Source organism: Streptomyces sp. P1-3, assembly GCF_050613155.1.
Classification (GTDB): Bacteria; Actinomycetota; Actinomycetes; order Streptomycetales; family Streptomycetaceae; genus Streptomyces.
In genome coordinates this window covers 2,807,890-3,036,859 of record NZ_CP192512.1, presented here as the reverse complement: position 1 = coordinate 3,036,859, position 228,970 = coordinate 2,807,890, and the positions used below count along the sequence as shown (strand labels likewise).

The window sequence follows — 228,970 nt, the reverse complement described above, 5'->3', positions numbered from 1 at the left end:
ACGTCCCCCGGCTCCAGCAGTGCCGCCGTCAGCAGCGACAGCGCCTGCTGCGACCCGGAGGTGACGAGGAGCTGGTCCGCCCCGGTCGGCAGCCCGCGCGCGGTGAGCCGGGCGGCGGTGGCGGCGCGCAGCCCGGTGTCCCCCTCGGTGGTGGAGTACTGCATCGCCTGCCGCGGAGCCTCGGCCAGAACGTTCCGGAAGGCGGCCGAGACGCCTTCGGTGTCGAAGAGTTCGGGTGCGGGCAGACCGCCCGCGAAGGAGATGACCTCGGGGCGAGCGGTCAGAGCGAGGATGTCGCGTACCGGCGAACCGGCCACGGAAGTGGCGCGAGTGGCGAGATCGGGGACATCGGCGCGCATGGCGACTCCTTCGCTCGTGTGCCCTTACGGAGGTGGAGGCACGGACAGACGAAGGAGATCCTACGGAACAAGTTCAGCACGCAACGAGTTGTCCGCCGACTGGACGCGAACAGCGAAGGGAATTCCATTCCGGATTAAAGAATCCGGGGCCGCGAAAACGAGGAAACCGGCGAGTGTTCCGCAGGCCCGACAGGTGGTCAGGTGGTGCGCTGCGGGCTGGCGGCGCGGAGAATAGCAACGGGCCCTCTCGGCAGGGACGGCGACCGGTCGAGAGAGCCCGCGAGGGGTGTTGCTACGTGGTACGGCCGAAGCGATCAATCGATGTCGAACGCTCCACGCGAGACATCCGCGACAAACGCGGACCACGATTCCGGGGCGAAGCCGAGAGCCGGTCCCTGGGGGTCCTTGGAATCGCGCACGGCGACAGTGACCGGAGCGGGAGAGGCCACCTCGACACAGGCGCCGTTGCCGCCCGAGTAGGAGGATTTCATCCACTCGCTCTGCTTTCCGAGCTGAATTGACACGTCTACTCCGATGCGTTCGGTGGTGTGTTTTCCGCCTCCGTCAGGAGGTGTGATCGACACTACTCGGCGGCATCGGCGTGCGGATGACGCGTTCACTCGACCGGATGGCATATTCCGTTTTCGTCTTCCGCGGTGCAGGTGCCGCGGTGTACGCTCCGGCCGCCCCGGTCAGTTCGATCCTTTTCGGTCGAGATGTTGCTGAGCCATCTCCAGGATGAACTGACGGCTCTGGTCCACGTTCAGCGCCTGGGCCCGCAGATGCTCGTACATCATGCTGTAGCTCTGTACGTCGGTGAGTTTCTCCAGGTAGAGATCGCTGGTCACACCTTCGAGATAGACCACGCTGGTGTCCGACTCATCCGAGAACTCCAAAATGGCGAACTGCCCGCTCATCCCCGGATGCGAGCCCATGTCGAATGGCAGTGCCTGGACCGTCACGTGCGGCTCGTAACTCATGCGGACCAGGTACTCCAGCTGATCGCTCATGATCTGCGGGCTGCCGACCACCCGGCGCATGGCCGACTCGTCCACCACCGCCCACAGCCGCAGCGGGCTCAACGGATCGGTGATCCGCTCCTGGCGCCGCATCCGCACCTGGACCCGCTGGGCGATGTGCTCGGGCGTGGCCTCCGGAAGCGCGCCGCCGATCACCGCCTCCGCGTACTGCGGAGTCTGCAGCAGGCCCGGCAGAATCTGCGGCTCGTACACCCGCAGTGACGCGGCGTCGGTCTCGAAGCCGATGTACACGCTGTACGGCACATCGCCGAAGGCGTTCCACCAGCCCTGCTGACGGGAATCCTTGGCCATTTGCATCAGCGATTCGACGAGATGTTTGTCCTCGACCCGGTACACCCGGCAGAGGTCGCGCACATCGCGCTGGCTGATACTGCGGCGGCCGTTCTCCAGTCGGCTGATCTTCGACTGGGAGACCATCAGCTCCTCCGCCACCTCCTCCGCCGTCATGCCCTTCTCCTGGCGGAGCCTGCGCAGTTCTTGGCCCAACCGGCGTCGCCTGACGGTGGGGCCGACGTTGGACGTCACGTGACGTGCACCTCCGGCTTCGTACAGCTGCTTCATGCTGGTCAGCAGCCTGCCACCAACGGTCGGCAACGCGCTGGGAAATGGCCGCATAAAGTTCTCATCCGCACAGACCCGGTCGTCGATGTGGTATGGCCGGGCGCGTCGCGGCGCGGCGTGGCCGTACCGCCCGTGGAACGGCGCGCGGGGCGGCGGACCAGCCGTCATGCGGGCGGCCGGCCCACCGCCCCGCGCGTCACAGCGGCTCCCGTACCGGGTCAGTGGGGACTGCGGTGCGGTCGGTAGAGCATCGGTGGAGCGTTTGTGCGACCTGTGCGATCTGCACGGCCTTGCGCGGTCGCGGAGCGTCGGTGGAGCGGAAACGGTCCCGCACCGCGGCGTCGTGGGCTCAGCGTGCCCCGACGCGGGCCATGCTCCCGCGGCGGACCGGCTGCGCCGGCACACCGGCCGCGGGCTCCGTGCGGGCCCCGGACTGCCGTCCCGTGCCCGGCGCGCGCCTGGGCTGCGCCGCCACACCGTTCTGCACATCCATCACGGCGTGCGCCACGAGCCCGCCCATCGGGTCGTGCCTGATCAGATCCCGGAGCCGGGAGCGCGAAGAACGCCCCTCGTTCCCGGGGTAGAGGTGCTTGCCGAGACCGACCGCGTGGGCCAGAGCGGCGAGCGCCGCGGTCCGCGGGTCCGGCGGTACGCCGGTGCGGATCGCGTTGTCCAGCCGGGCTCTGATCTCCCGGCTGATGGCCGTGTCCGTCGCTTGGTAGCGAGTCGTCGGCAGTACCCCGCACATCTGGCCCGCCACGGCATGCACCATGCCGCACCGCTCCAGGTGCGTGAGATACGTCTGGCGCAGCCCCAGCCGGGGCCCGCCGATCCAGTGAACGGCCCGCACCGGGCTGCCGCGGCGGCGCAGCAGTTCGAGCGCGGAGTCCAGTGTCGGATCTCCGGTCGGCCGTGGCAGCACCACGGCGATACGATCCCCGTCCGGGGCTATCCGTCCTGCCAGGGCCAGCTCCACTAGCTGCGCCCCGGCAAGACCCAGGTCGAGCGACTGCGGCTGCGCCGTGGTACCCGTGGCCGGGTCCAGGGCCAGCAGCAGAAGCTCCTCCGGAATTGTTCTGCGGCTCCTGCCCATCCATGCCTCCCCGCGTGGATGAATGACAGGGTGACCCCTCTCACATTGGGTTGTCGAGAGTGCGTGGGGGGTTAGGGAGGGAACCGGTAGGTATGTCGTTCTCGTCTAGCACGAGGGCGGCGCCCTGAACGGGCTTTCCGGCTGCGCCGCTGCACGGATGTGCGGCGGGGACACACGACACTGGTAAATGGTTCAACGGCGGGACGTCGCCATCGGATGGCGGGCGTCCCGTGTGGCGCATGGCGAGGAGGCAGCGGTGGCGGGCGAGTCCCCCGACACGTCGGAGCAGCAGAAGTCGTCGGGGGAGGCGACTCCGGGCGAACGCGACCCGCGGCTCGCGGTCTTCCGTACTGCGGAAGCCTCCCGCGACGCCGACGAGGGTCGCGACGCGGATGGCGCAGGCGACGCGGATGGCACGGATGGTGCGGACGGCGGCCTGGGTGCGGACGCGAAGCCGGTGGGTGCCGCGGACGCCGAGGCGTCTGCGGCTGCCGCCGAGACCACCGATGGCGATGTTCGCAAGGGCGAAGTCGTGAACGCGCGGGAGAGCGGGGAGAGTCGGGAGAGCAAGGACGGACGTCCGGCCGCAGGGCCGCTGCCCGTCCGTCCCGGCGCGCGCGGCAACGGCGCGGCGAAGAGCGCCGGCGACGGCGCGGCGCCCCGGTCCGCGGATGGCGGCGCGACCGCCGATTCCGATACGCCCGCCGACGCGTCCGCTCCGGGCGACTCCGGTGCGGCCGGTTCTGGTAAGGGCGACTCCGGTGCGGCCGGTTCCGGTAAGGGCGGGTCCGGTACGGGCGGTGACGCGCGGCTGCGGGCCGCCGTCGCGGCCTGGGTGTCCGGCGCGAGCGAGGACGAGAACGGCGAGAACGGCGGCGCGTCCCGGCCCGGCGCGGGCTCCGGCGAGGCGGCGGAAACGCCGGTGCGGACCGGCGGGGACGAGGCCGAGGGCGACGACCAGGCGCGGCGCGACGACAGCCGGACCATGGTCTTCGGCACGATGCGGCAGAAGTCCGACGAGCAGCCCGTGGACCGGGCGACGGCGGTGTTCGGCACCGTGCGCCCGGCGTCCGGGGAAGCGGAGGCGGACGGCGCGGACACGAACCGGTCCGCGGGCGGAGCGGAGTCGGCCGAGCGGAAGTCGGCGGACCGCGCCACGGCGTTCTTCGGCGCGGTACGGGCCAAGGAAGCGGAGCCGGAGCGCCCGAGCGGTCCGGGGGAGCCGGACGGCGAGTCCGCCGACCGCACCTCCGCCGAGCGCAGATCCGCGGACCGGGCGACGGCCTTCTTCGGTGCTGTACGGCCCAGGAACCCGGAGGCGGCGGAGTCCGGGAAGCCGGGCTCGGGCCCCGACGCCGGGACCGGCGCCGCGGGCGGGGCCGGCGATGACTCCGGCGACGGCGACACCGGGCGCGAGGCCGACGACGACAGCGACACCAAGAGCGCGGACGCCAAGACCGGCGACGGCGGTGCTCCGGCCGGTGAGCGGCCTTCCCGTGACCGGGCGACGGCGGTGTTCGGCACTGTACGGACCGCGGCTTCGGATGCGGACGCGGAGTCGGCCAGTGGCCAGGACGGTGCGAAGACGGGCGACGGCGGCGCCTCGGCCGGTCAGGATCCTTCCCGTGACCGGGCGACGGCGGTGTTCGGCACCGTACGGACCGCGGCTTCGGACGCGGACGCCGAGTCGGACAGTGGCAAGTCGGGTGACCGGTCGACCGCCGCGCCAGGCGCCCAGGGCAAGGACGCGGCCGGGACCAGCGCCACCGACGGCGCCAGGACTGCCGACGGCGCCGGGACCACCGGCACCACCGGCGGCACTGAGACCACCGGCCGCGCCAAGACCGGCGACAGCGCCAAGGGCACCGGTGACGGCGCCAAGAGCACTGGCGACGGCGCCGCGCCCACCGACAGCGCCAAGGGCAGCGGCCACGCCGGCGGTGGCAGCGCCAAGGGCACCGGCCGTGCCGGCAGTGGCAAGGCCGCCGCCGGTGGGGTGGCCAAGCCGGCCGCCGACCAGCCCACCACCGCCCTCAAGGCGTTCGGGGCCCCGCCCGCCGGGGTCGCCGACGAGGAGCGCGCGCCCCGGCGCGCCGGCGGTGAGTCGGCCGCCGACGGCGCGGGTTCGGGGCGGCCGAGCACGTTCGTACCCCTGCGGTCCGCGGATGACCGCGCCACCGCCGCGCCCGCCGCCACCGCCGCCACCGCCGCGCCCGCCGCCACTGCCGCGCCCGCCGGGCTGGCCGAGGCCGAGCGGACCAAGCAGCAGCCGCTGCCGCCGGTGCCGCCGCCCGGGGAGCCCGCGCCGCTGGACCTGCTCGCCCAGCTGACGAACACCCCGCCGCCGCCGGAGACCCCGGTGCGCACCATCGTGCGGCGGTTCAAGATCTGGACGCCGCTGGTCATCCTGCTGGTGGTCATCCTCGGCACGGTGCAGGCGCTGCGCCCGGTGCCGGAGCCCGAGCTCAAGCTCGCCGACACGGCCTCGTACACCTTCGACGGCGACGCGTTCACGATGCCGTGGCCGCAGGAGGGCCAGGCGGCCGCCGAGGTCGAGGGCGTCGGCAGCCTGGGCAGCTACGGTCCGCAGAAGCCGGTGCCGATCGCCAGCGTCACCAAGGTGATGACGGCGTACGTGCTGCTCAAGGAGCGCCCGCTCAAGCCCGAGGACCAGGGCCCCAAGATCCGTATCGACGCCCAGGCGGGCTCCGAGTCCGACGCCAAGAACGAGTCGCGGGTGGAGGTGAAGGAGAACCAGGAGTACACCTACCGGCAGATGCTGGAGATGATGATGATCCCGTCCGGGAACAACATCTCCCGCCAGCTCGCCCGGTGGGAGGCCGGTACCGAGGCCGCGTTCGTGAAGAAGATGAACGCCGCCGCCAAGGACCTCGGGATGACCAACACCACCTACACCGACCCCAGCGGACTCCGCGCCGAAACCAAGTCCACGGCCGTGGACCAGCTCAAGCTGGCCAAGGCGGTCATGAAGGACAAGACCTTCCGGCAGATCGTCAGGACCCCGGACCAGGCGATCCCCGGCGTGCCGGACCGCCTCATCAACAACAACAAGCTGCTCATGCAGCAGGAGGGCACGGCCGGCATCAAGACCGGCTCCAGCTCCCCCGCAGGCGGCGCGCTGATGTGGGCCGCGTATCGGACGGTCGACGGCAAGGACCGGCTGATCCTCGGCGTCACCCTCCACCAGTACTACGGCAACAGCACCGACTCCAACGCCCACCTGCTGAAGGTGCTCCAGGTGAGCAAGCCGCAGATCGCCGCAGTACGCGACGCGCTGACCTCCGCCACGTTGGTGAAGAAGGGGCAGGTCGTCGGCCACGTGGACGACGGCCTCGGTGGCACCGTCCCGGTGGTGGCCACCAAGGACCTCAAGGCCGCCGGCTGGCCCGGCCTGAAGGTCGCGTTCAAACTGAGCACCGGCGGCAAGGCGGTCCCGCGCTCGGCCGACGCGGGCACGGTCGTCGGCACGCTCACCGTGGGGAGCGGCCCGGAGGCGGCCAAGGTCCCGGTGGCGCTCCAGGACGACCTCACCGAGCCGTCCTTCGGCACGAAGCTGACCCGCGTCGGCTGAGGTTCGACCGGCGACCACGCACCGGTGTCCGCCCCGCCGCCCGCATGGCGGCGGGGTGGGCCCACCGCCCCGCGGAGGCGGCGGGACAGCCGCGCGTGCTAGCGTCGCCGCGGCTCCGCCCCGGCCTCGGGCCGCCCGTGCCGGGCGACGGAGACCGGGAGAGCCGGGACACTGTTGTTGACGAGGGGGAGACCTCGGGGGAAGACGGGGAGAGGCGCAAGTGACCACCGTGGATCCGGCACGGGCCCAGCAGAGCGGCAACCGTGCTGACGGCGCCGGCGAGCGCGTACGCGTTCCCGGGCCGCGCCGCCCCGAGGAGACCGACGCCACCGCGACCGCCGACGGCGCGGTCGGTGCGGACGCCCTCGATGGCTCGGACGCGTCCGACGGCACGGACGCCCGTGACGGCGCCGACGCCGCCGCGACCGCCGACGCCCCGGTCGGTGCGGACGCCCCCGACGGCGCCGGCACCCCGGACGGCCGCGGCCAGGACACCCGTCGGGCGCCTGGCTGGCGCGGGCGTATCCGGAGCGTAATCTTCCATCCTGTGCCCGCCGCATTGATCCTCGCTGCGCTGCTGCACCTGCTGTGGGTCGTGCTGCTGGCCAACAGCGGTGGCGACCTGGCAGCCCAGGACGCGTGGGCGGAGTTCGCGCTCCAGCACCCGGACCTGGCGTACAACCTCAGCTGGTACGGCGGCATGCACCCCGTCTCGTACAGCGTCATCTCGCCGCACCTGATGGCCGCCCTCGGCGTCCGTACGACGATGATGATCGCGGGAACGATCTCGGCCGGGCTGCTGGCGCTGCTGGTCATCCGCAGCCGTGCCGTCACCCGGCCGATGCCGGTGGCGCTCTACGGCACGTTCGCACTGATCTGCAACGCCATCTCGGGCCGGGTCACCTTCGGGCTCGGCGCGATGTTCGGCCTCGGCGCCCTCGCGGTGATCTTCGCCTGGCCCACCAAGTGGCGCTCCCACAAGTGGAGCCACAAGTTCGCGCGGGCCTCGCTGGCCGCCCTGCTCTCCGCGCTGGCGACCATGTCCAGCCCGGTCGCGGGCCTGTTCGTGGGCGTGGTGGCCGCCGCGCTGTGGCTGACCAAGCGGCGCCCCGCCGCGTACGCGCTCGGCGTCACCCCGGTGATCGTGGTCGGTCTTTCGGCCTGGCTCTTCCCGTTCTCCGGGACGCAACCGATGTCGATCGGGTCCGCGATCCTGCCGCTGGTCTCCGCCGTCGGCGCCTTCCTCTGCCCGAAGGAGTGGCGCACGGTCCGTATCGGCGCCGTCCTGTACGGCATCGGCACCATCCTGACCTGGCTGATCCCCTCGCAGATCGGCACCAATATCACCCGCCTCGGCATGATCTTCGGCGGCGTGGTGATGCTGGCAGCGCTCACCGTGTACCGGCGGCCCGCGCGCGAGGAGGTGCGCACGACGCCGTACGGCCGCAAGTGGCTGGCGCTCGTGCTGGCCCTGACGACGATCACGATCTGGCAGCTGGTGAAGACCGGCGACGACATCATCCACGCCAAGCCCGACGCGGCCTGGAACCGCGAGCTGGCGCCGCTGGTCGACCAGCTCAAGCGGGTCGAGGCCGACCGCGGCCGGGTTGAGGTGGTCCCGGTCCGCAGCCACCGCGAGTCCTCCGCCCTCGCCCCGTACGTCAACCTGGCGCGCGGCTGGAACCGCCAGGCGGACAAGGAGCGCAACCCGCTCTTCTACGAGAACGAGGACAGGCCGCTGGACCCGGACGCCTACCGGGCCTGGCTCAACCGGTGGGCCGTGCACTACGTGGTGCTGCCCAAGGACGAACCCGACCACGCCGCCAAGCAGGAGGCCGAGCTGATCACGGGCGGCGTGCCGTACCTGCGCGAGGTGTGGTCGGACGGCAACTGGAAGCTGTACAAGGTCAGCGAGCCCACACCGATCGCCGACCCGCCCGCCACCGTGGTGCGCGCGGGCGCCGACCAGCTGGAGCTCACGGTGGAGTCCGAGGGCCCGGTGCTCATCCGCATCCCGTACACGCGGTGGCTGGCCCTGGTCGACGCCGACGGCGACGGCATCAAGGCCCCCAGCAGCGGCAAGGACGGCGGCCCGCCGGTCAACCGCAACGGCTGTCTGACCAACCAGGTCCAGAAGGCGGCCGAAGGCGAGCCCGAGGACGAGTGGACGGTCCTGCACGCCCCGCGTCCGGGGACGTACCGGATCGCCGCCCCCTACCAGATCCCGCCCGGCACGCACTGCCCGGACGACATGGTGGAGTGACGGCCGGTATAACCGTGCTCTGCGCGACTCTGGCGCAACCGTCCGTGAGCCCTGAGACTTGGGATCGCGGACGCGCCCGGGGGAGACGCGCACGACGAGGGGACGGGACGTAGCTGTGCCACGACAGAGCATGGTGATCGACGTCAGAGGCGGTACGGCCCAGGACGCGGAACTGCGCGGCATCGCGGGCTGGCTGCAGGACGAGGAGGACTTCGCCCGCGACTGGGAGTTCACCGTCAGGCCCGCCCAGGGCACCGCCGGCATCGCCCAGGACCTGGCCATCGCCCTCACCACCACGGTGCTGAGCGAGGCGGCCAGGTCACTGGTGAACGCGCTGGCGGGCTGGATGAGCACCCGGCGGCGGCTGGGCCAGGGCGAGCCGACCGTGGTGGAGGTGCGGGTGCCCGGCCGGGCACCGGTGGAGATCACCGAGGACGACCTGACCGCCGAGAAGGTGCCGGATCTCGTCCAACGGATCTGGGAGGAGCTGGAAGCCGCGACGTCCGGCGAGGAGTGAGCGGTGACCGGACAGGTCCCGAACAGAGCCGGGTCCCGGGCACTGCTGGTCGGCATCCCGTCCGTCCGCAAGGGCGGCTTCGACAAGCTGTCGTATGTGAGTGCGGACCTCGCGGCCCTCAAGAGCGCGCTGTGCGACGGTCCGGACGCCCTTCTGGCCCCCGAGCAGGTACAGGTGCTGGAGTCCCCCAGCCGCGGCACCTGGTACCGGGAGCTGCAGAACGCGGCGGAGCAGGCCGGCGACCTGCTGCTGTGCTACTTCGTCGGCCACGGCTACCGGCACGCGCTGCAGAACGTCCTCTATCTGATGACGAAGGACGCCGACCTCGACGGTGACCTGAGCGGCACCGCGCTGGCCTGGTCCGACGTGCTGGCCGCCGTGGGCGGGGCCAAGGGAGGGCGGGCCAAGGTCGGCCGGGCCGTCTTCCTCCTCGACTGCTGCTACTCCGGCATGGCCGCCGAGGAACACGGCGGCGGCGAGCGCGGCCACTACATCCTGGCCTCCGTCCCGCCGACCAAGACCCAGCCGTCGGACCCGGTGCCCGGCGGCGGCCTGAGCTACTTCACCGACGCGATCGTCACCGCGATGAGGGAGGGCGGCGCGGCGGAGACCGGCGGGCTCACGATGCACGAGCTGTTCAACCGGCTGGGCGCCGAGGCGCCCTCCTGGCCCGCCCCCAACGTCACCGACGAGTGGGGGCCGCGCAACGGCAGCGGCGGGGACGGGCCGGACATCGTCGTCTCGCGCCGTACGGTGCGGGGCGCCGGTGACGGCGCCGCCACCGGCGCGGGTGCCGACGGCGCGCCGGCGTCGGCGGGCGCGGGCTCCGACCCGGGCGGGGCCAGGGCATGGCGCCAGTGGGCCGCTCGTCATCGGCGGCCCGTCATCGCGGGCTTACTCGGCCTGGCGCTGCTCGCCGGAGCACTGGTCCACCAGCTGCGGCCCGGCGGCTCCGCGGCCGCCGCCTCGTGCCGGCCGCCCCTGGAACTCCGGCTGCTGACCTCCACCGAGAACCGCGCGGCCGTGTCGCGGGCCGTCGCCGAGTACACCGCCTCCGCCGCCAACCGCCGAGCGCTGGACGCCAACGACCACGCCCCGGACACCTGCCGCCGTACCAACATCACCGTCTACGAGGCCGCGTCCGGCGACATCGTGGGCGCGTTCGGGGCCACCCGCACCTGGGCCGGGGTGGAGAAGCCGGGCTCCGGAGACTGCCGGTCCGCCGACGCGGACAACGACGCACGGGACAAGGACGCGCGGGGCGACGGGGGCGGCGACGGCGGGCGCGGCGGTGACGGGGGCGGCGACGGGCGCGGCGGCGGTCCGTACGAGGCACCCTGCCAGGACCCGCTCCAGGACGTCGGCCCGCAGCCCGACCTCGTCGCCGTGGGCTCCAGCGCCGAACTCGAGCGCGTCGCCGACCAGCTGAAGCGCTCCCCGGGACCCGCCTCGCTGGCGGAGCTGGGGCCGGCCGGATACTCCCCGCTGGTGCTCGCCGTCCCCGCCTCGCTGGAGGACGAGTTGCGCGCGGAAGGCGTCGACCGCACCGGCAGCACCTGGCAGGAGCTGCTGACCGCACTGCGCGCGGTCGACGGCGACCTGCCGCTGCTGCGCCCGGACCCGGCCTCCTCCGAGACCGGTCTGCTGCACACGATCGGCCTGTACGAGGCGCGCGACGGAGTGCTGCGCGGCGGTGCCGCACGCGATCCGGGCTGGGCGGAGGGCCGGGTGGACAGCCGTTACGCACCGGTGGCGGACGCCGACACCCTCGTCTGCGACCTGGCCGCGGGTTCAGGGGGGCTGCCCCGGCTCGGCAAGGCCGCCGTGCTGGTCTCGGAGAAGGCCGTCGCCGACTACAACCTCGGCAAGCGGCCCGGCTCGACCTGCGACAACAGCAAGCCCATCGACGACGCCGAGCGGCTGCTCGCGTACTACCCCAAGGGCGTGCCCGCGCTCGACCTGCCCTTCGCCGAGGTGCGGTGGAAGGGCACCGGGGACGGCGCCCGGCGCAGCGCGGCCGCCCGCGTGTTCCACGAGTGGATCACCGGCGAGGGCCGGGACCACTTCCTGGACGGACTGGTGCGCGGCGTCGACGGCGACCGGCCGGGCCGTGGGGCCGGCCAGGCGTGGGCCGACACCGAAGCGGCCGGCGTGCTGGCCGAAGCCGAGGTGACGGCCGCCGACCCCGACGGCGCCACGGCCGCCCGCGCGGCCGCCGACTACGCCGCCACCCTCGACCCGGGCCAGGTGCTCTTCCTGGTCGACAACTCCGGTTCCATGGCCACGGGAGGGAAACTCGGCACGGTGGACCGTGTGCTGCACCGCGCCCTGACCGCCCTCGGCCCGGAGGACCGATACGGCATCTGGTCCTACCCGAAGTCCGCCGACGAGCCGGAGGCGGTCCGCACGGTGGTGCCGCCCGGCACCCCGGGCCTGGACCGGGGCGCGGCGCTGGACTGGGTGGAGTCGCTGTCCAGCGCCCGTATGGTCCCGAAAGGAGCCGCCGTCTACGAGGCCCTGGAAGCGGCGGCGCGCGAGCTGCGCGGCGCCAGGTCCCCGGTGATCGTACTGATCACCGACGGCGACAACCGCCCGGCGGGGGACGGGGTCGCCGACGAGATCAACCACTGGCATGAGGTGAGGGGGCGGCAGGACACCCCGGACGTCCTGGTGGTGTCGGTGCGCCCGGCCGGCTGCGACGAAGAGGCCCAGATCGTCACCGGTGGCGCGGACTCCTTCTGCTTCTCCGGGCCCGGTGAGCGCGTCGCCCGGCAGCTCGCGGACCGGCTCGGCGAGTACGTGCAGGGAGGGGGCGCGTGATGACGGGGCGTGTGATGACGGGGCGGGTGACGAGGGAAGGGCGGAGGAGCGTCTTCGGCACCGCGGCCGCGGCGAGCGCGCTGCTCCTGATCTGCGCCGCCTGCACCTCGGGCGGCGCGGGGGACGACGGGGCGGTGCCGCCGCCCCAGGGCGCCTCGGGACCGGCCGCCACCCACCGCGTGCTGCGGGTGGCCACCGCATCCGACGTCTCCGTCGGGCCGGTGCGCGAGCGGCTGATCGAGGCATGGGACAAGAGCCGCGACGACTACACGGTGGAGATCGTCAAGCTGCCGGTCGCCGCCGACGGGGTGCGCAGCCAGCTCGTCGCCGCCCTCCAGTCGGGCAGCGCCGACTACGACGTCGTCAACATCGACGTGGCGTGGACGGCGGAGTTCGCGGCGGGCGGGCTCATCCGCCCGCTGGCGGGCGGGCTGCCGGACGACATGTGGCCGCGGGTGGCCGAGACCGCGCGCTACGACGGCAGGACGTGGGCCGTCCCGTTCAACACCGACGCCGGACTGCTCTACTACCGCACCGACATCTGGAAGGACCGGAACTGGCGCCCGCCGAGCACGTGGGGCGCGCTGGAGCTGGACGTGATCAACGCGACGACCCCGGACCGCGCCGAGAAGCTGTTCGAGGACGGCTACATCACCCAGCTCGGGCCGTACGAAGGCTTGACCGTCAACGCCCAGGAGGCGGTGTGGGCGCGTGGCGGCGAGCTGGTGAACAGCGAGGGAGAGGTGACGGCCGCCAGCGCGGAGGTCCAGAACGGCCTGGCCGACCTGTACCGCCAGTACGAGTCGATCATGCCGAAGGGGCTGGCGCGCAACGCCGACGAGCACGACAGCATGGTCGCGTTCCGCGACGGCAAGGTCCCCTTCATGCGCAACTGGCCGTACGTGTACAACCTCCTCGACGCACGGGGCTCGAAGGTCCGGCACAGATTCGGGGTGGCACCGCTGCCGGGCCGCGGCGACGGCAAGGCCGGCGTCTCGGTGCTCGGCGGCCAGAACCTCGCCATCACCGCGAACAGCGAACAGGAGGAGGCGCGTGCGGCACGGGAGCTGCTGGACTACCTCACCCGGCCCGAGCAGCAGCGCTGCCTGCTGGAATACGGCTTCGCGCCGGTCCTGAAGTCGTCGTACGACCCGTCGGGTACGGTCGCGTGCTCACTGCCGGAGGACGGCGGCGGAAGCGGGGAGGAGCAGCGGGCCGGGCCGGAGCACGGGAAGAACGGGCTCCCGCCGTACGCGGCACCGCTGCGCCGGGCGCTGGAGACGGCGCGCCCGCGCCCGGTGACGCCGTACTACGCGGCGTTCACCGAGCTGGTCCAGACGGAGGTGCACGGCCTGCTGACGGACGGCACGGACCAGGAGACGGTCGCGACCGAGCTGTCGCGGCGGCTGCGGCCGGTGATGAAGGGCGGCTGAGGCCTGGCCGGACTGGCCGCCGAGGATGCCGGACTCAGGACCTGCCCTGGTGCGACCGCTCGGCGGCGGCCGCCTGTCGCAGCGCGTGCGTGCGGGCCTTGGCGCGGTTGCCGCACACGGACATCGAGCACCACCGGCGGCTGCGGTTCTTGGACACGTCCCAGAACACCTCCGCGCAGGTGTGCTCGGCACACCGCTTGAGCCGGGCGGCCTCCCCGGTGGCGATCAGCCGCGCCCAGGCGAGCGCCACCGCGGCCAGCGCCCGCCGGACCGGCGGCAGCCCGGGGCCCGGGGTATCGGCACCGCCGACCACGGTGACCAGGACCGGCAGCATGCCCAGCGCGTCGTCGGCCGCCGCGACCAGTGCCGGATCGGGCAGGTCACCGACATGCGTCCCCAGCACCTCGCGGAGTCCGGCGCGCAACCGCAGCGCGAGGGCGTGATCCTCGGCGGTCACGCGGCGGGCCCGGTCGAACAACCCCTGGTCGAGCAGCCAGGTGGCGAGCCCGGCGGGCGAGGCGAGGGCGTCGGTGCCCGCGTCCACGTCGAGGGTGTTGGCGAACGCCTCGATGAGTTGGGCCGAGGCCGGGGCCTGGAGCATCTGTCACCTCCCTGGCCTCCCACCCTACCGCGCTAACCGGCTAACGGTTTTGGTGGTGGCGCGCGAGCCGCGTCCTGTGCCAGACTCGTATCCATCAACCGGCTAACTCGATAGACGGTTAGGGAGGGGGAGGGTTGATGGTCGGACAAGCCGTGCTCTCCGCGCCGGGAGGCGGAGCGGAGACGGGTGCCGCCGAGCCGGGCCCGGCCGCCGAGGAGCGGCGCGGCAGGCGCAACACCGTGGTCCTGCTGGCGTTCACCGCGATCACCAACCTCGCGGACGGCGTCACCAAGATCGCCCTGCCGCTGCTGGCGGCCCGGGAGACCGGGTCGCCGACCCTGGTGGCGGCGGTATCGCTCACCTTGTCGCTGCCCTGGCTGCTGGTCGCCCTGCACGTCGGCGTCCTGGTCGACCGGTGCGACCGCCGCCGGCTGCTGTGGGTCGCCGACGCGACGCGACTGCTCGCGGTGGGCGCGTTGTTCTGGGCCGTCGCGGGGGATCGGCTGTCCATACCGTTCCTTTGTGCGGCTGGCGCGGTCCTCGGCGTCGCGGAGGTCGTCGCTCTCACCGCGGCCGGCGCCGCGATCCCCTCCCTGGTTCCGCCCGCCGGACGGGAGCGTGCCAACGCGTGGATCGCCGGGGCGGAGACGGTCTGCAACGAGTTCTGCGGACCGTTCGTGGGCGGACTGCTGCTCGCGGCCGGGGCGGGCTTCGCCCTCGGCGTGACGTGGGCGTCCTACCTCGCGTCCTCACTGCTGCTCCTGCTGCTGGTGGGCCGGTTCCGGGCCGTGTGCCAGCAGCCCGAACAGGGGCGGGCTCCCGAACAGGGCTGGGCTGAGGGCGGGGGTGGCAACGGCGATGGCCGGTCGCTCCACCGGGACATCGCCGCGGGGCTGCGTTTCGTATGGCGGCAGCGGCTGCTGCGCACGATGTCGCTCATCCTCACGGTCCTGTGTGCCTGCTGGGGCGGGTGGCTGGCGCTGATGCCGCTGTACGCCACCACGACCATGGGGCTGACGGCGCGTGAGTACGGCACCGTCCTCAGCGCGCTCGGCCTCGGCGGCCTCGTGGGCGCCGTCGTCGTCACCCGGCTCAACCGGCGCCTGGGTCGCCGCCGGGTGATGTTCGCCGATCTGATCGGCACCCTGGCGATGATGGCCGTGCCCGCCCTCACCACCGACGTGTGGGCCGTCGCCGCGGCCACGTTCGCCGGCGGGATGGGCGGCACCCTGTGGTCGGTCAACGCCCGCACCCTCAGCCAGCAGCTGGTCCCCGACCACATGCTCGGCCGCACCAACGCGGTCAGCCGCCTCTTCAGCTGGGGCGCCATGCCGGTCGGGGCGGGAGCGATCGGCGTCCTGGCCGAATGGCTCGGCCCGCGACCGGCGTTCCTGGCCTTCGCGGTCGCGGTGGCCGCCACCGTCCCGTTCTTCCTGCGGGTGCCGATACCGGGCGCGGCGGCGACCGGTCAGCCGATATCGAAGACGTTGCGCAGCCCCAGCGCGTAGCGGGTCTCGTCGTGCTGCTTCAGGTGTGCCAGTTCCGGCGGCTGGAACAGCGTCTGGATCTCGCACCGTGCCGCGCTCGAACCGTCCGCCTCCAGCAGGGCGTTGACCGCCGCCCGGCCCGTCTCGTTGGCGCCCTCCATGGTGGCGAGGTCCATGTCGTTGCGCACGTAGTCGCCCGCGAGGAAGAGATTGGGCACGGCGGTCCGGGCGGTGGGGCGGTTGTGGAGGGTGCCGGCCGGGTGGACCAGCAGCTGCTCGTCGTTGGTGGGACGCGGGCCGCCGAGGCCGTCGACGGCCGGGTCCATGAACCAGGAGTGGATCAGCTCGTCGCGGAGCACGGTGCGGCCCCGGTCGTTCAGTGCCGACTTCATCTGCGCCCACACCTCCTTGACGACCTCCTCCTTCGTGCACTCCTTGGCCGTCTTGCCGTACAGGATCCCCGGCTTGTCCCACTCCGAGACGATGGTCGAGAAGCAGTCGGCCGCCGTTCCGTCGCCGTAGTCGGCGGCGAAGTCCCGGTCGGGCCACATCTGCGACTGGCTGATGGAGGTGAGGGACCACGGCGAGTCGATGTAGTTGACGTGGCCGTGCACGATCGGGACCGGCTCGCGCAGATAGAACTGGACGCCGGTCATCCAGTCCGTCGCCAGCGCGTCGCAGCGCCCCAGCCGGGGGTCGGCGGAGCGCAGCGCGGGCCCCCAGGTGCCGCGTGCGTGCTCCACCGGAACCGCGCTGACGAAGTGGTCGGCGGTGACCGTGCGGCGGGCACCGGTCGCCGCGTCCTCGATCACCGCACCGGTGATCCGCTCGCCGTCGTAGACCAGCTCGCGCAGGGGTGCGCCGGTCACGAAGCGCACGCCGAGTGCGCGCAGATGCCTCACCCACGGGTCGATCCACGCCTCGTTGGTCGGCGCGTTCAGCACCCGGTCGGGCTGGCCGTCGTTCCCTCGGGCGAGGATGTTGTAGAGGAACGCCTCGAAGACGTGCGCGACCGTGTGGGTGCTGGCCTCCTCCGCCTTGGTGGCCACGATGTTGCGGGTGAAGCCGACAGCCAGCAGCCGCTGGTAGTCGTAGGACATCTTCTCGGCCCGGATGTACTCCCACCACCGGGTGCGCTCCCAGCTCTCGGTGCGCCGCCGCTCGCAGCTCGTCAGATAGACCAGCAGGCGCTCCGCGAAGTACGCGACCTCGGTGGCGGGCAGCCGCAGTGCCGTGTCGAAGAGTCCGGTGAGCACCTGGAGCAGCGCCTCGGGGGTGAGGCGGCCGGGTGGCGCGTCGACCGTGCGGAACGGCAGCCGCAGCTCCGGACGCCCGCCGGTACGGGCCATCAGTTCCTCGGTCACGTCGACCAGGTTGCTCTTGCAGCCGTCGGCGTTGCCGGGGAAGGGGATGCGGCTGAGCGTGTCCGGGAGGTTCATGTAGAAGCCGGGGAAGAAGCGGAACCCGTGCTCGCCGGGAAGCGGGCGCCGCCCGCCGGTGCCGGTGCCGGGTACGTCCATGCTGCGGGCCTTGCCGCCGAGGGCGGTCTTGCGCTCGTAGACGGTGACGCGGTAGCCGCGCTCGGCCAGTTCGTGGGCGGCGGTCAGCCCGGCGACGCCACCGCCGAGCACCACCACGGCGCGGGCCGCGGTCCTGCGGCGGGTGGCGCGCGGACCGGCGGCGTCCGAGGCGGCGGCGGCCGGGCCGGGCGAGGCGAGACCGGCGCCTGCGCCGCCCGCGGCGGCCGTGCCCGCGACGGCGAGGAAGTGGCGTCGGGAAGTGCGGGCGGCGTCGCTGCCGGTGGCGTCCATGGGGCTCCCCGGTGTCGGGCGTGCAAGGTCATGTCCATGGCGTGCGGTCGCGCAGTGTATGGCCGCGCCCGTCAACTGGGAAGCGGCGCGGCGCAGTTATGCGCCACGGACGTGCTCGGCGCCTAGACTCGGAGCCCATGAGCACATCCGACTCGCTGGCCACGGGGCAGCGTTCCCTGGGCGACAGGGACGTCAGCTTCCCGCTGTGGCCTCCGCTCACGGCGGGCTGCCCCCGGACGAGCACGCCCGAGATCGCGTTCCCCGTCGAGGTCGACTACGCGTACGACAAGGTGCCCGACGGCCTGTTCGGGCCATCCGCCTCGGCGCGCGGCGGCTTGGAGCGGTGGGCGCCGCTGCTCCCGCCGCTCACCGCACTGGGCCTCGGCGAGGGCGGCACCCCGCTCGTCGACCTCGGCGACGGCGTCTATCTCAAGGACGAGTCGCGCAATCCCACCTGGAGCCACAAGGACCGGCTGAACCGCTGCACCGTCAGCGCCGCCCTCGGCGTGGGCGCGGAAGGGGTCGTCGTCGCCTCCTCCGGCAACCACGGCGCGTCGGCGGCGGCGTTCGCGGCCCGCGCCGGGCTGCGCTGCGTCCTGCTCGCCACCGCGGGCGCGCCCCCGGCCGTCGACACGTTCCTGAACGCCTACGGGGCCGTGGTCCTGCCGGTCCCCGGCGACGCGCGCTGGCCGCTGATGCGGCAGATCGTCGACCGGTACGGCTACCACCCGGTCAGCAACCTCACGGTGACGCACACCGGACACCCCTTCGGCCCCGAGGGCTACAAGACCATCGCGTACGAGATCTTCGCCGAACTCGGCGTCCCAGCCGCGGTGTTCGTGCCGGTCGGCTACGGCGAACTGCTCTTCGGCGTCTGGAAGGGCTTCACCGAACTGCGCCGCCTCGGCCTGACCCGCGACGTCCCACGGATGTACGGCTGCGAACCCGCCGCCGGCGGCCCCCTCCACGCCGCACTGCGTCAGGGCCGCCCCGCCGCCACCGTCTCCGTGGGGCCGACCGCGGCGTACGCCATCGACAGCTCGGTGGGCGGCTACCGCGCGGTGGTCGCGGTCCGCGAGAGCGGCGGTGGCGGGCTGCTCGTCACGGACGAGGAGATGACGGCGGCCCAGACCGAACTGGCACACCAGGGCCTGTGGGTGGAGCTGTCCAGCGCCGCGTCCCTGGCCGGACTGCGCGGCATCGACCGGGAGGACCTCGGCGGGCCGGTGGTCTGCGTCTCCACCTCCAGCGGCTTCAAGGGCCAGGGGGTCGGTGCCCGTCCCGCCGAGACGGTGGACCCGACCTGGGAGGAAGTCGAACGCCGCCTGCGAGCGGCGGGCATCCGCGCCTGAGCGGCCGAGGGGCCCGAGCGGCCGAGGGCTCGAGGAGCGTCTATGCGGTCTAGCAGCTCCGTCAGGTCCCGAGGGGAGAGCTCTCCGCCTCGGGCCCCGCCGTCACCAGCCCAGGTCGTCCTCGGGGGCCGGTTCCTCCTCCTCCGGAGGGGCCTCGTCCTCCCAGACGACGTCCGCCCGCGGTGCCGCGCCCTCCGCCGGGGCCCCGCCCGTGTCCGGGCCGCCGGAGGACGGCGCAGGGGCGGCGCCGTCCGACAGGACGTCCAGGAGCTGCTCCCCGTACTTCGCCAGCTTGCTCTCGCCGACGCCGCTCACCGTGCCCAGGTCGGCGAGGGCGACCGGCGCGCCCGGTGCCAGCGTCGCGATCCCGCGGAGGGTCGCGTCGTGGAAGATCACGTACGCGGGCACGCCCTGCTCCTTCGCGGTCGCCGCCCGCCAGGCGCGCAGCCGCTCGAAGACCGGCACGGCCTCCTCGGGCAGGTCGGCCGGCGCGGACCGGCGGCTCTTGGCCGCCTTCTCCGCCTTCCCGGCGCGGGCCGTCCGCTCCGGTTCGCGGCGCAGCATCACCGTGCGCTGCCCGCGCAGGACGTCCCCGCTCGCGTCGGTCAGCACCAGCGTGCCGTAGTCGCCCTCGACGGCCAGCAGGCCCTGGGCGAGCAGCTGCCGTACCACGCCGCGCCACTCGGCCTCGCGCAGCTCGGCGCCGATGCCGAAGACGCTCAGCGCGTCGTGGTCGAACTGGATGACCTTGGCCGTCTTCTTGCCGAGCAGGATGTCGGTGATCTGGCCCGCGCCGAACTTCTGGTTCCGCTCCCGCTTGAGCCGTACCACGGTCGACAGCAGCTTCTGCGCGGGAACGGTGCCGTCCCAGGAAGCGGGCGGCGTCAGGCACGTGTCGCAGTTGCCGCACGCCCCGCTGGCCTGCCCGAAGTAGCCCAGCAGCTGCACACGGCGGCATTCGACTGTCTCGCAGAGCGCGAGCATCGCGTCGAGGTGGGCGGACAGGCGGCGGCGGTGGGCGTCGTCGCCATCGGACCCGTCGATCATCTTGCGCTGCTGGACGACGTCCTGGAGCCCGTAGGCGAGCCAGGCCGTGGACGGCTGCCCGTCGCGCCCGGCGCGGCCGGTCTCCTGGTAGTAGCCCTCGACGGACTTGGGCAGGTCGAGGTGGGCCACGAAGCGGACGTCCGGCTTGTCGATGCCCATCCCGAACGCGATGGTGGCGACCATCACCAGGCCGTCCTCGCGCAGGAAGCGCGCCTGGTGCGTGGCGCGCGTGGCCGCGTCGAGTCCGGCGTGGTAGGGCAGCGCGGCGATGCCGCTGTCCACGAGGAACGCGGCGGTCTTCTCGACAGAGGCGCGCGAGAGGCAGTAGACGATGCCCGCCTCGCCGGGGTGCTCGGTGCGCAGCAGCTCCAGGAGCTGCCGTTTGGGGTCGTTCTTCGGCGCGATGCGGTACTGGATGTTCGGACGGTCGAAGCTGGCCACGAAGTGGCGGGCGTCCTGGAGCTTGAGCCGGGAGGCGATCTCCGCGTGGGTGGCCTCGGTGGCGGTGGCGGTCAGCGCGATACGGGGAACGGTCGGCCAGCGTTCGTGCAGCGCGGACAGGGCGAGGTAGTCGGGCCGGAAGTCGTGGCCCCACTGCGCCACGCAGTGCGCCTCGTCGATCGCGAACAGCGCGATGGTGCCCCGGTCCAGCAGCGAAAGTGTGGACTCCACCCGCAGCCGCTCGGGCGCCAGGTAGAGCAGGTCCAGCTCCCCGGCGAGGAACTCCGCCTCGACCAGCCGCCGCTCGTCCAGATCCTGGGTGGAGTTGAGGAATCCGGCGCGCACGCCGAGCGCCTTGAGCGCGTCGACCTGGTCCTGCATGAGAGCGATCAGCGGCGAGACGACCACACCGACGCCCTTACGGACGAGCGCGGGGATCTGGTAGCACAGCGACTTGCCGCCGCCGGTCGGCATCAGGACCAGCGCGTCGCCGCCGCCCGCCACATGCTCGATGATCTCCTGCTGGTCGCCGCGGAAGGCGTCGTAGCCGAAGACGCGGCGCAGGACCTGCGCGGGGTCTCTCGGAGGGGAACCGGGGTCTTCGGCCGGGTCGGGGGAGGACGCCAGGTCGGGGGAGAACATCCGGGCATTCTACGAGCGGCGTGCCGCCCGGTGCGGGGCGATCACAGGATTCGGACACCCTGGGCAGGTCTTATGGGACAACTCTCAGGGGGTACGTCTCGGGTCAGGCGAGACTCAGAGGCACGTCTCAGGCCAGGCGGGCCTCAGGGCATGCCTCAGGTCAGGCGAGCCTCAGGGGCACGTCCTATGGGACATCTCTCAGTGGTACGCCTCAGGCGAGGCGGCGGATGACGCGCCGGAGCTGCTCGGCATAGCGCTCCTGGAACTCCGGCGAGTCCGGCTCGGCCCCGAAGATCCGGCGGGCCTCCTGCGGCATCACGATCGGGGCCGCGACCGCGCCCATGAACAGCAGCAGCATGGCGGCCGGGTCGAGGTCGTCGCCCAGCTCGCCCGCCGCCTGCCGCCGCCGCAGGTCCGACAGGTCCTCCGGGGACTCCTCCTCCCCGATGTCGCCGGTGAGCGCGCGCCAGACGGAAAGGCGGAGACCGCGCGGGTCGGCCAGGTTGTGCCGGAGGTAGGCCGCCACCAGGTCCTCCAGGGGGAGGGCCGGGTCGTTGAAGGCCTCTTCCTCTTCCAGCCACTGGCGGCTGATCTCCTCGTACAGCCCCTCCTTGCCGCCGAAGTAGTAGTTGATCAGCTGCTTGTTGAGCCCGGCCCGGTCGGCGATGTCCTGGACGCGGGCCCCCGCGAACCCCTTGGCGGAGAACTCGTCCTTGGCCGCCTCCAGCAGCAGCCGCCGAGAGCGCTCGGCGTCGATCTTGCGTTCCTCGGGGGCGGGGGTACGGCGGGGCCGCTTCGAGGCGGGCGGTGGCGTCTGGGGCGTTCCGGTCACGGGTTCAGGTTAGCGCTTGTCAGCCGATGGACTGACGACGTCACCCAACTGTTTGTTTGACAGTTTCATCCGTTTGGTTGAACCTGGTGATGCCGGTGGCGGGGGCCATCGGCGCGACGGGGTACGCGCGCCCAGCGCGGGCACGCACGGAAACAGCGGGGAGAATCGTCATGATCGTGGTGACCGGAGCCACCGGGAACGTCGGCCGGTACGTGGTGCGCGAGCTCGCCGGGGCGGGCGCGAAGGTGTGCGCCCTCAGCCGCGACCCGGAGTCGGCCCAGGTGCCCGCCGGGGTGCAGGTGGCGCGCACCGGAGACCTGCCCATGTGCGACGTCCGGGCCCTCTTCCTCAACCCGGCGGTGATCTGGGCGGATGGCCCGGAGGCGTTCCTGCGCCAGGCCTCCTGGCACGGGGTGCGCCGTGTGGTCACCCTCTCCTCGTCCGCCGCCGTCGACGCCGGGCCCGGCAACCCCATCGGCACCCACCACCGGGAGCTGGAACGCGCGATCGAGGATTCCGGGCTGGAGTGGACCCACCTCAGGCCGGGGGCGTTCGCGTCCAACGCGGGCCAGTGGGCCGCGCAGATACGGGCGGGGGACGTCGTCCACGGCCCGTACGCCGACGCCGCGCAGGCGCCGGTGCACGAAGCGGACATCGCCGCGGTCGCCGCCCGCGCCCTGCTCTCCGACGAGCTCGTCGGGTGCGCGCCGGTGCTGAGCGGGCCGCAGTCGCTGACCTTCGCCGAGCAGGTGCGGGTGATCGGGGAGGCGATCGGCCGTCCGCTGCGGTACGAGGAGATCCCGCCGGAGGCGGCGCGCGAGCGCATGGCGGGCGGCGGCCACATGACGCCGGAGATCGCGGACTCGCTGCTGCGGATGTTCGCGGCGGCGGTCGGCCGCCCCGCCGACGTCTCGCCGGAGACCGAGCGCATCACCGGCCGCCCGGGCCGCACGTTCGCCGAGTGGTGCGCGGAGAACGGGCCGCGGCTCTTCGGCTGACGGTCGCCGGGCCGTTCTCCTGGGGGATCCTGGGGGAGGTGCCGGGCCCGTCCGGGGGCCACAGGGAGGGGGCAGCGGGCCGGCCATGCGGTCGCGGGCCTCAGCCGACGGTGAGGACGATCTTGCCCCGGGTCCGGCCCAACTCCCCGTACGCGTGGGCCTTGGCCGCCTCCTCCAGCGGCAGCACGGTGTCGATCTCGGCGCGCAGCTTCCCTTCCTCCACCAGTTGGGCGATCGCTCGCAGCCCCGCCGAGTCCGGCTCGACCACGGTCCAGCCGGTGTGCACCCCGGCCGCCTCGGCCGCGGCTGCCGCCGGCAGGTCGTCCGGTGACGGCAGCGTCACCAGGTGGCCGCCGCGGCGGAGCACGCCGAGGGAGCGTGTTCCGTAGTCGCCGCCGAACGCGTCCAGGACGACGTCCACATCCCGCACCGCCTCGGTGAAGTCCACGCGTGTGTAGTCGATGACTTCGTCGGCGCCGAGCCCGCGCAGGAAGTCGTGCTTCTCGGCGCGGGCCGTCCCGATGACGTATGCGCCTCGCGCCTTGGCGATCTGCACGGCGAGGTGGCCGACGCCGCCCGCGGCCGCGTGGATCAGCACCCGCTGCCCGGCCCGCAGCCCGGCTGTGTCGACCAGGGACTGCCAGGCGGTGAGCGCGGCCAGCGGGAGCGCGGCGGCCTGGACGTGGCCGATGCCGGCCGGCTTGCGGACGAAGCGGCGGGCGGGGGCGGTGACGAACTCGGCGTAGGCGCCCGCCTGTTCCGGGAAGCGCGGCATGCCGAAGACCTCGTCGCCGGGCGCGAAGAGGGTCACGCCGGGGCCGACGGCCTCGACGGTGCCGGAGACGTCGTAACCGAGGGTCGGCGGGTCGCCGACGCGGCCGATGGGGCCGCCCGCACGCACCTTCCAGTCGACGGGGTTCACGCCCGCGGCGCGGACCCGGACCAGGATCTCGGTCAGGCCCGGCTCGGGGCGAGCTACTTCGATCGGGGTCAGGACCTCGGGGGCGCCCCAGGCGCGGGGGCTGACAGCGCGCATCGTCTCGCTCATGTACGTGTCCTCTCTGGTGAGCGGGACACCAGAGTGCGGCGGAACGATCGATCATGGTGTTGGCAGTTTGGTCATGATGCGCCAAGATCTGGCCATGACGGTCAAGGACAGCGACGGGCGCAGGCATCGGGTGGCGGTCCTCGCCCAGGAGGGCGTCTACCCCTTCGAACTGAGCATTCCGTCACGGGTTCTGGGCAACGCCGAGGACGCCGAGGGGCGGCCGCTGTACGAGGTGGTCGTCTGCACCCCGGACGGTTCACCGGTGCGCAGCGACGCCGGGTTCTCGGTGGCGGTCGAGTACGGACCGGAGGCACTGGCGGCCGCGGACACCGTGGTCGTTCCGCCCACCAGCCGGCTCGGTCCCTTCGGGCAGGGCGATCCGCTGCCCCGGCCGACCGCGGCCGCGCTGGCGCGGGTCCGTCCCGGGACCCGCATGGTCTCGATCTGCACCGGCAGTTACGTCCTCGCCGCCGCGGGGCTGCTCGACGGCCGGTCGGCGACCACGCACTGGCAGGTCGCCCAGGACTTCCAGCGCGCCTATCCACGCGTCAAGGTCGACGAGGAGGTGCTCTTCGTGGACGACGGCGACGTCCTGACCGCCGCCGGGGCCGCCGCGGGCGTCGACCTTTGCCTGCACCTCGTACGCCGCGACCACGGCGCCGCCGTCGCCAACCACGTGGCCCGCCGCTGCGTCGTACCGCCGTGGCGGGACGGCGGGCAGGCACAGTTCATCGAACGACCGGTACCCGAACCGACGTCGGCGACCACGGCCGCGACGCGCGCGTGGGCCCTGGAACGGCTCCAGGAACCGCTGACACTCGGTGAACTGGCGGACCACGCCCGGATGAGCCTGCGCACCTTCACCCGCCGCTTCCGCGACGAGGTCGGCCAGACCCCGGGCCGCTGGCTCACCGCCCAGCGCATCGAACTGGCCCGCCAGCTCCTGGAGACCAGCGACCTCCCCATCGATCTGGTCGCTCACCACGCCGGATTCGGCACGGCCAACTCACTCCGCCAGCACATGCGGTCCGTGCTGGGCGTCTCACCGGTCGCCTATCGGCGCACGTTCCAGGCGGGCACCCGGCCGCGCGCGGGGAGCGCCTAGGCCAGGTCGAGGGCTTTGGTGCCCGACAGGATGGGGACGTGCGTGGAGTTTCCGTCTCCGCTGCCGCATGACGGGCTGGTCTCGGCGGTGTTGGAGACGTTGGTTCCGGTCGCGAACCGTCCGTCGCTGCCGGGCACCACCGTCGTGAAGTGGCTGGAGGCCGTGCCCAAACCACCCCAAGGTGTGCACCGCGCAGGCGGGACCGGCTAGGACGCCGTCCTGGGCTTCCGTTTGGCGGGTTCCTTCTTCGCCGCCGTCTTCTTCGCGCCGGACGCCGTCTTCTTCTCGCCCTCCCCGCCGCCCCCGCGGCCGCCCCCGGCCGACGCCGCACGCTTGGCCGGGGTCTTCTTCTCCGCCTTGCGGGCGCGCAGCGCGGTGACCGTCGCCTCGGCCTTCTCCTCGCTTTCCGCGCCCTCCTCGGCCGCTTCGCCGCGCGCCTTCCGGGCCGTTCGCACGCTGTCCTTCAGCGCCGCCATGAGGTCCACGACCTGGGCCGTCTCGCGCGGTTCGCCGAACTCCACCGACGGGGCCGCCCCGGAGACCTTGGCGGCGACCAGCTCCTCAAGGGCCTCGTGGTACTCGTCGTGCAGCTCGTCCAGCTCCACCTCGCCGAGCGTGGCCATCAGGGTGTCGGCCAGGTCGAGTTCCGCCTTCTTGACCGTCACCTTCTCCTTCGGCGCCAGGCCGGACGCGTCGCGCACCTCGTCCGGCCAGACCATGCGGTGCATGGTGATCGTGTCCCCGACGACGCGCAGCATGCCCAGCCGCTCCCGGCCCCGATGGACGTACTTGGCGATGGCGACCTTGTCGCTGCGCTTGAGCGCCTCGCGCAGCAGGACGTACGGCTTGGCGCCCGTGGCGCCCTGCACACCCAGGTAGTAGGCGTCGCCCATCTGGAGCGGGTCGATCTCGCTCGCGGGGACGAACGCCTCGATCTCCAGCGTGTGCGTGGTCGGCAGCGGCAGCGCCGCCAGGTCCTCGTCGGAGATCGGGATGAGGCTGCCGTCAGCGTCCTCGTAGGCCCTGCCGATGTCCGGGGCGTCGACCGGCTCGTCTTCCAGTTCGCACACCTTCCGGTAGCGAATCCGGCCGCCGTCGGCGGTGTGGATCTGCCGGAAGGAGACGGAGTGGTCCTCCGTGGCCGGGTACATCTTGATCGGGATGCTGACCAGGCCAAACGAAATAGCCCCATTCCATATGGCTCGCATCATTAATCCCTTTCATGGGATTCTTATCGTATGTCGCCGATCGCGGAGGTGGAGGGGCGGCGTATCGCCCTGCGGAATCTCGACAAGATCATCTATCCGGCCACCGGCACGACCAAGGGTGAGCTCCTGCACTACCTGGCGTCGACCGGCGCCGTTCTGCTCCCGCATCTGCGCGGCCGCCCCCTGGCGTTCCTGCGCTATCCGGACGGCCCCGACGGCGAGAAGTTCTTCACCAAGAATCCGCCGCCCGGTACGCCCGCCTGGGTGAAGACCGCCGAGGTCCCGCGCCACGAGGGCGAGACCGCCCGCCAGGTGCTGATCGAGGACCTGGCGAGCCTGATGTGGGCGGCCAACCTCGTGGTGGAGCTCCACACGCCGATGTGGCGGGAGGCGGACGGTTACGGCGTGGCCGACCGGCTCGTCCTCGACCTCGACCCCGGCGAGCCCGCCACCGTGGTCGAATGCTGCGCCGTCGCCGTATGGCTGCGCGGGCGGCTGGCGGACGACGGTCTGCGCGCGCTGCCCAAGACCAGCGGGTCCAAGGGCATCCACCTCCTCGCCCCGCTCCGGCCGACCGACTCCGCCGCCACCACCGCCTACGCCAAGCGGATCGCCCTGGAGGCGGAGCGGGCGCTGCCCGGCCTCGCCCTGCACCGCATGAAGCGGTCCCTGCGGCCCGGCAAGGTCTTCGTCGACTTCAGCCAGAACGCCGCCGCCAAGACGACCGCCGCCCCCTACACGCCGCGGGCACGCTCCGAGCCCGCCGTCTCCACGCCGGTGACGTGGGACGAGATCGAGGGCTGCGACCGCCCCGGCCAACTCGGCTTCCGTATCGAGGACATCCCGGCTCGCCTCGCGCGGCACGGGGACCTGCTGGCCCCTCTGCTCGACCCCGACGACGCCGTCGCGCTCCCCGAATGACGTCGCGCTGTTATTGAATTGGCAATTTCCTTACGGGAGTTGTTTGTCTCATGCGCCCCGAGAGGGCTTAACCAACGCGTTACGTCATGGTAGGTGTGGTGTTCACAGTGATAATTGAGTCTGATGGCGCCGACTGCCCCCAGTGAAGCGGGCTGGCCGGCGTGATCGTGACATTCGGTCCTCCCCCCACGATCCGACCAGGATGGGACCACAGAGATGCGGAATCCGCTGGAGCGCGCCCTCGCGCTCCCCACGCCGTCTGCCAACGCCGCGCCGGCCGAGCCCGCCGAGCCCGCCGCGGCCCCTCGCGCGCCCCGGCGAAGAACCGGCTCACCCCGCTAGGTCCTGCCCGGGCCCGGTGCCCCGCGCCGGGCCCGACGTGACGACCACGGCACGAGCCGCCTCCGCGGCCGCCTTCCGGAAGCTTCCCGCGCGTCCGGGCGCCCCCACGCGCCCGTACCGCGGCGGTACGGAGGCGGGCCGCGTCGGCCCGGCCGATCCCCACGCGCCATGAGGCCACGGCGTGTTCCGCGCACCGCGCGTCTCCCAGAGGTACCGCACCGACCAGGCGTGCCTCCCGCGGGCCGTGCACCGACCAGGTGCACCTCCCGGGCGGCGCCGCGCCCAAGTGTGAGCCCTCACAGGGAGTTCACATATCGTGCGCAACCCGCCCCTGGCATGCGCCCTCTTCGTACGCGCAGCACGTACCCGCACCGCGTACGCACAGCGCACGCGCACCGCGCGCCCCCACGGCGTGTCCTGCAGACGCCCCATGCACGGCCTGCCGCCATGCAAGGAAGGAAACCCAGGTGCTCACTTCGCACCCGACGCCCACCCCCGGGACCCCACCCCACGTCACCCCCGGGACCCCACCCCACGCCGGGCCGGTGACGATTCCCGGCCCCCGTCCCGCCCCCTCGCCCGCCTCGCGCGGCCGGGTCCTCACCGTCGGCATGCCGGGCCCCCGGCTCGACCGGCTGACCACGACCCTGGTGTCCACCGGCCACGAGGTGCGGCACGCCGTGCCCAGCCAGGTGACCCGCCAGCTCCAGCAGGCGCCCCCCGACGCGATCGTCGCCCTGGACGACGACCAGGTCAGGGGCGAGGTCATCCGCGAGGTCCGCACCGACCCCGCGGGCCAGGCCCTGCCGCTGCTCGTGGTCAGCGCCGCACCCGGCCCCGCCGACGTCGCCGACATCCTGCGGCACGGGGCGGACGACTGCGTACCGGACACCTCCGACCCCGTCGAGCTGTCCGCCCGCATAGAGGCCAAGCTGCGCCGCGTTCCGGTCCCGGTGGAGAACCTGCTCCTCGACCCCCGCACCGGCCTGTACTCCGAGCCCCACTTCCGGGACGAACTCGACCGGGAGCTGGGCCGCCCCGCCGCGGGCCGCCGCGGCGGTGTGATGGCCCTGGTCGCCGTCGCCGAGATGGCCGCGCTGGAGACCCGGCTCGGGCCCCGCGTACGCCGGGAGGTCGCCGAGCGGCTGGCCGCGGTCGCCGAGAAGCTCGGCAGCTCCTGCGACCGGCTCGGATGGGACGACCAGGGCCGGCTGCTCGTGCTGATGCCCGGCATCGAGGAGGAGGCGGCCCAGCGCGGCCTGGAGCGGTTCGCCGCCGCCGTCGCCGGAACCCGCTTCATCGTCGCCGACGAGAACGTGCGGCTGACCCCGGCCATCGGCTGGACCCCGCTGGCCGGATGCGCCGACCAGGTCCAGGCCGTCCGCAACGCGGCCGACGCGGTGGCCGAGTCCGTCAGCCACCGGGACCTGCGCCCGGTCAGGTACGAGACGTGGATGCGCGGCACGCACCGCCGACCGCACGCCTTCGGGGTGGCCGTCCGGGCCGCGCTGTCGGCGCTGTCCCCGGTCCTGGTCCTGCTGGCCGGGGTGGCCGTACCGTTCCTGCTCTACACGCAGACGTACGCGATGGGCTGGGACCTCGGTTCCGCCATGTACTGGGTGGTGGTCGCCGGGCTCCTGGTCTCCGCGGTGCTCATCGTGCTGGAGTGCTTCTACGCGCTCGACGCCGCGCGGCGCCCCGACGGCCCCCCGCAACGCCCCGACGGGCCCGCGCAGCCGTATCCGCCGGCGAGCGCCGTCATCGCCGCGTACCTGCCGAACGAGGCCGCGACCATCGTCGACACCGTCGAATCGTTCCTGCGCCTGGAGTACCCCGGCGAGCTGGAGATCGTGCTCGCGTACAACACGCCGCACCCGCTGCCGGTGGAGGACACCCTGCGCGCGATGGCGCGCCGCGACCCGCGCCTGGTCCTCCTCCCGGTCTCCGGCAGCACCTCCAAGGCCCAGAACGTCAACGCCGCGGTGACCCGAATACGCGGCGAGATGGTCGGCATCTTCGACGCCGACCACCACCCGGCCCCGAAGTCCTTCCAGCACGCCTGGCACTGGCTGTCCAACGGCTACGACGTCGTCCAGGGCCACTGCGTGGTCCGCAACGGCGACAGCTCCTGGGTGGCCAGGATGGTCGCGGTGGAGTTCGAGTCCATCTACGCGGTGAGCCACCCGGGCCGCACCCGGCTGTACGGATTCGGGGTCTTCGGCGGCTCGAACGGCTTCTGGCGCACCGATCTGCTCGCCCGCACCCGGATGCACGGTTCGATGCTCACCGAGGACATCGACTCCACCATGCGCGCGCTGGCCGAGGGCGCGCGGTTCACCGTCGACCGCACGCTCATCTCCCGCGAACTGGCCCCCACCACCGTCAAGCAGCTGTGGAACCAGCGGTCGCGCTGGGCCCAGGGCTGGCTCCAGGTGTCCCTCAAGCACCTGTGGCGGGCCCTGCGCTCCCCGGTGTTCACCGCGCGCCAGAAGTTCGGGATGTTCGTCCTGCTCGGCTGGCGCGAGGCGCAGCCGTGGCTGACGCTCCAGATGCTGCCGGTCCTGCTCTACTCGGTGTGGAAGGAGGGCGGCCCGCAGAACATGGACTGGGCGGTGCCCGTCTGCCTGCTGGCCACGCTGGTCACCCTGTCCGCCGGCGTGGTGCAGGCCGCGTTCGCCCGGCGGCTGGCCGTGCCCGAACTGCGCAGGAAGCGCGGCTGGTTCTGGCGGTACATGCTGGTGTCGACGTTCTTCTACAGCCACTTCAAGAACATGCTGGCGCGGCACGCCTGCCTGAAGGAGGCGCTGGGGGAGCGGCAGTGGCGGGTCACCCCGCGCGCGGCGAAGGCGGGGGACGGAGCGTGAGCACCACCATCACCGCCACCGCCAGGACCACGGCGACGGTCACCGAGGCCACCACCGCGAAGGGCAAGGGCCTGCCGCCGGAGGGCGCGCCCGCCCGCAGCCGGGCCCGGGAGATCGAGGGCTACCGCGGGCTCGCCGCGCTGAGCACGGTCGTCTTCCACGTATGGCAGCAGTACTTCCGGTACGACGCGGACGGCTCCCACCCCCCGGTGGACAACCACTTCCTCGGCTCCCTGATCTCCCTTGAGGTCATCGACCTGTTCTTCGTGCTGTCCGCCTACCTGCTGGCCCTGTCCTACGCGCGCGCGGCCATCGACGGAGGGACGACCCGCCCCGCCCGCTCGTTCCTGTACCGGCGGGTCGTCCGGATCGTGCCGCTGTACTTCCTGGCCGTCATGGTCGTCTGGTCGATCCGCAACCCGACCCTCCCCGGGAACTGGACGGATCTCTTCGAGCACCTGACGTTCACCCATGTCTGGGACCGGGAGCAGATCTTCTACACCATCGGCCCCACCTGGTCGCTGTCCCTGGAGATCATGTTCTATCTCGCGCTCGTGGTGCTCGGACCGCTGGCGGTACGCGCCTGCCGGCGGCTGGAGCGGCGCGCCGCGCGGGTGGCCGTGTGCGCCGCGGGCTGCCTGCTGCTCTACGCCGGACCGCTGGCATGGATCGCCGTCGCGCACTACGGGTTCGAGGTGCCGCACACCGACTGGCCGGTGTACTTCGGCCCGCAGGCCCGGTTCGGCGGATTCGCCGTGGGCATGGGCCTGGCCGTCCTGGTGACCGCCCTCAAGGACCGGGCCCGGCTGGGCACCGGTGCGGCATGGACGCTGCGGCTCGCGGCGGTCGCGGGCACGTACGGCCTGTCGCTGCTCACCACGGACCCCGAGAACGCCGCGACGACGTTCTTCCACCCGGCCGCGTCCCTGCTGTGGGGGCTCATGCTGTTCAGCACGGTCCACGTACGCCGTCAGGAGCGCAGGCGCGGGCTGCTGACCTCCCGCTGGCTCACCGGCGTCGGGCTGGTCAGCTACAGCCTGTTCATCTGGCACGAGCCGATCATGCTCGAACTCGACAAGGCCGGACTGCTCCCGCAGAGCCAGGCCGGCTATCCGCTGGCCACGCTGATCGTGCTGCTGGTGGCGGTGCCGGTGGCGGTGCTGAGCTACTGGGTCGTGGAGTACCCGACCGGCATGCTCGGCAAGCTCAAGGACTACCGCGGCAGGCCGCGGGACTTCTACGCGGAGGCGAAGCCGGCGCGCTGACGGCCTTCGGCCGTCGGAAGGGGCCCGCTCGAAGATCACGAAGATCTCCGAGCGGGCCCCTTCGTCCAGGATGTCGGACATGATGGCGCCATGACGCGTATACGAAGATCCCTGCCGCTGCTCCTGCTGCCCCTCCTGCCCCTGGCGCTGACCGGGTGCGGGACGGAGTCGAGCGCCGCGGGTGGCGGGGTCGACCGCGCCGAGTTGGAGGCGCGGGCGAAGGCGTTGGGCACCGAGCTGGACATGGTGTACGTCACCGACGTCCCCGGCTACAAGGTCGTGCCCCAGTCCGTCGGGGTCATCGGCGACCACGGCTTCGGGGCCGCCTACACCAAGTCCGGCAGCGGGGTGATCGACCTGCGGGTGGACGAGACCGGGGGCGGCCTCGCCGACTGCGCGGAGGTGGACAGCATCGAGGTCGAGGGCCACAAGATGACGTGCGAGCAGGACGGCGAGAGCCAGTACCGCTCGACGAAGACCACCCATGAGTACGTGCGCGTGGACGGCGGACGGACCATCTGGCTGTCCGCCGGACGGGACGGCGTCCCGCGCGAGACCCTCCGCAAGGCCGCGGAGAACGCCCATCAGGCCGACGACGGCGAGCTGGCCGACATCATGCCGGAGACCGCGGGCGGCAGCGGCGGCGGGCAGGGCGGCACCGAGCGCGGTGACCTACCGAAGACGGGCGACGGCGCGCCGCAGGACCCGCCGGGGTTCACCGAGGGCACGAGCGGCTGACCAGCCGCGGGCGGCTGGCCTGAGGGCGCGGGCCCAGGCTGAGCGGGGGCACCGGCCAAGGCAGGGGCACCGGCCGGGATGACAGGCCGCGGGCAGCGGCTCAGGTGACCTTCACCCAGTCCAGGCTCCGCTCCACGGCCCGCTTCCACCCCTCGTACCCCTCCGTGCGCCGCTCCTCGCTCCACTGCGGCTGCCACCGCTTCGACTCCTGCCAGTGGGAGCGCAGTTCGTCGGTGTCCTGCCAGAACCCGGTGGCGAGCCCGGCGGCGTAGGCGGCGCCGAGCGCGGTGGTCTCGGGGACGACGGGACGGCTGACCGGCACCCCCAGCACGTCGGCCTGGATCTGCATGCACAGGTCGTTGGCCGTCACTCCGCCGTCCACCTTCAGGACGTCGAGGTGCACCCCGGAGTCCCGCTCCATGGCCTCCACCACGTCCCGGCTCTGGTAGCAGATGGCCTCCAGGGTGGCCCGCGCCAGGTGGGCGCCGGTGTTGTAGCGGGCCAGGCCCACGATCGCGCCACGGGCGTCGGACCGCCAGTACGGGGCGAACAACCCGGAGAAGGCGGGCACGAAGTACATGCCGCCGTTGTCCTCGACCGAACCGGCCAGCCGCTCGCTCTCCGCCGCGTCGTTGATGATCTTCAACTGGTCCCGGAGCCACTGCACGGCGGCGCCGGTGACGGCGATGGAGCCCTCCAGGGCGTAGACGGCGGGGCTGCCGTAGAACTGGTACGCCACGGTCGTCAGCAGCCCGTACCGGGAACGGACCGGCTCGGTGCCGGTGTTGAGGACCAGGAAGTTTCCGGTGCCGTAGGTGTTCTTCGCCTCGCCGGGGGAGAAGCACACCTGTCCGACGGTCGCCGCCTGCTGGTCGCCCAGGACGCCCGCGATGGGAATGGCGGCGCGCAGGGGCCGGGACGTACGGGCCTGACCGAAGGCGTCGGGGTGGGCGGACGGGTGGATGGCGGGCAGCATCGCGCGCGGGACCCCGAAGACGCCGAGCAGTTCGTCGTCCCAGTCCAGGGTCTCCAGGTCCATCAGCATGGTGCGGCTGGCGTTGGTCACGTCGGTGGCGTGCACGCCGCCATCCGGGCCGCCGGTGAGGTTCCACAGCACCCAGGCGTCGGTGTTGCCGAAGAGTGCGTGGCCGCGCTCGGCGGCCTCGCGCAGGCCGTCGACGTTCTCCAGCAGCCACTGGATCTTGCCGCCGGAGAAGTAGGTGGCCGGTGGCAACCCGGTCTTGCGGCGGATGACGTCCCCGTACCCGTCGCGTTCGAGGGCGGCGGCGATGCGGTCGGTACGGGTGTCCTGCCAGACGATGGCGTTGTGGTACGGGCGGCCGGTCCTGGGGTCCCAGACGACGGTCGTCTCCCGCTGGTTGGTGATGCCGATCGCCGCAAGGTCGGCGGCGGACAGATCGCAGTCGCGCATGGCGTTCTGCATCACGGTGTTGGTGCGCTCCCAGATCTCCACCGGATCGTGCTCGACCCAGCCGGACCGGGGCAGGATCTGGCGGTGCTCGAGCTGGTGCCGGGCGACCTCGCTGCCGTCGTGGTCGAAGATCATGAACCGGGTGCTGGTGGTGCCCTGGTCCACCGCACCGACGAAGTCGGGCATCGCTGCTCCCTCAGGTCAGGTCGAGGCGGGGCCTCAGGTCGGGTGGGAGGGCCAGGGCCTCAGGACGGGGCAGGACCAGGTCCTCAGGCCTTGTCGAGGCCAGGGCCTCAATTCGGAGCGAGGCAGGTCCTCAGGCCTCGTCGAGGCGGGGCGTCTCGCCCACCTCCTGCTGCCTGGGCACCGGGAGGAAGCGGCTGACGACGACCTTGTAGAACGCGGCGCCGAGCACTCCGCCGACCAGCGGCCCGACGATGGGCACCCAGAAGTACAGATCCCCGTACTGATCTCGCCAGGCCTCGCCGTAACCGGTGATGAAGCTGGCCAGCCGGGGCCCGAAGTCGCGGGCGGGGTTGATGGCGTACCCGGCGTCGGCGCCCCACGCCATGCCGATCGCCACGACGATGAGCCCGATGACGAACGGGGCCAGATTGGCGGCGGGAGCGGTGTTGGCGAGGTCGGTGACGGCGAACACCAGCAGCACCAGGATCGCGGTCCCGATCAGCTGGTCGCGCAGGGCGCCCCACTCGCTGACGGGGAGCACCCCGTTGCCGGGCAGGGTGGAGAAGACCCCCTGGGTGGCGATGGTGTGTCCGGGGTCGGCGGCGGCCAGCGCCTCGGTGTAGTTCCACCGCACGAGCAGCGCGGCGACGAAGGCACCGGCGGTCTGCGCCACGGCGTAGGGCGCCACTTTGCGCCAGGGGAACCCCTTGAACGCCGCGAGGGCGAGGGTGACCGCCGGGTTGATGTGGGCGCCGCTGAGCCGGGCGGCGACGTAGATCCCGAGGGTGACGCCGAGACCCCAGGCCCAGGCGATGCTGTCGTGGTCGCCCAGCCCCCCGTCGGTCAGCGCGCCGCCGGCCACCACCTGGGCGACCACACCGCAGCCGAAAAGGATGAGCACCATGGTCCCGGCGAACTCCGCGGCCAACTCCCCGATCAGTCCTGAGCGCCGCTCCCGCGTCTTGTCAGCCATGTTCACCATCGTCTGCCGGAGGGCCGCACATCGCGCGCGGTGTACGGCCGTACGGGCGCCCCGGACGGGAAGGCGCCCCGTGCCGACCGCCTCTATCACGGCTGATGCCGTTACGGTCGATCTTTCCTCATCGTATAAGCCAGACTGACGATGATTTATGCGTATCCATCAGATGAAATGCCCTTGCTGTAGTACGGTCTCACCCCTCGCCAGTCCACAGGATGGGACCACCCTCTGTGACCACGACCTCGACCACACCGTCGACCTCGACCTCGACCACGACCTCGATCCAGCCGGTCCGATCGACTCGGTTCATCTCGGCTCGGTTCATCGCCTGCCACAGCGTTCTGGAACTCGACGCACGCCATCCGCTCGCCCAACGCGCCGTCGTCGACCCCCGGCTCATGCACCGTACGGTCATGTCCGGCTTCCACGGCTGGGCCGAGCCGGACGGCCCCGACCCTCGCGCCCAGATGGGCATCCTCGCCGCCTGGGCCCTCGACCCGCGTACGAACACGCTGCGCGTCGTCGTCCAGTCCCGCGTACAGCCGGACTGGACCTCACTCCCCGGCCGGGCGCTGGCCAGGGAGGTCACCATGCTGCCCGTGGACATGCGGGTCCACCGGGGCGACGTCTTCTCCTTCCGTACCGTCGTCAGCCCGGTCCGCGACCGGGAGCTGTGGCAGGACACCCCGCAGGGCCGCCGCCCGACCCGCCTCCGCGTCGCGGACGCCACCGCGAGGTACGCCCGCGAGTGGTTCGCCCAGCGCCTCCAGCCCGCCTGCGGCACCCCCGTCGGCCGCGACGGCATCCGCCGCATCGGCGCCACCGGGGACCCCTTGGCCATGTCGGTCCGCATCCTCCCGAAACTCGTCGTCGGCGACCGCCACCGCGGCAGGGCGCTCGCCCGCGCCGAGATCCGCGGCACCCTCACGGTCACCGATCCCGCGGCCTTCACCCGAGCACTGGAGCTCGGCATCGGGCCGGGACGGGCGTACGGGGCGGGGTTGCTGCTGGTACGGCGGCGGGACGGGGCGTAGGCGGGGCATGGCAGTGGGCGTGACGGGACCGGCTGCGCCGCGGGGCCCGCGCGGGCCCCGCGGGCCCCGGGACGGCACGAGTCCAGGAACGGCACGAGTCCCGGGGCGGTACAAGTCTCGGGACGGCACGAGTCCCGAAAATCGGCACGGGCCCCGGGGCGGTACGAGTCCCGGTGAACGGCCCTAGTCGCCCTAGCCGTGCTGTCCCGGAACGGCACTAGTCCCGGAGCGAGCGGAGCGTCTCCGCCTGGCGGACGCGGACCGCGAGGTCGCGGTCGAGTTCGGCGATCGCGCGGGCGGGGCTCGGTTCGCCGCTGAGCTCGGCGGCGCGGATGCGGTCCAGGCGGAAGCCGCGGCCGGCGCGGCGGCTGCGGCACCAGCCGATCAGATACCAGGCGCCATTGGCGGCGAGCAGTCCGCCCGGCTCGACCTCGCGCTCACTCTCCCGGCCGTCCGCGTCGACGTACCAGATCCGCACCACCGTTCCTTCCGCCACGGCCTGTTCGACGACGGCCAGCGCGCTGGGTGCGGTGCGGGAGGGCAGTACGTGGATCAACCCGGTGAGCGCGCGGACCTCCTCGGCGGTGGACTCGCCGAGAGCGGCGGCGAGTTTGCGCATCGCGCTCCGGCCGGCGGCCGAGAACGGGGTGGTGTCCTCGGCGCCGGCGAGCGCGGTGGCCACCGCCAGCGCCTCGGCGGCCGTGAGATTGACCGGCGGCAGGCTGGTCCTTCGGTCGACGAACCAACCGCCCCGCCGCCCGGCCTCGGCCCGTATGGGCACCCCGCTCTCCAGGAGGGCCTGGAGATCGCGCTGGACTGTGCGCCGGGAGACCTCGAACCGGGCCGCGAGCCAGCCGACGGTACGGGGGCGGGGCGCGACGGCCCGGAGCTCTTCGACCAGGGCGTAGAGACGTTCGGTGCGATTCATGACGGTGTAAGGCTAGGGACAGGCCCGGGACAGGGCCATCCAGCCCAAAGGCCCCCTAGCCCAAGCGCCCCCTAGCCCAGACCCACCGAACCCAGGGCCTGACGCAGGAACGCTTCCTGGGTGGCCAGTTCGCGGCGGGCGACGGTGGTCGGGGCGAGCGTGAAGCCGTGCCAGCCCTCGGCGACGATCTCCAGCTCGGCCGCGTTCCCGGCGGCCCGCCAGCGGGCGGCCATGAACAGGGTGTCGTCGAGTACGGGATCGGCTGTGCCGACGGTGAACCGGGCCGGGGGCAGGCCGCGCAGATCGGCGTGGAGCGGGGAGATGTCCGGATCCAGTCGCTCGGCGGGGCTCCGGCCCGGGAGCAGCTGCTCGCGGAACCAGGCGAGGACCGGTGAGTTGATGAGCAGGTTGCGGTCGCCCGCGCGTCGCGCGCTGGGGGTGCCGTAGGCCAGATCGTAGGCACCGAAGGAGAGCTGGGCGGCACGGAACGCGTCGGCGGGCGCAACAGAGTGCCGGTCGCGCAGCCGCAGCAGCGTGGTGACGGACAGCCGGGCCCCGTGCGACTCCCCGCCGATCAGCAGCCGTCCGGTGCCGAACTCGGCGGCCGCCTGGTCCAGCAGCCACAGGGCGGCCCGCTCGGCGTCGTCGGCGCCCGCCGGATAGGGGTGCTCGGGCGCCAGCCGGTACTCGACACTGACCACGGCGACCCCCACATGGTGTGCCAGGTCGCGCAACCGGACGTCCTGGCCGTCGGCGGAGCCGAGCACCCCTCCGCCGCCGTGGAAGTGCAGGAACACCCCGGCCGGCTGACGATCCTCGGGCGGGGTGAGGACACGCAGCCGCACGCGGTGGCCTGACGGTGCGGTGACCGTACGCCAGACGGCCTCCGGAAGCAGGGTGACAGCCGGGAACCCACCGCCGCCCGCCCGCTGCTGCGCTCGCGCGGCCGGAGGGTCGTCCTGCACATGCAGCGGGATCTCACCGTCGAGCAGCTGCTCCAGACGGTCGTTGGCGGCCCGGGTCTCGGCCAGCTCGGCGGGGTCGAGCCCGGTGGTGGCGATGGAGTACGCGGCGGATGCGGTGGAGTGTGCGGTGTTCATGGGGCCACGGTCGTGCGGAGCCGCGACACCGTGATGTCACCGTTCCGCCGTGAGCCGGGCCACAGTGCCGAAAGCGGCGCCTTCTGACATGGCACTCCTCATCCCGGGTACCCGGGGCGGGGTCCGTGACCGCGTATGGCAAGGTGTGCCGACGACTCACGCCGACCGGACCTCGCGAGGGAGTCCGGCCCGCGGCTGCCTCCCGGGTACCGGGACCCTGCGGCGGCACCCGGGGAGCCGGACTGTCGCATGCCGGACGGGAGCATCCTGACCGGTTCACGCCCGACCTTTCAGGAGTACCACCCGTGAACGGAAAGCGCCGCCGCCTGCTGCTGGCCGCCCTCGGCCCCATGCTCGAACCCGGGGAGCAGGTCGAGGTGGCGACCATTGTGAACCTGAGTTCCGTCTCCGTGCGCCGGACGGCGGCGTTCGCGACAGCCTCGGCGATCATGAGCGGTGGCGGAATGGCCGTGGTCCCGGTGCCGACCCCCATGTACTTGGCCATGACCGACCGCCGCATCTTCATCTTCCGGGCGAACCCGACGTTCGCCCGCCCGGAGGAGCACCTGATGACGATTCCGCGCGCCGGTCTCGTCCGCTCGGAGATCAAGGAGCGCCTGCTCAACTCGTCCTTCGTCATCTCCTCACCGGACAGCGAGCAGGGCCTGAAGATCATCTTCCCGCTGCTCGGCCGCAAGGACCGAGACACGGTGGCGGCCGCGCTGCCCCTGCCGGGCTGACCGCCCCACGCCCGGGCACGAGCCGGGGGACACGAGCAGACGGCACGGTCAGCCCCAAGGCAGCGGAACCGGACGGTCATTCCGGCCGGGCAGAGTTCAGGATGACGTCGACGAAGTCGCCGCTCGAATCCGGGATCCGGGGACGCAGACGGGCCGACTCGGTCACCGCCATGAGCCGGTACTGGTCTCTGCGCGCGGTGAACAGGTATCCGCCTCGACGGGGCCGGCGCTGAGCGGCACCGTCACGGCGGCCGAGACCGCCCGGATCGACACGCTCGCGGTCGCCGGAGGGGACCGCCTGGCCGAACGCCCCGTAGAGGAGCGGCTGCTGGCGGCGGCCCGTGCCGTCGCTGCGCGGGCGACGCGGGTCGCGTCGGTGTGCACCGGCGCCTTCGCCCTCGCCGAGCCCGTCCAGGGCGACGGACGTCGGGCGACCACGCACTGTCGACGCGCCGATACGCTTGCCCGCCGTCACCCCCGCGTGCGCGCCGAGCCGGACACCATCCACGTCAGGGACGGACGGTTCGTCACCTCGGCAGGCGTCAGCGCAGGCATCGATCGGACCCCCGCCTTGGCCTAGGACGACCGCGCAGCTGATCCGGCCCCAGCATCGCGCGCGAAAAGGTCGTGTTCCTCCAGTGCAGGAGCCCTCCCGACCTTTCGAGGGGAAGGGCTCCTGACCTGCTGCTTTATGGTGCTCCGGCAGGATTCGAACCTGCGACACCCGCTTTAGGAGTTCGATCGCGGGTCGAGGCTCGCCGAGGTGGCCTGAAGGCGCCCGGCAGGCCAGAGCTGCCCAAGTTCGCCCCGCTCCACTGCTGTCCGCCGTTGTTGATGTCAATCGTATATGTCAGCGGAGTCTCTCCGGTCTGTCACTCGAACAACCAACAGCCGAGTGCGGTCTACCGCTCGGGTCGGCCGACAGAGTCGGGCTCCGGCAAGGCGTTGGGGCTAGGTCGGCTGTCCCATCGTCATCCACCAGGTGGCCACCCCGTGGTCGAACGCCAAGATCCAACTCTCGCCCACCAGTACTTGCCCCCGAAGGAATCCAGTTACAAGACGCCCCGCGGCCACGGGATGGTCGATAGAATCACTTACACAAGGAAGGGTAGGAAATGGCACGTAAATCTACACCTACGAGCGAAATCGAACTGATCGATTCCGTTGATCGAAGTGTCTCCTCGGTAAGGACGCGCCAACTGGACATCTCATTCAACGAATTGGCGGACATGTATGAGTCCGGAGAGCTCATCATCGACCCTGAGTATCAAAGACTCTTTCGCTGGACTCCTGGGGCCCAGTCTCGACTTATTGAGACGCTAATCCTGGAGCTCCCGGTGCCGCCAATCTTCCTCATGGAAACCGAAGAAAATGTCTATGAGCTAATCGACGGTCTCCAGCGAATTTCCTCCTACCTCAATTTTCGTGGGCTGCTAAGGGGAGGAGACGCGGAGGATTCGCCGTTGACGCTGGAAGACTGCGACATCGTGACCGAGCTCAACGGGCACACATACAAGTCGCTTCCTATCCCGTTGGTCCGGCGCCTCAAGAGGAATTTTATTCGCGCCGAAGTCTTGCGGAAGGAGAACAACCCCAGGCTTCGCTACTACATGTTCAAGAGGCTCAATTCAGGTGGTTCTCCCCTGGAGCCGCAAGAGATCCGGAACTGTACCATCCGATTGCTGGATCCCTCGTTTAATGACAAGCTCCGGAATCTGGCGTCCGATGGCGATTTCCGATATTGCATTAGTACCGTTGCGGAGGGGCAGCTCGAAAAGCGGTACAGTGAGGAGTTGATCCTCCGATTCTTCGCATTCAAGAATAATGCAGAGGGGTATAGGCATGAAGTCGGGGACTTCCTGACCGAGTACATGGAGGCTGCCTCGGCGCCGGAAGGTGTGCCAGCCTCAATTTTCGAGGAGCGGAGGGACGAAGCGGATTTCCGCAAGACTTTCAAGGTCCTCCGTGCCGCATCGGCCACCGTGGAAGATGAGGTGGGTCGCCGCATCTTTGGTTCGGTGGATGCGAGAGGGAAGACTCGTGGTCAGTTCGCCGTCTATCATTTCGAGGGCTTCACGCTGGGAATCCAGGATATTCTCGATCGCCTGAATCCCGAAGATGCGACACAAATGGAGCGACTCGGTGTCAGGATTCGTGAAATCAAGGCGAATCCGTTGCTGCGAAACCATACTGGTGGGGGAAAGAACACGGCTGCCGCGTATCGCGCTCGCATCTCTTTCTTTGCTGATGAGCTCGCAAAAATCCTGGACTGAGCATGTCGGAAGCTGACGCAGTTGCCATCAGGGCGACGCTCGAAGGAGAGATGACTTGGCGCCGGAATGAGGTTCGCCGGCTCCGGAATATGCAGTCACTTGACATCTCGCAGGATTCTCGAGAGTCTCTTCGTCGCGCACTTCTTGTCATGCTTTACGCGCACCTTGAAGGCTACACAAAGTTCTCTCTGGAGCAGTACGCCGAGACAATTAACCGGGCAAGTCTCACCGTCGCAGAGGGGCGGAAGCAGCTAGGAGCAGCCTGCCTGACGGAGAGATTCAAGAATTATAGATCTCCCGAAATTGGCGACCCGTTGGACCCGGCAGGGGCTCGAGCGCGGCAAGTGCTCAAGGATGCCGACTTCCTCGAAGAATTGATGAACCTTCAAGGTCGGCGCATCTCGCTAAACGTTGATCACGTCACGTCTGCGGATTCGAACTTGTCCCCCGCCGTGTTGCGGCGGAATTTGGCAATGTTGGCACTAGACGATGCCGAAATCCACCGTTTCACCGGCGCCCTCGATGGATTGCTTAAGCTGCGAAATGGCATTGCGCACGGCGAAAGAATGAACCTGCCGAGCGACCCCTCGTTCGTGAAGCTGGAGGGGCGCATATTCGCCCTGTGCGACTCACTCACGCTACTCATCTACCAGTCAGTTCGTGATGAGGCGTTCCGACGGTAGACATCGGCGGAGCGGGTTTGGCCGGTGTCCTGCCCGGTTTGGGGTCGGGCATGGTCGGGGGGCCGTACGCTGGCCAGGCAACTCGGGCAGGCTTGCTCCTGCCCGCAATGAGCACGAGTGGCCCCCTGGCCTTGCCTGACGCGGGACCCGAATCGGGGAGGTGGGTAAAGCCGTGGAGCTGACCCCCAGCCACGACGGCGCCGTTTCCTCAGCCAAGGTGCTCGCTGCTGCCGCGCGGCTGGGCGAACCGGGCTGGAGCGGGGCGGAGACAGGAGCGGCGGCCCGGGGAGCCGGGCCGCGCGCGGCGAGCTTGCGAGCCGCCTTGAACCTGTAGAGAAGGTTGTAACTCAACGGCCGTGGCTTGGGTGTCGGGCCATCCGGTGCGTGGTGGGGGATCTGAACTACTCGGCGCGTGGCGGGCAGTCGGAAGGCTGCGCGGTGGGGCAGGGCTGAGAAGGTGACCGGGCGGGTGGTTCATGCGATGCGTGTGTTTCGGGGTCTGATGGTGAAGAAGGCTGCTTCTCCGGCGCGCGAGTGTGTCCAGTGCGTCCTTGTCGATGCCGGGCTCCGGTCGCATGTCGCATCGATGCCCGGTCTGGGTCGTCGGGGTAGGAGCCGTCGCGAGCCGCCGGTGCCGTCGAAAGAGAGGACACCCCCCTCGGGTGACTTTTCAGTTACTAACTTCGTTGTTACTAACGCTGGAGTTAGTATCACTATGTGTGGGGCTGGATGCGGAGGGTGAGCCATGGTGGATTTCGTAGGCAGGCGGCATGAGCTTGAGACGCTGGCTCGCGAGTTGGAGAAGGTGGCGGCCGGGGTCGGTGGGGAGCGCTCTGGTCGCTGCGTGATGCTGCGCGGACGTCGGCGGGTGGGTAAATCCCGGCTTGTCGAGCGGTTCGCCGAGCGCTCCGGTGTGCCTTTCCTTTTCTACGCCGCGACAGGGGCGTCGACGGCAGCCGATCTGGAGCGACTCGCGCAGGACGCGCAAGTGTCCAGTCTTCCGATGGCGGGGCTGCTGGCTGCTGCCCGGCCCGGTGACTGGGGCGCGGCCTTCGACGTCCTCGCGGCGGCACTGCCGCAAGACCAGCCGAGCATCGTGGTCATGGACGAGGTGCCCTATCTCATGGACGCGGAGGGAGCGTTCGAGGGCTTGCTTCAGCGAGCCTGGGACCGGGCACTGGAGTCCCGGCCTGTGCTCTTGATCCTCATCGGTTCGGACCTGTCAATGATGGAGGCACTGAACAGTTACGGCCGCCCGTTCCACCAGCGTGGGCGGGAAATGGTGCTGGGCCCGCTCAACCCCGCGGAAGTGGGCGCGATGCTGAACCTTGACCCGGCCTCAGCCTTCGATGCGACCCTGATCACCGGGGGGCTGCCGCTGATCTGCGCGGACTGGTCGCCCGGTGCAGGGATGTGGGAGTTTCTGCAGGCGGCGCTCAGTGACCCGGTCTCAGCCCTGTTGGTGTCGGCGGAGCGGTCGCTGGCCGCCGAGTTCCCCCAGCAAGCCCAGGCCCGCACCGTCCTCGCGGCCATCGGAAGTGGAGAGCGGACGTTCACCAATATCGCCCGTGCCGCCGGCGGGATCGGGGCGAGCCCGCTGCAGCGGTCGCTGGGGATCCTCACCGAGAAACGGGTGGTTGCCGCAGAACTCCCCCTGTCGACGCGTCCGTCGAAGGACCGCCGCTACCGGGTCGCCGATCCGTATCTCCGCTTCTGGCTGCGCTTCCTCGGTCCGGCAATGGAGGAGATCGAGAGGGGGCGTGGCGACCTGACCTTGCGACGCATCCGCGAGACCTGGACCAGTTGGCGCGGTCGGGCTGTCGAGCCTCTGGTGCGTGAGGCCTTGGCGCGGCTGCTGCCTGATGCGAGCCTCCCCTCGACTCCGGCCATCGGCGGCTACTGGACCCGCACCAATGACGTGGAGATCGACATCGTGGGGGCGGACCGTGCGCCCATCGCCAAGGAGCTGCTCTTCGTCGGTTCGGTGAAGTGGTTGGAGAACTCCCCGTTCGACCGGCACGACCTGGCGGCCCTGCAGCGCCACCGCGCCGTCCTCACGTCCGACCCTGTGCCCTTGGCCGCGGTCTCCCGCAGTGGGACCGACTGTGCGGGATTGGACGCTGCATATGGCCCGGCGGACCTCATTGAGGCGTGGCGCTCCTGACATCAGCGGCCGGTGACCGCTGATGTCGACTGTGGATGTCGAACGCCCCGGACCTTGATTGGTCCGGGGCGTTCCGCTGTTCCTGCTGCGTGCCCCCGGCAGGATTCGAACCTGCGACACCCGCTTTAGGAGTTTTCCCTGATCAAGGCTGTGACCTGCGCAAACGGTGGGCGCAGCATTCCTGACCTCGGAAGACCCCTCTCCGTAGTTCTCACGTGTTCGCGGAGTTACCCAGCCTCATGTGTGCTGAATGCGTTCCGGGGCGTCGGCCGCCTGGGGGGGGGCGTGGCGGCGCCGCCGTTGGCCAGCCAGTGCGAGACGACCATCGCGATTGCGACGTGGATCACGTCAGCATGACTCTTTCTGCTACGCGAGTTCATACCGGGTTCTCGCGCAGCGCCCGGATTTCGGCATACGGCTGCGGGCGAGCCAGGGCATGGTGAATCCTGCTAAGTCCCGGTCGGTGGCCCGCTGATCACGCGAGTGGCGGTGCGCGTCTCGAAACCGGAACACGAGGGGCGCCGGTCGAGGGGGTGCGACGCAGACATGGGTGAGGTCTTCGCCGGCCGATACGAGCTGGTCGATCCGATCGGACGCGGCCGTGTCGGCGCCGTCTGGCGCGCCTGGGACCAGCGGCGACGCCGCTATGTGGCGGCGAAGGTGCTGCAGCAGAGCGACGCGCACACCCTGCTGAGGTTCGTGCGCGAACAGGCGCTGCGGATCGACCATCCGCATGTGCTGGCGCCCGCGAGCTGGGCGGCCGATGACGACAAGGTCCTGTTCACCATGGACCTGGTCGGCGGCGGCTCGTTCGCACATCTCATCGGCGATTACGGCCCGCTGCCCCCGGCGTATGTGTGCACTCTCCTGGACCAGTTGCTGTCCGGACTGGCGGCCGTGCACGCCGAGGGCGTGGTGCACCGAGACATCAAGCCCGCGAACATCCTGCTGGAGGCGACCGGCACCGGGCGGCCGCACGTGCGGCTCTCCGACTTCGGCATCGCGCTGACCAAGGGTGAACCCCGGCTCACCGAGGCCGACTTCGTGATGGGCACCCCGGGATACTTCGCACCGGAGCAGATGACCGGCGCCGACCCGGACTTCCCCGCGGACCTGTTCGCGGTCGGACTGGTGGCGCTGTATCTCATCAGCGGCCGGAAGCCGGACGCGGAGGCGCTGATCAGGCGCTTCGAGGAGCAGGGCGTCCCGCATGCCCCCGAGGGCGTCCCGGAGCCGCTGTGGCAGGTGATCGCCAATCTTCTGCAGCCGGACCCGGAAGCCCGCTTCCGGACCGCCATCGGCGCGCGCAAGGCACTCGCCTCGGCCACCGAGCTGCTCCCGGAGCCGGACCTCGACGAGGAGGCCGTCGAGGTCTTCGACCAACTCGGGCCGTTGCCAGCGGGTTTTGGTCGCTACGGTCCCCTGAGGGGCGCTTCGGAGTTGGACGCAGGCCGCAGTGGCACAGCATCGCCGCCCACAGGCTTGGCCGCCACGTCGAAGGACGAAACAGCATCTACGACCGAGGCCGCAGTGGAGACATTCGAGCACACTCTGGCGCGGCTCTTCGTGAGATTGGGCTCCCCTCCCGAGCCCACCGAGCTTGACTACACACCAGCTGGAACCGGCGACGGAGGCGCGCAGCAGTGAACGTGGAAGACAACAACGCTCTTCCTGGTCCGACTGGCGACCCGGTCGTTTCCGCAGGGATGGAAGTTGCCATGAAATGGGGGGCAGCGCTCGGCGGACCGGAACAGCTCAAGGTCGCTTTCGAAGCCCTAGAGCCCCAGCTCAACAGGGAACACCAAATCCGGCTCAGGCAACTTGAGTTACAACGGGAAGCCTCCAAGCGGTCGGCTGCAAATGCCGCGAGAGCCGCAGAGCGGGAGGCCCACGAAGCCCGTGAACAGCGCCAACACACCTTCCGCTTGGCAAGCCTGTACGCAGGAGTGATCGTAAGTGTGGCGATGCTTGGCGCCGGTGTGTACGTCGCGAAAGATGTGTGGTGGCTGGCCACACTGCTCTGTGGGCCGAGCCTGATCGCGCTGGTGAGAATCTTCGTTCTGCGGCGAAGTGACGCCGATGACATGAGGGCCATTACCGGGAGCGCCCGGAACTCAACGAACGCCGCCGCCCAGGCACAGCCCCCCAATCCCCCCGTGCCTTGAGCGCCTCGTGCCGGAGTAGAACCACCTCTACACGAGGTGCGGGTATTTCCGCGCACCTCGATGGTCTTGGTGCCTGCGGCGACGAAGGCGGAGTACCTCAGGTAGAGGTTGAGTTCGCGGACGCGGGCGGTGGTGTCGGTAATGGGGCGGGAATACTCCTGGGTGCTGGTGCGGTCATCATGCGGCCGATCTCAGGGGTCGAGTACGAACGGAAGAAGTGAAGCGGGCCGGCCAGCAGGGTCTCGGTCAGGGCGAGCAGTTGGGCGGCGCACCGGGCCACGAGCCGGGCTACTGCCGGGTGTCGAGCATCCAGTCGGCGGCGCCGTGGGGCAAGGGCGCATCACCCTCGCAGATCAGGGACTTGGACAGTATCGCGCCGGTGTCGGTGACGATCTGGCCCCGACTAGGCGGGCGGGGGCTGGGCGCGGGTGAGGTCCAACGGCTTGGTGCGCCTCGTCGACGAGGCGGGAACCCAAGCCCCAGTCACCGCTCTTGAAACCATGACGTGGAGTATGCCGTACTGCAGGCCGACGACGGCGAGTTCCTTGACGAGGTTGCGGCGCAGCGTGGTCAGGTCGAGATAGGCACCTGAGGTGGGGTGTGACGGTCACCTCATAAGGGCCGTGGTGGAGGCAGACGGCGCTGGCGGTGGTCGCCTCCGCGTCGGTGAGGCGGGCTTGGGGCCGTTCGGCGTGCTTCTCGGCCAAGCCGCAGCCGAGGCGCGGACACGGCCCTGGTGTTTCTCGGCGCCCCCGGCAGGATTCGAACCTGCGACACCCGCTTTAGCAGTGGGATCGAACCCTTGCCGCGGCATACCGGCCGTGGCTGCGTGATGCTGTTCTGCCTGATCAGCGCTGCACGGCATCGCATCCGATCCTGCTCGTGACACCTTGTGCCGGAGCATCCGCTCACGCATCGCTCACGCATGGATGACGTGCGCGCTGGCCATAGGCGTAGCCCTGGTTGGCCTTGGGTGGTGGGCGCGGGGCGGCCCCCAGGCGTGAGCCTCGTGTCGGTGCCTGTGATCCTGCTCCGCGTACCGGATCAGACCCATGAGCTCCGTCCACGAAAGGCCCGAGCGCCGCCCGCGCATATGCACAGCGTGGGCTAATCGCGCAGTAGGCGCATAGCCAGCACGGAACCGTCAGGATGTACGGAGACGGGACCGTTCCAACGTGGGTCCCAGGTGTCACGCGGCCAGGTGGCCCGGCGCGCGTAGATTTCGCGACGGTACTGTTCCACCCGTCCCTCCTCAAGGTGACGGAAGAGATCCTCCGCGACTCCGGAGAATGCCTCGACGCGCTTCCGGTTGAGTCGGAAGACGTGGTCGGTGCCGACGAAGTCGTTACCGAAGAACCGGTGCCGTGCGTCCTGGACGCTGTCGGTGGCCGCGTGCATGAAGCCTGTGAAGTGTCGTTGCCCTTGCCGTTTCGTCAGGTACTGGGCAGTCGCCCTTGTGTCCCCGGCGAAGGCGGTAAGACCGGCTGCGGCTGCGCGGGCGAGCGCGTGTTGGAACCACGCGTAGAGGTCCGGGCTCACGTGATAGCCGGGTACGGGCTCCATAGGCTTGTCGCCTTGCGCGGGCGGCTGGATGCCGGGATAGACGTTCTCGTCTGCCAACGCGTGATCAAGCGCGCGGCCCGGAGTGTCCAGCCAACCTCCTTCTCCGTCCGCCTCCAGCGTGTGGACCGTCAGTGGGCCGTCGAGTGGGAGCTCCGTGCTGAACACCAGACACGGTGTCGCGTCCCATGCTCCGATGTGCACAGCCTCGACGTGGGCGGAAGCCGAGGCGAGCTGAGTATGGGAGGAGGAGAGCCCGCTGTGGTTGCCCTTGCATGCGATCGGGAACACGCGAGAGGGCTCGCCTGGCCTCCATACCTCGGCGAAGAACTGCGGCCGGTATCGGTAGCCCGATTTCGGGCCGGAGTCCCTGCTGGTTAGGGCCCACCCTGCGCGCAAAGCCGTGTCGGCCGGCACGATCGAGACGAAGTGACGGGGGTAGCGCCTGCTCAGGAGCCGTGTAGCGAGCGCCAGCGCGAATCCGGTACCGAGTTCTCCCGACTGAAGCGCCTTGTAGTAGTCCGCGGTCTCCCTGCCCTCGGCCGAGAGGGCCATGAAAGAGTCTGAGGTCCCGGTCAGAGCCTGGTTGTACTTCAGGCAGCCCCAGTGCTCGGCGAGGCCCCGCCCCGCTCCGCGCCGAGCCAAGGTGATTGCCCGTCCAAAGGAGTGCAGCACATCCCAGGGCGTGAGTTGCGCGAGCCGGCCGAGATCCTTCGCAGGTATGGGCCGCAGCCCAGGCTTTCGGCGAAGCCGATCAAGCTCCTTCTCCTCTCTTTGCTTGTCGTCGTCCGCCGCCGCGACGCTCACATCCCCGGCTAGCTCCGGGTTCGAGTGGACTGCGATGTTCGACGGCTCCGCAAGGTCTCTCAGTATTTCTGCCGTGATCTTCAATCTGCTCCCTCGAGTGATCCGATGTGCCTGGTCTGAGCGCTGTCGCCCGGCAGCCACGCCACCGCTTTCGCTTGTGCCGGCCCTACGCGCTGGCTTCGGGTTGGCTGGCTGCGAGGTCGTTGAGGGCCCCGTTCACGACGTACCAGGACACGGTGAGCGTGTCGCGGTCGGGAGTGTGCGCCTCGCGGAACTCACGCCGTGGGTGGACGAAATTGCGGTACTTGCAAACGGCCTGGCTGAAGCGTTCCATGTCGACGTCGATCCAGCCCGCCTGGTGGCAGATGTCGATAAGGGCCTTGAGGCCGATGAAATTGGGGTCCTTGTTGCCCAGCAGGGAGGCGTCGCGCTCCTCAATCACCGTAAGCAGGACGCCTTCGAGGAGGCTGCCCAGCATGATGATGGCCGCGACGTGAGCTCCGTTGGCGTAGCAGGTGCGGGCTTCGTCCAGGCGGCGCTGGAGCAGCGCGGCCATACGCGGCTCACGGATGATCTCGGCCATGGTGGCCTTGAGCTCGACCGGTGCCTGCTGGCCCGGGTGCGCCATTGCTGGGTCGCAGACGACAACCCTGGGTCGGCCGCCGGGGTTCTCCAAGCGGAAGCCTTCGTGTACGAGGAAGGTGTTGACCGCGTTGACGACGGTTGGGAGGACGTCGGGTTCTTCGAGGTATTCGCGCGCGTCCGCGAGTCTGATGAGCACCTTCTCCAGCTCAGTGGGGTTTTCGCGACGTGCCATGAGTAGCTGGAGCGTCCACTGGCCCCGGGACTCGCCGTCGTACTCGGGCACGTTGCGCCACCCGGCGTTCTCCAGGAAGTGGGCGATCTCGAAGCCCCTGCGGTAGTAGAGGTGGTCGTCGCCGCAGATGACGCGAGCCAGCTCCTTCAAGGTGTTGCCGTCGAGCGGGCCCAGAACGGTTTCCTGCGTCATGCGGCGTCCTCCGTGGTGTCGTCGTCGGTCTGTTCGTCCCCAGTGCCCTCGTCATCGGTGAGCCCGTCGCTCGAGGAGAGATCGAGTGGCTTCCACCCAGCGTTGGAGCTGACCGGTTGGCTTGCTTTCGCGGACCGCGTGTAGTTCGCGGGCCGGATCCCCTGGCGGTCGAGTTCTTCCCACAAGCCGTCGATTGCCGCGACGGGATCGAAGCGGAAGTCGCTCTCCCGTACCCGCCAGAACTTCCAGCCCACGCGTTTCAGTTCGCGGTCCCGCCGTTGGTCGCTCTCGATCTGCTCCCGCGTTGCGTGGTGGAAGGCGTCACCGTCGCACTCAACGGCGAGCCGACCGCGGGCTCCTACCACCACCAGGTCGATGCGCTTGCTGCCGGCTGGGAACTGCGGGACCACGTGATAGCCCCGTTTCTTGATCTCCAGGTACACCTGCTGTTCGAAGAGCGAGTCGAACGGAGCCCTCCGGATGTCGGGCAGCACTGGTCCGATGTCGTCGGCGGCCTCCAGCGCTGTGGGCGGGTTCTCCATGTACGTCAGGAGGTTGAGCCGTATGTCGTGTGGCTTGAGACGGTCCGGCGGGACCGAGTAGAAGAGCCACATCTGGTCCTGAGCCCTGCTGGCGGCGACGTTGTACGCCTGCTGCTCGTTCTTGTTCCCGCCCGCTGCACGCGGCGGGTTCGTCACGACCATGGACAGTAGGATGACGTGGCGCTCGTCGCCCTGGAACGAGGCCGCGTTGCCGACGCGTATCTGGTGCTGCTCGCGCACGGTGGCCGGCAGCCGCTGCTCGATGAGGTTCTCCAGGAGCTTGATCTGTCCGAAGCCCTGGAGCACGATCACGCCCATGGTCTTGTCCTGGTAGGCGGGGTCCTTGGCCAGGCGGGCCAGGCAGTCGACGATCGCCTCGGCCTCCTTGGGGTTGTGGACACGGCTGTCGCGGCCCGCAACCACGGCGCCTTCGACGAAGTGGGTACGCAACGGGTCGAGCCGTTCGGCGCCGTACTGGCGCAAGGGCAGGAGCTTGTTGTCGTAGAAGGTGCTGGAGGACCAGTTGATGATCTCGGGCACACAGCGGAAGTGCTCTTCGAGGCGGATCACCTGCGGGAAGAAGTTGCACAGCAACTGGTAGAGGTTGGCGTGCGGCATATAGAGCTGGCGCAGCCGGGTGGGCATGTCCGGCAGATGGGCGGCCAGCTTGTCCTGGATGGCTTGCAGACGGCCCTGGCCCGTGACGGCGGGCGCGCACTGCTTGTCGTCACCGACGACGATCACGCGGGGAGCCAGCCACAGGAGGAACAATGCGTCCATGCCTGCCTGGCTGGCCTCGTCGATGATGACGACGTCGAAGGCGTCCCGCTTCGCCTGCACCATCTCGGCGACCTGAGGGATGGGCATGACCCATGCGGGAACCGCGCCCTGGGCCACGGACATCGCATCGCGTGCCGCGGCTCGGAAGCGTCCCGCATGCCGCCCCTTGCCCTTGCCGACGGACGCCATGTGTGTCCGGTACGCCTGGAGCGCCGAGTGCTGTTCCTGTGTCATCCGCTCCAAGCAGTGCAACCGACCCCAGGCCGCAGCGAGTTCACCGGTCACATGCTCCAGCCGGGCTTCGTGTTCGCTCAGGTCGCCTTCGAGTTTGCGCTCCAGACCGGGCGTGCGCTGCTTGTCCATGAACTGCGAAGCCTTTGCCCATGCCCACGCCCGTTCCAGGGACCCCAGCCGTTCCTCCCAGTCAGGATCGTCGGCGCTGTCGACGATGCGGCCTGCGAGCAGAGGGTGGCTGGCGCGTAGGGCGCCCAGCAGTTCGGCGCACCGACGCGTGCGGTGCTCCCGCCTGTGCGCGGCGGCCAGTGCCTCTATGGCCTCGGCATAGGTGTCCACGTCCTGGTCGCGAAGGGCCTGTACGAGTGCCATGGCCTCCGTGGACGGTTGCGTGCCACTGACGGGGGCGCAAAGGAGCTCGTCCCAAGCGGCCAGCTGCGCGACCGCCTCGTCGGCGGCTTGTCGGCCATGGAGCGCGGCGACGCCGGCGTTGAAGTCCTGCCACGTCCGGCGGGAGGTGATCTTCAGGCGTACACCGTGACGTACGAGAAGCTCGTCGATACGTTCCCGGGCTGAGCCGAATGTCTGTACGTACTCGAGGCACGCGGCCCGTGCCGTCAGTTCGGTCAGGCGTACCTCCACGTCTCCTGGGGGGACCACGGCATTTACCTGTTGCCAGCGTGTGGCCGCGCCGGCGAGGGTGGAGTGGGCCCGGAGGTGCGCCAGTATTGCGTCCAGGTCCTCGGCCGTCTGCGGCGCGCGGCCGTCGACGGTGCAGGAGTCCAGCAACTCCCGAGCGTTCTTCTGCGCCTTGCTCGGGAACCGGCGTCGCAGAGTGTTCCCTGCGGCCAGGTGGGCCCGGAGCGCGGTGCCGGCGGTCGCCAGCTGGCTGGCCTTCTGGGCGGATAGGTTCTCGGGCACGGTCACCAGGCGCAGACCCAGCGCGTCCACATCCCGCGAGACCTCGCGGATGTCGTCGGTGATGGCTGCCACGCGCTGCCACAGTCCGAGGTCGGATCGGGAGAGCCGGTCCGTCAGCGCCCGGGTGATCCAGGAATCCGGATCCCAGCGTGTGGCGTCGGCAGGCACCCCGAGGTGATGAAGGGCCGTCTCGCAGGCATCGAGCAGAGAGGCCAGTTCGGCAGTCACAGACGCGTCGAGATGGGCGAGTACGTTCCGGTTTTCGACAGCCTCCGCGGACAGACCCTCGTCGCTGAGCCGGCTGGCCGCGAAGACGTCCGCGATGAGCTTGGGTGAAGGAAGCTCGTCAGGGACAGGCAGCGCGCCGCCCGCGCGCGGCTCAGCCGCGCCGTCACGCAGCAGGAGGAGGAGTTCCTGGACCTGCTCGGAGGCCAGTGGAGGGACGTCCTCGGCGGTGTCCGGGAGAGGGCTGATCCACCCGAACTCCTCGGCACCGGTGTGGACCCGCTCCACGATCTCTGCGAGCGTTCCCGCGTATCCCGGTGCCACGCTCCGATGCCGGTACTCGGCCTCTCGGAGCGAGATCACCTGCTCCGTGAGCGTCTCGATCCGGCCCCGTACCTCGTCCCTTTCGCCGGTGAGGCGGCGGATCTCGGCGCGTAGTTCGTCGCGGTCGCTGGTGGCCACCTGGTCGGTGAGTGCGTTGATGGTGCGTTCCAGCTCGCCCGCGCCGTCGTGGCGTGTGGAGCTAAGCAGCAGGACGCACAAGTCCCTCACTGGGGGAGGAAGTTTGTCCCGCAGGACGGTCAGAGCCTGGTCGCGGGCGCTGGTGACGAGCACCCGCTGGCCCTGTGCCAGCAACGCGGAGACAAGGTTGGCGATCGTGTGGGTCTTGCCCGTGCCGGGCGGCCCCTGGACCACCACGCCGGTGTCGCGCTCCAGGCGCCCCAGCACGCTGCGCTGCTGTGCGTTCGTCTTGCCGGGGAAGAGAGGATCGTCACCGAAGAGCGGCGCCCTCTGGGTTCCGTCCCAGGCGGATCGGTCGTCGGCCTCAATCGTCATAGCCATTTGGGCCAGGCCGAGCGGCGCACGGCCCTCCGAGGCCACCGCTTCCGCGATCTGGTCGTAGAACCGCAGCAGAGAGTTGAGGTTGCGGGGGCGCATGACTAGGGCGGGCGCGTAGGTGAGACGCGCCCCCGGCTCAGGTGCGCGGGGTGGCTCCCACGCCGCACTGAAGCCCATGGGACGTGTGGTCGCCCGCTCCTGCCACTGCGCCAGTTGCTCCAGCGCCTCGGACCCCAGTGGATCCATCCCGCGAGCGGTGATCTCTTCCGAGAGAGCGGCCCCGCGCTCGCGTACCCATCCGTCGTCACTGTCCAGGAAGTCCTGGTCTTCGAGCCGCAGGGCGCTCTCTGACGACAGCCGCACCGTCAGCCTCGCCGTGCGGCGGTCCACCGACGTCTCCACCCGATGGGTGAACAGATGGCGGTGCACCGTGTCTTCGTTCGGACCAGTCCAGGTCAACAGCCCTATGCTCAGGACAAGTTCCGTCTGATCGTCCTCCTGGGCTAGCTTCTGGTGCCACGCGTAGACCCGGTCGTAGAGTTCGCGGAGCGGCCGCTCCGCACGCTCACGCTCCGCCCACCTGCGCCAGCGATCCAGCCACGTTCCATAGGTCCGCAGCACGTCACCGGCCTCTTCACGACGAAGGGTGCCTTCCTCCTCCAACCGCTCCCTTTCGTCCGCGACACGCACCAGTTCGCGCCCGGGACCCTCCTCCGCGAGAGGAGGATCACCCCCGTCGGGGTCCAGGCAGCGCGTCGGCTCCACCCAGCCGTCGAGCGAGGCGGGCAGGTCGGGCGGCGCGCTCTGCGGCACGTGGTCGAGTGTCAGCAGCACGCCGTCATCGCGCGGCGTCGGCCTGCGGACGGGCTCTGGCAGCCGGGCTAGCCACAGGCGTTCACGGCTGCGGTCGTCACGCTGTCGCTGGTGGCTGCTGTGGACCACGTCGCGTAGGAAGTTGACCAGCCCTGCTGTCTGCCCGATGACGTCAGGATCACTCGCGTGGCGTCGCGGAACGTTCACCATTCTCCTTCTCGGCCGCTGACGAACGTTTCAGGATGAGGGTCGGTCGGGGTCGCAGCAACGGGCTCCGGGCAGGATGACCGGATCGGCTTCACAGCTTCGGCGCCATGCACGTCGCCGAATGGGCTGGTCGCGGACGTGCCGATCGGTCTGACGGAAGCGCGCTCACAGGGCTCTCTTCAGGTACCTCTGCGCAGGTGGAAGCGATACGGGGCCGTCGAGAGAATCATGATCGCAGGGGCCCGCATACGGCGCCTACCCTCATGTGTGGCACTGCGGGCGGACCGAACGACAGCTTCGGTTCGCGATGAACGATGACCGGTTATGGCGCAAACTGGATGTCAAGCTTCACAACTGCATTCGGCTCGGTCGTCCTCGTCGCTGTCCTGGCGGCGCCCACGTCGGCTACTCACACACCGCGACCAAGCCTCCTAGACTGCCGCCGTCGCTGTGGTCGCCGCGACCCTCGTGGCCCTTGCCGAGTAACGGTGACGACGGAAGACCGGAACTGTGATCTTTGTGGGACAGGGGTGCTGCCTCAATCGAAGGCAAGATCGCGGAAGGCGTTGCGGACGTCGGTATGAGGCTGGCGATCGCGCGTGTAGTAGAGCCTGTTGGTCAGCAGCACCGCCTACCGCGGGGAGAGGGTGAGATGCTGTTTACCGCTCCCCAGGGCGGGCCGCTGCGGGCGCGCAACTTCCGCCAGCGGTTCTTCGCCCCGGCGGTGGCCAAGGCGGGCCTTGGCCACCTCAAGCTCACGCCGCACAAGCTGCGCCACACGGCGGCCTCGCTGGCCATCGCCAGCGGCGCGGACGTCAACGTCGTCCAGACGATGCTCGGCCACAAGTCCGCGACGCTGACGCTGGACACGTACGGCCATCTCTTCCCAGACCGGCTCGACGAGGTCTCGAAGAAGATGCACAAGCGTCGTGCCAAGCAGTTGGCCAAGGCGAAGGCCAGGTTGGAGAAGGCGGAGAGGAAGGCACGCAAGGCTGCGGAGGCCGTTGCCGTCCTGGAGGACAGCGCAGCTTGATGAACACGTCGGCGGGAGAGCCCATGACCTTGAACTGAGTGCCCGAGTTGATCCTAGAGTTATCTCCCGCCCTGGGGCAGGGAGTTGCAACGCCTGAGGGTCTTACGGCACTATCGCTGGCCAGGCCGGATAGGCGGCCTGTCCCGGCACCGCGCTGCCCCATCTGCGGTGCCAACAGAGGGACGAAGAAGCCAGCGCTGCACCTGTCGTAGTCGAAATCTGCTCTTGCGCGCCCACGCTCGGGCGACCCGGTCAGTTTTCGAGTGCTCAGGGGCGGCAGCACTCGAGGACGGATCGAACCATGGCTGCTGGTGGTCGTCTCACCCGCCTTGCTCGCACCCGAAGCTGCTACTCGGGGGAGCCGTTTCAATACGCCTCAGAGGCACTTCGGGCTCATCGTCAGGTTCCATTCCTCCCGGATGCGCACGGCGAACAAGCACTCCTCGAAGCTCAGGTGATGAAGGAGCTCGGCCGCGGAGGGGAGTGGTGGGCACACCCGGTGGGAATCGCCGGCGTGCGTCTAACGCCGGGGCAATCCGTCGTGGTCCTAGATAGTCACAGCGGGTCCCGCCCTGGCCGGAAGTTCCCGATGGCCGACTATGCGCTGGCACATCTGCTTCCGTCTGCAGAGCCCGGCGTCCAGGTCGACGGTGTGATGCGGCTGCGTGTCATCGGTGTCCGCAACGTGGATCTTCACCTCAAACTGGTCAACAGCGACAGCCGATTGGTGCTGAGGGGAGCCCCGGGCACCCGTTGGCGCCCCTTGCTCGCACAACGAAGGCGTGACCTGGAAGAGGGCGGCTTTGTGCCCTTGTGGGATGAGGCTGAGCCATCAACCTACGAGCTGGAGGACGAGCGTGAGTTCGCCTCACTCGTGCAAACGGATCGGGATCTGGCATGGCTCGGCTCAGGGCTCCTTCGCCGCATCGCGATCTTCCAGAACTTCAGCACTGCTTACTCGACTCGATCCTGGATCACCGGGGATGAGTGGATCTTCGAGCTGGATACGCATCGCGACGTATCTCTCGCACATGACGCATTTCTCGACCGCCTCATGGACGATGTCTGGGGCTTGCCACTGAGGATCACGCGTCGCCACTGCGACTGCAGCCTGCAGGGGACAGCATGGCGGGGCTATCAGTGCACGTACTACCTGGAGCACCAGCGTCCCGATGTGCCAGGGGTAATGCAGATCCGCTTTCGGTGGGGGGACCCTGTTTACGGCGACGATGCGCGACAGAGGCTGGAAGACCTCAACGCCGATCGAGATTGGCTCGACAGAGTGCTGCCACGCCGAATCGGTCGGCCCAGTGGCCCGGCTGTGCGGGAGGGCGGATCCCGATGAACTGGGACAGCCTTGCTCTGTTGATCCTGGCTCTGTCAGGTGCCCTGAGTCTGCTGCTGTCGCAGGCACGCGATGTCTTGGCGAAGACAGCAGAGGTCATCCATGCGTGGCGTGAAGTTCGGCAGAGCCTGCGGGCAGAGGGAAGGGTCCAGAGCCAGCAGGACCCGCCAGGCGATTGAGGCCGCTGATCGCTGGCGAGCCGTGGCGGCGTGAGCAACGAGACCTGCTTCGTCCCGACATACAAGCCGCTGAGACCGTGACCACCATCGACGAAGGTGCAGCATGACGTGTGCGTGATCCGTGCCGGGGAGGGGTAGCCAAGGGGCTTCCCCCGAACCAGCCAGGCCAGCTGCGCGCTCAGTGGCCTTCACGGAAGGCCCGGTCCATCGCCTCGGCAGCGGCGTCCGCGGCAAGGCGCTCGATCTCTTCGGGCACGTCCCGCTCGTCGATGACGAAGAGCCGACCACCGACGAGGTGGGTGGTCGGCTTCCAACCGAGACGGCGGCCCGCCTCCCGAGCAGCACGCCGGACGTCCTTGAGCTCGCCCATCTCGGAGAGGTTGTCGGCGCTCAAGATCAGATGCCCGTAGTACCCCTCGTACTGGGGCTTGAGGGCATCTCGCATCAGGGACTTCAGGCGGTCGACCAGGTTCTCGTACCGGCGCCGGGCCAGCTCGTCCTTCATGGGCATCGTCTGCCGCTCCCCACCCTCTGCGCGCACGCCATGTGTGCCATATACGTGCTGCGAGACCGGAGGCCCCGCCGCCCGTTAGGACGACAGGGCCTCTGACCTGGTGTTTCTCTGTGCCCCCGGCAGGATTCGAACCTGCGACACCCGCTTTAGGAGAGCGGTGCTCTATCCCCTGAGCTACGGAGGCTTGCGGTGGGCTGGCTGGTGAGAGCCATGCCACCGCGGACAGTGTAGCGGGTGGCGTGTGGCGTGAGGTCCGTAGGTGGGGGCGGCCAGGCGTAGCCGACGTGGATGAGAGGCCCGCCCTCCCAGCAGCCAGCAGCCAGCAGCCAGCAGCCAGTGCAGCAGCCAGCAGCCAGTGGGCAGCGGTGGCTGAGGGTTAGGAGGCCTGGCGGCTGCTTTGCCGGGAGTGTGCGTCGTCGTAGCGGGCGCGGCCGGCGGCCGCTGTGGCGGTCAGGGGGATGGTGAGCACCGCGGCGAGCAGGAACAGGCCCCGGTACGCGTGGCGCTCGGCCGCCTGCGCGGCGAAGGTGCTGGCCAGCGCGCTGCCGACGTAGAGAGCCACCCCGAACATCGCGACCCCGGTGGCGCGGGCCGCGGGCGCCAGGGTGGTGGCCCAGGACTGGATGGTGGAGTGCATGAACGACCAGCCGCCACCCAGGAGCAGGGCGGTCACCACCAGTGCCGGGACGGACAGGCTCGCCGCGGCGACCGCGTAGGCCACGGCCATCTGGATGCCGCCGACCAGGATGATCACAGGCGGCTTCCACTGGCCGACGAGGCGCTTGACCATCTGGGCCGCGGCCATGGAGCCGGCGCCATAGAGCGCCGCCACCGCGCCGGCCAGCGCGGTCGGCACGCCCCGGTCCTCCAGCGCCGGGGCCAGGTAGGTCAGGAACCCCAGAAGCACGGCCCCTTCCAGCAGCGCCACGGCCATCACGTACCACTGCCACCGGGACCGCATGACCACGGCGATCGGGGCCAGCAGGGAACCGGAAGGCTCGCGTTCGGGTTCGGGCAGCCGGCGCAGGGCCACCGCGAGGTAGGCGGCGAGCAGCCCCGGCAGCGCGAAGACCAGGCGCCAGCTCACATAGTGCGCCAGGGCTCCGGCCACCACCGTGGCCACTGACGTGCCCAGGGCGAAAGCGGTCATGAGTTCGCTGAGCGGGCGCTGCCGGACCTCGGCGGGGACGGTGTCGCCCACGTACGTCAGCGAGGCGGCGATGGAAGCGGCGAAGCAGGCCCCCGCCACGGCGCGGGTGACGATGAGCGCGGTGGCGCCGGTGGCCAGCGCCGAGCAGAGCGCGGCGACCGCCGCCCCGGCGAGCGAGACCCGCATCACCCGGACCCGGCCCATCCGGTCGCTGGCGAGCCCCCACACCGGCTGCATCAGGCCGTAGCACAGATAGTACGTACTGGCCGCCAGTACCACGGTCGAGAAGGCGACGCCGAGTTGAGAGCCGATCAGCACCAGCATGGGCGCGATGCAGAAGCGGTCGAAGTTGCTGACGAATCCGGCCATGCGCAACAGCCGGAGTGAACATGCCGACAGAGAGGTCGTGTTGAGCGCGGTGGTGGTGGACATGGCGGCGTATCTCCGTTCTTCATACACGTACCGCCCAGCCCACCATTGGTTCCGAGCCCGCTGTCGGCTCAGAGGATTACCATCGCTGACAGCCTTTCGCGCCGCTCGGTGATCAAGGAGAAGACAGCCCTCTTGACGTCTCGGGACTCTTCGGCGAACACGCCACGCAAGGAACTCGGCGCCTTTCTGCGTTCCCGCCGGGAGCGGCTGGCTCCCGGCCGGTTGGGCCTGCCGGAGTCCCCGCGCAGGCGCACGCCCGGACTGCGCCGTGCCGAGGTGGCGGAGCTGGCCGGGATCAGCGCGTCCTGGTACGCGTGGCTGGAGCAGGGCAGGGTGCGCACCTCGGAGCAGGTGCTGCGCGCGGTGGCGCGCGCACTGCGCCTGGACGCGGTGGAGACCGCGCATGTGCTGTCCTTCATGGAGGACGCCACCGCGGCCGAGGAGCCGTCCCCCGGCTGGGTGTCGCGGAACCTGCTGTCGCTGGTGGAGGCGCTGTCGCCCAATCCCGCCGCGGTCCTCGATCCGCACTGGGATCTGCTGGCGTGGAACGCCGGCTACGCGGCGCTGCTGACCGACCCGGCGCGACTGCCGCCGAAGCGACGCAACCTGCTGTGGCTGGTGTTCCGCTGGCCGCCGTCCCGCACCCTGTTGGCGGAGTGGGAGCCGGACGCCCGTGCGCTCCTCGGCCAGTTCCGCGCCACCGCGGCCCACCATCCCGACGACCCTCGGTACGCCGAGATCATCCGAGAGATCATGGACGACCCGGACGCGGCCCGGTGGTACGACCGGCGGGAGACGGCGGCCTTCCGGCCCTCGGTACGGCGCTTTCGGCATCCCGCCGCGGGTGAACTGCGGTTGCGGTACGTCAAGCTGGCCGCCGTCGACCAGCCCGGCCATCACCTCCTGGCCTATGTGCCCGACGACCGGGCCGCCGAAGCCGCCGTCCGCAAGCTCACCGAGGCGGCATGAGGTGTGAAGACGTGTGGGGGAAAGAGTAAGCCGCCGGGGGCCCAGCGCTGCCCGGCCGGCATGGAAACCGGCAGCGTGGGCCGCCCGGCGGCGGCTTCGGGGAGGTGGCTTTGGGGAGGGTGGGTACGAGGAAGGTGGGTTCGGCGCGGCGGGCTTGTCTCCGTCGCACCGGCCCGCCCCCGCCTACCCCCCGCGTACCTCCCCCGCGAACCGCGCGATCGGGTTCTCCAGCGTCCCCACGAGCTGGAGCGCTCCCGCCGGGTCCGACAGGTCGACCATCTGCTCGTTGTTCCGCAGCTGGAGGCGGTTCAGGCAGGACAGGGCGAAGGATTCCGTGAACATGTCGTACTGCCGGAACTTCTCCGCCAGGTGCGGCACCGACCTCTCGTACTCCGCCACGCACGCGGCGACCGCGCGCCAGAAGGCGTCCTCCGTCAGCGTGCCGTCGTCCGCCAGTGTGGCGCTCAGGAAGCGGAAGAAGCAGTCGAAGACGTCCGTGAAGATCGACAGGAGCTTCTTGTCGTCGGGGACGTCGGCGCGGATGCGCTGGACCGCCGGCGGGAGGGCCGCGTCCGGGTCCATGACCGCGATCTCCTCGGCGATGTCCTTGAAGATCGCCCGCTGTACGGTTCCGGCCTCGTCCAAGGCCAGGATCACGTTCTCGCCGTGCGGCATGAAGACCAGGTCGTACGCGTAGAAGCTGTGCAGCAGCGGGGTGAGGTAGGCCCGCAGGTAGCGGCGCAGCCACTCCTGGGGCGGCAGGCCCGAGCGGGTGATCAGGGCCGCCGCCAGGGAGCGGCCCTCGGCGTCGGTGTGCAGGAGGGACGCCATGGTCGCCAGGCGCTCGCCCGGCTCCAGGGCCGGGACCGGGCTCTCGCGCCAGAGCGCGGCCAGCATCTTGCGGTACGGGGAGTAGCGATCGGTCGCGGCCTCGTACCTGCGGTGGCGGTAGCCGATCGCCGCCCGCTCGCGGATGACCGTCAGGCCCGTCGCGCGGAAGGTCTCATCAGCGGCGATCAGGGACGCGAGCCAGTCGTTGATCGCCGGGGTGGCCTCCATGTACGCGGCCGACAGGCCCCGCATGAAGCCCATGTTGAGGACCGACAGGGCGGTCTTGACGTAGTGCTTGGACGGGGCGGTGGTGTTGAAGAAGGTACGGATGGACTGCTGCGCGAGGTAGGCGTCCGGCCCCGTGCCCAGGTACACCAGGCGGCGCTCGGCCACCTCCGCCGCGAACGTCACCGACATCTTGTTCCACCACTGCCACGGGTGGACCGGGATGAGCAGGTAGTCGGCCGCGTTCAGGCCCAGGTCGGTCAGGGTCTTCGCGAAGCCCTCCAGCACCTCCTGGCCCAGCTCTGCGCGCATCAGGCCGTCGTAGTCCAGGTCCGCGGCGCAGGTGAACGTGGCATGGTCGCGGTGGCCGGCCAGCCAGACCAGACGGACCTCGGACGCGGCCTCCGGGGCGTAGGCGTGGTACTCGTGCACCCCGAAGCCCAGCCGGCCGTTGTTGGCGACGAAGCACGGGTGGCCCTCGGTCATCCCCGTCTCGATCGCCTGGAAGTCCGCCGCGGCCAGCTCGGCGGCGCTCACCGGCTCCTTGGCGAGCTTGTACGCCGAGCCGGCGAGCGTGGAGCTGATCTCCTCCAGGTAGACCGGCAGGATCCGGTCGCTGAGGCCCAGCGCGCCGCGCAGCTCGATGAAGAACTCCAGGGCGTCGAGGGGCAGTTCGGCGCCGTCCCGGTGGCGCGTGATGCTCTCCGCCGCCACCTGCCAGTGGTCCAGGGCGCGCCGCCGCGCCCGGAAGCGGTACTCCGTCGTGCCGTCGTCGCCTCGCACCACGTAGCGGCCGTCCGGCAGCGGCTCCGGGGCCAGCAGGCGTTCGTGCGCGAACTCCGCCAGCGCCTTGCGGATCAGCTGCCTGCCCGCCCGGTCCCAGAGTTCGGGGGTGAGGTGCGCCACCGCCTCCTGGGCGTCCATCCGCGGGGGCATACCGGAGGTCATGCCCGGGGTCGTACCGGAGGTCGTGCCGGGGGTCATACCGTTACTCCTTGCGTGGCCATGAACTGCTCGCGCGTGCAGACGCTCAGCAGCGCCTCCTTCTCCGGCTTCACGATCGGACCGACCACCTCGAAGCCGACCGCGGCGTTCAGCGCGTGCACCGCCGTGTTGCGGATGTCGGGCTCGACCACGACGCGCCGGGCGCGCGGATCGGCGAAGACCAGCTCCATCACGGTCGTGATCACGGCATGGGTGAATCCGTGCAGCGGGGTGTCGGTCGGCGCGCACAGGAAGTGCATGCCGACGTCTCCCTCCTGGGGCTCGTACAGGCCGACCAGCTCCACGTGTGCCGGGTCGTAGCGCTCCACGAGGAACGCCGGGCGGCCCTGGTGCAGCCCCAGATACGCGTCGTGGTGCGGGTGGTCGGCGATCCTGCGGTACTCGTGCGCCACGTCCGCCACGTCCGCGTCCAGCATCATCCAGTACGCCGACTTGGGGTGGGTCAGCCAGCCGTGCAGCAGTTCCGCGTCGCCTTCCGGGGACAGGGGACTCACGGCGAACTCGCCCAGCCTCGCGTCCGTACGGGTGAGGATCCGGGAGTGGAGAGTCTCGCTCATATCGACGTGCCCTCCGGCGCGGAGAACTCCTGGAAGGCGATGGACTTCTCCACCGGATAGTGCTCCCGGCCCAGCAGCTCGCGGATGATGCACGCGTTGCGGTACGGGCCCATGCCCAGGTCCGGCGAGGTGACGCTGTGCGCGTGCGCGGCGCTGTTCTGCAGGAAGATCCCGCGGCCCGTGGTGTCGACGCTGTAGTTCCGGGCGACGTCGAAGCGGCCGCGGCCGTCCCAGCGCAGCCGGTCGCGGACCGGCTCCAGGAAGGCGGGCACGCGGTAGCGGTAGCCGGTCGCGAGCACCAGGCCCTGCGTGGTGAGGGAGAAGTCGCGCTCCTGCTCGTGCTGGCGCAGGCCGAGGGTGTACGTGCCGCTCGCCGCGTCGTACGAGGCGCTCGCCAGCTCCGTGTTCGTCATCAGCCGGGTCGGCACCGGGCCGCTGACGCTCTTCTCGTACAGCAGGTCGAAGATGCTGTTGATCAGGTCCGCGTTGATGCCCTTGAACAGGCCCTTCTGCTCGGACTCCAGGCGGTACCGGGTCTCCTCCGGGAGGGCGTGGAAGTAGTCCACGTACTCCGGCGACGTCATCTCCAGCGTCAGCTTGGTGTATTCGAGCGGGAAGAACCGCGGGGAGCGGGTGACCCAGTTCAGGCGGTAGCCGTGCGCGTCGATGTCCTGGAGCAGGTCGTAGTAGATCTCGGCGGCGCTCTGGCCGCTGCCGACGATCGTGATGCTGTCCTTGGCCTGGAGCGCGGCCTTCTCCCTGAGGTAGCGGGAGTTGTGGAACAGGTCCCCGCCGATGCCGTCGCAGGCCGCGGGCATGTACGGCGGCGTGCCGGTGCCCAGGACCAGGTGCCGGGCGCGGTGGACCTGCCGCTCGCCGGTGGCCGCCTGGACGCTGTGCACGAGGTAGAGCGCGGCGGCCTCGTCGTAGGTGACCTCGGTGACCTCGTGGCCGAAGCGGACGCTGCGCAGCCGGGAGGCGGCCCAGCGGCAGTAGTCGTTGTACTCCGTACGCAGCGGATAGAACAGCTCGCGGATGTAGAACGGGTACAGCCGCCCGTTCTCCTTCAGGTAGTTGAGGAAGGAGTACGGGGACGTGGGGTCGGCCAGGGTGACCAGGTCGGCCATGAACGGCGTCTGGAGGTGGCTGCTGCTCAGCAGCATGTCCGGGTGCCAGTCGAAGCGGGGCTTGCGCTCCAGGAAGAGCCCGTCGAGTTCGTCGATCGGCTCGGTCAGGCAGGCGAGGCCGAGGTTGAAGGGGCCGAGCCCGATCGCGATGAAGTCGTGGGTGGTGGTCGTGCTCACGTGCGGTTCTCCGTTGCGGGTGGTGCGTCAGCCGGCGCGGCGGGCGGGCTGGAGGGAGGCGTGCTCGGCGGCGGCGTACTCGGCGTTGTGCTCGTTGAGATAGCGGCCCGCGTGCTCGGCGAGCAGATCGAGGACGTGCGCGATGTCGTCCAGCGACGTCTCCGGGTTCAGCAAGGTGAACTTCAGGTAGTGGGCCCCGTCGACCTTGGTGCCCGCGACGACGGCCGCTCCGGAGGCCGCCAGGGCCTCGCGGGCGTACAGGTTCGCCTGGTCGGCCAGCGCGCGGGCCGGGCCGTTCGGGGGCAGATAGCGGAAGACGAGCGTGCTCAGCTGGGGCTTGACGACGACCTCGAAGCGCGGGTCCTGGTCCAGCAGCTCCCAGCCGCCTGCCGCCCGGTCGACCACCTCGTCGAAGAGGTCGCCGATCGCGTCCGCACCCATGACGCGCAGCGTCATCCAGAGCTTGAGCGCGTCGAAGCGGCGGGTGGTCTGGAGGGATTTGTCGACCTGGTTGGGGATGCGCTGCTCGACCATCCGCGCCGGGTTGAGGTAGTCGGCGTGGTACGTGACGTGGCGCAGCGTGGCCGCGTCCCGGACCAGTACGGCGCTCGAACTGACCGGCTGGAAGAAGGACTTGTGGTAGTCGACCGTCACCGAGTCGGCGCGCTCGATGCCGTCCAGCAGGTGGCGCCGGGTGCGGGAGGCGAGCAGCCCGCAGCCGTACGCGGCGTCGACGTGGAACCAGGTGCCGGCCCACGCGCACAGGTCGGCGATCCGCGGCATCGGGTCGATGGAACCGAAGTCGGTGGTGCCCGCGGTGGCGACGACGGCCATCACGATCAGGCCGTCGCGGCGGCACCGGTCCAGTTCGCGGGCGAGCGCGGCGGGCCGCATCCGCCGTTCGCGGTCGGTCTCCACGGCGATGACGGCGTCCGGGCCGAGCCCCAGGAGTTTCGCGGACTTCCGCACGCTGAAGTGGCTGGCCTCGGAGGCGAGGACGCGCAGCCGCGGCAGGATCTCGTGCCGGGAGGGCGGCTCAGTGGCGCTCTCGGCTGCCCGGGCGCTCTCCACGGCCCGGGCGCAGGCCTCCTCGCGGGCGAGCAGCAGGGCCTGGAAGTTGGACTGGGTCCCGCCGCTGGTGAAGACGCCGTCCGCGGCCGGGCCGAGCCCGATGCGCTCGGCGGTCCAGTCGATCAGCCGCCGCTCGATGAGGGTGCCGCCCGCGCTCTGGTCCCAGGTGTCGAGGGAGGAGTTGACGGCCGACAGGACCGCTTCGCCGAGCAGTGCGGGGATGACGACGGGGCAGTTGAGGTGGGCCAGATAGCGCGGGTGGTGGAAGTAGACGGCGTCCCGGAGATAGACGTCCTCCAGCTCGTCCAGGGCGGCGGCCGCGTTGCCCAGCGGCTGGTCGAGGTCGATACCGCAGACGCGGGGGGCGAGCTCGGCGGGGGTGATGCCGGTGAACGGGCGGCCGGTGCCGGCGATGGTGTCGGCGACCAGCGCGGCGCCGTCGGCCAGGACGCGCCGGTAGCGCTCCGCCGTACGGTCGTTGAACAGGTGTGACCTGCTGTCCGTCGTGCTGTCCGCCGCGCCGGGTACGGGCCCTGTCGAGGGGGCGTCGGCGGTCTGCGCGAGGAGACTCACGGTCGGTCCTTTCTGGTTTCGGGCATGGGGGTGCCCGGGTGCGGGCATGGGGGGTGCCCAGGTGGGGTGAGTGAGGCAGGGCGGCGCCCTGAAGAGGCATGGCGGTGCCGTGGCGTGGGCGTGACGGCGCCTGGAGGGTGCGGGGGGTCTGTGGGCAGGGCGGGAGAACCCGCCGGCTGTTCGGGAGTCGGTCGGCGGCGGGGTCGGCCGTTCGGTGGTGGTGAGGCCGGCGTCCGGTGGGGTGAGGTCGGCCGTCCGGTTGTGGCGGGGGCGGTCGTTCGGTGGTGGTGAGGCCGGTCGCCCCGTGGCGTGAGGTCGGGTCGCCCCGTGGCGTGCGGTCGGCCGTCCGGTGGCCTGGGGGCGGTTGTCCGGTGCCGGAGGTGGCTCGGAGCCGGCCGACCGTCGGCTCGCGGCCCTCCGTACGGTGCTCCGGGGTCAGTCGTCCGCGGGCGCGACGCCCGCCACGGCCTCCTCGACGAGTTGCTCCTCGGTGGCGCCCCGGCGCCAGTAGCCGGTGAACATCACGCGCTTGCGGTCGAAGCCGCGGTCGCCGACGAGATGACGGCGCAGCGCCCGTACGGTGCCGGACTCGCCGGCGATCCACGCGTACGGCGTCCCCTCGGGCAGGTCGGTGCCGCGGACCGCGTCCAGGACCAGGCCGTCGCGCCGGCCGGTCGCCCGGTCGCGTACCAGCCAGGTGATCTCGGCGGTCGCGGAGGTGGGCAGCTGCTGGATGTCCTCGGCATGCGGGACCTCGATCCAGACGCGTGCCGTGGTGCTCTCCGGCAGCGCTTCGATGATCCCGGCGACGGCGGGCAGGGCGGTCTCGTCACCGGTGATCAGTACCCACTCGGTGTCGGCCGGCGGGCGGAAGTCCACGCCGCCGTTGTCAGCGACGACCGGGCCGAGCAGCACGGCGCGGTCGCCGGGCTCGGCCCGGGCGGCCCAGCGGGAGGCCGGGCCGCCGGCCTCGTCCGCCGCCGGACCCGCGCCGTGCAGCGCGAAGTCGACGTCGACCTCGTCCGGATCGCGGCGCTGCGCGCGCACGGTGTACGAGCGCATGATGCCGCGCTCGTCCGGGTCCATGGCCCGGTACTGCGGGAACCAGTCCTCACCGGCCTCGGTGGGGACCAGCGGCACGTCCTGGTGGGGGTGTGGGAGGAAGAGTTTGAACCGCTGGTCGCGGCCGCCGGAGACGAACTCGGCCAGCTGTGGGCCACCGAACGTGATCCGGATCATGGAGCGCCCCAGGAGCCGCGTCCGCACGACGTGGACGTCGAAGAAGCGGAACGGGAGCGCGGCGGCGGCTTCGTCCGCGGCGGCGGCTTCGGTAGCGGCTTCGGTGGTGGCTTCTGCTGTGGTCATGGGAGAGGCCTCTTCCTTTCACGTGCCGGGGGGTGAGGGCCCGGGGTCCGTGGGGACCGGGTGGTCCGGGCCGGCGGACGGGGAAGTGTCCGCCGGCCCGGCCGGTCAGCGGACCTTCTTGGCGTCCTGGATGGCCTTGGTGAGGGACTCGATGAGCGGGGTGGCACCGGCGTAGCTGAAGCGCGGCTCGCTGCTCCACGGGGCGATCTGGCCGGCCTTGACGGCGGGCAGCTGCTTCCACGTGGGCTTGGCAGCGAGGTCCTTGGGCTGCAGTGTCCCGGTGCGGTTGTCGAGGAAGAGCAGGTCGGCGTCGTACTGGTCAGCGTTCTCCCAGCTCAGGGACTGGAAGTAGCCGTTCTCGTCCAGCTTCTCGGGTACCACGAAGTCCACGCCGAGCTCGCGGAAGTAGATGAGGTCGGCGTTGGCCTTGGGGTTGGAGACGTAGAACAGGTCGGGGTTGCCGGAGCAGGCCATGACCCTGATCCGGCTGGACTTGGCGGTCTTGCGCAGCGTCTCGGAGGCCTTCTCGAAGCGAGCCTTGGCGTCGGTGACCTTCTTGGCCTTGAGGTCGGCGCCGAGGGACTCGGCCAGTTCGGCGTAGCGCTTGATGGGCTCCAGCATGGAGACCCTGGCGGTGGAGATGGCGAGGGTCGGGGCCAGGTCGAAGATCTTCTTCTTGCTGGCCTCGGGGACATAGAACAGGGCCCCGGGGTCGTACATGTTGCTGATGAGCAGCTGGGGATCGAGGCCGACGTACTCCTCGACGCTGAACTTGTCGTACTCGTTGCCCAGGATCTTCACCCGGTTGACGTCCAGGTCGCCGGCCATCGGGTCCGGCTTGCCGTTCGGGAGCTTGGTCGGGCCGAAGACGCCGACGATCTGGTCGTCGACGCCGAAGTCGTGCAGGGCGGCGGCCACGGGGGTGTAGGCGACGATCCGCTGCGGGGTGCCGTCCAGGCTCACCGTCTTCTTACGGTCGTCGGTGAAGGACCAGGCGCCGCCCTTGCCGCTGTCCGAACCGCCGCCGGACTTCGAGCCCTTGTCGTCGCCGCAGGCGGTGACCAGGGCACCGAGGCCGACGGCGCCACCTGCGGCGAGCAGACCGCGGCGGGAGAGGGAGAGGGCTCTGGAGGGGCGCATGGCGGGAGTCTTTCGTTCGATGCGGACGCGGGGACGGACCGCTGGACCAAGTTCGAAGTTAGGTTAGCCTAACCAACTTGTTTGTCCAGCGGCGGGGGTCCCTGTCCGCTGCGACTCCGCTGGGGGCCAGGCCGCGAACCAGGCCGCGAACCAGGCTCGAATCGGGCCTCGGGCCAGGCCTCGAATCAGGCCCCGAACTGCCAGATGACCGACTGATCCGCCGTCACGAGGGCTGCCAGGACGAGGAGATCGGCCGCGCCGAGGGTGATGCCGAGCAGCGCCCGGCCGCGGCGTCCGGTCCCGCGGGCCAGCGCGAGGCCGCCGAGGATGATCGCGCACGGCCCGAAGACCAGATTGAACAGCAGAAGGCCGATCAGGCCCATGACGAACGAGGCGACGGCCATGCCGTCGGCGTCGGTGCGGCGCCAGGCGGTCGGGCTGGTGATGTCCATCGGTCAGCTCCTTTTCTGCGCGATGCGCTCGCGGAGGAAGAAGACGAGCAGCCAGGTGCCGATGACGGCCGAGGCCGCGAGGAACACCGGGAGCGGGGTGTGTGCCGCCGCGCCCAGGAGGATTCCCATCAGGAGGAGAGCTGCGACGAGGAAGATCATGTGCGGCCTTTCTCGGGTGCGGATGGCCTGCGTGTTTCGGTTCAGTGAACAGTTGGGATGACAACTGTTCACTGACTTCTTCATCCTACGCTGGCCAAAGTGAGAGAACGGTTGTTTACTGAATGACATGAGTCACACCCTCGGGGTCCGGCAGGCCCAGAAGCAGAAGACCCGGCAGGCACTCCTCGACGCGGCCCTGCGGCTGCTCGAGGACCAGAGCCTGAGCAGTCTGGGGCTGCGCGAGGTGACCCGGGTGGTGGGCGTCGCCCCGGCCGCCTTCTACCGGCACTTCCGGGACATGGCCGACCTCGGCGTCGCCCTTGTGGAGGAGGCGCTCGGCAGTCTGCACGGCCTGGTCCGCGCGATACTCGCCGAGCAGAGCGGGGACGACGAGCGGATCGACGCCACGGTGGCGGTCGTCGCCGAGCACGTGCGCCGCCACCCCGCCCACGTCCGCTTCATCGCCCGCGAACGGCACGGCGGCGTACGTCCGGTGCGGGAGGCCATCGCGGCGCAGCTCGGCAGGTTCGCCGACGAGGTCGCGGAGGCGTTCGCGGGCCCGCTGGTCGCGGAGGGCTGGAGCGCCGAGGACGTCCAGATGCTCGCGGAGCTGTACGTCGACCACATGGTGATGACGGCGACGGCGTTCCTGGAGGCGGGGGGCGAGGCCGAGGCCGAGCGGCGTATCGCCCGGGTCGCCCGGCGGCAGTTGCGCCTGATCAGCCTCGGCCGCCGTCATTGGGCCGAGGTGTGAGCGGAACCCCACCGGGGGTCCGGTGCCGTTCTGCCCGGGTGTGTCATTCGGAGCGCGTGACCTTCACCCGGTAGCCGCCGTCCGCGTCCCGCCCTGTCACGGCGATCCGGAGGCCGTGTTCACGGTCGTCCAGGTGTCCACCGGGCTGGTATGTCGCGTCGCTCAGCTCCGGGTGCACGTTCGGTTCGCGGGTGCAGCCGCCGCTGTCCGCCGTGGCGTCCAGGACGGTGATCGGGGCCTCGCCCGAGTCGGCCCGGGCGTCCACCCGGGAGATCAGGACCCCCGGCCTGCAGACGCCCTCGTCGTTCCCCTCGTTCGTACGGACCTCGATCGCGTACCCCGCGGAGTCCGACAGGGGGACGAAGACCAGCTTGGTGCCGCCGTCGGGGCGCCCGAGCGGGCTGATGCCGTAGGTCGAGACGCCGGGCTGGGAGGCGCACGCCACCTGGTCCGGGGTCAGCCAGCCGAGCTTCCACTTGTGCCAGGCGAACAGGTCGTTGCCCGCGCCCCAGTCCTCGCTCATCACGTCCCAGTGCCCGGCGTGGTCCGCGCCGTGTGCCGTATAGAGGTCGGGGAGGCCGAAGGCGTGGCCGTTCTCGTGCGGCAGGACGCGGAAGCCGTTCGCGGCGAAGGAGCCGGTGCCGTCGTCCTGGCGGCTGTAGATGAAGGAGGCGTTGGCGAGCGGGACGCCGTCCGCGCGGGGAGCCTCCTGGTTTCCCGAGAAGGTCACCGACAGGACGGTGTGCGCGGCGGGTGGCCCCGCGTTGGGTGTGATCAGCACGTTGACCAGGTCGTAGCGGCGGAAGTCGACCAGTGGATCGGCGGCCCGCGCGAGGTCTCGGAGCAGTTTCCGGTAGCCCGGTTCGAAGGTGCTGCCGCGCTCGATGCCGTACGAGTGGAAGGGGCGGGGCATCCGCAGCCAGCGGTCGACCGGCGTCGCCGGCCGGTAGTCCAGCCGTCCGTACGAGCTGCGGGCGAACCACTGCGCGGTCCGCGGGAAGAACTCCGCGAAGCGCCTGCGCGCGGTCCCCTCGCCGGGTACGTCGGGGAAGTCGATCATGAGGGTGAGGGCGTGGACCGTGCCGGTGCTGCGGCTGTAGCCCGGCCCGGTGGGCATGCCCTCCGACATCCGGGTGTCCTGGCCGGGGGCGAGTGGGCACGGTGGGCCGTCATCCGGGGTGGCGGACCCCGGCAGGGCGGGCGCCCGGGCGGCGGGCGGCCCCGGCCGTGCGCCGTTGGAGGCGGCCGGAGCGCCGATCGCGAGGACGAGGGTGGCGGTGGCGGCGAGCGCCGCGCGGCGGGCGGGTATCCGGCCCCGGGGGTCCCGGGGCCGACGTATTCGCCGGCCCCGTATTCGCGGCCCTCGTGGGTGTTGGTTCTTCATTGCCGACCACGGTGCGGGGGCCGGGAGGGCGGTGCTCGCGCGGCGCGGCCGAACGGGTGGCGGTCCTGAACCGCCCGGGTGGAGTCCGGGCCCGGGAGGTGTGAAACCCGCTCCGCTCGAACGTGACGCAGATCACACGAGCGCCGTGAAATATCCGGGGATGGTCTCCCCGTTTAAGCGAGTGTTCGGCGAAACGGGGAGTCGGTCCCCGGAAGCCGGGCGCTATGACGAGACAGGCGTTGCGACGTGAGACGTGAGTTGCCAAGACGAGCGTCACGGCGACGCACCGCAGATGACGTGAGGGAAGGAGTGCCGCTCGTGGCCGCCAGCACCGCCGGGAACGCCGTACAGGCCGCTGCCGGAAGCGCCTCCGAGGCAGCGGGGATCGGCAAGGCGGCCAAGGCCGCCGCCGACAAGAACGCCGCCCGAGTCGCCGCCAAGGCGGCTGCCAAGGCCGCGCAGCCCCGGCTGCGCGCGGACGCGCTGCGCAACCGGGAGCGGATCATCGCGGCCGCCCGCGAGGTGCTCGTCGAGTACGGGGCGGAGGTCCCCCTCGATGAAATCGCTCGACGAGCGGGCGTCGGCAATGCCACGATCTATCGGCACTTCGCGGATCGTCGCGAGCTGATCCACCATGTCACCCTCTCGGTCATGGGCCGCATCGCGGACCAGGCCGAGGCGGCCCGAGCTGAGGAGACCGATGCCTTCCAGGCGCTGCGGCGGTTTGTGCACGCGGCGGCTGACGAGCGCATCGGGGCCCTGTGCCCGTTGCTCTCCGACGGGGCCGACAGAGACCACCCCGACCATGTAGCCGCCCGGGGGCGGCTCGAAGCCGCCATCGAGGCGCTCATGCGGAGCGCGCGCGACACCGGCCAGCTGCGCGCCGACATCGACGTCGGTGACCTCATGGTCGCCCTGACCCAGCTCACCCGGCCGCTGCCGGGGTGGGGGTCTCCCCGGACAGGGTCCGGGGGAGGGTGCGTGAACTTCGACCTCTTCGTGCACCGGCATCTCCAGCTGTTCCTGGACGGCCTGATGACGCCGGCGCGCTCCGAACTACCCGGCTCCGCCGCGACCTTGGAGGACCTGCGACGCCAGCAGTCATGACCGGATCGGGGAAATCCGTCCCGTAGCCCGCCTCTCCTCTCGTTCCAGACTTACCGTCCCGTTCCCACTCTCCGCACCGCTAGGTAGGCCCACCCATGCCTGAAACGGCTCCTCAACTCGACCCGCGGCGCTGGAAAGCGCTGATATTCATCGCCCTGGCCCAGCTCATGGTCGTGCTCGACGCCACGATCGTGAACATCGCGCTGCCCCACGCGCAGACCGACCTCGACATATCCGAGGCCAGCAAGCAGTGGGTCATCACCGCCTACGCGCTCGCCTTCGGTGGCCTGCTGCTCTTCGGCGGTCGGCTCTCCGACCTGTGGGGCCGCAAGCAGACCTTCATCGTCGGTCTGGCCGGCTTCGCCGCTGCCTCCGCGCTCGGTGGCGCCGCGGTGAACCCCGCCATGCTCTTCGGCTCCCGCGCCCTCCAGGGCGTGTTCGGCGCGCTGCTCGCCCCGGCCGCGCTCTCGCTGCTCGCGGTGATGTTCACCGAGGCCAAGGAGCGTGCCAAGGCGTTCGGCATCTTCGGTGCCATCGCCGGTGGTGGCGGTGCCGTGGGCCTCATCCTCGGCGGTGTCCTCACCCAGTACATGAACTGGCGCTGGACCTTCTTCGTCAACATCCCGTTCGCGGTCATCGCGGCGGTCGGCGCCGTCCTCGTCATCCGCGAGCCCGCGGAGAGCCGTAACCCCGCCAAGCTCGACATCCCCGGTGTCATCCTGGCCACCACCGGCCTGGTCGCCCTGGTGTACGGCTTCACCCGCGCGGCTGAGGAGGGCTGGTCCGACGGTCTCACCATCGGCATGTTCGTCGCCTCCGGTCTGCTGCTGATCGCCTTCGTGTTCGTCGAGTCCATGGTCAAGGCCCCGCTGCTGCCGCTGCGCGTGGTCACCGAGCGGAACCGTGGCGGCGCTTACGCGTCGCTGGGTCTGGCGATCATCGGCATGTTCGGTCTGTTCCTGTTCCTGACCTTCTACCTGCAGAACCTTCGGGGCTACAGCCCGGTCAAGACCGGTCTGGCATTCCTCCCGATGATCGTGGGCATGATCGTCGGCTCGACCCAGATCGGTACCCGGCTGATGACCCGGGTCGCGCCGCGACTGCTGATGGGGCCGGGCTTCCTGGCCGCCGCCGTCGGCATGCTGATGCTGACCCAGATCGACCTCGACACCTCCTACCCCGCGCTGATCCTCCCGGCGTTCCTGATCATGGGCCTCGGTATGGGTACGGCGTTCATGCCGGCCATGAGCCTGGCCACGCACGGGGTGCAGCCGCAGGACGCGGGCGTCGCCTCGGCCATGGTCAACACCTCGCAGCAGGTGGGCGGCGCCATCGGCACCGCGCTGCTCAGCACCATCGCGACCAGCGCCACCACCGCGTACGCCACGTCGCACGCGGCCGGTGCCAAGTCGGTCGAGCTGCTGCAGGCCCAGGCGATGGTGCACGGCTTCTCGGTCGCCATCTGGTGGGCGGTCGGCATCCTGCTGTTCGCCGCGGCGCTCGCGCTGGTCTTCATCAACGCCGGGCGGCCGGACCTCGGTCAGACCGTCGCCGGTTCCGGTGACGGCGAGGCGCAGGACGCGCCGATCCCGGTGATGGCGCACTGACCTCCCCGCCTCCGGCAGCCCGGAGGGAGAACGGCGAGACGGCCCCGGCTCCGCGCATCGCGGAGCCGGGGCCGTCCCGTTCGTCGTCCGTGTGCGGTGGAGGTGCCGAGGGGGCACCTCCCGGACGAAGTCTGGGGGAGGGCCGGTCGGACGGTCAGCGCAGCCAGGGCAGATCCGCGCCGTCCGGCTGGAGTCCCTCGGCCACGATGGCGCAGATCTCGCCGAGCCGGGCGACCTGTTCCGGGGTCAGCCGGTCGAACATCGCCGAGCGGACCGCGGCGACATGCCCGGGCGCGGATCGCCGCAGCACCTCGTATCCCTCGTCCGTGAGCACCGCGTTCTGACCGCGTTTGTCGGACGGGCAGTCCTCCCTGCGCACCCAGCCGTTTCTCTCCAGCCGGGCGATGGCGTGGGACAGCCGGGAGCGGGTGATCTTCGCCTGCTGGGCGAGGACGGTCATCCGCAGCCGCCGACGCGGCGCCTCCGAGAGCTGGATCAGCAGCCCGTAGTAGATGTGCGGCATGCCCGCGTCCCGCTGGAGCTGGCGGTCGAGATGGTCCTCAAGCAGCGTGGTGGCGTGCAGATACGCCCGCCAGGTGCGCTGCTCCTCGTCGCTGAGCCAGCGGGGCTGATCTGCGGGGTCGGTCTTCTTGGCTTCCACAGTGCCAGTGTACGAAGTGCTCCTTGAACTTTAAACAACCGGGCGTTACGGTGAGGACCCAGTGAGCTTGAGATTTCAAGTACATTGATCGGAGAGCCGCTCCATGTCCTCCACCGCCGCCCCGTCTCCCGGGCGTATGCCCGCGCTCTACCTCAGCCACGGCGCCCCGCCGCTCGCAGACGACCCCGTCTGGCCGGGCCAGCTCGCCGCCTGGTCGGCCGGTCTGCCCCGGCCCACGGCGATTCTGATGATCTCCGCGCACTGGGAGGAGGCGCCCCTGGCCATCGGCGCCACCCGCACCGTGCCGCTCGTCCACGACTTCTGGGGCTTCCCCGAGCACTACTACCGGGTGCGGTACGCCGCGCCCGGCGCCCCCGAGCTCGCCGAGCGGGTGACCAAGGCCCTCCGCACGGCGGGCACGCCGGTGCAGGACATCCCGGACCGGGGCCTCGACCACGGCGCGTACGTCCCGCTCGTCGAGATGTTCCCGGCCGCCGACATCCCCGTACTCCAGGTGTCCATGCCCACCCTCGACCCTCGGCGCCTGATGGCCATCGGCCGCAAGCTCGCGCCCCTCAGGGACGAGGGCGTGCTCATCGTGGGCAGCGGCTTCTTCACCCACAACCTGGCCGCTCTCCGGCACTCGGGAGGTGGGGTGCCGAACTGGTCGGCCGAGTTCGACGACTGGGGACGGCGCGCGCTGGACGCGGGCGACGTCGACGCCCTGCTCGACTTCGCGCACGCCGCCCCGGCCGGACGGCTCGCGCACCCGCGCACCGAGCACTTCGCGCCGCTGTTCGTCACGTTGGGGGCGGCCGAGAACGATCTCGGCAGCCAGCGGTCGGTGATCGACGGCTACTGGATGGGACTGGCGAAGCGGTCGGTCCAGTTCGGCTGAGGCCCTGCGGGCAAGCTCCGAGGGCACGTCTGGGGGTGCCCCTTGAGTACCTCCGGTGGTTGCGCCGGGGAGGGGGCCAGGGGGAAGCCGTGTCGGGGGAGTGGGTCAGCACAGGGGAGCGATCAACGCGCAGGCGCGTGACACGGCCGCCGGCGCCGCCGGGGAGTGGGTCGCGCGCAGGACGTCGAGTGCGCTGTCCGCCAACTTGATCGCGTGCTCGTCGCCGTGCTCGGCCGCCCGCACGAAGACCTCGGCCGCCCCTTCCTCCCCGTACTCCTCCGCTCTGCCCGCCTCGTCCGCCGAACCGTTCGCACGGGCCCCGGCGAGCCCCACGGCCAGCGGTCCGGGAGCGTACGCCGCCGTCACCGCAGCGCTCGCCGCCCACGCCGCACCCATGCTCGGCACCCACAGCGCGCGCGGCAGGGCGGGGAGCGTGCGCAGTACGGCATTCGGGGCCGTCACGGCATGCACGAGCATGATCGGTTCCGCCTCGGCCTGAGCCGCGTACCGGTGCGTCGCCGCCGCCACCAGCGCCATCAGCCGGTCGCGCGCGTCCTCGGGGCCGGTCGGCGGCCGCAGCGCGGCGGTGGCGGCGGTCCACGCGGGCAGCGCGTCCAGCTGCGCCAGCCGACCGGGAAGGCCGCCCTCCTGCACGGGTACGGCCGGTACGGTCCACAGCGCCGCCTCCGGCTCCGCCGATCCCGCCGGGGCGGCGGCCCCGGGCAGCGGGTGGTGCCGGGCCGCCCAGTAGCCGAGGCCGTGGGCCAGTTCGGTACGGCGCGGGGCGGTCTCGCCGTCGCGCAGCAGGCTCCGTACGGCGTGGCCGACCCGGATCACCGGGTGCGTGGAACCGCCCGCGATCCCCGGCAGCAGCCGCGGCCACCACTCGATGAGCACATCCCGCCAGGGGCGCTCGGCGACGGCGCGCGTGAAGTAGCCGATCCAGTCGCCCACGCGGCGCGGATCGCCCAGCGCCGAGCGCCAGGTGGTGCCGGTGACCGGAACGCCCGTGGCGGCGGGAAAGTCCTCCAGCTTGCGGGCGTACAGGTCCAGCCAGCGGTGCACGCGCTCGCCCTGGCCGTGCGCGGCCAGCGCCTCGACGGCCATCGGGGCGTGGTTGGTGAGGCGTCCCAGCCGTTCCGGGCCCTGGAAGTGCAGTCTTTCCAGCGCTTCGTCCAGGATGCCGGTCGCGGTGTGTCCCTGGCCGGGTCCCTGCTCCTGCGGTGAGGTCATGCGCCGACGCTAGGCGCGGCCCCCGGCCGGGATATCGGGCCGGGGGCGGAGCTTGGCGGGCACTGCGGCGTAGGACCGCGGTCGCGCGGCGGGACTACGGTCGGGCCCCGCCTGGCCGCTCGGGGGGCTCCGGCCGGGCACGTTTCGACGGCTCCAGAGCGCCTTTCGCGGCTGGCTGCGCCGGACCGACAGGCGTCCCCATCAGCACGATCGGGGGGACGGACGCGGAGGCGACGGCGTCCGTCCGGCGGGACGGCTCGTGTGTGTGGAAGAGGTAGAAGGCGACCCCACCCATGATCGTGCCGAAGATGAGCCCCTTCAGCGAGGCCGCCAGGGTGGTCGCTCCCATGGAGCCGTATCCATAGCCGACCCCGGCGCCGAACACGACCCCGTACAGCACGGCCTTGAGCTCGGTGATGGTCTTGGGGCGCCGCTGGAGTGCGCCGACGAGGTGGCAGAGCCCGGTCATCACGGCCGCCGCCACCAGGCCGTGCACCTCCGCCTCCCCCATGGACGCGCCGTGCTTGTGCTCCAGCCAGCCGATCCAGGCGCCGAAGGCCAGCCCGATGGTGACCGGGGCCATGCCCGCGGTCGAGAGGTGGAAGCGGAAGCGGTGTGCGGGAGCGGCGGCGTGCGCGTTCATGGCAGGCTCCTTCCTCCGGGTGCCCTGACCAACAGGTCACACCCGTCCGCCCGCGACGGCAACTCGATCAGCCGGGCTTCGTGGTCGGCCGCCTGTCCACCGGCGCTCCGGGCAACCAGGAGCGGGCGAGGGCCGTCTTCAGGGGTGGGAGAGCGGCCAGGGGCGGCGTCTTCCCCGCCGGGCCTGACCTGCACGTCCAGGCCCCGCACCGCCATGCGCCACCCGTGCGGCGGTGCAGGGTACTGCATGATCACGAAATCAGGTGGGTGGCGAGGGAATTCTGTCCGGATTCCAGTCGTTGTTTCCATCGAACGGGGCACTCGTAAGGCGTTCCGTTCACTGTCCAGCGACCGACTCACCGCAAGGGAGCACCACGCATGGCAACCCGTGCCGTCGCCCGTCGTCAGGCCAGCAGCAGCGGGGCTGACGGGGGCAGCAGTGTTCGCGCCGCGAGCGGGGAGATCGCCGACCGCGACCTGGTCGGTATGTATCTCGACGAGATAGCCCGCACCCCGCTTCTGGACGCGGCGCGGGAGGTTGAGCTGTCCCAGGTCATCGAGGCTGGGGTCTTCGCCCAGCAGATCCTGGACGGCGAGATCGCCGACTCCGACGCTGCTGCAGGCGCGACCCGCGAGGAGCTGGAGGCGGTAGCCGCCGAAGGCGCCCGCGCGAAGGACATCTTCATCCGCTCCAACCTGCGTCTGGTGGTGGCGGTCGCGCGCCGCTACCCGCGCAGCGGGCTGCCGCTGCTCGACCTGATCCAGGAGGGCAACGCCGGCCTGGTCCGCGCGGTCGAGAAGTTCGACTACGCCAAGGGCTTCAAGTTCTCCACGTACGCCACGTGGTGGATCCGCCAGGCCATCACCCGCTCGATCGCCGACCAGTCCCGCACCATCCGGCTGCCCGTGCACCTGGTGGAGGAGCTGGGCCGGATCCGCCGGGTGCAGCGCGAGTTCAACCGCGAGCACGGACGCGAGCCCGAGCACGCGGAGATCGCCGCTGAGCTGGGCAGCAGCACGGAGCGCGTCTCCGACGTGCTCGACTGGGCGCGGGACCCGGTCAGCCTCAACATGTCGGTGGACGACGAGGGCGAGACCCAGTTCGGCGACCTGCTGGAGGACACCTCGGCCGTCTCGCCCGAGCAGTCCGTGCTGACGCTCCTGCGCAGCGAGGGGCTGGAGAACCTGATCGGACGGCTTGACGACCGCACCGCGTCGATCATCAAGGCCCGTTACGGGATCAGTGACGGGCGCGAGCGGACGCTGACCGAGGTCGGCAAGGAGCACGGCCTGACCCGCGAGCGGATCCGGCAGATCGAGAAGCACGCGCTGTTGGAGCTGAAGAAGATGGCGCGCGACACCGGCTTCGACGCCGCCGCCTGACGGGAGCGCTCCGCCACCACCCACAGACGAGCCCCGGCGCAACTCCCCCCCAGCGCCGGGGCTCTCCATCGGTCAGGCCGTTGGCCAGGCTGTTGGTCAGGCCGCGAAGCCGCCGTCCACCGCTATGGAGGCTCCGGTGATGTACCGGCCGCCGTCGCCCGCCAGGTGCGCGACGGTCGCCGCGATCTCCCACGGCTGCCCGTAGCGGCCGAGCGCGGTGAGGCCGCTCTGCATGGCGGCGCTTTCCCCGCCGGCCGGGTTCATGTCGGTGTCGATCGGGCCTGGGTGGATCAGATTGACGTTGATGCCGCGCGGGCCGAGCTCACGGGCGAGCGCCTTGGTCAGGCCCGTCAGCGCGCTCTTGCTCATCGCGTACAGGGAGCCGCCGGGGAACGCGACGCGCTCGGCCATGCAGCTGCCGATGCCGATGACGCGCCCGCCCTCGGCCATCAGCCCGGCCGCGGCCTGGGCCGCGAGGAACGGGGCGCGGACGTTGACGGCCAGGACGCGGTCGACGTCCTCCAGCGACAGATCGCCGATGGGGCCCATCGCCCCGGTGCCCGCGTTGTTGACCAGGATGTCCAGTCGTCCGAACTCCGCCGCGGCACCGGCCACGGCGGCCCGTACCGCCTCCGGGTCGGAGCTGTCCGCCCGTACGGACCACGCCCGGCGGCCCAGCGCCTTGATGCCGTCGACGACCTTCGCCGCGGCGTCGACATCGCTGTGGTACGTCAGCGCGACGTCGGCGCCGTCCTGGGCAAGGCGCAGGGCCACCGCCGCGCCGATACCGCGACTGCCGCCGGTGACCAGGGCCGCCTTGCCGTCCAGTGCTGTCATGCTCGTTCGCCTCTCGCTTCCGAAGTCCTGGGACATGACCCGATCTTGGAGCCGCGCGGGACGGGAGTCCGGCGGCATTCGGACGTCACGCTGGACGGCGGGAGGCGGGAGGCGGGAGGCGTGGAGCGTAGCGGGGCGGGTGGCCGAGCCACCACACCCCCCGCGGCCATGCGGCTCAGCCCCCACTCGGTCCAGGTGGGACCGGACAGCCGGGATACAGGTCGCGGTACGAGGGGAACACCCCGCCGGGCCCGTCCACGCTCCCGGCGGCCAGCACCGCGTCCACCACGGCACGTGTGAGGACGTCCGGGCCCGCCGCCAGGACCTCGTCCAGCGCCGCCGCGATCCGGTGCACCTCGAACTCGGGCGCGCCGGAGTCCGCGCCGCCGTCCGGCAGCAGCGGACGGGCAGTGGTCGACAGGGCGAAGACGATGTCCCCGTCGGACAACAGATGCACCGGCCGAACGGCGCGTGCGAGACCGTCGTGCGCCGTGCCCGCGAGCTTCTGCGCTTGGGCGCGGGTGAGCGCGGCGTCGGTGGCGACTACCGCCAGCGTGCTGTTGCGCGACGGAGGCGCGGTGGCGGCCAGGCGGCGCAGCGACTCCGCTCGTGCGTCCTCCAGACGGCGCAGCGCCTCGGCGTGCGTGGCGGCATCCGGGCGATAGGGGAGCCCCCGCCCCCTCCCCCCGCCCCCTCCCCTCCCCCGCCCCGCCCCCGTACCCCGGCTCACAGCCCCAGGTGAACGCCTGCCCGTACAGCGCGCCCGTCAGCGGGTCCAGCACCGACCCCGCCGCGTTCACCGCGACGAGCGCCGCCACCGTGGTGCCGGACGGCAGCACCGCGCTCGCCGATCCCACTCCGCCCTTGAGGCCGCCCGCCACCGCGCCCGTGCCCGCTCCGACCCCGCCGCGCGCGACCGGAGCGCCCAGTTCCGTATCGGCGGCGGCCTGGGCGGCGGCCCGGCCCAGGGCGGCGTCCGGGCGGGCCCGCCAGTCACCGCCCCGGCCCAGGTCGAACAGGACGGCGGCGGGGACCACGGGGACGACCTGCGCCGGGTGCGGGCCGACCCGGAACCCGCGCCCCCGGTCCTCCAGCCAGCAGGCCACTCCGGACGCGGCGTCCAGGCCGAAGGAGCTGCCGCCGGTCAGGACGACGGCGTCGATGCGCGGCACCAGGTTCCGCGGGTCCAGGGCGTCGGTCTCGCGGGTGCCGGGTGCGCCGCCCCGCACGTCGGCCGCGGCGATCACTCCGCCGTGCGGCGCCAGCACCACCGTGGTACCGGTCAGCCAGCCGTCCCCGACGCGCTGCGCGTGCCCGACGCGCAGCCCCGGGACGTCGGTCAGCGCGTCCCGTGCCCCGGGCCGGGGCCAATACGGCATACCGGGCGGTGCCTCCGGTGGCGTGCCGGGCGGGGTGTCCGGCGGCGCACCGGGCCGCGCGTGGTCAGGCATGGGCCCGGTTCTGGCGGGCGGTGATGGCGACGCCGACGGCGACGGTCGCCGCGCAGACCAGTCCGGCGGCCGGCACCGCCGCGTCCCCCGCCCAGGTGCAGGCCAGCACGGCCACGGACGCGACCGGCAGCGTCAGCTGCCCGACACCCCGTTTGAAGTGGCGGGCGTGCAGCAGCCACACGGTGAGCAGGAAGAGCGCGCTGGGCACCGTGACGGCGGCGGAGGCGGCGACCGTCGAGATGTGCGCCTTGCCGACCGACTGCTCCACGGCGACCTCGATCCCCGCGCCGATCGCCGCGGCGGAGCCGAAGACGAGGTAGTGGCCGTAACCCCACGCGAACGCCTGTCTGTTGGACGCCAGATGTTCGTGGATCGGCACCGCGAAGTAGATCCACCAGGCCGCGAAGACGATCAGCAGTCCGCCGCTCGCGATCGGCAGCAGATCGCCCAGTTCCTCCGAGTCCTCCAGCGCCGACTGCACCGCTACCGTGGCGGCCGCGACGGTCTCGCCCAGGACGATGATGGTGAACAGCCCGTACCGCTCCGCGATGTGATGCCGGTGCCACGCCGTCCGGTAGGACCGCTCGGCGAACGGGGGGACGGCCAACTCGGCCAGCGCCATGACCAGGAACGCCCACGGTCTGCCGCCCTCCGGCAGCACCAGCAGCCCGAGCCAGCCGACCTGGCACACCGCCACCCCCAGCGCGTACCGGGCGGCCGTGCGGCGCTCGCCGCCGGTGCTGCCGGCCGCGGCCCGCAGCCAGTGGGTGATCAGGGCCAGCCGCATCACCAGGTAGCCGAACCACACCACCGTGAAGTCGTGGTCCTCGAAGGCCCGCTCGACCCCCGCCGCGAGGATCAGCACCCCCGCGATCTGGATCAGCGTGACGACTCGGTAGGGCACGTCGTCGGTGTCGTAGGCCGAGGCGAACCACGAGAAGTTCATCCAGGCCCACCACACGGCGAAGAAGACCATGGCGTAGCCCGCGATCCCGCTGCCCGTGTGCGCCTCGGCCACCGAGTGCACCAGCTGGGCCCCCGCCTGGGCGACGGCGACGACGAAGCACAGGTCGAAGAAGAGCTCCAGCGGGGTCGCTGCCCGATGACGCTCCTCCTGGTCCCGCGCCGCCATCCGGCGCAGCGGCGGGGTGGGCCGGGCATGCCCGGCGCCGAGGGGCTGATCGTCACTCATCGGCGTACGTCCCTGTGTGCCTGCCGTTCGGGCGGCCGACGCCGTGGGCCGGGCTGCCGTCACAGTACGGAATCGAGAGATATGCCAGCTCTGGTGCAAATGATCGGGTATCCGGCTGTTCGGCGCGACGTATATCCGACGTTGAGCGGACGTTGATCGCCGTGTACCAGGCTCTGCGCCATGCAGACTGACCCCGTCCGCAGGACGTTGACCGTGGCCCCTCCCGCTCGGACGGAAGGGGCGCCGACACTCGCCGCCGCCGCCCGGCAGGCCGCGCGGGTCGCACTCCGCTGGATCAGCGAGCCGGACTGCACCGAGGAGCTGACGCACGACGAGCTGTTGGACCAGGCGGCTCGGGCGGCGGCCGCTCTGACCCGGCTCGGGGTACGGGCCGGGGACCGGGTGGCGGTGCATCTGCCGCTCGTCCCCGAGTCCGTCATCGCCACACTGGCCTGCGGCCAGATCGACGCCGTGCGCTCCAGCCTGCCGGTCGGGCTCCAGGCGCACGAACTGCGCGAGCGGCTGAGCACGTTGGACGCGGCCGTGGTGATCACCGCTGACGCCGAACACCTGGCCGGTGAGGTGCGGCCGATGAAGCCGGTCATGGACCGTGCCCTGGCCGGCTGCCCCGGCGTACGGAACGTGCTCGTCGTGCACCGGGCCGCCCGCCCGGTGCCGTGGCGGCCGGGCCGGGACCTGTGGTGGCACGAGGCGCTGCGCTGAGCCCGAGCGGTCGTACCCTGGAGGCATGAGTACCGCCCCCGCCCCTGGACCGCGCGATCCGGCCGCCGCGCTGATCTTCGATGATCCTCTCGCGCAACAGTCCTCGGACGATACGGACCAGGGATGGGGTGAGCGGGCCCCCGGCGGCGCCGATGGCGCCGCCGACCTCAGTCGTTTCCTGGACGAGAAGCCGCCCCACCACCTGTAGAGCCAGGATCGGAAGAGGCGGAGCCACCGGAGGAGTCTGAGCCACCAGAACCGGAGGAGTCGGAGCCACCGGAAGACCCGGGGCCCGCACCGCGCTCGGCGATCAGCGCGTCCCGGATCTCCCGGAGCAGCGCGATCTCCGTGGCCTCCGCCTCGGCGTGGGCCTCCTCCGCCTTCTCGTCCTTGGCGGCCTTCCGCGCCAGATAGCGCGACATCGGCAGCACCATCAGGAAGTACACGACGGCCGCGGTGATCAGGAAGGTGAGCACCGCGCTGAGCACCGTGCCCCACAGGATGGGGACGCCGCTGACGACGTCCCCGGCCGCGTTGGTCTGGCAGGTGCCCTTGAGGCAAGAGCGGTACTTCTCCAGGTCCTTGGTGCCGAAGGCGCCGATCACAGGATTGATCACGCCCTTCACCAGGCTGTTCACCACAGCTGTGAACGCGGCACCGATCACGACCGCGACGGCCAGATCGATCACGTTGCCGCGCATCAGGAAGGTCTTGAAGCCTTCCAGGACGCTCTTCTTCTCGTCGGCCAACCCTCTGCCTCTTTCTCTGCGCGCTCCGGTCGGAACAATTCATTCCGGAGCGTAAGGCAGGGTAGAGCGGCGCTCGGAAGCCCGGCGGTCCCGCCAGGTCGACGCGAAGTGACGATTCGATGGTCTGACTCACCACAAGGTCACCGCCAGCCGGGAGGTCACCGAGGCGCCGGCCAGCGCCGTCGCGGTCGTCCGCGGCACCGTCAGCACGACCAGGGCGCCGTCGCCGTCGACCGCCGCTTCGCGGTCCGCTGCCATGCCGCCCGCCGTGCTCCGTGGATTTCCGGGCACCTTCGCGACCCGGGCGCCCCGCGCGATCAAGGTCGCCTTCGAACCGGCCGCTGCCAGCACGTCCACCCGGTCCCCGGGGCGCAGGAGTTGTGCGGCCGCCGCGTCCGCGATCCGCACCGGCGCCGCGACCAGGTCGCCAGGCCGTCGCTGGGGGTTTGGTCGGTGCGGTTCGGACGGGCCGCCCACCGCGGGCTGCCGTCCCGGCGCCGATCCGGCGCCCGTGACGGGCTCGGTGCCGCCCGGTGCCGCTCCGTTCTCCTGCGGAGCCCCGACCGCCAGCGCGGCAGCGGCCACCGTCAGCACGGCAGCGGCCACCGGCCCGCGCCGTCCCCGCACCGCCCGTCGCAGCCGGTGCCGATGCCGCCCCCGAGCGGGCACCCGCACCGGTCCGAACCCCGGCACATCGCGGACCGGGGGAGCGGAGCGGGCGGGAAGGGCGAGAGGGGCGGGGCGGGCGAGAGGAGCGGGAGGAGCCGGGGGAGCGAGAGGTGGCCGGGACGTCGGAGGCATGTCGATCACCGCCTGTCGGGAGGGGCCGAAGCCGTTGTCGATCCCTCCACGGTGCCTGCCCCCGCACGATCCCGCTCGGGCCTGTGCACTACCCGCCGGTTGTGGACAACTCCGCCACCCCTGCGGGCGTTGCACCGGAGCGGACCGCGCCAGCCCGCGGACCACGACGTTCGGCCCCTGCGGACATTGGCGGTCCGGCCCCCGACGGACATCGGTAGTTCGGTCCTGTGGACCACGGCAGTCCGGCCCCCGCGGACATCGGCGGTTCGGCCCCCACGGACTACGGCAGTTCGATGCCCAGGTCCCAGCCGTCGTGCGCCGTCGTGCACAGGCAGTTCCGCCCGCCGGTCTCCGGGAGGTCTCGGACGGTGTCGAACAGCACCTCGCGCAGCCGTCCCACGTTCTGCGCGAACACCCGCATGACTTCCGAGTGGGACACGCCCTCGCCCGTCTCCGTGCCCGCGTCCAGGTCCGTGACCAGGGCCAGTGACGTGTAGCAGAGCTCGAGTTCGCGGGCCAGCACCGCCTCGGGGTGGCCCGTCATGCCGACCACCGACCAGCCCTGCGCCGCGTGCCACTTCGACTCCGCGCGGGACGAGAAGCGCGGCCCCTCGATCACGACCATCGTGCCGCCGTCCACCGGCTCCCAGCCGCGCCCGTGTGCCGCCGCCACCGCCGCCCGCCGCCCGGCCGGGCAGTACGGATCGGCGAAGGTCACGTGCACCACGTTCGGCACCTTGCCGTCGGGCAGCGCTTCCCCGTCGAAGAACGTCTGCGTACGCGACTTCGTGCGGTCCACGATCTGGTCAGGTATCAGGAGCGTGCCCGGCCCGTACTCCGCCCGCAGGCCGCCGACCGCGCACGGTCCGAGCACCTGCCGCACACCCAGCGACCGCAGCGCCCACATGTTGGCGCGGTAGTTGATCCGGTGCGGTGGGAGGTGGTGCTTGCGTCCGTGCCGGGGCAGGAAGGCGACCCGGCGTCCGGCGATCTCGCCGAGGAACAGGGAGTCGCTGGGCGGCCCGTACGGGGTGTCGACCGTGATCTCCGTCACGTCGTCGAGGAACGAGTAGAACCCCGACCCGCCGATGACGCCTATGTCCGCCTGCGTGTTGCTCGTCTCGACCATGGCCGTCACCCTAGCGGCCGCGCCCGTACGCACCTCGGCCCCCACCCGCACGCACCTCGGCCCCCCTGTACGCGCCACGGCCCCCACCCGTCGCGCGACGAGTGGGGGCCGAGAGCAGGCAGGGAGGTCAGGCCGCCGAGGAGGCGCTGCCCGCCGAAGTGGACGACGTCGACGAGGCGGACGACGACGAGCCGTTCGAGGACGAGGAGGAGGACGACGAGCCGCTGTCGCTCTTCGACGAACTCGCCGCGGGCTTGGCCGGGGTGCTGCTGGACGACGCGCCGCGGCTGTCGTTCCGGTAGAACCCGGATCCCTTGAAGACGATGCCGACAGCGGAGAACACCTTCTTCAGGCGTCCCTTGCAGCTGGGGCACTCGGTGAGCGCATCGTCGGTGAACTTCTGCACGGCCTCAAGGCCCTCACCGCACTCGGTGCACTGGTACTGGTAGGTCGGCACTTGCTCCTCCTGGCACTCTCACTCAATGAGTGCTAACGACGGTCCATAGTGCAGCATTCCTGCCTGTCAGTCCACCGAGACGGTCACACGGTGACCGACCCCACGTGCGGCTACCCGCCCGGACGAGGCCGGGACCAGCCGCCCGCGCAGGGTCAGCAGGGTCACCAATGCGAGGCCGGTTCCGGCCAGCGGAACCAGGAATCCGGCACTCGGACCGAACCCGTCCGCCAGCTGGCCGGCCGCGGTCGCCGCGGCCGCCTGGCCCAGCGCCACCGCGCCGGTCAGCCAGGTGAAGGCCTCCGTGCGGGCATGCGCCGGGACCAGCGACTCCACCAGCGTGTAGCCGGTGATCAGCGCGGGAGCGATGCAGAGGCCGACCAGCAGGCCGAGGGCGCCCAGCATCGGCACCGCGTGCGCGGCCCACAGCGGGGCGGTGGCCAGCGTCAGCAGCGGGTAGGCGGTCAGCAGCCGCCACTGCGGGCTGCGCCGCCACTGGATGGCGCCGCAGGCGATACCGGCCAGCATGTTGCCCGCCGCGAAGATCCCGTACAGCACGCCGTTGAGGCCCGGCTGGCCCAGGTCTTCGGTGAAGGCCGTGAGCGAGACCTGCATGCCGCCGAAGACCGCGCCGATGCCCAGGAACACCGCCGCCAGGACCCGTACACCGGGAACCGACAGCGCCGAGCGGCCGGACTCCGCCGCCGCGGCGGCATCGGCTCCGGATCCCGTACCGGCGGCCACGCGGTGCGGCTTCGGCTGCGTTCCGCGCTGCGCGGCGAACAGCAGTCCGCCGACGACCGTCAGTCCCGCCTCGGTGATCAGCCCGGCCGCCGGGTGGATCCCCGCGCACAGCGCCGTCGCCAGCACCGGTCCGATCACGAAGGTGAACTCGTCGGTGACCGATTCGAAGGCGGCCGCCGTCGTCATCAGCGGCGAGGCCGCCTGCGCTCCGGACGGCGAGGAGCCCCCGAGCATCGCCGCCCATCGGGCGCGCACCATGGGGCCGATCTGCGGTACGGAAGCGCCGGCCGGCACGGCCGCGGCGAACAGCGCCCACAGCGGGGCGTCCAGCAGGGCCAGCGCCGTCAGCAGCGAGATCGCCGACGCGTGGATCAGCACGCCCGGAAACAGGACGGCGGCCTGCCCGAAGCGGTCGGCCAGCTTGCCGCTCTGCGGCGCGCACAGGGCCATGGAGACACCGGCGGTCGCCGAAACCGCGCCCGCGGTGCCGAACGAGCCGGTGGTGTGCTCCACCAGCAGCACGATGCCGATGGTGAGCATCGCGAAGGGCTGGCGGGCCAGGAAGCCGGGGAGCAGGAACGTCCACGCGCCGCGGGTGTGCAGCAGCTGTCCGTATCCGGGGCGCTTCCCGGAGGACTGAGGGGACTGGGTGGTGCTGTCTCGCTTGGTGACCGTGGATGCCACGGCCGGGCCTTTCTGCCGTCTGGTAGCGCACTCGAACCGGGATTGCCGCGGAGCGCGCCGAGAGCCGTCCTCTCGCGCGGGACCGTGGTAGATGCCGGGACGGTCGCCCTCAGATCGGGGACCGCGGCCGCCGTGCGGTCGCGCCAGCTCTGCGTCAGACAGAGTTGGGTTGGTTATTGCCCGAATATGCTACCTGATATGACCGGCGGCCCCGCCCGGCAGCTCCCTGGCCCGCCGTGTACCGCTACGACTACGGCTCCCTGCCCCGTTGAGTACCGCTACGACTACGGCTCCCTGCCCCGTTGAGTACCGCTACGACTACAGCTCCCGGTCCCCTCCTGTACCGCTACGACTGCGCGCCGTCCGTGCCCAGCCAGCCCGCCAGCTTGCCGCCCCTGCCGACCGCGCGGAGCCGCTGCTCCGCCGCGTCCCGCACCGGATCCGTCGCCACCACGAGCAGCTCGTCGCCGCGCCGCAGCACCGTCGACGGCAGCGGTACGAAGCTCTTGCCGTCCCGGACCACCAGGGTCACCGCCGCCCCCTGCGGCAGCCGCAGCTCGCTCACCTCGACGCCGTGCATCTTCGACTCCGGCGGGATCGCCACCGACAGCAGATGCCCGCGCAGCCGCTCCAGGGGGGCCGATTCGATGCCCAGGTCGGCCGCCGCGTCCTCGGTGCCGAGCCGCAGCCGCTTGGCCAGCCACGGCAGGGTCGGCCCCTGCACCAGTGTGTAGACGATCACCAGGACGAAGACGATGTTGAAGACCCGGCGACTGTCGGGCACCGCACCCACCACCGGGATGGTGGCGAGCACGATCGGCACCGCGCCGCGCAGTCCGGCCCAGGACAGCAGTGCCTGTTCCCGCCACGGCATACGGAACGGGGCCAGGCTCAGCAGCACCGACACCGGCCGGGCCGCCACGGTCAGCGCCAGCCCGACGACGAGCGCGGGCCATATGTCGTCCGCCAGCTCGTGCGGGGTCACCAGCAGGCCGAGCAGCACGAACATGCCGATCTGGGCGATCCAGCCCAGTCCCTCGGCGAACCCCCGGGTGGCCGGCCAGTGCGGCAGCCGGGCGTTGCCCAGGACGAGCGAGGCGAGGTAGACGGCGAGGAAGCCGGAGCCGTGCGCCAGCGCACCGCCCGCATAGGCCGCGACCGCGATGGCCATGACCGCGATCGGGTACAGGCCGGAGGCGGGCAGTGCCACATGCCGCAGGCCGTACGCCCCGAGCAGACCGACCGCGAGCCCGATGGCGGCACCGATCGCCAGCTCCAGGGCGATCTCGCCGAGCAGCACGTACCAGTGGTCGATGGGCCCGTGCGCGGAGAAGGCCACCACCAGGATCACCACAGGGGCGTCGTTGAACCCCGACTCCGCCTCCAGCGCACCGGTCAGCCGCGACGGCAGCGGAACCTTGCGCAGCACCGAGAAGACCGCCGCCGCGTCCGTCGAGGACACCACCGCTCCGATGATCAGCGCCTGCCGCCACTCCAGCCCGACCAGGAAGTGGGCGGCGGCCGCGGTGATCCCCACGCTCACCGCGACGCCCACGGTGGCGAGCATGGCGGCCACCGGCAAGGCTGGTTTGATCTCCCGCCATTTGGTGCCGAGGCCGCCTTCCGCGAGGATCACCACGAGCGCGGCGTAGCCGAGGACCTGGGTCAGGCGGGCGTCGTCGAACGTGACGCCGATGCCGTCCTGCCCTATCGCGACACCGATGCCGAGGTAGATGAGCAGCGTCGGGAGCCCGCTGCGCGTGGAGACCCGCACGGCCACCACGGCGACGAGGAGGACCAGTGAGGAGATCAGCAGGAGCTCATTGAGGTGGTGGACAGTCAGGGGCCGACCCTTTCACGCGAGTTTCGGCCGGAACGTTCCCTCCGGCCGACCGGAAATTCATTGCCTTGCCTAACATTTTACGGGTTCTTGACGCCGGCCTCGCTCAGACGCCGTGGGTGCGGCCGGTAACGACACCGCGTAAGGGCGACCTGGGCGCTGCGCCTATGGTTGCTCCAGCACTCCCAGGACCACCCTGCCCCTCGAAGGACAGCGATGCCCGCCAACCAAAACGGCCCTTCTCGTAAAAAGAAGGGCCGACGTGTCCGCCTGATCGTGATCGCAGTCGTGCTGCTGCTCGTGGGGGGCGCCGGCTTCGGCACGTACTGGACCATCAGCACGGTACGCGCCTCGTTCCCGGAGACCACCGGATCCATCCAGCTCAAGGGGCTGTCAGGGCCGGTCCAGGTCAAGCGGGACGGCAGCGGCATCCCGCAGATCTACGCCGACACCCCGGAAGACCTCTTCCGCGCCCAGGGCTACGTCCAGGCGCAGGACCGCTTCTGGGAGATGGACGTACGCCGCCATATGACGGCGGGGCGGCTGTCGGAGATGTTCGGCGAGGACCAGGTGGAGACCGACGCCTTCCTGCGGACGCTGGGCTGGCGGCGGGTGGCGCAGCAGGAGTACGACACCAAGCTGTCGCCGCAGACGAAGAAGTACCTCAAGGCGTACTCCGACGGGGTCAACGCCTACCTCAAGGACCACCACGGCAAGGAACTGTCGGTCGAGTACGCGGCCCTGGACTTCGTCAACGACTACCGGCCGCAGGAGTGGACCCCGGTCGACTCGGTGGCCTGGCTCAAGGCCATGGCCTGGGACCTGCGCGGAAACGTGCAGGAGGAGATCGACCGCGCGCTGGCCGCCAGCCGCCTCTCGCCCGAGCAGATCGAGGACCTGTACCCGCCCTATCCGTACGAGCGCAACAAGCCGATCGTGGACGGCGGCGCGGTGAACGCGGTCACCGACGCCTTCGACCCGAAGGGCACGGCCACCCCGGCCGCCGGCCAGGGCACGCAGAACCCCGGCGGTCAGGGCGCGACCACGCCGCCCGCGGGCCAGGGCACCCAGGGTGCCACCGGCCAGGGCACGCAGGGCGCGACCGGGCAGGGCACCCAGGGGTCCGGCGGTCAGGGCCTGCGGAGCCAGCTCACCTCGCTCTCCAAGACCCTGGAGGACGTCCCGGCGCTGCTCGGGCCGAACGGGAGCGGCATCGGCTCCAACTCGTGGGTCATCTCCGGCAAGTACACGACCACCGGCAAGCCGCTGCTCGCCAACGACCCGCACCTCGCCCCGCAGCTGCCCTCCGTCTGGTACCAGATGGGCCTGCACTGCAACCGGGTCGACGAGCGCTGCCCGTATGACGTGGCGGGCTTCACCTTCTCCGGGATGCCCGGTGTCGTCATCGGCCACAACAACGACATCGCCTGGGGCATGACCAACCTCGGCGCCGACGTCTCGGACCTGTACCTGGAGAAGGTCACCGACGGCACGTACCTGTTCGACGGCAAGCAGGTGGCGTTCCAGACCCGCAAGGAGACCATCAAGGTCGCGGGCGGCAAGAGCCGTACGATCACGGTCCGCAGCACCCGCAACGGGCCGCTGGTCTCCGACCGCGACGACGCGCTGGACGGCGAGTTCGACGAGGTCGGCGAGAACGCTCCGGTCGGCAACGTCGCCCCCGACCGCGGCGCCGGCTACGCGGTGTCCCTGCGCTGGACCGCGCTGACCCCCTCCAACACCATGGACGCGGTCTTCGGGCTCAACGCGGCCAAGAACTTCCAGGACTTCCGCCGGGCCGCGCGCGACTTCGCGGTGCCGTCGCAGAACCTGATCTACGCCGACAAGGACGACACCATCGGCTACCAGGCCCCCGGACAGATCCCGGTCCGCGGCAAGGGCGACGGCCGCTACCCGGCCCCGGGCTGGGACAAGGACTACCAGTGGAAGGGCTACATCAAGCAGTCCGCCCTGCCCTGGGAGAAGAACCCCAAGCGCGGCTACATCGTCACCGCCAACCAGGCCGTGGTGGACAAGGAGAAGTACCCCTACCTCCTCACCGGCGACTGGGGATACGGCGCGCGCAGCCAGCGGATCACCGACCTGATCGAGTCGAAGATCAAGGACGGCGGCAAGATCTCGATGGACGACATGCAGTCCATGCAGATGGACAACAGCAGCGAGATCGCCAAGCTGCTGACGCCCTATCTCCGCAAGATCGACATCAAGGACGGCTACGTCCGCGAGGCGCAGGAGCTGCTGGAGGGCTGGGACTACACCCAGGACTCCGACTCGGCCGCGGCCGCGTACTTCAACGCCGTCTGGCGCAACACCCTGATGCTGGCCTTCGGCAACAAGCTCCCCAAGGAGCTGCGGGTGGAGGGGCAGTGCCTGCGGGTGCGGCCCGCCGACGACTCGGGGCCGGTCGAGGACCTCGACGGCAACACCCGGCTGGTGCGCGAGTGCGGCGAGCGTGACGCGTCCACCGCCCAGCCCGACGGCGGCGACCGCTGGTTCGAGGTGGTCCGCGAGCTCCTGAAGGACCCGAAGAACGAGTGGTGGAAGACCTCGGGGACGAAGGCCGACCCCGGCGCCACCAACCGCGACGAGCTGCTCGCCAAGGCCATGAAGGACGCCCGGTACGAGCTCACCGCCAAGCTCGGCAAGGACATCGACGGCTGGAGCTGGGGGCGTCTGCACCGGCTGACGCTGAAGAACCAGACCCTCGGCAAGGAGGGCCCCGGCTATGTGCAGTTCCTGCTCAACCGCGGCCCCTGGAACCTCGGCGGCGGCGAGGCCGCGGTCAACGCCACGGGCTGGAACGCGGCCGGCGGCTACGGCGTCTCCTGGGTCCCCTCGATGCGGATGGTGGTCAACCTCCAGGACCTGGACAAGTCCCGCTGGATCAACCTCACCGGGGCCTCCGGGCACGCCTACCACGAGCACTACACCGACCAGACGGACAAGTGGGCCAAGGGCGAGCTGCTGGACTGGGTGTTCAGCGAGAAGGCCGTGGACGAGTCGACCGACGACGAGCTGGCCCTCACGCCGTGACCTGATCACCGCATGACCCCCATGGGATCCCCATGGCGCAGCCCCGCCGGATCGGCGGGGCTGCGCCGTTGCCCGGGGGCGCGCTCTCAGGCCGTGTGGCCGAAGCGGTGCACACCCGACGGCGTCACCGCGGCCTGCACCGGCCGGTCGTGCGCCTCGCCCGGCACCTCGTCCAGCAGCTCGCCGTCGTACAGCAGCACCACCAGCGCCGGGGCCGCGCCCGCCGCGTCGATCCGGGCCAGCACCCGGTCGTACGAGCCGCCGCCCCGGCCCAGCCGCACCCCGTGCCGGTCGACCGCGAGGCCCGGCAGCAGCACGGTCTCGGCGGCCAGCACCGCCTCGGGGCCCAGCCGCTCGCCATCCGGCTCCAGCAGGCCACGCCCCGCGCGGACCAGCCGCCCGGCGCCTTCGTACGCACCCCAGTCCAGGTCGTTGTCCGGGAGCAGCACCGGCAGCAGCACGCGCACGCCCCGCGCACGCAGCGCGTCCAGCAGCGCGCGGGTGCCGGGTTCCCGGCCCACCGACACGTACGCCGCCACCGTGCCCGCCGCGGCCAGCTCCGGCAGCTCCAGCGCGTGCCGCGCCAGCGCCGCCTCGCTCGCCGCGATGTCATCCGCCGTAAACCGGGATCTCACGTCGAGGAGACGTCGCCGCAACGCGGCCTTACTAGCGTCCGATGTGATCACCGCGCGTTCAAACCTCTTTTCTCAGGTCATATTCACCGAATCCTCATCATTCGCCCAAAGGCACCCGATAGGGTTCGTGACATGACTCAATCGCGTACTCGGATCAGCAAGGCTGTCATCCCTGCCGCAGGGCTCGGCACCCGCTTCCTCCCGGCGACGAAGGCCACTCCCAAGGAGATGCTGCCAGTCGTCGACAAGCCGGCGATCCAGTACGTCGTGGAAGAGGCCGTCACCGCCGGACTGTCGGACGTCCTGATGATCACGGGCCGCAACAAGCGGCCCCTGGAGGACCACTTCGACCGCAACTACGAGCTCGAGGAGCTCCTGACCCGCAAGGGAGACGAGACCCGTCTCGCCCGCGTGCAGGAGTCCAGCGACCTCGCGACGATGCACTACGTCCGGCAGGGTGACCCGCGCGGCCTCGGCCACGCCGTACTGTGCGCCGAGCCGCACGTCGGCGACCAGCCCTTCGCCGTCCTGCTCGGCGACGACCTCATCGACGCCCGCGACCAGCTGCTCAGCCGCATGGTGGAGGTGCAGGAGCAGCAGGGCGGCAGCGTGATCGCTCTCATGGAGGTCGACCCCGCCCAGATCCACCTCTACGGCTGCGCCGCGGTGAAGGCCACCGCCGAGGAGGACGTCGTCCAGGTGACCGGCCTGGTGGAGAAGCCGGACGCGGCCGACGCGCCCAGCAACTACGCCGTGATCGGCCGCTACGTCCTGGACCCGGCCGTCTTCGGGGTGCTGCGGGAGACCGCGCCCGGCCGGGGCGGCGAGATCCAGCTCACCGACGCCCTCCAGGCGCTGGCCACCGACACGACCCTCGGCGGCCCCGTGCACGGAGTCGTCTTCAAGGGCCGCCGCTACGACACCGGCGACCGTGGCGACTATCTGCGTGCCATTGTCAGACTCGCGTGCGAACGTGAAGACCTGGGCCCGGACTTCCGGGCCTGGCTCCGCAGTTACGTCACCGAGGAGATGTAGCACTTTGAGCAGCACCGCAGCGCAGGCCGCCGCCGACCAGTCCCCGGACGGCCGGGAGGCCGTGAGCGGCGCCCCGGACCCGGAGCGACCCGACTCCGACCGCCTGTGGTCGGTGGCCGAGCACCTCGACGACATCCTCGGGAAGATCCGCCCGCTGGAGCCGATCGAGCTGCGGTTGCTGGAGGCCCAGGGCTGCGTGCTGGTGGAGGACGTCACCGTCTCCGTGGCCCTCCCGCCCTTCGACAACAGCTCCATGGACGGCTACGCGGTCCGTACGGCCGATGTGGCGGCCGCGACGCGGGAGTCACCCGCGGCCCTGACCGTCATCGGCGACGTCGCGGCGGGCAGCGGCGAGCTGCCCGCCGTCGGGCCGGGCGAGGCCGCCCGGATCATGACCGGCGCCCCGCTGCCTCCGGGCGCCGAGGCCGTGGTGCCCGTGGAGTGGACCGACGGCGGCACCGGGGCGGGCCCGGCGGCCGCCATGCGCGCGCACAGCGCGGCCCCCGAGGGCGCCGGCGGTCAGGTCCTGGTCTACCGCCCGGCCGAGCCGCGGGCGCACGTCCGCGCCCGCGGCAGCGACGTCCGCGCGGGGGAGCTGGCGCTGCCCGCGGGGACCGTGCTCGGCCCGCCGCAGATCGCGCTGCTGGCCGCCATCGGGCGGGCCACGGTCACGGTCCGGCCGCGGCCGCGCGTCGTCGTGCTGTCCACCGGAAGCGAGCTGGTCCCGCCAGGGGAGCCGCTGGGCCCCGGCCGGATCCACGACTCCAACAGCTACCAGCTCACCGCCGCCGCCCGGGACGCGGGCGCCATCGCCTACCGGGTCGGCGCGGTCGCCGACGACGCGGCCACGCTGCGCGCCACCGTCGAGGACCAGCTGATCCGCGCCGACGCCGTCGTCACCAGCGGCGGCGTCAGCGTCGGCGCGTACGACGTGGTCAAAGAGGCGCTGGGAGAGGAGGTGGAGTTCCGCAAGGTCGCCATGCAGCCCGGCAAGCCCCAGGGCTTCGGCCGGATCGGGCAGGACGGTGTCCCGCTGCTCGCCCTCCCCGGCAACCCGGTCAGCGCGTACGTCTCCTTCGAACTCTTCGTACGGCCCGTCATCCGCACGCTCATGGGGCTGCCGTCGGTGTACCGCGCCACCTGCCGGGCGGTGTGCCCCGAGGGCGTCGCCTCCTCCCCGGCGGGCAGGCGGCAGTTCCTGCGCGGCCGGTACGAGCCCCCGGCGGTGGCCGGGGAGCCGGGCACCGTCACCCCTGTGGGCGGCGCCGGATCACATCTGGTCAGGGCCCTCGCGCACGCCAACGCGCTGATCGTGGTGGGCGAGGCCGCCACCGAGGTGGCCCCCGGCGCCGAGGTGGACGTGCTCCTGCTCACGTAGACCGCCGCCCCGGCGGGTACGGTGTCGTCCCACAAGAGTCGTCTGGCGCGGGCACGCTCCGCCCCGCGCGCCACGCGGCCCGGAGCGGGAGAACGATGAGCAGCGCCCAGGACCACCTCACCCACCTCGACGCGCAAGGCGCGGCCCGTATGGTCGACGTCTCGGCCAAGGACGTCACCGCGCGCACCGCCCGCGCCAGCGGCCGCGTGCTGGTCTCACCGCGCGTCGTGGAGCTGCTGCGGGGCGAGGGCGTGCCCAAGGGCGACGCCCTCGCCACGGCCCGGATCGCGGGCATCATGGGCGCCAAGCGCACCCCGGACCTCGTGCCGCTGTGCCACCCGCTGGCGGTCTCGGGGGTGAAGGTCGACCTGGCGGTCGCCGACGACGCGGTGGAGATCACGGCCACCGTGAAGACGACCGACCGCACGGGAGTGGAGATGGAGGCGCTGACCGCGGTCAGCGTCGCCGCGCTCACCGTGGTGGACATGGTCAAGGCCGTCGACAAGGGCGCGGTGATCACGGACGTACGGGTCGAGGAGAAGACCGGCGGCAAGTCCGGCGACTGGAGGCGGGCGTGACCCACTCGGACGCCGCGGCACCGGCCGGGTCCGCCGCGCGGGCCGGGTACCGTGCCCTGGTGGTCACCGCCTCCAACCGGGCGTCCGCCGGGGTGTACGCCGACAAGGGCGGCCCGCTGATCGCCGAGGGGCTCGTCGGGCTGGGCTTCGCGGTCGACGGTCCGCGCGTCGTGCCGGACGGCGACCCGGTGGAGGCGGCCCTGCGGGAGGCGGTGGCCGCCGCGTACGACGTGGTGGTCACCACCGGCGGCACCGGGATCTCGCCCACCGACCGCACCCCGGAGGCGACCCGCCGCGTCCTGGACCGGGAGATCCCCGGTATCGCCGAGGCCATCCGTGCCGAGGGGCTCGCCAAGGTCCCCACCGCGGCGCTCTCCCGCGGCCTCGCCGGAGTCGCCGGCACCACCTTGATCGTGAACCTGCCCGGCTCCACCGGCGGGGTCCGCGACGGGCTCGCCGTTCTGGGGCGGCTGCTCGTCCACGCCGTCGAACAGATCCGCGGCGGCGACCACCCCAGACCCGACGGCCCGTCCGGGAGCCCCAGCTGAACGCCCTCTGGCCGGTGCGGCTGGTGGACGGTGACACGGCCCTCCGCCCCATAAGAATGCGCGACCAGCGGGAATGGCGCGAAGTCAACCAGCGCAACCGCGACTGGCTGCGCCCTTGGGAGGCGACCATCCCGCCCGCCCCGCCGGGCGGCCCGATCACCCGCCGGCCCACCTACCGGCAGATGGTCCGCCATCTGCGCTCCGAGGCGCACGCCGGGCGCATGCTGCCGTTCGTCATCGAGTACCAGGGGCGGCTGGCCGGACAGCTGACGGTCGCCGGGATCACCTGGGGATCGATGTGCTCCGGCCATGTCGGCTACTGGGTGGACGAGGCCGTCGCCGGCCGCGGAGTGATGCCGACCGCCGTGGCGCTCGCGGTCGACCATTGCTTCTACGCGGTCGGGCTGCACCGGATCGAGGTGTGCATCCGTCCGGAGAACGCGCCCAGCCGCCGGGTGGTGGAGAAACTCGGATTCCGGGAGGAGGGCCTGCGCCCCCGTTATCTCCACATCGACGGTGCCTGGCGTGACCACCTGGTCTTCGCGTTGACGGTGGAGGAGGTGCCGGAGGGGCTGCTGGCCCGCTGGCACCGTACGCGACCCGGCGCCTCACCTGGCACCCCGCAGAAATGACATGCGTGTTCGAATAAGCTCATCGATTTCGCACAATTACCGTCTGCCCATCTCAACAATCACAAAAAATGTTCGGGATATCAGCCAGATCGTGCGACACACCGCGCCAATTGGCGGATTGCCTCACGCGAACCCCTCTACCGTGTGAGCGTGAGCAGCAGTGGCCTCATCTACGCAGTCATCGTCGGGGCCTGGGCCGCCTACCTGGTGCCCATGTGGCTCCGTAGGCAGGACGAGCTCAACGAGGCTCGTCCGACGGAACGCTTCAGTACCGCCATCCGGCTCCTGTCCGGCCGCGCGGCGATGGAGCGCCGTTACGCCAAGGACCTGGAGGCGCGCGACGCGGAGGTGCCGCAGACCGGGGCCCACGCCGCGGATGTCGCGGGCGTGGCCGACCCGGACGCCGAGACCGATCTGGTCGACGTCCGGGCCTTCGTCGACCCCGCGGCCGGCCTGGAGCCGGCGGGCGAGGCGGACCGGGACCAGGAGGCGCTGGAGCCGGCGCCCGACCTGGCACCCACCCGTACGGCCTCCCGCCCCCCGGGACCGTCGATGCTGGAGCGCACCCGGCGCGCGAAGGTCCTCGCGCGCCGTCGACGCACCACCGTCGTGCTCTTCCTGGCGTTCACCGTGGGCGCGGTGGTCGCGGCCGTCGGCGGCCTGGCGTTCCTGTGGGCGCCGGGAATCCCCGCCGTCCTGCTGAGCGCTTACATCGTTCATCTACGCGCGCAGGAGCGCCGCCGTTTCACGTTCACGATGGACCAGAGGCGCGCCGAACTGGCCGCGCAGCGCCTGCGCGAACGCCGCACGCGGCCCCGTGCGTCCGCCGGTTCCGGCGACACGGACCCCTCCGGCCGCGGCTTGGGGGCGGCCGGAGGCGAGCGGTCCGAGTACCCCGCCGAGGTCGGCCCCGAACGCCGCGAGCACCCCACGGGCGGCGGCGCGCGTCCTGAGCACGGCGCGCGCCCTGAGCACGCGGCAGGTGGCGTGGCGAGCGGCGCGGCAGGCGCTGACAGGGGCGTCGGCGGATCCCGCGCCGACCGCGGCGGCGCGGGCGCCCGCCCCGACCGCGCGGGCATCCGGCCCGACCGCGGCGGCATCCGGTCCGACCGGGGCCCCCGCGCCGAGCACCACCCGGCGGACCGGGACCGGGACCCGGCCGCGGCTCCGGCCGGGGCGCCGGGGCCGGAGCAGACCGTCTCCGCGCACACCGCGGACCGCCGGGCGCTGGTCGAGCAGACCGACCACGCGGAGTGGGTGGACCAGCAGCGTGAACGCGAGCGCGGCCCGGTGGCGGGCGAGAGCTGGGAGCCGGTGCCGGTCCCGCTGCCCACCTACGTCACCGCGCCGGTCGCCCCGCGCGCCACGGGCAGTGTGGACCTGGACGCCCCGGACGCCTGGAGCTCCGCCCGCTCCTCCGCCGCGGGCCCCACCGCGGACCAGGACGCGGCCCAGGACCCCACCCTCCAAGGCCCGCCGACCCCACCCCGCCGCACCCGCGACCGCGGCCGTACGCCCCTCTTCGACCAGTACGCGGACGAGGGCCGTCCCCGCGCCGCCAACGAATGAGCCCCCGCGGCGAGCAGCGGGGATCGGATTTCCGAGCACCCGGATGGGGATGCTAGAGTTTCACTCGTTGCAAGGGCCTGTGGCGCAGACTGGTAGCGCACCTCGTTCGCATCGAGGGGGTCAGGGGTTCAAATCCCCTCAGGTCCACAACACGACTGTTCTTGAGTTCGCTCAGGAAGAGTTCACGAGATCCCGTCCGATCTGATTGATCGGACGGGATCTCTGCGTTTCCGGATGGGCATTTGGGATGTCGGGCCTTTCGGCAACGACACCGCAGCGGACCCCGACCTCACCAGCCTGCGCGACCTCGCCTCGCTGCCGGGCTCGGCCATGGCCGGGATATGCCGTCCGGCCAGAAAGCCGATGGTTCGTGGCCGAGTTGACTGGTGGGAGCGGCCGTCCTCGGCCGAGGAACTCAGCGTCGACGCCCGGAGCTGCTTCAGCCCGGCAGCGCGTCCTCAAGCTGCGTCAGTTCCCCCGGGCTCAGTTTGAGCTCCGTGGCCTGGGCCGAGTCGGTGATGGAGGTCGGGCGACTGGCTCCCGGCACCGGGATCACCGCGGGGGAGCGGCTCAGCAGCCAGGCCAAGGCGATTTGCTGCGGGCTGACACCGTGCTCGGCCGCGATGCGGTGAAAAGCGGTGCCGTTAGAGGTCGGGCCGGAGAGGCCGTCGAGAGAACTGCGGGAGATGCCGCCGAGCGGGCTCCAGGGCAGGAACGCCAGGCCCAGCCGTGCGCTCAGCTGCAGCTCGGGCTCGCTGTCCCGGACGGCGGGCGAGTACTGGTTCTGTACGGAGACGAGTCCGTCGCCGAGGATCGCGTGCGCCTGGCGGATCTGGGCGGTGGTCACGTTCGAGATGCCGGCGGCGCGGATCGTGCCGGCGTCGAGCAGGTCTCGCAGGGCGCCGACAGACTCCGCCCAGGGCACTGCCGGGTCCGGCTTGTGCAGCTGGTACAGGCCGATGGCCTCGCCCCCGAGTCGCCTGGCGGAGGCTTCGGCGGCGCGCTTGAGATGTTCCGGGGTGGCGGTGACCGTCCAACTGCCGTCTCCAGGGCGGCCGCGGCCGCCCTTGGTCGCGATCAGGACGCCGGAGGTGTCGCCGCCGTAGCGGGCCAGGGCGCGGGCGATCAGGAGCTCGTTGTGGCCCACCTCGTCAGCGTGCCAGTGGTAGCTGTCGGCGGTGTCGATGAACGTGACGCCGGCGTCGAGCGCGGCGTGGACGGTGGCGATGGCCCGCGTCTCGTCCGGGCGGTCCTCAATGGACAGCGGCATGGCGCCCAGGCCGATGGCACTGACGGTGGCGCCGGCGATGGTGCGGTACTGCATGGCGGTTCGTGCTCCTCAGGCGGCGGGGGCGGCGGTTGCGGTGAGGGCTTCGGCGACGGCGCCGGGCAGCCAGTCGGCAGTACGGGAGAAGGCGAAGCCCAGCTGTTTCGCGCGGGTGTTGCTCATGGCGTAGTGGCGGTCGAAGGAGAACGGTGAGGCGGTCCCGCCCGCGGCGACGGTCCGGTAGACGGGCTCGCGGCCGGTCCGCGCGGCGACGATCGCGGCCAGGTCGCGCACGTCGAGCAGGCCGTCGGAGCAGGCGTTGACCGGACCGGCGAAGCCGGTTGCGGTGGCCGCCCACAGCAGCAGGTCCGCCAGCTCCTCGTGGTGGATGAACACCGTCGGCAGCGCCTCGGCGTGCACAGCGATCTCGTCGCCCCGGGCGATGCGCTCGGTGTAGTGCGCGAGTCGGCCGGTGAATTCCTGCCTGCCGCCGCCGAGCACGTGCGCGCTGCGCACAGAGGCGAACGCGAAGCTGCCGTCCCGGGTGAGGACGGCCTCCGCCTGACGCTTGCCCTCGGCATAGTGCGCCTCCAGGTATGCCTCGTCGTGCCAGGGCAGATCCATGGCCACCAGCCAGGTGCGCGGGTCCACGTTCTCCTCCGGCACGGGGATACCCGCCGGCACAGCCGGCAGCGCGGCGGTCTCCGGGTCGTAGACCTCGATCGTTGAGGTCATGACGTAGCGCCGGGTACGGCCGGCGAAGGCGCGGGCGGCGATCGCGGCCTGCACGGGGGTGTAGCAGACCTGGTCGACGACCGTGTCGAAGGCGCGCGAGCCGAGCGCGGCGACGAGAGCGGCCTCGTCGTTGCGGTCGACAACGAGGTGCTCGACACCGGTGGGCGGTCGGACGGAGCCGCGGTTGAGCACAGTGACCTGATGGCCGACCGCCTGCAGGCGCTCGACCAGGAGCTTTCCGAAGTAGCGGCTTCCGCCGATGACGCAGATCCTTTGCATGCCCCCACCCTGGACGCCTACCGTCATCAGCAGAAGTGGCGGCTTACTGGAAGTGCCTTAAGGAATACTGTTGATCGATGTGCAGCGGCTCCGTGTCCTGCGGGCGGTGGCGGACCACGGCAGCTTCAGCAAGGCGGCCGCGGCTCTCCACCTCACCCCCTCCGCCGTCTCCCAGCACGTAGCGGTGTTGGAACGCAGCCTCGGCGCCCAGGTCGTGGCACGCAGCACGCGCGGGGTCACCCTCACTCAGGCCGGCCAGATCATGGTCGGGGCCGCCGAGTCCGTCGCAGCCGAGCTCGAACAGGCGAAGCAGCGGGTCGAGCAGCTCAGCACGGGCCGCGTACAGCTCACCGTCGCCACCTTTACCAGCGGCGGAAGGCACTTGCTGCCCGGCGCTCTCGCCCGGCTCATGGCAACCCATCCCCGCACCCTGATCCACGTCAGGGAGGGCGAGCCCGAGGACACCTTGCCCCTTGTCCGCCAAGGCGCGGTCGACCTCGCACTCGCTTACCACTTCGACGGCCCGCTGCCTGTCGGGCCGGGCCCGAGCTCCAGCCTGCAGTGGGCCGCACTCCTGGAAGATCCGCTGCACGTCGTCATGCCCAAGGAGCATCGACTCGCCGACCGCGAGTCACTCGGCATCGCCGAGCTGGCAACCGAGCCCTGGGTGCTCGGCTGCCTCAAGACCGAGGCATATCTGCGCCGCTACGCCGAGCGCGCAGGCTTCGAACCGGAAGTGCGCGGCACCACCACCGACTACTTCTTCGCCCGCTCGCTTGTCGCCGCGGGAATGGGAATCTCCCTGATCCCTTCCATCGCGCTCGTCCCGACTGTGCCGGGTCTGTGCGCCGTCCCGATCGAGCCGCCGACTCCGACCCGGCACATCGGCGTTGCCACGATCGGCCGCCGGCGCGACCGCTCACACGTCACGACGTTCATCGAGGCCCTCCGCGAGCAGGCGATGCATCAAATCGGAGATCCCCGAACAACGACTGCCGGCGGCAGCCCAGCCACTGGCAGTCCTGCGTGACTCACCGCACATCCGTCTCTGACCAGCCCCGTTACATGCAGACTCCGGGGGCCGGCCCGGTCAGTCGCCGGAAGGTGGGGCTGTCCAAGTGCCCGCGATCTCCCTACGGTGGCCTCAGGCAAATGCGGGGAATCCGCTGAGGCACGCGGGTAAGGGGGCTGCATGGAGGCCGAGGTGGCGGCGCTGGCGGCGTCGGGGGCGACGACGCTGGTCGGGCTCATGGTGTCGGACGCGTGGACGCAGGGGCGGCAGCGGCTGGTGCGCTTCTTCGCCCGCGGCGGCGGGGAGGACGCCGCGGAGGAGGAGCTCCGGGCGTCCCGGGAAGAGCTGGTGGCGGCGTGTGAGGCCGGTGACGAGGACGCCGCGGCCGACATCGAGGCCGGGTGGCGGCAGCGGCTGCGCCGAGTGCTGCGGGCGGACCCCGAAGCCGCGGCGGAGTTGCGGCTCTTGCTGGCGGAGCTGGACCCGGAATCGGAACGGCAGCAGACGGCGACGGTCCACAACAGCGTCAGCGGGGTCGTGCGGAACGGCTCCGTCATCCAGGGGCACCGGATCTCCGGGATCACGTTCCACAACTCGGGGACGCTCCCGCCCGAGCGGGGCTCGGGGGCCGGGTGACGTCGCGGGCGGCGGCGCGGATCCGCCGGTAGGCCGGCGGCCCTCTCGATACCGTTGTCGGAACAGAAAGTTGGGGGTGGGCTGTGGAGCCGTTCACGACGACGGCGGTGCTCTCGGCGATCGGCACCGTGACCTCGGGTGCCCTCTCGGGAGCCGGTGGGGAGATGGGGCGGCGGAGTTCGGAGGCGCTGGCCGGGATCGCGCGGCGTATGCGGCGCGGGCCCACCGCGGCGGAGGACGGGGCGGCGCGGGACGACGAGGCGTCGCCTGACGGGGCGTCGTCCGGCCAGGGGGCGTCTGACCCGGTCTCGCGTGACGAGGCGTCCCCCGGCGCGGCGGAGGACGACGAACGGCAGCCCGCGCTGCCCGCCACCGACGAGGAGCGGCAGGAGCTGGCCCGGCAGCTCCTGGAACGCTCGCGCACCTCGCCGGGGTTCGCCCGGGAGGTCGCGGCGTGGCTGCGTGAGGCCGCGTGGCTGGCGCCGCGCGCCCACCCCGCCGTCGCGCCCGGCGCCTCCCGCCCGCAGACACGTCCCCAGACGCTGCCACCCGCGAACGCCGCGTTCACCGATCGCGAGGCACTGGTCGAGCAGATCACCGACTTGCTCGACCACGGGGGCGGGCCCGCCGGCGCACCGCTGGTCGTCGTCCTCGTGGGGCCCGGTGGCATCGGCAAGACCGCCGCCGCCGTGCACTGCGCCCATCTGCTCAAGGAGCGGTTCCCCGACGGCCAGCTCCATGTGAATCTGCGCGGAGACTCCGCGGCGACGGCCCTGACGCCGTCCGACGTCTTCGTGCGCTTCCTCCCCCTGCTGGGCGTGCCGTCCGGGAGGACGCCCACCGACGAGCACCGGCAGGCCGACCTCTACCGCGCCTGCATGGCCGAACGCCGCATGGCCGTCGTACTCGACAACGCGCACTCCGAGGCGCAGGTCAAGCCGCTGCTGACGGCGGCTTCCGGGTCCTTGGTCATCGTCACCAGCCGGCACCGGCTCGACGGGCTCGCGGCCGATCCCGGGGCACGGATCATCAGGCTCGACCCGCTCTCCGCGGCGGACTCCGTGCGCCTGCTGACCCGCATCGTGGGATCGGAACGCATGGCCGGAGAGGAACCGGGTGCCCGCGCGGCCGCGGAGCGCTGCGACGGCTTCCCGCTCGCGCTGTGCGAGATCGGCGCCCGGGTCGCCGCACGCGAGCACCTCACATGGGACGTGGTCGAGCGGCAGCTGTCCGAGCGGGCGCGCCGCCGGGATCAGGAGGCGCGGGCCATGAGCGACCGGGCACCCCGGGGCGCGGTGGAGCTCACCACCGACGTCACGTACGGGGAGCTGAGCCCCCAAGGCGCCCTGCTGTACCGGATGCTGGGCGTGTGGCCGTGGGCGGACATCACGGTCGGGCTGGCGGCACAGGCCGCCGACGTCGGCGAGGACGAGGCACGCGCGCTCCTCGAGGAGCTCGCCGATGTGCACCTGCTCGAAGAAGTGGCCGCGGAGCGCTACCGGTTCCACGACCGCGTGCGCCGCCACGCCAAGGAGCGCGCCGCCGCGGAGGACCGCCAGGCGGACGTCGCGCGTGCGATCCGTCGCATGGCCACCGGGTACCTGCGCTTCGCGGCGGCCGCCGACCTCCGGGTCATTCCCTCCCGTTGGCGGCTCGGCCCCGCCTACCGCGAGTTGACCCTGCCGGAGGACCGGGCCCGCGATGACGGCCGGGCCGCCCTGGCGGAGCTGCGGCGCGAGCGGGAGAACCTCGCCGCGGCCGTGCGGGCGGCCGAGGACCACGGCTTCGACGAACTGGTCTGGCAGCTGTGCGAGGCCATGTGGGGCCTGCATCTGCGGCTCGGCTTCCACCAGCAGTGGGTCGAGACGCACGAGTTGGGCGTCGAGGCCGCGCGGCGCTGCGCGGCCGACAGGTTCGGCGACCGGCGCGCCGTGGCCCGCACACTGGTCCAGCTCGCCTTCGCCTACATGGGGCTCGGCCGCTTGGACGAGGCCGAGGACGCCCTGGTCGGCGCCGCGGACGAGGACGAGGCGGCACGGCATCACCGAGGCCAGGCGACCGCGGTCGAGGTACTGGGACTGCTGCGCCTGAAGCAGTGGCGCTACCCCGAGGCGGAGCGGTGCTTCCGGGAAGCCCAGGAGATCCTGCGCCGTATCGGTCCCGGAGACGACGGAGCCCCGGATGTCCCTCGCGCCCTGGCGCTTCTGGAGCACCACCTCGGCCGTGCCCTGCGCGGTCAGGAGCGCCATGGGGAAGCCGTCCGCCGGCTCCATGGCGCGCTCAGCGGGTTCCGCGCCCTGCCCGAGCCCGACCTGTACAACGAGGGCCGGGTCTATATGAGCCTGGGCGAGACGCATCTGGACGCCGGGGGCGACGGCGACCTCGAGCTCGCTCGGGTCTGCCTCGACAGCGCCGTCGCCACCATGGGGAACGAGGGCGCCGAGGCGCAGCACGCCGACGCCGCGGAGATGCGGGCCCGTTGTGCCCGGCGCCTGGGCGACCCGGCGGCCGAGGCCGAGGACCTGCGTACCGCCGCCGCGTTGTACGAGAAGGCCGACGACGCGGTGGGCGCAGCCCGCGTGCGCGCTCGGCTGGCGGAGCTGACGGAGCCGGGGGAGGGCTAACCCGGTGCCGGGGTCAGGGGCTCGACGGCGATCCGGTGCCGCGTCGTCCCGGTGACCACGACCATCCCGGGAGCCGCCTCGCCGAGGGACTTGCCCCGCCCCAGCCAGGCGAAGAGCGCGGACGCGTAGGCGGCGGGGTCGCACAGATCGGCCCGGCCGTCCTCGTCCGGGGCGGCGGTCAGCCGCACCAGGTCCCCGTCGCGGGTCCGCACGGTGCACCGGTCCGGTCCGCACACGTACACCGCGAGCCCGCAGTACGGATGGCGGGCGAGGACGTCCGCGGTCCAGGCCGCGGGCGGGCCGACCCGCGGATCGTCCTCGGCGGCGTACCGCACGATCACGTCGGCGACGCTCAGCCGCCCGCTGTTCCGGGTGTCCTCGTGCACCACCGTGTGGGCCGCGTCGGAGTCGGCGTCGGGGTTCTCGGGTTCGTACGCGGCGTCGGTGTGGCGCGTGACGGCGATCTCCGGAGGGTCGGCGCCGATCAGCCGCGTCAGGGCACGTAGGGGCGCGGTGCGCTCCGCGGGCTCGTACGGCGGCAGCGGCAGCCGTTCGAGGAGTGCCGGGTGGTCCTCGGGCTCGGGGATTCCGACGAGGCCGTAGAAGAGGCGGCGCAGCAGTACGGCCGACTGGCCGGGTGAGGACGTGGTCTGCGCGGCGAGTTCGGCGTAACGGCGCGGGTCGTGCTGGTCGATGACCTGGTCGAGCCGCGCCCGCAGGCTGTCGTGCGGGCGCAGTTCCGGGGCGGTCCGGCCGAGGGCGGCGACGGGCGACCCGGGATCGAGATCGCCGTCCGGGAACGCTCCGAGCAGCACCGGGACGCCCGCGGAGGCGGCGTAGAACGTGACGCTGCCGTGGTCGCCCAGCACGCAGTCCGCCGCGATCAGGGCCTGCCGCCAGCCTTCGAGCGGATCGATCAGGGTGAGCCCGGCGCGGCGGGCCCGGTCCAGCCACGCGCGGACCTGTCCGGGGCCGTGCCCGAACCAGATGTTGGGGTGCAGGACGGCCACCGTGCGGTACTCGTCGGCGGGCAGCTCGGCCGCGAGCCGCGGCAGCAGCCAGGGCAGGAGATCCCCGTTGCCGCCCGCGCCGCCTTCGTCGCCGAAGAGGGCACGCGGTGACCAGGTGGAGCTGACGACGATCAGCCGCTGGCCGGACGCGACGCCGAGGGCGCGCCGGAACCGCTCGCGGTCGGGCAGGGCGTCGAGTACGCGGTCATAGCAGGGATCCCCGGCGAGCACCGCCGTCGGGGCGGCTTCGGGGCACGCGTCGCGCAGCCGCTCCAACTGCTCGGGATGGGACAGAACCGTGGCGGAGGCGAGTGGGCGCCCCTTGTGCAGAAGCCAGTCGGGCGAGAGCCCGAAGACCGGCGCCTGCGCCTGGTGTCTCGGTGTCCGGTGTCCGGCGTCCGGCGTCCGGCGTCCGGCGTCCGGCGTCCGGCGTCCGGCGTCCGGCGTCGCGAGCCTTTTATTGTAGCCAATCCCGTGCGAAAGGATCACCAACTTCCCCTTGAGGAAGTGGAGTTGGCCGCCGTAGCTGGCGGATATCGCCAGGTCGACGGGGGTCTCCTTCGCCTGCTCCCAGGGGAGTACGGGCAGGCCCGTCGACGCCAGCAGCTCGGGAACCCCGGCCAGGTAGGGGGAGGATCCCGTACACGTCGCGAGCACTTGCACGCGCAGGTCGCCGTCGAAGAGGGGAAGGACGTCCAGCAGCCGGGTCGCGGACGTCACGTTGTGCACGACGAGGAGCACGCGTCGGCAGCCGGCCCGTGTGACCCACCGTTCCGCGTCGCCACCGACTGGAACTCTCAGTCGCACCACGCCTGTTGCCTCGCCCGTCACCCTGGCGCATCTCCCCGTCGTCGAGAGCCGTCCCCTTCGGCCGCGCTGCGCGCGATGCTACCTGGCGGGCATGGGGCGGGCGCCCCGGCCGCCGCGGCGGCCAGGGCGCCCGGGGCGCTGTGAGCAGCGTCAGTCCTTGACCACCGTGTTGGCCGGCAGGCCGGCCGGCCAGCTGAACGCGCCACCGAAGTTGGACTCGACCTCGGCCTTCTCCGCCGCGTCCGGGTACGGGTTCGCGCACGAGACCCCGGCGGTGGAGCCGGACATCAGGCTGGAGCAGGGGCCGGGCTTGATGTCGGGCAGGCCCAGGATGTGGCCGAGTTCGTGGGACGAGATGCGGACGGTGTTGTAGCCCTGGTTCACGGCCTGCCGCCCGATGTAGACCGTGCCGCTGCCCAGCGACGTGGGGAGGGCGCGCGGCCAGCCGTTGTCCGCGATGATCCGTATGTTGGCGCGCTGCCCGGTGGTGGCGGGCCGCAGTTCGACGCTGTCGACGCTCTCGTTCCAGATCGCCGCGCCCCGGTCGACCGCGGCCTTGAACTCCGCGGACGCGCTGGCGTCGTACGTCAGCACCCGGGGCGCGGGCGCGCGGTCCGGTCCGGTGCCGGGGGCGGCGGTCGCCTGGCCGCCGGCGACCAGGGCGAAGGCCACCGCGAGGGTGGGGGCGAAGCCGCGTACGAGCGCGCGGACGGACATGGTCGGCCTCCTTGTGGGGGAAGGTGAGGCGTGGGCATGACAAATGCCTCGCCCGACTCACTGCCCACACGGCCCGCGCCCCAATCGTCAGAGGGGGTGCCGGGGCGGGTCCGTCGCGCCACTGGTGGGCTCAGCGCTTCGCCGGCTCCAGCGGTTTGCCCATGCAGTGACTGAGCTCCTCGAAGCGGTAGAGGCCGAACTTCGGCACCGGGGCGTAGCCGCTGGACGCGTACAGCGCGATGGCCTCCGGCTGCTTCTGGCCGGTCTCCAGCACCATCCGGATCCGGCCCGCGGCCCGCGCGCTCTCCTCCAGCTCGGCCAGGATCCGCCGCGCCAGCCCGCGGCCGCGCGCCTCCGGCGCCACGTACATCCGCTTCAGCTCGGCGTCCCCGTCCGCGTTGCCCTCGTCGTTCTCGTCCTGTGCGCGCCAGCCGCCGGAGGCGATCGGGCGGCCCTGCTCGTCGTAGACCAGCAGATACAGCCCGTTCGGCGGCTCGAAGTCGGCCGGCGCCATCGGGGTCAGGTCACCCTCGCCGTACCGCTCGGCGTACTCCTTCTGCACCTGCTCGTCGAGTACGAGGGCGTCCGGGTGGTCGTAGGGGACGGGGCGTATGTCCATTCGCGGAATCGTACGGGCGTGCCACCCGGGAGGGCGAGGCCGGAACGGATGTCGGTATCGTGCCGGAATGCTCACCGTGACTTCCGTGAACGTGAACGGGCTGCGCGCCGCCGCCAAGAAGGGGTTCCTGCCATGGCTGGCGGCGACCTCGGCCGATGTCGTGTGCCTCCAGGAGGTGCGGGCCGAGCCGCAGCAGCTGCCCGAGGAGGTCCGCGAGCCCGCGGGCTGGCACACGGTGCACGCGCCGGCGGCGGCCAAGGGGCGGGCCGGGGTGTCCCTGTACACGCGGCGCGAGCCCGACGCGGTACGGATCGGGTTCGGGTCGGCGGAGTTCGACGGCAGCGGCCGCTACGCGGAGGTCGACCTGCCCGGGATCACGGTCGCCAGCCTCTATCTGCCGTCCGGCGAGGTGGGCACCGAGCGGCAGGACGAGAAGCTGCGCTTCATGGCCGGGTTCCTGCCGTACCTGAAGGAGCTGCGCGAGCGCGCGGCGGCGGACGGGCGCGAGGTGCTGGTGTGCGGCGACTGGAACATCGCGCACCAGGAGGCCGACCTGAAGAACTGGAAGGCCAACCGCAAGAGCGCCGGGTTCCTGCCGGAGGAGCGGGAGTGGCTGACGCGCGTCTTCGACGAGGCGGCGTACGTGGACGTGGTGCGCGCCCTGCACCCGGGCGTCGAGGGGCCGTACTCCTGGTGGTCCTACCGGGGCAAGGCGTTCGACAACGACGCGGGCTGGCGCATCGACTATCACGTGGCGACGGCGGGGCTGGCGGAGCGCGCGGTGAAGGCGGCCGTGGAGCGGGCGGCCAGCTACGACCAGCGCTGGTCGGACCATGCGCCGGTGACCGTCGCGTACGAGGGCCGTTGACGGTCAGGGTGTGACGGCGGTTGGCCGCTGCGTACGAGAGCCGCTGACCGGGGGCCACGTGTGCCCCGATCCCGGTCGTCAGTCGACGGGCGGGCTTGAGTCGTCCCGGTCGCCCTGGTGGCCCTGGGCGTCCCGGCCGGCCTCGGCGCCCTGGTCGCTTAGCCACGCCCGCAGCTCGGCGCGGATGCGGCGGTCCATCGCCATGGACAGTTCCGCGTCCACCACGCTCTTGGTCAGCGGCCGCAGCCGCTCGACGGTCTCGGTGACGCGGGCCACCTCCGAGGCGTCCGGCGGGGCTCCGTCGGCGGCGCGCTGTACGGCGTCGGCCAGGACATGGGTGCGGATGAGTTCGGTGAAGGAGCCCGCTATCGCGTCGACATGGGCGCGCAGCTCCCGGCCGGCGGCCAGTACGGCGGCCAGTGGGACACCCTTGTCGACCAGGGTGCTGGAGGCGTCCAGCAGGCGGCGGCTGACATGGACGAAGTCGTCGCCGTCGACCGCGAGATAGCCGAGGTCGAGCGAGACGGTGAGGTTCTCCGGGGTGACCTCGCCCGCGAAGTAGTCGGCGAGCTCCTCGGGGGCGAGCCGGACCGGGGTCTCCTCGGACCACGGGACGGTGAGGGCGCTTTCCAGGCCGAGCACCTCGCCGACGTCCCGGCCGCTCTCGAACGCGGTGAGCAGGTCGGCGATGCCGCCCAGGGTGTGGCCCCGCTCCAGTAGGGCCGCGATGGTGCGCAGCCGGGCCAGGTGGTGGTCGTTGTACCAGGCGATCCGGCCCTCGCGGCGCGGGGGCGGGATGAGTTTGCGTTCCCGGTAGAAGCGCAGCGTGCGGACGGTGATGCCGGCCTCCTCGGCCAGCTCCGCCATCCGGTATTCGCGCCCCTGTTCGCTCTTCGCCACAGCAGCCAGCCTATGCGCGGCACCGTCCCGTGTGCGGCAAAAGCCTCCGCGCAACTTCCGCCGTCCGGCCCCTACCACTCGGTAGATCCCTGCCCTACGCTGAAACCGCGCCAGTGATTACTGGCACGGTTATGCTTTCGGCGGCTTCAAGGGACTCGGGAGGCGGAGCCATGGCGGAGCTGACGCGTGAGCACGTAAGGGTGGCGGTGATCGGTTCCGGATTCGGCGGCCTGGGCGCGGCCGTACGGCTGCGCCGCGAGGGCGTCACCGACTTCGTGGTGCTGGAGAGGGCCGGCTCCGTCGGCGGCACCTGGCGGGACAACACCTATCCGGGGTGCGCGTGCGACGTTCCCTCGCACCTGTACTCGTTCTCCTTCGCGCCCAACCCCCGGTGGCCGCGGAACTTCTCCGGACAGCCGCACATCCGCGCCTACCTGGAGCACGTCACCGACACCTTCGGACTCCGCCCGCACATCCGCTTCGACTGCGAGGTCCGCGGCCTGCGCTGGGACACCGGTGCGCTGCGCTGGGAGATCGACACGGTGCGGGGCACGCTCACCGCCGACATGGTGGTCGCCGCCGCCGGACCGCTGTCCGACCCCAAGCTCCCGGACATCGAGGGCCTGGACACCTTCCCCGGCAAGGTCTTCCACTCCGCCCGCTGGGACCACGGCTACGACCTGCGCGGCAAGCGGGTGGCGGTGGTCGGCACCGGCGCCTCCGCGATCCAGATCGTGCCGTCCATACAGCCAGAGGTGGCGCGGCTCACCCTCTTCCAGCGCACCCCGCCGTGGGTGCTGCCGCGCGTGGACCGGGGGATCAGCGCCGCGGAGAAGTGGCTGCACGAGAAGGTCCCGGCGACCCGCGCACTGCGCCGGGGCGTGCTGTGGGGCCTGCGGGAGCTCCAGGTCGGTGCGTTCACCAAGCGGCCGCACCACCTCGGCCTGGTGGAGAAGCTCGCCCTGCGGCACCTCAAGCAGGCCGTCGAGGACCCGGTGCTGCGAGCCAAGCTGACGCCCGACTACCGCATCGGCTGCAAGCGCATCCTGCTGTCCAACGACTACTATCCGGCCCTCGCCCGCCCCACCACCGACGTCATCGCCTCCGGGCTGCGCGAGGTGCGCGGCTCCACGCTCATCGCGGCCGACGGTACGCGGGCCGAGGCCGACGCGATCATCTTCGGCACCGGCTTCCATGTCACCGACATGCCGATCGCCCAGCGGGTCACCGGGGCGGGCGGCAGCACGCTCGCGGAGGAGTGGCGGGACGGCATGGCGGCGCTGCGCGGCGCCAGCGCGGCGGGCTTCCCCAACTTCATGACGATCATCGGGCCCAACACCGGGCTCGGGAACAGCTCGATGATCCTCATGATCGAGTCCCAGCTGAACTACCTGGCCGACTACGTCAGGCAGCTCGACCTGCTGGACGGCGGGCAGGGCAGGGTCGCGCTGGACGCCCGGCCCGCGGCGGTGCGCGCCTACAACGACCGGCTTCAGGAGCGGTTGCGGCGCACCGTGTGGAACACCGGCTGCACGAGCTGGTATCTGGACGCGAACGGCCGCAACACCACCGCCTGGCCCGGCACCACCGGCGAGTTCCGGAGGATCACCCGCCGGCTCGACCTGGCTGAGTACGAGGTGCTGCGCGTGCCGGCCGCCCGCTCGGCCCCGGTGTCCGCCGACCCCGCCACCATCCCTGCCCAGGCCCAGGCCCAGGCCCAGGCCCAGGCCCAGGCCCAGGCCCAGGGCTCGGCGGAGGCGACGACATGAGCAGGCGCCTCACGCGGCCGCTGCCCGGGCCGTACGCGCCCCCCGCCCCGGTCCGCGAGCTGACCGTCACCTCCGCCGACGGCGCCCGGCTCCACGCGGAGGTGCACGGCCTCGACAGCGCGCCCGCCGTCGTCCTCGCGCACGGCTGGACCTGCTCCACGGCCTTCTGGGCGCCGGTCGTCCGCCGGTTGGCGGAGGACCACCGGGTGATCGTCTACGACCAGCGCGGGCACGGCCGCAGCCCGGCCGCCCGCCCCGGCGGATGCGGCACCGGCGCCCTCGCCGACGACCTGGTCGCGGTCCTGGAGGCGACCCTCGCCGACGGGGAGCGGGCGGTGCTCGCCGGGCACTCCATGGGCGGCATGACCCTGATGGCCGCCGCCGACCGGCCGGCGGTGCGGGCGCACGCGGCCGCCGCGCTGCTGTGCAGCACCGGCAGCTCCGCACTGGTGGCCCGTGCCGAGGTGGTGCCGCTGCCCGCAGGCCGGGTCCGGACCGGGCTGACCCGCATGTTCCTCGGCTCCCGGGCGCCGCTCGGCCCTGTCACCCCGCTCGCCAAGCGCGTGCTGAGGTACGTCACCATGGGCCGCGGCGCGGCGCCGGTGATGATCGAGGCGGGCGCGCGGATCGTGCACGCCTGCCCGCGCCGGGTGCGCGCCGACTGGGGCGCGGTCCTCGCCGAACTCGACCTCGACGCCGGAGTGTCGAAGATGACCATGCCGACCGCGGTGATCCAGGGCACCGCCGACCGGCTCACCCCCATCGGGCACGCCCGGAGCATCGCGGCCCGGCTGCCCGAGTGCGTGGGCCTGACCGAGCTGCGCGGCCTGGGCCACATGACACCCCTGGAAGACCCGGTCGCGGTCGCCGACCGGATCAGGGTGCTCGTCACGACGTATGTCACGGCGCGGCCTGCCGGGCCGGCGGACGAATCGAACGACGCGAAGGAGCGGACGGCATGAGCGCACGCAGAAGCCTGGAAGGCCAGGTGGCCGTCGTCACCGGCGCGGCACGGGGCGTCGGCGAGGTGCTGGCCCGCAAGCTCTCGGCACGCGGTGCCAGGGTCGCGCTGGTCGGGCTGGAGCCGGAGGCGCTCGAGGGGGTCTCGCGGCGGCTGCACACCGAGTCCGCCTATTGGCACGCCGACGTCACCGACCACACGGCCATGGCCCGCGTCGCCAAGGATGTCGAGGCGCACTTCGGCCAGGTGGACATCGCCGTCGCCAACGCCGGGGTCGCCACGGGGGGCCCGTTCATCGACTCCGACCCGCAGTCCTGGCGCCGGGTGATCGAGGTCAATCTGATCGGCGGCGCGGTCACCGGCCGGGCCTTCCTGCCCGCCCTCGTCTCCGCCCGCGGCTACTTCCTGCAGATCGCCTCCCTCGCCGCGATCGCCCCGGCCCCGATGATGAGCGCGTACTGCGCCTCCAAGTCGGGCGTGGAGGCGTTCGCGCACTGCCTGCGCGCCGAGGTTGGCCACGCGGGTGTGCGCGTCGGGGTCGCCTACCTGAGCTGGACCGACACCGACATGGTGCGGGGCGCGGACCAGCACGAGGTGATGCGCGAGCTGCGGCAGCAGGCGCCTTGGCCGGCCAACCGCACCTACCCGCTCGGTCCGGCGGTCGACCGGCTCGTCGCGGGCATCGAGCGGCGCTCCCCGCATGTGTACGGGCAGTGGTGGCTGCGCGGCATGCAGTCGGTGCGCGGCTGTCTGCCGTCGGCCATCGCGCTGGGCGGGCGGCGGCAGATGCGGCGCTTCGCACCGCGGCTGGGCGAGGTGTCCACCGGGCTGGTGGGCGCGGGCGGCGTGGCCGACGAGCAGGCGCGTGCGCTGAGTGACTGACCGAAATGCGGAGAGTATCCGATCATGCCAGGCTGGTGGAGGTTCAACCCCTATCGGTCGATGAGGAGTGACCCTGATGGGCATGAAGGACAAAGCGCAGCAGGCCAGGCAGAAGGCGCAGGAGGCCGGCGAGCAGGCCAGGCAGCGCGCCCAGAAGGCCAAGGACGAGACGCGTCAGCGCGGCCAGCAGGTGCGGGAGGACATGGAGGAGCGGGGGCAGGACCTTAAGCAGGACCCGAAGCAAGAAGAGCTCGACTTCTGAGAGCTCGACCTCAAAGAGCTCGCCTTCTGAGCGGGCCTTTCGACACAGGGGCCGTGGTGACACCGGCCGCCTGACGCGCATCCCCTTGCGCGTGGAAAGGGGGCGCACCTCGGAGCGCGAGGGTGCGCCCCCTTTCACCTGCCTGGTCTTCTTCCACCTGTCTGGTGTTCCGCCTGTCCGGGCTCAGCCTTCGCCCGTCCGGGCTCACCCTCCGTTGCGCGGCGGCAGCTTCGGGCGGCGCCGGTCGGGGACAGCGGAGTAGTCCGGCGGATCCGCGGCGCCGTGCCGGTCCAGCAGATCCAGCGCGACCCGCACCGCGTCGTCCATCTGCCGGTGCCGTCCCTCCGCCCAGTCCAGGGGGGTGCGCTCCACCTCGATGTCCGGCTCGACGCCGTGGTTCTCCACACCCCAGCCGTACGCGTCGAACCACGCCGCGTTCATCGGCACCGTGATGGACGTACCGTCGACCAGCCGGTGCCGACCTGTCATCCCGACCACCCCGCCCCAGGTACGCAGCCCCACCACCGGGCCGATGCCCAGCACCCGGAACGCCGCGGTGATCATGTCGCCGTCGGAGGAGGTCATCTCGTCCGCGACGGCGACGATCGGGCCGCGCGGCGCGTTGCTGGTGTACGACACCGGCTGGGCGTTGCGGGTCAGGTCCCAGCCCATGATGGTGCGGGTCAGCTTCTCCACCACCAGCTCGCTGATGTTGCCGCCCGCGTTGCCGCGTACGTCGACGATCAGCGCGGGCAGCGACATCTCCCGGCGCAGGTCCCGGTTGAACTGGGCCCAACCCGAGCCGCCCATGTCGGGGATGTGCAGATAGCCGCACTTGCCGCCGCTCAACTCCCGCACCACTTCACGCCGCTTGGCCACCCAGTACTGGTAGCGCAGTGGCCGGTCGTCGATCAGCGGGACGATCGCGACGCGGCGCGGATGCCCCGCCTGCTCGAAGGTCAGCTCCACCGTCGTCCCGCCCGCCGCGGACAGCAGCGGATACGGGCCGGCCACCGGGTCCACCGGCCTTCCGTCGACGTGGGTGAGGACCGAGCCCTCCCGGATGCCCGCACCGGCCAGCGGGGAGCGGGCGCGCGAGTCGGAGGACTCGCCGGGCAGGATCCGGGCCACGCACCAGGCGCCTTCCTTGGTCCGTACGAAGTTGGCGCCGAGCAGGCCCATGGGCCGCTGGTAGTGGCGGGGGCCCTCGTTGCGGCGGGCCACGCCGACGTACGCGTGCGAGGTGGCCAGTTCGCCGAGCACCTCGCGCAGCAGATCGGCGAACTCGTCGGGGGAGGCGACTCGTTCGACCAGTGGGCGGTACTGGTCCAGCACGCCGTCCCAGTCGACGCCGCCCATGCCCGGTTCCCAGAAGTACGCGCGGACGATCCGGCCCGCCTCGTCGTACGCCTGCCGCCACTCCGCGGCCGGGTCGACCTCGTGCAGGATGCGCCGCATGTCGATGTAGACGGTGGAGTCGGAGTCGCCGGACTCGGTGGCGGGCACGGCCCGCAGCTCGCCCTCGTCGTTGACCACCAGCCGGGTCCCGTCGCCGCTGGCCGCGAACCAGTCGATGTCGCTGGTGAGTTCGGTGCGCTTGGCCTTGACCAGGTCGAAGTGCTCAAGGGTGGGACGCCCCGAGGTCTCGGCGGGATTGGCGAACGTCTCGCCGAGCGCGCCGGAGATCGGCCAGCGCAGCCAGACCAGTCCGCCGCCGCTGACGGGGTGGAGCGCGGAGTATTTCGAGGCGGCGACCGGGAACACCGTCACCCGGCTCTCCAGACCCTCCACCTCGACGGTCACGTGGCCCTCCACGGGCCCCTCGCCCTCACCCTCGGCCTCCGCCGGGGCGCCCCAGTCGTCGGGGTCGAGACCGCCCGCCGCCGGGCGGCCCTCGGGGGAGAGCGCGAACGGCGAGGGGGTGGCCGAGGACAGCGGAACCAGATACGGGCGGCAGCCCAGCGGGAAGGACAGATCGCCGGTGTGCACGTCGTAGACGGGATCGAAGCCGCGCCAGGACAGGAAGGCGAGATAGCGGCCGTCGCGGGTGAACACCGGCTGCTCGTCCTCGAACCGCCCGTTGGTCACGTCCACGATCGTCCGGTCCTTCAGCCGTGCGATCTTGATCTGCCGCAGCGACCGCCCGATGCCGGGGTGCGACCAGGTCAGCCAGCCGGAGTCGGGCGAGAACGCGAGATCGCGGACGGGGCCGTTGACGGACCGGATCAACTCGGTGACGGTGCCGCCTTCGGCGGCGGCTGCGGGGGCGCGGGGACCGGTCGTGCCGGGGCCGCCCTCCGCGGCGGCATCGGCACCGGCTGCCGATGCCCCCGGCTTCGGTGCGGCCGGCTCGGGGGCCTTAGCCCCCGGTGTCCCCGTCGTCGCCGACCCAGGGCCACCCGGCTCGGGCGCGCCGGTGCGCGGCGGGCCGGGAACCGGCCTTTCCGGTTCCGGTGCGCTCGGCTCGCGCGCGCCCGAACCCGGCGTACCCGGCTCGGGCGCCCCTGGTCGCGGGGTGCCCGATTCCGGAGTTCTGGGTTCCGGAGCACCCGGTTCCGGAGCCTCCGGCCCCGGCGTCCCGCTCGGCGCCGGGCCTGGTGTGGTCTCCGGCGCCTCCGGTTCCCGGCCGCGTGCCGGTTGTCCTTCCTCGTCGTCGACCGTGACCAGCAGCAGCCGTCCGTCGTCGGCCGCGACCGCCAGTCGGCGCCCGTCCGGGGACGCCACCAGCTCGTGTACGCGTCCCAGTTGGCCGACGGCCAGCCGCTGCGGCTCCCGGGGGCCGCTCGCCCGCGGCAGGTACGCGATCTCGATGGCGTCCTCGCCCGCCGCGTCCGTGACGTACGCGACGCGGCCGCTGGCGCCCAGCATCTCCGGCAGCCGTATCCGTACCCCCGGGGTGTCGGCGATGGCCCTGGCCGGGCCGTCGCGGTGGGTCAGCCAGTAGAGGCTGCCGCGTACGCAGACCGCGCTCGCCCGGCCCGTGGTGTCCACCGACAGGGAGTCGACGTTCCCGGCGGCGGGGACCTGGTAGGTCCGCCGGCCGGCGCGCGGGCCGCCGAGGGTGATCTCCAGTCGCCGCGGCTCGCCGTCCGGGCCCAGGTCGTCGACCAGCCACAGCGCCCCCGCGCACTGGTAGACCACCCGCGAGCCGTCGGTGGCGGCGTGCCGTGCGTAGAAGTCGTCGTGGTCGCTGTGCCGGCGCAGATCGGAGCCGTCCGGCAGGCAGGAGTAGAGATTGCCGACGCCCTCGTGGTCGGAGAGGAAGGCGATCCGGCCGCCGACGAACATCGGCGCGTCGAGGTGCCCGTACAGATCCGGCAGCAGCCGGGTGCCGTGCAGCCACATCCGGCCCGTCGCGCCGCCCCGATAGCGCTTCCAGGCCGCCGGCTCATGCGGCGGCTTGCCGGTCAGCAGCAGGGTCTTGTGCTCTCCGTCGACGTCCGCGACCGCGATGTCGGAGACCGGGCCCCAGGGGAGCCGCCCGCCGGGGCTGCCGTCGGTGGCCACTTTGTAGGCCCAGGAGAAGTACGAGAACGGCTGGGCGTGCGAACTCACCGCGAGGATGTGGGAGACGCCGTTCTCCGGCGGCGTCCAGCCGCAGACCCGGGCGTCGGTGCTGCCCCAGTAGGTCAGGCGGCGCGCCTGGCCGCCCTCGACCGGGACGAGGTGGATCTCGGGGTCCAGGCTCCGCCACGTCGTGAACGCGATCTGCGAGCCGTCGGGGGAGAAGCGGGGGTGGCCCACGCGTGTGCGGTCGACGGTCAGCCGCCAGGCCCGTCCCGAGGCCGCCCCGGAGGCGGCGAGCGGCGCCACCCACAGATCGTCCTCGGCCGCGAAGCAGAGCATGTCGCCATGGAGATGCGGGAACCGCAGATAAGCGCTCACACTGCCCATGCTTTCGGGCCGGGCTGCCCACGGCAACTCGTTCTGTGACACAGAACACCATCGAAACGAGACCGTTTCGATGGTGGATATCGTACGCTTGAACGGTACGAAACAGTTTCGTTCGGGAGAGGAGGTGCGCGATGTCGACGTCGACGGAACCGGCGGTCACCATGCCCCGCTCGCGTCGCAGCCGACTCACCCCCGAACGGGAGGGTGAGCTGTACGAGGCGGTCGTCGATCTCCTCGCCGAGGTCGGCTACGACAGCCTGACGATGGACGCCGTCGCCGCTCGTACGCACTCCAGCAAGGCCACACTCTACCGACAGTGGAAAAGCAAGCCGCAGTTGGTAGTTACCGCGCTGCGAAGGACCAAGCCTGTTTGCCTCCAGGACATCAATACCGGGTCGCTCCGCGGCGACCTGCGTGAGATGGTGCTCCTCGGCGGCGAGGGCCGGCGGCCGGAGAAGGACGCGGCCCTGATGCGCGGTCTCGCGCACGCCGCCCACGAGAACCCGGATCTTCAGCAGGCGCTGCGAGAGCTGCTGATCCTTCCCGAGATCGCAGCTTTGGACGTGCTGCTGAAACGCGCCGTCGACCGTGGTGAGATCGCCCCGGACTGCCCGGCCATGAGTTACCTGCCGCACATGATGTGCGGTGCCTTCGTGGCCCGTCCGCTGATCGACGACGCGCCGGCGGACCCCGACTACCTGCTCACCTATGTCGACGCCGTGGTCCTCCCCGCCCTCGGCGCCTGATACCCCGCCGGCACCCGAAGTCCCCAAGTGGTGCCGGTGACAACCGAATAGCACAACGCACAACGACGCCACCCGGGTACGCCGCTCTCGTCGCCGGGCCGGTTCTCCGCAACTGTCCTTCCTATCCGACGGGAGCACCTCTCCTCGTGGCCACGTTCCTATATAAACTCGGCCGATTCGCCTTCAGAAGGCGGGGCTTCGTCGCCCTCCTCTGGGTGGCGTTGCTGGCGATAGCCGGGGTCGGCGCCAGTACGGCGTCCCCACCCGGAAACGATGAGTTCTCCGTCCCGGGTACCGAGGCGCAGAAGGCCTTCGACCTGCTGGAAGAGCGCATTCCGGGCAGCAGCGCCGACGGCGCCACCGCCCGTATCGTCTTCCGCGCCCCGCAGAACGAGAAGATGACCGACCCGGACAACAAGGCCGTGGTCAACGAGGTCATCGCGGAGCTGAAGAAGGGCTCCGACGAGATCGCCTCGGTCGGCGACCCGTACAAGTCCGGCGCCGTCAGCAAGGACGGCTCCACCGCGTACATCCTGACCAGCTACAAGGTCAACGCGATGGAGCTGGAGAAGGAATCCAAGGAGGCGCTCAAGGACGCGGGCGAGGACGCCCGCAAGTCCGGCCTGAAGGTCGAGATCGGCGGTGACGCGCTGGAGGAGATGCCGGAGACCGGCGCCACCGAGATCATCGGTATCGCCATCTCCGCGGTCGTCCTCGCCATCACCTTCGGTTCGCTGCTCGCCGCCGGAATGCCGCTGCTGACCGCCATCATCGGCGTCGCCATCGGCCTCTCCTCGATCACGGCGCTCGCCAGCACCCTCGGTCTGTCCAGCACCACCTCGACGCTCGCGATGATGATCGGGCTCGCGGTCGGCATCGACTACGCGCTGTTCATCGTCTCCCGCTACCGCGCCGAACTGGCCGAGGGACGCGAGCGGGAGGAGGCGGCCGGACGCGCCGTGGGCACCGCGGGCTCCGCGGTCGTCTTCGCCGGTCTCACCGTCGTCATCGCCCTGGTCGGCCTCTCCGTGGTCAACATCCCGGTGCTGACCAAGATGGGTATGGCCGCGGCGGGCACGGTGGTCATCGCCGTCCTCATCGCCATCAGCCTCATCCCGGCGCTGCTGGGCTTCGTGGGCAAGCGGGTCTTCGGACGCAAGGCCCGCAAGCGGATGGAGGCAGGCGGCACGCCCGCCAAGTCGGACAAGCCCAACATGGGTGTCCGCTGGGCGCGCGGCATCCTGCGCCGCCCGGTGCTCGTGCTGGTGATCGGCGTGCTCGGCCTGGGCGCCGCCGCCCTCCCGGCGGCCAAGCTGGAACTCGGCCTGCCCGACGACGGCTACCAGCCGACGTCCAGCACCAAGCGCCAGGCGTACGACATGATCTCCGAGGGCTTCGGCCCCGGTCTCAACGGTCCGCTGATGCTCGTCTACGACGGCAAGGGCAGCGACAGCACCAAGGCCGGTGCCGAGCAGGCCCGCAAGACCATCCAGGGGATCAAGGGAACGGCCTCGGTCACCGAGCCGCAGCTCAACGAGGCCGGCGACACCGCCACGCTGACGGTGATCTCCAAGTACAAGCCGAGCAGCACCGAGACTGAGGACCTGGTCGCGGACATCCGGGACTCGGCGGACAAGATCAAGGCCGACACCGGCGGTGAGCTCCTGGTCACCGGCGTCACGGCCATGAACATCGACATCTCCAAGAAGCTCAACGACGCGCTGCTGCCGTACCTCGCGCTCGTGGTGGGCCTGGCGTTCCTGCTGCTGATGGTGGTCTTCCGGTCGGTGCTCGTGCCGCTGAAGGCGGCCCTGGGCTTCCTGCTCTCGGTGATCGCGGCGCTCGGCGCGGTGGTCGCGGTCTTCCAGTGGGGCTGGCTGGGCGCGCTGTTCGGCGTCGAGGAGACCGGCCCGATCATGAGCATGATGCCGATCTTCATGATCGGTGTGGTGTTCGGTCTCGCGATGGACTACGAGGTCTTCCTCGTGACCCGGATGCGGGAGGCGTACGTGCACGGCGAGACGCCGGGCGACGCCATCGTCACGGGCTTCCGGCACGGGGCGCGGGTGGTCACCGCGGCCGCGATCATCATGATCGCCGTCTTCTCCGGCTTCATCGGCTCCTCGGAGCAGATGGTCAAGATGATCGGCTTCGGTCTCGCCATCGCCGTCTTCTTCGATGCCTTCGTGGTCCGTATGACCATCGTTCCGGCGGTCCTGGCGCTGCTCGGCAAGTCCGCCTGGTGGCTGCCGAGGTGGCTGGACAAGGCCCTGCCGAACGTGGACGTCGAGGGCGAGCGGCTGCAGAAGCAGCTGGTCGCGGACGGCCCGGCCCGCCGGGACCAGGACCCCGACGCGGAGCTGACCCGCGTCTGACCTGAGGTCCGGCCAGCGCTGCCGGGTCTGATCCGGAGGGCAGGTCTGTGGCACCGGGTCAGATCCGGGAGCCGGCCTGCGGCACCGGGGCTGACCTCGGGGCCGGCTTGCGGCACGTATGACGGCGGCCTCCCGCGCACGGCGCGTGGGAGGCCGCCGTCGGCGTTTTCGCTCCATGCCCCGGACCAGGCCGCGAGGAGGCGGCGCGGTCCTAGACCGCGGTGCGCTCCTGCCGGGCCTCCGCCTCCTCCAGCAGGCGCGTGGCGAGCCGGTCCAGCGCCCGGTCCAGCCGGGCCCGGTCCGCGGGGTCCGCGGCGCTCCAGTCCTCCAGCCGTTCGCCCAGCCACCCCCGCCAGGCGGCGCTGAGCCGGTCGATCTCCGTCTGCCCGCTGGGGGTGAGCGAGACCCGGTCGCCCTCCAGCTGCGCGTACCCGGCGGCCCTGGTGCGGGCGAAGGCCGGTTCCAGGACCTCCGGCGGCATCCGGTGGGCGGCGGCGATCTCGCTCAGCCGCGCCCCGCCGCGCAGCCGGGTCCGCCAGTGGGTCTGACCCAGCACCCAGGCGTCGGCCGGGCTGAGCGGGCTGCCCGAGTCGGCGAGCAGTTGACGGCTCACCGGGCCCTTGGCGCGCCGCATCACGCCTGCCACCGCGCGTTCCAACTGCCGTTCGGCGTCCGCCGAGTCCGGGGCGGAGAAGCCCTCGCCCATGTCGGCGGCCCCGGCCCGGGCGCTGTCGCGCAGTGGCACCTCCTTCAGCAGCCAGGCGATCAGGAAGCCCGCGGCGGCGACCGGTACCACCCACTGGAAGACGAAGTCGATGGAGTCGGCGTAGGCGCCCACGATCGGGGCGGCGAGGTCGTCCGGCAGCGCCTTGAGCGCCTGCGGGTTCTCGGCCGCGCCGGGCGGGACTCCGGGGGCCTCGGCGAGCGCGGAGCGGAGACTGGGGTCCAGCTCGCCGCTGTACAGGGTGCCGAAGATGGCGGTGCCGAAGGAGCTGCCGAGAGTACGGAAGAAGGTCACCCCCGAGGTCGCGGAGCCCAGTTCGTGGTACGGGACGGTGTTCTGCACGGCGATGGTGAGCACCTGCATGGCCAGGCCGATGCCCAGGCCCAGCACGAACATGTACAGCGACTCCAGCCAGACGCCGGTGTCCGGGCCCATCGTGGACATCAGGTACAGGCCCAGCGTCATGACGGCGGTGCCCGCGATCGGGAACATCCGGTACCGGCCGGTGCGGCTGATGACCACGCCCGACAGCATCGACGTCCCCAGCAGGCCGACGATCATCGGCAGCGTCCGGACGCCCGACATGGTCGCCGAGACCCCGTCCACGAACTGCAGGTACGTCGGCAGGTAGGTGAGCGCTCCCAGCATCGAGAAGCCGACGATGAAGCTGAGCGCGGAGCAGACGCTGAAGACGGGGTTGCGGAAGAGGTGCATGGGGAGCATGGGCTCCTTGGCCCGCAGCTCCACCAGGACGAACGCGGTGAGGAGCAGCACGGCCCCCGTGAACAGCCCGATGATCAGCGCCGAGCCCCACGCGTACTCGGCGCCGCCCCACTCCAGGCCGAGCACCAGCGCGGAGGAGCCCAGCGCCACCAGCACGATGCCCAGATAGTCGATGACCGGCCGGACCGCCGCCCTGATGGCCGGGACCGTCCGCGCCGCCATCACGATCATGACGAGGGCGACCGGGATGTTGACGTAGAAGCACCAGCGCCAGGACGCGTGGTCGGTGAAGACCCCGCCCAGCGTCGGCCCGACGACCGTCGTGACGCCGAAGACCGCACCCAGCGCGCCCTGGTACTTGCCCCGCTCCCGCAGCGGGATGACGTCCGCGATCAGCGCCATGGCGGTGACCATGAGCCCGCCGCCGCCGATGCCCTGGATGGCGCGGGCGATGATCAGCACCAGCATGCTGTTGGCCGCGCCCGACATGATCGAGCCGAGGACGAACACCACCGCGCTCAGCTGGAAGATCACTTTCCGGCCGAAGAGATCACCGAACTTGCCGACCAGCACCGTGGAGACGGTCTCGGCCAGCAGATAGGCGGTGACCACCCACGCCATGTGCCCGCCGCCGCCCAGATCGGCCACGATCGTCGGCAGCGCCGTGGAGACGATCGTCTGGTCCAGGGCGGCCAGCAGCATGCCGAGCACGATCGTGGTGAAGACGAGGTTGGTGTGGCGCCTGCTCAGCGCCGGGGCGGTGGGAAACGACGCGGGGGACTCGTCCGTGGCCGTGGTCATACGCGTCGTACCTCCCGCCGGGCGCGGGCCGTCGTATCTCCCGCCGGGCGCGGGCCGCGCAGCCCTGCCGGGCGCGGGTACCTGCCGCGGGCGCGGCCGTTCCCCCACCAGGATTCGGCTGGACGCCGCGCCCCGCCACCGGAACTGCTGCGGCCGGGGCGCGGCGGCCTCCGGGGGCGCGCGCGGCCGGGCGGGCGCCGGGCGCGGGACTCATGGGCGACATCTCGCCTGTCAACCGCTCTTGCAAATGGTTTGCATTTGGCCACATCATCAGACGGTTGTCGCCAGGCAGAGCGGCCGGTGCGGTCAGAACCGGCAGAACAGGCAGGAGCGGAAACCCGCATGCATGTCCCCGACGGATTCATCGACGCCCCCGTCTCGGTGGCGGCCGGCGCGGTCGCCGCCGCCGCCGTCGCCGTGAGCCTGCGCGGCGCGCGCAGGGAGTTCGAGGGCTCCGGCGCCGCGGGCTCCGAGGCCGTCGGGGGAGGGGGCGCGGAGCGCACGGCGCCGCTGGCCGGTCTGGTCGCCGCGTTCATCTTCGCCGTACAGATGCTGAACTTCCCCATCGGCGCCGGCACCAGCGGACATCTGCTCGGCGGGGCGCTCGCGGCGATCCTCGTCGGCCCGTACACCGGTGTGCTGTGCGTGTCCGTGGTCCTGCTGATGCAGGGCGTGCTCTTCGCGGACGGGGGGCTCACGGCCCTGGGCGTCAACATCACCGACATGGCCGTGGTCACCACGCTGGTGGCGTACGGACTCTTCCGGGTGCTCGTGGGGGTGCTGCCGCGCGGCAGGCGCGCGGTCACCGTCGCGTCCTTCGTCGCCGCCCTGGTCTCCGTACCGGCCGCCGCCGCGGCCTTCACCGGCCTGTACGCCCTCGGCGGCACGGCGGACGTTCCGGACGGCAAGGTCTTCACCGCCATGGTCGGCGTGCACGTACTGATCGGCATCGGCGAGGCGGCGATCACGGCGCTGACGGTCGGTGCGGTGATCGCGGTGCGCCCGGACCTGGTCCACGGAGCCCGGGGCCTGACGCGCCGCCTGGAACTGCACACCGTGGCGGTGCGGACACCGGTGGCGCCCGCGGCGCCGATCGAGGCGGGCGGGCCCGGTACGGAGCCCGATGCGGGCTCCGACTCGTCGTCGGCCGCTGCCGTTCCGGCCGACGGGGACCGGCCATCGGCCGCTGCCGGAAGCGCCACCGGGGCGGGGGGCGAGGCCACCGCCGTGGCGGACGCGGGCACCGCGTCGGGAGCCGACCGCGCGCGCGACGTCCTGGCGGCCGAGCCCGTCGCGTCGGGAGGCAGCGCCGTGCTGGCGGACCCGGCGGGCGAGTCCGCCGCTGCGGCCGCCCGGCAGGGCGACCCCGCCGGAGCCTCCGCGCCCGGCGGCGGAGCGGCCGCCGACCCGGCGCCGGAGGGTGGCCGCCGGGGGAACCGGAAGGTCTGGCTCGCCGGGGTCGCCGCCGCGCTCGTCTGCGCCGGCGGCATCAGCTACTACGCCTCCGCCGACCCCGACGGCCTGGAGAAGGTCGCCCAGGACAAGGGCATCGACGCCAAGGCCGAGGACCACGCCGCCAAGGACTCGCCGCTCGCCGACTACGGCGTCAAGGACGTCTCCGACGCGCGCCTCTCCGGCGGCCTGGCCGGAGTGATCGGCGTCGGCGCCACGCTCCTGGTCGGCTCCGGGCTCTTCGTCCTCGTACGCCGCCGCGGGTCCGGCACCGGCGGCGGTCCGGCCGACACCGGCGTGGGGCCCGCGGGCACCGGCACCACCAACGGCACGGCCGACGCCGACGCCCACGCCCACGCCGACACCGATCACTCCGGTCAGGCCGCCGAGGCCGAGGCCGCCGCCGCGAGCAGCGGCCCCCGCGGCGCCGTGCCCGACCGCGGCTCCCAGGTGGTCTGACGTGGGTGCCGGGCATGCCCACAAGCTCTACCGGCACGGCCACTCACCCGTGCACGCCCTCCCCCCGCACTGCAAGATCGCGGCCGTCTTCTGCTTCGTGCTGGCCGTCGTCGCCACGCGCCGCGAGGCGTTCTGGGCGTTCGCGCTGTACGCGCTGCTGCTGGCGGCCGTCGCCTTCGCGGCGCGGGTTCCGGCGCCGTTCCTGCTGCGCCGCATGCTGATCGAGATCCCGTTCGTGGCGTTCGCGCTGCTGATGCCGTTCGTCGCCGAAGGCCCCCGGGTACACGCGCTCGGCCTGTCGCTGAGCGAGTCCGGGCTGTGGAGCGCCTGGAACATCCTCGCCAAGGGCACCCTCGGCGTCGCGGCGTCCGCCCTGCTGGCCGCCACCACCGAACTGCGCGCGCTGCTGCTCGGACTCCAGCGGCTGCGGATGCCGCCGCTGCTCGTCCAGATCGCGTCGTTCATGATCCGGTACGGGGACGTGATCGGCGACGAGATGCGCCGGATGCGGATCGCCCGCGAGTCCCGCGGCTTCACCGCGCGCGGTGTGCGCCACTGGGGCGTACTCGCCAAGTCGGCCGGAGCGCTGTTCATCCGCTCCTACGAGCGCGGCGAACGCGTCCACCTGGCGATGGTCAGCCGCGGCTACACCGGCACGCTGCCGGTGATCGACGATGTGACGGCGACCCGCGCCCAGTGGGCGTACGCCGCCGCCCTTCCGCTGGCCGCGCTCGCGGTCTGCCTGACCGGATGGACCCTGTCATGACGACCTCGCCCTCCCTCCAGGTATCGGGCCTGGCCTTCGCCTACCCCGACGGACACCAGGCCCTGTACGGCGTGGACCTGACCATCGCCAAGGGGGAGCGGGTCGCCCTGCTCGGCCCCAACGGCGCGGGCAAGACCACCCTCGTCCTGCACCTCAACGGCATCCTCGGCGGCGGCGCGGGCAGCGTGACGGTCGCCGGGCTGCCGGTCGGCAAGCGGCATCTCGCCGAGATCCACCGCCGCGTCGGCATCGTCTTCCAGGACCCGGACGACCAGCTGTTCATGCCCACCGTCCGCGAGGACGTGGCGTTCGGGCCGGCCGCCGCCGGGCTGCGCGGCCCGGAGCTGGAGCACCGGGTCCGGCACGCCCTGGAGCGGGTCGGCATGGCCGAGTTCGCCGACCGGCCCCCGCACCACCTCTCCTTCGGGCAGCGGCGCCGGGTGGCCGTCGCGACGGTCCTGGCCATGGAACCCGAGATCCTGGTCCTGGACGAGCCGTCCTCCAACCTCGACCCCGCCTCCCGCCGCGAACTCGCCGACATCCTGCGGTCCCTGGACGTCACCGTGCTGATGGTCACCCACGACCTGCCGTACGCGCTGGAGCTGTGCCCGCGCTCGGTGGTGCTCAGCGGCGGCGTGATCGCCGCCGACGGCGACACCCGCGACCTGCTGTGCGACGCGGACCTGATGCGCGAGCACCGGCTGGAACTGCCCTTCGGCTTCGACCCGCGCTCGGTGCCCGCCCCGGCGTAGCCCGACCGCTCGGTACCCGCCCCGGCATAAGCGCCCGTGCGGCCGCGTTGCACCATGGCAGAGCACGCCAGCAATCAGCACGCACGGCAGGAGTACGCAGCAGTGGTGGACGTCCAGGGCACGGTGGCGGACGGCTTCGAACCGGTCCGGGACGCCTTCGCCGAGAACTTCGCGCGGCGCGGCGAGCGCGGTGCCGCGCTCGCCCTCTACCTGCACGGCCGCAAGGTCGTCGACCTGTGGGGTGGCACGAAGAACGCCCACGGCGAGGAAGGGGCCGGTGACGAGCCGTGGACCCGCGACACGGCCCAGGTCGTGCGCTCGGTCACCAAGGGCGTCGCGGCCGCCGTCCCGCTGCTGCTCCACCAGCGCGGCCAGCTCGACCTGGACGCCCGTGTCAGCACGTACTGGCCCGAGTTCAAGGCGAACGGCAAGGAGCGGGTGCTGGTGCGGCACCTGTTGTCGCACCGCGCCGGGGTGCCCGTGCTCGACACCCCGCTGACCCCTGACGAGGCCATCGACGGGGTCTCCGGGCCGCGCGCCGTCGCCGCCCAGGAACCAGCGTGGGAGCCGGGCACCGCGCACGGTTACCACGCCCAGACCTACAGCTGGACCGTCGGCGAGCTGGTCCGTCGCGTCACCGGCCGCACCCTGGGCCGGTGGGTCGCGGAGGAGATAGCCCGCCCGCTGGGACTGGGCCTGTGGATCGGCCTGCCGGAGGCCGAGAGCAGCCGCGTCGGCCGGATCGCCGCGATCGAGCCCCCGGCCGCCCCGGCCGCCCAGGGCAGCCTGAGGCTCCGTCCCAAGCGGTCGGTCGCCGAGGCGTACCAGGACCCCGCGTCGCTGACCCGGCGCGCCTTCGGGGCGATCACCCCGGTGCCGGACGAGAACGACCCCGCCTACCGGGCCGCCGAACTCGCCGCGTCCGGCGGCGTCGCCACCGCCGACGGCCTGGCCCGCTTCTATGCCGCGCTCATCGGCCCCGTCCCGTTCGGCCGCCGGCTCTTCGCGCCCGCGACGCTCACCCTGGCCCGCACCGAGGAGGCCGCGGGCCTGGACCGGGTCCTGGTCGTGGGCACCCGCTTCGGCCTCGGCTACATGCTGCACGGCCCCGCCTCCCCGCTGCTGGGCCCCGGCTCGTTCGGCCACCCCGGCCGCGGCGGCTCCCTGGCCTTCGCCGACCCCGAGTCCGGCATCGGCTTCGGCTACGTCACCAACGGCATGCAGCGCGGCGTGACGGCCGACCCCCGGGCGCAGGCGCTGGTGCGGGCGGTACGGCGGGTCGTCGCGGGGTAGGCCGGGGCCCCTGCCGCTGACGTGCGGCCGTCCCGCTTCGGCGTGACGATGGTGGAGAGGCGGATACGCACGAGGCGGTGGACCACCATGAGCAAGAACTGGAACGTGCAGATGAGCATCACGGAGTTGGACCGCGTCACCATGTGCGAGGCCCGGCTGACCGGCAAGAACGGCGTGACGCTGGTGGGCGAGGGCTCGGCGCGGGCCAACCCGGCCGACGAGAACGTGCCGGCCATCGGCGACGAACTCGCCGCGGCCCGCGCGCTGTCGGACCTGGCGCACCAGCTGCTGCACACGGCCGTCATGGACATCGAGGCGCACACCCACGAGACGGTGCGCGGCATGGAGGTGTGACACCGAGGCGACACCGGCGACGTCGAGGCGACTCCGTCGAAGCCGGGACGACGCCGGCGACTCCGAGCCACGGCCCGGCCTCGGCGCCGCGGCCGGGCCGCGTCACCCCGCGCGCAGCATCAGCCCGATGCCCAGCACCATCAGGCCCGCCGCCACGAGCCTCGGCCCACCGAAGCGCTCTTTGAACAACAGCGCCCCGATCGCCGCGCCGACGATGATCGACGACTCGCGCAGGGCGGCTATCGGCGCGAGCGGCGCCCGCGTCTGCGCCCACAGCACGAGCGCGTAGGCCGAGATCGACATCGCGGCGCCGAGCAGGCCGCGCGCGGCGTGCGGGCGCAGGCGTGCCCACAGCCGGTCCCGGTGGCGGGCGTACGCGTAGGCCGGGATCAACGTGCCCTGCAAGATCATCAACCACGCGATGTAGCCCACCGGAGTGCCGGACTCCCGTACGCCCACCCCGTCGACCACCGTGTACGCGGCGATCGACAGCCCTGTCGCGACCGCGGCCAGCAGCGCGGGCCAGTGCGGGCGGGCGGCCGCGCCGCGGATGCCCCACAGCGCGACCCCGACGATCCCCGCGGACGCGACCGCCACCCCGGCGGTCTGCGCCCCGGCCGGGGTCTCCCCGACGAACACCGCGGCCAGCACGGTCACCACCAGCGGGGCCGTACCGCGCGCGATCGGATACATCTGCCCGAAGTCACCGAGGCTGAACGACCGCATGAGCAGCGCCTGGTAGCCGATGTGCAGGATCGCCGACGCGATCAGATACGGCCATGCCCCGGCGCTCGGCACCGGGCTGAAGCAGGCGAGCATCGCCGCCATGACCGTGGCGCCCCCGGCGATCAGGGTGAAGGCGACGAGCTGGTCCTTGATGGTGTGCGCGAGGGCGTTCCAACTCGCGTGCGTCACGGCGGCCAGCAGGACGGCCGCCACTATGAGGGGGGTCACGCGGCGCGCTCGGTGGAAGCGGAAGCGGCAGGGCTCATGGGGGACGACGCTAGTGGTAGGTGTACTGGCCACGCGATGTGATGTCGGCCTGACCGCGGCAAACGGCCGGAATACGCCGCTCCCGGCCCCTAGGCGCCCCCCGGCTCCTCCGCGTGCGGGTCGACGCCGAGGCGGGTCAGGAACGCGGCGGCGGGCGGCGACGGGCGGTGGCGGCTCCACACCAGGCGCTCCACCCGCCCGGGAGCGTCCCGGACCCGCACCACGCACAGGCCCGGCAACTCGGCCGCGTACGCGGCGGGCAGCATGCCGATCCCCAGCCCGTTGCGCACCAGCCGGGCCAGGAACTCGACGCCGGACACCTCGAACGCCACCTCGCGCCGCAGGCCCGCCGCGGCGAACGCCTCCTCCGACTGGGCGCGGGCCGCGGAGCCCGCGGCGAAGTCGACGAACACCTCCTGGGACAGCCGCCGCAGGTCCACCTCGCCCGCCCGCTCCAACGGGTGGCCGGGAGCGACCACCGCGACCAGTTCCCCGCGCGCGAGCTCCCGGTCCCGCACGCCCTGGGCCCGGAAGCCGGGCAGCACGCCGAGGAACGCGACGTCCAGCGTGCCGGCGCGGACCTGTTCGAGCAGCTTCTCGCTCGCGGCCGCGCGCAGGCTGATCCGCACCTGCGGAAAGCGAGTGCGGTACTCCCGCAGCACCTGTGCGAGGTCGACGGCGGTCACGGTCGGGATGGCCCCGATCGTCAGCCGCCCCCGGATCTCTCCGGCCGCCGCCGCCACCTCCGCGCGGGCCCGCTCCGCGGCGTCGAGGGCCTGGCGGGCGGCGGGCAGGAACGCCTCACCGGCCGGGGTCAGCCGCACCCGGCGACTGGTGCGCTCGAACAGCCGCGCCCCCAACTCCTTCTCCAGCCTGGCGATCTGATGGCTCAGCGCCGACTGGACGACACGGCAGCGCTCGGCGGCCCGGGTGAAGTTCGCCGTCTCCGCCACCGTGACGACGTAGCGCATCTGCTGGAGATCCATGCATGCATCGTGATCCGCGATCGATCCGATGACAAACATGTGTTGGACTCATGGCCGACCGCCCTGCGAGGCTGAGGTGACAGCGACAGCCGCTCCCATCAGCTCAGGAGACCCCGCCATGCGCGTGATCGACTTCGACCACCTCGTTCTGAACGTCGCCGACATCGAGCGCTCCCTGGCCTTCTACTGCGGCCCGCTCGGCCTGGAACCGGTCCGCGTCGACCAGTGGCGCGAGGGCAAGGTGCCGTTCCCCTCGGTGCGCGTGAGCCCGACGACCATCATCGACCTGATCCAGGGCCCGGACCCCGCGCCGACCGCCTCCAACGTCGACCACATCTGCCTGGTCGTCGAACCGCTCGACTGGCAGCAGGTCATCGACTCGGGCGTCTTCACCGTCCTCGACGGCCCCGGCGAGCGCTTCGGCGCCCGCGGCACCGCGCAGTCCCTCTATGTGAGCGACCCGGATGGCAACACCGTCGAACTGCGCTGGTATCCGCAGGACTCCTGACCGCAGCCGTGGGGGGGCACGGAGGTGCCCCCCCACACACACGGGACGAGTCGAGCTCAGCCCGCCCTGAGCACCTGCGCCACGATCGGCCCCGCCGAGTCCCCGCCGTGCCCGCCGGCCGGGACCACCGCCGCCGCCGCGAGGTCGCCGCGGTAGGCCGTGAACCAGCCGTTCGGCTTCTCCTGGCCGTCGACCTCCGCCGAACCCGTCTTCGCCCCGATGTCACCGGGGACCCCCGACATCGCCTGTGCCGCCGTGCCCGACGTGGCCGTCAGCCGCATCAGGTCGCGCAGTTGCTTCGACGTGCTCGGCTTCAGCGACCGCGGCGCCTTGGCGAGCGTACGGCCGTCGAGCGACGGGGAGACGAGGTACGGCTGGCGGAAGACGCCGGTGCGGGCGGTCGCGGCCACCGACGCCATGTTCAGCGGGTTCATCCGCACCCCGCCCTGGCCGATCAGCGAGGCGGCCTTCGGGGCGTCCTTCTGCACCGGCACCGCGCCGTCGAACGTCGGCACGCCGGCCTGCCAGTTGAGGCCGATCCCGAAGACGTCCCGCGCCTCCTTGGTGAGGGCGTCGTCGGACAGCTTCGGCGCCTGGCTGATGAAGGCGGTGTTGCAGGACCGGGCGAAGCTCTGCTCGAAGCTGCCGCCGCTGATCTCGAACTTCTTGTCGTTCTGGAACTTCCAGCCGCCGTAGCTGAAGTACTTGGGGCACGGGTGCGGCTTGCCGTACCGCGCGAGGCCCTTGTCGATCAGCAGCGCCGAGGAGATGACCTTCATCGTGGAGCCGGGCGCGTACGACCCCTGGAGCGCCGCGTTGAAGCCGTTCGCCGGGGAGTTGGCGACCGCGAGGATCTCGCCCGTGCTCGGCTTGACGGCCACCACGGACGCCTTGGCGCGCTTGTTGACCGCCTGCTCGGCGACGGTCTGGAGCCCGGCGTCGAGCGTGGTCTTCAGCGTGCCGGGGGTGCCCTTGGAGAGCACCTTCAGCGTCTCGTCGGGCCGCGCCTTGCCGCCGTTGCCCTTCGCGCGGGAGATCCAGGTCTCCACGCCCGCCTTGCCGCCCGCCTTCTTGCCGTACCGCTCGCGCAGGCCCGCCAGCACGGACTTGAGCGCCGGGTGGTCGGCGGCCCGCAGCTCCTTGCCGTGGCGGTCCAGCGCCTTGATCGGCGGCGCGTCGGCGGGGCCGGTCCTGAGCGAGTCGCCGGGGCCGAGCTTCGGATGCACCACCGAGGGCCGCCACTTCACCACGGGCCGCCCGCTGACCTCGTCGCGTACCACCGTGAGCGCGGAGGAGTACGCCAGTGGGGCCTGCTGCCCGGCGTACGCGATCCGGGCGTTGGCCGTGAACGGGACGGACGTGCCGGATCCGCGGCCCGCCTTCAGCGCCAGCTTCGTCACGTGGGCGTCCCGGCGGAACGAGGCGAGCGCGGCGGTGGCGCTCTCCGCGTCGTCGGTCAGGCCCGCGGCCTTCGCGGAGTCGCCCGCCGCCCACGCGGCGAGGAAGTCGGCCGCGGTCGACTTCGCCTCGTCCGCACTCGGCGGACCGGTCTTCACCTGCTCCGCGGCCGGCTTCTCGTCCGCCCCGCCGGTGCTGCCCTTCGACCCGGACGCGGCCGAGCCGCCCCCGCACCCGGCGGTTCCGATGAGCACGGCGAACACTCCGCCGACGACCGCGGCCCTGGTGCCACTCCGCATGCGAGAACCCCCACAGTTCCTCAAAGCCCTTCATCACCTGACGAAGGGCGCGGTGCGCGCACCCTACCGAGAAACACCCCGGCGGTCAGATCCGGCACTCGGATCAGATCCAGGTATCCAGCCACATCCGGCCGCGCCAGTCCTCGACCGGAATCGTCTGACCTGTGTAGATCGGGAAGAAGTAGATGAAGTTCCACAGGACGAGCAGCACCAGCGTGCCCGCGCCGACCGCGCCCACCGCGCGCCGGGTCTCCGTGGCCCCCGGCGGCCCGAGCAGCGCGCCGACCAGCATCGCCACCGCCAGACACAGGAACGGGACGAACACCACCGCGTAGAAGTTGAAGATCGTGCGGTCCTGGTACAGGAACCACGGCAGATACCCGGCCGCGACCCCGCACAGGATCGCCCCGGCCCGCCAGTCCCGCCGCAGCGCCCACCGGAAGAGCAGGTAGGCCAGCGCGAAGCAGGCCGCCCACCACAGCAGCGGGGTGCCCAGCGCCAGCACCTCGCGGGCGCACTTCTCCGTCTCGCTCGCCGGGCAGCCCGCCTCGCCCGGCTTCGGAGACTCGTAGAAGTAGGAGACCGGGCGGGACTGCACCAGCCAGCTCCACGGGTTGGACTGGTAGATGTGCGGGTCGTCCAGGCCCACATGGAACTTGTAGACCTCGGTCTCGTAGTGCCACAGGCTGCGCAGCGGGTTGAGGAGCCAGGAGAACGGACCGCTGTCGCTGTAGCCGCCGCCGCCCGGCTCCGGGGACTCCGCCCAGTGCCGGAAGTAGCCGCTGTGCCGCCATCCCTGCTGGTCCGAGTACGTGCCGCTGTTGGCGAACCAGCCGGTCCAGGAGGCGACGTACACCGCGATGGCCACCGGCACGGTGGACAGGAACGCCCACGGCAGGTCCCGGCAGGCCACGGCCTTGTACGTGTGCCGGGCGCCCGCCACCCGCCGGGCGCCGACGTCCCACAACACCGTCATCAGGCCGAACGCGGCCAGCACGTACAGGCCGTTCCACTTGGTGGCGCAGGCCAGGCCCAGGCAGACCCCGGCCCCGATCCGCCACGGCCGCAGCCCCAGCCGCAGCCGTTCGGCGACGTCCGGGTCCGGGCGCCCGTAGCCGTCCGGGCCCACCGGCAGCGCGTCCGCCAACCGGGCCCGCGCCCGGTCCCGGTCGACCAGCAGACAGCCGAACGCCGCCACGATGAAGAACATCAGCACCAGGTCGAGCAGCGCGGTGCGGCTCATCACGAAGTGCAGGCCGTCCACCGCGAGCAGCACCCCGGCCACACAGCCCAGGAACGTCGAGCGGAGCAGCCGCCGTCCGATCCGGCAGATCATCAGCACCGACAGGGTGCCGAGCAGGGCGACCATGAAGCGCCAGCCGAAGGGCTCCATGCCGAAGAGCTTCTCGCCGATCGCGATGACCCACTTGCCGACCGGCGGATGCACCACGTACGCGGGCGAGTCGCTGGCCGGCACGGAGCCGTCCAGGATCCGGTCGTTGGCGTCCTTGGGCCAGTTGGTCTCGTACCCGAACTCCAGCAGCGACCAGGCGTCCTTGGCGTAGTACGTCTCGTCGAATATCACGTCGTCCGGGCTGCCCAGGCGCCAGAAGCGCAGCAGCCCGGCGAAGAGCGCGACGAGCAGCGGCCCGATCCAGCCGATCCACCGCGCCATCCGGGCCGACGCCGTGGGGCCGACGCCGAGCAGGGCGAACAGCCGCACGTCGGGCTCCGCGTACGGCGGCACCAGCCGGTCGCGGACATCGGTGTGCGGCCGCCCGACGTAGCCGAAGCGGCGCAGCCGACGCTGCCAGGGAGGCGGTCCTGCGGCGGGTCGGCCGCGCTGGGCCCGGGGCGCGGTGTCACTGGTCACCGCGCCATCGTAGGGAACGCGTCCGCGCCGGCGCCCCGCACGGCCCGCGGCTGTCCGTCCGGAGGGACGCCGCGGCCCTGGGAGGATGGAGGCGTGACAGGAACGCTCGTACTGGCAGGCACCCCCATCGGCGAGATCGCGGACGCGCCCCCGCGACTGGCCGCGGAACTCGCGGCGGCGGACGTGATCGCCGCCGAGGACACCCGGCGGCTGCGGCGCCTGACCCAGGCGCTCCAGGTGCAGCCGGCCGGGCGGGTCGTCTCGTACTTCGAGGGCAACGAGGCCGCCCGCACCCCCGAGCTGGTCGAGGCCCTGGCCGGTGGCGCGCGGGTACTGCTGGTCACCGACGCGGGCATGCCGTCGGTGTCCGACCCCGGCTACCGGCTGGTCGCCGCCGCCGTCGAGCGGGACATCCCGGTCACCGCCGTGCCCGGCCCGTCCGCCGTGCTCACCGCGCTCGCCGTCTCCGGGCTGCCGGTGGACCGCTTCTGCTTCGAGGGCTTCCTGCCGCGCAAGGCGGGCGAGCGGCTGGGGCGGCTGCGCGAGGTGGCCGACGAGCGCCGCACCCTCGTCTACTTCGAGGCCCCCCACCGGCTGGACGCCACCCTCGCCGCGATGGCGGAGGTCTTCGGCCCGGACCGGCGCGCCGCCGTGTGCCGCGAGCTCACCAAGACGTACGAGGAGGTCCGGCGCGGCCCGCTGACCGAGCTGGCGGCGTGGGCGGCCGAGGGCGTACGCGGCGAGATCACGATCGTCGTCGAGGGCGCCCCCGAGCGGCCGGCCGCCGCCCTGGACGCCGCCGAGCTGGCCCGCAGGGTCGCGGTCCGGGAGGAGGCGGGGGAGCGCCGCAAGGAGGCGATCGCCGCGGTGGCGCAGGAGGCCGGGCTGCCCAAGCGCGAGGTGTTCGACGCGGTGGTGGCGGCGAAGAACGCACCGTGACCGAGAGTCCGTTCGACAGGCCCACGAGAAGGTAAAACGACTATCGTGAAAGGCAAAGCTTAGGCCGCGCAGCCCGGGCGTTTCGGCATCACGCCGCCAAATCTGCCCCAAGGAGCGGGCAGGGCTGGTGCGGTCCCGTCGGGAAAGGCGTCCACTGGAGGTGGGACGTTCAATCCCGGACGACTTGTCCAGCGGACAAGAGGAGCTGCTGTCATGAGCGAGACCACGCGTACCCCCGGCGCCGCGAACGGTGCCCACCGAATCGTCCACACCACGATGCCCCCGACGGCCCGCGAGGTCGTCCATGAGGCGTACGCCTTCGCCTGCATGCGATGCGGGCACGGCTGGGAGCAGGCGTACGAGATAGAGCACCACGTGGACGCGGAGGGCCGCCCCTTCGTGGTGTACCTGGCCGGGGGCAAGCGCGTGCCGTCCCCGCTGACCCGCCCCAGCTGCTCCATCTGCGGCGGCCACGTCGTGCGGATCATGCGGGCGGGCCAGGTCAGGTCGTTCGCCGGGCGGGACCGCCAGCCGCCGGCCGGGCCGCTGGTGCCGGCCCAGGACGTGGTGACCACCCCGCCGCGCGCCGAGGCGCCCGCCGCGACGGGCCGCCACTGGCACCTGTCGGATCTGCTGCACCCGTTCCGCAACCGCCACCGCGAATGAGCCGCCACCGGCGCGATCCCTAGAATCGCGCACATGAGCCCGAACGACACCCCGCCACCGCTCCCGGAGCCGCTCCGGGTGCCGGTGGCGGACTCGCACACCCACCTGGACATGCAAGCCGGAACGGTCGAGGCGGCCCTGGCCAAGGCTGCCTCCGTCGGCGTGACGACCGTCGTCCAGGTGGGGTGCGACGTCGCGGGCTCGCACTGGGCGGCGCAGACGGCTGCCGCCTGGGAGAACGTGTGGGCCGCGGTGGCTCTGCACCCCAATGAGGCGCCCCGGATCGTGCACGGCGACCCGGCGGGCACCTCGCGGCAGGGGCCGCGGGAGCCGGGCGGCGAGGCGGCCCTGGACGCCGCCCTCGCCGAGATCGACGCGCTCGCCGCGCTGCCGCACGTACGCGCCGTCGGCGAGACCGGCCTGGACTTCTTCCGCACCGGCCCGGACGGCGTCGCCGCGCAGGAGCTCTCCTTCCGCCGCCACATCGACATCGCCAAGCGGCACGGCAAGGCCCTGGTCATCCACGACCGGGAGGCCCACGACGACGTGCTGCGCGTGCTGGCGGAGGAGGGCGCGCCCGACGCCGTGGTCTTCCACTGCTACTCCGGTGACGCCGCGATGGCCCGGATCTGCGCCGACCGGGGCTACTACATGTCCTTCGCGGGCAACGTGACCTTCAAGAACGCCCAGCCGCTGCGGGACGCGCTCGCCGCCGCCCCGCCGGAGCTGGTCCTGGTCGAGACGGACGCGCCGTTCCTGACCCCGGCCCCGTACCGGGGGCGGCCCAACGCGCCGTATCTCATCCCGGTGACGCTGCGGGCGATGGCCGAGGTGAAGGGGATGGGGGAGGACGCGCTGGCCGCGGCGGTCGCGGAGAACACGGCGCGGGCGTTCGGATACGAGGCCGCCGACCCCGCGTAGCGACAGGGCCGTCGGACAGACGTATCAACGGTGGCGTTAACCCAGCGTAGTGACGGTGCTTTGGAGCGTTACCGCGCGTGCCGCTAGAGTCCCGGCCCCAGCCCAGCCCGGACCACGTGGAGTGTCGTCTTGAGAGAGCCGCAGATCGGCCAGGCGTGGGGCAGCCCCGCGCGGGATGGCAGACGGGCGGGCGGCGGCGGTCGCCACGCCGCCCCCGTGGCCCGTTGCGCCGCGCGCGGTGCCCACGCCGCCGAGCGGCGCCAGCCGTCCGGCCGCCTGCTGCCCCAGGCCCTGGTCGTCGCCGCGCTCGCGGGCGGCACCTCCGCCTTCGTCACGCAGGACAGGGCGGTCACGCTGGACGTCGACGGCAGCACGCGAACCCTGCACACGTACGCCGACGACGTCGCCGAGCTGCTGACGGAGGAGGGCCTCAGGGTCGGCGCGCACGACGTCGTCAAGCCGGGCCTGGCCCGGCCGCTCGCCGGCGGCGACGAGGTCGTCCTGCGCCACGGCCGGCCCCTCGTCCTCACTCTCGACGGTGAGCGCCGCCGCGTATGGACCACCGGACGCACCGTGGAGGACGCGCTCGACGAGCTCGGCGTCCGGGTCGCGGGCGCGTACCTGTCGCTCCCGCGGGAGACGGCCGTACCCCGCCACGGCCTGACGTTCGCTGTCCGCACCGCCCGGCGCGTCACCCTCGTGGCCGACGGGCGCGAGCACACCCTCGTGACCAACGCGGGCACCGTCCGGGAGGCGGTCCGGGAGGCGGGGGTGACCCTGCACGGCGAGGACACCACCTCCGTATCCGGCGACAGCTTCCCGCGCGACGGGCAGACCGTCTCGGTCCTGCGGATCACCGGGAGGACCGAGTACCGCGAGGTGGCCGTGCCGTTCCGCACCGTGCGGCGGGCGGACCCGACGGTGTTCCGCGGCACCGAGGTGGTCGAGCGCACCGGCGCGCCGGGCGTCGAGCGGATCACGTACGAGGTGCGGACCGTCAACGGCGTGCGGCAGCGGCCCCGCCGCACCGGGACCGAGGTCCTGCGGGCCCCCGTGGACCGGGTCGTACGGGTCGGCACCCGCCCGCTGCCGACCTCGGTCGCGGGCGCCGACGGACTGGACTGGGACGGGATGGCGCGCTGCGAGTCGGGCGGCCGTCCCGACGCGGTCGACGCGTCGGGCACCTACGGCGGGCTGTACCAGCTCGACGTGAACACCTGGCACGACCTGGGCGGGCGGGGCCGCCCGCAGGACGCACCCGCCGCCGAGCAGACGTACCGGGCCAAGAAGCTGTACGTCCAGCGGGGGGCGAGCCCCTGGCCGGGCTGCGGCCGTAAACTTCAGCGGTGAGCTCCGCCGATCCCCACCCCCACGGCCCCGACGTCCTGCTGGGCGCCGCCGACATCCGCCAACTGGCCGCGACGCTGGGCGTCCGCCCGACCAAGCAGCGCGGCCAGAACTTCGTCATCGACGCCAACACCGTCCGCCGGATCGTCCGGACCGCGGACGTGCGGCCCGACGACGTCGTCGTCGAGATCGGGCCGGGCCTCGGCTCGCTGACGCTGGCACTGCTGGAGGCCGCGGACCGCGTCGTCGCGGTGGAGATCGACGACGTGCTGGCGGCCGCGCTGCCCGGCACGGTCGAGACCAGGCTGCCCGAGCGCGCCGACCGCTTCGCGCTGGTGCACTCCGACGCCATGCACGTCACCGAACTGCCCGGCCCGCCGCCCACCGCGCTGGTGGCCAACCTGCCGTACAACGTGGCGGTGCCCGTGCTGCTGCACATGCTGGCGACGTTCCCGAGCATCGACCGCACGCTGGTGATGGTGCAGTCGGAGGTCGCCGACCGGCTGGCCGCCGGCCCCGGCTCGAAGGTGTACGGCGTGCCGTCGGTGAAGGCCGCCTGGTACGCCGAGGTCAAGCGCGCGGGCGCGATCGGCCGCAACGTCTTCTGGCCCGCCCCGAACGTCGACTCCGGCCTCGTCTCGCTCGTCCGCCGCACCGAGCCGCTGCCGACGACCGCCACGAAGGAGGAGGTCTTCGCGGTCGTCGACGCGGCCTTCGCCCAGCGCCGCAAGACCCTGCGGGCCGCTCTCGCGGGCTGGGCGGGCTCCGCGGCGGCGGCGGAGACGGTCCTGGTCGCCGCGGGCATCTCCCCGCAGGCGCGCGGCGAGGCCCTCGACGTCCAGCAGTTCGCGGCGATCGCCGAGGCGCGGCGGAAGATCCAGGGAGCGGGAGTATGACGCCGGCTGACGAGCCGGGCACGCGTACGACCCGCGCGGCGGGCCGGGAGGGCGCCGCACCCGTGGACGGCGGCGAGCCGCGCGCCTCGGGCGCGCCCGGTCGCGGCTCCGCCGCGGGCGTCACAGTCCGCGTGCCCGCCAAGGTCAACGTGCAGCTCGCGGTCGGCGCGCCGAGAGCCGACGGTTTCCACGACCTGGCCAACGTCTTCCTCGCGGTCGGCCTCTACGACGAGGTCACCGTCACCCCCGCCGACGAGCTGCGCGTGACCGTCTCCGGGCCCGACGCGCACCTGGTCCCCCTGGACCGCACGAACCTGGCGGCCCGCGCCGCCGAGCTGCTCGCCGCCCGGCACGGCGTCGCGGACGGCCGCGTCCACATCCACATCGCCAAGGACATCCCCGTCGCGGGCGGCATGGCGGGTGGCAGCGCCGACGGCGCCGGGGCGCTGCTGGCGTGCGACGCGCTGTGGGGTACGGGGGCGACCCGCTCCGAACTCCTCGACATCTGCGCTGAGCTGGGCAGCGACGTACCGTTCAGCCTGGTCGGCGGGGCGGCCCTGGGCCGGGGCCGGGGCGAGCTGCTCACCCCGCTCGAGGTGGGCGGCACCTTCCACTGGGTCTTCGCGCTCGCCGACGGGGGGCTGTCCACCCCGGCGGTCTACCGCGAGTGCGACCGGCTCCGCGCCGACGAGGCGGTACCGGAGCCGGAGCCGTCCCCGGCGCTCCTGGAGGCGCTGCGCACCGGCGACGCCGACGCGCTCGCCGCCACCATGGCCAACGACCTGCAACCCGCGGCCGTCTCACTGCGCCCCGCGCTCGCCGACACCCTCCGCGCCGGCACCGAGGCCGGAGCCCTCGCCGCCCTCGTCTCGGGCTCCGGGCCCACCACGGCCTTCCTCGCCCAGGACGCCGACGCGGCCGAACGGATCGCGGCGTCCCTGCGCGCCTCCGGCACCTGCCGGACGGCGCGGGTGGCGGCCTCGCCCGCCCCGGGGGCGCGGGTCTTGGGGGTACCTCCCACGCCGAAGGCTATGGGGGAGGGTCAGCGGCCGTAGTGGTACCGGCAGGCCGCGATGCGGACCTCGTCCTCGACCACCTTGTAGACGAGCCGGTGCTCGTCAGTGATCCGCCGCGACCAGTACCCCTGGAAGCCGTGTTTCAGGGGTTCGGGCTTGCCGATTCCTTCGTTGCCGTTGCGGGCCACGTCCTGGAGCAGGGTGTTGATCCGCTTGAGGATCTTCCGGTCCTGAGCCTGCCACCAGACGTAGTCCTCCCAGGCGGACTCGTCCCAGACGAACTTCACTCGGCGAGCTCCCGTACCGTGCCGCCGCCGTTCTCCAAGCGGTCGATCGCGGTCAGCAGCCGACGTGCGTTCTCGGGGCTGCGGAGCAGGTAGGCGGTCTCCTTCAACGACTGGTACTCGTCGAGGGCGACGATCACCACGGGGTCGTGGCCTGCGCGCGTCACTATGACCTCTTCGCGGTCGTCGACCACCGCGTTGAGGGTCTCGGCATAGTTCGCCCGCGATTCGGTGTAGGACATCGTCCGCATGGTCGCCTCCAGGGTCACGTACAGAAAACTGTACGTCTGTGGGGGAGGGTAAGGCAAGGGTGAGGGGCCCAGCCCCGTACCCTGGGAAGTCGATCGCCCCCCGGAGCAGGAGTGAAATGGCCGCCAATCTGGTCAACGTCGAGAACGTCCACAAGGTGTACGGCACCCGTGCGCTCCTCGACGGCGTATCCCTCGGCGTCAGTGAGGGCGACCGGATCGGCGTCGTCGGCCGCAACGGAGACGGCAAGACCACGCTCATCCGGATCCTCGCCAAGCTGGAGTCCGCCGACGACGGGCGGGTCACGCACGCCGGGCACCTGCGGCTCGGGGTGCTCACCCAGCACGACTCGCTCGACCCGGCCGCCACCGTCCGGCACGAGGTCATCGGCGACCTCGCCGACCACGAGTGGGCGGGGAACGCCAAGGTCCGGGACGTGCTCACCGGGCTGTTCGGCGGGCTGGACCTGCCCGCCTTCCCGCAGGGTCTGGACACGGTCATCGGCCCGCTCTCCGGCGGTGAGCGCCGCCGTATCGCGCTCGCCAAGCTGCTCATCGCCGAGCAGGACCTGATCGTCCTCGACGAGCCCACCAACCACCTCGACGTGGAGGGCATCTCCTGGCTGGCGAGCCACCTCCGGGCGCGCCGCTCGGCGCTGGTGGTCGTCACGCACGACCGCTGGTTCCTGGACCAGGTCTGCACGCGCATGTGGGACGTGCAGCGCGGCGCGGTCCACGAGTACGAGGGCGGCTACAGCGACTACGTGTTCGCCCGCGCCGAGCGGGAGCGCATCGCGGCCACGGAGGAGACCAAGCGGCAGAACCTGATGCGCAAGGAGCTGGCGTGGCTGCGGCGCGGGGCCCCGGCCCGTACCAGCAAGCCGCGGTTCCGCATCGAGGCGGCCAACGAGCTGATCGCGGACGTGCCGCCGCCGCGGGACACCGCCGAGTTGATGAAGTTCGCCAACTCCCGGCTCGGCAAGACCGTGTTCGACCTGGAGGGCGTCACCGTCCAGGCCGGTCCCAAGACGCTGCTGAAGCACCTGACCTGGCAGCTCGGCCCCGGCGACCGGATCGGCCTGGTCGGGATCAACGGCGCGGGCAAGACCTCCCTGCTGCGGGCGATGGCCCAGGCGGCCCGTACGGAGGGCGAGGAGCAGCCCGCGGCCGGCCGCGTCGTGGTCGGGAAGACCGTCAAGCTGGCCTACCTCTCGCAGGAGGTCGCCGAACTCGACCGCGACTGGCGGGTGCTGGAGGCGGTGGAGCGGGTACGGCAGCGGGTGGACCTCGGCAAGGGCCGGGAGATGTCCGCCTCCCAGCTGTGCGAGAAGTTCGGCTTCACCAAGGAGAAGCAGTGGACACCGGTCGGCGACCTGTCCGGCGGTGAGCGGCGGCGGCTGCAGATCCTGCGGCTGCTGATGGACGAGCCGAACGTGCTGTTCCTGGACGAGCCGACGAACGACCTGGACATCGAGACGCTGACGCAGCTGGAGGACCTGCTCGACGGGTGGCCCGGCTCGCTCGTGGTGATCAGCCACGACCGGTACTTCATCGAGCGCACCACCGACCGGGTCTTCGCGCTGCTCGGCGACGCCACGCTGCGGATGCTGCCGCGCGGTCTCGACGAGTATCTGGAGCGGCGGCGGAAGATGGAGGAGGCGGCCGAGGCGAAGGTGCTCGCGTCCGTCGCCCCCGAGAAGCAGAAGCCCGCGGGCGATACGCGCGCCGCGAAGAAGGAACTGCAGCGCATCGAGCGGCGGCTCGACAAGATCGGCGAGCAGGAGGCGAAGCTGCACGAGCAGATCGCCGAGAACGCGACCGACTTCGAGAAGGTCGCGGGACTGGACGCGACCCTGCGCGAACTGGCGGGAGAGCGCGAGGAACTGGAGACGCGCTGGCTGGAGCTCGCCGAGGACGTGTGAGCCGCCTCGACCGACCGGCTGCCGCTCGCCAGGGCGCTGGACCCCGCGGTCGGCCGACGGCCGCTGACCGCGTGTCACCAGGTCGCGGCCACGTCACGGCCCGGTCTCAGCTGCTTTATAGGGCTGAGACCGGTCCCTGCCGTGTCCGCGTCGAGTGATACAAAGAACTCCCGCTAGCCAGCCGTTGACTGACGGGCAGCATGTCCGATTCGCTCCTTCCCAGGGGGATTTGACCTCCGGGATCGCGGGGGAGGCCGGTCGGCCGCATGGGCCCGTGCGAGAAGGAAATCCCGATGTCACAGCCGCCCCAGCCGCCCAATCAGCCGCCGACGGGCGGCTTCGGCGCGCCACAGGACCCTCCGCCCGGCGGCACGCCGGCCCCCGGCTTCGGCGCTCCGCAGCCGTCGTACGGCTATCCGCAGCAGCCTCCGGGCACGCCGCCGCCGGGATACGGCTACCCGCAGCAGCCGCAGGCGCCCGGGCAGCCGCCGCAGACCCCGCCGCCGCCCGGCCCGCCCGGGGCACCGGCCACCCCGCCGCCCGCCCCGCCCGGGGCACCGGCTGCGCCGCCGCAGACCCCGCCGCCGGGAGCCGGTGGCTACGGCTACCCGGGGCAGCCCGCCGGCGGACAGCCCGGAGCGCCCGCGCACGCGCAGCCCACCCAGGTGGCGATGCCCGCGCAGCCGTACGGCACCGGTCAGCAGCAGCCCTACGGGACGTACCCCACGCAGCCCCAGCCGCAGATGCCCGGCGGCGGTCCGGGCGGCGGCACCGGTGGCGGCGGTAAGTCCAAGCAGCGGCTGATGATCATCGTGAGCGCGGTCGTCGCGGTCGCGCTGATCGCCGCCGCCGCGATCTTCTTCCTCACCAAGGAGGACGACCCCAAGGACAAGCCCGAGCCGAAGCCCACGGCGAGCGACACCCAGGGCAACACCGGGGGCAAGGACGGCTTCAAGGAGCAGCCCGCGCCCAAGGCCGTCGACGCCAGGCTGCTCGGCAAGATCCCGGCGCCGAAGGTCGGCGTCCGCGACGTGCAGGACACCGAAGGCATCTGGGCCACCGACAAGGTCTTCGCCAAGGCGAGCGTCCACCAGATCGTCGGCTACCCGGCGAACGGCGGCGACAAGGCCGTGTGGAAACTCCCGCTCGACGGCGAGGTGTGCGGGGCCTCGCCGCACGTCAACGACAAGGGCCAGACCGCGATCCTCTTCCGCGGTGCCAAGCCCACCAAGAAGAAGGAGTACCCGGAGTGCAGCGAGGTCGGCCTGCTCGACCTCAACGCCGGGAAGCTCGTCTGGCAGAAGAACGCCAAGGCCACGTCCGGGAAGGTGGACTTCGAGGAGGTCGCCATCTCCGGCGACACCGTCGCGGTCGGCACCAGCTACTACGGCGGATGGGCCTGGTCGACCGGCGGCGACGAGCTGTGGGCGCCCAGGGCCTCCGACGAGTGCAAGGACCAGGGCTACGCGGGCGGTCCGAAGCTCGTGCGCGTCCGGCAGTGCGGTGAGTACGACAGCCCTCAGGTCAAGGTCGAGAGGGTCGACCCGAAGACGGGTGAGCCGCAGTCGACGTACACGGTTCCGGCGGGCATCAAGGATGTGCACATCGCGTCCGTCGACCCGCTGGTCATCGGGGTGGAGGCCGGCGAGACCAAGAGCTTCGGCGCCTCCGACTTCTTCGCGCTCGACGACAGCGGCGAGACCGCCAAGCTGCGCTCCAAGATCTCCACGGAGAACGGCAAGTACGACGTGATGTGCCGCAGCCGCGCGGTCGAGGCCTGCCGGAACATCGCGGTCAGCCGCCAGACAGACACCCTGTTCATGTCCACGGAGTCGCGTTACAGCTCCGACGCCGGCGCGATGAACGAGGTGGTGGCCTTCAGCCTGGCCACCGGTAAGGCGATCGGCAAGACCGACGGCGTCGCGGACGCCCCGATCACCCCGCTGAAGGCGGACGAGAACGGGTACGTCATCGCCTATCAGGACGCCGGCTACGACCGGGGCGGCGTGCTCCTGCGCATCGACCCCAAGTCGTACGCCAAGGCGGTGCTGATGAACCTCCCGCTGGACTCGGCCGACGTGCAGAACGACTTCCGCGTGTCGTCCAGTGATTTCGCGTACGTCAACGAGCGCCTGTACATGGGGCAGACGGACGTGTACGACGACTCGTACAAGAAGCCCCTGGCCGTCGCCTTCGGCGGCTGATCCGGCTCAGGCGCCCGCGGCGCCACCCGCGCAGCGGCCCCGCCCGTACCACCGTGTACGGGCGGGGCCGCTGCTGTACGTGACGCCAAAGGCCGGGATTCCGCCAATCCGGAGGGCTTCTTCCGGGTAACGGGGACGGGACGTCGAACAAGCGTGTAACTTCCGGTGAGGGGGGAGCTCATGGCTGTGCGACTCATGGTGGTCGACGACCACCGCCTGCTCGCCGAGGCGCTCGCCTCGGCACTCCGGCTGCGCGGGCACCGGGTGCTCGCCGCCGCCGCGCCGAGCGCCGGAGCCGCCGAGCTGGTGGTGAGCCGGGCGCCGGAGGTGTGCCTTTGGGGTACGTCCACGCCCGCCGAGCCGGGGGCCTTCGAGCCGGTGCGGCGGATCAAGGCGGAGCGGCCGCAGGTCGCGGTCGTGGTGCTCGGGCCGGTGCCCAGCCCGCGCGGGATCGCCGCGGCGTTCGCCGCCGGGGCGTCGGGGTATGTCCGCCAGGACGAGCGGATCGACGGCGTGGAGCGGGCGATGACCAAGGCGCGCGCGGGCGAGGCCGCGGTGGCGCCGCAACTGCTCCAGGGGGCCTTCGCCGAACTGCTCAACCCGGCCGCCCAGCCGGACGACGAGGGCGCCCGGCTGCTGCAGCTGCTCACCCCGCGCGAGGTGGAGGTGCTGGTGCGGGTGGCGGAGGGGGAGGACACCCGGCGGATCGCCGCGGGCATGGGCATCGCGCCGAGCACGGCCCGTACGCACGTCCAGCGGGTCCTGATGAAGTTGGGGGTGGGCTCGCGGCTGGAGGCGGCGGCGCTGTCGGCCCGTACCGGGCTCCTGGACCGGGCGGCCCGCTCCGCGTCCTCGGCGCCCTCAGTCCCTCCGGGGCAGGTCTGACGCCGGGGGCTCCGCCGGGCGGCGCCAGGTCCAGGCCAGGAAGAAGGCGCCCAGGGCCAGCATGCCGACGCCCGTCCACAGGTTGATGTTGATGTCCTCGGCCTTCTCCAGATCGGCGTCCGAGGCGGTGATCCCGGCGATGGTGACGATCACGCCGTAGACCACGAACAGGCCGCCGATGACGCGGCGTACGTCGAAGAGCCGGGCCGCGGTCGCGGACTCGCGCTCCAGCTCCTCGACCTCGTGCTGGTACTCGTACTCACTCATGACGCGTCACCTCGGGAGCTCAGAAGGAGAAGGGGACGTAGGCCAGGGCCGCCAGGACGATCGCGCCCCAGCCCAGCAGGGCCGGCCTGCGGTACCACGCCTCGTCGCCGGCGGCCGGGGGCTCGGCCATCCCCGGTGACGTGGTGCCGTACACCAGCCCGGCCAGTGATTCCACGGGCTTGGGCGTGGTGAAGAGGGAGACACCGACCAGCACCGCGCCGCCGCAGACGAACGCCGTTGCTGAACGTGGAGGCGATGAACGCCGTCCCCAGGCCGCACAGGACGCCGACGGCTGTGACCACCCGCCCCGTGGTCAGGTAGTGCCGGTCCGGGCGGCCCCTGACGAGGTACGCGGCCCAGATGTCCTGGGTGAACACGGTGTTGAACGCGGAGACGTTGGCGGCCATCCCCGCCATGAAGGCGGCGAGCAGCCCGGTCAGGGCCAGGCCCAGCACGCCGTTCGGCAGCAGGTCGCGCATCAGCACCGGGATGGCGTCGTTGTACTGCAGACCGCTGCCCGCCTTGCCCAGCTCCGGCTCCATCACCAGGGCGATCAGGCCGGGGACGACCACGATCAGCGGGATGAAGATCTTAGGGAAGGCGGCGATGAGCGGGGTGCGCTGGGCGGCCGAGAGATTCCTGGCGGACAGGGCGCGCTGCACCTCGGCGAAGTTCGTGGTCCAGTAGCCGAAGCTCAGGCAGAAGCCGAGGCCGAGCACGATGGTCAGCCAGTTGGCGCCCAGCGGGTTGTCCGAGCCGATGCCCGTGCCGTCCCAGGCGGAGGTGAAGTTCTCGCCCCGCGCGTCGGTGAGCTTGTCCGCCAGGCCGCCCCAGCCGCCGACGTGCTTGAGCCCCACGACGGTCAGCGGGATCATCGCGGCGAGGATGACGAGGGCGGTCCGTAGCGGTGCAGCAGGAACTCCGGCACGGTCCGGACCTTCGACCCGTAGTAGAAGGGCAGCATCACAGAAGTCCAGGCTCGTCCTGACACTGCGTCTGGCGGCGAACCCGATGCCCAGTACCACCGCGAAGTAGATGCCCAGGATGGTGTAGTCGAGCCCGTTGGTGCTCAGGCGCAGGCCGTCTGCCAGGTAGCGCATGCGCGAGAAGCTATCCGAATTGCGGCGATATGTCGGAATGTCGGGCGCGCCATTGACGTCTCTGTTGAGTTGTGATTTGTTGTGTTTGCTTATGTGGGGTGTAGGGGTGAGGAGCTCCGCGGTGAAGAAGACGGCGATCCGGCTCGCGGACGGACGCGAGCTGATCTACTACGACGCCCGCGACGACGCCCTACGCGACGCCGTCGACCGGCGCCCGCTCGACCCCACCGTCACCACCTCCGAGATCCGCCACGACCGCCTGCTCGGCGAGAGCGTCGCCATCGCCTCCCACCGGCAGGGGCGGACCTACCACCCGCCCGCGGACCAGTGCCCGCTGTGCCCCTCCCGGCCCGGCCGGCCCAGCGAGATCCCCGCCGCCGACTATGACGTCGCGGTCTTCGAGAACCGCTTCCCGTCCCTGGCCGGGGACCTCGGACGCTGCGAGGTCGTGTGCTTCACCGCCGACCACGACGCCTCCTTCGCCGACCTCACCGAGTCCCAGGCCGCGCTCGTCCTGGACGCCTGGACGGACCGGACCGCCGAGCTGGCCGGACTCCCCGGCGTGGAGCAGGTGTTCTGCTTCGAGAACCGGGGCGCGGAGATCGGGGTGACGCTCGGCCACCCGCACGGCCAGATCTACGGCTATCCCTTCGCCACCCCCCGTACGGAGACGATGCTGCGCTCGCTCGCCGAGCACCGGGAGCGCACCGGCGGCCGCAACCTCTTCGACGACATCGTCGCCGAGGAGCGTGCCGACGGGCGGCGGATCGTGGCCGAGGGGGAGCACTGGACGGCCTTCGTGCCGTACGCCGCGCACTGGCCGTACGAGGTGCACCTCTACCCCCGGCGGCGGGTGCCGGACCTGCGCGGTCTCGACGAGGCCGCGCGCACAGAGTTTCCACAGCTCTATCTGGAACTGTTGAGGCGCTTCGACCGGATCTTCGGGCCCGGCCAGCCCCCGACGCCGTACATCGCGGGCTGGCACCAGGCGCCGTTCCGCCACCCCGACCGCGTGGAATTCGCGCTCCACCTCGAGCTCTTCACCATCCGCCGCACTGCCGGAAAGCTGAAGTTTCTCGCGGGTTCCGAATCCGGCATGAGTGTGTTCATCAACGATGTGCCGCCGGAGGCCGCGGCCCGACGTCTGCGAGAGGTGACGAGCGAATGAGTCAGAAGTACCTGGTTACGGGTGGCGCGGGCTATGTCGGCAGCGTGGTCGCCGCCCATCTGCTGGAGGCGGGGCACCAGGTGACCGTGCTCGACGACCTGTCCACGGGGCATCGCCGGGGGGTGCCGGAGGGCGCCGAGTTCATCGAGGGCCGGATCCAGGACGCCGCCAAGTGGCTCGACCGGTCCTTCGCCGGTGTCCTGCACTTCGCCGCCTTCTCGCAGGTCGGCGAGTCCGTGGCCGACCCGGCCAAGTACTGGGTGAACAACGTCGGCGGCACCATGGAGCTGCTCGCGGCCATGCGGGACGCGCAGGTGCGGACCCTGGTCTTCTCCTCCACCGCGGCCACCTACGGTGAGCCCGCGACCACGCCGATCACCGAGGACGCCGCGACCGCGCCGACCAATCCGTACGGGGCCTCGAAGCTCGCCGTCGACCACATGATCAGCGGCGAGTGCGCCGCGCACGGGCTGGCCGCGGTCTCGCTGCGCTACTTCAACGTCGCCGGGGCCCACCGGGCGGCGGACGGCACCACCTACGGCGAGCGGCACGACCCCGAGTCGCATCTGATCCCGCTGGTCCTCCAGGTCGCGCAGGGCAGGCGCGAGGCGGTCTCCGTCTTCGGCGACGACTACCCGACCCACGACGGCACGTGCGTCCGCGACTACATCCACGTCGCCGACCTCGCCGAGGCCCATCTGCTGGCCCTGGACAAGGCCGCCGCCGGCGAGCACCTCATCTGCAACCTCGGCAACGGCAACGGCTTCTCGGTCCGCGAGGTGATCGAGACCGTACGCGAGGTCACCGGGCATCCGATCCCCGAGGTCGCGGCCCCGCGCCGGGGCGGCGACCCGGCCGTGCTGGTGGCCTCCGCCGAGCGTGCCAGGCAGCGGCTCGGCTGGCGGCCCAGCCGCGCCGACCTCGCCGGGATCGTGGCGGACGCGTGGGAGTTCGCCCAGCGCAAGGAGACCGCGTGACCGAGGAGACCGGATGACCGACGCCGAGGAGCCGCGCCCCGGGCGCGCCGCCGCCGCCTTCCGGGAGGTGTACGGGGCGGCGCCCGCGGGCGTCTGGGGGGCGCCCGGCCGGATCAACCTGATCGGCGAGCACACCGACTACAACGACGGCTTCGTGATGCCGCTGGCGCTGCCGCACACCACGCTCGCCGCCGCCGCACCGCGCGCGGACGGCGTGCTGCGGCTGCACTCCGGTGCCGTGCCGGGCGGGACCGTCGAACTGCGGGTCGCCGAGCTGGACCCGGCCGCGGCGCGCGGCGCGGGAGGCGACCGGGGAGGCTGGGCGGCCTACCCGGCGGGCGTGGTGTGGGCCTTGAAGGACGCCGGACTGGCCGTGGGCGGGATGGATCTGCACCTCGACAGCACCGTGCCCACCGGCGCCGGGCTGTCCTCCTCCGCCGCGCTGGAGGTCGCCACGGCCGCCGCGCTGAACGATCTGTACGGGCTCGGGCTCGATTCGCGGTCGATCGCGCGGCTGTGCCAGCGCGCGGAGAACGCCTTCGTGGGCGTGCCCTGCGGGATCATGGACCAGACCGCGTCGGCCTGCTGCACCGCCGGGCACGCGCTCTTCCTCGAGACCCGCGACCTGCGGATGCGGCAGGTCCCGTTCGATCCGGCGGCCGAGGGCTTGCGGCTGCTGGTGATCGACACCCAGGTCAAGCACGAGCTGGGGGACGGCGCGTACGCGGACCGGCGCGCCTCCTGTGAGGCGGGCGCGCGGGCGCTCAGGGTACGCGCCCTGCGTGACGTGCCGTACGCGCATCTGAATTCCGTGCTCGCCGAGTTGGCCGACGACCCTGTCACGCTGCGCCGCGTCCGGCATGTGGTGACCGAGATTCGACGGGTCGAAGAGGCCGTCGCCCGTCTGGACGGGGGTGCCGTCCGGGCCATCGGGCCGCTGCTGACCGCCGGACACGCCTCGTGCCGGGACGACTTCGAAATCTCGTGCCCGGAGCTGGATCTGGTCGTCGAGGCGGCGACCGCGGCGGGCGCGCTGGGCGCTCGGATGACCGGCGGCGGATTCGGCGGCTCGGCGATCGCGCTGGTGGCGGAGGAGGACGTGGAACGGGTCTCCACGGCGGTGAACAGGGCCTTCGCGGCGGCCGGTTACCGCCCCCCGCGGCTTTTCGCCGCGCTGCCCTCCGAAGGGGCTCGCCGCCTGCTGTGAGGGGTGCGGCGGCCCGCCGCCGCACCCACTCGGCAGAACACCGTTCACGATCGAATTCCGTCAATCCTGATTGACCGGTGCCGTGATGCGGAACACTAACCCCACCGTGAACGGGCGAGGTGGGCACTTTCGTCGTTTCGCTTCTGTGGCCGCACCCCGTCCGTACGCTCTGTCTGTGCCATGCGGCTACCGCGCATGGCACAGCGTCGGTGGGGGCCGACGTCTGATCAGGGGGCGAGGATCTCCGCCCCGCATCCGGTGCCGCCTGGGGGGCGACTGTGACACGTATCCGGGTACTGGTGGTGGACGATCACCGTATCTTCGCGGAGTCCTTGGCCGCCGCCCTCGCGGCGGAGCAGGACGTCGACGTGGCGGCGGCGGGCAGTGGGCCCGCCGCGCTGCGCTGTCTGGAGCGCGGGGCGGCCGAGGGGCGCCGCTTCGACGTCGCGCTGGTGGACGCCGACCTGGGCGGCGCGGTGACGGCTCCGGCCCTTCCCTCCCTCAGCACGGCCCCCGGAGGTGCCCCCAGGGGTGCACCCACCCCGCGCCCCGCGGATGCCCTGCCCGCGAGCCCGCCCGCGGCGGACGGGATCGCCCTGGTCAGCGCGGTGCGCTCGGCGCACCCCGGGGCGCGCGCGGTGGTGCTGGCCGAGCGCGACGACGCCCGCCGGGCCGCGGCGGCGCTCCAGGCCGGGGCCTGCGGCTGGGTCGCCAAGGACTCGTCGCTCTCCCGGCTGCTCGCGGTCATCCGAGGTGTTCTGCGCGATGAGACGCATCTGCCGCCCGCCCTGCTCACCGGGGTGCTGCGGGAGCTGACCGCGGCCCGCAAGCACCGCACCGAGAGCGAGCGGCTGGTGGAGTCGCTGACTCCGCGTGAGCGCGAGGTGCTGCGCTGCATGGTGGCGGGGCTGGGCCGCAAGGCGGTCGCCGAGCGTCTCTACCTCTCCCCGCACACCGTCCGTACGCACATGCAGAACGTGCTCGGCAAGCTCGGGGTGCACTCCACGCTGGCCGCCGTCGCGCTGGCCCGCCGGGCGGGCGTCGGGCCCGTCGACCTGGACTCAGCCGGGGATGTTGTCGAACGGGGCAGTCAACTGGCGTAGCAGGCCGGCCAGGTCGGCCCGCTGGGCCTGGGTCAGTTCGCTCAGGATCGCCCGTTCCTGAGCCAGTAGTCCGGCCAGTGCCTGGTCGGCGCGGTCGCGTCCCTCGGGGGTGAGCCGGACCAGCACGCCCCGCCGGTCGCTGGGATCGGGCAGTCGCTCCACAAGGCCCTTTTTCGCCAGCCTGTCGATGCGGTTGGTCATGGTGCCCGAGGTGACCAGCGTCTGGGTGAGCAGCTGCCCGGGTGAGAGCTGGTACGGAGCCCCCGCGCGGCGCAGGGAGGTCAGGACGTCGAACTCCCACGGCTCCAGGTTGTGCTCGGCGAACGCGAGCCTTCGGGCCCGGTCGAGATGGCGGGCGAGCCTGCTGACCCGGCTCAGTACTTCCAGCGGCTCCACGTCGAGGTCAGGGCGCTCGCGGCGCCATGCTGCGACCAGCCGATCGACCTCGTCCTCCATGGAGATCAGTGTAGTAGGTCTGTCGACATGAAGTCTCTTGACGTCAAGAGATAGAAAGCGTGATGGTGGGCATCGAAGCGGGAGCACAGCTCCACCCCGGATCTACCGCACTTCGCTAGGGGGCTCGACCCATGCACACCGCTCCGCACTGGGACCCACACCAATACCTACGGCACGCCACCCACCGGACCCGCCCCTTCCATGACCTGCTGGCCCGCGTGCCACAGCTGCCCGCCGCCAGCCGCCCCGCCCGGATCGCGGATCTCGGCTGCGGCCCCGGCAACGTCACCGCCCTGCTCGCCGACCGCTGGCCCGACGCCCTGATCACCGGGTTCGACAACTCCGCCGAGATGCTGGCGGAGGCCGGCACCCGCGCGGGGCGCACCCCCGGCGGCGGGTGGCTGGACTTCCGGTTCGCCGACGCCGCGCACTGGGTGCCGGACGAGACGTACGACCTGATCGTCTCCAGCGCCGCGCTCCAGTGGGTGCCCCGCCACGCCGACTCCTTCCCCGCGTGGGTGGACGCCCTGGTCCCCGGCGGCACCTTCGCCTTCCAGGTCCCCGGCAACTTCACCTCCCCCAGCCACGCGCTGCTCGGCGAGCTGTGCGACAGCCCCCCATGGCGGGACCGGCTGGGCGGCCACGGGAGCCGCTTCGTCCACATCCTCGCCCCGGTCGACTATCTGGAGCGGCTCTCGGCGCTCGGCTGCGCGGTGGACGTGTGGGAGACCACGTACGTCCAGCTGCTGGAGGGGGAGGACCCGGTCCTGGACTGGGTCAAGGGCACCGCCCTGCGCCCGGTCCTCACCGCGCTGCGCGACGACCCCGAGGCGACCGAGGAGTTCCTCGCCGAATACCGGGACCTGCTGCGCAAGGCGTATCCCGCCGGTCCTTACGGCACACCCTTCCCGTTCCGGCGCATCTTCGTCGTGGCCCGCAGAGAGAACGCGTGAACGGAGAACGTGTAGAGAGGGAACGCGGGACCAGGATGCCGGACGGGCCCCGAGCCCGCCCGGCCTCCGGTCAGCTGCGGCGGTGGCCGACCAGGCGCGGCTTCGGCTCCAGGCCGTCGAGCCCGTGCCAGGCCAGGTTCACCAGGTGCGCCGCCACCTCGGCCTTCTTGGGCTTGCGGACGTCCAGCCACCACTGGCCGGTCAGTGCGACCATGCCCACCAGCGCCTGCGCGTACAGCGGCGCCAGCTTCGCGTCGAAGCCGCGGGCCTTGAACTCCAGGCCCAGGATGTCCTCGACCTGGGTGGCGATGTCGCTGATCAGCGAGGCGAAGGTGCCGGTGGACTGGGCGACGGGGGAGTCCCGGACCAGGATCCGGAACCCGTCGGTGTACTCGTCGATGTAGTCCAGCAGCGCGAACGCCGCCTGCTCCAGCAGCTCCCGCGGGTGGCCCGCGGTCAGCGCTCCCGTGACCATGTCGAGGAGCTGCCGCATCTCGCGGTCGACCACCACCGCGTACAGCCCCTCCTTGCCGCCGAAGTGCTCGTACACCACCGGCTTGGAGACCCCGGCCTTGGCCGCGATCTCCTCCACCGAGGTGCCCTCGAAACCCCGCTCGGCGAACAGGGCCCGACCGATGTCCAGCAGCTGCTCACGGCGTTCCTTGCCGGTCATCCGCACCCGGCGGGCGCGTCGGCCCCCCGTGGCCGCGGACCGTTCCCGCTGCTTGCCGCCGTTGCTTCTGCCGTTCTCGATCGCCACGTCGTCCATCATGCCTCCCCCCGCCGTGGGCACCCCCATGCGGTGCCCTTACTTGCGCCGGGCGTCGATGCGGGCCTCGCTGGGCCACCGCACGTCGTACGCCCAGCCCGCCTTCTCGAACCAGCGGATGATCCGGGCGCTGGAGTCCAGCTGCCCCCTCATCACGCCGTGGCGCGCGCAGGTCGGGTCGGCGTGGTGGAGGTTGTGCCACGACTCGCCGCACGACAGCACCGCCAGCCACCAGACATTTCCGGACTTGTCGCGCGACTTGAACGGGCGCTTGCCGACCGCGTGGCAGATCGAGTTGATCGACCAGGTGACATGGTGCAGCAGCGCCACCCGCACGAGTGAACCCCAGAAGAACGCGGTTGCCGCGCCCTGCCAGGACCAGGTCACCAGCCCGCCGATCACGGGCGGGATCATCAGCGAGACCACCGTCCACAGCACGAACTGCCGGGAGACCCTCCGGATCGCGTCGTCCTTGATCAGGTCCGGCGCGTACTTGTGCTGCGGGGTCTGCTCCTCGTCGAACATCCAGCCGATGTGCGCCCACCACAGCCCCTTCATCAGGGCCGGGACCGTCTCGCCGAACCGCCACGGCGAGTGCGGGTCGCCCTCGGCGTCGGAGAACTTGTGGTGCTTGCGATGGTCGGCCACCCAGCGCACCAGCGGCCCCTCGACCGCCAGCGACCCGGCGATGGCCAGCGCGATCCGCAGCGGCCGCTTCGCCTTGAACGAGCCATGCGTGAAGTAGCGGTGGAAGCCGATCGTGATGCCGTGGCAGCCGATGTAATACATGGCGGTCATCAGGGCAAGATCCAGCCAGCTGACGCCCCAGCCCCAGGCGAGGGGGACCGCCGCGGCCAGCGCGACGAAGGGGACGACGATGAACAGCAGCAGGGTGATCTGCTCGACGGACCGCTTGCTGTCGCCGCCGAGAGTGGCGGAGGGAAACGGGGTCTCCTGCGCCTTCGGCGCGTCCTCGACGACGTCGGGGCTTGCAGTCATGGGTTCCCTCAGGGGGCTCGGGGGGACGGCTACGGTTCCGTAACCTACGGCGACGTAAGTATGGCAGGGCTCGGAGACCGGGCAAGAGGGCTGTGCCATCTGCGCGCCGCCCGCCACCTATCCTGGGGGGCGTCGGACAGCGCGGTCCGCACCCCGCCAGATGTGCTCATTTCCCGCAAGGAGCCGCACCTGTGAGCAGTGCCGACAACACCAACGCCGCCCTGCGCGCCGATATCCGCCGGCTGGGCGACCTGCTCGGTGAGACCTTGGTCCGCCAGGAGGGACCCGAGCTACTCGACCTCGTCGAGCGGGTCCGCGCACTCACCCGTACGGATGGTGAGGCCGCCGCCGGGCTGCTCGGCTCCACGGACCTGGAGACCGCCGCCAAGCTCGTCCGCGCCTTCTCCACCTACTTCCATCTGGCCAACGTCACCGAGCAGGTGCACCGCGGGCGGGAACTGCACGCCCGGCGCGCCGCCGAGGGCGGCCTCCTCGCCCGCACCGCCGACCAGCTCAAGGACGCCGACCCCGAGCACCTGAGGCAGACCGTCGAGCACCTGAACGTGCGGCCGGTCTTCACCGCCCACCCCACCGAGGCCGCCCGCCGCAGCGTGCTGAACAAGCTGCGCCGGATCGCCGCCCTGCTGGACGGGCTCGCCGCGGGCGACGACGCCCGCCGCACCCAGCGGCGGCTCGCGGAGAACATCGACCTGCTGTGGCAGACCGACGAGCTGCGCGTCGCCCGGCCCGAGCCCGCCGACGAGGCCCGTAACGCGATCTACTACCTGGACGAGCTGCACGCCAACGCCGTCGGCGACGTCCTGGAGGACCTCAGCGCCGAACTGGAGCGCGTCGGGGTCCCGCTGCCCGCCGGCACCCGCCCGCTGACCTTCGGCACCTGGATCGGCGGCGACCGCGACGGCAACCCCAACGTCACCCCCGAGGTGACCTGGGAGGTGCTGATCCTCCAGCACGAGCACGGCATCACCGACGCCCTGGCCGCCGTGGACGACCTGCGCGCCGCCCTGTCCAACTCCATCCGCAACAGCGGCGCCACCGAGGAACTGCTCTCCTCCCTCCAGCGCGACCTGGAGCTGCTGCCGGAGATCAGCCCGCGCTACAAGCGCCTCAACGCCGAGGAGCCGTACCGCCTCAAGGCCACCTGCGTACGGCAGAAGCTGGTCAACACCCGCGAGCGGCTGGCGAACGGCACCCCGCACCAGGTGGGCCGCGACTACCTCGGCAGCGGCGAACTCCTGGCCGACCTCGTCCTCATCCAGCAGTCGCTGCGCGCCCACCGGGGCGAGCTGATCGCCGACGGCCGCGTCGAGCGGACCGTCCGCACCCTGGCCGCCTTCGGCCTGCAGCTCGCCACGATGGACGTACGCGAGCACGCCGACGCCCACCACCACGCGCTCGGGCAGCTCTTCGACCGGCTCGGCGAGGAGTCCTGGCGGTACGCCGACATGCCGCGCGACTACCGCCGCAAGCTGCTCGCCAAGGAGCTGCGCTCGCGCCGCCCCCTCGCGCCGTCCCCCGCGCCGCTGGACGCCGCCGGAGCCAAGACCCTCGGGGTCTTCCACACCGTCAGGGAAGCCTTCGAACGGTTCGGCCCCGAGGTCGTGGAGTCGTACATCATCTCCATGTGCCAGGGCGCGGACGATGTCTTCGCGGCCGCCGTGCTGGCCCGCGAGGCCGGTCTGATCGACCTGCACGCGGGCTGGGCGAAGATCGGCATCGTGCCGCTGCTGGAGACCACGGACGAGCTGAGGATCGCCGACCGGCTGCTGGACGAGATGCTCGCCGACCCCTCCTACCGGCGGCTGGTCGCCCTGCGCGGCGATGTCCAGGAGGTCATGCTCGGGTACAGCGACTCGTCGAAGTTCGGCGGCATCACCACCAGCCAGTGGGAGATCCACCGCGCCCAGCGCCTGCTGCGCGACGTCGCACACCGGCACGGCGTGCGGCTGCGGCTCTTCCACGGCCGCGGCGGCACCGTCGGCCGCGGCGGCGGCCCCACCCACGACGCGATCCTCGCCCAGCCGTGGGGCACCCTCGACGGCGAGATCAAGGTCACCGAGCAGGGCGAGGTCATCTCCGACAAGTACCTGGTCCCGGCGCTGGCGCGGGAGAACCTGGAACTGACCGTCGCCGCCACCCTCCAGGCGTCCGCGCTGCACACCGCGCCGCGCCAGTCCGACGAGGCGCTGGCCCGCTGGGACGCGGCGATGGAGACGGTCTCCGAGGCCGCGCACGGCGCGTACCGGCGGCTGGTCGAGGACCCGGACCTGCCCGCCTACTTCTTCGCCGCCACCCCGGTGGACCAGCTCGCCGAGCTCCACCTGGGCTCCCGCCCGTCCCGCCGCCCGGACTCGGGCGCGGGCCTGGACGGCCTGCGGGCCATCCCGTGGGTCTTCGGCTGGACCCAGTCGCGGCAGATCGTGCCGGGCTGGTTCGGCGTCGGCTCGGGACTGAAGGCGGCGCGCGAGGCCGGACTCGACGGGGTGCTGGACGAGATGCACCAGCACTGGCACTTCTTCCGGAACTTCCTGTCCAACGTGGAGATGACGCTCGCCAAGACGGATCTGCGGATCGCGCGGCACTACGTGGAGACGCTGGTGCCGGAGCCGCTGCGGCATGTCTTCGACGTGATCGAGGCGGAGCACGAGCTGACGGTGCGCGAGGTGCTGCGCGTCACGGGCGAGGCGGAGCTGCTGGACGCCAACCCGGTGCTCCAGCAGACGCTGCGGGTACGGGACGCCTACCTCGACCCGATCTCGTACCTCCAGGTCGCCCTGCTGGACCGGCAGCGCAGCGCGCGAGAGCACGGCGAGGAGCCGGACCCGCTGCTGGCCCGGACCCTGCTGCTGACGGTGAACGGCGTGGCGGCGGGCCTGCGCAACACGGGGTGACCTCCCGGTCGGGCGCCGTGGTGTTCTGCCCCTGGGGGCAGAGGTGTATTCCGGGGCTGCGCCCCGGGCCCCGGTCGCCGGCGAGCTGCGCCGCCGGCGATGTTCCGGGGCCCGGCGGCAGCGGGCTTCGCCGCTGCCGGGCGCGTTCGGGTCGCCCGGGTCAGCCGCGGGACATGCGGCGGACGAGGAGGCCGCCGCCGACGAGCAGCGCCGCGGCCGCGCCGCCGATGACCCAGACGGCGGAACCGGCGCCGGTCTCGGCGAGATTGCCGTCCTCCGCCTCGGCGGAGGCGGACGGGGACGCGCCGGGGGCGGCCGCGGAGCCCGACTCGGACGGGGTCGCCGGGGTGGACGGCTTCGCGGACGGGCCCGCGGACGTCGACGCGGACGCCGACGGAGCGGTGGTCGCGCCGTCCTCGTCCTTGCCCTCGCAGTCGGTCCAGAAGACCTTGTGCTTGGCCTTGCCGTGCTCGCCGTCGAAGTTCCAGATCAGCTTGTAGTGGCCGTCGGGCAGGGAGAGGTCCGTGGAGCGGCCGTGCCCCTTGTCGTCCAGCGTGATCGCGCCGGACTTGGCCTCGGCGCCCTTCGTGCCGGTGGGCGGCATCTCGACGATCTTCCAGTCGGCCTGCTGGCGGCCGTCGAAGCCGAAGGCGTCGAGGTAGAAGGTGCACACATGGGGCTCGTTCTTGCGGAGCTCCTCGCCGGTCGCGGCATCGTGGATCTTCACGGTGCCGTTGTCGCCGGGCGGGGTCGCGTACGCGGCGGGCGCGAGCAGCAGGGAAACCGCTGCGGCCGAGACCGCGCAGGCCGCGGGGAGAGTGCGCATGGGGGATACCAACTTCGGTGTCTACGGGGAAGTCGGGGGGTGGCGGCTCAGCTTCCTGGCAGCCCGACCGCTGGTCAACAGGGATTGCGAGGCATGCGCGGCTTTGGGGGGCAGTTGTCCCTATAACCCCGGGTAACGATCCGGTGAATGCGCCGTTCCGGATACGGCTCGAAGCGTCGAAGCGTCGAAGCGTCGAACGTGCTGTGCGCGGCCGCGGCGGCTACAGCGTCGCGAACGAGGCGATCAGCAGCGCCGCTCCCGCGATCCCCATGCCCCATCCGGTGCGCCGCATCCGCAGCCCGCCTGCCAGCACCACCGCCGCCAGCAGCAGCGAGCCGCCCAAGGGCACCCAGGCGTGCAGCACGCCCGCCGTCCCGGTCCGTACGGCCTGGTCGGTGCCGGGCTTGACCGCCACCGGCAGCCGGTCGCCGCCGCCGTCCGCGACCGCCGCGTCGACCCGCAGCGCGGCGCGCGGCTCTCCTGAGTGTCCGATCGGCGTGAACGACCCGGTGCACCACTCGTCCCCGCACGAGCGGACCGTGAGCGTGCCCCGCTCGCGGCCCTTGGTGAGCATGGCGTGCTGCGCCGTACCCCACGAGGCCCACACGCCCGCGGCGACGATGAGGAGGGCGATGAGCGCCACGGCCGTGTTCTTGGCGAGCAGCAGCAGTCCGTAGGCGCTCTCGCCCATGCGGCGCGTACGGCTCCGCTTGGAGCGGAGCGCTCCGCTCGTGGAAGACATGGCCGCGATCCTTGGCCATGGGCGAGGGCCGGGTCAACCTCGGGAGGATGGTTCGGCGGGCCCTGCGCGGCTTGTCGGGCCTGGCCGGATTTCAGGAGTTGTACGTGCTCTGGGCGCGTTCGAGGCCGTCGACGATCAGCGTCTCCACGGCGTCCGCCGCGCGGTCCACGAAGTAGTCCAGCTCCTTGCGCTCGGTGCTGGAGAAGTCCTTGAGGACGAACGCCGCGACGTCCATCCGGCCCGGCGGCCGCCCGATCCCGAACCGTACGCGGAGGTAGTCGGGGCCCAGCGACTTGGTGATCGACTTCAGTCCGTTGTGACCGTTGTCGCCGCCGCCCAGCTTCAGCCGCAGCGCGCCGTAGTCGATGTCCAGTTCGTCGTGGACCGCGATGATCTGGTCGACCGGCACCTTGTAGAAGTCGCGCAGCGCCGTGGTCGGCCCACCGGACAGGTTCATGAACGACATCGGCTTGGCGACGACGACCCGGCGGCTCGCGGGGCCCGGCGGGCCGACCCGCCCCTCCACCACCTGCGCGCGCGCCTTGTGCGCCTTGAAGCGGCCGCTCATCCGCTCCGCGAGCAGGTCGGCCACCATGAAGCCCACGTTGTGGCGGTTGGCGGCGTACTCGGGGCCGGGGTTGCCCAGTCCCACGACCAGCCACGGGCTCGCGGTGTCGCTCATCTGCTGCTCTCCTGTGCGTGTGCCGCCGCCCCGCTCCGGAGAGCGGGGCGGCGGCAGAGAAGGGGTTTCCGGGGCAGGGCCCGGAAGGCGGGGCGGAACCCCGGGAGGCGTCAGGCCTCGGCGCCCTCGGCCTCGCCCTCGGTGGCCTCCGCGGGGGCCTCGGCCTGGGCGGCGACGACCTGGAGCACGACGGCGTCCTCATCCACGGCCAGGGTGGAGCCCTTGGGCAGCTCGATGTCCTTGGCGAGCACCGAGTGACCGGCGTCCAGGCCCGCGACGGAGACCGTGACGGACTCCGGGATGTGGGTGGCCTCGGCCTCGATCGGCAGCGCGTTGAGGATGTGCTCCAGCAGGTTGCCGCCCGGGGCCAGCTCGCCCTCGGTGTGGACCGGGACCTCGACGGTGACCTTCTCGCCGCGCTTGACCAGCAGCAGGTCGACGTGCTCGATGAAGCCCTTCAGCGGGTCGCGCTGCACGGCCTTGGGGATGACGAGCTCGTTCTTGCCCTCGATGTCGAGGCCGATGAGCACGTTCGGGGTCTTCAGCGCGAGCATCAGGGCGTGGCCCGGCAGGTTCACGTGGACCGGGGCGGCGCCGTGGCCGTAGATGACGGCGGGGACCTTCTGCTCCCGGCGGGCGCGGCGCGCGGCGCCCTTGCCGAACTCGTTGCGGATCTCAGCGGAGATCTTGACCTCAGCCATGAGCACTCCTCGTAGTCGAAAGATCGATCTGGTGGGCGTCACCCGGCCCACGACAGACCTGCTACGAAGAGCGCGTCGATAACGGATGAGCTGTGCGGACACAGCCTCCCTCGCCGAGCAACTCACCGATTCTATCCCACCCGCTTGTCAACTGCGGACGCACGACCGAGGCACGGCGGACACACGACTGAGGCCACCCCGCATCCGGGGTGGCCTCAGTGGGATGCCGTTGCCGTAAGCCGGACACGGGACCGGCCTTACTCGTCGAACAGGCTCGTGACCGAGCCGTCCTCGAAGACCTCGCGCACGGCGCGCGCGATCGTCGGAGCCATCGACAGCACCGTGACCTTGTCCAGCTCGATCTCGTTGGGGGTCGGCAGCGTGTTGGTGAACACGAACTCGCTGACCTTGGAGTTCTTCAGGCGGTCGGCGGCCGGGCCGGACAGCACGCCGTGCGTGGCCGTCACGATGACGTCCGCGGCGCCGTTGGCGAACAGCGCGTCGGCCGCGGCGCAGATGGTGCCACCGGTGTCGATCATGTCGTCGACCAGGACGCAGACCCGGCCCTCCACATCGCCGACGACCTCGTGGACGGTCACCTGGTTGGCCACGTCCGGGTCACGCCGCTTGTGCACGATCGCCAGCGGGGCGCCGAGCCGGTCGCACCAGCGGTCGGCCACGCGCACGCGGCCGGCGTCCGGGGAGACGATGGTGAGCTTGGAGCGGTCCACCTTGGCGCCCACGTAGTCGGCGAGGACCGGCAGCGCGAAGAGGTGGTCGACCGGGCCGTCGAAGAAGCCCTGGATCTGGTCGGTGTGCAGGTCGACCGTGAGGATGCGGTCGGCGCCCGCCGTCTTGAGCAGGTCGGCGATCAGCCGGGCCGAGATGGGCTCGCGGCCGCGGTGCTTCTTGTCCTGGCGGGCGTAGCCGTAGAACGGGACGATCACGGTGATGCTGCGCGCCGAGGCCCGCTTGAGCGCATCGATCATGATCAGCTGTTCCATGATCCACTGATTGATCGGGGTCGTGTGGCTCTGGATCACAAAGCAGTCCGCGCCACGCGCGGACTCCTGGAAGCGGACGTAGATCTCGCCGTTGGCGAAGTCGAATGCCTTGGTCGGGACCAAGCTGACGCCCAACTGGTGGGCGACCTCCTCGGCCAGCTCGGGGTGGGCGCGGCCGGAGAAGAGCATCAGCTTCTTCTCGCCGGTCGTCTTGATCCCGGTCACAGCACAGTCTCCTTGAGTATCACTTCATGTGCTATTGATGCGCTTCTTTACGGTACGCCCCGCACGGCGCACCCGCGCACGGTCACTTCGCGCCGTCGTCGTCCTGACGGGCGGCCTGGGCGGCCTGGGCGGCAGCGCTTCCGGGGCGCTTGCGGGCCACCCAGCCCTCGATGTTCCGCTGCTGGCCTCGGGCGACAGCGAGCGAACCCGGGGGTACGTCCTTGGTGATGACCGAGCCGGCGGCGGTGTAGGCGCCGTCTCCGATCGTGACAGGAGCCACAAACATGTTGTCCGAGCCGGTCTTGCAGTGGGAGCCGACCGTGGTGTGGTGCTTGGCCTCGCCGTCGTAGTTCACGAAGACGCTCGCGGCACCGATGTTGGTGTACTCGCCGATGGTCGCGTCGCCCACGTAGGACAGATGCGGCACCTTGGTGCCCTCGCCGATCTCGGCGTTCTTCATCTCCACGTACGTACCCGCCTTGGCCTTGCGGCCGAGCCTGGTGCCGGGGCGCAGATACGCGTACGGGCCGACGGAGGCGCCCTCGCCGACCACGGCGCTGTCGGCGACGGTGAAGCTGACCGTGGCGCCCTCGTCGACGGTGGTGTCGGTGAGCCGGGAGTTCGGGCCGACCTCGGCGCCGGCGCCGACGTGGGTGGCGCCCAGCAGCTGGGTGCCCGGGTGCACCAGCGCGTCCGCGCCGAAGGTGACGGTGACGTCCACCCAGGTGGTGGCCGGGTCCACGACGGTCACCCCGGCCAGCATGGCCTGGTGCAGCAGCCGCTCGTTGAGCAGCTTGCGGGCCTCGGCGAGCTGGACCCGGTTGTTGATCCCGACGATCTCGCGGTGGTCGGCGGCGACGGAGGCGCCGACCCGGTGCCCGGCCTCGCGCAGGATGCCCAGCACATCGGTGAGGTACTCCTCACCCTGGCTGTTGTCGGTGCGCACCTTGCCGAGCGCGTCGGTGAGCAGCTGCGCGTCGAACGCGAAGACCCCGGAGTTGATCTCGTGGATCGCGCGCTCGGCCTCGGTGGCGTCCTTGTGCTCCACGATCGCGGTCACGGCGCCGTCCGCGCCGCGCACGATCCGGCCGTAGCCGGTGGCGTCGGGCACCTCGGCCGTCAGTACGGTCACGGCGTTGCCGTCGGCGGCGTGGGTGCCGGCGAGCGCCGTGAGGGTCTCGCCGGTGAGCAGCGGGGTGTCGCCGCAGACGACCACCACGGTGCCGTCGAGGGCGACGCCGGAGGCGCTCAGCTCCTCCAGGCCCATCCGGACCGCGTGCCCGGTGCCGTTCTGCTCGGCCTGGACGGCCGTGCGGACTCCGGGATCGGCCTCGGCGAGGTGGGCGGCGACCTGCTCGCGGGCGTGTCCGACGACCACGACGAGGTGTTCGGGGTCCAGTGCGCGCGCGGCCGCGACCACATGTCCGACGAGGGAGCGGCCGCAGATGGGGTGCAGGACCTTGGGAGTCGCCGACTTCATGCGGGTGCCCTCACCCGCTGCGAGGACGACGACGGCTGCCGGGCGGTTGGCGCTCACGGGTGGTGCCCTTCGGCTTCGGGGGTGGACACCCGCAGGATACCGGGGCGTTCCTCGGCGGAAACGAGGACGGGTCCCGACCCGATGGTCAGGACCCGTAGAAGGATGGCTCCCCTGCAAGGATTCGAACCTTGACAAACGGCACCAAAAACCGCTGTGCTGCCTGATTACACCACAGGGGATTGCAAAGCGCGCCAAACCGGACAATTGGCCCTGTCGCCGGGATGGCCATGCCTACTATGCCGTACCTCCGGCCCCGGACGCGACGCCCCCCGGCCCGTGCCCCTGGTCCATGCCGCGCCCCACGTCCGTCCCGTGGAGGGCGTGCGTCCGGTTCGCGCACGCTCCGTGCGCCCCCGAAAACCGATGGCGGCCGGTCGTACATTGGTGCGTATGAGCGGAACGGGGGAAGCCGTCGAGGAGGGCATGCCTGCTGGCAGGCCCCGGGGGCCGTGGTGGTGGCCACGGCGAAGAAGTGTCGTCCTCGACGTCACGCTGGCACTGATCTCGGCGGCCGAATGCGGCGCCGAAGGCATTCTGTTCGCACGCGACGCACGGCTGCCCGTGGCGTTCGGGGTCGTCCTCGGCGTCCTGGTCGGCGCGTCGCTGGTGCTGCGGCGGCGCTGGCCGGTCGCGGTCGTCCTGGTATCCGTCGCGGTGACGGCCGCCGAGATGGGCCTGCTGCTGACCGTCGTGGGTCTGTACACCCTCGCCGCGTCCGACATTCCGCGCCGCATCACGGCCGTGCTCCTGGGCATGTCCTTCGCCGCCACGTTGATCGTCACCACGTTCACCTTCAACCGGGACATGGAGGGCGACTGGAACCAGCAGTGGATGTGGGTGGCCCCGCTCGTCGCGCTGCTGGCGATCGGCGTCACCGCCCCGCCCGTACTCCTCGGTCTGTACGTCGGCGCCCGGCGGCGCCTGGTGGAGAGCCTGCGGGAGCGCGCCGACGGCCTGGAGCGCGAGCTGTCCCTGCTCGCCGAGCGTGCCGAGGAGCGCGCCGAGTGGGCCCGTAACGAGGAGCGCACCCGGATAGCGCGGGAGATGCACGACGTCGTGGCGCACCGGGTGAGCCTGATGGTGGTGCACGCGGCGGCCCTCCAGGCGGTGGCGCTCAAGGACCCGGAGAAGGCGTCGAGGAACGCCGGGCTCGTCGGCGACATGGGCCGCCAGGCCCTCACCGAGCTGCGCACGATGCTCGGGGTGCTGCGCTCCGAGGACGGCGTGCCCGGCGCCGCGGCCGCCCGCCCGGTCCGGCCCGCACCCCTGGCGTCGGTGGCGGCGGCCGCCTCCGCGGCCGCGGACGAGGCCGCGGGCGGGCCGAGCCTGGCGGAGCTGGAGGCGCTGGTCGGGCAGTCGCGCACGGCCGGGATGGCCGTCGAGCTGTCGGTGGAGGGGGAGGAGCGGCGGTACGCGCCGCGCGTGGAACAGGCCGCGTACCGGGTGGTCCAGGAGGCGCTGACCAACGTGCACAAGCACGCGCCCGGCGCCGAGACCCGGGTCCGGCTGGCCCGCCGGGACGCGGAGGTCGCGGTCCTGGTGGAGAACGGGCCGTCGGACCGGTGCGCGGCGGACGCGGACCTGCCCAGCGGCGGAAACGGCCTGATCGGGATGCGGGAACGGGTGGCGACGCTCGGCGGCGGCTTCGTCTCGGGCCCGACGGACACCGGCGGCTTCCGGGTCTCGGCGGTGATACCGGGAAAACCCAGCCCTTCCGGGAGCACCTCTGAGGGTCCCCCTGGGGGCACCGCCCAGCGGCCGCGCTGGGGGAGGAGTCCGGGGGAGGTGGCCGGGGGAGTTCAAGGAGCGGGGCCCGGGGCGGAGCCCCGGTGAGGAATCACGCCCCGCCGCGCGCCAACCGCTGCGGCAGTAAACCGGTGATCAGGGTGGCCAGCGCCGCGTCCAGGTCCACACCCAGGAACCAGTCCCCGGTGTGGTCGAGGCTGTAGACCCGCCCCTCCGCGTCGATCGTCAGCAGGGCCTGCCCGTGCGCCTCCTCGCCCAGCGGGGCGACCTCGGTGCCCAGCGCCCGGCCCAGGTCCGCGAGCGTACGGGACAGGTGCAGGCCGCTCATCGGGTCGATCCGGAACGGGGTCGGCGCGATCTGCCGCCCCGAGCCGGGCGGCTGCACCCACAGCCCGCCGAACTCGGCCCATGCCTCGACGGCCGCGGGGAAGACGCGGTGCCGGTGGCCGGCCGGGGACTCGTGGGCGCGCAGCGTGTCCGCCCACACCTCCGCCTGCCGGATGTCCCAGCGGCCCGGCTGCCAGCCCGCCTCGCGCAGGGTCGCGTCGACGGCGACGGAGAAGCGGGTCGCCGCCGTACGGTCGAAAGCGCGCATCGATCAGCCCCTGTCCGTGCCGGCCGCGCCGGACTCGGGGGCGCCGACGCTGCGTACACCGAAGTGGGACAGGAGCGCCGAGCAGGACCGGCAGGGCTGAGCGTAGCCGCCGTGCCGGGGGTCGCCCTCCTCCCGGATGTGCCGGGCGGTGATCTTCGCCTGCTTCAGTGCCCGCCGCGCCTCGCTGTTGGTCAGTGGCTTGCGTGAGGCGCGCTTGCTCCGCGCGCCCTCCACGCCGGTCAGATGGCGGGAGAGCAGGACGGCCTCCGGGCAGCGGCCGGTGAACCGCTCGCGCTGGGCGGTGCCGAGTGTGTCGAAGAAGTCCTGGACGAGCGGGTGGAGCGCGGGCGGCTGATCGGCCTTGCTCGCGGTGCAGGTGAGCGTCTCGCCGCGGACCGTGAGCGCGGCGGCGACCGCGGGCAGGATGCCGTCTCGGCGGTGCAGCAGCGCGGGCGGCCCGTCCGCCGCGTCGGCGCCCCAGCTCAGCCGGGGATCACCGGCCGCGGGCGCGGTGGCGCCACGACCCTCCGTAGTCTTCATGGCGGTCTTTCCCTCCCTGCGCAATCCGCGCGCAATCCCCCTGTTGCGGGGGTCAGCCTGCCAAATGGGGCGGGTGGTGCGGAAGTCAGGTGTCAACCGGGCGCGTCGCGAGCGGCCGGATGTCACTGTGGGTGCCGGGGCGGGGTCCGCTGTTGCGGCACCGCTTAGGCTGTCGGTCAGTAGCCAGCAGCAGCAGGGGGCAACCGCCATGACGACAGGTCGGCTCGGGCAGCATGCCGCGCCACCGAACACGGCCTACGCCGGGCAGGTCGTGCACTTCCCGGATCCGGTTCGGGCTGCCCGTCACCCCAGAGGTGTACGGGTGGATGAAAGCGGCTATCCGGACTTTTCTCCGTATGCGCGGGCGGCTGCCGAAATCGCCGAGCCGCCCGAGGGATTCGGTGTCGACGAGTTGCGGCTGACGGACTTCGTCTCCGCCAACGCCGCGCTGCACAACGTCGGCCACGAGCTGTGGGACGGGCTGTCGTCGGTCGCCACCCCGCACGGCTGGACCTGGCACCACGTCGCCGGTACGCGCCGCATGGAGCTGATCCCCGCCGAGGTGAAGGCGCTGCTGCGGCACCACGGAGGGCTCGCCACGGCCGCCGTCGACCAGGGCAAGCGCGGCACACGCCCGCTCCAGGAGACCCGGCCGGTGCACTTCGGGCTGCCCAAGCGCGGCATATCGGTCACCGAGGAGCAGGTGCTGGGCGTCGAGGAGGACCTCGGCTACCGGCTTCCGGAGGCGTACCGCTCGTTCCTGAAGGCGGCGGGCGGCTGCGCGCCGGTGGGCGCCGCGCTCGACGCCGAGCTGGGGCTCCTGGTCGACCAGCCCTTCTTCACGGTGCGGGAGGAAGCGGCGGTCAACGACCTCGTGTACGTCAACAAGTGCCTCCGGGACCACTTCACCAAGGACTACCTGGGTGTCGGGTTCGTGCAGGGCGGCGTGATCGCGGTCAAGGTGAAGGGCGACGCGATCGGCTCGGTGTGGTTCTGCGCGTACGACGACGCGCGTGACCAGGACGGCTGGACGGTCCAGGACCGGGTCGAGCGGCTGATGCTGCCCTGCGGCGACGACTTCGACGCGTTCCTGCTGCGGCTCGCGGGCAACCCGCCGGAGCTGGAGACCGTGGCGCATCTGATGGTGGACGGCGGCTTCGCGTACGCCGTCCCGGCGGAGGGGTGAGCGCGATGGTGACGTTCGCGCAGGCACAGGAGCGCGCGGAGCAGTGGGTCAACGCCGGCGTGCCGGGCTACCAGCAGCGCGAGGTCCGGGTGCGCGAGTTCGGGCTGGGCTTCGTCGCCTGGGCCGAGGACCGCGAGGGCGGGCCGGTCTCCGGCGCGGCCACGGAGAGCGCGCGCCTGGTCATCGCCCGCGACAGCGGGGAGACCACGCTGTGGCCGGGGCTGCCGGTCGGCGAGGTCATCCGCCGGTACGAGGAGGCGTACGGGACGGTCCAGGACGACCCGGCCGAGACGCCTCCGCCGCAGCGCATCGACCTCAACGCGACCTCCTTCCTGCTGACGCCGCCGGAGTGGCTCCAGGAGGCGGCGGACGCGATCGGCATCCCGGACCGGCGCCAGAGCGCTACCGGCGGCACGTCGGGCGGTGTGCCGGGTGGCTCGCCCCGTGGCGCGGCGGGCAGCGCTTCCGGCGGTCCGTCGGACGGGGCGATAGGTGGCACGTCCGGTGCGGGCGGCGGCGATTCGGCGTCGGGCGCGGGTTCGCCGTCCGATGCCGTGCGTGGCGGCGGCCTGCCGGGCGGGGGGGCCGCGGGAGCGGGCGAGCCGTCCGATGCCGTGCGTGGCGCGGGCACGGGCCCCCACGCCGGATCGCAGGAGCCGGTCGACGCCGTGATGCGGGATGCCATGGCGCGGGACGGCGGGGCCATGGGCGGCGCGTCGTCCGGCGGAGTCTCCGCGGGGGGCCCGTCTGCCGGTGGCCCGGTCGGCGGCGCTCCGCACGGCGGCGCGGCGGCCGGTGCCGGTGCCGGCGGTCCGTGGGCTCCACCGGAGTCCGGTGTGCCCGGGGGCGGCGCGGCGGGCGCGTCCGCAGGCGCACCGTCTTTCGGTAACACGGAGGCGTCGTCCGGCGGTGCTCCGCACGGTGGCGCTCCGGCGGCCGGCCCCGGGGGCGGTGGTCCGTGGGCTCCGCCGGGTCCGGCGGGGTCCGGCGTGTCCGGGGCGGGCGTGCCCAGCGGCGGTACGCCGTGGGCCGACACCAACCCGCGCGGTGACGACGACGCCCGCTCGGTCGTCCCGCCCGCCACCGTCTTCGCCCCGCCGCTCGCGGGCTCCGACGACGAGGACACCCCTGTGCCGGGCGTGCGGCCCGACGCCAAGACCGAGCTGATGGCGGCGGGCAGCGCTCTGCCGCGCACGGCCATCGCCCCGGCGATCGAACTGCCGGGGCAGGGCGCGGCCGACATCGCCGCCGCGCCCACCAGCAAGGCCGCACCAGGCGGTGCTCCGGTGCCGCCGCCGGGCGTTCCGGGCGTTCCGGGCGGCCCGGCCGCGCCGGCCGCTCACGGTGTTCCGGGTGTGCCACCTGCTCCTGGTGCCCCTGGTGCTCCGGGCGTGCCTGGTGTCCCGGGTATGCCTGGTGCCCCTGGTGTGCCGCCCGCTCCGGGTGCCCCGGGTGCTCCGGGCGTACCGCCTGCTCCTGGTGTCCCCGGTGTTCCGGGTGTACCGCCTGCTCCTGGCGCTCCGGGTGCGGGGCCGGGTACGCCTCCGCCGCCGTCGGGGCCCGGCGCCCCGGGCGCACCCGCGGGTGGTTACGTACCGACCCAGCTGATGTCGGCGCTCGACCAGGAGAGCCTGGGCGGCGCCGCGGGAGCGGCGGGTCCGGGTGCGCCTGGTGCTCCGGGTGCGCCCGGCGCCGGTGGCGTCAACACGCCGCCGCCCGGTCCGCCCGGTGCCCCCGGCGGGGCGCACGCCGCCGCGACGATGCTCGCAGGACCCGGTCAGCCGGGGCAGGCGGGCCCGCTGCCGCCGGGTGTTCCAGGTGCTCCTGGGGTGCCTGCGGCTCCGGGTGCGCCCGGTGCTCCGGGTGTGCCCGGCCCGCCCGGTGCCCCTGGCGCGCCCGGCGTTCCGGGCCAGAGCGGTCCGCAGCCGCTCGGCCCGCCCGGTGCCCCTGGTATGCCCGCGGCTCCCGGCGCTCCTGGTCAGCACACCCCGCCGCCTGGCGCACCGGGTGCTCCCGGTGCGCCCGGTATGCCCGGGGGCGGTGCCCACCAGGCCGCCACCATGCTCGCCGGCGGCCCTGGTGCTCCCGGCGCTCCTGGTGCTCCGGGCGCCCCTGCGGCTCCGGGTGCCCCTGCGGCTCCGGGTGCCCCCGGTGCTCAGGCTGGTCCGCACACCCCACCGCTCGTATCGCCGGGCACTCCGCCGCCCGGCGGGGTGCACGCCGCCGCGACGATGCTCGCCGGTGGGCCCGGTGGGCCCGGTGGGCCCGGTGGGCCCGGTGGGCCGGGCGCGCCCGGGCAGCCGCCGCAGATGCCGGGTGCCCCCGGCATGCCCGGCCAGCCCGGGCCGGTTCCCCCTGGCGCCCCTGGTGCTCCCGGTATGCCCGGCGCGCCCGGCATGGTCCCGCCGCCCGGCTCGGGCCCGTACGGCTACCCGCAGGCCCCCACCGGCCTGCCGACCGTCGGCCCCGGCTATATGGCGGTCCTGCGCTACCGCGCGCAGGACGGCTCCGAGCAGCAGCTCATCCGCCGCTCCGCGCCCGGCACCCCGCACCCCGAGTGGCAGATCCTGCACGAGCTGCGCGCGATGAACGTCCCGCCGCAGCAGGTGCTGGAACTCCACACCGAGCTGGAGTCCTGCGATCTGCCCGGCGGTTACTGCGCCCGCATGATCCGCGAGAACTGGCCGCAGGTGCGGATCAGCCACACCGCCGCCTACGGCCGCGACCACGCCACCCGCCAGCAGGGCGTACGGCACCTGATCGAGCATCAGGGGGAGTTGCACCAGGTGGCCGACGGCCCCGCCCGCCCGGCGCCGAACCGGGTTCCGCTGCCGCACCCCAGCCAGGTGCAGCGGGTCCCGCCGGCGCCGCCGGAGGGCCTGGCGCAGGAGCTGGCCGGCGCGTTCGGACCGCAGGGCGTCTTCCGCTTCGACCAGCGCGCGGTGTCCCGCATGGGCGTGCCGGACGTGGTCGCGCAGACGCTGGTCTGGGCCGGTCTGCCGGGCGACTTCGGACCGTTCTTCTGGGCGCAGGCGCAGCCGGGCCGCCCGATCCCGACGCTGGCCGAGCTGGCGGCGGAGCGCGGTGTGCAGCCCGCCTCGGACGCCGGTTCGTACCTCGTCATGGGCAACGACTTCGGCCGTCAGCTGTGTGTGCAGTACGGCACGGCGCACATCGTGGCCGTGCCCGTCGAGGCCGGGCCCGGCGGGGCGCCGGTGCCGCCGCAGTTCGTGAACACCGGACTGCCGGAGTTCGTCCGCTGCATGGCGCTGCTCGGGCGGATGTGGCGACTGCGGTACGGGCTGACGCCCGAGCAGGCAGGCCGCTGGACCGTCGACTTCCAGGCCCAGCTCGCGGCCCTCGACCCGCCCGCGCTGTCCGCCCCCGACAACTGGTGGGCGGTCCTGCTGGAACAGATGTGGGACGGGCTGCTCTGACGGCCGTCCCTCGCGCCCTGCTCTGACAGGGTGGAACTGAACGCGCGTACGGCGCCCGACCGGAGGACCTGGTCGGGCGCCTTCCCTTTGCCCAGGACCGCCCCGAACAGCCCGGATTCCGGTTTTTCTCCCCGAGTAACTCATCTTCCACCCGGAAGTTAAGCGGAGTGTCGCGTTATGGGCGATTAACTCCGATCCACCAAGATGTGCGCCGGGAGCGCGTTGCCCGCCGTACCAAAAGGGGTCTGAAGGATGAGTCCGTCGGTGTCACGTCATGGCTTCTCCGCCGTCGGCCGGGGCGGTCGCGGCTACCACCCCGATCAGGTCGACCGCCATTTCGCGGAGCTGTCGCGGGAGCGCGACGCGGCGTGGGAGCGGGCCGCCCGGCTGACCGTCCTCGCCAACGAGATGGCCGCCGAGGCCAAGCGGCTGCGCGAGACCGTCGCCCAACTCGCCCCCCAGACGTACGAGACGCTCAGCGACCGCGCCCAGCTGCTCCTGGCCATGACGGAGGAGGAGGCGTGCAGCCTGCGGGCGTGCGCCCACGAGACCGCCCGGGAGACGGCCGCCGCCGCCCGCACCGCGGCGGACGAGGTGCAGCGCGCCGCCCGCGAGGAGGCCGACCGGGTACGGATCGAGGCCGAGAACCTGGAGCGTTGCACCCTCGACGCGGCGGAGGCCGCCGCCAACGAACTGCGGACGGCCGCCCGGCAGGAGGCCAAGGAGACGCAGAGCGCGGCACTCGCCGACCTGCGGGAGATCCGGGACCGCGCGGCGGCTCTGCTCGCCCGGCAGGAGGCCCAGCACGCCGAGCGCTGGGAAGCGGCGATGGGCGAGCTCGCGGACCAGGACATCGAGGCGGAGGCGCGGCTCGCCGAGCGCGAGAAGTGCGTACGGAGCATGTTGGCCGAGGCCGAGCGGACGTACGCGGAGGCGGAGGAGGCCGCCCGGCACCTGCGCGAGGAGGCCGAGGCGCGGGGCGCGGAGATCCTCGCGCAGGCGCGGGCGCGTCAGCAGCGCGTGGTGCAGGAGACGGACCGTACGCTGCGCGACCACGCGGCGCGCCGCGAGGAGCTCAAGTCGCACCTGGAGCATGTGCGCAACAGCCTGGCGGCGGTCACGGGCAGGGTGGTGCCGTCCGCGGAGCCCGAGGCGGCCGCGCCGCCGGGCGACGACGAACCGGCCTCGGACGCGACGGGGCGCGTCCCGGGCCCCTCGTCAGGACCTGACGACTGACCGTCACCCCTCCCGCGGCCTTCCCCGTCCGCATCGGTCCCGGGTTGGCGAGGGCCATCTCCCTGCCCGCGCCCGGTCCCGGGTCGGGAGAGCCCGTCACGTCGAATCCGGCTCGTACCGCTCGTACCGCTCATCGCGCTCGTACCGCTCGTCGGGCTCGTGCAACTCCTCAGGCTCGTCCCGCTCCGCGAACTCCTCCCGTACCGGGAACCGCCGTGGGGCCACCAGCACCAGGACCGCCAGCGCCAGCAACGCGGCCCCCGCCGCTCCCACGTACACGTGGTCGATGACCGTGTCGACGCCCTGCCGCAGATAGTCCGCCGCCCGGTCCGTCAGCGACCCCGGGTGTTCCAGCGCCTGCGACACCGCGTCGAGGTCGGCGGGCAGCCCCGGCCGGATGTCCGCCGGCGCGTCGTCCAGCCGCGCCGCCAGCGTCGCGTTGGCCACGGCGCCGAACAGCGCCGCCCCCACGCTCTGGCCGACCTGGCGGCAGAAGAGTATCGACGCCGTCGCGGTGCCGCGCTCGGACCAGCCCACGGACGACTGGACGCCGATGATCAGCGGCAGTTGGAACAACCCGAGGGCGGCGCCGAGCAGCAGCATCAGCAGGGCGGGCTGCCAGGCGGCACCCGGGTAGGGCAGGAAGGGGAAGGCGGCCAGGATCAGCGCGGCGAGGCCGATCCCGATGATCGCGCTCTGGCGGAAGCCGATCCGGTTGTAGACGCGGTTGCTGAACGCCGCGCTGATGGGCCAGCTCAGTGACATCACCGACAGCACGAACCCGGCGGCGATCGGCCCGAGCCCCAGCACCGACTGCGCGTACGTCGGCAGGAACACGGTCGGCGCGATGATCAGCAACCCCAGCGCACCGAACGCGAGGTTGACCGCCGCGATGGTCCGGCGCCGCCACACCCAGCCCGGAATGATCGGCTCCGCGACCCGGCGCTCGATCACCACCGTCACCGCGGCGCACACCCCGGCCCCGGCCAGCAGCGCCAGCGACGGCGCGGACAGCCACGGCCAGGCGACGCCGCCCTGCACCAGGGCGGTCAGCAGCAGGCCGCCGCACGCGAAGATGGCCAGCGCGCCCGCCCAGTCGACCCGCGGTGGTGGCGCGCCCTTCCGGTCCGGCCGGGCGGGCTCGTGCAGGTGACGGGTGATCAGCCACAGCGCGAGGGCGCCGACGGGCAGGTTGATCAGGAAGATCCAGCGCCAGTCCGCGTACCCGGCGAGCAGTCCGCCGACGGCCGGGCCCAGTACGGAGGACACCGCCCACACTGAGGAGAGCCGGGCCTGGATCTTCGGGCGCTCCTTGAGCGGGTACAGGTCGGCGGCGATGGTCTGCACGGTGCCCTGCAGGGCACCGCCGCCCAGGCCCTGGACGATCCGGAAGGCGATGAGGGACGCCATGTTCCAGGCGCCCGCGCACAGCAGCGAACCGGCCAGGAAGAGCGTGATCCCGGCGATCAGCACGGGCTTGCGGCCGAAGGTGTCGGAGAGCTTCCCGTACACCGGGAGGGTGACCGTGACGGCCAGCAGGTAGCCGGAGAACAGCCACGAGAAGACCGAGAAGCCGCCGAGGTCGCCGACGATCTGCGGGATGGCGGTGGAGATGATCGTCGCGTCGAGGGCGGCGAGCGCCATCCCGAGCATGAGGGCCGCGACGACCGGGCGGCGGTGGTCGGGGCCGGACGCCGGTGAGGTGGGGGTCTCGGGTTGCTCGGGGTACTCGGGTTGCTTGGGGTGATTGGGGTGCTCGGGTCGCGGGTCCGCGTCCGACGGCCGTCTCGGCGCGCCGCTCACCGTGCCTGTCCCGCCGTGCCGCGCACCGTGGCCGCCCCTCCGTCGATTCGTGTATGGCCCACCATTCCATGCGGGGTCGGGAGAGGGAACCCTGAGCCCGGGCCGTTCCGGACCCCCGTACCCCTAGGGGACACACGGGAGTTCCTCCTACCCGCGGTTCGTACCGGCGGAGGAGGAGGCGGCCGCGGCCCGCTCCTAGGGTTTGTCATGTCCGGTTGCGGACGGCGAACGACGGCCCGGTGGCTGCGGCAGTGCAGCTCAGGGCGGCATGACTACGGACGGCATGACCACGGGGGTGGGGTTAACCCCCGGGTGAATACGGCGCTGTGCACCATCGTGGCGACCCGCTCCCGTGAAGCACTCTTCAGGGAGCGGTCGAAGCACGCGGATCGCCGTGGATACCTATCGAGGAGAAGTCATCGTGACTACGGCTGTATCGATTCCCAGGACCGGGGGCAGTGGAGGACATACGGCTGTCGCTGCCCGAGCACGCCAGGTCGTGAAGGCGTACGGCTCGGGGGAGACCCGGGTCGTGGCGCTGGACCGGGTCGACGTGGACATCGCGCGGGGCCGGTTCACCGCGATCATGGGCCCCTCGGGCTCCGGCAAGTCGACGCTGATGCACTGCCTCGCCGGCCTCGACACCGTCACCTCGGGCCAGATCTACATAGACGAGACCGAGATCACCGGGCTGAAGGACAAGAAGCTCACCAAGCTGCGCCGGGACCGCATCGGCTTCATCTTCCAGGCGTTCAACCTGCTGCCCACGCTCAACGCGCTCGAGAACATCACCCTGCCCATGGACATCGCCGGCCGTAAGCCGGACCGTGCGTGGCTGGACCGGGTGGTGGAGACCGTCGGTCTGGCCGGGCGGCTCAAGCACCGGCCGAACCAGCTCTCCGGCGGGCAGCAGCAGCGCGTCGCCGTGGCTCGCGCGCTCGCCGCGCGTCCCGCGATCATCTTCGGCGACGAGCCGACCGGAAACCTGGACTCGCGGGCCGGTGCCGAGGTGCTCGGCTTCCTGCGGGCTTCGGTGGATGAGCTGGGGCAGACCATCGTGATGGTCACCCACGACCCGGTCGCCGCCTCCTACGCCGACCGCGTGCTGTATCTCGCCGACGGCCGGATCGTGGACGAGATGCACCAGCCCACCGCAGACCAGGTCCTGGACCGCATGAAGCACTTCGACGCCCGGGGACGTGTGTCGTGACCGTCCTCAAGACCTCCCTGCGCAACTTCTTCGCGCACAAGGGGCGCATGGCCCTCTCCGCCATCGCCGTCCTGCTGTCGGTGGCGTTCGTCTGCGGCACGCTCGTCTTCACCGACACCACCAACGCCACGTTCGACAAGCTCTTCGCGGCGACCGCGCCGGACGTCAGCGTCGCCCCGAAGAACGCCCTCAAGGGCGGCGAGACCCAGAAGACCAAGACCCCGCCGACGCTGCCCGCCTCGCAGATCAAGCAGCTCAAGAAGATCAAGGGCGTCAAGTCGGCGACAGGCGAGACTTCCAGCTCCTCCGTCACCGTCGTCGACAAGGACGACGACAACGTCGGCCCCACCTCCGGGGCGCCCACCATCGTCAGCAACTGGGACGAGGACGAGCTCCGGGCTGTCGAGCTGACGTCCGGCCACTCGCCGCGCGGGCCCACCGAGTTGATGATCGACGCCGACACGGCGGACCGGAAGAAGCTGAAGATCGGCGACGAGCTGCGCGTCATCGCGATCCCCGGTGACTTCCGCGCCAAGATCGTCGGCATCGCCACCTTTCAGGTGACCAACCCCGGCTCCACCATCGTCTGGCTGGACGACGCCACCGCGCAGCAGCGGGTGCTCGGCGTCCCGAACGGCTACACCAGCTTCGCCCTCACCGCCCAGCCCGGCGTCAGCAACGACGAGCTGAAGAAGAACGTCATCGCCGAGCTCGGCACCGGCTTCAAGGTACAGACCAAGGCCGAGACCACCGAGGAGAACCGCGAGGACCTCGGTGAATTCCTCGACGTCATGAAGTACGCGATGCTCGGCTTCGCCGGGATCGCCGTCCTCGTCGGCATCTTCCTGATCGTCAACACCTTCTCCATGCTGGTCGCCCAGCGCACCCGCGAGATCGGTCTGATGCGCGCCATCGGGGCGAGCCGCAAGCAGATCAACAGGTCCGTGCTCATCGAGGCGCTGCTGCTGGGCGTCGTCGGCTCGGTGCTCGGCGTCCTCGGGGGCATCGGGGTGGCCGTCGGCCTGATGAAGCTGATGGGCAGTGCGGGTCTGCAGCTGGACACCGACGAGCTGACGGTGAAGACCGCCACCCCGGTCGTCGGTCTGGTCATCGGCATCGTCGTCACGGTGATCGCCGCCTACATCCCCGCCCGCCGGGCCGGGAAGATCTCCCCGATGGCCGCCCTGCGGGAGGCCGGTACGCCGGCGGACGCCCGATCCGGCCGGATCCGGGGCGCGATCGGCCTGCTGCTGACGGCGGGCGGAGCCGCGGCCCTGGTGATGGCCGCGGGCGCCGACAAGGCCGCGGACGGCTCGATGTTCCTGGGCCTCGGGGTGCTGCTGTCCCTCGTCGGCTTCATCGTCATCGGCCCGCTGCTGGCCGGGTTCCTGGTCCGGGTGGTCTCCGCAGTGGTGCTGCGGGCCTTTGGCCCGGTCGGCCGGATGGCCGAGCGCAACGCGCTGCGCAACCCCCGGCGCACCGGTGCCACCGGCTCCGCGCTGATGATCGGCCTCGCACTGGTCGCCTGCCTGTCGGTGGTCGGCTCCTCGATGGTCGCCTCGGCCAGCGACGAGCTGGACAAGTCGGTGGGCGCGGACTTCATCATCCAGCCCGCCCACGAAGGCGCGACGATCACCCCGAAGATCGAGAAGGCGGTGCACCGGGTGCGCGGCCTGGATCATGTCAGCGACTCCAAGGAGATCCCGGACGCCCGGATCACCACCGCGGACGGCAAGACCGTCACGCAGGAGCTGAGCGCCGCCGATCCCACCTACGCGGAAGACCTGCGCACCCCCGTCGTCGAAGGCAAGCTGGTCGACGCGTACGACAGGGACGCCATATCGGTGCCCGAGAGCTTCGCCAAGGACCACAAGGTGAAGAAGGGCGACACCCTCACCGTCGCCTTCAAGGGCGGAAAGACGGCCAAGCTCACGGTGACCGTCATCACCTCTGAGGACACCGCGTTCGACCAGGGCGCCTTCTACCTGAACATCTCCACCCTGGAGCGCTACGTCCCGGCCAAGCTGATCCCCACCGACGTGATGATCCTCGCCGCGGCGAAGGACGGCCAGGAAGACGCGGCGTACCAGGCGCTCAAGGACGTGCTGCGCAAGGACCCGCAGATCAAGGTGCGCAACCAGGCCGACTACAAGAAGCTGATGGAGGACCAGATCGGGCAGCTGCTCAACATGGTCTACGGCCTGCTGGCGCTGGCGATCATCGTCGCCGTCCTCGGTGTGGTGAACACCCTGGCCCTGTCGGTGGTCGAACGGACCCGGGAGATAGGCCTGATGCGCGCCATCGGGCTCTCCCGCCGCCAGTTGCGCCGCATGATCCGCCTGGAGTCCGTCGTCATCGCCCTCTTCGGTGCCCTGCTCGGCCTCGGGCTGGGCCTGGCCTGGGGAGCCACGGCACAGAAGCTGCTGGCGCTGGAGGGGCTGAAGGTCCTGGAGATCCCGTGGCCGACGATCGGGAAGGTCTTCCTCGGTTCGGCCGTGGTGGGCCTGATCGCCGCCCTGGCCCCGGCCTTCCGGGCGGGCCGGATGAACGTTCTGAAGGCCATCGCCACGGATTAGCGAAGTCCGTTTTCAGGTCTGCCAGTCCGGCGCATCATGGGGGATGCGCCGGACTGGCATTCGGCCGCGCTCGCGAGGTCACGGTCCGACGGGTTCGGGCGCCCCGGCCCGCTGCCGGACGTCGGCCAGCGCCGGGTAGTCGGTGTACCCGGTCTCTCCGCCCACGTACATCATGTGCTGGTCGCGTACCTGATTGAGCGGTGCGCCGATGCGCAGTCGTTCGACCAGGTCGGGGTTGGCCAGGAATGCGCGGCCCAGGGCGATCAGGTCCGCTCCCGCGTCCAGCAGCCGCTCGCCCGCGTGCTTGCCGCCGTCGGCGGGCAGTGGGCCGCCCCAGCCCAGCACCGGGTTGGCGATCAGCGTGCCAGGCCAGGACTTCCGGATGTCCTGGAAGAGCGGCTGGTCCGGGTCGGCGAACACGATGTGCAGGTAGGCCAGGCCGGTGTCCGCCAGCGCCTCGACGAGCGCCGGGTAGATGCTCTCGGTGTCACCCTCGTCGATGCCGTTGAACGTGATTCCCGGGGAGATGCGCAGCCCCACCCGCTCGGGGCCGATGGCTTCGGCGACCGCGTGGACCACCTCGACGGCGAACCGGATGCGGCCGGCGATCGAGCCGCCGTAGGCGTCGGTGCGGTGATTGGTGTTCCGGGCCATGAACTGGTGCAGGAGGTGGCCGTTGGCGGCATGCACCTCCACCCCGGCGAAGCCGGCGTCGACGGCGTTGCGGGCGGCGGCGGCGAAGTCGGCCACGGTGGAACGGATGTCGTCGAGGGTCATCTCCCGCGGCACGACGGCGTCCTGGCGCCCGCTGGGGGTGTGGATCGTCTCCGGGAGCGGGACCGGCGACGGTGCGACCGGCGTCAGCCCGCTGTTGTCGGGATGGCCGACCCGGCCGCCGTGCTGCAGTTGCAGGAACATCCGGCCGCCCGCGGCCCGCACCGCATCGGTGACGTGCCGCCATCCGGCCACGTGCGCCTCGTTGTGGATCGCGGGGATGTTGGGGTAGGTCTGGCCCACGGCGTTCGGCGTGGCGGCCTCGGCGATGATCAGCCCCGCGGAGGCGCGTTGCGCGTAGTACGTGGCCATGATCGGCTGCGGGACCCCGTCGGCACCGGCGCGGTTGCGGGTCAACGGCGCCATCACGAGGCGGTTGGGCAGGCGCAGGGCACCGAGGCGCGCGGGTTCGAACAGGCGGGATATCGCTGGTGCGTTCGTCATGTCGGTACGGTAGAAGTTGACATCAATGTCAGGTTCAAGTCCGTCAGCGGCATGCGGGGTGGGGAATGCGGATCGGTGAACTGGCTCGGCGCAGTGGGGTGAGCGAGCGGTCGTTGCGCTATTACGAGGCACAGGGGCTGCTGAGGGCCGAGCGTACTCCGGGTGGCCAGCGGCACTACGGCGAGTGGGCGGTCGACCGGGTCATCCGCATCCAGGCGCTCTACGCCGCGGGGCTGAACAGCAAGAAGATCGCGCAGCTGCTTCCCTGCATGCGGGACGCGGACGGCGGCCCGTCCGAGAGGGCCACCCCGCGGCTGGTCACCGAGCTCACCGCGGAACGGGACCGTATCAATCGAATGATCACCGATCTGATCCGCTCCCGCGATGTCCTCGAGGAAGCCATTTCCACGGCCTCGGCCACTTATGCGCCGGACTGACAATAAGGTGCCAAGCGGGTTGGATGATTCAACTCCGCACGATAGCCTCTCGAACGCACTCGAGTTCGGGGGACGAGAGGTGCGGGTTTTCTGCCGCGACGCCTATTTCCCCCCGGTCGAGTTCGCGATCGACCGCCGGGATGACATTCCCGGCAGGCAAGAGGGGAATCGATTCGTGAAGAAATTCGGTAGGACGCTGGCCGGCGCCGCGCTCACCGGTGCCGTGGCCTTCTCGCTGGTCACTCCGGCACTCGCCGAAACCGCGGACGCGGACCGCACCGCCACCACCACCACCACCACCGTCTCGGCCGAGGCCGACGCGGACCAGTCGGCGACCAGGGCGTACTCCCGGGAGCAGAAGCTCAAGCGGCTGAAGCATCTGACGTCCGCGAGCCAGGATTCCGGTGGTGACTACGCGGTGGACCGGGAAAACTGGCGGCTGCACAACAGGAACCCGTACGGCTTCAACTGGAACAACGACGGGTGCACCGGCGTATCGGATGACCCGGGTGGCTTCCATTTCGGTTTTGCGTGCGCGCGGCACGATTTCGGCTACCGCAACTACAAGCACCTGAACGCGTTCAGCAGGGCGAACAAGAAGCATGTCGATAACACGTTCCTGTACGACATGAACTGGACCTGCGACCACCAGTGGGGCCCGTACACCCAGGCCCAGCGCAAGGCGTGCCGAAGGGTCGCCAAGAAGTACTACGACGCGGTGGTGGCCCTCGGCCACCTGTAAAAGGAGCGCCGCCTGTGAGCCGGCCGGCCCGGTGCGCCCTCGGGGGCGCACCGGGCCGGCCGTGTCAGCGGCCACCGGCGGCCGGGCGCGGGTGTCGGTGGGGCGTCGTAGGCTGGGAAAAAACCCGGCCCGTCGCCACGTGTCGGGCGATTCGCGTTGTCCACCCCCCGCACACCTGCGCACACCTGGGACGGGAACTGCCTCATGAGCCTGCACGGTCTGCTCGACGCGGTCATCGAAGACCCCGCGCTCGCCGAGGCGGTCCAGGCCGCCGCCGACGGCAACCGGACGCACGTCGACCTGGTCGGGCCGCCCGCCGCGCGGCCCCTCGCCGTCGCGGCCCTGGCCCGGTCCGCCGGACGGCCCGTGCTGGCCGTCACCGCCACCGGCCGGGAGGCCGAGGACCTGGCGGCCGCGCTGCGCTCGCTGATGCCGCCGGGCCGCGCGGACGCGGTCGTGGAGTACCCGTCCTGGGAGACCCTGCCGCACGAGCGGCTCTCCCCGCGCTCGGACACCGTCGGGCGGCGGCTGGCCGTGCTGCGCCGGCTCGCCCACCCCAGCGCCGACGACCCCGCCGCCGGGCCCGTCTCCGTCGTGGTCGCACCCGTACGCTCCGTGCTCCAGCCGCAGGTCAAGGGGCTGGGCGAGCTGGAGCCGGTCAGTCTGCGCACCGGGCAGACCGCCGATCTGGGGCAGATCGTGGACGGGCTCGCGGCCGCGGCCTACTCCCGGGTCGAACTGGTCGAGAAGCGCGGCGAGTTCGCCGTGCGCGGCGGCATCCTCGACGTGTTCCCGCCGACCGAGGAGCATCCGCTCCGGGTCGAGTTCTGGGGCGACGACGTCGAGGAGATCCGGTATTTCAAGGTCGCCGACCAGCGGTCCCTGGAGGTCGCCGAGCACGGCCTGTGGGCGCCGCCCTGCCGTGAGCTGCTGCTGACCGACCAGGTGCGGCAGCGGGCCGCCGCGCTCGCCGAGGCGCACCCGGAGCTGGGCGAGCTGCTCGGCAAGATCGCCGAGGGGATCGCCGTGGAGGGCATGGAGTCCCTCGCCCCGGTCCTCGTCGACGACATGGAGCTGCTGCTCGACGTGCTCCCGGCCGGGTCCATGGCCGTGGTCTGCGACCCCGAGCGGGTGCGCACCCGGGCCGCCGACCTCGTGGCCACCAGCCAGGAGTTCCTCCAGGCGTCCTGGGCCGCGTCCGCCATGTCCAGCGCGGTCGAAGACCGCTCCGGCACGGGTGGTGGTGGGCGACGGGTGGGCGAAGCGCCGATCGACGTCGGCGCCGCCTCGCTGTGGGGCATCGCCGACGTCCGCGACCGGGCCCGCGAACTCGGCATGATGTGGTGGTCCGTCAGCCCCTTCGCCGCCGATGAAGACCTTGGTGCGGACACCCTCAAGCTGGGCATGCACGCCCCCGAGTCCTACCGGGGCGACACCGCCCGCGCGCTCGCCGACACCAAGGGCTGGCTCGCCGACGGCTGGCGCACGGTCTACGTCACCGAGGGCCACGGCCCCGCCGCCCGCACCGCCGAGGTGCTCGGCGGCGAGGGCATCCCCGCCCGACTGGAGGCCGACCTCGCCGGTGTCTCCGCCGCCGTCGTCCACGTCGCCTGCGGCTCCATCGACTACGGCTTCATCGACCCCGACCGCAAGCTGGCCGTGCTCACCGAGACCGACCTGTCCGGGCAGAAGGCCGCGGGCAAGGACGCGGCCCGGATGCCCGCCCGCCGCCGCAAGACCATCGACCCGCTCACCCTCCAGGCGGGCGACTACATCGTCCACGAGCAGCACGGCGTCGGCCGCTACATCGAGATGGTGCAGCGCACCGTGCAGGGCGCCACCCGCGAGTACCTGCTGGTGGAGTACGCCCCCGCCAAGCGCGGCCAGCCCGGCGACCGCTTGTACATCCCCACCGACCAGCTGGAGCAGGTCACCAAGTACGTGGGCGGCGAGGCCCCGACCCTGCACCGGCTCGGCGGCGCCGACTGGACCAAGACCAAGGCGCGCGCCAAGAAGGCCGTCAAGGAGATCGCCGCCGACCTGATCAAGCTCTACTCGGCGCGGATGGCCGCCCCCGGCCATGCCTTCGGCTCCGACACCCCTTGGCAGCGGGAGCTGGAGGACGCCTTCCCGTACGCCGAGACCCCCGACCAGCTCACCACCATCTCCGAGGTCAAGGAGGACATGGAGAAGACGGTCCCGATGGACCGGCTGATCTGCGGCGACGTCGGCTACGGCAAGACCGAGATCGCGGTACGGGCCGCCTTCAAGGCCGTGCAGGACGGCAAGCAGGCCGCCGTCCTGGTACCGACCACCCTCCTCGTCCAGCAGCACTACGGCACGTTCTCCGAGCGCTACTCCCAGTTCCCGGTCGTGGTCAAGGCGCTGTCGCGGTTCCAGACCGACACCGAGGCCAAGGCGGTCCTGGAGGGCCTGCGCGACGGCTCCGTCGACGTCGTCATCGGCACCCACCGATTGTTCTCCTCCGAGACCAAGTTCAAGGACCTGGGCCTGGTCATCGTCGACGAGGAGCAGCGGTTCGGCGTCGAGCACAAGGAGCAGCTGAAGAAGCTCCGCGCGAACGTGGACGTCCTGACGATGTCCGCGACCCCGATCCCCCGCACCCTGGAGATGGCGGTCACCGGCATCCGCGAGATGTCCACGATCACCACCCCGCCCGAGGAGCGGCACCCGGTGCTGACCTTTGTCGGGCCGTACGAGCAGAAGCAGATCGGCGCCGCCATCCGCCGCGAACTCCTCCGCGAGGGCCAGGTCTTCTACATCCACAACCGCGTGGAGTCCATCGACCGGGCCGCCGCCCGGCTGCGCGAGATCGTCCCCGAGGCGCGCGTCGCCACCGCCCACGGTCAGATGTCCGAGACCGCCCTGGAGCAGGTCGTGGTCGACTTCTGGGAGAAGAAGTTCGACGTCCTGGTCTCCACCACCATCGTGGAGTCCGGCATCGACATCTCCAACGCCAACACCCTCATCGTCGAGCGCGGCGACAACTTCGGCCTCTCCCAGCTGCATCAGCTGCGCGGCCGGGTGGGGCGCGGCCGCGAGCGCGGCTACGCCTACTTCCTCTACCCGCCGGAGAAGCCGCTCACCGAGACCGCACACGAGCGGCTGGCCACCATCGCCCAGCACACCGAGATGGGCGCCGGTATGTACGTGGCGATGAAGGACCTGGAGATCCGCGGCGCGGGCAACCTGCTCGGCGGCGAGCAGTCCGGCCACATCGCGGGCGTCGGCTTCGACCTGTACGTCCGCATGGTCGGCGAGGCCGTCGCCGACTACCGCGCGTCCCTGGAGGGCGGCGTCGAGGAGGAGCCGCCGCTGGAGGTGAAGATCGAACTGCCGGTGGACGCGCACGTCCCGCACGACTACGCCCCCGGCGAGCGGCTGCGACTCCAGGCATACCGAGCCATCGCCTCCGCGAACAACGAGCAGGACATCGCGGCGGTCCGCGAAGAGCTGACCGACCGCTACGGCAAGCTCCCCGAGCCCGTGGAGAACCTGCTCCTGGTCGCGGGACTGCGGCTGCTGGCCCGCGCCTGCGGCGTCACCGACATCACCCTCCAGGGCTCCAACGTCCGCTTCGGCCCGGTGGAGCTGCGCGAGTCCCAGGAACTGCGGCTCAAGCGACTCCACCCGCGCTCGGTGCTCAAGCCCGCGACCCAGCAGGTGCTGGTGCCGCGCCCGACCACGGCCCGGGTCGGCGGCAAGCCGGTGGTGGGGCGCGAACTGCTCGCCTGGACGGGGGAGTTCCTCACGACGATCCTGGGCTCGTAGCACCGGACACGTCGAACCCGCCGGACACGTCCGGCGGGCGGCAGCGCGGCCCCGGCCGCGGTGCCCCGTGCGGCCGCGAGGGCGTCTTCGGCGCGCCGGTGAGCAGGGGCCGGGCGGGTGCGGCGCCCCGGCCGGCCCTACCGGACGGCCGGGGCCGGCGCGTCACAGCTCCCGCAGCCGCCCCGGGGCGTCCGCGGCGGTCGTGACCCGGCCCGGTGCGGTGCGCGCCCAGGTGGGGCGCCGGTAGCGGGCCGTGAGGACCCGCCTCACCGGCCCGCTACCGGCACCCGTTCACCGGGCCGTTCACCAACCCGTTCATCGGGCCGCAGTCGGGCCGGCCCCCCGCTCCGGCCCGGCTCCCGGCTCCGAGAGGTAGGGGAAGTCGCGGCGCAGCACCCCCGTGGCTGCGCTCGCGTCCAACCCCAGCTTGACGGGGACGCCGAGTATCAGCTCGAACATCACCTCGGGGGCGCTGTCGGTGAGCCCGCGTCCGTTCCGGCCGTCGACCCCGAACCGGGCCTCGCTGCCCACCTCGTAGCGCAGCACGTCTGGGAGCAGCAGGTCGCGGACGTGGGTGGCGTACGCGTACGGGTCCGGGACCGCGCCCGCGGCGCCCGCGGCCCGCTCGGTGGCCCGGACGATCTCCGGCCCGTACCGCGCCCGGTCCTCCGCCGGCTCGGTGGCGTTGAAGTCGATGTGCCGCTCGGGGTCTTCGAGGTCGAAGAGGGTGTTGAGCAGCGGATTGCCGCAGCGGTTGATCGGCCGCCAGCCGCCCGCGTCGGTGGCCAGCACCGACACCGCCCAGAACCCGATCCGGCTCCCGGCGCCGCCCAGCGCCTCGTCCGGCACCTCCAGCACGATCGACTGCACATCGGTGTCGGCGAACAGGTTCCTGGCCCGCGCCGGGTCGAAGCCCGCCAGGTCCGGCGCCGTGCCCCGCGTGATCGCGGTCTTCACGGCCGTGACGACCATGCCCTCGATCCAGAACGGGTCTCCGGCCCGGCCCGCCCACGCGCGCAGCCCCGCCGCGTCCGCCGCGACCTCCCCGGTGGTGCCGCTGAGCAGCGGGGTGCCCGTCGCGAACCGGTCGCGGGCGTCCGCCCCGTCCAGCCGGCGCAGCTCCCAGCGCTGCGGGCCGTAGGCGGTGTACGCGGAGAAGGTGAAGCGGAAGGTGATGTCCTCGACGGCGTCGCCGTCGGTGTCCACCTTGATCTCGTACAGGCTCTCGTCGTCGTGGAAGCCGCCGTCCCCCGACAGTGGGTTGACGTTGACGACGAAGACGGTGCCCCGCGTCCCGCGGAACAGGTAGGTGTCGCTGATGTCCAGCCGGGGATCCTGGCGGGCGAGAATCGAGTCGTGGTGATGACTCATCAGCGGTCCTGTTCTGCCGGTGGGGGGACTGGAGGGCTGGGGAGATCTCGGGGGACTGAGGCGTCAGGCGCTCCCGGCGGGCCGGCGCCAGTCGCGGCCGTACGAAAAGGGGGGGGATCCGCACGGCACTCAGGGAGGTTGCGAGGTCGACTTCGGTTCGGTCCGCCGGGGGCGTGCCCATGACGCTATGCGGGTGGCGGCGGCGCGGCGAGGAACACTGTGCACAGTGATGCCCGTTCCCGGTTGCGCTTCGAACCGTGACGCCGCCCATCCGGAACCGTGACGCCGCACCCATCCGGGGAACTGCGACGCCGGCCATCCGGGGAACCGTTACGCCGTCCATCCGAGCCGCGTTCCGGCCGACCCCGGATCCGCGGCCCTTGCCGTCACAGCCGGCGCAACGCCCGCATCGCCAGCCACAGTTCGTACTTCGCGCTCGGCGCGCGCAGCAGCGAACGTCCCAGTGCCTCCTCCGCCCTGGCGAGCCGCTTGCGCGCACCGGGCAGCGAGATCCCCAGGCCGGCGGCGGTCGCGGGAAGCCGGGCGTCGGCGCGCAGCCAGGCCAGTACGGTCTCGGGACCGGCGGTCACGTTGGCCTGCTCCAGAGGCCGCAACTGCACCTGTGCCCAGACCCGTGCGGCGGTGGTGTCCAGCACCGTACGCAAGCAGGCCGGGCCGTCCGCGGTGGCCGGCGGATGCCACTGCGCGGTGGCGTGCAGCTGGAGGGCGAGCCAGGCCGCGGACTGATCGGCCAGGCCGCGGCCCACTTCCAGCCCCAGCAGCTCCTCCAGCAGCCGTACCCGGGCGGCGAGTGTGTTGCGGTGGATCTTCAGGTGGCGGCTGGCGGCGCCGCCGAAACTGAGCCAGGAGCCGAGCGTGCCGAGCAGCTCCTGCGGGCCGGGGTCGGCCCGGCGCGGCGGCGCGTACCGCAGGCACGGGCCGAGGAGGTCCGCCGCCCACACCCGCCCTTCGGGCGTGGACAGCACGCTGATGTCGGTGTGCCGGCCGAAACTCGCGCAGCCCTCGGGGGCGCTGCGCGCCACGGCCAGCGCGTGGAAGGCCTGCTCGTAGCCGATCGGGGTGTCGCGCAGTGCGACCTCCGCGCTCACCCCGACCCGGCAGCCGGGGATGTGCCGGGTGATCAGCCGGTCCAGCGGCGGCTCGTCCGGCCGGTCCTCGGCTCCGCCGTCCGGCGCCGTACCCGCACCGGGGCCGGCGTCCGGCGCCTCCTCGCTGTGGACGGGCACCAGCGCGATCAGGTGGTTGGGGCGCACCGGGCAGGGCACGATCCATGCCCTGCCGTGCGCGGCGCGGGCGATGCGCAGCGCGATCTCGCGCCGCCGGTTGCCGGGGCACTCGACCACGTACACCCGGTTGAGCGGCGGCAGCGCCGGGCCCAGCGCCCCGGCGACCCGCTGCGCGGCGGGCACGCTGCCCACCATGAGCAGATGCAGGACGGCCTCGCGGCTGTGCGCCTCGGCGAACTCCACGCGGCGCCGGTTGCGTTCGGCCTCCTCCACGCGCCAGCACAGGGCGAGGGTGCGCGAGGCGTCGGAGAGCAGCACGCTCAGGTGCCTCGGCTCCCGCGCGGGAGCGGCGACGGCCAGGAACGGGGCCTGGTCCGCCGCGCCTTCGAGGCCGAGGGAGACGAGATGGACGGTGGCCGCCCGGCCGTCGCCGAGCACGGCCGACGGCGTACCGCGACGGCGCAGCTCGACCGCGGCGTCCGCGGCCGGGCCGAGCGCGCCGGCGTCCGTCCCGCCGGCCGTGACCAGCACCTCGCCGTCGCCCCCGATCAGCCCGACGGCGGCGCCGCTGCGCGCGGCCAGCCAGTCGAGGATCGGCCGCACGGCCCGGCGCCCGGCGGCCAGCCGGGTCAGCATGAGGACGTCGTCGACGCGGCCGGTTCGGGTCTCCGTAGGCGCTGGTCCCATGCCGCCCAAGGCTAGTGCGTGGGCAGGCGGGCGCAACGGTCGTATGGCAAGGCGCGGTTGGCATGACGTGGGAGGTAATCGCAGGCTGGCCGGGGTGCGCCTACGGTCGTCAAGGAGCCGTCACGCGACCTCGCCTCATCAACGCCTACGGTCGTCATGGAGCCGCCGTGCGGTCTCGCCTCATCCCGTCCACGCCACCGGCCTCCGGCCTCCGGCCTCCGGAAGGAGCTTGCTCATGCCCGCCTACGGATTCGCGCACCTCCGCAGCCGCCGCCCGCACGCCGACATCATCACGTACCTGGAGCGCATCCAGGCCACCTTGGACCCGTTCGCGGGGCGGTTCGTCATCCACGGCCCGCCCGCGGAGGTCGTCGAGGGGGAGTGGCCCGGCAGCATGGTGCTGATCGAGTTCCCCGGCCTGGCAGAGGCCCGCGCCTGGTACGACTCGCCCGCGTACCAGGAGATCCTGCCGCTGCGTACGGACCACATCGAGGGCGATGTCGTGCTCGTCGAGGGGGTGGGACCGGACTACGACCCCCGCGCGCGGGCGCGGCGGCTCGTCGACGAGGCGCCGCCGCCCGGCGGTGGGGCGTAGCGTCCAGCCCCGGCACGCGACTGCGGCACGCAACTGGGGTGCGGCAAGGCAGGGTTGCGCAGGTCGGAACCGTTCGTGTTCCATACGGCGTGGTCCGCGCGTCCCGTGAGCCAGGGGGAGGAACTCACCGTGTCGGCGTGTGCTTCTCCTTCTGCCGCCGTGCGCGCGTACGCCCGCGAGTACGAGCCGGCGGTGAAGCGCGCGGCCTTGGTCCTCCTGCTGCTGGGCGGCCTTCTGGTCCTGGCCGCGGTGCTGGCCGGCGAGGCGCGTGCGGCTGAACCTCCGGGAACCGCAGACGCGACGGCGCCCGCGCGGCTCGCGCCCGGCGGCCTGCCGGGGGCGGACTCCGACCTGGCGCGCACGGGTGCGGAGGGCACCGGGCGGACGGTGGCGGCGAGTTCTGACCGGACGGTGGCGGCGAGTTCTGAGCGGATGGCGGCCGAGACCTCCGAGCGGGCGGCTGCGGCGAGTTCTGAGCGGATAGTGGCCGAGGCCTCCGAGTGGGCGGCTGCGGCGAGCCCCACGGTGCCGCCGGGGCTCGTGTTGCAGCCGCGCGTCGCCGTGCCGCCGCGCCTCACGCTGCCGAGCCCCGTGGTGCCGCAGCGTGCCGCGCCGCGCGCAGCGCTGCCGAGTCCCGCCGTGCCACCGAGCCCCGCCCCGTCGCCCCTTGATCACCTTCCGCCCCCGCCCCCGCCCTCGAGCCTGCCCCCGCACCCGCACCCGCACCCGAGCCTGCGCCTGCCCCCGCACCCGCACCCGCACCCGAGCCTGCGCCTGCCCCCACCCCTGTCCTCGCACCCGCGCCTGCCCGGCGTCGGCGTCCCCGGCGCTGCCGCGCTCGTCCCGTCGGATCCCGGCCTTGGGACGGTGCCCGAGGCGCCCGCGCCGGAGCCCTTGCCGGCCCTGCCCGACATACCCGGCCTGCCGCCACTGCCGGTGCTGTCCGAGGAGGGCGGTGGCGCCGGGGCCCAACCGCCGTACGGGGCCGGGCCGTCGGGCCCGCCCGGCCATTCCGGGGCCGGTGGCCCGTCCGCGGCCACCGGCGGCGCCTGCCGGCACGCTGCCACCGCCCGTGCCGGTTCACCGCCGCCTCCGTTCACCGCCGCCGGACCTCTCTGCCGTACGTACGGGTGCGAGGGGGACCGGGCGGTGGCGCCCCGCTCTCCTGGTGAGGGGGCCCCCGGGGTGGCGCCGCGCCCACTCCGGTTCCCGCCGGGCTGGCCGCCCCTGCCGCTGGCGCCGGTCGGCCACGTCTCCGTCGGACAGGGCGGGAGCGAGCAGACCAAGCGGTTCGCGGACGCCCTGACCGGGCCCGATCGCCCTCTCCCCGCGCTCCCGTCGGCCGACGGCCGACCGGAGCACATTGCCTCACCGCTGCTGACACGTCCGCGCGACGTCGCCGAACTGCCGGGTTGACGCGGCCGCGCGTGCCTCGCGCCACCGCGCCGGGCCACGCGCCCTCACCTTCCGCCAGTTCGTCAGTTCGTCAGAGAAATTCGTCAGAGAGAGCAGCGGATGTTCATCTGCCGTGAGAATTTAACGCACCGCCTGGTGTGCCTGGAGCGGTCGTGAAGAAAACGGACGAGGAAATCATCGAGATCCTGGTGGCGTACGACACCACCGAATGCGTCCATTCCGCCGCGCGGCTCGCGGGTTGCGACCCGAAGACCGTGCGCCGCTATGTGGCCGCCCGGGACGCGGGCCGTCCGGTGACCGGACCGTCCCGCCGCCCGCGCGAAATCGACGCGCATGTGGAGAAGATCGAGGAATGGGTGGACCGTTCCGAAGGACATATCAGTGCGGCCCGGGCACACGAGCGCCTGGTGAGAATGGGATATACCGGAAGTGAACGTACGGCCCGGCGGGCGGTGGCCGAGGCCAAGGCCCGCTGGCGGGCGGGCGACCACCGCGCCTACCGGCCGTGGATCGCCGAGCCGGGGCTGTGGCTCCAGTACGGCTGGGGCGAGGGGCCGGTGGTGCCCGGACCGCGCGGGGAGCGGCGCCGGACCGTCCTGTTCAGTGCCTGGCTCGCCTGGTCGCGGTTCCGCGTCGTCATCCCGTGCCAGGACCGGGGCCTGCCCACCCTGGTCTGCTGCCTGGACACCACCCTGCGCACCCTGGGCGGCGCGCCGACGTATCTCCTCGCCCGGCCGCACAGCGGTGGGCGGGTCCGTCATCCGGACCTGGTCGCGGTCGGCGGCCACTACGGTCTGCAGGTGCGCGTCTGCGCCCCGTACACCGGGGAACCGCCCGGCGGCGGCCGGGCCGGTGAGGTGCGGATAGCCCCGGCCGACCTGGTGCCGACGGCGGCGGAGCTGCGCCGGGAGTACCTGTCCTTCGGTGAACTGCGCGACGCGTGCGCGAAGTTCGGCGAGTGGTCCAACAGCCAGCAGGGCCAGTGGGCTGCCGGCCCGCGGGGGGACCGGGACGGCGACCGGCGCGCGGATGGGGGAGGGGCGGCCCGGCACGAGGGAACGGGCGATACCCCGTACGACCGCCTGGCCGCGGAGCGTGAGCGGCTGCACGTGCTGCCCGCCGCCCCGTACACCGCGGGCCTCGGCCGTACGGTCGTGGTCGGTGCGGGCGGCACCGTCACCTACGACCGGCGCAGCTACGGCGTTCCGCCCGCGCTCGCGGGCTCCCGGGTGTGGGTACGCGCCGAACGCGGCGAACTCGTGGTCGTCGCCGATCTGGCCGGACTGACCGAAGTGGCCCGGCACCGCATTCCGTTCCGGGTCTACGGGAGAACCGGGCGGACCGGCGAGGCCCGGGGAATCCGGGGAACCGGCGGGTCCCGAGGAGCCCGCGGGGACATCACGTGACCGCTGACGCGGAATTCCCGTGGCCGCTGGAGCGGAATCCGGGATGACCGGATCCGGGCCTGGCACCCGCACGGTCGCCAGGCCCGGCCGCAAAGTCGCTGGAAAGGCGCTTCCCGTTGCGTTGAACGCCCGGACGGCCCATTCGGAACCCGTCGTTCAGGGCGCTCCGCGTTTTCCCGGATTCCTTGACGGAGGAAAACGCTGATCGACAGTGTTGGGGCGCCCGGCGACGGTCGCCGGAAAACGAATGGGAGAATCATGAACATTCAGCGACGTGGTGCTCGCCTGTTCGGTGCCATCGCCCTCGGCGTGGTGCCGCTGGCCCTCGCCACGCCGGCTTCGGCGGCGAGCCACACGGCCACCCTCACCGTCGGCCCCGTGATCCTGCCGTCCGTCCCGGTCCAGGTGTGCCTGGACTCGACCTGCACCCCGAGCACGCCGCTGGTGAACGTGACCCTCAAGGCGGAGGCCACCACGGACACCACGGTCGTCCTGCCGACCCTGACCAAGTCGCAGTGCCCGAGCGGTCAGTTGGGTGCCGCCGTGACCATATCCAGCACCGACGCCCAGGCCACGGCCTCGGTCAAGGTGACCGCCACCGGCCTCGGCACCGACGGCCAGCAGAAGACGGTCGTGGTCGGTCCGAGGACCGTGAACGTCGGCGCGCCCGGCGTCGTCGCCTCCGCCTGCACGACGAACTGAGCCTGCACGACGAACTGACCCCTGGCCGCCTTCCCGACCCCGGTGGGCCCGGCACGCACCGTGCCGGGCCCACCGGTCCGAGGTGGTCGGCCCGGGAGCCGGTCAGCCCGCCACCGGCGCGTCGACCGCCACGGGCGCGTCGACCGAGAACGTCTCGCCATTGCCGGGTACGCCGACACCGCGCCAGGTGAAGGGGAGGCCGCGGGCCTTGGTGAGATCCGGGCCGTCCATGAGCTGGAAGTGCACGTGCGGCTCGGAGGAGTTGCCGGAGTTCCCGCACTGGGCCAGCCGCTGCCCGGCGGTGACCCGGTCGCCGGTGCGGACGGCCAGGGAGCCGCGCTTGAGGTGCGCGTACATCGCGTACACGCCGTCGCCGAGGTCGAGAACGATGTGGTTGCCGACGACCCGGGAGGCGCCGATGCGGGCACGCACACGTCCCTCGGGGATCAGATAGAGCAGCACCGCTGGAAGCGAGTTGCGGCTGAGGTGGTCGCGCTGACGGTCCTCCGCGTGCACGACGGTGGCGTCGCCGACCGCGTACAGCGGCTCCCCGAAGGCCGGGAAGGCGCGGTTGCGGCGCATGACGGGCCACAGCCCGAAGCGCGGCCGGGGGCGGTCCTCCGGTTCGGCGACGATGTCGATGGCGTACGTCTGGCCGTAGGCGTGGGTGCCGTGGCTGGGCACCTGGTCGGCCGGGCTGTTGAGCGCCGACCAGCGCCCGCTGACGGGCGGCAGGACCTCGACGGCGGTCGTGGGCGAGGTCATGACACTCTCGGAAATCAACTCAATCCCCCTGTTTTGACACGGCTTTGAACGGAAGCCCCCGGATCAGGGGCGGGCGGCGGCCAGCGCCACCAGCAGCGGGACGACCCGCCCCGGCGGTACCTCGTAGCGCCCCCGCCCGGCGGCGTGCAGCCAGCCGGCGGCGGTCAGCTGGCGCAGATGGTGGTAGATCTGGCCGGTGGTGCCGAGGCCGTCGAGCTCGGCGAGCTCGGCCACGGTGCGGCGCCCGCCGACGATCTCGCGGAGCAGCCGCATCCGTACGGCATGCCCCAGCGCGGCGAAAGAGTCGGCGGTGTCCGACCAGTCCTGGTCGAGCAGTTCGCCGGTCGGCAGCCCGTACTGCCACTCGTACCGCTCATCCGTCGGCAGTCGCACGGCCCCGGTGAACAGCACCCCGCCGTCGGCGTCCGCGCCGCCCGCCGCGAGATGCGCCTTGAGCCCCTCCAGCGCCCAGAAGACGTCATCGCCATCCGCGCCGCCCCCCGGGTCGCGGCGCCGCGCACCCTCCAGGGCCGCGATCCGGCGTTCCAGCTCGGCGACGCGCTCCTCAAGCTCCATGCTCTGAGTTTACGTAATTACGTAAGACTTGCAACTCCTCATTGCCCGGCCGCACCGAGCTGCCGGAGCAGGCCGTGGACGTCGTAGTTCCACCAGCCCTCTTGGACCTTGCCGCCGTGGAACCGGAAGATCGTGCTCCCGGTCATCGAGACCTTCCGGCTGGTGGGCGCGATGCCCATGAACTCGCCGCGGTGCGTGGCGTTCCACGTCCACCGGGTCATCACCCGGTCGCCCTCGGCCAGTTGGTCCTCGATCGTGAAGGCGAAGTCGAAGGCCGACCGCCACATGCCGACCTCCTCGCGGAGCGCCGCGGCCCCCATGGTGTCCTGCTCGTTGAGGGGGTCGTGGTCGTGGTAATCACGGGCGAACACGTCGTCGATCGCGTCCAGCTCGCCGCGGGTGGCGATCTCGTCGTAGAAGCGGCGGGCGGTCGCCTTGTTCAGCTGCTCGTCCCGGACCACGTCGAGGTTGGTGAACGTGGGCGGAGCCTCGCACAGCGCCACCATCTCCTCGAAGATCCGGTTCGTCTCCGGCATCTCCGAGTTCCGCATCGCTTCCTCGTACGACGGGAACTCGACGATCTCGACGAGGTGCCTGGCCTTGTCCCGGTCCTTGCCCACCACCGAGTGGGTGGCCGTCCGCCTGCCCTTCGTCTGCTCGACCCAGGTATCCATGAGCCGGTTCAGGTCGTCCAGCTTGTCGGTCTTGCAGTCGATGATCTGGACGAAAGTCATCGCGCACCTCCTTGGTGATTCGCGATATTCATCCCTTTCGTCCAGCGTAGGTCGCCGCCGCCCAGCGGCGTCGCCGCGACCTGGCAGCGACGCCCGCGGGGCTCACCCCTCGGCCTTGGCCACGCCCACGGGGCAGCTCACCCCCGTGCCGCCGATGCCGCAGTAGCCCGCCGGGTTCTTGTCCAGGTACTGCTGGTGGTACGGCTCCGCCGGGTAGAACGGGCCCGCCGGGAGGATCTCCGTGGTGATCGTGCCGTAGCCCGAGGCCGTCAGGACCGACTGGTAGGCCGCGCGGGACGTCTCGGCCTGCCGCTGCTGCCCGTCGGAGTGGGTGTGGACCGCCGAGCGGTACTGGGTGCCCACGTCGTTTCCCTGGCGGAAGCCCTGGGTGGGGTCGTGGGACTCCCAGAAGAGCTTCAGCAGCGCTTCGTACGAGGTCGCCGACGGGTCGTACACGACGCGGACCGCCTCCGTGTGGCCGGTCAGGCCGCTGCAGACCTCTTCGTAGGTGGGATGCGGGGTGTGCCCGCCCTGGTAGCCGACGAGGGTCGTCCACACGCCAGGGGCCTGCCAGAACTTCCGCTCCGCGCCCCAGAAGCAGCCCAGGCCGAAGTCCGCGACCGCCAGACCCTCCGGGTACGGACCGGCCAGCGGGTTGCCGAGGACCGTGTGGCGGGCGGGGACGGGGAACTCCGGTTCGGCGCGGCCCTTCAGCGCCTCCTCGGAAGAGGGGAGGTGGTTCTTGTGCCGGTCGAACAGCATCTCGTGGCTCCTCGGGGGGCGGTGGACGGTGGCGGTGGACTCCACGCGACGCCGTCGCGCGGGTCTTCACGCAACGCCTCGCGGGCGTGCCGCATTCCGCCGCCTCCCCGGCGTGCCGCGTCCGGCTCGGTCGGCGCGGCGCCTGCGGGGCCGGAGCCCGGTGCCCGGTCGGCGCCGTGCCTTCGGGAGCCCGGGGCCCGGTCAGTGCGGCAGATGTGCCGGTGTGCCGCCGTCGCCCTCGAAGCCCGCCACCGCCAGCGCCCGGTACACCACGTACTCCGCCGCCGGGTCCGCGCCGTACGACCACGGGATCGCGCCCACGTGCCCGTCCACCCGCCGCAGCTGCTCCATCGCCTCCGCGTACCGCTCCGCCCGGACCAGGAACCACACCAGCAGATGGCGGACGTGCGGCAGTACCGGATGGTCGGCGGGGGCGTGCAGGGCCGCGAACCGCGCGCCCTCGATCGCCCGCGTGATCACCTCGCTCTGGTACAGCGAACGCACCAGCTGCACCTCCGGCAGGTGCTCGAAGACCGCGAACAGCGGCAGCGCGGGCAGCAGGCTCCCCTTGGGCGCGGAGGCGGCCGCCGACTGCGCGAAGGCGTCGGCCTGGTCCTGCGAACCGTGCCACTTCTCGCACCAGTAGAGCAGCGCGGCCAGATGGGCGCCCATATGGTGCGGCGCGCGCTCGGTGACCTTGGCCCACAGCTCTTCGAAGTCCGCCTGCCGGTAGGCCAGACCGCGCGCGACGCCGAGTTCGACGATGTACGGAACGGGGTCGCCGGGGGCCAGCAGTGCCGCCTCGGCGCAGACCGTGCGCGCCTCTTCCATGATCATGCGGAAGTCCTCGGACGACGGGTCGCGCAGCGCCTGCATCACCAGGAACGCCGCGTGCACCGCTGCCCCGCCCGGGTCCTTGGGCGCCTCGACCCGCCAGGTGCGCAGCCACATCCCGCCCTGGCCGGGGGAGACCGCCAGCTCGTGCGCCGCCGCCCCGGCCAGCGTCTGCACCCGCTGCCAGCGCAGCTCCGAGGCCGCGTCGGTGAGCGCCAGCAGCCGGGCCGCGGGCTGCCACTCCCTGGTGCGCTGGATCTCCTCCAGCGCGTCGGCCAGCTCCGGGTCGGGCCCGGGCAGCCGGACGTCGAGCCGCTCGCGCGGTACGAATCCGTACGCGGTGGGATCACCGGCGCGCAGCGCGCCCCGCATCGCGTCGCCGCCCGCGCGCCTGCGCAGCACCATGGGCACGACGAGCACACCGCCGACCATGACGATGCCGATGAGGATGACGAGCATTTCCATGACGTTGTTCCCGACCTTGTCCCCGTGAGACTCCATGAGGTCCTCATGAAGTCATGACGTCTTCATGAAGTCTTGCGTCCCGTGTCCGCTGTTTCCCTACAGCCTATGCACGCTGTCCTCGGCCGGTACCCGCGCCGGGCATTACGCTCGGGCCCATGACCCACGAGGACTCTCACCAGCAGGGCGCGTCCCAGCCCTCGCACAGCCACAGCTTCGAGACGCTGGCCATTCACGCGGGACAGGAGGCCGACCCGCTCACCGGCGCCGTCGTCCCCCCGATCTACCAGGTCTCGACCTACAAGCAGGACGGTGTGGGCGGGCTGCGCGGCGGCTACGAGTACAGCCGCTCCGCCAACCCCACCCGCACCGCGCTGGAGGAGAACCTGGCGGCCCTGGAAGGCGGCCGCCGCGGTCTCGCCTTCGCCTCCGGGCTCGCGGCGGAGGACTGCCTGCTGCGCACCCTCCTCGTCCCCGGCGACCACGTCGTCATCCCGAACGACGCCTACGGCGGAACGTTCCGGCTCTTCGCCAAGGTGGTCGAGCGCTGGGGCGTGGAGTGGTCGGTCGCGAACACCTCCGACCCGGCGTCGGTACGGGACGCGCTGCGCCCGCGCACCAAGGTGATCTGGGTCGAGACCCCCTCCAACCCGCTGCTCGGCATCACCGACATCGCCGCCGTCGCCGACATCGCGCGGTCCGCCGGGGCCCGCCTCGTCGTCGACAACACCTTCGCCAGCCCCTACCTCCAGCAGCCGCTGGCGCTGGGCGCGGATGTCGTCGTGCACTCCCTGACGAAGTACATGGGCGGCCACTCGGACGTGGTCGGCGGCGCGCTGGTCACCGCGGACGAGGCGCTGGGCGAGCAGCTCGCGTACCACCAGAACGCGATGGGCGCCGTCGCCGGGCCCTTCGACTCCTGGATCGTGCTGCGCGGCATCAAGACGCTGTCCGTCCGCATGGACCGGCACAGCGAGAACGCGACCCGCATCGCGGACATGCTGACCCGCCACCCGAAGGTCACCAAGGTCCTCTACCCGGGTCTGCCGGAGCACCCGGGCCACGAGATCGCCGCCAAGCAGATGCGGTCCTTCGGCGGCATGGTGTCATTCCAGGTCGCCGGCGGTGAGGAGGCGGCGGTCGAGGTCTGCAACCGCGCCCGGCTCTTCACCCTCGGCGAGTCCCTGGGCGGCGTCGAGTCCCTGATCGAGCACCCGGGCCGCATGACCCACGCCTCGGCCGCCGGCTCGGCCCTGGAGGTCCCCGCCGACCTGGTCCGCATCTCGGTCGGCATCGAGAACGTCGACGACCTCCTGGCGGACCTGAAGCAGGCGCTGGGCTAGCGCGTCCCCGGTCGGTGGCACGCCGGAGCGACGACCCTCGCCGGGACGCCGCTCGTGCCACCGGCCGCCCGGGCGCGCCGGTCACCACCCCTCCACCGGAGGAGTCGTGTCGATCGGCGGCGTCGTCCACGGCTCGGCCAGCGCCGCCCACACAGAGAACGCCACGGCCGCCGCGAACAGCAGCCACCAGCCCGCCGTCCGCAGGACCCGGCGGCGCCGCAGCATCCGGTGCCCCTGCCGGGCGGCCAGCGCCGCCAGCCCCGGCGGCACGATCGGATGCGGAGCGGCCTCCAGCATCCGGCGTACCTCGTCTTCCTTGCGGTCCGGCAGGCTCATGAGGCCGCCTCCGGGGACCGGGACCGGGACGGAGACCGGGACGGCAGCGCCGCGGCCCGCCGTGCGGCGCGCATGACCGCCACCGCGCGCGTGCAGATCGCGCGGACCCGCTCCACGGGCAGACCCAGCAGGGCCGCGGCCTGCTCCTCGGCGATGCCCTCGTACAGCCGCAGTACGAGCACCAGCCGCTCCTGCGGAGTGAGCCGCTCCAGTAAGCCGCCGGATACGGCCACGGGCACGGGCTCGGGGCGCGGTCGCCGGTAGCGCCAGGCGGACCAGGCGAAGCGGGCGGTCAGCTCCTGCCGGGCGCGGTCGTACGGGTCCTCCCCGCGCAGCCGGTCCCAGTCCGCGTACGTCCGGGCCAGCGCGCCGACCAGCAGCCGCTCTGCGGCCGGGCAGCGTTCCGGCGGTTCGGCGGTCAGCAGCGCGGCGGCATGCAGCAGCCGACCGCCGGCGCCCGCGACGAATTTCTCGAACTCCCGGGCCCGGAGGCGTTCGCGCTCCGCCCGCCGCTGCCGCACCGCGCCTCCCGTGTCCCCTTAGGACACGCCCGGCCGGGACGCCCGGTCAAGAGCCGGGAACCAGGAAGCCGGGGACCGGGAAGCCGGAACCGGAACGCCGGTGCGGGACGCGCGGCGTCAGGAGGCGGGGGCGGGCTGCACCAGGGAGTTGTGCACGTCCGACAGCGCGGTGTTGAACCGCGTGAGCAGATCGCAGAAGGCGTCCCGCTCCTCCGCCGTCCACTCCTCGGTCACCACGGCCATCAGCGCGCGCCGGGAGGACCGCACCTCCTCCAGCCGCGCCCTGCCGCGCGGCGACAGCTGGAGGACGACCGCGCGGCCGTCCTCGGGGTGCGAGGTGCGCTTGACCATGCCGGAGTCGACCAGCGGCGCGACCTGGCGGGTCACCGTCGAGGAGTCGATGCCCATCCCCGCGGCCAGCGCCTTGACGCCCATCGGACCTTCCTGGTCAAGCCGGTTGAGCAGCAGATACGCGGCGCGGTCCATGGAGTTGCGGGCCTGCCCGATACCGCCGAGACGGGTCTGTTCCGCGCGTCGGGCGAAGAGTGCGACCTGGTGCTGCATCGCGTCGAGTACCGTCGTGTCGACGAGTGCCTTCGTGTTCAATGCGTTCGTGTCGAGTTGAGTCGTCATGTCCGATGAGGTGGGCATGGCCTGGGGCTCACTTCGTGCGGTGGTCTGTGGGATGGGGCACAGAGTACGCCGCCGCGGCCTTCCCCGTACCCGAGGTTCACAAACCTGCGCCGCGACGGCAGCAACCTGCCGCTCTCCGGCGCTCCACCAGTGGCTAGAGGGAACTGCGAGACTTGGTACATGGCTGTACGACCTGGTGACGGGGCAGCCGTCGCCGCCGCCCCCGGGGTCACGCTCGACGACGTCCGCGCCGCGCAGAAGATCCTCTCCGGGGTGTCCCGGGTGACCGCCCTGGAGGGCAGTCGCTTCCTCACCGGCCTGCTCGGCTCACCGGTGCACCTCAAATGCGAGAACCTCCAGCGCACCGGCTCGTTCAAGGTGCGCGGAGCCTACGTACGGATCGCCGGGCTGCCCCCGCGGGAGCGGGCGGCCGGAGTGGTCGCGGCCAGCGCCGGCAACCACGCGCAGGGCGTGGCGCTCGCGGCGTCCCTGCTCCACGTGCGCTCCACGGTGTTCATGCCGGTGGCCGCCCCGCTGCCCAAGATCGCCGCGACCCGGGACTACGGCGCCGAGGTGCGGCTGCACGGCCAGGTGGTGGACGAGACGCTGCGGGCGGCGCAGGAGTACGCGCGGCGGACCGGGGCGGTCTTCATCCACCCCTTCGACCACCCCGACGTCATCGCGGGCCAGGGCACCGTCGGGCTGGAGATCCTGGAGCAGTGCCCGGAGGTGCGCACGATCGTCGTCGGCATCGGCGGTGGCGGCCTCGCGGCCGGTATCGCCGTCGCGGTGAAGGCGCTGCGGCCCGATGTCCGGATCGTGGGGGTGCAGGCGGAGGGGGCCGCCGCCTATCCGCCGTCGCTGGCCGCCGGGCGGCCGGTGTCGATCGAGGCGCCGGCGACCATGGCGGACGGCATCAAGGTGGGGCGGCCGGGCGAGGTCCCGTTCGCGCTCGTCGCGGAGCTGCTCGACGAGGTGCGGACCGTCTCCGAGGACGCGCTCTCCAGCGCGCTGCTGCTCTGCCTGGAGCGGGCCAAGCTGGTGGTGGAGCCCGCCGGGGCCAGCCCGGTGGCCGCGCTGCTGTCCGATCCCGGCGCCTTCGAGGGGCCGGTGGTCGCCGTCCTGTCGGGCGGCAACGTCGACCCGCTGCTGCTCCAGCGCATCCTGCGGCACGGCATGGCGGCGGCGGGCCGCTACCTGTCGCTGACGCTGCGGCTGACCGACCGGCCGGGCGCGCTGGCGACACTGCTGGGCGTACTGACGCGGGTGGACGCCAACGTCGTCGACGTGAGCCATGTCCGCACGGATCCGCGGCTCGGGCTCACGGAGGTGGAGGTGGAGCTGCACCTGGAGACCAAGGGGCCGGAGCACTGCGCCGAGGTCGGGACGGCGCTGCGCGAGGCGGGCTACACCGTGATCCCGTAGTGGCACGCCGCGATGCCGTGGCGGCACGTCGTGATCCCATGGCGGCACGCCGCGATTCCGTGGCCGACCGCGCGGCCAGGGGTGGCGGAATCCGGGCAAAGTTTGGATTCTTGTCTGGACTTCCCACGTTCCCTGGGGGAACCCCATGGCAGGAGTGATCTACGCCGAGGGTCTGGTGAAGACCTTCGGCGATGTCAGGGCTCTGGACGGCGTCGATCTCGATGTGCCGGAAGGAACCGTACTCGGACTGCTCGGACCCAACGGAGCAGGCAAGACCACGGCCGTACGGGTGCTGACGACGCTGCTGAGACCCGACAGCGGGCGGGCGGTCGTGGCGGGCGTGGACGTGCTCCGGCACCCGAACGACGTACGGCGGGCGATCGGGCTGTCCGGCCAGTTCGCGGCCGTCGACGAATACCTGACCGGCCGCGAGAACCTCCAGATGGTCGGCCAGCTCTACCAGATGAGCGCGCGGGACGCGAAGGCCCGGGCCGCCGAGCTGCTGGACCGCTTCTCCCTCGCGGACGCGGCCGACCGCACCGCCAAGACGTACTCCGGCGGGATGCGCCGCCGCCTCGACCTCGCCGCGGCGCTGGTCGTCAGCCCGCCCGTGATGTTCATGGACGAGCCGACGACCGGACTCGACCCGCGCAACCGGCAGGCCCTGTGGGACGTCATCCAGGAACTGGTGGCGCAGGGCACCACCCTGCTGCTGACCACCCAGTATCTGGAGGAGGCCGACCGGCTCGCCGACGACATCGCGGTCGTCGACCACGGGCGGGTGATCGCGCGCGGCACGGCCGACCAGCTCAAGGCCCGGATCGGCGGCGAGCGTGTCGAGGTCGTGGTGCACGAGCGCGAGCACATCGCCACCGCGGAGGCGGTGCTGCGCGCTCTCGGCCAGGGCGAGACCAGCGTGCGGGAGCACACCCGGCAGGTGACCGTCCCGGTCACCGGCGGCGCCAGGCTGCTGGCCGAGGTGATCCGCGAGCTGGACGCGCGGGGGGTCGAGATCGACGACATCGGATTGCGCCGCCCGACCCTGGATGACGTGTTCATCTCCCTCACCGGGCACGGCGCCGAAGCGGACGGGGCACGGACCGCGAGTCGGGAGGCCGGACGATGACCGCGACGAACAAGGCGGACAAGGCGAACAAGGCGAACAAGGCGGACAGGGCGCCGACCGTCGGCGCCCCGGCCCCGCGCCCGCGCGGCGCTCTGCCGCTCCAGGGCGTACGCGACAGCCTCGTGATCGCCCGGCGCAATCTGATCCGCATGGCCCGGATCCCCGAAGTGGTGATCTTCGGGCTGGTCCAGCCCATCATGTTCGTGGTGCTGTTCTCCTACGTCTTCGGCGGCTCCATCGACGTCGGCGGCAGCACCGACCCGGCGCGGTACCGCGAGTTCCTGATGGCGGGCATCTTCGCGCAGACCGTCACCTTCGCCACGGCGGGCGCGGGCGCCGGGATCGCCGAGGACATGCACCGGGGCCTCATCGACCGGTTCCGGTCGCTGCCCATGGCGCGTGGCGCGGTGCTCACCGGCCGGACGCTCGCCGACCTGGTGCAGACGGCGCTCACGCTCGTGGTGCTGGCGATCGTGGCCGTCATCGTGAGCTGGCGGATCCACGAGGGGATCCTCAAGGCGCTGGCCGGTTTCGGGCTGCTGCTCCTGCTCGGCTACGCGTTCTCCTGGATCGGCGCGCTGATCGGGCTGACGGTGCGGAGCCCGGAGGCGGCCACCTCCGGCGGGCTGCTCTGGCTCTTTCCGCTGACGTTCATCTCGAACGCCTTCGTCCCGGCCGGCAACATGCCGACCGTGCTGCGGCACATCGCCGAGTGGAATCCGTTCAGCGCGACCGTACAGGCGTGCCGGGAGCTGTTCGGGAACCTTCCCGCGGGGTATCCGGTGCCGGACGCCTGGCCCATGCAGCACCCGGTGGCCGCGTCGGCGCTGTGGTCCCTGCTGATCCTGGTGTTCTTCCGGACGCTGGCCGTACGCAAGTACCGCTCGGCGGCCGGGTGAGGCGGCCGGGTGTCGCGGCCGGGTGTCGGGGCCGGGTGACGGGGAGGGTCCGCGGGCGGACACGCACGGAACCCCCGGCATCCCGTGCCGGGGGTTCCGCAGCAACGTGTGTGGCGGGGCCGCTCAGCCCTGGTAGGGCTTGGCCTCCAGGATGCGCACCGAGGCGATCTTGCCGTTCGGCAGCTCGTACTCGGCGTCCTGCCCGATCTTCTTGCCGTTGACGCCCGAGCCCAGCGGGGACTGCGGCGAGTAGGTCTCGATGTCCGAGCTCGCGTACTCGCGGGAGGCCAGCAGGAAGGTCAGGGTGTCGTCCTCGTCGCCGTCGAAGGCGATGGTGACGACCATGCCGGGCGCGACCACACCGGTGGCCGCCGGGGCCTCGCCGACCTTCGCGTGCTCCAGGAGCTGGGTCAGCTGGCGCACGCGGAGCTCCTGCTTGCCCTGCTCCTCCTTGGCGGCGTGGTACCCGCCGTTCTCCCGCAGGTCACCTTCCTCGCGAGCCGCCGCGATCTTCGTGGCGATCTCGGTACGTGCGGGACCCGACAGGTACTCCAGCTCGGCCTTGAGCTGGTCGTACGCCTCCTGGGTCAGCCAGGTGACGTTCTCGCTGGTCTGGGTCACAGGTGCTCCTCGTCGGTACTGGAATACGTACTGGGAATACAAATGAACGCCCTACTCAGAAGGGTGCGCCTTCAAAGCCGGGCGAAACCACGAGCCTAACAATTCCGGGCGCAAAGCGGGAGGAGCGCGGCGTATCGAATACGTATGCCGCTCCTCCGGGCAGGGGTGCGCCCGGCGAGACCCACCAGGGCGGCGGCCTGGCTACCGCGGCTTGCAGTCGACCAGCTCGGCGGTGGTCGCACGCTCGGTCGTGCGGAGGGTGACGACCTCGTCCACCTGCTCGCGCCGCTGGTCGAAGGGGAAGTCCTTGCGCCCCACCTCGGCGCCGCTCTCGGCCAGCGACCGCAGCGTGCACACGCCGGTGGTGTCCTTGTCCTTGCGGACCTCCAGGTGGACCTCGACGGCGTCGTCCGAGACCACCTTGAAACCGATCACCCGGCCGCTGACGTCCTGGTCGGCGATGTAGGAGTAGCCGAACCACGCGACGACCCCGAGCAGGGCCGCGCCGAGCACGGCGCCGACGATCTTCAGCTTGCGGTCGGCGCGCTCGTCGGCCGATCGGCCGTAGCGCCCGTCCGGCACGCCCGCCCGTACCGTCGACATGATCGTCCTTCCCTCTCGGGGGCCAGGAATTTTTCGCCCCTGATCTGGGTCACTATAGAAGCCGCCCAGCCGGCACCCGACCGCCGCCCCGCATCGACGTCCCTTCGGGGCGACACCTTTTGAACGCGACGAATCACTGAGGATCGAGCCTTGACTGAGCAGCTGCGTCTCATGGCCGTGCACGCCCACCCCGACGACGAGTCGAGCAAGGGCGCGGCCACCATGGCCAAGTACGTGTCCGAGGGGGTGGACGTACTGGTCGCGACCTGCACGGGTGGTGAGCGTGGTTCCATCCTCAACCCCAAGCTCCAGGGGGACGCCTACATCGAGGAGAACATCCACGAGGTCCGCGCCAAGGAGATGGACGAGGCGCGCGAGATCCTCGGCGTCAAGCAGGAGTGGCTGGGCTTCGTGGACTCCGGGCTGCCCGAGGGCGACCCGCTGCCGCCGCTGCCCGAGGGCTGCTTCGCCCTCCAGGACGTCGACGAGGCCGCGGGGGAGCTGGTCAAGCTCATCCGCGCGTTCCGGCCGCACGTGATCACCACGTACGACGAGAACGGCGGCTATCCGCATCCGGACCACATCATGACCCACAAGATCTCGATGGTGGCCTTCGACGCCGCCGGGGACCCGGAGAAGTACCCCGGCACCGGCGAGCCGTGGCAGCCGCTGAAGCTCTACTACAACCAGGGCTTCAACCGGCCGCGCACGCTCGCCCTGCACGAGGCGCTGCTGGAGCGCGGCCTGGAGTCGCCGTACGGGGAGTGGCTGGAGCGCTGGAAGTCCTTCCAGAAGCGCGAGCGCACCCTGACCACGTACGTCCCGTGCGCGGACTTCTTCGAGATCCGCGACAAGGCGCTGATCGCCCACCGCACGCAGATCGACCCCGACGGCGGCTGGTTCCGGGTCCCGATGGACATCCAGAAGGAGGTCTGGCCGACCGAGGAGTACGAGCTGGCGAAGTCCTTGGTGGACACCTCCCTCCCCGAGGACGACCTCTTCGCGGGCATCCGCAACAATTGAGCCCATGATGAGCGCCACCAGCTCCCTCGCCCTGACGCACGCGTCCTCCGCCGTCCAGCTCGCCGAGCTGGACAAGAACAAGGTGACGCCGGGCGTCCTGGGCTTCATCGTGTTCGCGGCGATCGGCCTCGCCGTATGGATGCTGATGAAGTCCATGAACAAGCACATGAAGAAGGTCGACTTCGAGGAGGAGCCGGAGCCGCAGACGGCTCCGGCCGCCTCGAAGGCCGCCCAGCGCCCGACCACGGGCTAGCGCTCCCGCGACCACGGGCTGAGGTCCCGCCCCGCCCACGTACCCTGCCCGCCCGGGTACGTGGCGTGGGGCGCACAGCCCCACGGCGCGCCCCGGCCCGCGCCAGAAAACGCGCCCGCGCGGCGATTGGCGGCGATCCGCAGCCCCCGGCGTGCGGGAGGATGGACGCATGCCGAACCGTCTGGCGCATGAGACGTCTCCGTACCTCCTCCAGCACGCGGACAACCCGGTCGACTGGTGGCCGTGGGTCCCCGAGGCGTTCGCCGAGGCGCGGCGCCGCGGCGTGCCCGTGCTGCTCAGCGTCGGATACAGCAGCTGCCACTGGTGCCATGTCATGGCGCACGAGTCCTTCGAGGACGAGGAGACGGCCGCGTATCTCAACGCGCACTTCGTCTCGGTCAAGGTCGACCGCGAGGAGCGGCCGGACGTCGACGCCGTCTATATGGAGGCGGTGCAGGCGGCGACGGGGCACGGCGGCTGGCCGATGACGGTCTTCCTCACCCCCGACGCCGAACCGTTCTACTTCGGCACCTACTTCCCGCCCGAGCCCCGGTCCGGCATCCCGTCGTTCCCGCAGGTGCTGGAGGGCGTGACGACGGCGTGGACCGACCGCCGCGAGGAGGTCGCCGAGGTCGCCGGGCGGATCGTCCGCGACCTGGCCGAACGCTCGCTGTCGTACGACGCGCCGAAGCCGCCGGGGCCCGACGACACGCACGCCGCGCTGATGGGGCTGACCCGCGAATTCGACGCCGTACGGGGCGGATTCGGCGGCGCGCCGAAGTTCCCGCCGTCCATGACGCTGGAGTTCCTGCTGCGCCACCACGCCCGCACCGGCTCGGCGGGCGCGCTGCAGATGGTGCAGGCCACCTGTGAGGCGATGGCGCGCGGCGGTATCTACGACCAGCTCGGCGGGGGCTTCGCCCGCTACGCGGTGGACGCCACCTGGACGGTGCCGCACTTCGAGAAGATGCTCTACGACAACGCCCAGCTGTGCCGGGTCTACGCCCACCTGTGGCGGGCCACCGGCTCGGACCTGGCCCGCCGGATCGCGCTGGGGACCGCCGACTTCCTCGTGCGGGAACTGCTCACCGCCCAGGGCGGTTTCGCCTCCGCGCTGGACGCCGACAGCGACGACGGCACGGGGCGGAACACCGAGGGCGCGTACTACGTGTGGACGCCGGAGCAGCTGCGTACGGTCCTGGGCGAGGAGGACGCCGCGTTCGCCGCGCGCCACTTCGGGGTGACCGAGGAGGGCACGTTCGAGAAGGGCGCCTCGGTGCTCCAACTCCCCGATACCGAGCAGCTGGTGGACGCCGACCGCGTCGCCTCCGTCACCTGGCGGCTGCTGGCCGCCCGCGGCGAGCGTCCGCGGCCGGGCCGCGACGACAAGATCGTCGCCGCGTGGAACGGCCTGGCGATCGCCGCGCTGGCCGAGACCGGCGCGTACTTCGACCGCCCGGATCTGGTGCGGGCCGCCACCGCCACCGCCGACCTGCTGGTCCGGGTGCACCTGGACGACCACGGGCGGCTGGCCCGCACCTCGCTGGACGGTGTCGCGGGCGCCCACGCGGGCGTACTGGAGGACTACGCCGATGTCGCCGAGGGGTTCCTGGCCCTGGCGTCGGTCACCGGCGAGGGCGTGTGGGTGGACTTCGCGGGCCTGCTGCTGGACACCGTGCTGCGGCACTTCGCCTCCGGGGACGGCACGCTGTACGACACCGCCGACGACGCGGAGACGCTGATCCGCCGCCCCCAGGACCCGACGGACAACACCGCCCCGTCGGGCTGGACGGCGGCGGCCGGGGCGCTGCTGTCGTACGCGGCCGTCACCGGCAGCACCCGCCACCGGGAGGCGGCCGAACGGGCGCTCGGCGTGGTCACGGCGCTCGGACCGCGGGTGCCGCGGTTCATCGGCTGGGGGCTGGCGGTGGCGGAGGCCGCGCTCGACGGGCCGCGCGAGGTGGCCGTCGTCGGACCGGACGGCGACACGGCCACCCACGCGCTGCACCAGGCCGCGCTGCTGGGCACCGCGCCGGGCGCGGTGGTCGCGGTCGGCGCGCCCGGTTCCGACGAGGTGCCGCTGCTGCGGAACCGGCCGCTGTTCCAGGGCCGTCCGGCGGCGTACGTGTGCCGGAACTTCACCTGCGACGCCCCGACGGCCGACCCCAAGGTGCTGGCGGCGGCGGTACGGGGCGCGGGGGGCGACGTACCCCTGGTCCAGTAGGCGCGTGGGCGTGCGCCCTACCCGTGCTGGTAGGCCACCAGGGAGATGCCGACGTAGTGCACGACGAAGGCGGCCAGGGTGAACGAGTGGAAGACCTCGTGGAAGCCGAACCAGCGCGGTGACGGGTTGGGGCGCTTGGTTCCGTAGATCACGGCGCCCACGCTGTAGAGCAGCCCGCCGACGATGATCAGTGTCAGCACCGCGACGCCGCCGGTGCGCATGAAGTCGGGCAGGAAGAAGATCGCTGCCCAGCCGAGCGCGATGTAGCACGGGGTGTACAGCCAGCGCGGGGCGCCCACCCAGAAGACCCGGAAGGCGATCCCGGCGAGGGCCCCCGCCCACACCAGCCACAGCAGCAGCTCCTGCTTGCCGTCCGGCAGAAGCAGCAGCGTGAACGGCGTGTAGGTGCCAGCGATGATCAGGAAGATGTTCGCGTGGTCCAGCCGGCGCAGCACGGCCGTGGCGCGCGGGCCCCAGTCGCCGCGGTGGTACAGGGCGCTCACCCCGAACAGCGCGCAGGCGGTGAGGGTGAAGATCGCGCACGCGAGGCGGCCTCGGGCGCTGTCGGCGAGCGCGGTCAGGATCACCCCCGCGACCAGCGCGGTCGGGAACATCCCGGCGTGCAGCCAGCCGCGCAGTCTCGGCTTCAGCGGCAGCGGCGGAGCGGCGGAGCCCCCAGAAGAGCGGGCGATGGCGGCGGCGTCGGGCGCGGCGGCGGTCATGCGCTCATGCTACCTATGCAACACCGTCCTACTTACGCGACCGTAGGTTACGCCCAGGTATCGAGTGGTGATGGTCACGAAAACGCCCTCTGGACAGATCGGCGAACTCGCCGGATGATCAAATGAGCGCGGTCGGCACCGGATGAGCTGTGCATCCGGGTCGCAGCCCCCAAGGGGTAGCTGTCTCCAAAGCGGATATAGGTGCAGATATCCGCCATAACCCTCGACCTAAACGCCGGGCAGCGCGGTTCCGGCGGAACGGAGCGATCGTGGCGCGCAGTAATGCGGCTCCCCTCACCACACCCACCACCCCGCCCACCCGTCATCAGGAGCTGATCTCCTGGGTCGATGAGATCGCCGCACTCACCGAGCCGGACCGGATCGTCTGGTGCGACGGTTCGGAGGCGGAGTACGACCGCCTCGCCCAGGAACTCGTCGAGAAGGGCACCTTCAAACGGCTCGACCCGATCAAGCGGCCGAACTCCTACTACGCCGCCTCCGACCCCACCGACGTGGCGCGGGTGGAGGACAGGACCTTCATCTGCTCCGAGAAGGAGGAGGACGCCGGCCCGACCAACCACTGGAAGGCCCCCGCCGAGATGCGGGAGATCTTCGTCGGTGACAAGGGCGTCTTCCGCGGCTCCATGCGGGGCCGCACCATGTACGTCGTCCCCTTCTGCATGGGGCCGCTCGGCTCGCCGCTGTCCGCGATCGGCGTCGAGATCACCGACTCGGCCTACGTCGCCGTCTCCATGCGCACCATGACCCGGATGGGTCAGCCCGTCCTGGACGAGCTCGGCGAGGAGGGCTTCTTCGTCAAGGCCGTGCACAGCCTCGGCGCCCCGCTCGCCGAGGGCGAGGCCGACGTGCCGTGGCCGTGCAACTCCACCAAGTACATCTCGCACTTCCCCGAGACGCGGGAGATCTGGTCCTACGGCTCCGGCTACGGCGGCAACGCGCTGCTCGGCAAGAAGTGCTACGCCCTGCGCATCGCCTCCGTGATGGCCCGCGACGAGGGCTGGCTCGCAGAGCACATGCTGATCCTCAAGCTCACCCCGCCGCAGGGCGAGGCCAAGTACGTGGCCGCCGCGTTCCCGTCCGCCTGCGGCAAGACCAACCTCGCCATGCTGGAGCCCACGATCTCCGGCTGGACGGTGGAGACCATCGGCGACGACATCGCCTGGATGCGGTTCGGCGAGGACGGCCGGCTCTACGCGATCAACCCCGAGGCGGGCTTCTTCGGCGTCGCGCCCGGCACCGGCGAGCACACCAACGCCAACGCGATGAAGACGATGTGGGGCAACTCCGTCTTCACCAACGTCGCGCTCACCGACGACGGCGACGTGTGGTGGGAGGGCAAGACCGAGGAGCCGCCCGCCCACCTGATCGACTGGAAGGGCAACGACTGGACCCCGGAGTCCGGGACCCCGGCCGCCCACCCCAACGCCCGGTTCACCGTCCCGGCCGGCCAGTGCCCGATCATCGCGCCCGAGTGGGAGGACCCCAAGGGCGTGCCGATCTCCGCGATCCTCTTCGGCGGCCGCCGCGCCAGCGCCGTTCCGCTGGTGACCGAGTCCCTCACCTGGCAGCACGGCGTCTTCCTCGGGGCCAACGTCGCCTCCGAGAAGACCGCCGCCGCCGAGGGCAAGGTCGGTGAGCTGCGCCGCGACCCGTTCGCCATGCTGCCGTTCTGCGGCTACAACATGGGCGACTACATGGGCCACTGGCTCAAGGTCGGCGCGAACGCCGCGCGAAAGGGGGACCAGGCGAAGCTGCCCAAGATCTACTACGTCAACTGGTTCCGCAAGAACGACGAGGGCCGGTTCGTCTGGCCGGGCTTCGGCGAGAACAGCCGCGTCCTGAAGTGGATCGTCGAGCGCCTCGACGGCAAGGCCGAGGGCGTCGAGACCCCGATCGGTGTGCTGCCCGCCAAGGGCGCCCTGGACACCGACGGCCTGGACCTGGCCGAGTCCGACCTGGACTTCCTGCTGACCGTCGACAAGGACGTGTGGCGCGAGGAGGCGGCGCTCGTGCCCGAGCACCTCAACACCTTCGGTGACCACACGCCGAAGGAGCTGTGGGACGAGTACCGCGCGCTGGTCGAGCGCCTGGGCTGATCCCGCTCAGCGGCAACGCTGACGCAAGACAGGCCCCGGCCTGGTGTCTACAGGTCCCCGACCAAGCGACCATGGGCGGCACCGGGCCGGGGCCGAGCACTCTCCCCGGCCGGACGGGGCTCAGGCCTCGATTCCCAGGGCGGCCGCGTGGGCGGCCATCCGCTCCGCGGCCAGCGCCGCACCGTCCGCGTCGTCGCACGACGTGGCCACCACCAGCGCGTTCCCGGCGAGGGCGTGCGCCCGCTGGTGGAGCTGGCCCACCCGGGCCGCGATCCGGCGCGGGTCGCCGGTCACGGTGGGCGCGGCCCGCAGCGGGCCGTGCCCGTCGCGCAGCCGCGTGACATGGTCGGCCAGGCGCTGTGCGGCGTCGTCGAGCGCGGCCTGCGGCGCCAGGGCGCGCAGCTCGTCGGTGATGGTCAGCAGGGCGGTCAGATGCCCGGCGAGCCGGATCTCCAGCTCTTCCCGGCGTGAGCGGTGCGGGATGTCGTTGTCGTCGTGGTGGTGCGCGGCCATGCTGTGGACCGATTTGGTGCGGATCGGTTCGTACATGGGATGGCCTCCTCACAAGCTCAGGAGACCATCCTAACTTAGACCCTGTCTAAAGTTGTCTCGGTTGCAGATTGATTACCGGCTCACGGCTGGCTGTAACCGTCCAGGAAGGTGCCGATACGGCTCACCGCGTCCGCCAGGTCCTCCTTCACCGGGAGGGTGACGATCCGGAAGTGGTCCGGCTCCGGCCAGTTGAAGCCCGTACCGTGCACGATCATGATCTTCTCGGCGCGCAGCAGGTCGAGCACCATCTGCCGGTCGTCCTTGATCTTGAAGACCTTGGGGTCGAGGCGGGGGAAGGCGTACAGCGCGCCCTTGGGCTTCACGCACGTCACGCCGGGGATCTGCGTCAGCAGCTCGTAGGCGGTGTCGCGCTGCTCCAGCAGCCGCCCGCCCGGCAGCACCAGGTCGTTGATCGATTGCCGGCCGCCGAGCGCCGTGGCCACCGCGTGCTGCGCCGGCATGTTGGCGCACAGCCGCATGTTGGCCAGGATCGTCAGCCCCTCCAGATAGCTGGTGGCGTGCGCCTTGGGGCCGCAGACCGCGAGCCAGCCGCTGCGGTAGCCCGCGATCCGGTACGCCTTGGACAGTCCGTTGAACGTCAGGGTCAGCAGGTCCGGCGCGATGGCGGCGGTCGGGGTGTGCGTCGCGCCGTCGTAAAGGATCTTGTCGTAGATCTCGTCGGAGCAGACGACCAGGTTGTGCCGGCGGGCGATCTCGGTGATGCCGCGCAGCAGCTCCTCCCCGTAGACCGCGCCCGTCGGGTTGTTCGGGTTGATGACGACGATCGCCTTGGTGCGGTCGGTGACCTTGCGCTCGATGTCGGCGAGGTCCGGCAGCCAGTCCGCCTGCTCGTCGCAGCGGTAGTGCACGGCGGTGCCGCCCGCGAGTGAGACCGAGGCCGTCCACAGCGGATAGTCCGGCGCCGGGACCAGCACCTCGTCACCGTCGTCCAGCAGCGCCTGCATCGACATCTGGATCAGCTCCGAGACGCCGTTGCCGAGGTAGATGTCCTCGACGTCCAGCTCGATGCCCTTGGTCTGGTAGTGCTGCATCACCGCGCGGCGGGCGGACAGCAGCCCCTTGGCGTCGCCGTAGCCGTGCGCGTCGCCGAGCGAGCGCAGCATGTCCTCCAGGATCTCCGGCGGGCACTCGAAGCCGAACGGCGCGGGGTTGCCGGTGTTGAGCTTGAGAATGCGATGACCCGCCGCCTCCAGCCGCATCGCCTCCTCAAGCACCGGACCCCGGATCTCGTAGCAGACATTGGCGAGCTTCGTGGACTGGATCACCTGCATGCCGGCCACCTTACGGGGGTGCGACAGGGGCCGTGTGGTGTTTTCGCCCACGTCGGGGGCGCGCGAGGCGGGCCCACCGGCGAAGGGCAGCCGCTGCTCAGTCGGCCGGGGCGCGCCGTACCGACCGGCCCGCCAGGACGTCCGTACGGCGCCCGTCTTTCATCACAAAGCGCCCGTCGATGAGCACATGCGGAATACCGGTCGGGAGGGTGCGCGGGGCTTCGAATGTGGATCCGGCGGCGACCGTTCCGGGATCGAAGAGCACAAGATCGGCGCGGTGGCCCTCCCTGACCAACCCCCGGTCCGGCAGCCGCAGCCGGGCCGCGGGACGCGATGTGAGGTGTGCCACGCACTCCTCCAGGCCGAGGACGCCGAGCTCGCGCACGTACCGTCCGAGGTACCGCGGGAACGTACCGTAGGCGCGCGGATGCGGCTTGAGCCCGTGCAGGATGCCGTCGCTGCCGCCGGTGTGCGCCGGATGCCGCATGATCGCCCGCACGTTCTCCTCGTGCCCGACGTGCTGGAGGACCGTGGCGCCGAGCCGGTCCTCGATCAGCAGCCGACGGGCGGTGGCGAAGGGCGCCTCGCCGCGCTCGCGGGCGGCCGCGGCGACGGTCTTCCCGACGTGTCCGGCCAGTGCGGCGCGGCGGACCCCGGAGATCTCGACGGTGCCCCAGTCGACGGGCACGCCGTGGCAGCCGTCCGCGCCCTCGACCTCCATGGCGTGCCGGATCCGCCAGGCCGTCGCGTCGTCCCGCAGCCGCGCCAGCGTCGCCTGCGGACCCCCCTCGGCGGCCCAGCCGGGCAGCAACGCGGCGAGCGTGGTGCACCCCGCCAGATACGGATACGTGTCCAGGGTGATGTCGGCGCCGTCGGTGAGGGCGGCGTCGAGCAGCGCCAGCAGGTCCGGGGCGCACCCCTTGTTGACGTCGAAGTTGAGGGTGGCGTGGGCCAGGTGCAGCGCGCACCCCGCCTCCCGGGTGACCGCCACCATCTGCGCGTACGCGTCGAGGGCGCCCGCGCCGTAACTGCGGTGGTGCGGACAGTAGTAGCCGCCGTACGCCGCCACGACCCGGCACAGCTCGGTCAGTTCGGCGTCGGGCGCGTACATGCCGGGCGGGTAGGTGAGCCCGGAGGACATCCCGATGGCACCCTGCTCCAGCCCTTCGGCGACGAGTGCCTTCATCCGCTCCGTCTCGGCAGGGCCGGCGGCCCGGTCCTCCCATCCCATGACGAGCATCCGAACGGTCCCCTGCGGGACGAGGTACGCGGCGTTGACGGCGATGCCCTGCCGGTCGAGCCGGTCCAGATACCCGCCGACCGTCCGCCAGTCGAAGTCGATGCCGGCTCCGTCGCCGTTCCACCCGGCGATGGCGGCGCACGTGTCGGCGAGCGTGCGGTCATCGACGGGCGCGTACGACAGCCCGTCCTGCCCGACGACGTCGAGGGTGACGCCCTGGGCGACCTTGGCCGAGAGGTCGGGGTCGCGGAGCAGGGCGAGGTCGCTGTGGGCGTGCATGTCGATGAACCCGGGGGCGAGGGCGAGGCCGTCGGCGTCGAGGCTGCGTGGCGCGCCGGGACGCGACCCGCCGCCCTCTCGGGCGATGACGGCGATCCGGCCGTCGCGGATGCCGACATCGGCGCGGTAGGCGGGGGCGCCGGTGCCGTCGATGACGCGGGCGTCGCGGATGACGAGGTCCATGGGGCCTCCCTGGGGAATGGCTGGCACACCTTTTCGGGTGTTCATCCCCGGTGTGGTCGCGGCTGCCCCAAGGGGTGGTGGTGGGGCATCGTGGGCCCATGGACGTCACATCGCGCCTCCACGCTTACCGCGCTGTTCTGCCGCTTGGTCACAGGACATGAGTACCGTGCCTGCTGACTACACCCACGGCATCGATCCCGAACGCGCTCTGAAGTACGCCGTGCAGCGCTTCCAGGTCGACCGAGCCGAGGTTGTCGAAGGGATCATCGTGCCGTCGTCACCGACATGGGACCACGAACGCGCCGCGCAGCTCGTCCGCCGACAGATCGCAGACCGCGTGGAAGAACTGGGGTGCGTCGGAGGCTCGGGGAACCTGGATCTTCACGGCTCGCCCAACTGGTACGTCCCCGATATCGCCGTGGTGCCGGAAGAACTCGCGAAGGGTGCAGGCGCGCTGGTGCCGGACCAGACGCTGTTGGTGGTCGAAGTCACCGGTGACTATGACGCCGACACCGATCGGGTGGTGAAACGCCGTCGGTACGCCGAGTACGGCGCGCCGCTCTACCTCCTGATCGACCGCGTGGAGCGCAGCGTGACCCTGTTCGCGGAACCGGGTCAGCTCGGATACACCCGCGTCGACGGCCCGCACCCTTTCGGGACCTCGTTGCACCTTCCCGCTCCGTTCGACCTGGATCTGGAGACGGGCGACCTTTGATCTGGACGCCGACACGACGACGGCCCCGTGGTCACCGGGTGCCCCTCACTGGGCCTTGCTGGGGTGACTCAGGCGGAGAACTCCCCGCGTGTGACTGCTGAGACGAACGACGACCAGCCGTCCGCCGAGAAGACCAACGCCGGGCCCTGGGGATCTTTGCTGTCGCGCGTTGCCACCGCCTCACCAAGGAAGGCGATCTCGACGCACTGGCCGTCTCCGCTGCTGTAAGAGCTCTTGCGCCAGTGCGCGCATACCAGGTCTTCATGCATTGCTCGCTACCTCTTCTCACCGCATCTCGCTCGCAAGTGTAGTGATCAGGCGCAACGTGTCATCGGGACTGAGTGCCTGCGCACGCAGGTTGTCGAACATCACGCCATACCTGCGTACGTCGATTTCTGCTTCAAGAAAGAGATCCCCGGCCATGCTGTCCAGATAGACGAGCTCCGGGTCTTCTTTGTCGGCGAAGCCCATCAGCACAAAGGACCCTGGCATGCCCGCATGGGCACCAGCGCTGAACGGGATGACCTGGAGCGTCACGTGAGGTTCCCCGGTCACCTGCGCCAAGTGCTCCATCTGCTCGCGCATGACCTTCGGCCCACCCACCGTCCGGTGCAACGCTGCCTCATCCATGATTGCCCAGACGCGTAGCGGCTCCTTCTTGGCGAGCACGGCCTTCCGTTCGACCCGTGCTTGCACTCGTTGCTCTACTGCCTCGACAGTGGCCATCGGCAACGTCCCCTTGATGACAGCCCGTGCGTAATCTCCGGTCTGCAACACCCCAGGGATGAACAGCGACTCATAGTTGCGGACTTCCCACGCCTCGGACTCGAAGCTGATGTACGCAGTGTATTGCTCGGGAAGCTCGCTGTGATATGGCCGCAACCATCCTTGTTCCTTGGCGCCCTGCAACAGCGCCAAGACCTCGTCGCGATGAGAGGCGTGGACCTCGTAGAGGTCCAGCAGTGCCAGGAGCGTGCGACGTTGGGGACGAACGCGCGCCGTCTCTATCCGGTACAGCGTGACCGTGTTGATGCCCGTCCGCTCTGTGACGTCTTCCCTGGTCAGCTCCGATGCCCCGCGCAACCGCCGTAGTTCTGCCGCAAGTCGACGGAGACGGACTGTAGGGATCTGCCGTTTCGGAGGCATGGCAACGCACCTTTCGTCTGTACGCGACGGAGGTCGATTCTGTCCGCCTGCTGGCTTCGCCACCAAGCTCTAGGAGCACATGCAATGACTGCATTCGCATGGCTTGCGCGCGAAGCGCCTACGGGTGCAGGCTAGTCGCAGGCGTCACTCACCGTGGCAACTCGGCTACCAGTGCGCTGGATTGGCGATGCGTCGAACACGCATGCAACAAGAAGGGCCGTGCGAAAACCCCCGCGACTGGGTGCATCCAGTCCGGGGGCACGGTCAACGCTGTAGAGGAGCGTCAACATGGCAGAGACTATCGTCCGGACCTGCGAGGCGCTGATGCGCCTGTTATTCCCACCATCGGGCCGCCACCGGCCGGCCGAGACCGCCAATGCGTACCCCGTCGCGGAACGCCGGTTGCGGCGCCAGTGGCGGTGGGCGTTGTGGCTCGCCGTGCACGGGATCGACGTCGGCCCGCGCTGGATCCACGGCGTGAAGGTGGCGGCCTGGTGAGCGAGCAGAAGCAGCACATGGACAGGCCCACCCGTGGCCGGTTCCGGTTCCGGGAACACGTCATCGGCCCGGACCGGCGCCCCGAGGCGGAGCCGCACACGTACCGGATGCAGTGCGCGACCTGCGAGGAGAGCGGGCCGATCACCGGGGATTGCGAGGACGGTACGGAGTGGGCCGTCCGGCATCTCAAGGCCAACCCCCATCACCTCGCCTACCGCGAGCACATCACCCGCCCCTACCGGGCAGAACCGGGGGCGTGGTTGTGAGTGCGGACGCGATCATCAAGGGTGCCGAGTGGATCCTGAGCGCCGAGATGGGGGAGGGCGCGCCGCACGGGATCTACGGTGTCGAGTGCATGGCGTGTGCCGAGTCCTCGGGGCTGGTGGACGACGACCCGCGCCCGGTCCAGGTCTGGACGATCAACCACACGCGCTCGCACCCCACGCATCGCCAGTTCCTGGTCACCGCCCAGCGGCACTGACGCGTCGACCCCAACCCGGCCGGGCGCACGTCCGACCCCGAGCACGCGGGCGGGAAGACGCTGACAGCACCTTCCGCGCCCGGCCTCGCCGACGACCGGCCACGGGAACGACCCACGCGTCATGCCCGCCCGCGACCACCCCGGTGTCGTACGACGGCGGTCGTGCGGGCCCTGGCGCACGCGGGACGGTTCGCGGGTCTGCTGCTCCTTGTAGCGGTATCCGTAGCGGTCGGCCTCTGTCTCGGGCGCCGCTCACGGACACCGGCTGGCCCGGGCCGCCGCCGCCCCAGTCCCCTTCGTCATCCGGCCAGCCCCGTGGAAACGCGCCATGGCAGAACAACACAAGAAGCCCTGTAGCCACGACGTGCCCAAGGGTGCGAAGCACTGCAAGCGCTGCGGTGCGCAGATCTACCTCTGAAAACTGAGATCCTGACTCGCGGCCGTGGGACGGTGGTGGCATGACCAGTCACCACCGCCTCGCCCCGACCGTCGGCTATCCGACCCGCTGGCGGGTGTGCCTACGCCGATTCGTGCAATTGCCAGGTGTGTTCCAGGTGACAACGTGGGCCGACGCATCGCTGCCCCTGGTCCGGGGGCGTCTGGGCTGGATCTTCAACAGCCCCGCACGAACCCGCTGACGAGCTGACTCTTGGGTCGACCGGCCCAGAGCCAACCTCGGCCCCGGCCTGGCTCGACGAGGCAAGGATCTGGCCATCTTCCGAAAAGGTGCGGATAAATCGGACTAGTGGGGTACCGCCGTTAGTTGCGATCAAGTCCCTTGAGTGCGTTGCCCTTTCGGGCATAGGCGATGGCGACGGGGCGTGCCCCTGCCTCGCGCGGATCGACCGTTTCTGGCCGTAGCGGAATGATCGCTCTCAGTGCATGCGGATACGTTTCCTCTCGCGATCGCCAAGCACAGCAGCGCTGTCACGGGGGGAAGGCGAAGACGCTTTCTCCGCCATGCCTGCGTGACACCCGGTGTCACGCGCCATAGGTGAGAGGACGAGAGAGTGAACGCAAGCCGAAGGACCACGGGTCTTATAGCCGGAGCCGTGCTGCTGGGATTCGCCGGGGCAGTCCCAGCCCATGCCGAGGGGAGCCGCGACACGTACTTCTCGGCCTGGCGTCAGGGGCAGGAGTCCTCGCGCTGGCAGGACAACAACAGGGACTCGGTCACTACCTCGGTATCACTGAGCGGTTGCTCGACCGACGGTGGGGACGGGTTCAAGTGGGCTACGCTCAAGCTCTGGAAGAACCGCGACTTCTACCCCGACGACAACAAGGGGAGCCGCGACAACAAGTGCGGCAAGTCGTCCTGGGGTGACGAGTCTTCCGGTAAGTACTACTTCGAGCTCTCCGGATTCGGGAGCGGCGGCTACATGACCGCCAACAAGGTCTACATCAAGTACTAGAACCGGCGCTCCGCAAGGTGCGTCATCGCTGGTGCCTCGGTGCAGGTTCGCTTGTACCGAGGCGCCAGCTCGCTTCGACTCCTCACTACAGCAGCCGCTTGGGATGCACAGCGGCGGAATGTGCGATTCATGGCCTTGAACTTCCGTGGCGTCGTCTTCCACTACAACCGGAAAACGACCGTGCTCGACGAGTTCGACCTGGGCATCGACAGTCCGGCAACCGTACTGCTCGGCCCCAACGGGGCGGGAAAGTCAACACTGTTGGCGCTGGCCGCGTCCCATCTCAAACCGACTCGTGGAGCCGTCACCTGGAGGGGCCGCAACCCCGCGGCTCGTCGAAACGTGACGGCGTACCGCAAGGCGGTGGCCTGGCTGCCGCAGCAGATCGCATCTGTCCCAGGGCTGACCGTACGCGAGCAGGTCGCCTACGCCGGCTGGCTCAAGGGCATGAGCCGCGCCGACGCCTGGAACGCCTCCGCCTCCGCCCTCGCCCGCGTCGGCCTGAGCAAAGTCGCCGACCGCCGCAGCCACCAGGTCTCGGGCGGCCAGCTGCGTCGCATGGGGATCGCCGGAGCGCTCACTCACCGCAGCGAGCTCATCCTCATGGACGAGCCGACCGCCGGTCTCGACCCCACTCAGCGCAGGGTCTTCCGATCCTTGCTCGAAGAGCTTGCCGACGACGTCCATGTCATTGTCTCCACCCACCAGACGGAAGACCTCGCCGAGCTCTACCAGCACGTTGTCGTACTGGACCGGGGCACCGTCCGCTTCCAGGGCACCACCGCCCAGTTCCACGCCTTGGTCGACAATGCCCAAGGCCCACGTGAACGCGCGGAAGCGGCCTATGCCCAACTTGTGGGCGAGGAGGTCTGACCTGTGCTGCTGCGAACCGTCGTCCGCCTCTCGTCGGCCACCCGCATCCTGCCCTTCCTGGCGGCGTTCGTCGCGCTTGCCCTCGGCGACGACATGACCGAATGGGTCACCCCCCGCTACTGGCCCTCTGTCACGGGCAGCGCAAGCAACGCCCTGGGCTTCGTCGGCGCTGCGTGTGCCGCGTCGGCGGCGTGGGAGGGGGGTCGGCTGCGTCGTGCACGCGTCGTCGACCAGGCCGCCGTGCGCTCGCCGTTGGCCATCGCCCTTCCGCTGCTGCTCCCGGTGTTCGTGATGGGGGTGGTCGGCATGGGGGTGGCTCTCCTGGTGACCGCGACCGCCGCCGACGTCGGCATCGGGATGCCGCACCTGGGGATCCTGGCTGTCGAAGCCGTGCTGCTGGCGGCCAACACGCTGGTCGGCTACGTCCTGGGCCGACTGTTGGCCCCTGTCCTCGCAGTTCCGGTCGCGCTGATCACCAGCTTCGTCGCCACTGCGTTCCCGGTTTCCTGGGACATCTTGTGGGTTCGCCACCTGGTTGGTGGAGGACTGATCGACTGCTGCAATCTCGACCAGAGTGTGGACGTACGTGCGCTGGTGAGCGCTGGAGTCTTCGGCACGGCTGTCTGCCTGGCCGCCGTGGTGCTCATCCACTACCGCAGGAGTGCCCCCGCCGCGATCGCGGCCGTAGCGTTGGCCGCCGGGGGATTCGCGGGCGGCGCGGCCTCCGCCCGTGGCATGGGAGCCGAACCATTGGTATCCAGGCCGACCAGTGAGCTCGCCTGCGACGACGGTCGACCGCGGATCTGCTTGTGGCCGGAGATGGAGGGCCAAGCGGCCATGATCCGCACCGAGGCGCGCAAGGCCGCCGAGAGGCTCCGTCAGGTCGGCGTCGAGGTCCCCGCCACACTGACCATGGCCGACCGGCCTGGGGCCGGCGAGTCCAAGCTTGCCATCGGGCCTGATACCGACGCCGACGATGTCCGCATAGGCGTGGCTGCGGGGCTCACGCCGCAGGCGCCCGCATGCGCGGAGGAAGGCGAGCCTTACCCGGCCGAGATCGCTTCCGGTCCCGTCGGCGCCTGGCTCTCTCTGACCGCCGGCGCCTCACCCCGCGGGGTCGCCAACCGGGTGATACCGCCGGAGCTCGCCCTCGCCCAGCACGTCATGAAACAACCCCGGCACGTGCAGCTCGACTGGTACGAGCGCAATGTCAAGGCCATGGGTAGCTGCAACGCGCGACCCCAGTTGCGCATCGGCGGGAGTCAGACGTGATCTGGTGGTGCAAGGCCCGCGCGGTTCCCACACTGGCCATAACCGTCGTCGGGACCAACGCGCTGGGCCTGCTCATGGGGAACGCGGAGCTGCCCATGCCGGTACTGACGGGCCGGTCCGGGCACTTCCTCGTCGGCCATCTCATCGCGCTGTTGCCCGCGGTCATGCTCCTGTACGGCATGGGGCGCGGCGACCTGCGCGCCGAGAGCGTCGCCTGTCGGCCGGTGCGGGTTTGGGACGCGCTTCTTGGTTTGGCCGTCGCCATCGGTGGTGCGGCGGTCGCTGGCTTGAGTTACGCCGTCGGGAGCGGCGCCATTTCCCTCGTGCTGGGTCGTAACATCGCCGCCTATGTCGGCCTGGGACTACTCCTCCTCCCGCTTGTTGGCCACCGTCTTGCGGCGGTCGCGGTTGCCGCGGTGCCTTTGGTCTGCGCGGCCACCGGCTGGAGCCCAGGGGGCAAGGCGGAGCCGTGGGCATGGATCCTGCACCCCGCCGACTCCCCGGTGGCCTCGGTTATCACGGCAGTCGTTCTCCTCGCCGGACTGTCACTCACCGTCGCTATGCGACCCTCCTCGCGAGCCATCGCCTGGGGCGTTTGACGTGTCGACGGGCCCCAGTCCAGTGGAGGTACGGAAGCCTGTGGAGGGACGTGGCCAGGTGGAGGTACGTCCCATCGGTCGCGAGTACTCCGGTAACACCCCTCGGAAGGAGCCCGCCTCATGAGTGAACAGCTCTCGAAGACCGCGATCACCCCCGCCAACCACCCCGCCCCGCCCGCGAAGTACTCCCCCGGCGTCCGCAAGGGCAACATCCTCCAGGTCGCGGGCCAGGTCGGCTTCGGGCCGGCGGCGGCGGGCCAGGCCCCTGCCCCGGTCGGCCCCGGGCTGCGCGAGCAGACCCTCCAGACCCTCGCCAACGTCAAGGCGGTCCTCGACGAGGGCGGCGCGCGCTGGGAGGACGTGCTGATGATCCGCGTCTACCTCACGGACACCGCGCACTTCGCCGAGTTCAACGAGATCTACGACGACTACTTCGCCGATCTCGCCGGGCCCCCGGCGGCACGCACCACCGTCTACGTCGGCCTGCCCGCCGGACTGCTCGTCGAGATCGACGCGCTCGCGGTTCTCGGCTGAGCCCTCGGGGCCCGCTCAGGTCCTGGACACGCCGGTGCCCTCGGGACCGTTTCGACCGCCCCCGAGGGCACCTCGCGCCGGGCGGGCGTCAGCTACCCGCGCAGTACTGGTCCTCCTTGCCGATCGCCCGGTACATGCAGTCGGACGTCTCGAGCAGTTGCAGTACCGCGTCGCGGTTGCGGTCGGTCTCCCGCTCGATGACCTCGTCGGGCGGGTAGAAGCCGCCGCCGCCGAAGGACGACGGGTACATCTCGAAGGTGTACGCGAAGATCTTCTGGTCGCCCCAGAGCCAGTCGTCGATCGACCCGTCGGTGACGTACAGGTCGCTGGACTGCTCGGGTGTGTAGCCGTTGCTCGCGGCCATGTCCTTGCCGACCGTGGCGAACACGTCGTGGTCGTCCTGCGTCAGGCCGGGCGCGGTGTCCGCCGTGGTGTAGCCGTAGGGCCACAGCACCAGTTCGCTGTAGGTGTGGAAGTCGATGGCGGACTTGATCTGCTGCTTGCCGCCCACCACGCGGCTGCGCGCGAAGTCGGCGACGACCTTCACCTCGGGGGCGGACTCGGCGGACTTGCCGCGGTAGGTCTCGGAGCTCGGGCTGCCCGAGGAGCCGCCGCAGCAGCCCCACTTGAAGTCCCAGTTGCGGTTCGGGTCGGTGCCGACGGCCGAGGAGCCGGAGTTGGGCTGCCGGTTCTTGCGCCAGCTGCGGTACGAGCCGGACGCGATGTCGTACTCGCCGCCGTCCGGGTTGACGTCCGGGACGATCCAGATCTCGCGCCCGTTGACCGCGTTGGTGATCCGGGAGTCGGTGCCGTAGTCCTGGGTGAACTCGCGGATCAGGTAGAGCGCCATCTCCACGGTGAGGTGCTCACGGGCGTGCTGGTGGTGGGTGAACAGCACCTCGGGCTCGGCCTCGTCCGTGCCGACCTTGTCGCTGATCTTGACGGCGATGATGTCCCGGCCCTGGTAGGACTTGCCGATGACGCGCTTGCTGATGATGTCCGGATACTTGGCGATGGCCGCGTTGATCTCGGCGTTCATCTCCGCGTAGTTGTGGTACTTGGCGTCCGACGAAGGGAAGTCGTACGGCTTCGCGTCCTTGCCGCCCGTACGGGACGGGGGGCCGGGCAGCGGGGTCAGGTCGTAGCCCAGCCCGCGCAGCGCCTCCGCCTGGGCGGGGGCGGCGGTGACCACCAGCGAGCGGGCGTCCACCTCGTCGACGGACGCGCCGGTGGCGGCGATCAGATTGCGCTGCGCGACCGTGGTTCGGCCCGCCACCTCGTATTGCCGCTGAGGCTCGTCGGCCGTGGCGGCGGCGGCCCCCGTACGGGCGGGGCTGTCGGCGGAGTCGGGGCCGGCGGCCTCGGCGGCCATGGGCGCGCCGAGCGCGAGGGCGAGCACGGCGGCGAGGGCGGCGCCCCGTCTGCCGGATATGCGACGTCGCATGGGTTCTCCTGATGGGGGGTGAAAGGTGCTCCTGTGTGGGGTGTGAGGTGCTCCTGCGGTGAAGACATCGCGACTCGGCAAAAGTGTTCGGCCATGGGCATGACATGGTCAAGGGGGTGTGGGCGGCCTGAGCGGTCGGAATGCGCCAACTTCCGTCCGACTTCCGGGCGACTTCCGGGCGGCGGCGCGGTCCGCGGGCGTGAAGCGCACATGAAGGCGCCCCGTGGCATGCGGCCACGGGGCGCCTGACGAGGGCTCAGCGGGTCGTCAGCCCGTCTTGCAGTACTGCTCTTCCTTGCCGATGGCCCGGTACATGCAGTCCGCGTTGTCCAGCAGCTTCAGCACGGCCTCCCGGTTCCGGCTGGTCTCCTTCCCGATCACCTCGTCGGGCGGGTAGAACCCTTCGGAGCCGTTCTCGCCCGGGTACATCTCGAAGGTGTAGGCGAAGATCTTCTGGTCGCCCCAGAGCCAGTCGTCGATCGCGCCGTCGGTGACGTACAGCTCGCTCGACTGCTCGGGCTTGTAGCCGTTGGTCGCGGCCATGTCCTTGCCGACCGTGGCGAACACGTCGTGGTCGTCCTGCGTCATGCCCTCGCCGGTCTCGTCCTGGGTCCAGCCGAAGGGCCACAGCACCAGCTCGCTGTAGGTGTGGAAGTCGATGGCGGCCTTGATCTGCTGCTTGCCGCCGACGATCCGGCCGCGGACGAAGTCGGCGACGACCTTGCTCTCCGGAGCGGACTCGGCGGACGGACCGCGGTACGTCTCCGAGGCCGGGTCGGTGTCGGAGCCGCCGCAGCAACCCCACTTGTACGCCCAGTTGCGGTTCAGGTCGGTGCCGACCTCCTGCGAGCCCTCGTTGGGCTGCCGGTTCTTGCGCCACATCTGGTACTCGCCGTCGGCGATGTCGAATTCCCCGCCGTCCGGGTTGACATCGGGGATGATCCAGACCTCGCGGCCGTCGACCGCCTTGGTGATCTTCTCGTCGGAGCCGTACTTGTCGCCGAACTCCTTGACCAGGTAGAGCGCCATCTCCACGGTCAGGTGCTCACGGGCGTGCTGGTGGTGCGTGAACAGCACCTCCGGCTCGTCCTCGTCCTCGCCGACGTTGTCGCTGATCTTCACGGCGACGATGTCGCGGCCCTCGTGGGACTTCCCGATGACCTGCTTGCTCATGATCTTCGGGTGCTTGGCGACGGCGGCGTCGATCTCCGCCGTGGCCTCCTTGTAGTTGTGGTAGCCGGCGTCATCGGACGGGAAGTCCTTGACTCCCGCCTTCCTCGCCCCGCCCCGCTTCGGCGGGCCGGGCAACTCCTTGACCCGGTACCCGAGTCCGCGTACCGCGGCGAGCTGCTCGGCGTCCGCGGTGATCACGACGGAGTGGTCGCGGACGGCGTCGACGGACGCGCCGGTGGACGCGAGGGCGGCGCGGGCGGCGGCGGTGTCCGGCCCGGTGACCTCGTACTGCCGCGCGGCTTCCGTACCGGACGCGGCGGCGCGGGGGGTGTGGGGGGAGTCCGAGTCCTGGGCCTGGGCGGCGATGGGCACGGCGAGCGCCAGTGCCAGGACGGTGGCGGCGACGGCGGTGGTCCGCCGGCCGCGTATGCGCAGTCGCATGGTGATGTCTCCTGGGTTCCAGTGCGACGGGTGGGGGGTTGGGTGTCCGTGGTTCTGGGGTGGACACCTGCGTCCATCGTTGGGGCGGGGCATGGACATGGTCAAGTGCCCTTGTGTGGCCCGCGGATGGCCGGCCGATCCTCCGGCGGCTGTTTCCAGCCATGCCGGCCATTGCCTTCCGCCGCCCCTCGCCGTGACAATGCCCACGTCAAATCCGAAAGCAACTTCGGTATGGAGGAACCCCCCACATGAAGACGTCCTTCATAGGCACGCTCTCGGCCGTGGCGCTGAGCGGTGTCACCGTCCTCGGCTTCGCCGCGTCGTCCGCCTCGGCGGCCGATGCCGGGACGGCCAAGAAGAAGCCGGCGGCCGTGAACTTCGAGGGCACCGTCGCGCTGAGCAACTGCTCCGGTTCGGTCGTGAAGATGCCGAACTCCACCGACCAGGACCCCGCCCTGGTCATGTCCAACGGCCACTGTCTGGAGACCGGCTTCCCCGGGCCGGGCGAGGTCGTCGTGGACCAGCCGTCCAGCCGCAGCTTCACCCTGCTGGACGCCGGCAGCGGCGACGCGGGCACCGTGCGCGCCACCAAGGTCTCGTACGCCACGATGACGGACACCGACGTCTCGCTGTACGAGGTGGACGCGACCTACGCCGACATCCAGGAGAAGTTCGGCGTCAAGGCACTGGAGCTCTCCGCCGAGCGGCCCGCCCAGGGCGCCGCCATCAGCGTGGTGTCCGGCTACTGGAAGAAGATCTACAGCTGCGACGTGGACGGCTTCGTGCACGAGCTGCGCGAGGGCGAGTGGACGTGGAAGGACTCCGTCCGCTACACCCCGGACTGCAAGACGATCGGCGGCACTTCGGGCTCGCCCGTCGTCGACGAGGCCACCGGCAAGGTCGTCGCCGTGAACAACACGGGCAACGAGAGCGGAGAGCGGTGCACGGACTACAATCCGTGCGAGGTCGACGAGAACGGCGAGGTGACGGTCCGCAAGGGCATCAACTACGCCCAGCAGACGTACCAGATCACCAAGTGCGTCGCGGCCGGAAACAAGGTCGATCTGAGCCTGGAGGGATGCACCCTGCCCAAGCCGTGACGTGGCCCGACCGGGCCTGACCTGGTCCGACCCTGGCCTGTGATCTGACCCTGGCCTGATCTGACCTCGGCCTGGTCTGACCCTGGTCTGGTCTGACGGTGCCCGGCCCCCACCGAGGCGGTGAGGCCGGGCACCGGTGCCGGTCGCGGGCTACGGCAGGCCGTGCACGTGTCCGCCCACACTCCGCGCGAACTCGTTCCCGTTCGCCGCGTCCCAGTTGGTCGACCAGGTCATCGCTCCGCGCAGCCCCGGGTACGTCCTCGACGGCTTGAACGAGCCGCAGCCGCTGCCCTTGGTCAGACAGTCCAGCGCGGCGTTGACCACGCTCGGGGCGACGTGTCCGCTGCCCGCCGCCCGGGGCGAGGCGGGCACCCCTATGGCGACCTGGGAGGGGGCGAGGCCGCCCTCGAGCTGGACGCAGGCCAGGGCGGTGAGGAAGTCGACCGAGCCCTGGGAGTACACCTTGCCGTCGCAGCCGAGCATCGAGCCGCTGTTGTAGTACTGCATGTTGACGACGGTGAGGAAGTCCTTGATGTTCAGCGCCGTCTTGAAGTACTCGTTCGAGGTCGACTGCATGTCGATGGTCTGCGGCGCCATGGTCACCACGACATCGCTCCTGCGGTCGTGGATCGCCTTGAGCGCCTGGGTCATGTAGGTGGAGTTCAGCCCGTTCTCCAGGTCGATGTCGACGCCGTCGAAGCCGTACTCGTCCATCAGGCCCGTGACGGAGTCCGCGAACGCCGTCGCCGAGGCGGCGTCGTTGACCGACACCGCGCCCTTCTCGCCGCCGACGGAGATGATCACGGACTTCCCGGCCGCCTGCTTGGCCTTGATGTCGGCCTTGAACTGGTCCACGGTGTAGCCGCCGAGCCCGGCCGAGTCCAGGTTGAACGTGACCGCGCCGGGGGTGCCGGTGGCGTCGGCGAACGCCACCGCGACGATGTCGTACGCCTCCGGCACATCGCTGAGCTTCTGCACCGTGGCGCCGTTGTCGAAGTTCTGCCAGTAGCCGGTGACCGCGTGCGCGGGCACGGCGGCGGTGGCCGCGGCCGATGCCGATCCGGCCGCCGCGCCGGACGCGGGCTCCTCGGCCGCGTCCGCCGTGCCGGCGGCGATCAGTCCGGACGCCGCCAGCGCCGCCGCTGCCAGCGCGCCGAACAGGTTCCTCCGGCGGGGGTTCCGCCGATGCGTGCGTGTGCGTGCGCGTACCACGACTGCCTCCGTGTGGGGGTGGTGGGGGGAAGGTGGTGTGCTGCGGTGCGCGCTCGGGGCCCTGAGCTTGCCGTACAAGGTGGTCCAGACCAATACCCTTGTCAAGCCCCAGACGCGTGGGACAGGGGTCTGGGGCGGAGCGTCAATTACGGATAAAGTGCTGCTGCCTGGGGGCATCTCCCAGGGATAACTGGGGGAACAGTGCAGTAGCGACCTGCGGCCGCCGAGCTCCCCGGCGCCGAAGCGAACGGGGTAGCCGAGTGCCCACCGCGATAGCCGTGACCAGCCGTGAGCTGGTCCTTCCGCCGCCCGACGGGCAGACCCCGTCCGCCGTCGTGCTCCCCTCCCCGCAGGACCAGCCGCTCGACGGCTGCCTGGCCGCCGCCCAGGCCCTCCTGGACCGGCAGGGCTATCTGATCGTGCCGTACGCCGGCGCCACCCCGCCCCCGGCCATCCGGCGGCTGCGCACCGTACGGGCCCTGCTGGAGAGCGAACGGATCGCGCTGCTGCCGCTCGATCTGCCGCCGCTCGCCATCGCCGTGCTGACCCGTCAGCTCCGCAGGCTCTCGGTCTGCGACCTCAGCCCCGGCGTGCTGGCCTGCGCGGCCCGGCTGCTGGCGCACTACATCCACGCGGGCGCCCAGCTCGGCAGCGTCGCCCGGCTCGACCGGGTCCCCGTCGGCCTCGGCTCGCACGTCAGGTCCTGGCTGCCCGGCACGCGGTTCGGGGTGCTCGCGCACCCCACCCCGCGGCTGGTCAGGGTGGGCGGCGGCGACGATGCCCCACCCGCCCCCGGCTACGCCCTCCAGCTCACCGTCGCCCGCGGCCACCAGCACCCCGGCGACTGGGTCACCGGAACCCTGGCGTCCGCCTGGCAGGCGCAGGGCGTCCAGGAGGTGCCGCTGCCCGCGGAGTCCGCGCGCTGGTGGGGCACCGGCAGGCTGACCGAGTTCGCCGCCGACATCCCCGACCTCTCCGTCCTCTACCAGCTCGTGGCGTCGGTGCGGCGCCAGGAGTGCCACTGGTGCGGCCTGGAACTCATCGGCGACCGCTGCGCGTTCTGCTCCGCCCCGGTGCCGTCCGCCGACGTCCCGCGCGCGCTCGCCGCCACCCCGTCCACGTCCGCGTCCGCCGCCGGCCCGTCCGCCCTCGCCTCCGCACCGTCAGCACGCCCCGCCCTGACCCGCCGGCCGTCGTAGCCCCTCCCGAGTCCGCCCCGAGTCCGTCCCGAACGAGGTTGCCCGTCCATGAATGTTCGCCAGCGCCGCGGAGTCATCCTGCTGCTCCTGTCGGTCCTGTGCGCCGCCGGCGCGTTCGCCGGAGTGCTCTCCGTCATCGACGACGTCGAGTCCAAGGTCGGACCCGAGACCACGGCGTACGAGCTCAAGACGGACATCCCGGCCTACCGGGCGCTGGACGCGGGGCAGTTCCGGAAGATCTCCATGCCCGAGCGGTGGCTGCCCGAGACCGCCGTCACCGATCTGGCCGACGTGCGCGGCAAGATAGCCGTCACCCCGCTGCGCGCGGGCTCGCTGCTCCAGTCCGACATGATCGTGGACCGGCCCGCGATCGCCCCCGGCCAGCAGGAGATCGCCATCATGATCGACGCCTCCACCGGTGTGGCGGGCAAGATCACCCCTGGTTCCCGGGTCAACATCTACGCCACCTTCGAAGGCAGGGCGGAGGGCGAGAAGTCCGTCTCGAAGCTGATCGTCGCCGACGCCAAGGTCATCGACGTCGGCAAGCTCACCGCCCTGGAGCCGGACGAGGACGACCGGCGGCGGGTCGGCGAGGCCGTGCCGATCACCTTCGCCCTCGACACCCGCGACGCCCAGCGCGTGGCGTACGCGGAGTCCTTCGCCGCCCACGTGCGGCTGGCCCTCGTCGCGCCCGGCGGCGACACCGCCGTCGCCCCGAAGGACCGCACGTACACCCTCGACGGCGACAAGTGAAGGCGGGGCACACGGTGACGATCAGAACCCTCCCCGCCGTCGGCGACCCGGACTCCGCCCGCGCGGTCGGCGGGCTGCTCGGGCAGCTGCCCGGCGTCGAACCGCTCGCCCCCGTCGGCGACTCCACCCGGCTGCTGGACACCCTCGCCGCGCTCGCCGCCGGCTCCGTCGCGGACCTGCCCGAGGTCGTCCTCGTCCACGAACGCCTCGGCCCCATGCCCGCGTTGGAGCTGATCCGCGAGGTCGCGCTGCGCTTCCCGGCCGTCGGTGTGGTGCTGATGACCGGTGACGCCGGGCCCGCGCTGTACTCCTCCGCCATGGACGCCGGGGCCCGCGGGCTCGCCGCGCTTCCGCTGACGTACGACGAACTGGCCGCCCGCGTCCAGGCCGCCGCCCAGTGGGCGACCGGGGTACGGCGGCATCTCGGCGGCCACGGCGGGGCGGAGCCCGCGACCGGGCCCGGCGGCCATCTGCTCGCCGTCACCGGCGCCAAGGGCGGCGTCGGCACGACCGTCACGGCGGTCCAGCTCGCGCTGGCCGCGCGCGCCGCCGGGCGGACCGTGGCGCTGGTCGACATGGACCTCCAGTCCGGCGACGTCGCCTCTTACCTGGACGTCCAGTTCCGCCGGTCCATCGCCGACCTGGCGCAGGTCGGCGACATCACCCCGCGGGTCCTCCAGGAGGCCGTGTTCAGCCATGACACCGGGCTCGGGCTGCTGCTCGCGCCCGGCGAGGGCGAGCGCGGAGAGGAGGTGACGGACAGCGCGGCCCGGCAGATCCTGGGCGCGCTGCGCGCCCGCTTCGAGATCGTGATCGTGGACTGCGGTACGCAGATCACCTCGGCGGGCGCGGCCGTCATCGAGACCGCCGACACCGCGCTGCTGGTGACCACCCCGGACGTGGTGGCGGTGCGCGCCGCCAAGCGGATGGTCCGGCTCTGGGACCGGCTCCAGATCCGCAAGGCCGACCAGGCCGTGACCGTCGTCAACCGGCACACGCGCGGCGCCGAGATCCAGCCCCAGCTCGTGGCACGGGCCACCGGCACCCGGGCGGCCCGTACCGCCGTACCCGCCGCGTACAAGGACCTGCAACCGGCCGTCGACGCGGGCCGGATGCAGGACCTCGAAGCCAAGTCGGCGGTCCGGCAGGCACTGTGGACGCTGGCCGGGGAACTGGGCCTGGCCGAGCCCGTCCAGGACGGCGGCCGCCGGGCCGCGCACCGCGGCGGCCAGCCGGGATCGGGCGACCGCGTGCTGCCGGGCCTGCGCCGCCGCCGCGCGCTGCCGGCGGGCCGGGACGCGGGGGCGGGTACGGGCACGAGTACGGGCACGAGTACGGGGGCGGGGCCGGGCCAGGGCCGGGCCGAGGGCAAGCGGACGGCCAAGGGCTTGGCCAAGGGCATGGCCAAGGGGACAGGCAAGGGCAAGGGCTCAGCGGCCGGAGGGTCGGGCCCTGTACCCGGCGCGGGCTCGGGCGCGGGTGCGGGCTCAGGCATGGGCGCCGGGCCGGGGGTGGGCGCCGGGCCGGGGGTGGGCGCTGGTCCGGCCATAGGCGCCGGGCCGGGCGTGGGCAACGGGCCGGGCATAGGCACTGGGCCAGGCATAGGAGCCGGGCCAGGCATGGGGAACGGGCCTGGCCCGGGCACGCGCCCCGGCACCGGCCCGGGCATAGGTCCCGGCACCGGCCCGGGCATAAGCCCTGGCGCCAGTCCGGGCACAGGCTCCGGCGCAGGCCCTGGCGCAAACCCTGACACAGGCTCGGGCGCAGGCCCTGGCGCCGGTCCTGGCGCAAACCCTGGCGCAGGCCCCGGTACCGGACCCGAGGCGCTCACCGAGGTGCCCACGACACGGTTCAGCCGCCGACGCGGTGGCGACCGCGGCCAGGTCACCGTCGAGTTCGTCGGCCTGATCCCGCTGATCCTGACCGTGCTCGTCCTC

General features: G+C 71.7%; 191 protein-coding genes, 4 tRNA genes and 4 pseudogenes (2 of these 199 running past the window's edge). 104 read left to right on the top strand and 95 right to left on the bottom strand.

Translation table 11 applies throughout. The features are described 5' to 3' along the window. The 4 genes from ACQUSR_RS12625 to ACQUSR_RS12610 form a co-directional block, all read right to left on the bottom strand. Positions 1–359, bottom strand: the beginning of a protein-coding gene (locus tag ACQUSR_RS12625; RefSeq protein WP_431042672.1) for a PLP-dependent aminotransferase family protein. 823 nt of this gene lie to the left of the window's left edge; only the first 359 of its 1,182 coding nucleotides appear in the window; the start codon lies at positions 357–359; the stop codon falls past the left edge of the window. Between the two features lie 314 nt (positions 360–673). Beyond that, positions 674–883, bottom strand: coding sequence for a DUF397 domain-containing protein (locus ACQUSR_RS12620; protein ID WP_431042671.1), 210 nt, complete (start codon positions 881–883; stop codon positions 674–676). Positions 884–1,051: 168 nt separating this feature from the next. Next, positions 1,052–1,924 carry a helix-turn-helix domain-containing protein gene (locus ACQUSR_RS12615; RefSeq protein WP_431047546.1) on the bottom strand — a complete coding sequence of 291 codons (873 nt, stop codon included), beginning with the start codon at positions 1,922–1,924 and terminating at the stop codon, positions 1,052–1,054. Positions 1,925–2,309: 385 nt separating this feature from the next. Next, positions 2,310–3,053: a GOLPH3/VPS74 family protein gene (locus ACQUSR_RS12610; protein WP_431042670.1), complete on the bottom strand. Its 744-nt coding sequence runs from the start codon at positions 3,051–3,053 to the stop codon at positions 2,310–2,312. A gap of 256 nt (positions 3,054–3,309) precedes the next feature. Between ACQUSR_RS12610 and ACQUSR_RS12605 the strand changes: the two genes are divergently transcribed. From ACQUSR_RS12605 to ACQUSR_RS12585, 5 genes are all read left to right on the top strand, one after another. Continuing rightward, a complete protein-coding gene (locus ACQUSR_RS12605) occupies positions 3,310–6,645 on the top strand; it encodes a D-alanyl-D-alanine carboxypeptidase (RefSeq protein ID WP_431042669.1) in 3,336 nt (1,111 codons plus the stop codon). A gap of 220 nt (positions 6,646–6,865) precedes the next feature. Then, positions 6,866–8,908: an MFS transporter gene (locus ACQUSR_RS12600; RefSeq protein WP_431042668.1), complete on the top strand. Its 2,043-nt coding sequence runs from the start codon at positions 6,866–6,868 to the stop codon at positions 8,906–8,908. Between the two features lie 115 nt (positions 8,909–9,023). Further along, positions 9,024–9,425 (top strand): effector-associated constant component EACC1, encoded by a 402-nt coding sequence (locus tag ACQUSR_RS12595; RefSeq protein ID WP_431042667.1) that lies wholly within the window; start codon positions 9,024–9,026, stop codon positions 9,423–9,425. A 3-nt stretch (positions 9,426–9,428) separates the two neighbouring features. After that, positions 9,429–12,245, top strand: coding sequence for a VWA domain-containing protein (locus ACQUSR_RS12590; protein ID WP_431042666.1), 2,817 nt, complete (start codon positions 9,429–9,431; stop codon positions 12,243–12,245). Then, positions 12,245–13,678, top strand: a complete 1,434-nt coding sequence (locus ACQUSR_RS12585) for an extracellular solute-binding protein (protein ID WP_431042665.1) — start codon at positions 12,245–12,247, stop codon at positions 13,676–13,678. The genes ACQUSR_RS12590 and ACQUSR_RS12585 overlap by 1 nt, the downstream gene beginning before the upstream one ends. 34 nt (positions 13,679–13,712) lie before the next feature. Here ACQUSR_RS12585 and ACQUSR_RS12580 read toward each other — a convergent pair whose 3' ends face one another. Then, the gene (locus ACQUSR_RS12580; RefSeq protein WP_431042664.1) at positions 13,713–14,279 is read right to left on the bottom strand and encodes a CGNR zinc finger domain-containing protein; all 567 of its coding nucleotides are present in this window, start codon (positions 14,277–14,279) and stop codon (positions 13,713–13,715) included. Positions 14,280–14,416: 137 nt separating this feature from the next. Between ACQUSR_RS12580 and ACQUSR_RS12575 the strand changes: the two genes are divergently transcribed. After that, entirely contained in the window at positions 14,417–15,787 is a 1,371-nt protein-coding gene (locus ACQUSR_RS12575) for an MFS transporter (RefSeq protein WP_431042663.1), read from the top strand. Here ACQUSR_RS12575 and ACQUSR_RS12570 read toward each other — a convergent pair. Beyond that, positions 15,748–17,577: a hydroxysqualene dehydroxylase gene (locus ACQUSR_RS12570; RefSeq protein WP_431042662.1), complete on the bottom strand. Its 1,830-nt coding sequence runs from the start codon at positions 17,575–17,577 to the stop codon at positions 15,748–15,750. The genes ACQUSR_RS12575 and ACQUSR_RS12570 overlap by 40 nt on opposite strands. Before the next feature lie 137 nt (positions 17,578–17,714). On the opposite strand from ACQUSR_RS12570, the gene ACQUSR_RS12565 reads away from it, so the two are divergent. Further along, positions 17,715–18,929 carry a threonine synthase gene (locus ACQUSR_RS12565; protein WP_431042661.1) on the top strand — a complete coding sequence of 405 codons (1,215 nt, stop codon included), beginning with the start codon at positions 17,715–17,717 and terminating at the stop codon, positions 18,927–18,929. Positions 18,930–19,031: 102 nt separating this feature from the next. Here ACQUSR_RS12565 and recQ read toward each other — a convergent pair whose 3' ends face one another. After that, complete coding sequence (gene recQ, locus ACQUSR_RS12560; RefSeq protein ID WP_431042660.1) at positions 19,032–21,059, bottom strand: DNA helicase RecQ; 2,028 nt, start codon at positions 21,057–21,059, stop codon at positions 19,032–19,034. A 211-nt stretch (positions 21,060–21,270) separates the two neighbouring features. After that, positions 21,271–21,891 carry a TetR/AcrR family transcriptional regulator gene (locus tag ACQUSR_RS12555; protein WP_431042659.1) on the bottom strand — a complete coding sequence of 207 codons (621 nt, stop codon included), beginning with the start codon at positions 21,889–21,891 and terminating at the stop codon, positions 21,271–21,273. A 170-nt stretch (positions 21,892–22,061) separates the two neighbouring features. On the opposite strand from ACQUSR_RS12555, the gene ACQUSR_RS12550 reads away from it, so the two are divergent. Beyond that, entirely contained in the window at positions 22,062–22,889 is an 828-nt protein-coding gene (locus tag ACQUSR_RS12550; protein WP_431042658.1) for an NAD(P)H-binding protein, read from the top strand. Positions 22,890–22,989: 100 nt separating this feature from the next. Here ACQUSR_RS12550 and ACQUSR_RS12545 read toward each other — a convergent pair whose 3' ends face one another. Further along, positions 22,990–23,937, bottom strand: coding sequence for an NADP-dependent oxidoreductase (locus tag ACQUSR_RS12545; protein WP_431042657.1), 948 nt, complete (start codon positions 23,935–23,937; stop codon positions 22,990–22,992). 94 nt (positions 23,938–24,031) lie between these two features. Between ACQUSR_RS12545 and ACQUSR_RS12540 the strand changes: the two genes are divergently transcribed. After that, complete coding sequence (locus tag ACQUSR_RS12540; RefSeq protein WP_431042656.1) at positions 24,032–25,042, top strand: GlxA family transcriptional regulator; 1,011 nt, start codon at positions 24,032–24,034, stop codon at positions 25,040–25,042. Here ACQUSR_RS12540 and ACQUSR_RS12535 read toward each other — a convergent pair. Together ACQUSR_RS12535 and ACQUSR_RS12530 are read right to left on the bottom strand one after the other, a co-directional pair. Then, complete coding sequence (locus ACQUSR_RS12535) at positions 25,039–25,212, bottom strand: hypothetical protein (protein WP_431042655.1); 174 nt, start codon at positions 25,210–25,212, stop codon at positions 25,039–25,041. The two genes, ACQUSR_RS12540 and ACQUSR_RS12535, sit on opposite strands and share 4 nt — an antisense overlap. Before the next feature lie 36 nt (positions 25,213–25,248). After that, the gene (locus tag ACQUSR_RS12530; protein ID WP_431047545.1) at positions 25,249–26,250 is read right to left on the bottom strand and encodes a Ku protein; all 1,002 of its coding nucleotides are present in this window, start codon (positions 26,248–26,250) and stop codon (positions 25,249–25,251) included. Between the two features lie 30 nt (positions 26,251–26,280). Here ACQUSR_RS12530 and ligD point away from each other — a divergent pair, with 30 nt between their 5' ends. The 4 genes from ligD to ACQUSR_RS12510 all read left to right on the top strand — a co-directional run bounded on the left by ligD (position 26,281) and on the right by ACQUSR_RS12510 (position 32,380). Continuing rightward, positions 26,281–27,171 carry a non-homologous end-joining DNA ligase gene (ligD, locus tag ACQUSR_RS12525; RefSeq protein ID WP_431042654.1) on the top strand — a complete coding sequence of 297 codons (891 nt, stop codon included), beginning with the start codon at positions 26,281–26,283 and terminating at the stop codon, positions 27,169–27,171. Positions 27,172–27,980: 809 nt separating this feature from the next. Continuing rightward, positions 27,981–30,377 (top strand): glycosyltransferase, encoded by a 2,397-nt coding sequence (locus ACQUSR_RS12520; protein ID WP_431042653.1) that lies wholly within the window; start codon positions 27,981–27,983, stop codon positions 30,375–30,377. Continuing rightward, positions 30,374–31,642 carry an acyltransferase family protein gene (locus tag ACQUSR_RS12515; protein ID WP_431042652.1) on the top strand — a complete coding sequence of 423 codons (1,269 nt, stop codon included), beginning with the start codon at positions 30,374–30,376 and terminating at the stop codon, positions 31,640–31,642. The genes ACQUSR_RS12520 and ACQUSR_RS12515 overlap by 4 nt, the downstream gene beginning before the upstream one ends. 90 nt (positions 31,643–31,732) lie before the next feature. Next, positions 31,733–32,380: a hypothetical protein gene (locus ACQUSR_RS12510; RefSeq protein ID WP_431042651.1), complete on the top strand. Its 648-nt coding sequence runs from the start codon at positions 31,733–31,735 to the stop codon at positions 32,378–32,380. Positions 32,381–32,480: 100 nt separating this feature from the next. Here the strand turns inward: ACQUSR_RS12510 and glpK are convergent, their stop codons facing one another. Together glpK and ACQUSR_RS12500 are read right to left on the bottom strand one after the other, a co-directional pair. Continuing rightward, positions 32,481–33,998 (bottom strand): glycerol kinase GlpK, encoded by a 1,518-nt coding sequence (gene glpK, locus ACQUSR_RS12505; protein WP_431042650.1) that lies wholly within the window; start codon positions 33,996–33,998, stop codon positions 32,481–32,483. A gap of 130 nt (positions 33,999–34,128) precedes the next feature. Next, complete coding sequence (locus ACQUSR_RS12500; RefSeq protein WP_431042648.1) at positions 34,129–34,971, bottom strand: MIP/aquaporin family protein; 843 nt, start codon at positions 34,969–34,971, stop codon at positions 34,129–34,131. A gap of 287 nt (positions 34,972–35,258) precedes the next feature. Between ACQUSR_RS12500 and ACQUSR_RS12495 the strand changes: the two genes are divergently transcribed. Then, positions 35,259–36,011 (top strand): type I-E CRISPR-associated protein Cas6/Cse3/CasE, encoded by a 753-nt coding sequence (locus tag ACQUSR_RS12495; RefSeq protein ID WP_431047543.1) that lies wholly within the window; start codon positions 35,259–35,261, stop codon positions 36,009–36,011. A 217-nt stretch (positions 36,012–36,228) separates the two neighbouring features. Here the strand turns inward: ACQUSR_RS12495 and ACQUSR_RS12490 are convergent, their stop codons facing one another. Beyond that, positions 36,229–36,939 carry a helix-turn-helix transcriptional regulator gene (locus tag ACQUSR_RS12490; protein WP_431042647.1) on the bottom strand — a complete coding sequence of 237 codons (711 nt, stop codon included), beginning with the start codon at positions 36,937–36,939 and terminating at the stop codon, positions 36,229–36,231. A 71-nt stretch (positions 36,940–37,010) separates the two neighbouring features. Next, on the bottom strand, positions 37,011–38,039 hold the full coding sequence (locus ACQUSR_RS12485) for an alpha/beta hydrolase (protein WP_431042646.1): 1,029 nt from the start codon (positions 38,037–38,039) through the stop codon (positions 37,011–37,013). 305 nt (positions 38,040–38,344) lie between these two features. Between ACQUSR_RS12485 and ACQUSR_RS12480 the strand changes: the two genes are divergently transcribed. Both ACQUSR_RS12480 and ACQUSR_RS12475 read left to right on the top strand, forming a co-directional pair. After that, a complete protein-coding gene (locus ACQUSR_RS12480) occupies positions 38,345–38,779 on the top strand; it encodes a hypothetical protein (protein ID WP_431042645.1) in 435 nt (144 codons plus the stop codon). 127 nt (positions 38,780–38,906) lie between these two features. Then, positions 38,907–39,359 carry a DJ-1/PfpI family protein gene (locus tag ACQUSR_RS12475; protein ID WP_431047541.1) on the top strand — a complete coding sequence of 151 codons (453 nt, stop codon included), beginning with the start codon at positions 38,907–38,909 and terminating at the stop codon, positions 39,357–39,359. Positions 39,360–39,471: 112 nt separating this feature from the next. Here ACQUSR_RS12475 and ACQUSR_RS12470 read toward each other — a convergent pair. Beyond that, a tRNA-OTHER gene (locus ACQUSR_RS12470) sits at positions 39,472–39,555 on the bottom strand. 339 nt (positions 39,556–39,894) lie between these two features. Between ACQUSR_RS12470 and ACQUSR_RS12465 the strand changes: the two genes are divergently transcribed. The 5 genes and pseudogenes from ACQUSR_RS12465 (at position 39,895) to ACQUSR_RS12445 (ending at position 46,064) form a co-directional block, all read left to right on the top strand. Then, on the top strand, positions 39,895–41,052 hold the full coding sequence (locus ACQUSR_RS12465) for a DUF262 domain-containing protein (RefSeq protein WP_431042644.1): 1,158 nt from the start codon (positions 39,895–39,897) through the stop codon (positions 41,050–41,052). 2 nt (positions 41,053–41,054) lie between these two features. After that, entirely contained in the window at positions 41,055–41,735 is a 681-nt protein-coding gene (locus ACQUSR_RS12460) for an MAE_28990/MAE_18760 family HEPN-like nuclease (RefSeq protein ID WP_431042643.1), read from the top strand. 745 nt (positions 41,736–42,480) lie between these two features. After that, positions 42,481–43,899: an ATP-binding protein gene (locus ACQUSR_RS12455; RefSeq protein WP_431042642.1), complete on the top strand. Its 1,419-nt coding sequence runs from the start codon at positions 42,481–42,483 to the stop codon at positions 43,897–43,899. 546 nt (positions 43,900–44,445) lie between these two features. Continuing rightward, positions 44,446–45,327, top strand: a pseudogene (locus ACQUSR_RS12450) (serine/threonine-protein kinase); the annotation flags it as partial. A 215-nt stretch (positions 45,328–45,542) separates the two neighbouring features. Beyond that, positions 45,543–46,064, top strand: coding sequence for a hypothetical protein (locus ACQUSR_RS12445; protein WP_431042641.1), 522 nt, complete (start codon positions 45,543–45,545; stop codon positions 46,062–46,064). 1,107 nt (positions 46,065–47,171) lie between these two features. Here the strand turns inward: ACQUSR_RS12445 and ACQUSR_RS12440 are convergent. From ACQUSR_RS12440 to ACQUSR_RS12430, 3 genes are all read right to left on the bottom strand, one after another. Further along, on the bottom strand, positions 47,172–48,515 hold the full coding sequence (locus ACQUSR_RS12440; protein ID WP_431042640.1) for a hypothetical protein: 1,344 nt from the start codon (positions 48,513–48,515) through the stop codon (positions 47,172–47,174). 82 nt (positions 48,516–48,597) lie between these two features. Then, positions 48,598–49,440, bottom strand: a complete 843-nt coding sequence (locus tag ACQUSR_RS12435; protein WP_431042639.1) for a hypothetical protein — start codon at positions 49,438–49,440, stop codon at positions 48,598–48,600. Beyond that, positions 49,437–54,005: an AAA domain-containing protein gene (locus ACQUSR_RS12430; RefSeq protein WP_431042638.1), complete on the bottom strand. Its 4,569-nt coding sequence runs from the start codon at positions 54,003–54,005 to the stop codon at positions 49,437–49,439. The genes ACQUSR_RS12435 and ACQUSR_RS12430 overlap by 4 nt, the downstream gene beginning before the upstream one ends. Before the next feature lie 589 nt (positions 54,006–54,594). Between ACQUSR_RS12430 and ACQUSR_RS12425 the strand changes: the two genes are divergently transcribed. Further along, positions 54,595–55,035, top strand: coding sequence for a tyrosine-type recombinase/integrase (locus ACQUSR_RS12425; RefSeq protein ID WP_431047539.1), 441 nt, complete (start codon positions 54,595–54,597; stop codon positions 55,033–55,035). Positions 55,036–55,624: 589 nt separating this feature from the next. After that, the gene (locus tag ACQUSR_RS12420; protein ID WP_431042637.1) at positions 55,625–56,380 is read left to right on the top strand and encodes a hypothetical protein; all 756 of its coding nucleotides are present in this window, start codon (positions 55,625–55,627) and stop codon (positions 56,378–56,380) included. Positions 56,381–56,737: 357 nt separating this feature from the next. On the opposite strand, the gene ACQUSR_RS12415 is transcribed toward ACQUSR_RS12420, so the two are convergent. The 3 genes from ACQUSR_RS12415 to ACQUSR_RS12405 form a co-directional block, all read right to left on the bottom strand. Then, complete coding sequence (locus tag ACQUSR_RS12415; RefSeq protein ID WP_431042636.1) at positions 56,738–57,070, bottom strand: hypothetical protein; 333 nt, start codon at positions 57,068–57,070, stop codon at positions 56,738–56,740. Positions 57,071–57,184: 114 nt separating this feature from the next. Next, positions 57,185–57,257: transfer RNA gene (locus ACQUSR_RS12410), tRNA-Arg, on the bottom strand. A gap of 192 nt (positions 57,258–57,449) precedes the next feature. Continuing rightward, positions 57,450–58,655, bottom strand: coding sequence for an MFS transporter (locus ACQUSR_RS12405; RefSeq protein ID WP_431042635.1), 1,206 nt, complete (start codon positions 58,653–58,655; stop codon positions 57,450–57,452). Between the two features lie 132 nt (positions 58,656–58,787). Here ACQUSR_RS12405 and ACQUSR_RS12400 point away from each other — a divergent pair, with 132 nt between their 5' ends. Next, positions 58,788–59,624 (top strand): helix-turn-helix domain-containing protein, encoded by an 837-nt coding sequence (locus ACQUSR_RS12400; RefSeq protein ID WP_431042634.1) that lies wholly within the window; start codon positions 58,788–58,790, stop codon positions 59,622–59,624. Between the two features lie 183 nt (positions 59,625–59,807). Here the strand turns inward: ACQUSR_RS12400 and ACQUSR_RS12395 are convergent, their stop codons facing one another. The 8 genes from ACQUSR_RS12395 to ACQUSR_RS12360 form a co-directional block, all read right to left on the bottom strand. After that, positions 59,808–61,604, bottom strand: coding sequence for an IucA/IucC family protein (locus ACQUSR_RS12395; RefSeq protein WP_431047537.1), 1,797 nt, complete (start codon positions 61,602–61,604; stop codon positions 59,808–59,810). A 56-nt stretch (positions 61,605–61,660) separates the two neighbouring features. Next, positions 61,661–62,242, bottom strand: a complete 582-nt coding sequence (locus ACQUSR_RS12390; protein WP_431042633.1) for a GNAT family N-acetyltransferase — start codon at positions 62,240–62,242, stop codon at positions 61,661–61,663. Further along, a complete protein-coding gene (locus ACQUSR_RS12385) occupies positions 62,239–63,546 on the bottom strand; it encodes a lysine N(6)-hydroxylase/L-ornithine N(5)-oxygenase family protein (protein ID WP_431042632.1) in 1,308 nt (435 codons plus the stop codon). The genes ACQUSR_RS12390 and ACQUSR_RS12385 overlap by 4 nt, the downstream gene beginning before the upstream one ends. Positions 63,547–63,573: 27 nt before the next feature. Then, positions 63,574–65,190 carry a pyridoxal phosphate-dependent decarboxylase family protein gene (locus tag ACQUSR_RS12380; protein WP_431042631.1) on the bottom strand — a complete coding sequence of 539 codons (1,617 nt, stop codon included), beginning with the start codon at positions 65,188–65,190 and terminating at the stop codon, positions 63,574–63,576. 435 nt (positions 65,191–65,625) lie between these two features. Continuing rightward, the gene (locus ACQUSR_RS12375; protein WP_431042630.1) at positions 65,626–66,555 is read right to left on the bottom strand and encodes a siderophore-interacting protein; all 930 of its coding nucleotides are present in this window, start codon (positions 66,553–66,555) and stop codon (positions 65,626–65,628) included. Between the two features lie 105 nt (positions 66,556–66,660). Continuing rightward, on the bottom strand, positions 66,661–67,695 hold the full coding sequence (locus ACQUSR_RS12370; protein WP_431042629.1) for an ABC transporter substrate-binding protein: 1,035 nt from the start codon (positions 67,693–67,695) through the stop codon (positions 66,661–66,663). A gap of 185 nt (positions 67,696–67,880) precedes the next feature. Further along, positions 67,881–68,147 (bottom strand): DUF4190 domain-containing protein, encoded by a 267-nt coding sequence (locus ACQUSR_RS12365; RefSeq protein WP_431042628.1) that lies wholly within the window; start codon positions 68,145–68,147, stop codon positions 67,881–67,883. 3 nt (positions 68,148–68,150) lie between these two features. Continuing rightward, complete coding sequence (locus ACQUSR_RS12360) at positions 68,151–68,306, bottom strand: hypothetical protein (RefSeq protein ID WP_431042627.1); 156 nt, start codon at positions 68,304–68,306, stop codon at positions 68,151–68,153. A 127-nt stretch (positions 68,307–68,433) separates the two neighbouring features. On the opposite strand from ACQUSR_RS12360, the gene ACQUSR_RS12355 reads away from it, so the two are divergent. Beyond that, positions 68,434–69,060 (top strand): TetR family transcriptional regulator, encoded by a 627-nt coding sequence (locus tag ACQUSR_RS12355; protein WP_431042626.1) that lies wholly within the window; start codon positions 68,434–68,436, stop codon positions 69,058–69,060. A gap of 43 nt (positions 69,061–69,103) precedes the next feature. Here the strand turns inward: ACQUSR_RS12355 and ACQUSR_RS12350 are convergent, their stop codons facing one another. Beyond that, on the bottom strand, positions 69,104–70,444 hold the full coding sequence (locus ACQUSR_RS12350; protein WP_431042625.1) for a M6 family metalloprotease domain-containing protein: 1,341 nt from the start codon (positions 70,442–70,444) through the stop codon (positions 69,104–69,106). Between the two features lie 468 nt (positions 70,445–70,912). Between ACQUSR_RS12350 and ACQUSR_RS12345 the strand changes: the two genes are divergently transcribed. Both ACQUSR_RS12345 and ACQUSR_RS12340 read left to right on the top strand, forming a co-directional pair. Further along, a complete protein-coding gene (locus ACQUSR_RS12345; protein ID WP_431047535.1) occupies positions 70,913–71,551 on the top strand; it encodes a TetR/AcrR family transcriptional regulator in 639 nt (212 codons plus the stop codon). A gap of 95 nt (positions 71,552–71,646) precedes the next feature. Further along, positions 71,647–73,158, top strand: a complete 1,512-nt coding sequence (locus tag ACQUSR_RS12340) for a DHA2 family efflux MFS transporter permease subunit (RefSeq protein WP_431042624.1) — start codon at positions 71,647–71,649, stop codon at positions 73,156–73,158. A gap of 154 nt (positions 73,159–73,312) precedes the next feature. On the opposite strand, the gene ACQUSR_RS12335 is transcribed toward ACQUSR_RS12340, so the two are convergent. Further along, positions 73,313–73,819 carry a MarR family winged helix-turn-helix transcriptional regulator gene (locus ACQUSR_RS12335; protein WP_431042623.1) on the bottom strand — a complete coding sequence of 169 codons (507 nt, stop codon included), beginning with the start codon at positions 73,817–73,819 and terminating at the stop codon, positions 73,313–73,315. A gap of 103 nt (positions 73,820–73,922) precedes the next feature. On the opposite strand from ACQUSR_RS12335, the gene ACQUSR_RS12330 reads away from it, so the two are divergent. Further along, complete coding sequence (locus ACQUSR_RS12330) at positions 73,923–74,717, top strand: dioxygenase family protein (protein WP_431042622.1); 795 nt, start codon at positions 73,923–73,925, stop codon at positions 74,715–74,717. Between the two features lie 105 nt (positions 74,718–74,822). On the opposite strand, the gene ACQUSR_RS12325 is transcribed toward ACQUSR_RS12330, so the two are convergent. Next, on the bottom strand, positions 74,823–75,950 hold the full coding sequence (locus ACQUSR_RS12325; protein WP_431042621.1) for a questin oxidase family protein: 1,128 nt from the start codon (positions 75,948–75,950) through the stop codon (positions 74,823–74,825). Positions 75,951–76,044: 94 nt separating this feature from the next. Beyond that, positions 76,045–76,593, bottom strand: coding sequence for a hypothetical protein (locus ACQUSR_RS12320; protein ID WP_431042620.1), 549 nt, complete (start codon positions 76,591–76,593; stop codon positions 76,045–76,047). 377 nt (positions 76,594–76,970) lie between these two features. Here ACQUSR_RS12320 and ACQUSR_RS12315 point away from each other — a divergent pair, with 377 nt between their 5' ends. Continuing rightward, complete coding sequence (locus ACQUSR_RS12315; protein ID WP_431042619.1) at positions 76,971–77,975, top strand: sigma-70 family RNA polymerase sigma factor; 1,005 nt, start codon at positions 76,971–76,973, stop codon at positions 77,973–77,975. Positions 77,976–78,071: 96 nt separating this feature from the next. Here the strand turns inward: ACQUSR_RS12315 and ACQUSR_RS12310 are convergent, their stop codons facing one another. The 3 genes and pseudogenes from ACQUSR_RS12310 to ACQUSR_RS12300 all read right to left on the bottom strand — a co-directional run bounded on the left by ACQUSR_RS12310 (position 78,072) and on the right by ACQUSR_RS12300 (position 81,455). Continuing rightward, entirely contained in the window at positions 78,072–78,812 is a 741-nt protein-coding gene (locus ACQUSR_RS12310) for an SDR family NAD(P)-dependent oxidoreductase (protein WP_431042618.1), read from the bottom strand. A gap of 175 nt (positions 78,813–78,987) precedes the next feature. Continuing rightward, positions 78,988–80,191, bottom strand: a pseudogene (locus ACQUSR_RS12305) (P1 family peptidase). A 64-nt stretch (positions 80,192–80,255) separates the two neighbouring features. Further along, positions 80,256–81,455: a low temperature requirement protein A gene (locus ACQUSR_RS12300; RefSeq protein WP_431042617.1), complete on the bottom strand. Its 1,200-nt coding sequence runs from the start codon at positions 81,453–81,455 to the stop codon at positions 80,256–80,258. A gap of 180 nt (positions 81,456–81,635) precedes the next feature. On the opposite strand from ACQUSR_RS12300, the gene ACQUSR_RS12295 reads away from it, so the two are divergent. Then, the gene (locus ACQUSR_RS12295) at positions 81,636–82,178 is read left to right on the top strand and encodes an AMP-binding protein (protein WP_431042616.1); all 543 of its coding nucleotides are present in this window, start codon (positions 81,636–81,638) and stop codon (positions 82,176–82,178) included. A gap of 25 nt (positions 82,179–82,203) precedes the next feature. Next, positions 82,204–82,386: a hypothetical protein gene (locus ACQUSR_RS12290; protein WP_431042615.1), complete on the top strand. Its 183-nt coding sequence runs from the start codon at positions 82,204–82,206 to the stop codon at positions 82,384–82,386. On the opposite strand, the gene mscL is transcribed toward ACQUSR_RS12290, so the two are convergent. The 6 genes from mscL to ACQUSR_RS12260 all read right to left on the bottom strand — a co-directional run bounded on the left by mscL (position 82,346) and on the right by ACQUSR_RS12260 (position 88,582). Continuing rightward, on the bottom strand, positions 82,346–82,927 hold the full coding sequence (gene mscL, locus ACQUSR_RS12285) for a large conductance mechanosensitive channel protein MscL (RefSeq protein ID WP_431042614.1): 582 nt from the start codon (positions 82,925–82,927) through the stop codon (positions 82,346–82,348). The genes ACQUSR_RS12290 and mscL overlap by 41 nt on opposite strands. Before the next feature lie 129 nt (positions 82,928–83,056). Beyond that, entirely contained in the window at positions 83,057–83,533 is a 477-nt protein-coding gene (locus ACQUSR_RS12280; protein WP_431042613.1) for a hypothetical protein, read from the bottom strand. Positions 83,534–84,008: 475 nt separating this feature from the next. Continuing rightward, positions 84,009–84,857, bottom strand: a complete 849-nt coding sequence (locus tag ACQUSR_RS12275) for an S-methyl-5'-thioadenosine phosphorylase (protein ID WP_431042612.1) — start codon at positions 84,855–84,857, stop codon at positions 84,009–84,011. Positions 84,858–84,984: 127 nt separating this feature from the next. Further along, complete coding sequence (locus ACQUSR_RS12270) at positions 84,985–85,314, bottom strand: FmdB family zinc ribbon protein (RefSeq protein ID WP_431042611.1); 330 nt, start codon at positions 85,312–85,314, stop codon at positions 84,985–84,987. Between the two features lie 66 nt (positions 85,315–85,380). Then, positions 85,381–86,739, bottom strand: coding sequence for an MFS transporter (locus tag ACQUSR_RS12265; protein WP_431042610.1), 1,359 nt, complete (start codon positions 86,737–86,739; stop codon positions 85,381–85,383). A 346-nt stretch (positions 86,740–87,085) separates the two neighbouring features. Then, positions 87,086–88,582, bottom strand: a complete 1,497-nt coding sequence (locus ACQUSR_RS12260; protein WP_431047533.1) for a potassium/proton antiporter — start codon at positions 88,580–88,582, stop codon at positions 87,086–87,088. 213 nt (positions 88,583–88,795) lie between these two features. Here ACQUSR_RS12260 and ACQUSR_RS12255 point away from each other — a divergent pair, with 213 nt between their 5' ends. Beyond that, a complete protein-coding gene (locus ACQUSR_RS12255) occupies positions 88,796–91,633 on the top strand; it encodes a penicillin acylase family protein (protein WP_431042609.1) in 2,838 nt (945 codons plus the stop codon). Positions 91,634–91,719: 86 nt separating this feature from the next. Here the strand turns inward: ACQUSR_RS12255 and ACQUSR_RS12250 are convergent, their stop codons facing one another. Continuing rightward, complete coding sequence (locus ACQUSR_RS12250; RefSeq protein ID WP_431042608.1) at positions 91,720–92,319, bottom strand: 5-formyltetrahydrofolate cyclo-ligase; 600 nt, start codon at positions 92,317–92,319, stop codon at positions 91,720–91,722. A gap of 81 nt (positions 92,320–92,400) precedes the next feature. Between ACQUSR_RS12250 and galU the strand changes: the two genes are divergently transcribed. The 7 genes from galU (at position 92,401) to ACQUSR_RS12215 (ending at position 98,155) form a co-directional block, all read left to right on the top strand. Then, positions 92,401–93,303 (top strand): UTP--glucose-1-phosphate uridylyltransferase GalU, encoded by a 903-nt coding sequence (gene galU / locus ACQUSR_RS12245; RefSeq protein WP_431042607.1) that lies wholly within the window; start codon positions 92,401–92,403, stop codon positions 93,301–93,303. A 61-nt stretch (positions 93,304–93,364) separates the two neighbouring features. Beyond that, the gene (gene glp, locus ACQUSR_RS12240) at positions 93,365–94,681 is read left to right on the top strand and encodes a molybdotransferase-like divisome protein Glp (RefSeq protein WP_431047531.1); all 1,317 of its coding nucleotides are present in this window, start codon (positions 93,365–93,367) and stop codon (positions 94,679–94,681) included. Between the two features lie 95 nt (positions 94,682–94,776). Next, positions 94,777–95,259: a cyclic pyranopterin monophosphate synthase MoaC gene (moaC, locus tag ACQUSR_RS12235; protein WP_431042606.1), complete on the top strand. Its 483-nt coding sequence runs from the start codon at positions 94,777–94,779 to the stop codon at positions 95,257–95,259. Further along, positions 95,256–95,807, top strand: coding sequence for a MogA/MoaB family molybdenum cofactor biosynthesis protein (locus ACQUSR_RS12230; RefSeq protein ID WP_431042605.1), 552 nt, complete (start codon positions 95,256–95,258; stop codon positions 95,805–95,807). Before moaC ends, ACQUSR_RS12230 begins: the two co-directional genes overlap by 4 nt. Next, positions 95,804–96,439 (top strand): GNAT family N-acetyltransferase, encoded by a 636-nt coding sequence (locus ACQUSR_RS12225; RefSeq protein WP_431047529.1) that lies wholly within the window; start codon positions 95,804–95,806, stop codon positions 96,437–96,439. The genes ACQUSR_RS12230 and ACQUSR_RS12225 overlap by 4 nt, the downstream gene beginning before the upstream one ends. Before the next feature lie 150 nt (positions 96,440–96,589). Then, positions 96,590–98,008: a divisome protein SepX/GlpR gene (sepX, locus tag ACQUSR_RS12220; RefSeq protein WP_431042604.1), complete on the top strand. Its 1,419-nt coding sequence runs from the start codon at positions 96,590–96,592 to the stop codon at positions 98,006–98,008. A gap of 73 nt (positions 98,009–98,081) precedes the next feature. After that, positions 98,082–98,155, top strand: a tRNA-Ala gene (locus ACQUSR_RS12215). Between the two features lie 292 nt (positions 98,156–98,447). On the opposite strand, the gene ACQUSR_RS12210 is transcribed toward ACQUSR_RS12215, so the two are convergent. Both ACQUSR_RS12210 and ACQUSR_RS12205 read right to left on the bottom strand, forming a co-directional pair. Further along, a complete protein-coding gene (locus ACQUSR_RS12210) occupies positions 98,448–99,332 on the bottom strand; it encodes an aldo/keto reductase (RefSeq protein ID WP_431042603.1) in 885 nt (294 codons plus the stop codon). 15 nt (positions 99,333–99,347) lie between these two features. After that, positions 99,348–100,289: an NAD-dependent epimerase/dehydratase family protein gene (locus tag ACQUSR_RS12205; protein WP_431042602.1), complete on the bottom strand. Its 942-nt coding sequence runs from the start codon at positions 100,287–100,289 to the stop codon at positions 99,348–99,350. A gap of 70 nt (positions 100,290–100,359) precedes the next feature. On the opposite strand from ACQUSR_RS12205, the gene ACQUSR_RS12200 reads away from it, so the two are divergent. The 3 genes from ACQUSR_RS12200 to ACQUSR_RS12190 all read left to right on the top strand — a co-directional run bounded on the left by ACQUSR_RS12200 (position 100,360) and on the right by ACQUSR_RS12190 (position 104,561). Next, positions 100,360–101,319 (top strand): LysR family transcriptional regulator, encoded by a 960-nt coding sequence (locus ACQUSR_RS12200; RefSeq protein ID WP_431042601.1) that lies wholly within the window; start codon positions 100,360–100,362, stop codon positions 101,317–101,319. A 162-nt stretch (positions 101,320–101,481) separates the two neighbouring features. After that, positions 101,482–101,937: a hypothetical protein gene (locus ACQUSR_RS12195; RefSeq protein WP_431042600.1), complete on the top strand. Its 456-nt coding sequence runs from the start codon at positions 101,482–101,484 to the stop codon at positions 101,935–101,937. A gap of 83 nt (positions 101,938–102,020) precedes the next feature. Beyond that, complete coding sequence (locus ACQUSR_RS12190; protein WP_431042599.1) at positions 102,021–104,561, top strand: ATP-binding protein; 2,541 nt, start codon at positions 102,021–102,023, stop codon at positions 104,559–104,561. Here the strand turns inward: ACQUSR_RS12190 and ACQUSR_RS12185 are convergent. The 3 genes from ACQUSR_RS12185 to ACQUSR_RS12175 form a co-directional block, all read right to left on the bottom strand. After that, positions 104,558–106,402 carry a hypothetical protein gene (locus tag ACQUSR_RS12185; protein ID WP_431042598.1) on the bottom strand — a complete coding sequence of 615 codons (1,845 nt, stop codon included), beginning with the start codon at positions 106,400–106,402 and terminating at the stop codon, positions 104,558–104,560. The two genes, ACQUSR_RS12190 and ACQUSR_RS12185, sit on opposite strands and share 4 nt — an antisense overlap. A gap of 129 nt (positions 106,403–106,531) precedes the next feature. Next, positions 106,532–107,098, bottom strand: a complete 567-nt coding sequence (locus tag ACQUSR_RS12180; RefSeq protein WP_431042597.1) for a snapalysin family zinc-dependent metalloprotease — start codon at positions 107,096–107,098, stop codon at positions 106,532–106,534. A 130-nt stretch (positions 107,099–107,228) separates the two neighbouring features. Next, a complete protein-coding gene (locus tag ACQUSR_RS12175; protein ID WP_431042596.1) occupies positions 107,229–107,717 on the bottom strand; it encodes a GNAT family N-acetyltransferase in 489 nt (162 codons plus the stop codon). A gap of 67 nt (positions 107,718–107,784) precedes the next feature. Between ACQUSR_RS12175 and ACQUSR_RS12170 the strand changes: the two genes are divergently transcribed. Next, positions 107,785–108,585, top strand: a complete 801-nt coding sequence (locus ACQUSR_RS12170) for an exodeoxyribonuclease III (RefSeq protein WP_431042595.1) — start codon at positions 107,785–107,787, stop codon at positions 108,583–108,585. A gap of 78 nt (positions 108,586–108,663) precedes the next feature. Here ACQUSR_RS12170 and ACQUSR_RS12165 read toward each other — a convergent pair whose 3' ends face one another. Further along, entirely contained in the window at positions 108,664–109,452 is a 789-nt protein-coding gene (locus ACQUSR_RS12165; RefSeq protein WP_431047527.1) for a MerR family transcriptional regulator, read from the bottom strand. A gap of 203 nt (positions 109,453–109,655) precedes the next feature. On the opposite strand from ACQUSR_RS12165, the gene ACQUSR_RS12160 reads away from it, so the two are divergent. From ACQUSR_RS12160 to ACQUSR_RS12145, 4 genes are all read left to right on the top strand, one after another. Further along, complete coding sequence (locus ACQUSR_RS12160) at positions 109,656–111,254, top strand: flavin-containing monooxygenase (RefSeq protein ID WP_431042594.1); 1,599 nt, start codon at positions 109,656–109,658, stop codon at positions 111,252–111,254. Further along, positions 111,251–112,216: an alpha/beta fold hydrolase gene (locus ACQUSR_RS12155; RefSeq protein ID WP_431042593.1), complete on the top strand. Its 966-nt coding sequence runs from the start codon at positions 111,251–111,253 to the stop codon at positions 112,214–112,216. The genes ACQUSR_RS12160 and ACQUSR_RS12155 overlap by 4 nt, the downstream gene beginning before the upstream one ends. Next, positions 112,213–113,097 (top strand): SDR family oxidoreductase, encoded by an 885-nt coding sequence (locus ACQUSR_RS12150; RefSeq protein WP_431042592.1) that lies wholly within the window; start codon positions 112,213–112,215, stop codon positions 113,095–113,097. Before ACQUSR_RS12155 ends, ACQUSR_RS12150 begins: the two co-directional genes overlap by 4 nt. An 82-nt stretch (positions 113,098–113,179) precedes the next feature. After that, complete coding sequence (locus ACQUSR_RS12145; RefSeq protein ID WP_431042591.1) at positions 113,180–113,359, top strand: hypothetical protein; 180 nt, start codon at positions 113,180–113,182, stop codon at positions 113,357–113,359. 204 nt (positions 113,360–113,563) lie between these two features. Here ACQUSR_RS12145 and ACQUSR_RS12140 read toward each other — a convergent pair whose 3' ends face one another. Beyond that, the gene (locus ACQUSR_RS12140) at positions 113,564–117,253 is read right to left on the bottom strand and encodes a S41 family peptidase (protein WP_431042590.1); all 3,690 of its coding nucleotides are present in this window, start codon (positions 117,251–117,253) and stop codon (positions 113,564–113,566) included. A gap of 131 nt (positions 117,254–117,384) precedes the next feature. On the opposite strand from ACQUSR_RS12140, the gene ACQUSR_RS12135 reads away from it, so the two are divergent. Together ACQUSR_RS12135 and ACQUSR_RS12130 are read left to right on the top strand one after the other, a co-directional pair. Then, entirely contained in the window at positions 117,385–117,999 is a 615-nt protein-coding gene (locus ACQUSR_RS12135; RefSeq protein ID WP_431042589.1) for a TetR/AcrR family transcriptional regulator, read from the top strand. 146 nt (positions 118,000–118,145) lie between these two features. Then, positions 118,146–120,374 carry an MMPL family transporter gene (locus tag ACQUSR_RS12130; protein ID WP_431042588.1) on the top strand — a complete coding sequence of 743 codons (2,229 nt, stop codon included), beginning with the start codon at positions 118,146–118,148 and terminating at the stop codon, positions 120,372–120,374. A 211-nt stretch (positions 120,375–120,585) separates the two neighbouring features. On the opposite strand, the gene ACQUSR_RS12125 is transcribed toward ACQUSR_RS12130, so the two are convergent. Beyond that, positions 120,586–122,622, bottom strand: coding sequence for a DHA2 family efflux MFS transporter permease subunit (locus tag ACQUSR_RS12125; RefSeq protein WP_431042587.1), 2,037 nt, complete (start codon positions 122,620–122,622; stop codon positions 120,586–120,588). A gap of 342 nt (positions 122,623–122,964) precedes the next feature. Here ACQUSR_RS12125 and ACQUSR_RS12120 point away from each other — a divergent pair, with 342 nt between their 5' ends. From ACQUSR_RS12120 to ACQUSR_RS12100, 5 genes are all read left to right on the top strand, one after another. Further along, positions 122,965–124,533: an energy-coupling factor ABC transporter permease gene (locus ACQUSR_RS12120; RefSeq protein ID WP_431042586.1), complete on the top strand. Its 1,569-nt coding sequence runs from the start codon at positions 122,965–122,967 to the stop codon at positions 124,531–124,533. A gap of 1 nt (position 124,534) precedes the next feature. Then, positions 124,535–125,299 (top strand): cobalt ECF transporter T component CbiQ, encoded by a 765-nt coding sequence (gene cbiQ / locus ACQUSR_RS12115; protein WP_431042585.1) that lies wholly within the window; start codon positions 124,535–124,537, stop codon positions 125,297–125,299. Continuing rightward, a complete protein-coding gene (locus ACQUSR_RS12110; RefSeq protein ID WP_431042584.1) occupies positions 125,296–126,051 on the top strand; it encodes an energy-coupling factor ABC transporter ATP-binding protein in 756 nt (251 codons plus the stop codon). The genes cbiQ and ACQUSR_RS12110 overlap by 4 nt, the downstream gene beginning before the upstream one ends. A gap of 105 nt (positions 126,052–126,156) precedes the next feature. Further along, positions 126,157–127,344 (top strand): serine hydrolase domain-containing protein, encoded by a 1,188-nt coding sequence (locus ACQUSR_RS12105; RefSeq protein ID WP_431047525.1) that lies wholly within the window; start codon positions 126,157–126,159, stop codon positions 127,342–127,344. Between the two features lie 87 nt (positions 127,345–127,431). Next, a complete protein-coding gene (locus ACQUSR_RS12100) occupies positions 127,432–127,698 on the top strand; it encodes a DUF1876 domain-containing protein (protein ID WP_431042583.1) in 267 nt (88 codons plus the stop codon). A gap of 102 nt (positions 127,699–127,800) precedes the next feature. Here the strand turns inward: ACQUSR_RS12100 and ACQUSR_RS12095 are convergent, their stop codons facing one another. Then, positions 127,801–128,652, bottom strand: coding sequence for an EamA family transporter (locus ACQUSR_RS12095; RefSeq protein WP_431042582.1), 852 nt, complete (start codon positions 128,650–128,652; stop codon positions 127,801–127,803). A 128-nt stretch (positions 128,653–128,780) separates the two neighbouring features. Further along, positions 128,781–129,677 (bottom strand): LysR family transcriptional regulator, encoded by an 897-nt coding sequence (locus ACQUSR_RS12090; protein ID WP_431042581.1) that lies wholly within the window; start codon positions 129,675–129,677, stop codon positions 128,781–128,783. 118 nt (positions 129,678–129,795) lie between these two features. Between ACQUSR_RS12090 and ACQUSR_RS12085 the strand changes: the two genes are divergently transcribed. Next, the gene (locus ACQUSR_RS12085) at positions 129,796–130,185 is read left to right on the top strand and encodes a VOC family protein (protein ID WP_431042580.1); all 390 of its coding nucleotides are present in this window, start codon (positions 129,796–129,798) and stop codon (positions 130,183–130,185) included. A 56-nt stretch (positions 130,186–130,241) separates the two neighbouring features. Here ACQUSR_RS12085 and ACQUSR_RS12080 read toward each other — a convergent pair whose 3' ends face one another. Together ACQUSR_RS12080 and ACQUSR_RS12075 are read right to left on the bottom strand one after the other, a co-directional pair. Continuing rightward, positions 130,242–131,882, bottom strand: a complete 1,641-nt coding sequence (locus ACQUSR_RS12080; RefSeq protein ID WP_431042579.1) for a penicillin-binding transpeptidase domain-containing protein — start codon at positions 131,880–131,882, stop codon at positions 130,242–130,244. A gap of 103 nt (positions 131,883–131,985) precedes the next feature. Then, positions 131,986–133,755: a dolichyl-phosphate-mannose--protein mannosyltransferase gene (locus ACQUSR_RS12075; RefSeq protein ID WP_431042578.1), complete on the bottom strand. Its 1,770-nt coding sequence runs from the start codon at positions 133,753–133,755 to the stop codon at positions 131,986–131,988. A gap of 93 nt (positions 133,756–133,848) precedes the next feature. Between ACQUSR_RS12075 and rsmI the strand changes: the two genes are divergently transcribed. The 6 genes from rsmI (at position 133,849) to ACQUSR_RS12045 (ending at position 139,579) form a co-directional block, all read left to right on the top strand. After that, positions 133,849–134,694, top strand: a complete 846-nt coding sequence (rsmI, locus tag ACQUSR_RS12070) for a 16S rRNA (cytidine(1402)-2'-O)-methyltransferase (RefSeq protein ID WP_431042577.1) — start codon at positions 133,849–133,851, stop codon at positions 134,692–134,694. A gap of 276 nt (positions 134,695–134,970) precedes the next feature. Then, complete coding sequence (locus ACQUSR_RS12065; protein WP_431047523.1) at positions 134,971–135,360, top strand: hypothetical protein; 390 nt, start codon at positions 134,971–134,973, stop codon at positions 135,358–135,360. 33 nt (positions 135,361–135,393) lie between these two features. Next, complete coding sequence (locus tag ACQUSR_RS12060; RefSeq protein ID WP_431042576.1) at positions 135,394–136,281, top strand: TatD family hydrolase; 888 nt, start codon at positions 135,394–135,396, stop codon at positions 136,279–136,281. Positions 136,282–136,410: 129 nt separating this feature from the next. After that, a complete protein-coding gene (locus tag ACQUSR_RS12055; protein ID WP_431042575.1) occupies positions 136,411–137,631 on the top strand; it encodes a ubiquitin-like domain-containing protein in 1,221 nt (406 codons plus the stop codon). Beyond that, entirely contained in the window at positions 137,628–138,524 is an 897-nt protein-coding gene (rsmA, locus tag ACQUSR_RS12050) for a 16S rRNA (adenine(1518)-N(6)/adenine(1519)-N(6))-dimethyltransferase RsmA (protein WP_431042574.1), read from the top strand. Before ACQUSR_RS12055 ends, rsmA begins: the two co-directional genes overlap by 4 nt. Next, positions 138,521–139,579, top strand: coding sequence for a 4-(cytidine 5'-diphospho)-2-C-methyl-D-erythritol kinase (locus tag ACQUSR_RS12045; protein ID WP_431042573.1), 1,059 nt, complete (start codon positions 138,521–138,523; stop codon positions 139,577–139,579). Before rsmA ends, ACQUSR_RS12045 begins: the two co-directional genes overlap by 4 nt. Here ACQUSR_RS12045 and ACQUSR_RS12040 read toward each other — a convergent pair. Beyond that, the gene (locus ACQUSR_RS12040; RefSeq protein ID WP_431042572.1) at positions 139,567–139,827 is read right to left on the bottom strand and encodes a Txe/YoeB family addiction module toxin; all 261 of its coding nucleotides are present in this window, start codon (positions 139,825–139,827) and stop codon (positions 139,567–139,569) included. The genes ACQUSR_RS12045 and ACQUSR_RS12040 overlap by 13 nt on opposite strands. Beyond that, the gene (locus ACQUSR_RS12035; protein WP_431047521.1) at positions 139,824–140,075 is read right to left on the bottom strand and encodes a type II toxin-antitoxin system Phd/YefM family antitoxin; all 252 of its coding nucleotides are present in this window, start codon (positions 140,073–140,075) and stop codon (positions 139,824–139,826) included. The genes ACQUSR_RS12040 and ACQUSR_RS12035 overlap by 4 nt, the downstream gene beginning before the upstream one ends. Positions 140,076–140,191: 116 nt before the next feature. On the opposite strand from ACQUSR_RS12035, the gene ACQUSR_RS12030 reads away from it, so the two are divergent. The 3 genes from ACQUSR_RS12030 to ACQUSR_RS12020 all read left to right on the top strand — a co-directional run bounded on the left by ACQUSR_RS12030 (position 140,192) and on the right by ACQUSR_RS12020 (position 145,083). Next, positions 140,192–141,994: an ABC-F family ATP-binding cassette domain-containing protein gene (locus tag ACQUSR_RS12030; RefSeq protein WP_431042571.1), complete on the top strand. Its 1,803-nt coding sequence runs from the start codon at positions 140,192–140,194 to the stop codon at positions 141,992–141,994. A gap of 293 nt (positions 141,995–142,287) precedes the next feature. Continuing rightward, a complete protein-coding gene (locus tag ACQUSR_RS12025) occupies positions 142,288–144,198 on the top strand; it encodes a hypothetical protein (RefSeq protein WP_431042570.1) in 1,911 nt (636 codons plus the stop codon). Between the two features lie 180 nt (positions 144,199–144,378). Further along, positions 144,379–145,083 carry a response regulator transcription factor gene (locus ACQUSR_RS12020; protein ID WP_431042569.1) on the top strand — a complete coding sequence of 235 codons (705 nt, stop codon included), beginning with the start codon at positions 144,379–144,381 and terminating at the stop codon, positions 145,081–145,083. Here ACQUSR_RS12020 and ACQUSR_RS12015 read toward each other — a convergent pair. Then, positions 145,060–145,350: a hypothetical protein gene (locus ACQUSR_RS12015; RefSeq protein ID WP_431042568.1), complete on the bottom strand. Its 291-nt coding sequence runs from the start codon at positions 145,348–145,350 to the stop codon at positions 145,060–145,062. The genes ACQUSR_RS12020 and ACQUSR_RS12015 overlap by 24 nt on opposite strands. 19 nt (positions 145,351–145,369) lie before the next feature. Continuing rightward, a pseudogene (locus tag ACQUSR_RS12010) lies at positions 145,370–146,450 on the bottom strand (sodium:solute symporter family transporter). 121 nt (positions 146,451–146,571) lie between these two features. On the opposite strand from ACQUSR_RS12010, the gene galT reads away from it, so the two are divergent. The 4 genes from galT (at position 146,572) to ACQUSR_RS11990 (ending at position 150,905) form a co-directional block, all read left to right on the top strand. Continuing rightward, positions 146,572–147,618, top strand: coding sequence for a galactose-1-phosphate uridylyltransferase (gene galT / locus ACQUSR_RS12005; protein ID WP_431042567.1), 1,047 nt, complete (start codon positions 146,572–146,574; stop codon positions 147,616–147,618). After that, positions 147,615–148,595 carry a UDP-glucose 4-epimerase GalE gene (gene galE, locus ACQUSR_RS12000; RefSeq protein ID WP_431042566.1) on the top strand — a complete coding sequence of 327 codons (981 nt, stop codon included), beginning with the start codon at positions 147,615–147,617 and terminating at the stop codon, positions 148,593–148,595. The genes galT and galE overlap by 4 nt, the downstream gene beginning before the upstream one ends. A 13-nt stretch (positions 148,596–148,608) precedes the next feature. After that, entirely contained in the window at positions 148,609–149,802 is a 1,194-nt protein-coding gene (gene galK, locus ACQUSR_RS11995) for a galactokinase (protein WP_431042565.1), read from the top strand. 278 nt (positions 149,803–150,080) lie between these two features. Continuing rightward, positions 150,081–150,905 (top strand): LuxR C-terminal-related transcriptional regulator, encoded by an 825-nt coding sequence (locus tag ACQUSR_RS11990; protein ID WP_431042564.1) that lies wholly within the window; start codon positions 150,081–150,083, stop codon positions 150,903–150,905. Here ACQUSR_RS11990 and ACQUSR_RS11985 read toward each other — a convergent pair. After that, positions 150,864–151,361, bottom strand: a complete 498-nt coding sequence (locus tag ACQUSR_RS11985) for a MarR family winged helix-turn-helix transcriptional regulator (protein ID WP_431042563.1) — start codon at positions 151,359–151,361, stop codon at positions 150,864–150,866. The two genes, ACQUSR_RS11990 and ACQUSR_RS11985, sit on opposite strands and share 42 nt — an antisense overlap. 131 nt (positions 151,362–151,492) lie before the next feature. Here ACQUSR_RS11985 and ACQUSR_RS11980 point away from each other — a divergent pair, with 131 nt between their 5' ends. Beyond that, positions 151,493–152,314 (top strand): trans-aconitate 2-methyltransferase, encoded by an 822-nt coding sequence (locus tag ACQUSR_RS11980; RefSeq protein ID WP_431042562.1) that lies wholly within the window; start codon positions 151,493–151,495, stop codon positions 152,312–152,314. 70 nt (positions 152,315–152,384) lie between these two features. Here the strand turns inward: ACQUSR_RS11980 and ACQUSR_RS11975 are convergent, their stop codons facing one another. Both ACQUSR_RS11975 and ACQUSR_RS11970 read right to left on the bottom strand, forming a co-directional pair. Next, positions 152,385–153,086 (bottom strand): TetR family transcriptional regulator, encoded by a 702-nt coding sequence (locus ACQUSR_RS11975; protein WP_431047519.1) that lies wholly within the window; start codon positions 153,084–153,086, stop codon positions 152,385–152,387. 36 nt (positions 153,087–153,122) lie between these two features. Further along, complete coding sequence (locus ACQUSR_RS11970; RefSeq protein WP_431042561.1) at positions 153,123–154,082, bottom strand: acyl-CoA desaturase; 960 nt, start codon at positions 154,080–154,082, stop codon at positions 153,123–153,125. Between the two features lie 191 nt (positions 154,083–154,273). On the opposite strand from ACQUSR_RS11970, the gene ppc reads away from it, so the two are divergent. Further along, entirely contained in the window at positions 154,274–156,994 is a 2,721-nt protein-coding gene (gene ppc, locus ACQUSR_RS11965; protein ID WP_431042560.1) for a phosphoenolpyruvate carboxylase, read from the top strand. A 160-nt stretch (positions 156,995–157,154) separates the two neighbouring features. Here the strand turns inward: ppc and ACQUSR_RS11960 are convergent, their stop codons facing one another. The 7 genes from ACQUSR_RS11960 to ACQUSR_RS11930 all read right to left on the bottom strand — a co-directional run bounded on the left by ACQUSR_RS11960 (position 157,155) and on the right by ACQUSR_RS11930 (position 162,893). Next, positions 157,155–157,820, bottom strand: coding sequence for a hypothetical protein (locus tag ACQUSR_RS11960; RefSeq protein ID WP_431042559.1), 666 nt, complete (start codon positions 157,818–157,820; stop codon positions 157,155–157,157). Positions 157,821–158,040: 220 nt separating this feature from the next. After that, the gene (locus ACQUSR_RS11955; protein ID WP_431042558.1) at positions 158,041–158,562 is read right to left on the bottom strand and encodes a hypothetical protein; all 522 of its coding nucleotides are present in this window, start codon (positions 158,560–158,562) and stop codon (positions 158,041–158,043) included. Between the two features lie 91 nt (positions 158,563–158,653). Then, positions 158,654–159,244: an aminoacyl-tRNA hydrolase gene (gene pth, locus ACQUSR_RS11950; RefSeq protein WP_431042557.1), complete on the bottom strand. Its 591-nt coding sequence runs from the start codon at positions 159,242–159,244 to the stop codon at positions 158,654–158,656. A 110-nt stretch (positions 159,245–159,354) separates the two neighbouring features. Next, positions 159,355–159,945, bottom strand: a complete 591-nt coding sequence (locus ACQUSR_RS11945; protein WP_431042556.1) for a 50S ribosomal protein L25/general stress protein Ctc — start codon at positions 159,943–159,945, stop codon at positions 159,355–159,357. A 257-nt stretch (positions 159,946–160,202) separates the two neighbouring features. After that, positions 160,203–161,174 carry a ribose-phosphate diphosphokinase gene (locus ACQUSR_RS11940; protein WP_304463604.1) on the bottom strand — a complete coding sequence of 324 codons (972 nt, stop codon included), beginning with the start codon at positions 161,172–161,174 and terminating at the stop codon, positions 160,203–160,205. An 82-nt stretch (positions 161,175–161,256) separates the two neighbouring features. Then, entirely contained in the window at positions 161,257–162,711 is a 1,455-nt protein-coding gene (gene glmU, locus ACQUSR_RS11935; protein ID WP_431042555.1) for a bifunctional UDP-N-acetylglucosamine diphosphorylase/glucosamine-1-phosphate N-acetyltransferase GlmU, read from the bottom strand. Between the two features lie 106 nt (positions 162,712–162,817). Beyond that, a tRNA-Gln gene (locus ACQUSR_RS11930) sits at positions 162,818–162,893 on the bottom strand. Between the two features lie 211 nt (positions 162,894–163,104). On the opposite strand from ACQUSR_RS11930, the gene ACQUSR_RS11925 reads away from it, so the two are divergent. Continuing rightward, positions 163,105–164,547: a sensor histidine kinase gene (locus ACQUSR_RS11925; RefSeq protein WP_431042554.1), complete on the top strand. Its 1,443-nt coding sequence runs from the start codon at positions 163,105–163,107 to the stop codon at positions 164,545–164,547. Between the two features lie 4 nt (positions 164,548–164,551). Here ACQUSR_RS11925 and ACQUSR_RS11920 read toward each other — a convergent pair whose 3' ends face one another. Beyond that, positions 164,552–165,055 (bottom strand): SUKH-3 domain-containing protein, encoded by a 504-nt coding sequence (locus ACQUSR_RS11920; RefSeq protein WP_431042553.1) that lies wholly within the window; start codon positions 165,053–165,055, stop codon positions 164,552–164,554. A gap of 3 nt (positions 165,056–165,058) precedes the next feature. Further along, positions 165,059–165,595 carry a YwqJ-related putative deaminase gene (locus ACQUSR_RS11915; RefSeq protein ID WP_431042552.1) on the bottom strand — a complete coding sequence of 179 codons (537 nt, stop codon included), beginning with the start codon at positions 165,593–165,595 and terminating at the stop codon, positions 165,059–165,061. Positions 165,596–165,803: 208 nt separating this feature from the next. Here ACQUSR_RS11915 and ACQUSR_RS11910 point away from each other — a divergent pair, with 208 nt between their 5' ends. The 3 genes from ACQUSR_RS11910 to ACQUSR_RS11900 all read left to right on the top strand — a co-directional run bounded on the left by ACQUSR_RS11910 (position 165,804) and on the right by ACQUSR_RS11900 (position 171,454). Beyond that, positions 165,804–166,781, top strand: a complete 978-nt coding sequence (locus tag ACQUSR_RS11910; protein ID WP_431042551.1) for an SMI1/KNR4 family protein — start codon at positions 165,804–165,806, stop codon at positions 166,779–166,781. 5 nt (positions 166,782–166,786) lie between these two features. Continuing rightward, the gene (locus tag ACQUSR_RS11905; protein WP_431042550.1) at positions 166,787–170,218 is read left to right on the top strand and encodes an SUKH-4 family immunity protein; all 3,432 of its coding nucleotides are present in this window, start codon (positions 166,787–166,789) and stop codon (positions 170,216–170,218) included. A 264-nt stretch (positions 170,219–170,482) separates the two neighbouring features. Continuing rightward, entirely contained in the window at positions 170,483–171,454 is a 972-nt protein-coding gene (locus tag ACQUSR_RS11900) for a cellulose-binding protein (RefSeq protein WP_431042549.1), read from the top strand. A 96-nt stretch (positions 171,455–171,550) separates the two neighbouring features. Here the strand turns inward: ACQUSR_RS11900 and ACQUSR_RS11895 are convergent, their stop codons facing one another. Continuing rightward, entirely contained in the window at positions 171,551–173,107 is a 1,557-nt protein-coding gene (locus ACQUSR_RS11895; protein ID WP_431047518.1) for an MFS transporter, read from the bottom strand. A 571-nt stretch (positions 173,108–173,678) separates the two neighbouring features. Here ACQUSR_RS11895 and ACQUSR_RS11890 point away from each other — a divergent pair. Both ACQUSR_RS11890 and ACQUSR_RS11885 read left to right on the top strand, forming a co-directional pair. After that, entirely contained in the window at positions 173,679–174,467 is a 789-nt protein-coding gene (locus ACQUSR_RS11890; protein WP_431042548.1) for an ABC transporter ATP-binding protein, read from the top strand. After that, positions 174,464–177,043, top strand: a complete 2,580-nt coding sequence (locus tag ACQUSR_RS11885) for an ABC transporter permease (RefSeq protein WP_431042547.1) — start codon at positions 174,464–174,466, stop codon at positions 177,041–177,043. Before ACQUSR_RS11890 ends, ACQUSR_RS11885 begins: the two co-directional genes overlap by 4 nt. Positions 177,044–177,121: 78 nt before the next feature. Here the strand turns inward: ACQUSR_RS11885 and ACQUSR_RS11880 are convergent, their stop codons facing one another. Then, on the bottom strand, positions 177,122–178,261 hold the full coding sequence (locus ACQUSR_RS11880) for an alkene reductase (protein WP_431042546.1): 1,140 nt from the start codon (positions 178,259–178,261) through the stop codon (positions 177,122–177,124). Between the two features lie 65 nt (positions 178,262–178,326). Between ACQUSR_RS11880 and ACQUSR_RS11875 the strand changes: the two genes are divergently transcribed. From ACQUSR_RS11875 to mfd, 3 genes are all read left to right on the top strand, one after another. Continuing rightward, a complete protein-coding gene (locus tag ACQUSR_RS11875; protein WP_431042545.1) occupies positions 178,327–178,698 on the top strand; it encodes a MerR family transcriptional regulator in 372 nt (123 codons plus the stop codon). Between the two features lie 19 nt (positions 178,699–178,717). After that, a complete protein-coding gene (locus ACQUSR_RS11870) occupies positions 178,718–179,440 on the top strand; it encodes a phospholipase (protein WP_431042544.1) in 723 nt (240 codons plus the stop codon). A 204-nt stretch (positions 179,441–179,644) separates the two neighbouring features. Continuing rightward, positions 179,645–183,232: a transcription-repair coupling factor gene (gene mfd, locus ACQUSR_RS11865; protein WP_431042543.1), complete on the top strand. Its 3,588-nt coding sequence runs from the start codon at positions 179,645–179,647 to the stop codon at positions 183,230–183,232. 315 nt (positions 183,233–183,547) lie between these two features. On the opposite strand, the gene ACQUSR_RS11860 is transcribed toward mfd, so the two are convergent. Together ACQUSR_RS11860 and ACQUSR_RS11855 are read right to left on the bottom strand one after the other, a co-directional pair. Then, positions 183,548–184,603, bottom strand: a complete 1,056-nt coding sequence (locus tag ACQUSR_RS11860) for a DUF4331 family protein (RefSeq protein WP_431042542.1) — start codon at positions 184,601–184,603, stop codon at positions 183,548–183,550. A gap of 386 nt (positions 184,604–184,989) precedes the next feature. Next, complete coding sequence (locus ACQUSR_RS11855) at positions 184,990–186,537, bottom strand: helix-turn-helix domain-containing protein (RefSeq protein WP_431042541.1); 1,548 nt, start codon at positions 186,535–186,537, stop codon at positions 184,990–184,992. Positions 186,538–186,772: 235 nt separating this feature from the next. On the opposite strand from ACQUSR_RS11855, the gene ACQUSR_RS11850 reads away from it, so the two are divergent. From ACQUSR_RS11850 to ACQUSR_RS11835, 4 genes are all read left to right on the top strand, one after another. Then, positions 186,773–187,132: a DUF1330 domain-containing protein gene (locus ACQUSR_RS11850; protein WP_431042540.1), complete on the top strand. Its 360-nt coding sequence runs from the start codon at positions 186,773–186,775 to the stop codon at positions 187,130–187,132. Between the two features lie 159 nt (positions 187,133–187,291). Next, on the top strand, positions 187,292–188,548 hold the full coding sequence (locus ACQUSR_RS11845) for a hypothetical protein (protein ID WP_431042539.1): 1,257 nt from the start codon (positions 187,292–187,294) through the stop codon (positions 188,546–188,548). Positions 188,549–188,700: 152 nt separating this feature from the next. Further along, entirely contained in the window at positions 188,701–189,954 is a 1,254-nt protein-coding gene (locus ACQUSR_RS11840; protein ID WP_431042538.1) for a Mu transposase domain-containing protein, read from the top strand. Positions 189,955–190,212: 258 nt separating this feature from the next. Next, on the top strand, positions 190,213–190,656 hold the full coding sequence (locus ACQUSR_RS11835; RefSeq protein WP_431042537.1) for a hypothetical protein: 444 nt from the start codon (positions 190,213–190,215) through the stop codon (positions 190,654–190,656). A 102-nt stretch (positions 190,657–190,758) separates the two neighbouring features. Here the strand turns inward: ACQUSR_RS11835 and ACQUSR_RS11830 are convergent. The 5 genes and pseudogenes from ACQUSR_RS11830 to ACQUSR_RS11810 all read right to left on the bottom strand — a co-directional run. Beyond that, positions 190,759–191,400 (bottom strand): annotated as a pseudogene (locus tag ACQUSR_RS11830) (M23 family metallopeptidase); the annotation flags it as partial. Positions 191,401–191,484: 84 nt separating this feature from the next. Beyond that, positions 191,485–191,997: an ArsR/SmtB family transcription factor gene (locus ACQUSR_RS11825; protein WP_431042536.1), complete on the bottom strand. Its 513-nt coding sequence runs from the start codon at positions 191,995–191,997 to the stop codon at positions 191,485–191,487. A gap of 38 nt (positions 191,998–192,035) precedes the next feature. Further along, positions 192,036–192,731: an ester cyclase gene (locus ACQUSR_RS11820; protein WP_431042535.1), complete on the bottom strand. Its 696-nt coding sequence runs from the start codon at positions 192,729–192,731 to the stop codon at positions 192,036–192,038. A gap of 102 nt (positions 192,732–192,833) precedes the next feature. Then, on the bottom strand, positions 192,834–193,493 hold the full coding sequence (gene msrA / locus ACQUSR_RS11815) for a peptide-methionine (S)-S-oxide reductase MsrA (protein WP_431042534.1): 660 nt from the start codon (positions 193,491–193,493) through the stop codon (positions 192,834–192,836). Positions 193,494–193,694: 201 nt separating this feature from the next. Beyond that, the gene (locus ACQUSR_RS11810) at positions 193,695–194,792 is read right to left on the bottom strand and encodes a hypothetical protein (RefSeq protein WP_431047516.1); all 1,098 of its coding nucleotides are present in this window, start codon (positions 194,790–194,792) and stop codon (positions 193,695–193,697) included. 155 nt (positions 194,793–194,947) lie between these two features. Here ACQUSR_RS11810 and ACQUSR_RS11805 point away from each other — a divergent pair, with 155 nt between their 5' ends. Then, positions 194,948–196,132 (top strand): cystathionine gamma-synthase, encoded by a 1,185-nt coding sequence (locus tag ACQUSR_RS11805; RefSeq protein WP_431042533.1) that lies wholly within the window; start codon positions 194,948–194,950, stop codon positions 196,130–196,132. 81 nt (positions 196,133–196,213) lie between these two features. On the opposite strand, the gene ACQUSR_RS11800 is transcribed toward ACQUSR_RS11805, so the two are convergent. The 3 genes from ACQUSR_RS11800 to ACQUSR_RS11790 all read right to left on the bottom strand — a co-directional run bounded on the left by ACQUSR_RS11800 (position 196,214) and on the right by ACQUSR_RS11790 (position 197,640). Further along, a complete protein-coding gene (locus tag ACQUSR_RS11800) occupies positions 196,214–196,468 on the bottom strand; it encodes a hypothetical protein (protein ID WP_431042532.1) in 255 nt (84 codons plus the stop codon). Beyond that, the gene (locus tag ACQUSR_RS11795) at positions 196,465–196,989 is read right to left on the bottom strand and encodes a sigma factor-like helix-turn-helix DNA-binding protein (RefSeq protein ID WP_431042531.1); all 525 of its coding nucleotides are present in this window, start codon (positions 196,987–196,989) and stop codon (positions 196,465–196,467) included. The genes ACQUSR_RS11800 and ACQUSR_RS11795 overlap by 4 nt, the downstream gene beginning before the upstream one ends. Before the next feature lie 117 nt (positions 196,990–197,106). Further along, positions 197,107–197,640: a MarR family winged helix-turn-helix transcriptional regulator gene (locus tag ACQUSR_RS11790; RefSeq protein ID WP_431042530.1), complete on the bottom strand. Its 534-nt coding sequence runs from the start codon at positions 197,638–197,640 to the stop codon at positions 197,107–197,109. A 162-nt stretch (positions 197,641–197,802) separates the two neighbouring features. Here ACQUSR_RS11790 and ilvA point away from each other — a divergent pair, with 162 nt between their 5' ends. The 3 genes from ilvA (at position 197,803) to ACQUSR_RS11775 (ending at position 201,072) form a co-directional block, all read left to right on the top strand. Beyond that, positions 197,803–199,047 carry a threonine ammonia-lyase gene (gene ilvA / locus ACQUSR_RS11785; RefSeq protein ID WP_431042529.1) on the top strand — a complete coding sequence of 415 codons (1,245 nt, stop codon included), beginning with the start codon at positions 197,803–197,805 and terminating at the stop codon, positions 199,045–199,047. 145 nt (positions 199,048–199,192) lie between these two features. Beyond that, positions 199,193–200,173, top strand: coding sequence for an ATP-binding cassette domain-containing protein (locus tag ACQUSR_RS11780; RefSeq protein ID WP_431042528.1), 981 nt, complete (start codon positions 199,193–199,195; stop codon positions 200,171–200,173). Further along, on the top strand, positions 200,170–201,072 hold the full coding sequence (locus tag ACQUSR_RS11775; protein WP_431042527.1) for an ABC transporter permease: 903 nt from the start codon (positions 200,170–200,172) through the stop codon (positions 201,070–201,072). The genes ACQUSR_RS11780 and ACQUSR_RS11775 overlap by 4 nt, the downstream gene beginning before the upstream one ends. A gap of 123 nt (positions 201,073–201,195) precedes the next feature. On the opposite strand, the gene greA is transcribed toward ACQUSR_RS11775, so the two are convergent. Together greA and ACQUSR_RS11765 are read right to left on the bottom strand one after the other, a co-directional pair. Further along, on the bottom strand, positions 201,196–201,693 hold the full coding sequence (gene greA, locus ACQUSR_RS11770; protein ID WP_431042526.1) for a transcription elongation factor GreA: 498 nt from the start codon (positions 201,691–201,693) through the stop codon (positions 201,196–201,198). A gap of 201 nt (positions 201,694–201,894) precedes the next feature. Next, a complete protein-coding gene (locus ACQUSR_RS11765) occupies positions 201,895–202,296 on the bottom strand; it encodes a DUF4307 domain-containing protein (protein ID WP_431042525.1) in 402 nt (133 codons plus the stop codon). Between the two features lie 150 nt (positions 202,297–202,446). On the opposite strand from ACQUSR_RS11765, the gene mca reads away from it, so the two are divergent. The 3 genes from mca (at position 202,447) to ACQUSR_RS11750 (ending at position 205,796) form a co-directional block, all read left to right on the top strand. After that, positions 202,447–203,319: a mycothiol conjugate amidase Mca gene (gene mca, locus ACQUSR_RS11760; protein WP_431042524.1), complete on the top strand. Its 873-nt coding sequence runs from the start codon at positions 202,447–202,449 to the stop codon at positions 203,317–203,319. 4 nt (positions 203,320–203,323) lie between these two features. After that, positions 203,324–203,572: a hypothetical protein gene (locus ACQUSR_RS11755; RefSeq protein WP_431042523.1), complete on the top strand. Its 249-nt coding sequence runs from the start codon at positions 203,324–203,326 to the stop codon at positions 203,570–203,572. 169 nt (positions 203,573–203,741) lie between these two features. Continuing rightward, on the top strand, positions 203,742–205,796 hold the full coding sequence (locus tag ACQUSR_RS11750) for a thioredoxin domain-containing protein (protein ID WP_431042522.1): 2,055 nt from the start codon (positions 203,742–203,744) through the stop codon (positions 205,794–205,796). A 17-nt stretch (positions 205,797–205,813) separates the two neighbouring features. Here the strand turns inward: ACQUSR_RS11750 and trhA are convergent, their stop codons facing one another. Next, complete coding sequence (trhA, locus tag ACQUSR_RS11745; protein ID WP_431042521.1) at positions 205,814–206,518, bottom strand: PAQR family membrane homeostasis protein TrhA; 705 nt, start codon at positions 206,516–206,518, stop codon at positions 205,814–205,816. 269 nt (positions 206,519–206,787) lie between these two features. Here trhA and ACQUSR_RS11740 point away from each other — a divergent pair, with 269 nt between their 5' ends. Further along, positions 206,788–208,635, top strand: coding sequence for a phosphoenolpyruvate carboxykinase (GTP) (locus ACQUSR_RS11740; RefSeq protein WP_431042520.1), 1,848 nt, complete (start codon positions 206,788–206,790; stop codon positions 208,633–208,635). A gap of 120 nt (positions 208,636–208,755) precedes the next feature. Here ACQUSR_RS11740 and ACQUSR_RS11735 read toward each other — a convergent pair whose 3' ends face one another. The 3 genes from ACQUSR_RS11735 to ACQUSR_RS11725 all read right to left on the bottom strand — a co-directional run bounded on the left by ACQUSR_RS11735 (position 208,756) and on the right by ACQUSR_RS11725 (position 212,181). Next, the gene (locus ACQUSR_RS11735; RefSeq protein ID WP_431042519.1) at positions 208,756–209,184 is read right to left on the bottom strand and encodes a hypothetical protein; all 429 of its coding nucleotides are present in this window, start codon (positions 209,182–209,184) and stop codon (positions 208,756–208,758) included. 83 nt (positions 209,185–209,267) lie between these two features. Next, a complete protein-coding gene (locus ACQUSR_RS11730; RefSeq protein ID WP_431042518.1) occupies positions 209,268–210,479 on the bottom strand; it encodes a pyridoxal phosphate-dependent aminotransferase in 1,212 nt (403 codons plus the stop codon). Between the two features lie 97 nt (positions 210,480–210,576). Next, complete coding sequence (locus tag ACQUSR_RS11725) at positions 210,577–212,181, bottom strand: N-acyl-D-amino-acid deacylase family protein (protein ID WP_431042517.1); 1,605 nt, start codon at positions 212,179–212,181, stop codon at positions 210,577–210,579. Positions 212,182–212,338: 157 nt separating this feature from the next. Here ACQUSR_RS11725 and ACQUSR_RS11720 point away from each other — a divergent pair, with 157 nt between their 5' ends. Further along, positions 212,339–212,896, top strand: a complete 558-nt coding sequence (locus ACQUSR_RS11720) for a Uma2 family endonuclease (RefSeq protein ID WP_431042516.1) — start codon at positions 212,339–212,341, stop codon at positions 212,894–212,896. 68 nt (positions 212,897–212,964) lie between these two features. Here the strand turns inward: ACQUSR_RS11720 and ACQUSR_RS11715 are convergent, their stop codons facing one another. Continuing rightward, entirely contained in the window at positions 212,965–213,165 is a 201-nt protein-coding gene (locus ACQUSR_RS11715; RefSeq protein ID WP_431042515.1) for a DUF397 domain-containing protein, read from the bottom strand. Between the two features lie 16 nt (positions 213,166–213,181). Beyond that, positions 213,182–214,042 carry a helix-turn-helix domain-containing protein gene (locus ACQUSR_RS11710; RefSeq protein ID WP_431042514.1) on the bottom strand — a complete coding sequence of 287 codons (861 nt, stop codon included), beginning with the start codon at positions 214,040–214,042 and terminating at the stop codon, positions 213,182–213,184. A 288-nt stretch (positions 214,043–214,330) separates the two neighbouring features. Between ACQUSR_RS11710 and ACQUSR_RS11705 the strand changes: the two genes are divergently transcribed. From ACQUSR_RS11705 to ACQUSR_RS11670, 8 genes are all read left to right on the top strand, one after another. Then, positions 214,331–214,540, top strand: coding sequence for a hypothetical protein (locus ACQUSR_RS11705; RefSeq protein WP_431042513.1), 210 nt, complete (start codon positions 214,331–214,333; stop codon positions 214,538–214,540). Further along, entirely contained in the window at positions 214,537–214,806 is a 270-nt protein-coding gene (locus ACQUSR_RS11700) for a hypothetical protein (RefSeq protein ID WP_431042512.1), read from the top strand. The genes ACQUSR_RS11705 and ACQUSR_RS11700 overlap by 4 nt, the downstream gene beginning before the upstream one ends. Then, on the top strand, positions 214,797–215,021 hold the full coding sequence (locus ACQUSR_RS11695) for a hypothetical protein (protein WP_431042511.1): 225 nt from the start codon (positions 214,797–214,799) through the stop codon (positions 215,019–215,021). Before ACQUSR_RS11700 ends, ACQUSR_RS11695 begins: the two co-directional genes overlap by 10 nt. Before the next feature lie 1,052 nt (positions 215,022–216,073). Beyond that, positions 216,074–216,433 carry a hypothetical protein gene (locus ACQUSR_RS11690; RefSeq protein ID WP_431042510.1) on the top strand — a complete coding sequence of 120 codons (360 nt, stop codon included), beginning with the start codon at positions 216,074–216,076 and terminating at the stop codon, positions 216,431–216,433. 129 nt (positions 216,434–216,562) lie between these two features. Further along, the gene (locus ACQUSR_RS11685) at positions 216,563–217,306 is read left to right on the top strand and encodes an ATP-binding cassette domain-containing protein (RefSeq protein ID WP_431042509.1); all 744 of its coding nucleotides are present in this window, start codon (positions 216,563–216,565) and stop codon (positions 217,304–217,306) included. A gap of 3 nt (positions 217,307–217,309) precedes the next feature. Beyond that, positions 217,310–218,578, top strand: coding sequence for a DUF7224 domain-containing protein (locus ACQUSR_RS11680; protein WP_431042508.1), 1,269 nt, complete (start codon positions 217,310–217,312; stop codon positions 218,576–218,578). Further along, on the top strand, positions 218,575–219,177 hold the full coding sequence (locus ACQUSR_RS11675; protein WP_431042507.1) for a hypothetical protein: 603 nt from the start codon (positions 218,575–218,577) through the stop codon (positions 219,175–219,177). Before ACQUSR_RS11680 ends, ACQUSR_RS11675 begins: the two co-directional genes overlap by 4 nt. Before the next feature lie 120 nt (positions 219,178–219,297). Continuing rightward, positions 219,298–219,711 carry a RidA family protein gene (locus ACQUSR_RS11670; RefSeq protein ID WP_431042506.1) on the top strand — a complete coding sequence of 138 codons (414 nt, stop codon included), beginning with the start codon at positions 219,298–219,300 and terminating at the stop codon, positions 219,709–219,711. An 88-nt stretch (positions 219,712–219,799) separates the two neighbouring features. On the opposite strand, the gene ACQUSR_RS11665 is transcribed toward ACQUSR_RS11670, so the two are convergent. Together ACQUSR_RS11665 and ACQUSR_RS11660 are read right to left on the bottom strand one after the other, a co-directional pair. After that, positions 219,800–221,155 carry a M14 family metallopeptidase gene (locus tag ACQUSR_RS11665; protein WP_431042505.1) on the bottom strand — a complete coding sequence of 452 codons (1,356 nt, stop codon included), beginning with the start codon at positions 221,153–221,155 and terminating at the stop codon, positions 219,800–219,802. Between the two features lie 267 nt (positions 221,156–221,422). Beyond that, positions 221,423–222,769, bottom strand: a complete 1,347-nt coding sequence (locus ACQUSR_RS11660) for a M14 family metallopeptidase (protein WP_431042504.1) — start codon at positions 222,767–222,769, stop codon at positions 221,423–221,425. 248 nt (positions 222,770–223,017) lie between these two features. Here ACQUSR_RS11660 and ACQUSR_RS11655 point away from each other — a divergent pair, with 248 nt between their 5' ends. After that, positions 223,018–223,869, top strand: coding sequence for a S1 family peptidase (locus ACQUSR_RS11655; protein WP_431042503.1), 852 nt, complete (start codon positions 223,018–223,020; stop codon positions 223,867–223,869). 150 nt (positions 223,870–224,019) lie between these two features. Here ACQUSR_RS11655 and ACQUSR_RS11650 read toward each other — a convergent pair whose 3' ends face one another. Next, the gene (locus tag ACQUSR_RS11650) at positions 224,020–225,081 is read right to left on the bottom strand and encodes a chitinase (RefSeq protein ID WP_431042502.1); all 1,062 of its coding nucleotides are present in this window, start codon (positions 225,079–225,081) and stop codon (positions 224,020–224,022) included. Between the two features lie 260 nt (positions 225,082–225,341). On the opposite strand from ACQUSR_RS11650, the gene ACQUSR_RS11645 reads away from it, so the two are divergent. The 3 genes in view from ACQUSR_RS11645 to ACQUSR_RS11635 are tightly spaced (at most 48 nt apart) and all read left to right on the top strand, a layout consistent with a single transcriptional unit that may run on beyond the window. Beyond that, a complete protein-coding gene (locus ACQUSR_RS11645; protein ID WP_431042501.1) occupies positions 225,342–226,280 on the top strand; it encodes a hypothetical protein in 939 nt (312 codons plus the stop codon). A 48-nt stretch (positions 226,281–226,328) separates the two neighbouring features. After that, positions 226,329–227,033, top strand: a complete 705-nt coding sequence (gene cpaB, locus ACQUSR_RS11640) for a Flp pilus assembly protein CpaB (protein WP_431042500.1) — start codon at positions 226,329–226,331, stop codon at positions 227,031–227,033. A gap of 14 nt (positions 227,034–227,047) precedes the next feature. Then, a protein-coding gene (locus ACQUSR_RS11635; RefSeq protein WP_431042499.1) for an AAA family ATPase crosses the window boundary here: on the top strand, positions 227,048–228,970 show its 5' portion. 291 nt of this gene lie beyond the right edge of the window; 1,923 of the gene's 2,214 nt are visible here — the first part of the coding sequence; its start codon is at positions 227,048–227,050; its stop codon lies beyond the right edge, outside the window.

Excerpts from the sequence above, each read along its gene's own strand:
- ACQUSR_RS12610 (WP_431042670.1), bottom strand. The coding sequence starts at position 3,053 with ATGGGCAGGAGCCGCAGAACAATTCCGGAGGAGCTTCTGCTGCTGGCC.
- ACQUSR_RS12585 (WP_431042665.1), top strand. The coding sequence starts at position 12,245 with ATGACGGGGCGTGTGATGACGGGGCGGGTGACGAGGGAAGGGCGGAGG.
- ACQUSR_RS12580 (WP_431042664.1), bottom strand. The coding sequence starts at position 14,279 with ATGCTCCAGGCCCCGGCCTCGGCCCAACTCATCGAGGCGTTCGCCAAC.
- ACQUSR_RS12575 (WP_431042663.1), top strand. The coding sequence starts at position 14,417 with ATGGTCGGACAAGCCGTGCTCTCCGCGCCGGGAGGCGGAGCGGAGACG.
- ACQUSR_RS12570 (WP_431042662.1), bottom strand. The coding sequence starts at position 17,577 with ATGGACGCCACCGGCAGCGACGCCGCCCGCACTTCCCGACGCCACTTC.
- ACQUSR_RS12565 (WP_431042661.1), top strand. The coding sequence starts at position 17,715 with ATGAGCACATCCGACTCGCTGGCCACGGGGCAGCGTTCCCTGGGCGAC.
- recQ (WP_431042660.1), bottom strand. The coding sequence starts at position 21,059 with ATGTTCTCCCCCGACCTGGCGTCCTCCCCCGACCCGGCCGAAGACCCC.
- ACQUSR_RS12550 (WP_431042658.1), top strand. The coding sequence starts at position 22,062 with ATGATCGTGGTGACCGGAGCCACCGGGAACGTCGGCCGGTACGTGGTG.
- ACQUSR_RS12545 (WP_431042657.1), bottom strand. The coding sequence starts at position 23,937 with ATGAGCGAGACGATGCGCGCTGTCAGCCCCCGCGCCTGGGGCGCCCCC.
- ACQUSR_RS12540 (WP_431042656.1), top strand. The coding sequence starts at position 24,032 with ATGACGGTCAAGGACAGCGACGGGCGCAGGCATCGGGTGGCGGTCCTC.
- ACQUSR_RS12530 (WP_431047545.1), bottom strand. The coding sequence starts at position 26,250 with ATGCGAGCCATATGGAATGGGGCTATTTCGTTTGGCCTGGTCAGCATC.
- ligD (WP_431042654.1), top strand. The coding sequence starts at position 26,281 with ATGTCGCCGATCGCGGAGGTGGAGGGGCGGCGTATCGCCCTGCGGAAT.
- ACQUSR_RS12510 (WP_431042651.1), top strand. The coding sequence starts at position 31,733 with ATGACGCGTATACGAAGATCCCTGCCGCTGCTCCTGCTGCCCCTCCTG.
- glpK (WP_431042650.1), bottom strand. The coding sequence starts at position 33,998 with ATGCCCGACTTCGTCGGTGCGGTGGACCAGGGCACCACCAGCACCCGG.
- ACQUSR_RS12500 (WP_431042648.1), bottom strand. The coding sequence starts at position 34,971 with ATGGCTGACAAGACGCGGGAGCGGCGCTCAGGACTGATCGGGGAGTTG.
- ACQUSR_RS12490 (WP_431042647.1), bottom strand. The coding sequence starts at position 36,939 with ATGAATCGCACCGAACGTCTCTACGCCCTGGTCGAAGAGCTCCGGGCC.
- ACQUSR_RS12485 (WP_431042646.1), bottom strand. The coding sequence starts at position 38,039 with ATGAACACCGCACACTCCACCGCATCCGCCGCGTACTCCATCGCCACC.
- ACQUSR_RS12465 (WP_431042644.1), top strand. The coding sequence starts at position 39,895 with ATGGCACGTAAATCTACACCTACGAGCGAAATCGAACTGATCGATTCC.
- ACQUSR_RS12460 (WP_431042643.1), top strand. The coding sequence starts at position 41,055 with ATGTCGGAAGCTGACGCAGTTGCCATCAGGGCGACGCTCGAAGGAGAG.
- ACQUSR_RS12455 (WP_431042642.1), top strand. The coding sequence starts at position 42,481 with ATGGTGGATTTCGTAGGCAGGCGGCATGAGCTTGAGACGCTGGCTCGC.
- ACQUSR_RS12435 (WP_431042639.1), bottom strand. The coding sequence starts at position 49,440 with ATGACGCAGGAAACCGTTCTGGGCCCGCTCGACGGCAACACCTTGAAG.
- ACQUSR_RS12430 (WP_431042638.1), bottom strand. The coding sequence starts at position 54,005 with ATGGTGAACGTTCCGCGACGCCACGCGAGTGATCCTGACGTCATCGGG.
- ACQUSR_RS12420 (WP_431042637.1), top strand. The coding sequence starts at position 55,625 with ATGGCCGACTATGCGCTGGCACATCTGCTTCCGTCTGCAGAGCCCGGC.
- ACQUSR_RS12415 (WP_431042636.1), bottom strand. The coding sequence starts at position 57,070 with ATGCCCATGAAGGACGAGCTGGCCCGGCGCCGGTACGAGAACCTGGTC.
- ACQUSR_RS12405 (WP_431042635.1), bottom strand. The coding sequence starts at position 58,655 with ATGTCCACCACCACCGCGCTCAACACGACCTCTCTGTCGGCATGTTCA.
- ACQUSR_RS12395 (WP_431047537.1), bottom strand. The coding sequence starts at position 61,604 with ATGGACGCCCAGGAGGCGGTGGCGCACCTCACCCCCGAACTCTGGGAC.
- ACQUSR_RS12390 (WP_431042633.1), bottom strand. The coding sequence starts at position 62,242 with ATGAGCGAGACTCTCCACTCCCGGATCCTCACCCGTACGGACGCGAGG.
- ACQUSR_RS12375 (WP_431042630.1), bottom strand. The coding sequence starts at position 66,555 with ATGACCACAGCAGAAGCCACCACCGAAGCCGCTACCGAAGCCGCCGCC.
- ACQUSR_RS12370 (WP_431042629.1), bottom strand. The coding sequence starts at position 67,695 with ATGCGCCCCTCCAGAGCCCTCTCCCTCTCCCGCCGCGGTCTGCTCGCC.
- ACQUSR_RS12365 (WP_431042628.1), bottom strand. The coding sequence starts at position 68,147 with ATGGACATCACCAGCCCGACCGCCTGGCGCCGCACCGACGCCGACGGC.
- ACQUSR_RS12360 (WP_431042627.1), bottom strand. The coding sequence starts at position 68,306 with ATGATCTTCCTCGTCGCAGCTCTCCTCCTGATGGGAATCCTCCTGGGC.
- ACQUSR_RS12355 (WP_431042626.1), top strand. The coding sequence starts at position 68,434 with ATGAGTCACACCCTCGGGGTCCGGCAGGCCCAGAAGCAGAAGACCCGG.
- ACQUSR_RS12350 (WP_431042625.1), bottom strand. The coding sequence starts at position 70,444 with ATGAAGAACCAACACCCACGAGGGCCGCGAATACGGGGCCGGCGAATA.
- ACQUSR_RS12340 (WP_431042624.1), top strand. The coding sequence starts at position 71,647 with ATGCCTGAAACGGCTCCTCAACTCGACCCGCGGCGCTGGAAAGCGCTG.
- ACQUSR_RS12330 (WP_431042622.1), top strand. The coding sequence starts at position 73,923 with ATGTCCTCCACCGCCGCCCCGTCTCCCGGGCGTATGCCCGCGCTCTAC.
- ACQUSR_RS12325 (WP_431042621.1), bottom strand. The coding sequence starts at position 75,950 with ATGACCTCACCGCAGGAGCAGGGACCCGGCCAGGGACACACCGCGACC.
- ACQUSR_RS12320 (WP_431042620.1), bottom strand. The coding sequence starts at position 76,593 with ATGAACGCGCACGCCGCCGCTCCCGCACACCGCTTCCGCTTCCACCTC.
- ACQUSR_RS12315 (WP_431042619.1), top strand. The coding sequence starts at position 76,971 with ATGGCAACCCGTGCCGTCGCCCGTCGTCAGGCCAGCAGCAGCGGGGCT.
- ACQUSR_RS12310 (WP_431042618.1), bottom strand. The coding sequence starts at position 78,812 with ATGACAGCACTGGACGGCAAGGCGGCCCTGGTCACCGGCGGCAGTCGC.
- ACQUSR_RS12300 (WP_431042617.1), bottom strand. The coding sequence starts at position 81,455 with ATGAGTGACGATCAGCCCCTCGGCGCCGGGCATGCCCGGCCCACCCCG.
- ACQUSR_RS12295 (WP_431042616.1), top strand. The coding sequence starts at position 81,636 with ATGCAGACTGACCCCGTCCGCAGGACGTTGACCGTGGCCCCTCCCGCT.
- ACQUSR_RS12290 (WP_431042615.1), top strand. The coding sequence starts at position 82,204 with ATGAGTACCGCCCCCGCCCCTGGACCGCGCGATCCGGCCGCCGCGCTG.
- ACQUSR_RS12275 (WP_431042612.1), bottom strand. The coding sequence starts at position 84,857 with ATGGTCGAGACGAGCAACACGCAGGCGGACATAGGCGTCATCGGCGGG.
- ACQUSR_RS12255 (WP_431042609.1), top strand. The coding sequence starts at position 88,796 with ATGCCCGCCAACCAAAACGGCCCTTCTCGTAAAAAGAAGGGCCGACGT.
- galU (WP_431042607.1), top strand. The coding sequence starts at position 92,401 with ATGACTCAATCGCGTACTCGGATCAGCAAGGCTGTCATCCCTGCCGCA.
- moaC (WP_431042606.1), top strand. The coding sequence starts at position 94,777 with ATGAGCAGCGCCCAGGACCACCTCACCCACCTCGACGCGCAAGGCGCG.
- ACQUSR_RS12210 (WP_431042603.1), bottom strand. The coding sequence starts at position 99,332 with ATGCAGTACCGCACCATCGCCGGCGCCACCGTCAGTGCCATCGGCCTG.
- ACQUSR_RS12205 (WP_431042602.1), bottom strand. The coding sequence starts at position 100,289 with ATGCAAAGGATCTGCGTCATCGGCGGAAGCCGCTACTTCGGAAAGCTC.
- ACQUSR_RS12195 (WP_431042600.1), top strand. The coding sequence starts at position 101,482 with ATGGAGGCCGAGGTGGCGGCGCTGGCGGCGTCGGGGGCGACGACGCTG.
- ACQUSR_RS12180 (WP_431042597.1), bottom strand. The coding sequence starts at position 107,098 with ATGTCCGTCCGCGCGCTCGTACGCGGCTTCGCCCCCACCCTCGCGGTG.
- ACQUSR_RS12175 (WP_431042596.1), bottom strand. The coding sequence starts at position 107,717 with ATGGACATACGCCCCGTCCCCTACGACCACCCGGACGCCCTCGTACTC.
- ACQUSR_RS12170 (WP_431042595.1), top strand. The coding sequence starts at position 107,785 with ATGCTCACCGTGACTTCCGTGAACGTGAACGGGCTGCGCGCCGCCGCC.
- ACQUSR_RS12165 (WP_431047527.1), bottom strand. The coding sequence starts at position 109,452 with ATGGCGGAGCTGGCCGAGGAGGCCGGCATCACCGTCCGCACGCTGCGC.
- ACQUSR_RS12160 (WP_431042594.1), top strand. The coding sequence starts at position 109,656 with ATGGCGGAGCTGACGCGTGAGCACGTAAGGGTGGCGGTGATCGGTTCC.
- ACQUSR_RS12155 (WP_431042593.1), top strand. The coding sequence starts at position 111,251 with ATGAGCAGGCGCCTCACGCGGCCGCTGCCCGGGCCGTACGCGCCCCCC.
- ACQUSR_RS12150 (WP_431042592.1), top strand. The coding sequence starts at position 112,213 with ATGAGCGCACGCAGAAGCCTGGAAGGCCAGGTGGCCGTCGTCACCGGC.
- ACQUSR_RS12145 (WP_431042591.1), top strand. The coding sequence starts at position 113,180 with ATGAAGGACAAAGCGCAGCAGGCCAGGCAGAAGGCGCAGGAGGCCGGC.
- ACQUSR_RS12140 (WP_431042590.1), bottom strand. The coding sequence starts at position 117,253 with ATGGGCAGTGTGAGCGCTTATCTGCGGTTCCCGCATCTCCATGGCGAC.
- ACQUSR_RS12135 (WP_431042589.1), top strand. The coding sequence starts at position 117,385 with ATGTCGACGTCGACGGAACCGGCGGTCACCATGCCCCGCTCGCGTCGC.
- ACQUSR_RS12125 (WP_431042587.1), bottom strand. The coding sequence starts at position 122,622 with ATGACCACGGCCACGGACGAGTCCCCCGCGTCGTTTCCCACCGCCCCG.
- ACQUSR_RS12120 (WP_431042586.1), top strand. The coding sequence starts at position 122,965 with ATGCATGTCCCCGACGGATTCATCGACGCCCCCGTCTCGGTGGCGGCC.
- ACQUSR_RS12110 (WP_431042584.1), top strand. The coding sequence starts at position 125,296 with ATGACGACCTCGCCCTCCCTCCAGGTATCGGGCCTGGCCTTCGCCTAC.
- ACQUSR_RS12100 (WP_431042583.1), top strand. The coding sequence starts at position 127,432 with ATGAGCAAGAACTGGAACGTGCAGATGAGCATCACGGAGTTGGACCGC.
- ACQUSR_RS12090 (WP_431042581.1), bottom strand. The coding sequence starts at position 129,677 with ATGGATCTCCAGCAGATGCGCTACGTCGTCACGGTGGCGGAGACGGCG.
- ACQUSR_RS12085 (WP_431042580.1), top strand. The coding sequence starts at position 129,796 with ATGCGCGTGATCGACTTCGACCACCTCGTTCTGAACGTCGCCGACATC.
- ACQUSR_RS12080 (WP_431042579.1), bottom strand. The coding sequence starts at position 131,882 with ATGCGGAGTGGCACCAGGGCCGCGGTCGTCGGCGGAGTGTTCGCCGTG.
- ACQUSR_RS12065 (WP_431047523.1), top strand. The coding sequence starts at position 134,971 with ATGCCCCCGACGGCCCGCGAGGTCGTCCATGAGGCGTACGCCTTCGCC.
- ACQUSR_RS12060 (WP_431042576.1), top strand. The coding sequence starts at position 135,394 with ATGAGCCCGAACGACACCCCGCCACCGCTCCCGGAGCCGCTCCGGGTG.
- ACQUSR_RS12045 (WP_431042573.1), top strand. The coding sequence starts at position 138,521 with ATGACGCCGGCTGACGAGCCGGGCACGCGTACGACCCGCGCGGCGGGC.
- ACQUSR_RS12035 (WP_431047521.1), bottom strand. The coding sequence starts at position 140,075 with ATGCGGACGATGTCCTACACCGAATCGCGGGCGAACTATGCCGAGACC.
- ACQUSR_RS12030 (WP_431042571.1), top strand. The coding sequence starts at position 140,192 with ATGGCCGCCAATCTGGTCAACGTCGAGAACGTCCACAAGGTGTACGGC.
- ACQUSR_RS12025 (WP_431042570.1), top strand. The coding sequence starts at position 142,288 with ATGTCACAGCCGCCCCAGCCGCCCAATCAGCCGCCGACGGGCGGCTTC.
- ACQUSR_RS12020 (WP_431042569.1), top strand. The coding sequence starts at position 144,379 with ATGGCTGTGCGACTCATGGTGGTCGACGACCACCGCCTGCTCGCCGAG.
- ACQUSR_RS12015 (WP_431042568.1), bottom strand. The coding sequence starts at position 145,350 with ATGAGTGAGTACGAGTACCAGCACGAGGTCGAGGAGCTGGAGCGCGAG.
- galE (WP_431042566.1), top strand. The coding sequence starts at position 147,615 with ATGAGTCAGAAGTACCTGGTTACGGGTGGCGCGGGCTATGTCGGCAGC.
- galK (WP_431042565.1), top strand. The coding sequence starts at position 148,609 with ATGACCGACGCCGAGGAGCCGCGCCCCGGGCGCGCCGCCGCCGCCTTC.
- ACQUSR_RS11985 (WP_431042563.1), bottom strand. The coding sequence starts at position 151,361 with ATGGAGGACGAGGTCGATCGGCTGGTCGCAGCATGGCGCCGCGAGCGC.
- ACQUSR_RS11980 (WP_431042562.1), top strand. The coding sequence starts at position 151,493 with ATGCACACCGCTCCGCACTGGGACCCACACCAATACCTACGGCACGCC.
- ACQUSR_RS11975 (WP_431047519.1), bottom strand. The coding sequence starts at position 153,086 with ATGATGGACGACGTGGCGATCGAGAACGGCAGAAGCAACGGCGGCAAG.
- ACQUSR_RS11970 (WP_431042561.1), bottom strand. The coding sequence starts at position 154,082 with ATGACTGCAAGCCCCGACGTCGTCGAGGACGCGCCGAAGGCGCAGGAG.
- ACQUSR_RS11960 (WP_431042559.1), bottom strand. The coding sequence starts at position 157,820 with ATGCGCACTCTCCCCGCGGCCTGCGCGGTCTCGGCCGCAGCGGTTTCC.
- ACQUSR_RS11955 (WP_431042558.1), bottom strand. The coding sequence starts at position 158,562 with ATGTCTTCCACGAGCGGAGCGCTCCGCTCCAAGCGGAGCCGTACGCGC.
- pth (WP_431042557.1), bottom strand. The coding sequence starts at position 159,244 with ATGAGCGACACCGCGAGCCCGTGGCTGGTCGTGGGACTGGGCAACCCC.
- ACQUSR_RS11945 (WP_431042556.1), bottom strand. The coding sequence starts at position 159,945 with ATGGCTGAGGTCAAGATCTCCGCTGAGATCCGCAACGAGTTCGGCAAG.
- ACQUSR_RS11925 (WP_431042554.1), top strand. The coding sequence starts at position 163,105 with ATGAGCGGAACGGGGGAAGCCGTCGAGGAGGGCATGCCTGCTGGCAGG.
- ACQUSR_RS11920 (WP_431042553.1), bottom strand. The coding sequence starts at position 165,055 with ATGCGCGCTTTCGACCGTACGGCGGCGACCCGCTTCTCCGTCGCCGTC.
- ACQUSR_RS11915 (WP_431042552.1), bottom strand. The coding sequence starts at position 165,595 with ATGAAGACTACGGAGGGTCGTGGCGCCACCGCGCCCGCGGCCGGTGAT.
- ACQUSR_RS11910 (WP_431042551.1), top strand. The coding sequence starts at position 165,804 with ATGACGACAGGTCGGCTCGGGCAGCATGCCGCGCCACCGAACACGGCC.
- ACQUSR_RS11905 (WP_431042550.1), top strand. The coding sequence starts at position 166,787 with ATGGTGACGTTCGCGCAGGCACAGGAGCGCGCGGAGCAGTGGGTCAAC.
- ACQUSR_RS11895 (WP_431047518.1), bottom strand. The coding sequence starts at position 173,107 with ATGCTCGGGATGGCGCTCGCCGCCCTCGACGCGACGATCATCTCCACC.
- ACQUSR_RS11880 (WP_431042546.1), bottom strand. The coding sequence starts at position 178,261 with ATGACGAACGCACCAGCGATATCCCGCCTGTTCGAACCCGCGCGCCTC.
- ACQUSR_RS11875 (WP_431042545.1), top strand. The coding sequence starts at position 178,327 with ATGCGGATCGGTGAACTGGCTCGGCGCAGTGGGGTGAGCGAGCGGTCG.
- mfd (WP_431042543.1), top strand. The coding sequence starts at position 179,645 with ATGAGCCTGCACGGTCTGCTCGACGCGGTCATCGAAGACCCCGCGCTC.
- ACQUSR_RS11860 (WP_431042542.1), bottom strand. The coding sequence starts at position 184,603 with ATGAGTCATCACCACGACTCGATTCTCGCCCGCCAGGATCCCCGGCTG.
- ACQUSR_RS11855 (WP_431042541.1), bottom strand. The coding sequence starts at position 186,537 with ATGGGACCAGCGCCTACGGAGACCCGAACCGGCCGCGTCGACGACGTC.
- ACQUSR_RS11850 (WP_431042540.1), top strand. The coding sequence starts at position 186,773 with ATGCCCGCCTACGGATTCGCGCACCTCCGCAGCCGCCGCCCGCACGCC.
- ACQUSR_RS11835 (WP_431042537.1), top strand. The coding sequence starts at position 190,213 with ATGAACATTCAGCGACGTGGTGCTCGCCTGTTCGGTGCCATCGCCCTC.
- ACQUSR_RS11825 (WP_431042536.1), bottom strand. The coding sequence starts at position 191,997 with ATGGAGCTTGAGGAGCGCGTCGCCGAGCTGGAACGCCGGATCGCGGCC.
- ACQUSR_RS11820 (WP_431042535.1), bottom strand. The coding sequence starts at position 192,731 with ATGACTTTCGTCCAGATCATCGACTGCAAGACCGACAAGCTGGACGAC.
- msrA (WP_431042534.1), bottom strand. The coding sequence starts at position 193,493 with ATGCTGTTCGACCGGCACAAGAACCACCTCCCCTCTTCCGAGGAGGCG.
- ACQUSR_RS11810 (WP_431047516.1), bottom strand. The coding sequence starts at position 194,792 with ATGGAAATGCTCGTCATCCTCATCGGCATCGTCATGGTCGGCGGTGTG.
- ACQUSR_RS11805 (WP_431042533.1), top strand. The coding sequence starts at position 194,948 with ATGACCCACGAGGACTCTCACCAGCAGGGCGCGTCCCAGCCCTCGCAC.
- ACQUSR_RS11800 (WP_431042532.1), bottom strand. The coding sequence starts at position 196,468 with ATGAGCCTGCCGGACCGCAAGGAAGACGAGGTACGCCGGATGCTGGAG.
- ACQUSR_RS11790 (WP_431042530.1), bottom strand. The coding sequence starts at position 197,640 with ATGCCCACCTCATCGGACATGACGACTCAACTCGACACGAACGCATTG.
- ilvA (WP_431042529.1), top strand. The coding sequence starts at position 197,803 with ATGGCTGTACGACCTGGTGACGGGGCAGCCGTCGCCGCCGCCCCCGGG.
- ACQUSR_RS11780 (WP_431042528.1), top strand. The coding sequence starts at position 199,193 with ATGGCAGGAGTGATCTACGCCGAGGGTCTGGTGAAGACCTTCGGCGAT.
- ACQUSR_RS11775 (WP_431042527.1), top strand. The coding sequence starts at position 200,170 with ATGACCGCGACGAACAAGGCGGACAAGGCGAACAAGGCGAACAAGGCG.
- ACQUSR_RS11765 (WP_431042525.1), bottom strand. The coding sequence starts at position 202,296 with ATGTCGACGGTACGGGCGGGCGTGCCGGACGGGCGCTACGGCCGATCG.
- ACQUSR_RS11755 (WP_431042523.1), top strand. The coding sequence starts at position 203,324 with ATGATGAGCGCCACCAGCTCCCTCGCCCTGACGCACGCGTCCTCCGCC.
- ACQUSR_RS11750 (WP_431042522.1), top strand. The coding sequence starts at position 203,742 with ATGCCGAACCGTCTGGCGCATGAGACGTCTCCGTACCTCCTCCAGCAC.
- trhA (WP_431042521.1), bottom strand. The coding sequence starts at position 206,518 with ATGACCGCCGCCGCGCCCGACGCCGCCGCCATCGCCCGCTCTTCTGGG.
- ACQUSR_RS11735 (WP_431042519.1), bottom strand. The coding sequence starts at position 209,184 with ATGTACGAACCGATCCGCACCAAATCGGTCCACAGCATGGCCGCGCAC.
- ACQUSR_RS11730 (WP_431042518.1), bottom strand. The coding sequence starts at position 210,479 with ATGCAGGTGATCCAGTCCACGAAGCTCGCCAATGTCTGCTACGAGATC.
- ACQUSR_RS11725 (WP_431042517.1), bottom strand. The coding sequence starts at position 212,181 with ATGGACCTCGTCATCCGCGACGCCCGCGTCATCGACGGCACCGGCGCC.
- ACQUSR_RS11720 (WP_431042516.1), top strand. The coding sequence starts at position 212,339 with ATGAGTACCGTGCCTGCTGACTACACCCACGGCATCGATCCCGAACGC.
- ACQUSR_RS11715 (WP_431042515.1), bottom strand. The coding sequence starts at position 213,165 with ATGCATGAAGACCTGGTATGCGCGCACTGGCGCAAGAGCTCTTACAGC.
- ACQUSR_RS11710 (WP_431042514.1), bottom strand. The coding sequence starts at position 214,042 with ATGCCTCCGAAACGGCAGATCCCTACAGTCCGTCTCCGTCGACTTGCG.
- ACQUSR_RS11705 (WP_431042513.1), top strand. The coding sequence starts at position 214,331 with ATGGCAGAGACTATCGTCCGGACCTGCGAGGCGCTGATGCGCCTGTTA.
- ACQUSR_RS11685 (WP_431042509.1), top strand. The coding sequence starts at position 216,563 with ATGGCCTTGAACTTCCGTGGCGTCGTCTTCCACTACAACCGGAAAACG.
- ACQUSR_RS11670 (WP_431042506.1), top strand. The coding sequence starts at position 219,298 with ATGAGTGAACAGCTCTCGAAGACCGCGATCACCCCCGCCAACCACCCC.
- ACQUSR_RS11665 (WP_431042505.1), bottom strand. The coding sequence starts at position 221,155 with ATGCGACGTCGCATATCCGGCAGACGGGGCGCCGCCCTCGCCGCCGTG.
- ACQUSR_RS11660 (WP_431042504.1), bottom strand. The coding sequence starts at position 222,769 with ATGCGACTGCGCATACGCGGCCGGCGGACCACCGCCGTCGCCGCCACC.
- ACQUSR_RS11655 (WP_431042503.1), top strand. The coding sequence starts at position 223,018 with ATGAAGACGTCCTTCATAGGCACGCTCTCGGCCGTGGCGCTGAGCGGT.
- cpaB (WP_431042500.1), top strand. The coding sequence starts at position 226,329 with ATGAATGTTCGCCAGCGCCGCGGAGTCATCCTGCTGCTCCTGTCGGTC.